At 43.5% G+C, this 197,931-nt stretch carries 169 protein-coding genes, 2 tRNA genes, 6 pseudogenes and 1 riboswitch (1 of these 178 cut by a window edge); of the genes and pseudogenes, 85 read left to right on the top strand and 92 right to left on the bottom strand.

Going from position 1 to position 197,931, the window contains the following annotated elements:
• Positions 1–348 precede the first annotated feature (348 nt).
• Positions 349–1,242: an MlaD family protein gene (locus tag RB604_RS21380; protein WP_005933518.1), complete on the bottom strand. Its 894-nt coding sequence runs from the start codon at positions 1,240–1,242 to the stop codon at positions 349–351.
• Between the two features lie 9 nt (positions 1,243–1,251).
• Positions 1,252–2,469: an N-acetylmuramoyl-L-alanine amidase family protein gene (locus RB604_RS21375; protein ID WP_172680687.1), complete on the bottom strand. Its 1,218-nt coding sequence runs from the start codon at positions 2,467–2,469 to the stop codon at positions 1,252–1,254.
• A gap of 147 nt (positions 2,470–2,616) precedes the next feature.
• Here RB604_RS21375 and RB604_RS21370 point away from each other — a divergent pair, with 147 nt between their 5' ends.
• Positions 2,617–3,513, top strand: a complete 897-nt coding sequence (locus tag RB604_RS21370) for a bile acid:sodium symporter family protein (RefSeq protein WP_055294793.1) — start codon at positions 2,617–2,619, stop codon at positions 3,511–3,513.
• A 141-nt stretch (positions 3,514–3,654) separates the two neighbouring features.
• Positions 3,655–5,196: a Gfo/Idh/MocA family protein gene (locus tag RB604_RS21365; RefSeq protein ID WP_021935907.1), complete on the top strand. Its 1,542-nt coding sequence runs from the start codon at positions 3,655–3,657 to the stop codon at positions 5,194–5,196.
• Between the two features lie 463 nt (positions 5,197–5,659).
• On the opposite strand, the gene RB604_RS21360 is transcribed toward RB604_RS21365, so the two are convergent.
• A complete protein-coding gene (locus tag RB604_RS21360) occupies positions 5,660–6,823 on the bottom strand; it encodes an exo-beta-N-acetylmuramidase NamZ family protein (protein WP_055294795.1) in 1,164 nt (387 codons plus the stop codon).
• Positions 6,824–6,897: 74 nt separating this feature from the next.
• On the opposite strand from RB604_RS21360, the gene RB604_RS21355 reads away from it, so the two are divergent.
• Entirely contained in the window at positions 6,898–7,434 is a 537-nt protein-coding gene (locus tag RB604_RS21355) for an HD domain-containing protein (RefSeq protein ID WP_005933506.1), read from the top strand.
• Positions 7,435–7,522: 88 nt separating this feature from the next.
• Positions 7,523–10,243 carry a putative LPS assembly protein LptD gene (locus RB604_RS21350; RefSeq protein ID WP_007482164.1) on the top strand — a complete coding sequence of 907 codons (2,721 nt, stop codon included), beginning with the start codon at positions 7,523–7,525 and terminating at the stop codon, positions 10,241–10,243.
• A 116-nt stretch (positions 10,244–10,359) separates the two neighbouring features.
• On the opposite strand, the gene ung is transcribed toward RB604_RS21350, so the two are convergent.
• The gene (gene ung / locus RB604_RS21345; protein ID WP_005933500.1) at positions 10,360–11,022 is read right to left on the bottom strand and encodes a uracil-DNA glycosylase; all 663 of its coding nucleotides are present in this window, start codon (positions 11,020–11,022) and stop codon (positions 10,360–10,362) included.
• A 14-nt stretch (positions 11,023–11,036) separates the two neighbouring features.
• Positions 11,037–12,074: an aspartate--ammonia ligase gene (asnA, locus tag RB604_RS21340; RefSeq protein ID WP_005933498.1), complete on the bottom strand. Its 1,038-nt coding sequence runs from the start codon at positions 12,072–12,074 to the stop codon at positions 11,037–11,039.
• 214 nt (positions 12,075–12,288) lie between these two features.
• Here asnA and RB604_RS21335 point away from each other — a divergent pair.
• From RB604_RS21335 to RB604_RS21325, 3 genes are all read left to right on the top strand, one after another.
• Positions 12,289–12,360: transfer RNA gene (locus RB604_RS21335), tRNA-Arg, on the top strand.
• A 491-nt stretch (positions 12,361–12,851) separates the two neighbouring features.
• The gene (locus RB604_RS21330; protein ID WP_005933496.1) at positions 12,852–13,130 is read left to right on the top strand and encodes a LysO family transporter; all 279 of its coding nucleotides are present in this window, start codon (positions 12,852–12,854) and stop codon (positions 13,128–13,130) included.
• Entirely contained in the window at positions 13,127–13,747 is a 621-nt protein-coding gene (locus RB604_RS21325) for a LysO family transporter (RefSeq protein WP_005933494.1), read from the top strand. The genes RB604_RS21330 and RB604_RS21325 overlap by 4 nt, the downstream gene beginning before the upstream one ends.
• A 51-nt stretch (positions 13,748–13,798) precedes the next feature.
• Here RB604_RS21325 and RB604_RS21320 read toward each other — a convergent pair whose 3' ends face one another.
• Positions 13,799–14,491, bottom strand: coding sequence for an inorganic diphosphatase (locus tag RB604_RS21320; protein ID WP_005933492.1), 693 nt, complete (start codon positions 14,489–14,491; stop codon positions 13,799–13,801).
• Positions 14,492–14,645: 154 nt separating this feature from the next.
• On the opposite strand from RB604_RS21320, the gene RB604_RS21315 reads away from it, so the two are divergent.
• Positions 14,646–15,122 carry a DUF5035 family protein gene (locus tag RB604_RS21315; RefSeq protein WP_005933490.1) on the top strand — a complete coding sequence of 159 codons (477 nt, stop codon included), beginning with the start codon at positions 14,646–14,648 and terminating at the stop codon, positions 15,120–15,122.
• A gap of 84 nt (positions 15,123–15,206) precedes the next feature.
• On the opposite strand, the gene RB604_RS21310 is transcribed toward RB604_RS21315, so the two are convergent.
• The 3 genes from RB604_RS21310 to lysS form a co-directional block, all read right to left on the bottom strand.
• Positions 15,207–16,544 carry a glucose-6-phosphate isomerase gene (locus RB604_RS21310; protein WP_007482168.1) on the bottom strand — a complete coding sequence of 446 codons (1,338 nt, stop codon included), beginning with the start codon at positions 16,542–16,544 and terminating at the stop codon, positions 15,207–15,209.
• A 177-nt stretch (positions 16,545–16,721) separates the two neighbouring features.
• The gene (locus tag RB604_RS21305; RefSeq protein WP_005933488.1) at positions 16,722–17,717 is read right to left on the bottom strand and encodes an NAD(P)H-dependent glycerol-3-phosphate dehydrogenase; all 996 of its coding nucleotides are present in this window, start codon (positions 17,715–17,717) and stop codon (positions 16,722–16,724) included.
• 89 nt (positions 17,718–17,806) lie between these two features.
• Entirely contained in the window at positions 17,807–19,534 is a 1,728-nt protein-coding gene (lysS, locus tag RB604_RS21300) for a lysine--tRNA ligase (protein WP_044094122.1), read from the bottom strand.
• A 204-nt stretch (positions 19,535–19,738) separates the two neighbouring features.
• Between lysS and RB604_RS21295 the strand changes: the two genes are divergently transcribed.
• Positions 19,739–21,097, top strand: a complete 1,359-nt coding sequence (locus RB604_RS21295; RefSeq protein ID WP_005933486.1) for an MATE family efflux transporter — start codon at positions 19,739–19,741, stop codon at positions 21,095–21,097.
• A 247-nt stretch (positions 21,098–21,344) separates the two neighbouring features.
• On the opposite strand, the gene RB604_RS21290 is transcribed toward RB604_RS21295, so the two are convergent.
• Together RB604_RS21290 and RB604_RS21285 are read right to left on the bottom strand one after the other, a co-directional pair.
• Positions 21,345–21,914, bottom strand: coding sequence for a Crp/Fnr family transcriptional regulator (locus RB604_RS21290; RefSeq protein WP_044094146.1), 570 nt, complete (start codon positions 21,912–21,914; stop codon positions 21,345–21,347).
• Complete coding sequence (locus RB604_RS21285) at positions 21,901–23,283, bottom strand: MATE family efflux transporter (protein ID WP_025818999.1); 1,383 nt, start codon at positions 23,281–23,283, stop codon at positions 21,901–21,903. Before RB604_RS21285 ends, RB604_RS21290 begins: the two co-directional genes overlap by 14 nt.
• 412 nt (positions 23,284–23,695) lie before the next feature.
• On the opposite strand from RB604_RS21285, the gene RB604_RS21280 reads away from it, so the two are divergent.
• Positions 23,696–24,325 (top strand): cytidylate kinase-like family protein, encoded by a 630-nt coding sequence (locus tag RB604_RS21280; RefSeq protein ID WP_005933481.1) that lies wholly within the window; start codon positions 23,696–23,698, stop codon positions 24,323–24,325.
• A gap of 695 nt (positions 24,326–25,020) precedes the next feature.
• Here RB604_RS21280 and RB604_RS21275 read toward each other — a convergent pair.
• Positions 25,021–26,688 (bottom strand): putative transporter, encoded by a 1,668-nt coding sequence (locus RB604_RS21275; protein ID WP_005933479.1) that lies wholly within the window; start codon positions 26,686–26,688, stop codon positions 25,021–25,023.
• A gap of 231 nt (positions 26,689–26,919) precedes the next feature.
• Here RB604_RS21275 and mutA point away from each other — a divergent pair, with 231 nt between their 5' ends.
• The gene (mutA, locus tag RB604_RS21270; protein ID WP_055294798.1) at positions 26,920–28,818 is read left to right on the top strand and encodes a methylmalonyl-CoA mutase small subunit; all 1,899 of its coding nucleotides are present in this window, start codon (positions 26,920–26,922) and stop codon (positions 28,816–28,818) included.
• A gap of 43 nt (positions 28,819–28,861) precedes the next feature.
• Positions 28,862–31,009 carry a methylmalonyl-CoA mutase gene (scpA, locus tag RB604_RS21265; protein WP_055294800.1) on the top strand — a complete coding sequence of 716 codons (2,148 nt, stop codon included), beginning with the start codon at positions 28,862–28,864 and terminating at the stop codon, positions 31,007–31,009.
• Between the two features lie 252 nt (positions 31,010–31,261).
• Here the strand turns inward: scpA and RB604_RS21260 are convergent, their stop codons facing one another.
• On the bottom strand, positions 31,262–34,621 hold the full coding sequence (locus RB604_RS21260) for an exo-alpha-sialidase (protein ID WP_229103610.1): 3,360 nt from the start codon (positions 34,619–34,621) through the stop codon (positions 31,262–31,264).
• A gap of 561 nt (positions 34,622–35,182) precedes the next feature.
• Here RB604_RS21260 and RB604_RS21255 point away from each other — a divergent pair.
• The 3 genes and pseudogenes from RB604_RS21255 to RB604_RS21245 form a co-directional block, all read left to right on the top strand.
• Positions 35,183–37,064: pseudogene (locus RB604_RS21255) on the top strand (DNA topoisomerase 3); the annotation flags it as partial.
• Positions 37,065–37,486: 422 nt separating this feature from the next.
• Entirely contained in the window at positions 37,487–39,460 is a 1,974-nt protein-coding gene (gene porE, locus RB604_RS21250; RefSeq protein WP_005933469.1) for a PorE family type IX secretion system protein, read from the top strand.
• A gap of 175 nt (positions 39,461–39,635) precedes the next feature.
• Complete coding sequence (locus RB604_RS21245; RefSeq protein WP_007482187.1) at positions 39,636–40,691, top strand: linear amide C-N hydrolase; 1,056 nt, start codon at positions 39,636–39,638, stop codon at positions 40,689–40,691.
• 121 nt (positions 40,692–40,812) lie between these two features.
• Here the strand turns inward: RB604_RS21245 and RB604_RS21240 are convergent, their stop codons facing one another.
• The 3 genes from RB604_RS21240 to RB604_RS21230 all read right to left on the bottom strand — a co-directional run bounded on the left by RB604_RS21240 (position 40,813) and on the right by RB604_RS21230 (position 44,300).
• Entirely contained in the window at positions 40,813–42,174 is a 1,362-nt protein-coding gene (locus tag RB604_RS21240) for a dipeptidase (RefSeq protein ID WP_021935894.1), read from the bottom strand.
• A gap of 116 nt (positions 42,175–42,290) precedes the next feature.
• On the bottom strand, positions 42,291–43,367 hold the full coding sequence (gene aroC / locus RB604_RS21235; protein WP_055294806.1) for a chorismate synthase: 1,077 nt from the start codon (positions 43,365–43,367) through the stop codon (positions 42,291–42,293).
• Between the two features lie 75 nt (positions 43,368–43,442).
• On the bottom strand, positions 43,443–44,300 hold the full coding sequence (locus tag RB604_RS21230) for a helix-turn-helix domain-containing protein (protein ID WP_122282117.1): 858 nt from the start codon (positions 44,298–44,300) through the stop codon (positions 43,443–43,445).
• Positions 44,301–44,529: 229 nt separating this feature from the next.
• On the opposite strand from RB604_RS21230, the gene RB604_RS21225 reads away from it, so the two are divergent.
• Complete coding sequence (locus RB604_RS21225) at positions 44,530–48,870, top strand: fibronectin type III domain-containing protein (protein ID WP_055294811.1); 4,341 nt, start codon at positions 44,530–44,532, stop codon at positions 48,868–48,870.
• A 217-nt stretch (positions 48,871–49,087) separates the two neighbouring features.
• Here the strand turns inward: RB604_RS21225 and RB604_RS21220 are convergent, their stop codons facing one another.
• From RB604_RS21220 to RB604_RS21205, 4 genes are read right to left on the bottom strand one after another with little or no spacing between them, the layout of a single operon-like run.
• Positions 49,088–50,308: a lipoprotein N-acyltransferase Lnb domain-containing protein gene (locus RB604_RS21220; protein WP_005933457.1), complete on the bottom strand. Its 1,221-nt coding sequence runs from the start codon at positions 50,306–50,308 to the stop codon at positions 49,088–49,090.
• A gap of 56 nt (positions 50,309–50,364) precedes the next feature.
• Positions 50,365–51,066: a calycin-like domain-containing protein gene (locus RB604_RS21215; RefSeq protein ID WP_055294813.1), complete on the bottom strand. Its 702-nt coding sequence runs from the start codon at positions 51,064–51,066 to the stop codon at positions 50,365–50,367.
• Positions 51,067–51,091: 25 nt separating this feature from the next.
• Positions 51,092–51,865, bottom strand: coding sequence for a porin family protein (locus RB604_RS21210; RefSeq protein ID WP_005933452.1), 774 nt, complete (start codon positions 51,863–51,865; stop codon positions 51,092–51,094).
• A gap of 12 nt (positions 51,866–51,877) precedes the next feature.
• Complete coding sequence (locus RB604_RS21205; protein ID WP_229103611.1) at positions 51,878–52,825, bottom strand: PCMD domain-containing protein; 948 nt, start codon at positions 52,823–52,825, stop codon at positions 51,878–51,880.
• A 660-nt stretch (positions 52,826–53,485) separates the two neighbouring features.
• On the opposite strand from RB604_RS21205, the gene RB604_RS21200 reads away from it, so the two are divergent.
• A complete protein-coding gene (locus RB604_RS21200) occupies positions 53,486–54,772 on the top strand; it encodes an L-cysteine desulfidase family protein (RefSeq protein ID WP_021935891.1) in 1,287 nt (428 codons plus the stop codon).
• Between the two features lie 104 nt (positions 54,773–54,876).
• On the opposite strand, the gene RB604_RS21195 is transcribed toward RB604_RS21200, so the two are convergent.
• Positions 54,877–55,449: an FKBP-type peptidyl-prolyl cis-trans isomerase gene (locus RB604_RS21195; protein WP_055294817.1), complete on the bottom strand. Its 573-nt coding sequence runs from the start codon at positions 55,447–55,449 to the stop codon at positions 54,877–54,879.
• Between the two features lie 461 nt (positions 55,450–55,910).
• Between RB604_RS21195 and ilvD the strand changes: the two genes are divergently transcribed.
• The 5 genes from ilvD to ilvC all read left to right on the top strand — a co-directional run bounded on the left by ilvD (position 55,911) and on the right by ilvC (position 61,888).
• Complete coding sequence (ilvD, locus tag RB604_RS21190; protein WP_007482200.1) at positions 55,911–57,710, top strand: dihydroxy-acid dehydratase; 1,800 nt, start codon at positions 55,911–55,913, stop codon at positions 57,708–57,710.
• Between the two features lie 24 nt (positions 57,711–57,734).
• Positions 57,735–59,429: a biosynthetic-type acetolactate synthase large subunit gene (gene ilvB, locus RB604_RS21185; RefSeq protein ID WP_055294819.1), complete on the top strand. Its 1,695-nt coding sequence runs from the start codon at positions 57,735–57,737 to the stop codon at positions 59,427–59,429.
• A gap of 44 nt (positions 59,430–59,473) precedes the next feature.
• Positions 59,474–60,043 carry an acetolactate synthase small subunit gene (ilvN, locus tag RB604_RS21180; RefSeq protein WP_005933435.1) on the top strand — a complete coding sequence of 190 codons (570 nt, stop codon included), beginning with the start codon at positions 59,474–59,476 and terminating at the stop codon, positions 60,041–60,043.
• On the top strand, positions 60,036–60,779 hold the full coding sequence (locus RB604_RS21175) for an acyl-[acyl-carrier-protein] thioesterase (protein WP_005933433.1): 744 nt from the start codon (positions 60,036–60,038) through the stop codon (positions 60,777–60,779). Before ilvN ends, RB604_RS21175 begins: the two co-directional genes overlap by 8 nt.
• A gap of 62 nt (positions 60,780–60,841) precedes the next feature.
• A complete protein-coding gene (ilvC, locus tag RB604_RS21170) occupies positions 60,842–61,888 on the top strand; it encodes a ketol-acid reductoisomerase (protein WP_005933431.1) in 1,047 nt (348 codons plus the stop codon).
• Between the two features lie 83 nt (positions 61,889–61,971).
• Here the strand turns inward: ilvC and RB604_RS21165 are convergent, their stop codons facing one another.
• On the bottom strand, positions 61,972–63,876 hold the full coding sequence (locus tag RB604_RS21165) for an AAA domain-containing protein (RefSeq protein WP_007482204.1): 1,905 nt from the start codon (positions 63,874–63,876) through the stop codon (positions 61,972–61,974).
• Between the two features lie 96 nt (positions 63,877–63,972).
• On the opposite strand from RB604_RS21165, the gene RB604_RS21160 reads away from it, so the two are divergent.
• The 7 genes from RB604_RS21160 (at position 63,973) to RB604_RS21130 (ending at position 73,591) form a co-directional block, all read left to right on the top strand.
• Positions 63,973–66,231 carry an aconitate hydratase gene (locus RB604_RS21160; protein WP_055294889.1) on the top strand — a complete coding sequence of 753 codons (2,259 nt, stop codon included), beginning with the start codon at positions 63,973–63,975 and terminating at the stop codon, positions 66,229–66,231.
• Positions 66,232–66,275: 44 nt separating this feature from the next.
• The gene (icd, locus tag RB604_RS21155; RefSeq protein ID WP_288203971.1) at positions 66,276–67,484 is read left to right on the top strand and encodes an NADP-dependent isocitrate dehydrogenase; all 1,209 of its coding nucleotides are present in this window, start codon (positions 66,276–66,278) and stop codon (positions 67,482–67,484) included.
• A 27-nt stretch (positions 67,485–67,511) separates the two neighbouring features.
• Complete coding sequence (locus tag RB604_RS21150) at positions 67,512–68,855, top strand: citrate/2-methylcitrate synthase (RefSeq protein WP_005933424.1); 1,344 nt, start codon at positions 67,512–67,514, stop codon at positions 68,853–68,855.
• A gap of 136 nt (positions 68,856–68,991) precedes the next feature.
• Positions 68,992–69,753 carry a DUF1295 domain-containing protein gene (locus tag RB604_RS21145; RefSeq protein ID WP_007482206.1) on the top strand — a complete coding sequence of 254 codons (762 nt, stop codon included), beginning with the start codon at positions 68,992–68,994 and terminating at the stop codon, positions 69,751–69,753.
• A gap of 54 nt (positions 69,754–69,807) precedes the next feature.
• Positions 69,808–71,064 (top strand): NADH:flavin oxidoreductase, encoded by a 1,257-nt coding sequence (locus tag RB604_RS21140; protein ID WP_044094148.1) that lies wholly within the window; start codon positions 69,808–69,810, stop codon positions 71,062–71,064.
• Positions 71,061–71,909 (top strand): SDR family NAD(P)-dependent oxidoreductase, encoded by an 849-nt coding sequence (locus RB604_RS21135; RefSeq protein ID WP_373133610.1) that lies wholly within the window; start codon positions 71,061–71,063, stop codon positions 71,907–71,909. The genes RB604_RS21140 and RB604_RS21135 overlap by 4 nt, the downstream gene beginning before the upstream one ends.
• 452 nt (positions 71,910–72,361) lie before the next feature.
• On the top strand, positions 72,362–73,591 hold the full coding sequence (locus RB604_RS21130) for a site-specific integrase (RefSeq protein ID WP_007482208.1): 1,230 nt from the start codon (positions 72,362–72,364) through the stop codon (positions 73,589–73,591).
• A gap of 63 nt (positions 73,592–73,654) precedes the next feature.
• Here RB604_RS21130 and RB604_RS21125 read toward each other — a convergent pair whose 3' ends face one another.
• The 10 genes from RB604_RS21125 to RB604_RS21080 all read right to left on the bottom strand — a co-directional run bounded on the left by RB604_RS21125 (position 73,655) and on the right by RB604_RS21080 (position 79,538).
• Positions 73,655–73,957 carry a helix-turn-helix domain-containing protein gene (locus RB604_RS21125; RefSeq protein ID WP_007482209.1) on the bottom strand — a complete coding sequence of 101 codons (303 nt, stop codon included), beginning with the start codon at positions 73,955–73,957 and terminating at the stop codon, positions 73,655–73,657.
• A 4-nt stretch (positions 73,958–73,961) separates the two neighbouring features.
• The gene (locus RB604_RS21120; RefSeq protein ID WP_081504172.1) at positions 73,962–74,126 is read right to left on the bottom strand and encodes a helix-turn-helix domain-containing protein; all 165 of its coding nucleotides are present in this window, start codon (positions 74,124–74,126) and stop codon (positions 73,962–73,964) included.
• A complete protein-coding gene (locus RB604_RS21115; protein WP_157440106.1) occupies positions 74,127–74,270 on the bottom strand; it encodes a hypothetical protein in 144 nt (47 codons plus the stop codon). It lies immediately after the preceding gene.
• Positions 74,271–74,441: 171 nt separating this feature from the next.
• A complete protein-coding gene (locus RB604_RS21110; protein ID WP_081504175.1) occupies positions 74,442–75,179 on the bottom strand; it encodes a DUF6047 family protein in 738 nt (245 codons plus the stop codon).
• A 57-nt stretch (positions 75,180–75,236) separates the two neighbouring features.
• Positions 75,237–75,557, bottom strand: coding sequence for a hypothetical protein (locus RB604_RS21105; protein ID WP_007482213.1), 321 nt, complete (start codon positions 75,555–75,557; stop codon positions 75,237–75,239).
• A 9-nt stretch (positions 75,558–75,566) separates the two neighbouring features.
• Complete coding sequence (locus RB604_RS21100) at positions 75,567–76,283, bottom strand: DUF6047 family protein (RefSeq protein ID WP_007482214.1); 717 nt, start codon at positions 76,281–76,283, stop codon at positions 75,567–75,569.
• Entirely contained in the window at positions 76,284–76,463 is a 180-nt protein-coding gene (locus tag RB604_RS21095) for a hypothetical protein (protein WP_007482216.1), read from the bottom strand.
• A gap of 7 nt (positions 76,464–76,470) precedes the next feature.
• Positions 76,471–77,376, bottom strand: coding sequence for a DUF6047 family protein (locus tag RB604_RS21090; RefSeq protein ID WP_007482217.1), 906 nt, complete (start codon positions 77,374–77,376; stop codon positions 76,471–76,473).
• A 111-nt stretch (positions 77,377–77,487) separates the two neighbouring features.
• Positions 77,488–78,120, bottom strand: a complete 633-nt coding sequence (locus tag RB604_RS21085; RefSeq protein ID WP_007482219.1) for an RteC domain-containing protein — start codon at positions 78,118–78,120, stop codon at positions 77,488–77,490.
• A gap of 515 nt (positions 78,121–78,635) precedes the next feature.
• Entirely contained in the window at positions 78,636–79,538 is a 903-nt protein-coding gene (locus RB604_RS21080) for a helix-turn-helix domain-containing protein (protein WP_044094149.1), read from the bottom strand.
• A gap of 159 nt (positions 79,539–79,697) precedes the next feature.
• Between RB604_RS21080 and RB604_RS21075 the strand changes: the two genes are divergently transcribed.
• The 19 genes from RB604_RS21075 (at position 79,698) to RB604_RS20985 (ending at position 97,817) form a co-directional block, all read left to right on the top strand.
• Entirely contained in the window at positions 79,698–80,210 is a 513-nt protein-coding gene (locus RB604_RS21075) for a hypothetical protein (protein ID WP_021861887.1), read from the top strand.
• Positions 80,211–80,322: 112 nt separating this feature from the next.
• Positions 80,323–82,014: an alpha/beta fold hydrolase gene (locus RB604_RS21070; protein WP_007482226.1), complete on the top strand. Its 1,692-nt coding sequence runs from the start codon at positions 80,323–80,325 to the stop codon at positions 82,012–82,014.
• 9 nt (positions 82,015–82,023) lie between these two features.
• On the top strand, positions 82,024–82,509 hold the full coding sequence (locus tag RB604_RS21065) for a cupin domain-containing protein (protein WP_007482229.1): 486 nt from the start codon (positions 82,024–82,026) through the stop codon (positions 82,507–82,509).
• A gap of 21 nt (positions 82,510–82,530) precedes the next feature.
• A complete protein-coding gene (locus RB604_RS21060) occupies positions 82,531–83,265 on the top strand; it encodes a flavodoxin (protein ID WP_055294824.1) in 735 nt (244 codons plus the stop codon).
• A gap of 20 nt (positions 83,266–83,285) precedes the next feature.
• The gene (locus tag RB604_RS21055) at positions 83,286–83,987 is read left to right on the top strand and encodes a flavodoxin (protein ID WP_007482232.1); all 702 of its coding nucleotides are present in this window, start codon (positions 83,286–83,288) and stop codon (positions 83,985–83,987) included.
• Between the two features lie 225 nt (positions 83,988–84,212).
• On the top strand, positions 84,213–85,097 hold the full coding sequence (locus RB604_RS21050) for an EFR1 family ferrodoxin (protein WP_007482234.1): 885 nt from the start codon (positions 84,213–84,215) through the stop codon (positions 85,095–85,097).
• A 19-nt stretch (positions 85,098–85,116) separates the two neighbouring features.
• Positions 85,117–85,695 carry a flavodoxin gene (locus tag RB604_RS21045; protein ID WP_007482235.1) on the top strand — a complete coding sequence of 193 codons (579 nt, stop codon included), beginning with the start codon at positions 85,117–85,119 and terminating at the stop codon, positions 85,693–85,695.
• A gap of 29 nt (positions 85,696–85,724) precedes the next feature.
• The gene (locus RB604_RS21040) at positions 85,725–86,861 is read left to right on the top strand and encodes an NAD(P)-dependent alcohol dehydrogenase (protein ID WP_007482238.1); all 1,137 of its coding nucleotides are present in this window, start codon (positions 85,725–85,727) and stop codon (positions 86,859–86,861) included.
• Between the two features lie 5 nt (positions 86,862–86,866).
• The gene (locus tag RB604_RS21035) at positions 86,867–88,357 is read left to right on the top strand and encodes a 4Fe-4S binding protein (RefSeq protein ID WP_007482240.1); all 1,491 of its coding nucleotides are present in this window, start codon (positions 86,867–86,869) and stop codon (positions 88,355–88,357) included.
• Between the two features lie 14 nt (positions 88,358–88,371).
• Complete coding sequence (locus tag RB604_RS21030; RefSeq protein WP_007482242.1) at positions 88,372–89,784, top strand: aldo/keto reductase; 1,413 nt, start codon at positions 88,372–88,374, stop codon at positions 89,782–89,784.
• Positions 89,784–90,884 (top strand): iron-containing alcohol dehydrogenase, encoded by a 1,101-nt coding sequence (locus RB604_RS21025; RefSeq protein WP_007482244.1) that lies wholly within the window; start codon positions 89,784–89,786, stop codon positions 90,882–90,884. Before RB604_RS21030 ends, RB604_RS21025 begins: the two co-directional genes overlap by 1 nt.
• 2 nt (positions 90,885–90,886) lie before the next feature.
• The gene (locus RB604_RS21020) at positions 90,887–91,078 is read left to right on the top strand and encodes a Sec-independent protein translocase subunit TatA/TatB (RefSeq protein WP_172680688.1); all 192 of its coding nucleotides are present in this window, start codon (positions 90,887–90,889) and stop codon (positions 91,076–91,078) included.
• 3 nt (positions 91,079–91,081) lie between these two features.
• Complete coding sequence (gene tatC / locus RB604_RS21015; RefSeq protein WP_007482247.1) at positions 91,082–91,849, top strand: twin-arginine translocase subunit TatC; 768 nt, start codon at positions 91,082–91,084, stop codon at positions 91,847–91,849.
• A 29-nt stretch (positions 91,850–91,878) separates the two neighbouring features.
• Positions 91,879–92,718, top strand: a complete 840-nt coding sequence (locus tag RB604_RS21010) for an RteC domain-containing protein (protein ID WP_007482249.1) — start codon at positions 91,879–91,881, stop codon at positions 92,716–92,718.
• A gap of 469 nt (positions 92,719–93,187) precedes the next feature.
• Positions 93,188–93,481: a hypothetical protein gene (locus tag RB604_RS21005; RefSeq protein WP_044094128.1), complete on the top strand. Its 294-nt coding sequence runs from the start codon at positions 93,188–93,190 to the stop codon at positions 93,479–93,481.
• Between the two features lie 31 nt (positions 93,482–93,512).
• On the top strand, positions 93,513–94,523 hold the full coding sequence (locus RB604_RS21000) for a hypothetical protein (RefSeq protein ID WP_007482253.1): 1,011 nt from the start codon (positions 93,513–93,515) through the stop codon (positions 94,521–94,523).
• 82 nt (positions 94,524–94,605) lie between these two features.
• Positions 94,606–96,543 carry a ParB/RepB/Spo0J family partition protein gene (locus tag RB604_RS20995; protein WP_007482255.1) on the top strand — a complete coding sequence of 646 codons (1,938 nt, stop codon included), beginning with the start codon at positions 94,606–94,608 and terminating at the stop codon, positions 96,541–96,543.
• A gap of 126 nt (positions 96,544–96,669) precedes the next feature.
• Entirely contained in the window at positions 96,670–96,909 is a 240-nt protein-coding gene (locus RB604_RS20990; protein ID WP_010993628.1) for a hypothetical protein, read from the top strand.
• Between the two features lie 434 nt (positions 96,910–97,343).
• On the top strand, positions 97,344–97,817 hold the full coding sequence (locus RB604_RS20985; RefSeq protein WP_055294826.1) for a hypothetical protein: 474 nt from the start codon (positions 97,344–97,346) through the stop codon (positions 97,815–97,817).
• A 9-nt stretch (positions 97,818–97,826) separates the two neighbouring features.
• Here RB604_RS20985 and RB604_RS20980 read toward each other — a convergent pair whose 3' ends face one another.
• The 20 genes and pseudogenes from RB604_RS20980 to RB604_RS20880 form a co-directional block, all read right to left on the bottom strand.
• Positions 97,827–98,738 carry a M48 family metalloprotease gene (locus tag RB604_RS20980; protein WP_044094152.1) on the bottom strand — a complete coding sequence of 304 codons (912 nt, stop codon included), beginning with the start codon at positions 98,736–98,738 and terminating at the stop codon, positions 97,827–97,829.
• Between the two features lie 159 nt (positions 98,739–98,897).
• Positions 98,898–99,359, bottom strand: a complete 462-nt coding sequence (locus RB604_RS20975; RefSeq protein ID WP_007482260.1) for a TraQ conjugal transfer family protein — start codon at positions 99,357–99,359, stop codon at positions 98,898–98,900.
• Between the two features lie 24 nt (positions 99,360–99,383).
• Complete coding sequence (locus RB604_RS20970) at positions 99,384–99,971, bottom strand: conjugal transfer protein TraO (protein WP_007482262.1); 588 nt, start codon at positions 99,969–99,971, stop codon at positions 99,384–99,386.
• Between the two features lie 24 nt (positions 99,972–99,995).
• Positions 99,996–100,895: a conjugative transposon protein TraN gene (gene traN / locus RB604_RS20965; RefSeq protein WP_007482264.1), complete on the bottom strand. Its 900-nt coding sequence runs from the start codon at positions 100,893–100,895 to the stop codon at positions 99,996–99,998.
• Positions 100,896–100,902: 7 nt separating this feature from the next.
• Complete coding sequence (gene traM / locus RB604_RS20960) at positions 100,903–102,159, bottom strand: conjugative transposon protein TraM (RefSeq protein WP_007482266.1); 1,257 nt, start codon at positions 102,157–102,159, stop codon at positions 100,903–100,905.
• Positions 102,143–102,433 (bottom strand): hypothetical protein, encoded by a 291-nt coding sequence (locus tag RB604_RS20955; RefSeq protein WP_038610803.1) that lies wholly within the window; start codon positions 102,431–102,433, stop codon positions 102,143–102,145. The genes traM and RB604_RS20955 overlap by 17 nt, the downstream gene beginning before the upstream one ends.
• Positions 102,423–103,046: pseudogene (traK, locus tag RB604_RS20950) on the bottom strand (conjugative transposon protein TraK). Before traK ends, RB604_RS20955 begins: the two are co-directional and overlap by 11 nt.
• Before the next feature lie 30 nt (positions 103,047–103,076).
• Positions 103,077–104,090, bottom strand: coding sequence for a conjugative transposon protein TraJ (gene traJ / locus RB604_RS20945; protein ID WP_007482274.1), 1,014 nt, complete (start codon positions 104,088–104,090; stop codon positions 103,077–103,079).
• A gap of 29 nt (positions 104,091–104,119) precedes the next feature.
• On the bottom strand, positions 104,120–104,749 hold the full coding sequence (locus RB604_RS20940) for a DUF4141 domain-containing protein (RefSeq protein ID WP_044094137.1): 630 nt from the start codon (positions 104,747–104,749) through the stop codon (positions 104,120–104,122).
• A 4-nt stretch (positions 104,750–104,753) separates the two neighbouring features.
• The gene (locus tag RB604_RS20935; RefSeq protein ID WP_007482277.1) at positions 104,754–105,029 is read right to left on the bottom strand and encodes a hypothetical protein; all 276 of its coding nucleotides are present in this window, start codon (positions 105,027–105,029) and stop codon (positions 104,754–104,756) included.
• Complete coding sequence (locus RB604_RS20930; RefSeq protein ID WP_157440107.1) at positions 105,030–105,167, bottom strand: hypothetical protein; 138 nt, start codon at positions 105,165–105,167, stop codon at positions 105,030–105,032. It abuts the gene before it with no gap.
• A gap of 15 nt (positions 105,168–105,182) precedes the next feature.
• Positions 105,183–107,687: pseudogene (locus RB604_RS20925) on the bottom strand (TraG family conjugative transposon ATPase).
• A 5-nt stretch (positions 107,688–107,692) separates the two neighbouring features.
• Positions 107,693–108,013: pseudogene (locus RB604_RS20915) on the bottom strand (DUF4133 domain-containing protein).
• A gap of 15 nt (positions 108,014–108,028) precedes the next feature.
• Complete coding sequence (locus RB604_RS20910; protein ID WP_007482288.1) at positions 108,029–108,328, bottom strand: DUF4134 domain-containing protein; 300 nt, start codon at positions 108,326–108,328, stop codon at positions 108,029–108,031.
• Positions 108,329–108,593: 265 nt separating this feature from the next.
• The gene (locus RB604_RS20905) at positions 108,594–109,022 is read right to left on the bottom strand and encodes a radical SAM protein (protein WP_044094154.1); all 429 of its coding nucleotides are present in this window, start codon (positions 109,020–109,022) and stop codon (positions 108,594–108,596) included.
• 21 nt (positions 109,023–109,043) lie between these two features.
• Complete coding sequence (locus tag RB604_RS20900) at positions 109,044–109,499, bottom strand: hypothetical protein (protein ID WP_007482293.1); 456 nt, start codon at positions 109,497–109,499, stop codon at positions 109,044–109,046.
• A 207-nt stretch (positions 109,500–109,706) separates the two neighbouring features.
• Positions 109,707–110,639, bottom strand: a complete 933-nt coding sequence (locus RB604_RS20895) for a hypothetical protein (RefSeq protein ID WP_007482295.1) — start codon at positions 110,637–110,639, stop codon at positions 109,707–109,709.
• Between the two features lie 3 nt (positions 110,640–110,642).
• Complete coding sequence (locus RB604_RS20890) at positions 110,643–111,137, bottom strand: DUF3408 domain-containing protein (protein ID WP_007482297.1); 495 nt, start codon at positions 111,135–111,137, stop codon at positions 110,643–110,645.
• 2 nt (positions 111,138–111,139) lie between these two features.
• Positions 111,140–111,550, bottom strand: a complete 411-nt coding sequence (locus RB604_RS20885) for a ParA family protein (protein WP_007482298.1) — start codon at positions 111,548–111,550, stop codon at positions 111,140–111,142.
• A gap of 63 nt (positions 111,551–111,613) precedes the next feature.
• Positions 111,614–111,754: a conjugal transfer protein gene (locus RB604_RS20880; RefSeq protein WP_085930833.1), complete on the bottom strand. Its 141-nt coding sequence runs from the start codon at positions 111,752–111,754 to the stop codon at positions 111,614–111,616.
• A 929-nt stretch (positions 111,755–112,683) separates the two neighbouring features.
• Here RB604_RS20880 and mobA point away from each other — a divergent pair.
• From mobA to mobC, 3 genes and pseudogenes are all read left to right on the top strand, one after another.
• Positions 112,684–113,118, top strand: a pseudogene (gene mobA / locus RB604_RS20875) (conjugal transfer protein MobA).
• 130 nt (positions 113,119–113,248) lie between these two features.
• Positions 113,249–114,457 carry a conjugal transfer protein MobB gene (gene mobB / locus RB604_RS20870; protein ID WP_007482304.1) on the top strand — a complete coding sequence of 403 codons (1,209 nt, stop codon included), beginning with the start codon at positions 113,249–113,251 and terminating at the stop codon, positions 114,455–114,457.
• 45 nt (positions 114,458–114,502) lie between these two features.
• Positions 114,503–116,515 (top strand): annotated as a pseudogene (gene mobC, locus RB604_RS20865) (conjugal transfer protein MobC).
• 91 nt (positions 116,516–116,606) lie between these two features.
• Here mobC and RB604_RS20860 read toward each other — a convergent pair.
• Genes RB604_RS20860 through RB604_RS20845 form a run of 4 tightly spaced genes read right to left on the bottom strand, consistent with a single transcriptional unit; the run spans position 116,607 to position 120,849 of the window.
• On the bottom strand, positions 116,607–117,443 hold the full coding sequence (locus RB604_RS20860; protein WP_007482311.1) for a hypothetical protein: 837 nt from the start codon (positions 117,441–117,443) through the stop codon (positions 116,607–116,609).
• 3 nt (positions 117,444–117,446) lie between these two features.
• On the bottom strand, positions 117,447–119,279 hold the full coding sequence (locus tag RB604_RS20855; protein ID WP_007482313.1) for an AAA family ATPase: 1,833 nt from the start codon (positions 119,277–119,279) through the stop codon (positions 117,447–117,449).
• A 2-nt stretch (positions 119,280–119,281) separates the two neighbouring features.
• A complete protein-coding gene (locus RB604_RS20850; protein WP_055294830.1) occupies positions 119,282–119,764 on the bottom strand; it encodes an ABC-three component system middle component 2 in 483 nt (160 codons plus the stop codon).
• The gene (locus RB604_RS20845) at positions 119,746–120,849 is read right to left on the bottom strand and encodes an ABC-three component system protein (RefSeq protein ID WP_007482320.1); all 1,104 of its coding nucleotides are present in this window, start codon (positions 120,847–120,849) and stop codon (positions 119,746–119,748) included. The genes RB604_RS20850 and RB604_RS20845 overlap by 19 nt, the downstream gene beginning before the upstream one ends.
• A 500-nt stretch (positions 120,850–121,349) precedes the next feature.
• Between RB604_RS20845 and RB604_RS20840 the strand changes: the two genes are divergently transcribed.
• The 5 genes from RB604_RS20840 to RB604_RS20820 all read left to right on the top strand — a co-directional run bounded on the left by RB604_RS20840 (position 121,350) and on the right by RB604_RS20820 (position 128,567).
• Positions 121,350–122,639 carry a DUF3945 domain-containing protein gene (locus RB604_RS20840; protein WP_055294832.1) on the top strand — a complete coding sequence of 430 codons (1,290 nt, stop codon included), beginning with the start codon at positions 121,350–121,352 and terminating at the stop codon, positions 122,637–122,639.
• 110 nt (positions 122,640–122,749) lie between these two features.
• Positions 122,750–123,190, top strand: coding sequence for a DUF1896 domain-containing protein (locus tag RB604_RS20835; protein ID WP_007482324.1), 441 nt, complete (start codon positions 122,750–122,752; stop codon positions 123,188–123,190).
• Positions 123,180–123,359, top strand: a complete 180-nt coding sequence (locus RB604_RS20830; protein ID WP_007482326.1) for a hypothetical protein — start codon at positions 123,180–123,182, stop codon at positions 123,357–123,359. Before RB604_RS20835 ends, RB604_RS20830 begins: the two co-directional genes overlap by 11 nt.
• Positions 123,360–123,512: 153 nt before the next feature.
• A complete protein-coding gene (locus tag RB604_RS20825) occupies positions 123,513–127,469 on the top strand; it encodes a helicase-like domain-containing protein (RefSeq protein WP_055294891.1) in 3,957 nt (1,318 codons plus the stop codon).
• A gap of 54 nt (positions 127,470–127,523) precedes the next feature.
• Positions 127,524–128,567, top strand: a complete 1,044-nt coding sequence (locus RB604_RS20820) for a hypothetical protein (RefSeq protein WP_007482330.1) — start codon at positions 127,524–127,526, stop codon at positions 128,565–128,567.
• A gap of 162 nt (positions 128,568–128,729) precedes the next feature.
• On the opposite strand, the gene RB604_RS20815 is transcribed toward RB604_RS20820, so the two are convergent.
• From RB604_RS20815 to porQ, 6 genes are all read right to left on the bottom strand, one after another.
• Positions 128,730–129,059: a hypothetical protein gene (locus RB604_RS20815; protein ID WP_007482332.1), complete on the bottom strand. Its 330-nt coding sequence runs from the start codon at positions 129,057–129,059 to the stop codon at positions 128,730–128,732.
• Positions 129,056–129,361, bottom strand: coding sequence for a helix-turn-helix domain-containing protein (locus tag RB604_RS20810; protein ID WP_007482335.1), 306 nt, complete (start codon positions 129,359–129,361; stop codon positions 129,056–129,058). The genes RB604_RS20815 and RB604_RS20810 overlap by 4 nt, the downstream gene beginning before the upstream one ends.
• A 650-nt stretch (positions 129,362–130,011) precedes the next feature.
• Positions 130,012–130,992, bottom strand: coding sequence for a 6-phosphofructokinase (pfkA, locus tag RB604_RS20805; RefSeq protein WP_005933413.1), 981 nt, complete (start codon positions 130,990–130,992; stop codon positions 130,012–130,014).
• 98 nt (positions 130,993–131,090) lie between these two features.
• Positions 131,091–131,969: a 4-hydroxy-3-methylbut-2-enyl diphosphate reductase gene (locus RB604_RS20800; protein ID WP_007482337.1), complete on the bottom strand. Its 879-nt coding sequence runs from the start codon at positions 131,967–131,969 to the stop codon at positions 131,091–131,093.
• A gap of 44 nt (positions 131,970–132,013) precedes the next feature.
• Positions 132,014–132,703 (bottom strand): (d)CMP kinase, encoded by a 690-nt coding sequence (gene cmk / locus RB604_RS20795; RefSeq protein WP_005933406.1) that lies wholly within the window; start codon positions 132,701–132,703, stop codon positions 132,014–132,016.
• 37 nt (positions 132,704–132,740) lie between these two features.
• Positions 132,741–133,679, bottom strand: coding sequence for a type IX secretion system protein PorQ (gene porQ / locus RB604_RS20790; protein WP_007482339.1), 939 nt, complete (start codon positions 133,677–133,679; stop codon positions 132,741–132,743).
• 141 nt (positions 133,680–133,820) lie between these two features.
• Here porQ and RB604_RS20785 point away from each other — a divergent pair, with 141 nt between their 5' ends.
• From RB604_RS20785 to RB604_RS20745, 9 genes are all read left to right on the top strand, one after another.
• Complete coding sequence (locus tag RB604_RS20785; RefSeq protein ID WP_005933401.1) at positions 133,821–134,507, top strand: energy transducer TonB; 687 nt, start codon at positions 133,821–133,823, stop codon at positions 134,505–134,507.
• A gap of 86 nt (positions 134,508–134,593) precedes the next feature.
• Positions 134,594–135,568, top strand: coding sequence for a polyprenyl synthetase family protein (locus RB604_RS20780; RefSeq protein WP_007482342.1), 975 nt, complete (start codon positions 134,594–134,596; stop codon positions 135,566–135,568).
• A 15-nt stretch (positions 135,569–135,583) separates the two neighbouring features.
• Positions 135,584–136,285: a hypothetical protein gene (locus RB604_RS20775; RefSeq protein ID WP_005933397.1), complete on the top strand. Its 702-nt coding sequence runs from the start codon at positions 135,584–135,586 to the stop codon at positions 136,283–136,285.
• A 12-nt stretch (positions 136,286–136,297) separates the two neighbouring features.
• Complete coding sequence (locus RB604_RS20770; protein ID WP_007482344.1) at positions 136,298–137,074, top strand: TatD family hydrolase; 777 nt, start codon at positions 136,298–136,300, stop codon at positions 137,072–137,074.
• A 121-nt stretch (positions 137,075–137,195) separates the two neighbouring features.
• Positions 137,196–137,283 (top strand) — tRNA-Ser (locus tag RB604_RS20765).
• An 85-nt stretch (positions 137,284–137,368) separates the two neighbouring features.
• On the top strand, positions 137,369–138,166 hold the full coding sequence (locus tag RB604_RS20760) for a MotA/TolQ/ExbB proton channel family protein (protein WP_005933393.1): 798 nt from the start codon (positions 137,369–137,371) through the stop codon (positions 138,164–138,166).
• Between the two features lie 6 nt (positions 138,167–138,172).
• Entirely contained in the window at positions 138,173–138,661 is a 489-nt protein-coding gene (locus tag RB604_RS20755) for a hypothetical protein (RefSeq protein ID WP_007482347.1), read from the top strand.
• 36 nt (positions 138,662–138,697) lie between these two features.
• Positions 138,698–139,288 (top strand): ExbD/TolR family protein, encoded by a 591-nt coding sequence (locus RB604_RS20750; protein ID WP_007482349.1) that lies wholly within the window; start codon positions 138,698–138,700, stop codon positions 139,286–139,288.
• On the top strand, positions 139,288–139,752 hold the full coding sequence (locus RB604_RS20745; RefSeq protein WP_005933384.1) for an ExbD/TolR family protein: 465 nt from the start codon (positions 139,288–139,290) through the stop codon (positions 139,750–139,752). Before RB604_RS20750 ends, RB604_RS20745 begins: the two co-directional genes overlap by 1 nt.
• Positions 139,753–139,851: 99 nt before the next feature.
• On the opposite strand, the gene RB604_RS20740 is transcribed toward RB604_RS20745, so the two are convergent.
• Positions 139,852–140,388: a GNAT family N-acetyltransferase gene (locus RB604_RS20740; RefSeq protein WP_055294837.1), complete on the bottom strand. Its 537-nt coding sequence runs from the start codon at positions 140,386–140,388 to the stop codon at positions 139,852–139,854.
• Positions 140,389–140,420: 32 nt separating this feature from the next.
• Positions 140,421–141,701, bottom strand: a complete 1,281-nt coding sequence (locus RB604_RS20735) for an IgA Peptidase M64 (protein WP_055294840.1) — start codon at positions 141,699–141,701, stop codon at positions 140,421–140,423.
• A 151-nt stretch (positions 141,702–141,852) separates the two neighbouring features.
• On the opposite strand from RB604_RS20735, the gene RB604_RS20730 reads away from it, so the two are divergent.
• Positions 141,853–142,329: an Lrp/AsnC family transcriptional regulator gene (locus RB604_RS20730; RefSeq protein ID WP_005933376.1), complete on the top strand. Its 477-nt coding sequence runs from the start codon at positions 141,853–141,855 to the stop codon at positions 142,327–142,329.
• Positions 142,330–142,338: 9 nt separating this feature from the next.
• On the opposite strand, the gene RB604_RS20725 is transcribed toward RB604_RS20730, so the two are convergent.
• From RB604_RS20725 to RB604_RS20700, 6 genes are all read right to left on the bottom strand, one after another.
• Positions 142,339–142,836: a dihydrofolate reductase gene (locus tag RB604_RS20725; RefSeq protein ID WP_005933374.1), complete on the bottom strand. Its 498-nt coding sequence runs from the start codon at positions 142,834–142,836 to the stop codon at positions 142,339–142,341.
• Positions 142,837–143,125: 289 nt separating this feature from the next.
• Complete coding sequence (locus tag RB604_RS20720) at positions 143,126–143,920, bottom strand: thymidylate synthase (protein WP_005933372.1); 795 nt, start codon at positions 143,918–143,920, stop codon at positions 143,126–143,128.
• A 147-nt stretch (positions 143,921–144,067) separates the two neighbouring features.
• On the bottom strand, positions 144,068–145,342 hold the full coding sequence (cls, locus tag RB604_RS20715) for a cardiolipin synthase (protein WP_007482356.1): 1,275 nt from the start codon (positions 145,340–145,342) through the stop codon (positions 144,068–144,070).
• A 479-nt stretch (positions 145,343–145,821) separates the two neighbouring features.
• Positions 145,822–146,151 carry a DUF5056 domain-containing protein gene (locus tag RB604_RS20710; RefSeq protein ID WP_005933368.1) on the bottom strand — a complete coding sequence of 110 codons (330 nt, stop codon included), beginning with the start codon at positions 146,149–146,151 and terminating at the stop codon, positions 145,822–145,824.
• Positions 146,135–146,683 carry an RNA polymerase sigma factor gene (locus RB604_RS20705; protein WP_055294842.1) on the bottom strand — a complete coding sequence of 183 codons (549 nt, stop codon included), beginning with the start codon at positions 146,681–146,683 and terminating at the stop codon, positions 146,135–146,137. The genes RB604_RS20710 and RB604_RS20705 overlap by 17 nt, the downstream gene beginning before the upstream one ends.
• Positions 146,680–147,324 carry a DUF6249 domain-containing protein gene (locus RB604_RS20700; protein WP_044094141.1) on the bottom strand — a complete coding sequence of 215 codons (645 nt, stop codon included), beginning with the start codon at positions 147,322–147,324 and terminating at the stop codon, positions 146,680–146,682. The genes RB604_RS20705 and RB604_RS20700 overlap by 4 nt, the downstream gene beginning before the upstream one ends.
• A 109-nt stretch (positions 147,325–147,433) precedes the next feature.
• On the opposite strand from RB604_RS20700, the gene RB604_RS20695 reads away from it, so the two are divergent.
• Entirely contained in the window at positions 147,434–147,889 is a 456-nt protein-coding gene (locus RB604_RS20695) for an ORF6N domain-containing protein (protein WP_007482362.1), read from the top strand.
• Positions 147,890–147,894: 5 nt separating this feature from the next.
• Complete coding sequence (locus tag RB604_RS20690; RefSeq protein ID WP_007482364.1) at positions 147,895–149,397, top strand: methyltransferase RsmF C-terminal domain-like protein; 1,503 nt, start codon at positions 147,895–147,897, stop codon at positions 149,395–149,397.
• Between the two features lie 39 nt (positions 149,398–149,436).
• On the opposite strand, the gene RB604_RS20685 is transcribed toward RB604_RS20690, so the two are convergent.
• From RB604_RS20685 to RB604_RS20660, 6 genes are all read right to left on the bottom strand, one after another.
• Positions 149,437–150,255: a hypothetical protein gene (locus RB604_RS20685; RefSeq protein WP_055294894.1), complete on the bottom strand. Its 819-nt coding sequence runs from the start codon at positions 150,253–150,255 to the stop codon at positions 149,437–149,439.
• Between the two features lie 92 nt (positions 150,256–150,347).
• Entirely contained in the window at positions 150,348–151,526 is a 1,179-nt protein-coding gene (locus RB604_RS20680; protein WP_055294844.1) for a TolC family protein, read from the bottom strand.
• 135 nt (positions 151,527–151,661) lie between these two features.
• The gene (locus tag RB604_RS20675; protein WP_055294846.1) at positions 151,662–154,742 is read right to left on the bottom strand and encodes an efflux RND transporter permease subunit; all 3,081 of its coding nucleotides are present in this window, start codon (positions 154,740–154,742) and stop codon (positions 151,662–151,664) included.
• A 148-nt stretch (positions 154,743–154,890) separates the two neighbouring features.
• Positions 154,891–156,120 carry an efflux RND transporter periplasmic adaptor subunit gene (locus RB604_RS20670; RefSeq protein WP_005933345.1) on the bottom strand — a complete coding sequence of 410 codons (1,230 nt, stop codon included), beginning with the start codon at positions 156,118–156,120 and terminating at the stop codon, positions 154,891–154,893.
• 119 nt (positions 156,121–156,239) lie between these two features.
• A complete protein-coding gene (locus tag RB604_RS20665; RefSeq protein ID WP_025819002.1) occupies positions 156,240–156,644 on the bottom strand; it encodes a DUF6769 family protein in 405 nt (134 codons plus the stop codon).
• 261 nt (positions 156,645–156,905) lie between these two features.
• Entirely contained in the window at positions 156,906–158,540 is a 1,635-nt protein-coding gene (locus RB604_RS20660) for an ABC-F family ATP-binding cassette domain-containing protein (protein ID WP_021935716.1), read from the bottom strand.
• A gap of 114 nt (positions 158,541–158,654) precedes the next feature.
• Between RB604_RS20660 and RB604_RS20655 the strand changes: the two genes are divergently transcribed.
• Positions 158,655–159,053: a response regulator gene (locus tag RB604_RS20655; RefSeq protein WP_005933337.1), complete on the top strand. Its 399-nt coding sequence runs from the start codon at positions 158,655–158,657 to the stop codon at positions 159,051–159,053.
• 128 nt (positions 159,054–159,181) lie between these two features.
• Here RB604_RS20655 and RB604_RS20650 read toward each other — a convergent pair whose 3' ends face one another.
• Complete coding sequence (locus RB604_RS20650; protein ID WP_025819003.1) at positions 159,182–161,431, bottom strand: inorganic phosphate transporter; 2,250 nt, start codon at positions 161,429–161,431, stop codon at positions 159,182–159,184.
• Between the two features lie 65 nt (positions 161,432–161,496).
• Complete coding sequence (locus tag RB604_RS20645; RefSeq protein WP_122282095.1) at positions 161,497–163,575, bottom strand: RNA degradosome polyphosphate kinase; 2,079 nt, start codon at positions 163,573–163,575, stop codon at positions 161,497–161,499.
• A gap of 54 nt (positions 163,576–163,629) precedes the next feature.
• Between RB604_RS20645 and RB604_RS20640 the strand changes: the two genes are divergently transcribed.
• Positions 163,630–164,121, top strand: coding sequence for a metallophosphoesterase family protein (locus tag RB604_RS20640; protein WP_007482379.1), 492 nt, complete (start codon positions 163,630–163,632; stop codon positions 164,119–164,121).
• A 4-nt stretch (positions 164,122–164,125) separates the two neighbouring features.
• On the opposite strand, the gene RB604_RS21485 is transcribed toward RB604_RS20640, so the two are convergent.
• Positions 164,126–164,320 (bottom strand): DUF5034 domain-containing protein, encoded by a 195-nt coding sequence (locus RB604_RS21485; RefSeq protein WP_373133570.1) that lies wholly within the window; start codon positions 164,318–164,320, stop codon positions 164,126–164,128.
• Entirely contained in the window at positions 164,310–164,627 is a 318-nt protein-coding gene (locus tag RB604_RS20635; protein WP_007482381.1) for a DUF5034 domain-containing protein, read from the bottom strand. Before RB604_RS20635 ends, RB604_RS21485 begins: the two co-directional genes overlap by 11 nt.
• Positions 164,628–164,854: 227 nt before the next feature.
• Between RB604_RS20635 and rfbA the strand changes: the two genes are divergently transcribed.
• Together rfbA and rfbB are read left to right on the top strand one after the other, a co-directional pair.
• On the top strand, positions 164,855–165,718 hold the full coding sequence (rfbA, locus tag RB604_RS20630; RefSeq protein WP_007482383.1) for a glucose-1-phosphate thymidylyltransferase RfbA: 864 nt from the start codon (positions 164,855–164,857) through the stop codon (positions 165,716–165,718).
• Between the two features lie 24 nt (positions 165,719–165,742).
• Positions 165,743–166,876 carry a dTDP-glucose 4,6-dehydratase gene (rfbB, locus tag RB604_RS20625; RefSeq protein WP_005933323.1) on the top strand — a complete coding sequence of 378 codons (1,134 nt, stop codon included), beginning with the start codon at positions 165,743–165,745 and terminating at the stop codon, positions 166,874–166,876.
• Between the two features lie 104 nt (positions 166,877–166,980).
• Here the strand turns inward: rfbB and RB604_RS20620 are convergent, their stop codons facing one another.
• A complete protein-coding gene (locus RB604_RS20620) occupies positions 166,981–167,871 on the bottom strand; it encodes a 1,4-dihydroxy-2-naphthoate polyprenyltransferase (RefSeq protein WP_007482384.1) in 891 nt (296 codons plus the stop codon).
• 191 nt (positions 167,872–168,062) lie between these two features.
• Here RB604_RS20620 and RB604_RS20615 point away from each other — a divergent pair, with 191 nt between their 5' ends.
• Positions 168,063–169,115 carry a metallophosphoesterase gene (locus tag RB604_RS20615; protein WP_007482385.1) on the top strand — a complete coding sequence of 351 codons (1,053 nt, stop codon included), beginning with the start codon at positions 168,063–168,065 and terminating at the stop codon, positions 169,113–169,115.
• A gap of 14 nt (positions 169,116–169,129) precedes the next feature.
• Here RB604_RS20615 and RB604_RS20610 read toward each other — a convergent pair whose 3' ends face one another.
• Complete coding sequence (locus RB604_RS20610) at positions 169,130–170,707, bottom strand: T9SS type A sorting domain-containing protein (protein ID WP_005933320.1); 1,578 nt, start codon at positions 170,705–170,707, stop codon at positions 169,130–169,132.
• Positions 170,708–170,845: 138 nt separating this feature from the next.
• On the opposite strand from RB604_RS20610, the gene RB604_RS20605 reads away from it, so the two are divergent.
• Positions 170,846–173,431: a C10 family peptidase gene (locus RB604_RS20605; RefSeq protein ID WP_055294850.1), complete on the top strand. Its 2,586-nt coding sequence runs from the start codon at positions 170,846–170,848 to the stop codon at positions 173,429–173,431.
• A 214-nt stretch (positions 173,432–173,645) separates the two neighbouring features.
• Here the strand turns inward: RB604_RS20605 and nadD are convergent, their stop codons facing one another.
• The 3 genes from nadD to RB604_RS20590 all read right to left on the bottom strand — a co-directional run bounded on the left by nadD (position 173,646) and on the right by RB604_RS20590 (position 175,843).
• Positions 173,646–174,218 (bottom strand): nicotinate (nicotinamide) nucleotide adenylyltransferase, encoded by a 573-nt coding sequence (gene nadD, locus RB604_RS20600; protein WP_007482389.1) that lies wholly within the window; start codon positions 174,216–174,218, stop codon positions 173,646–173,648.
• 66 nt (positions 174,219–174,284) lie between these two features.
• Positions 174,285–174,851, bottom strand: coding sequence for a guanylate kinase (gene gmk / locus RB604_RS20595; protein WP_055294852.1), 567 nt, complete (start codon positions 174,849–174,851; stop codon positions 174,285–174,287).
• Between the two features lie 113 nt (positions 174,852–174,964).
• Positions 174,965–175,843, bottom strand: coding sequence for a YicC/YloC family endoribonuclease (locus RB604_RS20590; RefSeq protein ID WP_044094143.1), 879 nt, complete (start codon positions 175,841–175,843; stop codon positions 174,965–174,967).
• A gap of 478 nt (positions 175,844–176,321) precedes the next feature.
• Here RB604_RS20590 and tsaB point away from each other — a divergent pair, with 478 nt between their 5' ends.
• The 7 genes from tsaB (at position 176,322) to rseP (ending at position 183,170) form a co-directional block, all read left to right on the top strand.
• Positions 176,322–177,011: a tRNA (adenosine(37)-N6)-threonylcarbamoyltransferase complex dimerization subunit type 1 TsaB gene (gene tsaB / locus RB604_RS20585; protein ID WP_005933310.1), complete on the top strand. Its 690-nt coding sequence runs from the start codon at positions 176,322–176,324 to the stop codon at positions 177,009–177,011.
• 48 nt (positions 177,012–177,059) lie between these two features.
• The gene (locus RB604_RS20580) at positions 177,060–177,674 is read left to right on the top strand and encodes a DUF4290 domain-containing protein (protein ID WP_005933308.1); all 615 of its coding nucleotides are present in this window, start codon (positions 177,060–177,062) and stop codon (positions 177,672–177,674) included.
• Between the two features lie 175 nt (positions 177,675–177,849).
• A complete protein-coding gene (murA, locus tag RB604_RS20575; protein ID WP_005933305.1) occupies positions 177,850–179,154 on the top strand; it encodes a UDP-N-acetylglucosamine 1-carboxyvinyltransferase in 1,305 nt (434 codons plus the stop codon).
• Positions 179,151–179,690: a ribosome maturation factor RimM gene (gene rimM, locus RB604_RS20570; protein ID WP_007482394.1), complete on the top strand. Its 540-nt coding sequence runs from the start codon at positions 179,151–179,153 to the stop codon at positions 179,688–179,690. The genes murA and rimM overlap by 4 nt, the downstream gene beginning before the upstream one ends.
• A 77-nt stretch (positions 179,691–179,767) precedes the next feature.
• Positions 179,768–180,628, top strand: a complete 861-nt coding sequence (locus tag RB604_RS20565; RefSeq protein ID WP_005933300.1) for a M23 family metallopeptidase — start codon at positions 179,768–179,770, stop codon at positions 180,626–180,628.
• Positions 180,629–180,630: 2 nt separating this feature from the next.
• A complete protein-coding gene (locus RB604_RS20560; protein ID WP_005933297.1) occupies positions 180,631–181,809 on the top strand; it encodes a 1-deoxy-D-xylulose-5-phosphate reductoisomerase in 1,179 nt (392 codons plus the stop codon).
• 8 nt (positions 181,810–181,817) lie between these two features.
• Positions 181,818–183,170: an RIP metalloprotease RseP gene (rseP, locus tag RB604_RS20555; RefSeq protein ID WP_309007151.1), complete on the top strand. Its 1,353-nt coding sequence runs from the start codon at positions 181,818–181,820 to the stop codon at positions 183,168–183,170.
• A gap of 107 nt (positions 183,171–183,277) precedes the next feature.
• On the opposite strand, the gene RB604_RS20550 is transcribed toward rseP, so the two are convergent.
• Complete coding sequence (locus RB604_RS20550) at positions 183,278–184,156, bottom strand: hypothetical protein (RefSeq protein ID WP_005933291.1); 879 nt, start codon at positions 184,154–184,156, stop codon at positions 183,278–183,280.
• Between the two features lie 189 nt (positions 184,157–184,345).
• Between RB604_RS20550 and RB604_RS20545 the strand changes: the two genes are divergently transcribed.
• From RB604_RS20545 to RB604_RS20530, 4 genes are all read left to right on the top strand, one after another.
• The gene (locus RB604_RS20545) at positions 184,346–185,683 is read left to right on the top strand and encodes a DUF5690 family protein (RefSeq protein WP_005933287.1); all 1,338 of its coding nucleotides are present in this window, start codon (positions 184,346–184,348) and stop codon (positions 185,681–185,683) included.
• A gap of 44 nt (positions 185,684–185,727) precedes the next feature.
• Positions 185,728–186,522, top strand: coding sequence for a phosphonoacetaldehyde hydrolase (phnX, locus tag RB604_RS20540; protein ID WP_005933286.1), 795 nt, complete (start codon positions 185,728–185,730; stop codon positions 186,520–186,522).
• Complete coding sequence (locus RB604_RS20535) at positions 186,519–187,607, top strand: 2-aminoethylphosphonate--pyruvate transaminase (protein WP_007482399.1); 1,089 nt, start codon at positions 186,519–186,521, stop codon at positions 187,605–187,607. Before phnX ends, RB604_RS20535 begins: the two co-directional genes overlap by 4 nt.
• 247 nt (positions 187,608–187,854) lie before the next feature.
• The gene (locus RB604_RS20530) at positions 187,855–188,478 is read left to right on the top strand and encodes an HAD family hydrolase (protein ID WP_055294854.1); all 624 of its coding nucleotides are present in this window, start codon (positions 187,855–187,857) and stop codon (positions 188,476–188,478) included.
• 395 nt (positions 188,479–188,873) lie between these two features.
• Here the strand turns inward: RB604_RS20530 and nrdG are convergent, their stop codons facing one another.
• The 6 genes from nrdG to RB604_RS20500 all read right to left on the bottom strand — a co-directional run.
• Complete coding sequence (gene nrdG / locus RB604_RS20525; protein ID WP_005933281.1) at positions 188,874–189,365, bottom strand: anaerobic ribonucleoside-triphosphate reductase activating protein; 492 nt, start codon at positions 189,363–189,365, stop codon at positions 188,874–188,876.
• Between the two features lie 134 nt (positions 189,366–189,499).
• On the bottom strand, positions 189,500–191,893 hold the full coding sequence (locus tag RB604_RS20520; protein WP_005933279.1) for an anaerobic ribonucleoside triphosphate reductase: 2,394 nt from the start codon (positions 191,891–191,893) through the stop codon (positions 189,500–189,502).
• A 93-nt stretch (positions 191,894–191,986) separates the two neighbouring features.
• Positions 191,987–192,172: riboswitch (cobalamin riboswitch) on the bottom strand.
• 126 nt (positions 192,173–192,298) lie between these two features.
• Positions 192,299–192,949: a PAQR family membrane homeostasis protein TrhA gene (trhA, locus tag RB604_RS20515; RefSeq protein ID WP_055294896.1), complete on the bottom strand. Its 651-nt coding sequence runs from the start codon at positions 192,947–192,949 to the stop codon at positions 192,299–192,301.
• 60 nt (positions 192,950–193,009) lie between these two features.
• On the bottom strand, positions 193,010–194,884 hold the full coding sequence (locus RB604_RS20510) for a DUF3858 domain-containing protein (RefSeq protein ID WP_005933274.1): 1,875 nt from the start codon (positions 194,882–194,884) through the stop codon (positions 193,010–193,012).
• A 7-nt stretch (positions 194,885–194,891) separates the two neighbouring features.
• Entirely contained in the window at positions 194,892–197,021 is a 2,130-nt protein-coding gene (locus RB604_RS20505) for a DUF3858 domain-containing protein (protein ID WP_055294899.1), read from the bottom strand.
• Positions 197,022–197,323: 302 nt separating this feature from the next.
• Positions 197,324–197,931 carry the 3' portion of a diaminopimelate dehydrogenase gene (locus tag RB604_RS20500; RefSeq protein WP_055294901.1) on the bottom strand. Its footprint extends 292 nt past the window's final position, so the window shows 608 of its 900 coding nt (coding positions 293–900); its start codon lies off the right edge, out of view; it ends in the stop codon at positions 197,324–197,326.

Raw genomic sequence — 197,931 nt, 5'->3', positions numbered from 1 at the left:
AACGGCTACAATACATTTATTAATTAAGCAAAACTTCTACGGTTGCAAAATTGGGAATCTTATTTGAGAAAAACAAATCTGTTTTTTCTTGTATTTCTCGTTGGAAGAATAATACCTTTACTTTCAGCTACTTATGATAACCCAATAAAATAGCCCCTTGAAAGAGGCTATTGTTTTTTTATAATGCTCTGTTTATTAATATTTTATCCTAATTTTGATACTCTATTTTTATTTAGGCAAATGCCTCTCTATTTTATTTCTTTTGGTCTGTATATGCACTTTACGAGACTTTTCAGTTTTCTGTTTTTAAGTTCTGTTATTTAGATGAAATCTATATAATACGGAAAACTACTTCTCTTTTTTTCCGAATAAAGAGAAGTGTACATAGCGTTTGGGATGTTCCTTCAAATCTTCAAGCAGACTTGCTGCGTTGGCAGTAGTTGCGTTTAAATTGTTATATAATTGTGGATCATTTAAGAGTAATCCTACGGTGTTGTCTTTACTGTTTAATTTTTCTGTAACGATTTTTACATTAGCCAAGGTCTGTTCTATCTCATTAAAAGTGTTGGCATAATCTATTTTTTTCAAATTGTCGCTAATGCTTATGAAGTTATCTCCCAATGTGTTCAACTTACCAGTTAGCTGTGGAATGTCTCTTCCCATCAATACTTTCAGTTGTCCACTGGTCACTTCAAGATTAGCAGCCATTTTCTCTACGGAATGTAAAGTAGCAGGAATGCTTTGATCTCCCAGTATTGTATTTAATGAAGTCATTATGGAATCGAGTTTTGGGAGCATTTGCTCTATTTGCGGCATGAGAGCTGCCACACTTTCCATCATGCCATTATTTAATTTTCCGGGTATTGTGTCTCCTATAGCATATTTTTCGCGAGGATTATTAGCCAGTAGAATGTCCATTCTTACCCCTCCCATCAGTTCGGATGTCAACTCTGCAGAACTTCCTTTGGGGATACGGAGCTCCGTATCCAGTTCTACTTCTACGACTACATTTTCGGCTTGATTGTAATCGTAATAAATATCCCGCACGATACCTACACGTACTCCATCTGCAAAAACAGGACTCGATTTAGCCAGTCCGTTCACATTCTTGAATTTTACATAGAAATAGCTTGAAGGTTTAAACATGTTTATTCCCTTCAAATAATTGATGCCGTAAACAAGTACGCACAAAGCAATAATTCCTGCAATACCTATTCTTACTTCTTTTGTAATGTATTTCATTTCAGTACTTTATTTATTTCGTTTCTTTTTGAATTCTGCAATAGCAGCGTTTATATTTATTTTCTCTCCATCACGGAAAGCAATGATAAAAGCATCTTTAAACTTGTCGGTGATGGTACGTTTGGATCGTAATACTTTATTATAGTCTGATGAAGCACCATAAGTGTATTTATACAATCCTCCTTCTTTATAGTAATCTATATCTGTCAATCCATTTAAGCGCTTGTCATTTTTGGCTAACGGCTTTGAAGAGGTTAGTATTTGTATTTTAAACGTTATTTCTCCATCATTTGTTGCACTTTCTACTGTAATGGGGCGTTGTGGGGAAGCTTTTGTTGTCGGATTGGTCTTGGTGTTTTCCTGTTTGGGAACGGCGGCTATTACAGTTTCAGGGGTCTCAGTACTCTCTTCCGGAATGATGGTGCGACTGGCACCGGTCAACCGTATTTCTTGCTCCCGTTTATAGGTAAGGAAAGCGCGATAAATTCCTTTTGCCAAAGTGCTGGTTCCTGCTTCCGTATTGAGGTAACGTTCTTCTTCGGGAGTCGATATAAATCCTAATTCCACTAAAATGCTGGGCATGGCACTTGCTTTCAATACGAGGAATCCTGCTTGGTGTACGCCACGGTCCACCCGTTTGCACGTATGGCGGAATTGTTTCTGTACAAGAGAAGCCAGATGTACACTTTGTTCCATATACTTGTCTTGCATGAACTCAAAAATGATGTATGATTCGGCAGAATTCGGGTTGAAACCGGCATAGCGGGTTTTATAATCGCTCTCGTAAAGGATTACTGAGTTTTCGCGTTGGGCTACGGCAAGATTAGCGTCTGATTTGGCAAGACCCAATGTCCAAGTGGATGCTCCTTTGGCAACACGGTTGTTGGCAAGGGCATTGGTGTGTATGGAGATAAACAGGTCTGCTTTTGCGCTATTGGCTATTTCAGCTCGTCGGTCTAATGGAATGAATACGTCCTTACTGCGGGTGTAGATTACTTTTACATCATCGCAGTTCTTTTTGATCATGTTTCCTAACTTTAATGCCACATTCAGATTTATATTCTTTTCTTTCGAGATTTTGCCGACAGCTCCGGGGTCATGTCCTCCATGACCGGGATCAATGACGACAACAAAATCTTTGGCCCATGCACTACCGATACAAAGCGGAGAGTAGAGCAGTACAAGGCAGACGAATATATATAATATGTAATGTCTATTAAGTTTCATGTTATTGCAATGACGCTGCAAATGTAGTGGAATTTTGCTGAAAACTTGCTATTCGCCATTAAGTTTTGTGTTTTTTTCCATATTTCATGTCGTTTATTTCCGTGATTCGTTGTTACTTTGCATTTCAAAATAATAAATGATATAATAATGCTTAAGTTTCTGAAGAATTGGACATTGCCCATCGCCATGCTGTTGGGGGGCATAGGGTATCCTTTATTTATCAGACTTTCTTTTTTGACTCCGGCACTTATTTTCACGATGTTGCTGCTCACTTTTTGTAAGGTGTCTCCCCGCGATCTGAGACCGAAGCCTTTGCATTTATGGCTACTCTTGATACAAATATTCGGGGCGATAGCTGTTTATTTGCTCCTTTTTCGTTTTAATAAAATTGTGGCTGAAGGAGCGATGGTTTGTATTATCTGTCCTACGGCTACTGCTGCTGCGGTTATTACTTCCAAATTGGGCGGAAGTGCGGCAAGTTTGACAACTTATACTTTGATTGGCAATATAGGGGCGGCTGTTGCTGTTCCGGTTTTATTTCCGTTAATTGAGGTACATGCAGAGATCAGTTTTTTAGATTCTTTTCTGCTGATATTGAGTAAAGTCTTTCCTTTATTGATCTGTCCGTTTTTAACTGCGTGGCTGTTACGGCGATTTCTCCCTCGTGTTCACCGTACTTTATTAAATTACCATGAACTGGCTTTTTATCTTTGGGCTGTGTCACTGGCTATTGTTACTGCGCAAACACTTTCTTCTCTGATAAATGATCCGGCCGATGGATTTACAGAAATAATGATTGCATTTGCCGCACTTGTAGCTTGTTGTCTACAATTCTTTTTAGGAAAAACTTTAGGTAGTTTGTACAATGATCGTATCAGTGGCGGGCAGGCATTGGGACAGAAGAATACAATTTTAGCTATCTGGATGGCACATACTTATCTGAATCCGCTTTCTTCCGTAGGTCCTGGAAGTTATGTGCTGTGGCAAAACATTATCAATAGCTGGCAGTTGTGGAAAAAGAGGAAGAAAGAGATGAAACAGTAAATAAAAGATCCGGAAATATATGGTTGTTTGTTAATCTTGGTTATTTTTTTATTTTCTTTGTTACCTGCTTGTTACGCGAATTGTATGATATTATAAACACATCGTCTCTTATATTACATTTTAAACTATAAATTTTATATCATGAAAGGATTAAAGTTATTATTGTTGAGCTTTTGCGTCGCTTTTGCCGCATGTTCGGTACAATCGCCTTCCGTACAGGTTTCGGACAAGGGTACTAAATGGAGTTGGGATAAAGGAACTATCGTTGTGGAAACTCCTGAACGTCCTGCCGGTCAAACCAGTGTGATTGGTTTGACAGCTCCTAAAATAGAGGCCGTTCGTGTTGGTTTTGTCGGTTTAGGAATGCGCGGTCCCAGTGCTGTGGAACGTTTTACTTATATTCCAGGCGTGGAGATTGTGGCTCTTTGCGATTACGAACAGGAACGTGCCGAGAAGTGCCAGCGCTTTTTGAAGAAAGCTTCCATGCCTAAAGCTGCTGTCTATTCCGGTGAGAAAGGGTATGAAGAATTATGCAAGCGTGACGATATTGACTTGGTTTATATTGCTACTGATTGGTTGCATCATTTTCCTGTAGCCGTCTGTGCAATGGAAAACGGTAAACATGTGGCTATCGAAGTGCCTTCGGCTATGAGTCTGGAAGAGTGCTGGGCATTGATCGATTTATCGGAAAAAACGCGCAAGCATTGTATGATTCTGGAAAACTGCTGTTATGACTGGTTCGAAATGAATACGTTGAATATGGCTCAACAGGGAGTATTCGGAGAGGTAATTCGTGCGCAAGGTGCTTATATTCATAATCTGGAACCTTTCTGGGATCATTATTGGAAAAACGGTGAGGCCGATAAATTAGGATGGCGTCTGGACTATAACATGAAACATCGCGGTGACGTGTATGCCACTCATGGTCTCGGTCCTGTAGCTCAAGCACTGGATATTCATCGTGGTGATCGTATGAAGACGCTGGTGGCTATGGACACAAAGTCGGTAGCAGGTAAGGCACTTGTAGAAGAGAGAACAGGAGCCGGCTGCGATAACTTCCGTAATGGTGACCATACTACTACACTTATCCGCACAGAAAACGGAAAGGTGATCGAAATACAGCACAATGTGATGACTCCGCAACCTTATAATCGCCTGTATCAACTTACGGGAACGAAAGGGTTTGCTAATAAATACCCCGTAGAAGGCTATGCTCTGGATGCTAAACAACTGACTGCTTCCGGTATGGAGCCGAAAGTAGATGATTTAAGTTCACACAGTTTCTTGCCTAAGGATGAAATGAATGCTTTGGTAGAAAAATACCAGCATCCGATATTGAAAAAATATGGTGAAATGGCCAAAGAAGTAGGGGGACATGGCGGTATGGATTTTATTATGGATAGCCGTCTGGTATATTGCTTGCAAAATGGTTTGCCATTGGATATGGATGTGTACGACTTGGCAGAGTGGTGCTGTCTGGCAGAGTTAGGCGAGCTTTCGATGGATAATGGTTGTGCTTCTGTTGCATTTCCCGATTTCACCCGTGGCGAATGGAATAAGATAAAAGGTTATAAACATGCGTATGCTACTCCGGAAGAGGAGGCTGCAATCATGGAAAAAGCAAAAGCCTTTACGCAGAAGTTGAAAGAAAAGGGTGCTGAAGAGTGGGCTGAAGATAAGTAGCCTCATTCCTTCTTTATTCGGATTTACATGAATGTTCCGGAGGGGGCATGCTTGTGAATCCGGGTAAAGAACCCTGTATGTGAGGGATAGACATTGCATGACAGGAAAGTAAAATATTACATCCGGATTAGTAATGATAGAAAATAATCAGGTACAACTGAGATTGCTATTTTGACAAGTACAGGTAGGAGTTGTTCTTCGAACCGATGAAGGACATTTGATACGGAAAGATTATTCCGAAAGATATTAGGTGTTGTATATCAAAGATTTAATTGTTTATTTGATAAACGGATAAACCGATATTCTTAGTCTGCAAGAATACGTTTTTAATGCTGTGTTAAATACAATCTTTTGCCGACAAGAATACGTTTCTTTACAGACAAAGAATTAATGTTTTGCGACGGGAGAAATAATATGCCGGGAACGGAATTAACAATGTTAAAATCAGATGCGCGGTTTCGCGTCAATATAACAAGTACTTTTTTCGCATTTCTTTGTATTTTTGTAATTCTTCTTTCCATCCGGCACGGATAGCTGCTTCGTCTTTACCGGCAAGAATTGCCTTGCGAACCGTATCCGTTCCCATCAACAGGTCGAACCAACGTGCCCGGTCGAAAAAGCCGTTTCCTTCTCCCGATTTCCAGTAGAAACGAAGAAAATAACGCAGTGTGAATCCGTTCACATTGTTGACTCTTCTCAAATCTTCTCCATAACAAGTTTGGTTTTTGTGCATCGGGTTTTTATCGAAACCGGGCAATGCTTGTGGGGTGAAACTAAAATCTCCGTATTTTTTGTTGGGTGCTCCGAGCACTTGAAACGGGAATGTGGTCCCTCGTCCTACACTGATACGAGTTGCTTCGAAAGGGCAGAGGGAAGCATACAGACGGATTGACTGATCGTTGGGTAGGTTAGGAGAGGGTTTGATGGGTGGAGAATAAGGTTGTCCGTGTTCCCATCCCGTCATGGCTACTACAGTCAGCCGGCAAGCTTCCGAGGTTTTATTGATCCATCCTTCACCGTTGATCATCAGAGCCAGTTCGCCGATCGTACAACCGTGAAGAACGGGGATAGGCAACATACCTACAAAGCTGCGGAAAGAAGGACGCAGTATAGGACCGTCTATGTAATCGCATGGGTTAGGCCGATCGAGTACAATCACTTCTTTGCCATTTTCAGCACAAGCTTCCATCACATAGAACAGGGTACTGATATAAGTGTAGAATCGGGCTCCGACATCCTGTATGTCGAACAAAATAATGTCGACATCCTGCAACTGGCGTACGGTTGGCTTTTTATTGTTTCCGTAGAGTGAGATGATAGGAGTACCCGTCTGGCTGTCTTTTCCGTCTTTTACCGTCTCTCCGGCATCGGCGTCGCCCCGAAAGCCATGTTCCGGAGCGAACACTTTCACCACGTTTATGTTTAAGCTCAACAGGGTGTCGAGCAGACAGGCCTGTTCTTCACCTATGACGGAAGTGGGGTTAATGACCATTCCTACCCGTTTTCCTTTGAGTAATGGCAGGTATTCTTCGGTACGTTCTGCTCCGGTGTTGAGAGTACCTTGTGCAAAAACTATGGTAATTCCAGCCAACAGGCAGGTGAGAATGAGGATTACTTTTCGGCGCATCTCGGTATTTTTTTGTAATATTGCACAAAAATATCCATTTGGATTGATTATTACAAGTTATAATAGATGAAGTTATGAATCCACTCGATTTAATTGATAAATATTATCCGCAGGATAACGAATTGAAACATATTCTGTTAGTACATAGCCGGTCGGTAGCCGATAAAGCTTTATGGATTGCCGCCCGGCATCCGGAACTGAAACTGGATGAGACCTTTCTGAACGAGGCCGCCATGCTTCATGATATCGGCATTTTTCTGACGAATGCCGCTCCCATCTATTGTTTGGGTACGGAACCTTATATTTGTCACGGTTATTTGGGTGCCGATCTGGTGCGTAAGGAAGGTTTCCCACAGCATGCTTTGGTCTGTGAGAGGCATACCGGAGCCGGGCTTTCATTGGAAGAAATCATTAATCAGCAACTTCCTGTTCCGCATCGTGAAATGTTGCCGGTGAGTTTGGAAGAACAGGTAATCTGTTTTTCCGATAAATTTTATTCTAAGACTCATCTTGACAGAGAAAAAACAGTAGATGCTGCCCGGAAGAGCCTGTCCAAATATGGTGAAGAAGGTTTAACGCGTTTTAATCGCTGGTGCGAACTTTTTCTATAGCACTAAAAAATAATTAAAAAGGGGGATTCCGATGTATAATTGGTGAAGATTGTGTACTTTTGCCCCTTCAAGCGTAAACTATTAGTTAATGGCGCCATTGAAAGCAAATACATTAATATCATTCATACTACTGTTTGTCTTACTGATGCTTCCTGATGAGGCACTGTCTCAGCGTCGCCGAAACAGGGGAGTGGAAGGAGGAAGAGAAAATTTTAATCCTCCTACGGTTCTGAACACGGACTCCTTGGGGACAGATTCAGTAAAAACCGATTCATTAGTTGTTGCTAAGCCTGCCAAAAAACAACCTTTGGATGCACCGGTAATTTATTCGGCAAATGACTCTATCGTTTTTGAGGAAGGAGGATATGCACATCTTTATGGGGATGGGAAGGTAAATTATCAAAGTATAGAATTGGGTGCGCAGATCATTACCATGAATATGGACAGCAGTACGGTATTTGCTCGTGGTGTGACGGATTCGTTGGGAGTGGAAACCGGAAAGCCCGTTTTTAAAGACGGTGATACTTCTTATGATACCGAAGCGATCCGGTATAATTTCAAAAGTAAGAAAGGGTATATCAATAATGTAGTCAGCCAGCAGGGAGAAGGATACGTTACCGGTAATAATGCCAAAAAAGGGGCTGATGACGAACTTTTCATGCAGAATGGTAAGTATACTACTTGTGATCATCATGATCATCCCCACTTTTATCTCCAGTTGACAAAGGCCAAAGTCCGCCCGAAAAAGAATGTAGTGACAGGGCCGGCTTATCTGGTAGTAGAGGACGTGCCTTTACCATTGGCTGTACCATTCTTTTTCTTTCCATTTTCCAGCAGTTATTCTTCCGGTTTTATCATGCCTACTGTTCTTGATGATTCCTCCCGTGGATTCGGTTTGTCGGATGGTGGATATTATTTCGCCATCAGTGACATGATGGATTTAAAGTTGACGGGAGATATTTTCACGAAAGGTTCGTGGAGACTTGGGTTGGAGACGAATTACAACAGACGTTACAAGTTTTCCGGTTCTTTGATGGCCGATTATCAGGTGACAAAAACAGGAGACAAGAATATGCCGGATTATTCGGTTTCTAAGGATTTTAAAATAGTGTGGAGTCATCGGCAAGACTCCAAGGCAAATCCAAACGCTACTTTTTCGGCCAGTGTGAACTTTTCAACCAGTAGCTACGAACGTACCAATATTGGTAACCTGTATAATTCGCAGTTGTTGACACAGAATACCAAGACGTCCAGTATCAGCTATTCACGTACTTTTCCGGATATTGGTCTGACACTTTCGGGAACAACCAATATATCGCAGACGATGAAAGACTCTTCTGTTGCAATAACGTTGCCCGATCTTAATATTACCCTGACCCGACGTTTTCCTTTCAAAAGAAAAAAAGCAGTCGGGGCAGAGCGTTGGTACGAAAAGATTTCGTTTCAGTATACCGGACGTCTGACAAACAGTATCAAGACAAAAGATAATCTGCTGTTTAAATCGAATCTGATAAAAGACTGGAAAAACGCTATGCAACATCAGATTCCAATAAGTGCTACATTTACTCTCTTCAAGTATTTCAATCTGACTCCAACATTTAATTATACAGAGCGTTGGTATACTAATAAAACGGAAAATTATTACGATGAAGAGAAACGGCAATGGGTGGCAACGGATACTATCTATGGTTTCAATCGTGTATCTAATTATAATTTCTCATTGGGGTTGAGTACAAAACTTTACGGTATGTATAAACCTCTTTTTATGAAGAAAAAAGAGATACAGATTCGTCATGTGGTGACTCCGCAGATTAGTATAAGCGGGGCGCCGGCGTTTGATAAATATTGGCAGGAGCACGAAGATAAGGATGGTAATATATACTATTTCTCTCCTTATTCCAATCAGCAATTCGGTACGGCACCACGTGAAAAGACGGGGTCGGTGACTTTCGACCTTTCTAATAATATCGAGATGAAATACCGGAATAGAAAAGACTCTCTTACTAAAATTAGTTTGATTGATGAATTGGGAGCTTCTCTTTCTTATAATATGGCGGCTAAAAAGCAACCGTGGAGCGATCTAACTTTACGATTGCGTTTGAAACTGACCAAGAATTATACGTTCAACTTGAGTTCTCGCTTTGCTACTTACGCCTACACGTTCGATAAGAATGGAGAAGTGACTACGGGAGATCGTACAGAGTGGTCTTATGGACGCTTCGGTCGCTTCTCCGGGTGGGGGTCTTCCTTTAATTATACCTTTAATAATGAAACTTGGAAAAAGTGGTTCGGGCCGAAAGATGATAAAGATCAGAAGGATAAAGATAAGGATCAGAATGGGGAGGATAGTGAGGATACGGCGGATACCGGCAGTGGTTCCGGAACAACTTCTAAAACAGTAGAAAAGGCGCAAGCCGATGCGGACGGTTATCAGGTATTTAATATGCCGTGGTCACTGAGTGTGAACTATTCATTTAATATCAGCGAAGACAGGAGTAAGCCCATTAATGTACATTCAATGCGTTATCCTTTTTCTTATACGCATAATCTCAATGCTTCTGGTAATGTGAAGCTTTCGAATAGATGGCAGGTGTCTTTCAGTACCGGTTATGATTTTCAAGCGAAAGAAGTTACTCAGACTTCGATGACTATCACGCGTGATTTGCACTGCTTCAATATGTCAGCCAGTCTTTCACCTTTCGGGCGTTGGAAATATTATAATTTCAAAATTAGTGCCAATGCCAGTATCCTGCAGGATTTGAAGTGGGAACAAAGAAGTCAGACTCAGAGCAATATACAATGGTATTAAAAAAAGGGCGAAAGCCCTTTTTTAGTTGAAAATTGAAAGTTGCTATGCAGCATAATATTTTTCTTATTTTCCTTTTCCCATCTCCATTCTCCCATCTCTCTTTTTTCCTTCTCTTCTTAGAAAATGATTTCTTTTTCTCCGTGTTCTCTTAAATATGCATTGGTCTTACTGAAATGCTTGTTTCCGAAGAAGCCGTTGTAGGCCGACAGAGGTGAGGGGTGGGCCGAACTAAGCACAAGATGCTTACTGCGGTCGATGAATGCTCCTTTACGTTGTGCATAACCTCCCCAAAGGATAAATACAAGATGCTCCCGTTCTTCTGCCAATGCGCGGATAGCTGCATCGGTAAATTCTTCCCATCCCCGGCGTTGGTGCGAGCCGGCTTGATGAGCGCGTACGGTTAATGTGGCGTTGAGTAATAATACGCCTTGTTCGGCCCACCGTGTCAGATTTCCGGTTGCCGGTGCTTCGATTCCCAAGTCGTCTTTTATCTCTTTAAAGATATTGACTAATGACGGCGGGAAAGGTACTCCGTCGTTTACCGAGAAACAGAGTCCGTGTGCCTGTCCTGGCCCATGATAAGGGTCTTGTCCGATAATGACAACTTTTACTTTGTCGAAAGGGCATAGGTTGAAAGCATTGAATATCAGCTTTCCGGGGGGATAAATGGTGTATTGGCTATATTCGCTTTTGACGAATTCTGTCAGTGTACGGAAGTAATCTTTTTCAAACTCCGGTTGCAGATGGGCTTTCCAACTTTCTTCTATTTGTACGTTCATAGTATATAATGTATTTATATAAGATGTATATCGAGTGCTTCACATTCTTTTCGCATGTCTTCTGGCCAGATACTTGCCTGGATTTCTCCGATATGAGCTTTGCGTAAATAGAACATACAGAGACGCGACTGGCCGATACCGCCTCCGATAGACAGGGGGAGCGTGTCGTTCAGCAGGCGTTTGTGGAAATAGAGTTCCAGACGTTGCTCTTGCTTCGCCTCTTTCACCTGGCGTAGCAAAGCTTCTTTATCAACGCGGATACCCATAGATGAAAGCTCGATGGAGCGTTGCAATACATTGTCCCATAAAAGAAGGTCACCGTTCAGGCCGGGTAAATCATTGAGCCCTTTTGTGGTATAATCGTCGTAGTCCGGAGCACGGCCATCGTGTTTCTTTCCATCACTAAGTTGGCAGCCGATACCGATAATAAATACGGCGCCGTACTTCTGGCAAATAGCGTGTTCGCGACATTTAGGTTCTAATGCCGGATATAATTGACGAAGTTCTTCTGCATGGATAAAGTGTAGTTTTTGTGGCAGGCAGGGTTTTATTTGCGGATACATTTCATACACCATGTATTCCGTACGTATCATAGCGGCATAAATGCGGTTTACTATCTCTTTGAGGAACTCTACATTACGTTCTTCTGCCGTCATTACTCGCTCCCAGTCCCATTGATCCACGTACAGCGAATGCAGGTTGCCCAGTTCTTCATCCGAGCGGATAGCATTCATATCGGTATAAATGCCATATCCCGGTTCAATATGATAATCGGCAAGCGTCAATCTTTTCCATTTGGCCAGTGAATGTACAACTTCTGCCTGTGCATCTCCAAGATCTTTGATGGGGAAGGATACCGGGCGCTCTATGCCGTTAAGGTCGTCATTGATACCCATACCTTTGAGTACAAAAAGAGGGGCTGTGACACGGCGCAGACGCAGTTCCGATGATAAATTCATCTGAAAGAACTCTTTGATCTGTTTGATACCGAGTTCCGTCTGTTTCAGGTCAAGAAGGGGTTTGTAATTCTGAGGTTTTATTAGATAACTCATAGGTTTATTATATGTTAATTGTCGACAAAGATAGGAATAATATCTATATATGTATTGGTTTTTGTCTGAAATAATGTCAATATGATAAAGATTTCCTTGAAGTTGGTTTCAAAATAACATATCATTGAGTGGGAAGTTGAAGGTTGTATCAACAAAAATAGTAGAAAGATTAGGAAGATAAGAAGTTTTTGTCTATTTTTGTCGTCGCAAAACCGGCCCTGTAGTTCAACGAATAGAATGTAGGTTTCCGGTACCTAAGATAAGGGTTTGATTCCCTTCGGGGCTACTTATGAACGCTTGTAATCTTCGGATTATAAGCGTTTTTCTTATTAAATGCCTGTTCAATAGTGCCTTACGGTATGAGCCAATTTGTGAATTGGTATAAAATTCGGTAATGATGAATCTATTTTATTGAATATTTATTTGGTAAATATTCATAATTGTGCTATCTTTGCCGCCCAATTGATAAAAGCATGAACCGATTATTTACTATATATAGTGTATGTGGCATTGCATGGGATAGCAGAATCTTATGTAATCATTCTATTGTGCACGTACATTGGTTCAGTGGATTTGTTTGAGATACCCCTCCATTTTTTGATCATACATAAAGGACTGTTTAAGTTTTGCTCAGTATTATTTTAAGGGGAAAATTTAAACAGGTTTTAAGACTTTGCCCTTTGTCTGAAATTGTTCGGAGAGATTGAGCTCTGTGGTGACTTTCGGTTTGAAAAGTCATTGTATGGTATTATTGTTCAATTTTTAAGATTTCGCGTTATGTTCACAGTTATATCTATGATGTTTGGAGGAATTGGTATCGGTTACCTGTTTCGTAATTTGAAGTTTCTGCAAAATGTAGAAAAGACTACTTCGTTGACCATCTTTTTGTTACTTTTTATTTTAGGTCTTTCAATCGGATCTAATAGTTTGATAATAAATAATTTGGGGAGATTCGGATGGCAGGCTGTCGTATTGGCGGCATCGAGTATTCTGGGCAGTATGTTAGCTTCATTTCTGGTGTTTCGTCTGTTTTTTAGGAAAGGAGGTAAAAAATGAAAGGGAGTTTGATTGTAGTGGCATTTTTCTGTATAGGTTGTGTAGTTGGGACTTTTAATGATTCCCAACTGGAAGTGCACAATCTTTCTATGTACGTGCTTTATGCCCTTATGCTACAGGTCGGTGTCAGTATTGGCAGTAATAAAAATCTGAAAGTATTGGTTAAAAGTTTGCGTTTCAATATGCTTCTGGTACCTTTGGCTACAATTGTAGGAACCTTGCTTTTTTCTGCTTTTGCCAGTTTGTTGCTGAGTCAGTGGAGTGTGTTCGATTGCATGGCAGTGGGGAGTGGTTTTGCCTATTATTCGCTTTCTTCCATTTTAATTACACAGTTCAAAGAACCTTCCCTCGGGTTACAGCTGGCAACCGAGCTTGGTACTATTGCCCTGTTGGCAAATATCTTTCGTGAAATGATGGCTTTACTCGGGGCACCGCTTATCCGGAAATATTTTGGAAAATTAGCACCTATTTCTGCTGCCGGAGTTAATTCGATGGATGTATTGTTGCCGTCTATCACTCTTTATTCCGGAAAGGAAATGATTCCTCTTGCTATCTTCCATGGAATTCTCATTGATATGAGTGTCCCCGTTTTCGTCTCTTTCTTTTGTAGCTTATAAGAAGGCACCGGGCGGACTCTAAACGGGGATTGGAAAATCTCTCTCTTATTTTTATGCCAGGCTGTTTGTGAAAGTTTCCCATTCTTCGCAAAGAGCTTGCATGGAGGGATAGAGGGCATTTGCTCCCGCATCTTGCAACACTTTATTGTTTAAGGGTCCGGTATTGACAGCTATTGTGAAGATCCCTGCGGCTACTCCTGCTTGTACTCCGAGTGGTGCATTTTCTATGACTACTGCTTCGTTTGCTTCGAATCCTCCTTTTTCAAGCGCCATCAGATAGGGTTCGGGGTTGGGCTTGCCATGCTTTACATCGAAAGCAGTCACCATCAGTTCGCGGTGAAACATGCCGGGGAAGTTATGTTCCAGACGATCGAGCAGGGAGCGCTGTCCGGATCCGGTGACCACCATCGGTGTCAGTCCGGCGTTTTTTATTTTTTGCAGTAGTTCCCAAGCACCGGGCATCGGTTCCGGTTCGGGGAATTTATTGAATTCTTCACTCTTCTCGTGGTAGATGTTCTCTATCTCTTCGGGCGTTGCTTCCCGTCCTAATTGGCGTTGGCTTACAATGTTGATAGTACCGGCTCCTGTACGCCCTTCGTGTAAATAGGCTTCTTCACGGCTGAGGTTAAGGCCGTGAGCTAACATCACTTTGTGCCAAGCTTCTGCATGATAGGGCATGGAGTTGAACAATACGCCGTCCATATCGAATAGTACGGCTTTTAAGTGTATTTCTTTTTGAAACATTGCTTTATGATATTGAGAATTTGTTTGGATTTTCTATAAAAACAGTCTTAGGCAAAAGTCAAACAGACTGTGATTTTTTGCACAAAGTTACGATTTTTTTGCTAATTCGGATATAATGTGTATTTTTGCGGTGTAAACAAGAGATTTGTAATACATGAAAAAGCAACTTCTTGCACCGTTGTTACTACTGCTTTTGGCTGCATGTTCCGGCTCGGCAGAAAGTCCTGTAATTGAAATTACGGGTTTCTTTATTGAAGGTGATACTAAAGATTATAGTGAAGATATGGCTTCCATACCTTCATTAAAGGTGGGCGATGAGGTTACTGTCTCTCTGACACTGGATGGAAATGGAGAGGATCTGAATACATTTATCGTAAAAGAAGATCAGCAGCAATTGGGCATAAAAGATTTTGATTTGCCCAATGGGGTGTCTTCTGAGAAAAATTTCACAAGACCCGAAGAAGGTATTATCAAGTTTGAGGATGGCGTACGGAATACCGTATTGAAAGTGAAGATGCGTGTACAAACCGTGGCTGATGCCGATGCTATACTTTCTTTCTATCTTTCTTCGAAAGCGGAATGTGAAAGTGCGCAGGAAAAAATAGAATTGAAAACAGAAGATAAAGAGTGAGACAATCTCTGATCGGTATAAATCCAAATAATAAGGGGTGAAGCTTTCTAAGCTTCACCCCTTATTATTTGGATTTATCTTTGCTTACAGTTTGGCTTGTATTGCTTTCGATTCTTCTTCGTATCCCGGTTTGTTGAGCAAAGCAAACATATTCTTTTTGTATGCTTCTACACCTGGTTGGTTGAATGGATTGACACCTAACAAATAACCACTGATACCACAGGCTTTCTCAAAGAAATAAAGCAGACCGCCTATGCAATATTCGCTTAGTTCGGGAAGAACAATACGCATATTGGGTACGCCGCCATCCACATGGGCCAGTTGAGTTCCCAATTCCGCCATTTTGTTAACTTCGTCCACACGTTTGCCGGCCAAGAAGTTTAGCCCATCCAGATTTGCTTCATCCGAAGGTACTTCCAGTTTATGGTTTACCTTTTCCACAGAGATTACGGTTTCGAAAATCGTGCGTTCACCTTCTTGAATCCACTGTCCCATGGAATGAAGGTCGGTAGAAAAATCTACAGCAGCCGGGAATATACCTTTGTTGTCTTTTCCTTCGGATTCTCCGTATAGTTGCTTCCACCATTCACTTACATAATGCAGTTTCGGGTTGAAGTTCACCAGAATCTCGATTTTCTTTCCCTTTTTATACAGTTCATTGCGTGTAGCTGCATAAATAGCGGCAGGGTTTTCTGCGAAAGGAACGTTTGCGGCACAAGCTTTTTCCATATCGGCTGCACCGGCTACCAGTTTTTCAATATCGAATCCGGCTACTGCAATGGGTAATAAACCTACCGGAGTAAGTACGGAAAAACGTCCTCCTACATTATCCGGGATGATGAATGATTTGTATCCTTCTTTGTCGGCAGTAACACGTGCTGCACCTTTCCGGGCATCGGTTACGGCTACGATTACTTTCTTGGCCATATCTCTGCCACGTTGATCTTCACATTGTTTTTTCAACAGGCGGAATGCAAGGGCAGTCTCGGTAGTAGTTCCGGATTTGGAGATATTGATAACACCGAATTTCTTGTCTTTCAGATACTCGGTGAGTTCGTATAGATAATCCTCGCCGATATTGTGTCCAGCGTAGATGATGACCGGTGCTGTTTTCTTATCCTGCAACCAAGTGAAACTGTTTGATAATGCTTCAATCACTGCACGTGCACCCAGATAACTTCCACCGATACCGGCTACGATAACTACTTCACAGTTATCACGAAGAACTTGTGCGGTGGCTTTAAGGTCGGCCAGATGTTCCGGAGTGATAGAAGAAGGCAGATGCAACCATCCCAGGAAATCGTTTCCTTTACCGGTACCGTTTTCCAATGCTTCCTGCGCTGCTTTCACTTGAGCGTCGTAAGCGAAAACAGTTTCTTTTGAGATGAATCCCAACGTTTTTTCAATGTTCAAACTAATCATAATATATAAGTTTTTAAAAAGTAGTCAAGTAGGTGAATGACTGAGTAGTCAAGTAGTCAAGTAGTTAAGTAGTAAGTAGGAGTTAGTCCAGTTTATTATTACTAAAGCCATTCTCTACTTACTACTTGACTACTTGACTACTGACTACTTAATTGCCATATTCCTCCATCGCATTCCTCATCTGAATGAATCAGTGAGTAGTTTTATTTCGATCATCGGTGATATGCGTTCATACAGGATATTGTAAACGGCATCGAGTATCGGCATATTAACATGATAATGCTTGTTGATTTCTTTGATACATTTTGTACCGTAGTATCCTTCCGCGATCATTTCCATCTCTATTTGTGCGCTTTTTACCGAATATCCTTTACCGATCATGGTACCGAATGTGCGGTTCCGGCTAAAGTTGGAATATCCTGTTACCAATAGATCTCCCAAATAAACAGATTCATCTACGTTTCTGTTCAATGGATGTACGGTATCAAGAAAGCGTCTCATTTCCTGTATTGCATTGGAGATGAGTACCGCCTGAAAGTTATCGCCATATTTCAAGCCACTGCAAATGCCGGCGGCAATGGCATATACGTTTTTCAAAACAGAACTGTATTCAATGCCTACTACATCATCGCTGACGGAAGTTTTGATAAAGCTGCTTCCCAGTCTGCGGGCAAAAATGCGGGCTTTGTCCTTGTCCGGACAAGCGATGGTGAGGTATGAAAGGCGTTCCAAAGCAACCTCTTCTGCATGACAGGGACCTGCCAATACTGCTATATTCTCGGGAGGGACACCATATTCTTTTGTGAAATATTCCGATACGATAAGATTATCGTCGGGTACAATTCCTTTGATAGCGGTGATAATGAATTTGTCTCGTATGCGTGTCTTCAGTTTTTTAAGATGAGCTTTTAAGTAGGGGGAAGGAGTGACGAAGACGAGCGTATCCGATTCCTTTACGATGTCGTTGATGTTCGAGCCGAAATTGATACGTTTCATGTCAAACTTTACACCTGTGAGGTAAGCCGGGTTGTGTCCTAAACGTTTGAAGTCGGCTATACGATCGTCACGACGCATATACCAATTGATGGAATCCTCTTGTGCGAGGAACATTTTGGCAATGGCTGTGGCCCAACTTCCGCCGCCCATTATCGCTATCTTACCGGGTAGTTTCATATATATGAAATTAAAGATTAAAAATTAAAAATTAAAGGGAGAAAGCGAGGGGCGCTCCTCCCAGATATTTAATTCTTAATTTCTCATTTTTAATTGATTTTCTGTATCCATTCGGTTACATCATTTACAGAAGGGTTGGTAAGTTCCAACTTATGCTTCTTATTAAGTCCGCAAATTTCTTGATGCAACTTTTGTGGGTTTACGTCTTTCATCTCCTCTACCAAGTTATAGCCGGCTTTCTGAATTACCGGAACCCAGTCTTCAGGGATGCCCAGTTCCGTATATTTGACAACAGCATCTTTTTTAACAACTTTTTCCGGGCGCATTTGCGGGAAGAACAATACTTCCTGAATCGTTGTTTCTCCGGTCATCAACATCGTCAGACGGTCCATACCGATGCCCATACCTGATGTCGGCGGCATACCATATTCCAATGCACGTATGAAGTCCTTGTCGATAATCATGGCTTCATCATCTCCTTTTTCGCTCAGGCGCATTTGTTCTTCAAAACGTTCCAGCTGGTCGATAGGATCATTTAATTCAGAGTAAGCATTACACAATTCTTTGCCGTTCACCATTAATTCAAAACGTTCGGTTAGTTCCGGATTATCCCGGTGGCGTTTGGTCAACGGTGACATTTCAATCGGATAATCGGTTATGAATGTCGGTTGTATATAATTGCCTTCACAGAATTCACCGAAGATTTCATCGATCAACTTGCCTTTACCCATGGTGTCGTCAATCTCCATATTCAGTTTCTGGCAGATTTCCCGTATTTCGCTTTCGCTTTTACCGTTCAGATCATATCCGGTAAACTCTTTGATGGAGTCGAGCATAGTGACGCGTTTGAACGGAGCTTTGAAACTGATGATGTTATCGCCTACTTTTACTTCGGTAGTACCGTTTACGTCCAGACAGATTTTTTCAATCATGTTTTCCGTAAATGTCATCATCCAGTTGTAATCTTTGTAAGCAACGTATATTTCCATACAGGTGAATTCGGGATTGTGTGTACGGTCCATGCCTTCGTTACGGAAGTTCTTTCCGATTTCGTATACACCTTCAAAGCCTCCTACGATCAGGCGTTTCAAGTATAGCTCACTGGCGATGCGCATGTATAATGGCATGTCGAGCGCATTGTGATGCGTAATGAACGGACGTGCGGCAGCACCACCGGGGATGGCCTGCAAAATCGGAGTTTCTACTTCGATGTATCCTTTCTCATTAAAATACTCACGCATGGAGTTGTATACTTTGGTGCGTTTGATGAAAATATCTTTGATACCTTCGTTTACGGCCAAATCAACATAACGCTGGCGGTAACGCAATTCGGGATCTTCAAAAGAATCGTATGCCACACCGTCTTTGTATTTTACAATTGGCAACGGCTTGATAGACTTTGACAATACGGTGAGTTTCTTGGCGTGAATACTGATTTCACCCATCTGCGTACGGAATACAAAGCCTTCGATGCCGATAAAATCACCTAAGTCGAGCAGGCGTTTGAATACAGTATTGTACATCTCTTTGTTTTCTTCCGGGCAGATATCGTCACGGGTGATATACACTTGGATACGTCCTTTGGAATCTTGTAATTCAATGAAAGATGCTTTACCCATAACGCGGCGGCTCATCATGCGTCCTGCTATGGATACCATGCGGGGTTCGTCTTCATCTTTGAATTCCTGTTTTATATCTGTAGAGAAAGCATTGGTTACATACTCTGCTGCGGGATAAGGTTCGATACCCATCGCGCGAAGCTCATTCAGACTGTTACGTCGGATGATTTCCTGTTCACTTAGTTCTAATAGGTTCATTTCGTTACGTATTAACTCAATATTTGGTGGCAAAAATACGAAACATTTTTAATATTACGGCATGAATAGCTCTCTAATTTGCCCAAAGGAGAGATTGGGACAGGTGAACGGTTGCTAATAAAGAGGAAATTTTAAAGCGGCTTTTCATTTGCCGGGTTCTCGGAAAAACACTAATTTTGCATCCTCAAAATAAAAAGGACGAGTATGACTACAGGACAGAAGACCCCCACGGCGTTGGGGACGGAAAAGATTGGAAAACTTTTGATACAATATGCGGTACCGGCTATCATTGCCATGACGGCATCTTCTCTTTATAATATGGTGGACAGTATTTTTATCGGGCATGGTGTGGGACGTATGGCAATTTCCGGTCTGGCATTGACTTTCCCATTGATGAATCTTGCCGCCGCATTCGGTTCATTGGTTGGAGTAGGAGCGGCCACATTGGTGTCTGTAAAACTCGGTCAGAAGGATTATGACACGGCTCAGCGTGTTCTTGGCAATGTTTTGGTACTGAATATTATTATCGGTTTGGCGTTTACTGTTCTTACGCTTCTATTTCTCGACCCTATTCTCTATTTCTTTGGCGGAAGTGAGGCTACTATCGGTTATGCCCGCGACTATATGGAAGTGATTTTGTTGGGTAATGTCGTTACCCATCTTTATCTGGGGCTGAATGCTGTGCTTCGTTCTGCCGGTCACCCTCAAAAAGCGATGTATGCGACGATTGCTACGGTGGTGATTAACACGATACTCGATCCGTTGTTTATTTTTGTCTTCGATTGGGGGATTCGCGGAGCGGCCATTGCCACCATTGTGGCACAGGTTATTGCGCTGATGTGGCAATTTAAATTATTCAGCAATAAAGAGGAACTGCTGCATTTCCATCGGGGAATCTTTCGTCTGAAACGTAAAATCGTGTTTGATTCATTGGCGATCGGTATGTCTCCTTTTTTAATGAATCTGGCTTCCTGCTTTATCGTGATTCTGATCAATCAAGGTTTAAAACGTTATGGAGGAGATCTTGCTATCGGTGCTTTTGGTATTGTCAACCGGCTCGTGTTCGTTTTTGTGATGATTGTGCTGGGGCTGAATCAGGGAATGCAGCCTATTGCCGGTTATAACTTTGGTGCCCGTCAGTATCCCCGTGTTACCCAGGTGTTGAAACTGACTATTATCGGGGCTACCATTGTTACTACTACCGGATTTTTATTGGGGGTATTTATTCCCGAATTGATTGTATCCATATTTACATCGGATGCGGAGTTGATACGCCTTTCGGCAGAAGGGTATCGCATTGTGGTGATGTTTTTCCCCATTGTCGGTTTTCAAATGGTTACGTCCAACTTCTTTCAAAGTATCGGTATGGCCGGTAAAGCTATATTCCTGTCACTTACCCGTCAGATGTTGTTTCTTGTTCCTTGTCTGCTCATCTTGCCTCATTTCTATGGGCAGACGGGAGTATGGGTCAGTATGCCGGCATCCGATCTGGCAGCAAGTATTGTTTCCGGTCTTATGCTTTGGTGGCAGTTTCGCCAGTTTCGTAAAATGACCAACGGGTAATGCCGGCCGTAGGCATTTGGCTTGAATCATTCATATACAGTAGAAAGTAGTGTTAAGTAGTAAGTAGTAAGTAGTCAAGTAGTAAGTAGTTAAGTAGAAATGATTTGTTTGATGTACTTTCCTTGACTACTTATTGACTATTTGGCTATTTGACTATTTACTACTTGCTACTTGACTACTTGTTACTTAACTACTTGCTACTTAACTACTTGTTACTTAACTACTTGCTACTTAACTACTTACCTGCTTATTTTTTTATTTCTGCTCTTATTCTGCTCAGCGATTGTGGGGTTATCCATAAATAAGAGGCGATGTACTTTAGCGGAACGTATTGTAAAAGTTCCGGTGTTTCTTTTATCAGTGTAAGATATCGTTCTTTGGCTTTGGGACTGCCGGCACTGATGAGCCAGTTTTCCGTAGTCAATAATTGGTGTTCCATGAGTCGTCTGCCTAAATTGGCCAACCCTACGGATGTGGAATATAATTCATTTAATTTTGCACCGGAGATACAATAGGCAATGCTGTCGGACATTACCTCTATGCTGATCTGCGAATAAGAATTGTCTGCATATCCCCAGATGGAAAAAGCGGCTTCTCCCTCTGAAGCGAACCAGATAGTCGTATCTATCCCGTCTTTCAGATAATGTGCTCGCCAGATTCCCTTTTTAATAAGATATAAATTAGTATTTCTGGAACCTTCGCGAACAATCACCTCCTTCTTTTTGAAGTATACCTCTTTCATGTGGCTTAATAAAGTCACTACATCTGTTTCGGATAAATGGTATCTGATCCGGAATTTTTCTTTAAATGTGTCCATGCTGCAAAGATACATTTCCCCGGTGGGGTAGGAAACGATCTTTCAGGTAAATTATTACAATATAAATAAATGTTAGTAATTCTGCCAAAGGGACTGCCAGCCATATGCCTCTGACCCCTAAAAAATGAGGTAATACTGTGAATCCGATGAGCATAAATACCACACCGCGCAGCAAGGTGATAACAGTAGCCCGGTGTGCTCGTTCTATACTCTGATAATAGCCTATACTAACCATGTTGAAAGCAAAAAAGAGATATCCGATGGCGAAATACGGAATTCCTGCTACTGCAATGTCGTAAGCACCGTAGCTACGATCGATGAACAATGACACGATGTCCCGATTACATATTACTGTCAGAATGAAAAAACAGATTCCACAGACGAGAGCTGTTTTTATGGATAACCGGAAAGCTTGATGTACCCGATCCTTACTGCCGGCTCCAAAATTATAGCTGATGATAGGCTGTACCGATTGCGCTATGGCATTGTATACCATGAATATAATGGGAAAGAAATAACAGACAATGCTGAAAGCGGCTACTCCGTCTTCACCCAAATGACGGATAAATACATAATTGCCTAAAAACATCATGCATGCTATCGAGGCTTCGCTTATGAAGGCCGAAGAACCCAGTTTTACCATATAACCGATGTTACGTAAAGTTAGGCGAATGCTTTTAAGGCTTAGTTTGACAGGATGTAATCTAAATGATCGGGAAAAACACAACAGATAGATCAAGGTCATCAAGCCGCCTATCATCGTACCTATGCTTGTGGCAAAGGCTGCCCCCATCAATCCCCATCCGAAAATGAAGATGAAAATATAATCGAGTACGATATTGGCAATTGCTGCAATGGCATTGCACCACATGGCGTAATTCGGTGCGCCGTCAAGACGGACAAAGAACATTCCTGCATTGAGCAACAGGTAGAATACGAGAAATGGGACATACCAATTCATATATTCTGCAACCAACGGTAACAGCCGGTCCGAACTTCCCAATAATCTGCCGACAGGCTCTATCAGGAAGAAGCAAAAGGCAGATAGCAGGAATATCAGTAACGATGAAAAAACAAGCGCCTGCGTGATGTTGATACCGGCAACTTTTTGTTTCCCGTGCGATAAATGAATGGAAGCAACGACCGATGCTCCTACGCCGAACATTAATCCGATGCCGGTAGTGATCATAAACAGCGGTGCGGTAATGTTGACTGCTGCCAGCGCATCACTGCCTACCCCTTTACCTACGAATATACCGTCCGTTATTACAAATATAGCGGAGAAAACCATTCCCAATACTGTTGGAATCAATAATTTGCGAAACAGCTTGGAAATATTCATCGCTCCGAAGTCAATACTATCTTTCATTTCCATATTTTCTTTCTTTTTCATGTTGCAAAGATACGGCAGGAAATACAGGAAAAAATTACCAATTGGTAATAAATAATATGTCAATTAAATAATGTGCCAATGTACCGATTATTTGATATACCAACTAAGCCATGTGCTGATTAGCCCCTATAAAATATCAGTATAGCACAGCCAATTGGCACATTGGCATATTGGCACACCGACACATTATTTAATTGACATATTATTATTTCTTTTTTTCAGAAATAATCCGTATGTTTGCTTCAAAACTAATAAAAATGAAGTCTCTCCCCAACCTTCTCCGTGGGAAAGTGAGTTAAGTTGGTTTTGTAACCGGTTAATAAACAACGGTATCTATCCCCCTCTCCTATGGAGAGGGTTGTGGAGAGGCTTCTAAACAAAATGTATTATGAACAGTAATTATGTTATTAATATCGGTCGCCAGTTGGGAAGCGGCGGAAAAGAAATAGGCGAGAAGTTGGCCGCCCGTTTGGGAATTGACTTTTATGATAAGGAACTGATAAATCTTGCGTCGGAAGAGAGCGGGCTGTGCAAGGAGTTTTTTGAAAAGGCTGATGAAAAAGCTTCTCAAGGTATTATAGGTGGCTTGTTTGGCATGCGTTTTCCTTTTATCAGTGATGGAGCTGTGCCTTGCACAAATTGCTTGAGTAATGATGCCCTTTTCAAAATCCAAAGCGATGTTATCCGTAATCTGGCTGCTACAAAATCCTGTTTGTTTGTAGGACGTTGTGCCGATTACATTCTGCGGGATCATCCGCGTTGTGTGAATATCTTCATATCCGCCTCAAAGGAAGATCGTATAGAACGTCTCCGGAACATGCATGGCATCAGTGAAGAAGACGCGGAAGGGATGATGGAAAAGGCGGATAAGAAACGTTCGGAATACTATAATTACTACAGCTATAAGACTTGGGGAGCGGCGGCTACTTATCATCTCTGTATCGACTCTTCTGCGTTGGGAATCGAAGGTACAGTGAGGTTTATAGAAGAGTTTGTAGTGAGAAAATTGGGATTATAAAATATTTGGCAGGTGTATGCTTTCTGAAAAAAGGAGCGTACACCTTTTTTAAAAGAAAACTTGGTTTGGCTGTCTTTTTGTTCTTATATTGTTCGTTTCTGTGACATGTACTTTTCAAATATAGATGTAATTAGAGAATAAACCGCATAATAAACTGAATAATATTTATTTCTTTATGCATATTGGGGCATTTTTGGGGATAAATATGTGGCTTTTCTCGGTAGGTTATTTCAATTATACCGGTGTGATAAATTCGGTTTCTCTACGAGGAACGACTCGAAACTCTACGAGAAACTATTAGAGACTCTACGGGAAAAATAAAATCTCCTTTAAAGATCGTTTTTGGAAGCTGACTGATGGTTTGCTTTTGATTGCTTTGGAATATTAAAAAGTGAGACGGATGCATGAATCAAGGCTCGTTTGTACGGTGATTTTTTTTTATGAAAGATATTTGTTTGCTATTTGTTTATAAACCGGATAATTTGATTTTATAAGTTTGGAAATGAAGGAGGTTTTAGAGAACATGGTTTAAAGAGTATGGATAGAACGAATTCTGCATGGGGTAGGAATATCTATTTGACATATTGATAAAATGAACTTTACTCGTTTCTCATAAAAATAATAAGAGCGTACATCTTGAACCGTTTCAAAGTGTACGCTCTTATTTTATAAAGAATGGAATGTGGGCGGTTAAGCTACATCATTAAAAGTAAGATCATTTGCCCGGCCAGAATACGCAGGAACATTGTCAACGGATATACGGTTGAGTATCCTACGGCTGGTGCGTCATTGTTTGAAGCCTGAGTAGAGTAAGCCAATGCAGGGGGATCGGTATTACTACCGGCGATAAGTCCCATCAGGGTAAAATAGTTCACCTTATAATACAGACGTGCAATTGCACCGATGATCAATAGTGGGATAACTGTGATGAGGAAACCGTAACCTACATACAACAAACCGTCTCCTTCGACTACTGTATGTACAAAGTTTGCTCCCGCCTCGATACCGACACTCGCAAGAAACAATACAATTCCTATTTCGCGCAACATCAGATTGGCACTCATTGTTGTGTAAGTTACCAAATGAAGTTTATATCCGAAACGTCCGATCAGGATGGCTACTACCAACGGGCCGCCTGCCAGACCTAATTTTACCGGAGTTGGCATGCCGGGGAAAGCAATAGGCAAACTGCCTAAAAAGATTCCTAAGAATATACCGACAAAGATAGTAACGATATTCGGGTGGTCAAGGCGTTTCAGAGAATTACCCAGTACATTGGCAACGCGTTCTACCGCATCCTGCTGGCCTACTACCATCACCCGGTCACCTACTTGCAGGGTCAGATGCGGGTCGGCAAACAGGTCCATTCCCGAACGGTTGACACGGGTGACATTAACACCAAACATGCCACGGAAGTGCATATCTCCCAACTTCTTTCCGTTAATTTCTGATTTGGTAATCAAGATACGGCGTGATACCATCGGCATATCCTGTTTTTCCCAATCCACTTGTACTTCTTTTCCTATGAAAGCGGTAATAGCTTCCGCGTCCTCTTCCGAACAGACGATGAATACTTGGTCGCCCATATGAAAGAGTGTCTCATGGTTGGGGATATTGACATGACCTTCGTGACGAATACGTGAACAAACAAAAGAGCGTCCTAAAAAGTCTTTTACTTGAACCAGGGTTTTGCCGTTGATCGATTCATTGCGTACCTCAAGGCTCATTAAATGCGGCTTGTGCTTCAGGTGTTCCGCATCTTGATTTTTAAGCTCGTCTTCTTCTTTTGCCAAGTTGACACGGAAAATGTAACGGATGGCGATGATAGAACCGATAATGCCGACTACGCCTAACGGATAGGCACATGCATATCCCAGTGCAATCTGCGGTCCATTGTAGTTGAGCTGCGTCAATGCTTCCTGGGCGGCACCGAGTCCCGGTGTATTGGTAACGGCGCCATACAGGATACCGACCATCATCGGCAATTCAATACGTCCGTTGGCAAGGAAATAGATAGTCAATGCTACGGCGATGTTCAATACTACAATACCTACGGCGAGCAGATTGAGGGTCATCCCTCCTTTCTTGAACGAAGAGAAGAAGCTGGGCCCTACCTGAAGACCGATACAGAACACGAACAATATCAATCCGAACTCGCGGATGAAATGAAGAATGTGTGTGTCGCCGGTAAAACCGAAATGTCCCATCAGAATACCGGTGAACAGAACAAAGGTGACTCCCAATGACACTCCGAAGATTTTGATCTTACCTAAGAGCACCCCGGCAGCTATCACAAAAGCATAAAGAAAGACTATGTGTGCCACGGAGCTGGAGTCCCACAATAAACTTTGTATCCAATCCATAGTAGTTTTTTTATTAAAATTGCGACAAAATTAGCTATAACAACGGAGGTAATCAAATATTTTCTCTCTTTTATTTGTTGATGACACCCTGCTACCTCCCTGTGCGAATTTTCTCTAAAAAAAGTACCTCATTAGAACTATTTGCCTATCTTTGTCTCTCTAAAAGCAACACTTGGAAAGATTCATTAAGATAAAGATAATACTAATCTTATTTTAAATTTATAATAAACTATGGCAGACAGTAAAGAAAAACTCTTCTCGGATTTTTCTCCGGTATCTACAGAACAGTGGATGGAGAAAGTGACAGCCGACCTCAAGGGCGCTGATTTTGAGAAGAAACTCGTTTGGAAGACAAACGAAGGATTCAAGGTAAAACCTTTCTATCGGATGGAAGACCTTGAAGGACTGAAAACAACCGATGCGCTTCCCGGAGAATTTCCCTACCTGAGAGGAACCAAAAAGGACAATAACGAATGGTTCGTTCGTCAGGAAATTAAGGTGGAATGTCCGCAAGAGGCAAATGCCAAAGCATTGGATATATTGAATAAGGGAATCGATTCTCTTTCTTTCCATGTGAAAGCGAAAGAACTCAACGCGGAGTATATCGAAACTTTGCTGAATGATATCTGTGCGGAGTGTATAGAACTCAATTTCTCTACCTGTCAAGGTCATGTAGTAGAACTGGCAAATCTTCTGGTAGCTTATTTTCAGAAGAAAGATTATGATGTGAAGAAGCTGCAGGGTTCTATCAACTTTGATTATTTTAATAAGATGTTGTCTCGTGGAAAGGAAAAAGGAGACATGATTCAGACAGCAAAAGCATTGCTCGAAGCGATCCAGCCACTGCCTTTCTACCGGGTATTGAATGTAAATGCGCTTTCATTGAATAATGCAGGTGCTTATATTTCCCAGGAATTGGGTTATGCGCTTGCCTGGGGTAATGAATACATGAACCAACTGACTGAAGCCGGATTGCCTGCCGCCCTGGTAGCGAAGAAGATAAAATTTAATTTCGGTATCAGTTCCAACTATTTCCTTGAAATTGCAAAATTCCGTGCAGCACGCATGTTGTGGGCAAATATCGTAGCATCCTACCATCCTGAATGTCTGCGTGACTGTGAAAATAAAGGTCCGAACGGAGAATGCCGTTGTGCTGCGAAGATGAGAATCCATGCGGAGACTTCCACTTTTAATCTGACCCTGTTTGATGCCCATGTTAATTTATTGCGTACACAAACCGAGGCTATGAGTGCCGCTTTGGGAGGCGTCGATTCGATGACCGTAGTACCGTTTGATAAGACTTATGAAACACCGGATGAATTCTCTGAACGTCTGGCTCGTAACCAGCAGTTATTGCTGAAAGAAGAATCACATTTCGACAAAGTGGTGGATCCGGCTGCCGGTTCATATTATATTGAAAACCTGACAGTATCTATCGCAAAACAAGCGTGGGAGCTTTTCTTGGCTGTTGAAGAAGAAGGCGGTTTCTACGCTGCCCTGAAAGCCGGCACAGTGCAGGCTGCTGTAAACGAAAGCAACAAAGCCCGTCACAAAGCAGTAGCCCAGCGCCGTGAAATATTGTTAGGTACCAACCAGTTTCCGAACTTTAATGAGAAAGCGGGCGACAAAAAACCGGTGGAGGCAAAATGTTGTTGTGGTGGACACAATACATGTGAAAAAGAGGTCGCTACTTTGAACTTTGACCGTGCTGCCAGCGAATTCGAAGCATTGCGTCTTGAAACTGAAGCATCCGGTAAGCGTCCGAAAGCGTTCATGTTGACAATCGGTAATTTAGCTATGCGTCAGGCACGTGCACAGTATTCATGTAACTTCTTGGCTTGTGCCGGATATGAAGTAGTCGATAATTTAGGCTTTAAAACCGTTGAAGAAGGTGTGGAGGCAGCAATGGCAGCCAAGGCTGACATCGTGGTACTTTGCTCCAGCGACGATGAATATGCCGAATACGCTGTTCCTGCATTTGAAGCGGTGAATGGCCGTGCAATGTTTATAGTTGCCGGTGCTCCTGCCTGTATGGACGAATTGAAAGCAGCCGGTATCGAGAATTTCATTCACGTACGTGTCAATGTACTTGATACTTTAAAGGAGTTTAATGCCAAATTACTAAAGTGATTTCAGTCCTGAATCGTAAATCGCTAAATCGTAAATAAACAACATGAGAAAAGATTTCAAAAATTTAGATATATACGCAGCATTTCAGCCCGCTAATGGTGCTGAATGGCAAAAGGCAAACGGAATCGAAGCTAATTGGAAGACTCCGGAACATATCTGCGTGAAGCCTGTTTATACAAAAGAAGATCTGGAAGGAATGGAACATCTGGACTATGCGGCCGGTATTCCTCCTTATCTGCGCGGTCCGTATTCGGTGATGTATACGCTGCGTCCCTGGACAATCCGTCAGTATGCCGGATTTTCTACTGCCGAGGAGTCGAATGCTTTCTATCGTCGTAACTTGGCTTCCGGGCAGAAAGGTTTGTCTGTTGCATTCGACTTGGCTACTCACCGTGGCTACGACCCCGATCACGAACGGGTAGTAGGCGATGTTGGTAAAGCCGGTGTGTCCATCTGTTCGCTTGAAAATATGAAAGTGCTGTTCGATGGCATTCCTTTGAATAAGATGTCGGTATCCATGACAATGAACGGCGCTGTACTTCCGGTGCTTGCTTTCTATATCAATGCGGGGCTCGAACAGGGAGCCAAACTGGAAGAAATGGCTGGGACTATTCAGAATGACATTCTGAAAGAGTTCATGGTGCGTAATACTTATATTTATCCGCCTGCATTCTCTATGAAGATTATCTCTGATATTTTTGAGTATACTTCACAGAAGATGCCAAAGTTCAACTCTATTTCTATTTCCGGTTATCATATGCAGGAAGCCGGTGCTACGGCCGATATCGAGTTGGCCTATACTTTAGCCGACGGTTTGGAATATCTTCGTGCGGGTGTGGCTGCCGGAATCGACATCGACGCTTTTGCCCCGCGTCTCTCTTTCTTCTGGGCTATCGGTACCAATCATTTTATGGAAATAGCCAAGATGCGCGCTGCCCGTATGCTATGGGCCAAGATCGTGAAACAGTTCAATCCGAAAAATCCGAAGTCATTGGCATTGCGTACTCACTCTCAGACATCAGGCTGGTCGCTGACAGAACAGGATCCGTTCAATAATGTGGGACGTACTTGTATCGAAGCAATGGCTGCCGCATTGGGACATACTCAATCATTGCATACGAATGCGCTTGACGAGGCCATCGCTTTGCCGACAGATTTTTCGGCACGTATTGCCCGTAATACTCAGATTTATATTCAGGAAGAGACGTATGTTTGTAAGAACGTTGACCCTTGGGGAGGTTCTTATTATGTGGAGAATCTGACGAATGAACTGGCTCACAGTGCTTGGGAACATATTCAGGAGATTGAAAAGTTGGGTGGGATGGCAAAGGCTATCGAAACCGGTATTCCTAAGATGCGTATCGAAGAAGCGGCTGCCCGTACGCAAGCCCGTATCGACTCCGGTTCGCAAACGATTGTGGGTGTGAACAAGTATCGTCTGGAAAAAGAAGCACCGATCGATATTTTAGAAATCGATAATACAGCCGTTCGTATTGAGCAGATTGAGAACTTGAAACGGTTGAAAGAGGGCCGGAATCAAGAAGAGGTTGACAAAGCGCTTGCCGCTATTACCAAGTGTGTGGAAACGAAAGAAGGTAACCTGCTCGAGTTGGCTGTAGAAGCCGCCCGTGTACGTGCCACATTAGGAGAAATCTCTTATGCTTGCGAGAAGATTGTAGGACGTTATAAAGCAGTAATCAGAACTATATCAGGCGTGTATTCATCAGAAAGTAAAAACGATAGCGACTTCAAACGTGCTTGTGAACTCACCGAGAAGTTTGCAAAGAAAGAGGGACGTCAACCTCGTATTATGATTGCGAAAATGGGACAGGACGGTCACGACCGTGGTGCCAAAGTGGTAGCAACCGGTTATGCCGACTGTGGCTTCGATGTGGATATGGGACCGTTGTTCCAGACTCCGGCCGAAGCTGCTCGTGAAGCCGTTGAGGATGACGTTCATGTAGTAGGTGTTTCTTCGTTGGCTGCCGGACACAAAACGCTGGTTCCACAGATCATTGAAGAATTGAAGAAGTTAGGACGTGAAGATATTGTAGTGATTGCCGGTGGTGTTATTCCGGCTCAGGATTACGATTTCCTTTATAAAGCGGGTGTGGCTGCCATTTTTGGTCCGGGTACTCCGGTTGCAAAGGCGGCTTGTCAGATTCTGGAAATCTTGATGGACGAGGAATAAAAGATATATCTTAATGTAGATAGGGTAGGAGTGGGATTGTTGGATATCCTGCTCCTATTTTTTGTTTTCTTATGCGGGTTACCTCTTTGATTCCGATTTCCAGTGAGATCACTTCTGATTCATATAATAGAAATCCCCTTACTTTATCCTTTGGACGTTTTAAGGATAAGAGTAAGGGGAAATTTTGATTACAGTCTGTAATTTGTAGATCAAATATAGGCTATTGTTCTCGTTTTGAGAATCCTATTTCTATTACTTTACAATTACTTTTGCATTGTCTTTTCCATTACGGACAATGTAGAAGCCGGCAGAAAGGGAAACAAACGATCCATTTGTAACTGCTTTCTTTATAATTAGACGGCCTTGTCCATCGTATACGTTGGCTGTACAATCTTGTCCTTGAACCATAATACCTCCGGTTACACCGGTAAATGTTGTTTTCGGAGCGTCTTGTACGTCTTTAACGGCAACATCTCCCGACTCAATTCTAAGGGTGAAATCGACAATAGCTCCTCCATTGCTTGCAATATGGTTTCCGGAAATGACACTTCCACAAGGAGCAAGGCTGTTCCAGTCAATTTTGAAACGGATGCGATAGTCGCCTGCTGAAAGATTTTCCGGCAGAATGAAACGTGGGAGAGCACCATTGGCTCCGACATTATTTTTTTTCTGGTCTCCTAAACTATTTGTGCCATCAGCACCTCCGTCTTCTGAATAGAATGTATATGATACTAATTCCCCTTCATTATTACCGTCTGCGTTGAGGGTGATGTCGAACTCTTTATCTTTATTATAATCTACATATACATAAGCATGCATCCATTCAAAGTTCCATACCGTACTCGGATTTAGCGTTGCACCGGCTTTAGTGGAGATTATTTCATCTGTTTTGTCAACGTATACCGGACGGGGAGTTTTTGCAGTCTGAATCTGACTGCTTGTAAATTCATTGGTACCATCGGTAACAGATATAGAGGTCAGATAGCGGGTGTGGTTTGATTCATAATCCGGAGTACAATAGGCAGGATATGTGAATTCTGCTGTTGCAACTTTACTGTTGGTCATACCTTTTTTGATAGCTATTGCTTTGATGGTGACTGCCGAAGATACTAAAATCGGTTCTGTATAGACTTCCGACTGGGCATTAGGCATTGTTCCGTCCAATGTATAATAGATTACGGCATCCGGAGTGCTGCATGTGATTGTAACTTCAGATGTTTCTCCCTCTTCCAAACGCGCACCGGCCGGATCGAAAACAGGAGTTTCTACCTGTTCCAGAATTTCACCGGCAGGAGTGTATACATCTTGGCCATCAGTCAGCCATTCCAGAGAGAAATTCATAAAATAGAGTGAGCAGGCTCCTTCCGGATTTTCTTCTACATATGCTCCGATTGTACCGTCGGGAAGGATGGTGAGAGATGAATATACAGAGTTGTATGGGCATATGGATTTTACTGTCGGCCATGTTTCCCCTTCATCATAACTGATAAATATACTTACGTTCTGGCGTGAAGAAGAATTAGGAATGGAATGTAACAGACGGTCTTTATTGAAGCCTTGATCTGTTGCTGTATAGCGGATGATATCACCGTTGCAGGCATTGGTATTGATTTCGTTCCAGTTTGATTGGGCTCCCCAGGTTTCTCCACCGTCTGTAGAGATGCTGTAACCACGGTAACCGCTTTGACGAACGCTCATTAATACACGGCCATCATTGAGTTCTACCACTTTCGCTTCATCTCCATTGCTGAATGCACGTTCTGATACTGTCCAGGTAGCACCATTGTCGTCTGAATAAACGGCATAATTGTGTAACTGGTTTCCGGAGCCCATTGCTGCAACAAACATGATGCGTCCTGCGTGTTCTCCGCGAGTCAGACGTAAACCGTTTCCGGAACCGAAGAAAGAGTGGGTAAAGGCCTTGCGTTCTGCGTTATCACAATTGCTTCCCCATAACAGATCTGTAACGTTTTTAGGCTCTTCCCAAGTACGCCCTTTATCATGACTGATAGTGATATACGACCATTGAGGGTCGGATGCGGAAGAGGCCCAAAGTCCGTTTCCACCAACGAATCCGCACACTACATCGCCGTTGGCTGCCTCAACGATGACTGCATCACCGTATCCTTTTTTATATCCTTTACCTTCAGCAATGGTTACAGGTTCACTCCAAGTGAGACCACCGTCGGTACTATAACGCGAAACGATGTCAATGTCTTCCGGAAGGTCTGTTTCGTTATATTTGCGTTTGTCGGTAGTTGCTAATAATGTGCCGTCTGAAAGTTGAAGTAATGCCGGTATACGCCAGTTCTTTGAATCATAATCACCCGGGGCAAATACCAGGCGGCGTTTCAGCAATATTTCACGACTTCCGGTTGGAGCGGGATTTTCGATTTCGAAAGCTTGGCTTTCAGTGGTTATTTCATGCAGTTCTGCATCGATTTTTGAACCTTCGTTTGCTGTTTCCGATATTTCAGCGCATATCCACAAATAGCTTGTACCGGATTGGATGGTTGCATTTGTAAATTCGCATGTCATATCACCTTCAGCCGGAACAAATTCACCTAATAAAATGGCATCTTGGGCTGTGCGTTCATCGAATTTGTTTTCGGATGTTTTATAGATTTTTATTTTCGTGATATCTGCTAAATTGGTCGTTCCGTTTAAATTCATTTTCATAGAATGTAATGCCTGTGTAGCGTCTGTTCCTCCCATTGTTACAGTTGCTTTAAGGATCTGATCGTATGGATTTCCACGTCCGGTAAATTTGCTGTTCTGGGCAAGGGTTACCGAGGTGATTTCCGGAAGTTCGGTTGTAAAGCCGACTAATGTGCCGGTATGTCCGTTTCCGCTGATATCTGTTACTCTTAATCCTGTAATATTCTGAAAATCATAGGCTGCCACCAATCCGTCTGTCTCAGGGCCTACTTCGGCCGTTGCATCTGCAGTGATTTCCTCTGCCGAAAGAGCCCGTTTGTAGAAATGCAAACCGCCAATAGCACCGTTAAGGAAATAATTAGGTGTGTCTTCTTCAGAGAATCCGGCTCCGACAAGAACGTCATATGTATTAGTGCATTCCCAAGGAGCAATGGGCTTGATTCCGCTGTTGGCAACTGCTGTACCGTTGTGATATTCGTACATGATACCTGCTGTGCGATCAATGACGAAAGCGATGTGGTGCCATTCACCTGCATATCCGGGGATATTTGAATAGACAGATACGGAATTATTGTGGTCTCCTGTATTATTGGGACTATTCACAGCGAAAAATTGACTACTTATGCCATTTCCCCATAATTCATATCCCGATTTGATGGTGGCATTGTTTTTTACACGTTTCACGACGAAACGGGTATCTGCTTCTAAAACATTTCGTTTTACCCAGCATGAAACGGTAAATGATTCAGTAGTCGTTATGTTGAAATCGGCATGATGAGGAATCATCATATACTGATCGGAACCATTAAACTCAATAAAAGAGCTGGGGGCATTGTTTTCTGCCGTGGTTGATTGAGAATTAGTAGCAATACTACTTGTAGTCTGGTTATTGGCCAGGACTACTGGCAATAACGCTGTAAGCGCTGCCATAGTAAACAGTTTTTTTAAATTCATAATATTATATATTAAAGTTATAAAATAAATGACTATAGGTCATCTTGGACATACGTAACAGTCGTTCTTTATATTTTATAGGGCTGATATTTATAATACAGTTTATTGATGAAGGTTACTAAAACAAGAATAAAATTAAAAAGGTAGAATGTTGTTATTGAATACTTGTGTAGGGGATATTGAAGCCTCTCCCCAACCCTCTCCGTGGGAGAGGGCGTACAGATACTCTTGTTTATTAATTAGTTACAAAACCAACTTAGCTCCCTCTCCCACGGAGAGGGCTGGGGGAGAGGCTTCATTATCCACGCTTCAGATGTTAAAATCAGAGGTATATATTGTAAAAAACTCTACTGCTTCTCTTAAATAATGTTGTAAAACATACTTTTTTGCTTGGATTATTTGCAGATATCCTCAAAAGCCGTACATTTGCAATGTGTTTTTCATAGTATTAGATTTAAGGTTAACAAAGGTTGGAGCAAGGCGTTGCTCCTTTTTTTATGTCTATACCTCTCGTAACTTTCCCTGTTTTTGCTAACTTTGCATGATTTTAAAAACAAAAGAATGATAGTTTGTATTGCCGAAAAGCCCTCTGTGGCACGTGATATTGCTGATATTTTAGGAGCCAGAACCCGGAAAGAAGGGTATATCGAAGGAAACGGATACCAAGTGACTTGGACGTTCGGCCATCTTTGCACTTTGAAAGAACCGCATGAATATACCCCCGGATGGAAATCATGGAGCTTGGGTAGTCTCCCTATGATTCCTCCGCGTTTTGGCATAAAACTGATAGAGAATCCTACTTATGAGAAGCAGTTCCATATCATCGAAGGATTGATGCAACAGGCTGATGAGATCATAAATTGTGGTGATGCCGGGCAGGAAGGGGAATTGATTCAACGCTGGGTGATGCAAAAGGCCGGAGCACGTTGTCCGGTGAAACGTCTCTGGATCTCTTCATTGACAGAAGAAGCTATTAAAGAGGGTTTTGCGAAGTTGAAAGATCAATCGGACTTCCAGTCGTTGTACGAAGCCGGGCTTTCCAGGGCAATGGGAGATTGGTTGTTGGGGATGAATGCTACCCGTTTGTATACTATTAAGTACGGGCAGAACAAGCAAGTTCTTTCTATCGGCCGTGTACAGACTCCTACGCTGGCATTGATCGTCAACCGGCAGTTGGAGATTGAAAACTTCAAGCCGGAGCCTTATTGGGAATTGAAAACGGTCTATCGTGAAACTACATTCTCGGCGACGAAAGGAAAATTCACTTCCAAAGAGGAGGGACTGGAGTTTCTGGAAACGGTAAAACAATCGGATTTTGTGGTGACGGATGTTTCGGCAAAGAAAGGGGTGGAGTATGCACCCCGTCTGTTCGACCTTACTTCACTACAGGTGGAATGCAATAAAAAGTTTGCTTATTCCGCTGATGAGACTCTGAAACTGATCCAGTCGCTTTATGAAAAGAAAGTGACTACCTATCCGCGTGTCGATACGACTTTCCTTAGTGATGATATTTATCCGAAGTGTCCGGCTATTCTGAAGGGGCTGAGGGATTATGAAGTTTTGACTGCACCGTTGGACGGTGCCAAGCTTCCAAAATCCAAAAAAGTATTCGACAGTTCGAAAGTGACCGATCACCACGCTATTATTCCGACCGGAGTATATCCACAGAATCTGACGGATATGGAACACCGGGTGTTCGATTTGATTGCCCGCCGTTTTATTGCGGTATTCTATCCCGATTGCAAGGTGTCTACTACCACCGTATTGGGAGAAGTGGATAAGATCGAGTTTAAGGTGACCGGTAAACAGATTCTTGAACCGGGTTGGCGGGTTGTTTTTGCCAAAGAACAGGTTGAGGAGAAAGAGGGGGATGAAGAGCGGGTATTGCCGGTTTTCGTGAAGGGAGAGAGCGGGCCGCATGTGCCGGATTTGAATGAGAAGTGGACACAACCTCCGAAACCCTATACGGAAGCTACCCTGCTTCGTGCCATGGAGACTGCCGGTAAATTGGTGGATAACGACGAATTGCGCGATGCTTTGAAAGAAAATGGTATTGGCCGTCCGTCAACACGCGCTGCCATTATCGAGACCCTGTTCAAGCGAAACTATATCCGTAAGGAGAAAAAGAATCTGATAGCTACCCCTACGGGTGTGGAACTGATACAACTTATCCATGAGGAACTCCTGAAATCTGCCGAATTGACCGGTATATGGGAGAAGAAACTTCGTGAGATTGAAAAAAGAACTTATGATGCCCGGCAGTTTCTGGAAGAATTGAAACAGATGGTTTCGGAGATTGTGACAAGTGTATTGTCTGATAATACCAACCGTCGCATTACCATACAGGAAACTGCGGCACAAATAGCAGAAGAAAAGCCGAAGAAAGAGCCCAAAAAACGTACCCGCAAACCGGCTGCTCCAAAAGAAAAGAAGCAGGAAGAGAAGAGTGCGGAAAAGGCAGTTGAAGGATCCGGAAAGGAGGGAGTGCCAGTTACCGGTGAGACGGATCTCTTGGTCGGTCAGCCTTGCCCGGTGTGCGGTAAAGGCACTATTATCAAGGGGAAGGCGGCTTATGGTTGTTCTGAATGGAAGAATGGGTGTACTTTTAGAAGGGCATTCGATTGAGATAGCTTTACAATTACTTGGGAGTTTTGCACGTTTCATGGATGTGAGACGTGCGTCTCGCAACTGTGTGACGATCGTTTCATAATTGTGAAACATGCGTCTCTTAATTGTGAAACGCTTTGAAGAAAGGAGCGAATACGGAAAACATCCGGCAGGTATACCGAATGATCACATCGTTATAGCAAAAGATGATAACCGTTTACAATAAACCTCTCTTTTTTCTGTTTATATACTAAGATTATGTGCCGCAAACTTATCTATATACTTCTACTTTTCCTGCTGGCTTCCTGTGGTGCAGGACGCAGTTTGAAGAGAGCCGAGCAAAGTTATGCCCGCGGCGAATACTTTGATGCAGCCAAATATTATCGGAAAGCCTATGCGGCCACTCCCCCGAAGCAACGGAAACAGCGTGGAGAGATCGCTTATAAGATGGCCGGCTGTTATCGTCTCATCAATTATAATGTGCGTGCCAAAGGGGCTTACATGAATGCCATCCGTTATCACTATCCGGATTCGGTAACCCATTTCTATCTGGCAGAGAGTTTGCGGAAGAATGGCGAGTATAAACCGGCTATTGCCTCCTATAAAACCTATCTCCAATATCGTCCTAATGATACATTGGCGTTGAATGGCTTGCAATCCTGCACTTTGGCACAGGAATGGAAGGAGCACCCTACACGACATATAGTGAAACGGGAAGCCGTTTTCTTCTCCCGGCGCAGCGATTATTCCCCGATGTATGCCGGAGACGATACGGATATCATCTATTTTACTTCCACCCGGAATGAGGCAAAAGGGAATGATCTGAACGGTATCACCGGTATGAAAAGTGCCGATATATTCTCTTCCAAACGTGATGAGAAGAAAAACTGGCAAAAGCCCGAACCGTTGGAGTCGGAAGTGAACAGCGAGTTTGAAGATGGTGCCTGTTCTTTCTCGGCGGATGGTAAAACCATGTATTTTACCCGTTGCCGGACATCGCCCGAGGCACCTGTGTATGCCGAGATATTTGCTTCCGCACGTACCGGAGCCAATTGGGGGACACCGACTAAATGTGCCATTCTGAATGATTCTCTTTCTTCAGTGGCTCATCCTGCCATGTCTCCGGCGGGAGATTTTCTTTATTTTGTATCCGATATGCCCGGCGGATTCGGCGGACTTGATTTGTGGCGCATCAATGTAGTGAAGGACGGTTTCGGATATGTGGATAATCTGGGGCCTGATATCAATACGGCCGGTGACGAGATGTTTCCTACGTTCGGCCCTAAGGGGGAGTTATACTTTTCTTCGAACGGGCATCCCGGTATGGGAGGGCTCGATATATTCTGTGCAGTGCTCGACTCTGTATCCGGGCGGTGGAAAGTGGAAAATATGCGTTCGCCTATTAATTCTGCCGGAGATGATTTCGGTATGACTTATGAGCCGGGGCGGCAGCGTGGTTTTTTCTCTTCCAACCGGGGAGATGCGCGCGGATGGGATCATATTTATAGCTTTGAATTGCCGGAAGTGAATCATACTCTTACCGGCTGGGTATATGATAAAGAAGGCGATGCCCTGCCGGAAGCTATGGTAACCATAGTCGGTGACGACGGTACTTATCTGAAAATAGATGTGAAGAGAGACGGGTCATTCGTTCAACGTCTCAATTCCGGACAGCATTATGTAATGTTGGCCTCTTGCCGTGGTTATCTGAACGGGAAACAGGAACTTGTAACGGATACGGCCCAAGTTGACCGCAGTTATGAGGTTGAATTCCCATTGGCCTCCATTACCCGTCCGGTGCTAATCGAGAATATTTTCTATGAATTCGACCGGGCAGACCTTACCCCTGCATCGACTACTGCGCTTGACGAACTGATCGCTTTGTTGAACGATAACCCGAATGTAACCATCGAGCTTGCTGCTCATTGTGACTATAAAGGAAATGACGCTTACAATGAGCGTCTTTCGCAGAGACGTGCGGAATCGGTTGTTCGCTATTTGATTAAAGGAGGTATTTCCGAAGATCGCCTTACGGCAAAAGGATACGGAGAGAGCAAACCGAAAGTTGTGAATAAGTCGGTGCTGAAGACAGCTCCTTTCTTGAAAGAGGGGAATGTGCTGACAGAGGAATTCATTAAGACACTTACTCCGGAGCAGCAGGAAATATGTAATGCGATTAACCGCCGTACCGAGTTCCAAGTATTGCGTACCACCTACGGATTGTATAAATAAAACTATCTTTTCGAAAACTTGTTCTTCCTTCCATTTGTTCTTATTAAAGATAACGTTAATTCGATATAAGGAATCATGCTGCATCGTTTCTCCTCCTTTCCGGAAAGAGGGAAAGCCATGCGGGATAAGAGTTATGTCGGACTCAGGTTAAAGATTTAATAAAGATAGTAAAGTGATGAAGAAATCAAAAAAAGGAATGGCGGCCTTGATGGCGCTTGCTGCTGCATTTTTAATGTTTGCACAGAAGTCCGAAGCATGTACACGTGCGGTGTATCTTGGACCGGATAATATGGTGATAACCGGGCGTACAATGGATTGGAAAGAAGATATCATGTCCAATCTTTATTTGTTTCCACGTGGTGTAAAGCGGGTCAGTTATGATAAGGGAGAGGTGGTGAACTGGACTTCCAAATATGGAAGTATTGTTGCTTCTGCCTATGATCTCGGTATTTGTGACGGAATGAATGAGAAAGGACTCGTAGCAAGTCTGCTTTTCTTGCCGGAATCAATTTATACGCGTCCGAATGATACACGTCCGGTGATGGGAATCGGGATCTGGACTCAATATGTGCTTGATAATTTTGCTACAGTGAGTGAGGCTGTGGCAGAATTGAAAAAAGAAACTTTCCGTATCGATGCACCTCATCTGCCCAATGGAGCGGCTTCAACGTTGCACATGGCAATTACCGATGAAACGGGTAATACGGCTGTTTTAGAGTATATCGACGGAAATCTGATTATTCACGAAGGTAAACAATATCAAGTGATGACTAATTCACCACGTTATGATCTTCAGTTGGCTGTGAATGATTATTGGAAGGAAGTGGGTGGTCTGCAAATGTTGCCCGGTACCAATCGTTCGAGCGACCGTTTTGTGCGTGCTTCATTTTATGTACATGCCATACCGCAGACTGCCGATCCGAAAATAGCAGTCCCCAGTGTACTGAGCATAATGCGGAATGTATCTGTGCCATTCGGTATTTCTACTCCGGATAAGCCACATATCTCGTCTACCCGTTGGCGTTCTGTTTCCGACCAAAAGGATCGGGTCTATTACTTTGAGTCGACATTGACTCCCAATCTTTTTTGGATTGATTTAAAGAAGGTAGACTTTAGTCCGAAAGTTGGTGTGAAGAAGTTAACACTGACTAATGGCGAAATTTATGCCGGTGAAGCGAATAAGGATTTTAAGGAAAGCAAAGGCTTTAATTTCCTGTTCAGACTTCCGTAGACAGGGAGTAGTTGATAGTTAGTAGTTGGTAGTTAGTAGTAAGTAGTAAGTAGTTAGTAGTAGGCTGCGCTATATGCCGCATGGAACTTCTAACTCCTTACTCCTAACTACCAACTCCTCACTATTTTCCGTATTCCTTATAAAATTCTACTACCGCTTCGATTCCTTTTCGGAAGATATCCAATGAGAAATTTTCATTGGGAGAATGGATGGCATCTGATTCCAAACCAAATCCCATTAATACGGTTTTGATTCCCAATACCTGTTCAAAAGTAGAGATGATAGGAATGCTTCCTCCACGGCGTACTGCTAACGGTTTCTTGCCGAATGCAACTTCGAATCCCTTTTCAGCAGCTTGGTAAGCCGGAAGGGAAATCGGACATACATACCCTTGTCCGCCATGCATCGGAGTCACTTTAACTTGTACTGTTTCCGGGGCAATGGAACGGATGTAATCTGCAAACAGTTCTGATATTTTATGATGATCCTGGTGGGGAACTAACCGGCAGGATACTTTGGCAAATGCTTTCGAAGGAAGAACTGTTTTGGAGCCTTCACCCGTATATCCTCCCCATATACCGCAAACATCGAATGACGGACGGCAGCTATTACGTTCGAGGGTGCTGTATCCTTTTTCACCGAATAATTCTTTCACCCCGATAGCAGCTTTATATTTCTCTTCATTGAATGGGATGTGTGCAATCATTTCCCGTTCTGCTTGAGGTACTTCCTCCACATCGTCATAGAAACCGGGGGCAGTGATACGACCGTCGGCATCTATCACTTTGCTTATCATGCTACAGAGCACATTGACAGGATTGGCTACCGCACCACCAAAATGTCCGGAATGAAGGTCGCGGTTTGGTCCGGTCACCTCTATTTCCCAATAAGCCAGTCCACGTAGGCCGGTGGTTAATGAGGGCAGGTCGGCGCCCAGCATACTGGTATCCGATACCAATATGATATCTGCTTTCAGTAGTTCTTTGTGCTCTTCACAGAAGGCTTCAAGACTGGGTGAACCAATTTCTTCTTCCCCTTCGAAAATGAATTTCACATTGTTTCTTAATAAGTCGTTTTTGACCAGATATTCAAAAGCTTTCACTTGAATAAATGCCTGCCCTTTGTCGTCATCCGCGCCACGTGCCCAGATATGTCCGTCGCGTATTTCAGGCTCAAACGGTTTACTTTTCCACAATTCTAAAGGTTCGGCCGGCATCACATCATAGTGGGCATATACAAGCACTGTTTTTGCATTCGGGTCTACAATTTTTTGTCCGAATACGATCGGGTTTCCTTGAGAAGGCATTACGATAGCTTCATCAGCCCCCGCCTCCAGTAACAATTGTGTCCAACGTTGTGCACATGCCAGCATATCATCATGGTGCTCCGGTAGTGCACTGATACTTGGGATACGGATGAGGCTGAACAAATCTTCCATCATCTTCGGTTCGTTTACTGCAATATAATCTTTAATATAAGCCATTTTTTAGTAGTTAGTAGTTAGTAGCTGGAATTGGTAGTTGGTGGTTAGTAGCTGGTAGTCAGTAGTTGGTCTTCAAACAACACGCTGCATAGATTCTAACTACCAGCTCCTAACTCCTAAATTTGTGTCATTCTATCCAATAAGTAATAATCGAGTATTGTCATGGCAGCCATTGCTTCCACGATAGGAACGGCACGTGGTAAAACGCAGGGATCATGCCGTCCGCGTGCTTTCAGAGTGGTGTCGATACCATCGATGTTTACGGTTTCCTGTTCCATAAGCACAGTAGCTACCGGTTTAAATGCGACACGGAAAAAAATATCTTGTCCATTACTAATACCACCCTGGATTCCTCCTGAGTGGTTAGTACGCGTTTCGATGCGTCCGTTATGATTGTAGAATACATCGTTTTGTTCCGATCCTTTTTGTTTTAAGCCTTTGAAACCGTCTCCATATTCAAACGCTTTGGCTGCATTAATACTCAGCATGGCATTACCCAATGCCGCGTGCAGCTTACCGAACACCGGCTGTCCCAGTCCGATGGGGCATCCTTTGATAACACAAGTCAGTACTCCGCCAATGGTATCGCCTTCTCCTTTTATTTTATAGATAAGATCCTGCATCTCTTTTGCTTTTTCCGGATCCGGGCAACGTACCGGATTGGTCTCAATCAAGTCCAGATCGTAATCTGTATAATTCCCTTCCAACTTGATAGGGCCTACTTGTGATGTATAAGCCGTGATATGAATTCCTAATTGGTTTAATGCTAATTTGGCCAAAGCACCGGCTACAACGCGTGAAATCGTTTCACGGGCCGATGAGCGTCCTCCGCCGCGATGATCCCGGATGCCATACTTCACCTTATAAGTATAGTCCGCATGTGACGGGCGATATACATTTTCCAGATTGTTGTAGTCGTTGGAATGCTGGTTTTCGTTCCATACGATAAAGCCGATAGGGCAACCGGTCGATTTTCCTTCAAAGATGCCCGATAGGAATTCCACCTTGTCCGCTTCTTTACGCGAGGTAGTGATAGCCGATTGTCCGGGACGACGACGGTCGAGTTCTTTCTGTACGAACTCTTCATCGATCCTGATACCTGCCGGAAAACCGTCTATAACTCCACCGATACCTTTTCCATGTGACTCTCCAAAACTGGTTAGCCTGAATATATTTCCAAATGAATTAAACATGATGTTGTGTGATTTAAGAAATTGTATATTGCAAATATAACAATTTATCCGACACTAAAGTTATTACCTTTGCTTTTATTTATCGCTGTTCCGATATTGTTGCGGACTCATACCTGTCAGGCGTTTGAAATATTTTCCAAAGAAAGATACGTTCGGGAAATTCAGAGATTCTGCAATTTCGTGTATCGGTATGTTAGTCGATTTCAATTGTGCTTTGGCATCTACTATGACAACTTCCGAGATAATATCCATAACAGTCTTGCCTGTAACATGTTTTACAGTGTTACTCAAGTGAGTAGGCGTTATATTCATTTGTTTTGCGTAATATGTAATATTTCGTTCTTGAGTATAATGCTGGATAACCAGATGACCAAATGTTTTACATATTTCCTCACTTCTGCTTGAACCTGTTTCGCTTCGGATGGGTTGTTCATGATACATATCACTCAACCTATATAGAATGGAAAGAAGCATGCATTTTAAAATTTCAGGATTGTAAGGAGACCGTTTTTTATAATATACTTTCATCATGAGCCCAAAAAACTCTTCGTAGATAGAGGCAAACTCTTCAGGCAGTGACAAAACCGGATGGCTCTTTGTAATATAAATTAGGTCGATAATAGACTTGTTTTTGTTTAACCCATTGATAAATTCAGAAGAAAATACCATGAAATAAAGTTTTAGATCTCCTTCTATTTTGTTTATCTGGATGATACTTCCTGGTGAAAGGGTTACGAAATCATTCTTCTTTATGGTATACTCGGACAAATTAATACTTGCCTCAATGCTACCATTCATGCACAATACAAATATTTCAGCCTTAAGTCTACACGGATATCGTGTGTATAAGTTCAATATATTAAGATCAATATCGGCATTACTACCTATAACAAAATCTTCTGTTATGTCTATTTTAGGTAATTCTTGTTCCATAATCTTTTGGTTTATTGATGCACAAATATAGGTATATTTTTATAAATAGACTACATTACTTGAGTTATAGAACATAAAAGAAGAAAGATATATTTCCATATACTAATGATTTATAGTTTAAAAAAGAAGGGATACTTTAGTAATAGGATATAAATTAGTAGAAATAGACCTTGTTTAAAAATGGAAACTGTTGTTACTTTGCAGCGTTTTTAATCAATAATGAAAGAATATGAATAAAAGAAGATTACTTTTTGTTGTTGTTTCTGTCTTTCTTTGTGCATTCCAGAGCATTTATGCCGGGAATAAAGACTTGACAAACTGGATAGATGGCGGTAAGGACTATGGAAATAAGTATGCTTATGACACAGGATGGTATGATGCTACTGCTTCAGAATATACGATTTCTACTCCGGCAGAAATGGGGGCTTTTGCGGTAGCAAGTGCAACTGATGCATTCGAAGGTAAAACAGTGAAATTAGCAGCAGACCTTGACATGTCGAAATATGGATGGGTGTCTCTCGGTGCAGCAGGCTTTAAAGGTACATTTGATGGTATGGGACATACCATTACTGCTATGTCGTATAAAGATGAAAGCCAGGCTAAGGCTTGGGGGTTATTTCATACGATCGATGGAGGTACTGTTAAAAATATCGTAATAACCGGAAGTACTTTTGCTAATGAAAAATCGGGTACCAGCTGCCCTTCTGTAGGAGGTATTGCTTCTATCTTAAAAGGGAGTGGTGTAATATCTAATTGCGGATTTTCGGGGACTGTGCATCTTCCGTTTGATAAAGGAGCTGATAATTTGGCTAAGCAAAATGGTTTGGTAGGCGGACTTGTCGGTGTTATCGAATCGGGTACGGTTGTCAATAGCTATGTGATAAATAATGAACCTACTCTTCCTGCTTCCAATGATACCATTTATGGAAATATTGCGGGAAAATCTAATGGAACGATTTCCAATTGTTATTATTTGGAAAATGAAATTTATTTGGGAGCAGTAAATTCAAATCAGGAACAAGGAATTCAAGAGCAAGTGCAGGCAAAAGCGGTTGCAAGCTTTGCTTCTGGTGAAGTGGCTTATTTACTGAATGCAGCTGATGGCAATGCAGGAACTTGGGGACAAGGTGAGAGTATGCCAGTATTTGCTGGAGAAAATATTTCTGCTGTTTACAAAATAGGTTATCCGGAAAAACAGGAATATGGAGTTGTGAATGGTCCGGAGTACGCTTCTGCAGGCGAAACTGTGACTTTGACATCTACAGTGGAAGACGGTTATCTTATTAAAGATTTGGCTGTAACTGGTACAAAATTAGTGAATTATTCTACTTTTGTAATGCCTGCCAGCGACGTGAATGTTACATATTCAGTTGAAGCATTCTCTTCCAGTAGTATTGTAGCTTTCCCGGCTGAAGATATAAAAGGTGCTTCGTTCGTTGCAAAATGGAACAAGGTGGATGGAGCGACCGGTTATAAGATCACAGTGAAAAAAGAAGGTGTTGTCTTGGATGCTTACAATGCACTTGCTGTAGGAGATGTTACTTCTGTTATTGTAGAAGGGTTGAGACAAAATACGACTTATACTTATACTGTACAATCTGTAAAAGGTGAAACAACTTCTTTGGCTTCAAATGAAATAGTTGTGACTACGGGTGAAGTGTCTGCAAAAGTGGTTTCGGTAGATGGACGGGAAGTTTTGGTTGCTTGGGAAGTTGTTGAAGGTGCTGATCATTATGGCGCTACCATTACCGGTAAGTCGGGTCTGGTTAGCAGTGTGGAAACAACTGATTGTGAATACTTGTTTAGAGGATTGGATATTTCTGTAACTTATACTCTTGTTGTTGTCGCTTACAATCAGGAAGGTGATGCTATAACTACTTCTTTGCCGGTTGCGGTAACTACTGGAGTAGATTATGGAACTCAGTTAACAAATAGTACTTTTGAAGCTTGGGAAAAAGAAGGGGATGAAGCCGAACCTGTAGGATGGAACTCATTTATGAGTGGTGGTGGTAGTTTGGCTGGATTTACGAAGAATGTGCATATGGAGAAATCTGAGATTGTGCGTCCGGGAAGTAATGGCAGTCAGAGCGTTCGTATTTGGACGAAAGCCGTATTCGGAGTTCCTGCTAATGGTAATTTGACTTGCGGTAAAATCAATTCCGGTAGTATGGTAGCAACTGATCAGGCCAATCATAACAGAACTATAATGGAGGAACCGGAGTTTAATCAACCATTGAATGGTGCTCGCCCAGATTCGTTAACTGTATGGGTGAATTTCTCTTATAGCGGCAGTACTGCATGGACGGCTCGTGTGGCAGCTACGATACACGATGCGTATAATTATGCTGATCCGTCTGCAACATTAGATTCTTTGCACGCTGTGGCAAAAGCGGAGATGAATTATCCGGCTGTGTCTCCGAGTGGTGGCTGGCAACGTCTTTCTATTCCTTTTGATTATGAATTGAAAAATTTTGATGCTTTCTATGAGAAGATGAATAATAGTCAATATTGGAAAGACTCATTGAAAGTAGATAAGTTTGAAAGACCGACTTCTGCTGATTATATGTTGGTTACATTTGCCACAAATTCAACTCCGGGTAAAGGAACAGATGGAGATCAGGTATTGATTGATGATATGTTGCTTATCTATAAACCGGTCTTGAAATTAACGAAGAGTGTTTATCAACCGGGAGAAAAGATAACTGTTGATTATACTTTGGTGGGTACAATGTCTCCTTCCAATATAGATAAGAAGGCTAATGTCGTTTCATTGGAATTGTCTGATGCAACAGGAAGCTTTGCAAATCCGAAAGTTCTGACTGAAATTGTAACAGATAAGAGCGGGCAACTTATTGCTGATATAGAAGAGGATTTGATGGCTGGCAATTATAAAGTTCGTGTGGTTACTACCAACTATCCGATGGTATCTGAAGAGTTTTGTGTTGCTACCGGAGTACCTGCAGTGAATGTGGCAGCTGCTACTGATATTGAAGGAAGTGCATTTGTTGCTAACTGGGAAGTACCTTCCGTAGAACCGACAAAATATTTGTTAACTGTTAAGCAGGGCGATATTATTGTTGGGGAATACAATGATAAAGAAGTAGGAAATGTGACAAGCTACAATGTAGAAGGTTTGACGGAAAATACCACTTATACTTATGTAGTGAAGGCTGTTTATGATAAGGTAACATCAGGTGCTTCACAAGCTATTGAGGTGGTTACTGTTCCTGTTATAAAAGGAGCGGTTGCTACGGACATTGAAGAAAATGCATTTGTTGCTAATTGGGAAGCTCCTGTTTCAATACAACCTACTAACTATTTACTGACAGTGAAAGAAGGGGATGCTGTGGTAGAAGCTTATGTGGAGAAAGAGGTTGGAACTGTTCTAAATTGTAAGGTAGAAGGTCTTAAAAAGAATACAGTTTATACATATACCGTAAAAGCCGTTTATGGTAAGAATGTAGCGAAAGCTTCCGAACCGATTGAAGTGAGAACTTTAGTCGCTACAACGAAAGCATTAGCCGCAACAGATATTGAGGAAAATGCCTTTGTTGCTAATTGGGAAGTTCCCGTTTCTATGGAACCGACAAACTATCTTTTGACGGTGAAAGAGGGTGATGAAGTCGTAGAGGGATATAAAGATTTAAATGTTGCTGCTGTAACAAGCTATAAGGTAGAAGGCTTGAAAGTAAATACGGCTTATACTTATACTGTGAAAGCTGTTTACGGTGAACTTATATCTAAGGTTTCTAATGAGATAACTGTTACTACATTGGTACCTGCAGTGAAAGCATTGGATGCAACTGAAATCGAAGAGAATGCATTTGTTGCTAACTGGACAGCTCCTGATTCTATGGAACCAACCCAATATCTTCTTACAGTGAAAGAAGGTGATGCCGCAGTAGAAGGATACAATGACTTGGAAGTTGGAACTGTAGTAACTTATAAAGTAGAAAACTTGAAAGTAAATACGGCTTATACTTATACAGTAAAAGCTGTTTATGGTGAACAGGTTTCGAAAGAATCTAATAGAGTTGAAGTTACCACTTTGGTGCCTGCTGTAAAAGCATTGGCTGCAACAGAAATAAATATTACAACTTTTGTAGCTAATTGGGAAACTCCTGCTTCTATGGAGCCTACCAACTACTTGCTCACAGTGAAAGAAGACGATGCTATCGTAGAAGGATATAATGATTTAGAGGTTGGAATAGTAACAAGTTATAAAGTTGAAGGTCTGAAATCGAATACAGCTTATACGTATACGGTCAAGGCAGTTTATAATGATAAACTTTCGTTAGCTTCCGAAGCAATAGAAGTGACTACTCTAAAAGCTGTAGGTATTGGAAATATGACGGCAAACAATGCGATTTCCGTTTATCCGAATCCGGCAGTTGAATCTCTTTATATTGATGGAGTAACCGAGAATAGCGAATATGTAATTTATGATATATCCGGTAAAGCTATTGATGAAGGAACTCTTTTAATTAATAAAGTAGATGTTAGTAGTCTTAAGACGGGTATGTATTTTATTGAAACAGAATCAGGTAAAACTAAATTTATTAAAAAATAAAGTAGAAAACTGATTTAGAATCTATATTATAAAAGAAAAATTCCCTCAAGTGCATTTCATTTTTGCACTTGAGGGATATTTTTTGTTGTAATGTATTGAAACCATTCGTTCCATATGGATGAAACTATTCGTTTCTACTATACGGAACCATTAGTTTCATCGTATTGCAACTAATAGTTTCATTACTGCAGAACTGATATGAAAGTTATTGGTAATATTAAATATATGTTTTTAAATCAGATAATATTCTGATAAAGATTGTAGCTGCGAATAGATATATCTCGATAGGGATAATTTGACCACTAATAACAACACTTATGGGAAATGCAAGGAGAGACAAGCAAGTGAGGCTTAGCCATATTTTTATCCATTTGGCAGTACTGTTTCTTTTGAAGACGAATGCCAACATTAAATTAGTAGGTAATGCCCATAAAATGTTGCAATTACTGTTTACTAATTCTATTTCTGAAGTAATGATGAGGCTGATCAAGAGACATCCGAATATTCCACTGAGAAAAAATAACAATCTGTCAAACCATATATATTGTTTTCCTTTTTTTAATTGTAAATAAGAAAGGATGCATGCAATCAATAGCAGTAGAGAAAAAAAACTTTGTGTAATGGCAGTATTGGGTGCTTGTTTGAATACGGTAGGAGAACAAATCTTGTGCGAAGCCATGAGTATTGGTTCATTATTCTGACGTACTTCTTTCAAGAGCTCTATTAGACCGCCAGGATTGAAGGCTGCTTGGTATAAACTTATTGGATCGTCTGCTTTAGGACCGATCACAACGTTAAATAATAGATGTAACCAGCTATTTTGTAATGGATCTGATTGCTCGATGTCTCGATAAGTCTGATTGATGTTATTCACTTGAAAAGCATCCTTATCCCATTTACATTGTTTGAATAACACGTCTCTTAACTGTGTGCTACAATTGTTTGTTGGAACTTTGAATTTGTAAAAGCGATCTCCACTAATGAGGATTCGGTTTAATTCTTCCCATAGGCTTTGTTTTTGTTCTTTGCTGATATTTAAATAGTATTCATTAATGCCTCTTCCATCGTTTTTATATCGATCGGCGAATTTCTTAAAAGGTTCTCCATCTAGATATGATATAACTGTTCCTTGGAGGATTTTGTACGCGAAGAAAGACTGTTTATCTGAATATGATCCGAAATTAAAGATTACATCTATATTTAAAGTGGCATCTTGAATGCGTAGTGCACTATGTCCAAAACCTCCTTCGTAATCCGGAGTAGCCGAACAGGTAATAACAGAAACAAAAGCTTTTTCAGAAAGCTGTGGGAGCGATATTGACTGGGCGGATAGAATAATAGGAAGGATGGCCAAAGTAAAGAAAAGGGCCTTGAAGAGAGTGCTTTTGTATGACATATCTATTCTTAATTGTGGATGATTATAAAAGTCAAACTCCATCTACAGATTGTAATTATAATCTGTGATGGAGCTTGATTTGGGAATGATTGTGAAATTTATTTTTTTATGAATTTCACCGTGTTATCTCCTATTTTGATCAGATATATACCTCTTTGTAAAGCTGTTACATTGATCTCTTTGGTATTTAAGATACCTGATAGAGTTTGTACACCGGTTATGTTATAAATGTTATATTTTTGATTTTCTGCTCCTTCTACGATAAGCGCATCTATTTCAGCATTGTAATACACAACTGGTTTTTCTGTAGTAGTGCTTTGTATTCCGCTTCCACTTGTTTGGGTTCCTTCAAATGTAACGTCGACTATTAATTGTGCGGGGTATGTCGTCTCTACAACAAGAATCAATGATATCTCTTTATCTACTATTGTGGATCTGTTTAGATCTACACTAACTTCACCGATAGGGTCCGGTAAATTGACTTTAACATCTTCTTTGGGAAGAAGGACGATTGTATTTCCGTCTTTCTGTAATTCTACACTTGGGATTATGATATCTCCGAGTTCTATGGTTGAACCCCCGACAGAAAACTTAAAATTTCTGATTTCTAATCTGATATGATTAGCATCTTCTGCTATGATATAAATGTCTTCCGTACTGTCCCCTGCGGGCATTCCTCCTACTTTTACCCCCAATGTACCATTGTACGTACCAGCAGCTTCCTGGCTTTGTGCATAACTAAGATTAGGCATTACGATTGCAATAAAAGCAATCATTACTTTAAGTAATTTTTGTTTCATAATAATTCTTTTTAAACGTTTATGTTTAGAACACATAGGCGAATCCTAAGTTCGCATATATCGGATACATATCAAATGTGATAGTATCGAAATCTTTTTTAAAAATAGACATCATTCCCCATGTCACATTCCCAGTTACGTTCAAATGCGAAAATGCTCTCCATTGGGCTCCTAATTGTAGTCCCCACTGGAAAGAACGTAGGTCATTATTGAAATCATAGGTAGCGGATAGAACATTAACTTTCTCACCTGTAGGATCTACATCTCTGATATAGCCGTCATAAGCAGTTCCGAAGAATTCTCCGGAAGTAAGATAAGAAAACCAAGGACCTAACTCTAATTCCCATCGTTTACTGACTTTATAAATAGCCAGAACTGGAATTGTCAGTAAAGATTGCTTTACGGTAGTAGTTACTCCACCAGTCCATTGTCCTTCCATTTCCCCTCCGTCACTGGCTATCATTTTCATATGATAGTTTTTTACGGTAGCATCGGTTTTCATACCTTTTGTTTCTAAACGTATTCCGGTACTTATTCCCCATTTATTATTAAATGTCTTTACGACGTCTCCTTCAATAGAAAAGGCAGTTGTAGGATTATAACTGTTAATTTTTCTGATTTCTGCCGGTAGGGGCAGGGGAGAAGTGCCTCCAATGTTAAATCCGGCTTTTAATCGATATTCTAATCCTTTAGTCAACGATTTTAATATACTCTGGTTTCTTTCCTCTTGTGCTTGTACTATTGTTGTATAGCAACCGATACTAAGCAGAAGTAACAAGGAAATTATCTTTTTATTCATTTTATATTTGTATTATTCGTTATCACCTTCAAGTATTAATTTGGCTTCATCTATGATCAGTGTACTACCTACGGCACCTTCAAAATAAGCTCCGTTCCGGCTCGATGAAAATACTACTGCCATATAATATTCCCCTTTTGATAACTTTTCACGATCAGGGTCTTTGCGATAGACAAAAGGAATATATAAATTTTTATATTCTTTACTTGGCTCAGGAGCATTTACTCGCGCAATACCTATAATACAATCTTCATTGAAATTGATAGAGCCGTCCAGCTTTTTACCATCTGCTGACTCATAAAGTATGGCATATAAATCAAAAACATCGGTTTTGTTTTCAATGACATTTTGATCTTTATCTGTGAACTCTTTTCCCGGTGTATACTGATACCATACAGAAAATGCTATCGGTTTACGATTGAAAGCCATTGGCATACCGAATTGAGTTGCTTCCAGAGGCTTAGGTATAGCTATTTGTGTATCGAATGAACCTATGAAAAGATTTCCGGCGGCAATAGGCATACCTACCATTACTCCAAAAGCACCAGTAGTCTTAGTTTCGAGTTTCACACCTTTTCCTATATAACCTTTATCGTATGAAACGGTGGGATGTGTAAAAGGGTCATCGCTTCCTATAATTGCATATACGGGATTTGCTGTTGCCCATATTGGTTGTTCCTGTCCGGCATCGGTTATTTCATAAAATTCATACCATTTTTTACCATTGGTTCCTTCTTTGATTCTCCAATGCTCAAAACTGAATTGAGGTTTTACATTAGTGGTATCCACAAATACTTTATACTCCTTTTGCCATAGTCCGTCTTGAGAGGTGACAATGTAAGTTTGAGGTTCAGAGAAGTCTCGTACCGTACCATTCGGTGGATAAATAGTGGCTCCTTCAGTTAAAGAGAAAGAAGGCGCTATCTGTTTGATACCATCTTTTATATTTGAATAAGCCATAAGTATAACACTGTTATTTGTTATGGTAGGATCTGATTTTAAAATGCTGGGATCGGGCAGTACACATGATATAATATCTGCTTCTGCATTGGGTGCTTCGTCTTGGATACAAGAACCGAGGCATAAACTAATGCATATACTCGTTATTATTGTTTTTAATTTCATTATATTTTATTGGTTATGAATTTATTAAGATGGAATATTCGTAAAAAACTGTGGTGCAAAGTTAAGTTTAAAATTCTACTTATCAAATCTTGGTTTGTCTTTTTATGTTCTTTTTATACTATTTCTTTAAAAGTGGAGACTGAAAATCAATATAATAGGTCTATTTTTAAAATTTAGTGTTCCAATCCTAAAGTAATATGATTCTGATCGAATGATTCTACTTTCATCAATTCTTTATTTTTCTCGGTATTTCTGAACTAATTAGAGTTTATTGAGTTTTTATTAATGAAATAATTGAAGTAGCTTTTTATATTCTAAATGTTAAATTATCTATGGAATATTGAATAAATTTGAGATTTATAATGGAATATTTTGTATTGAAAAACTGGCAAAATTGTTGAGTGGTTTTAATCATATTCTGCTTATAAAATCTGAAACTTTAGTGTATATAAAGAGTATATTCATTACATTTGTAGCAATTAATATAGCAAAGTCATGATTGAATCGGAAAGGAAACAGATAATCGATTTGGTGAGGCGTGAGGTGATTCCGGCTATTGGCTGTACAGAACCTATTGCGGTAGCGTTGTGTGTGGCAAAAGCTGTAGAAACACTGGGAACAAAGCCGGAGAATATAAAGGTATTTTTGAGTGCCAACATTTTGAAAAATGCAATGGGGGTAGGTATTCCTGGAACGGGGATGATCGGTTTGCCTATCGCTGTGGCCTTGGGGGCTATTATCGGAAAGTCGGAGTATCAGCTTGAAGTATTAAAGGATAGTACACCGGAGGCTGTAAAGTTGGGAAAACAGTATATAAATGAGAAGCGTGTCTGTATTTCGTTGAAAGAAGGTATTGCGGAAAAACTTTATATTGAAGTGCTTTGCGAAGCAGAAGGGAAAGTAGCTACGGCAATTATTGCCGGTGGGCATACCACCTTTATATATATAGCACGCGGTGAAGAAATATTGTTTAGTAAACAACCTGTCGGAACAGAAGAACAGGACGAGCAGAACTTGGACCTGAACTTAAAGAAAGTTTATGATTTTGCTTTAACCGCCCCGTTGGAGGAGATCCGTTTTATTCTTGAGACAGCCCGGTTGAACAAAGCTGCTGCCGAGAGCTCTTTTCAGGGAGATTACGGGCATGCTTTGGGAAAGGTACTTCGTGGACGGTATGAGCATCAGATAATGGGTGACAGTGTCTTTTCTCATATTCTTTCTTATACTTCGGCAGCTTGTGATGCCCGTATGGCAGGAGCTATGATTCCGGTAATGAGCAATTCGGGTAGTGGTAACCAGGGAATATCAGCAACTTTACCTGTTCTGATTTTTGCAGAAGAGAATGGCAAATCGGAAGAGGAACTTATCCGCGCCTTAATGTTAAGCCATCTCACGGTGATTTACATAAAACAGAGTCTGGGGCGTTTATCCGCGCTCTGTGGTTGTGTAGTAGCAGCTACCGGTTCGAGCTGTGGCATTACGTGGCTGATGGGAGGAAACTATGAACAAGTTGCTTATGCAGTACAAAATATGATCGCCAATTTGACGGGAATGATTTGTGACGGTGCAAAGCCCAGTTGTTCATTGAAAGTAACGACCGGTGTTTCTACCGCAGTTCTTTCAGCCGTAATGGCCATGGAAAATCGATGTGTGACATCTGTGGAAGGGATTATCGATGAGGATGTCGATCAAAGTATCCGTAACTTGACCCGTATCGGTTCGCAAAGTATGAATGAGACGGACAGGGTGGTATTGGATATTATGACTCACAAACGCTGTTAGCCAAAAGCTTGTTTTAGTTGAAAGTTGAAAATTGAAAGTTGAAAGTTACTATGCAGCATGATAGCGCAGCTAACTTTCAACTTTCAATTTTCAACTTTCAACTATTAATGGCATCCGCAGCCTTCGCCGCATTCATGGTCACCGCAGTCGCTGCCACAATCACCACAACCGCAGCTGCAACCGCCGCCCATCATGTTTACGATTTCCTGTATTTCTTCGTTGGTGGCCGGACGGCTTTCAATTACTTCACCGACAAAAGTCAGATCAGCACCTGCCAACGGGTGGTTCATGTCAACTACTACTACATCGGGTTTCACTTCCACTACTGTTCCGTTCATGCGACGGCCCTCGGAATCCATTAAAGGTACTACATTACCTGCAAAGATACGTTCGTTATCGAATTTGCCGTCGATTTCGAAAATATGTTTGGGTAAATCCAGTACATGTTCTTCGTTGTACTCGCCATAAGCATCCTGAGATGAAATGGTGAACTCGAATTTATCTCCTTTATTAAGTGGGGCTATCTGGCTTTCAAAAGCTTCGAGTGTAGTACCCAAGCCGGAAATGAATTGGAATGGATGCTCTGCTTTGGCTTCTTCTACTAAATCTTTTTCTCCATCTTCTGTAGTGTACAGTTTATACGCTACGGTGATGTACTTGTTTTCTGCTGTTTCCATTTATTTTTGTATATAGTTAGTAATTGCGGATATCCGCGTAGCTGCAAAGATACGAATAATTTATTAGGCAGTCAGAATACACTATGTAAATTTCAGATTATTAAGCGCTTTTATCACAATCCGGTTGCACTTGAAAAATGGTTCCTTTTAGAACTATAAAGTGATAAAATTAGATATAAAACCCCTCTTTTCTTACGATTATTCAATTTTAGGTGATTTTTTTCTTCAATTTGTTTGGATATAATAAAAAAGCCCTTACCTTTGCAGCACAATTAACAGAAGAAATAAGATATGAATACTCATACATCTATTAACCTGGCAGTCCTGCATATTATTCGCGTCGTGGTGGTCACATCAAGAGCGTGAGAAAGGTTGTGTATGTATTCGTACCATAAAATGAAATAATTAGAGCCTTTCTCACTATCGTGGGGAAGGCTCTTTAATTAAAAAGAAATCAGGAAATGAAAAAGCAATTACGCAGTTCATTCAGTACGCAAGGCCGCCGCATGGCAGGTGCCCGCGCTTTATGGGGGGCCAACGGTATGAAAAAAGAACAGATGGGGAAGCCCATTATCGCTATCGTGAATTCGTTTACGCAGTTTGTGCCCGGACATGTACATTTACATAAAATAGGACAATTGGTGAAAGCGGAGATTGAAAAATTAGGCTGTTTTGCTGCGGAATTCAATACGATTGCTATTGATGACGGTATTGCCATGGGCCATGACGGTATGCTCTATTCGCTTCCTTCCCGTGATATTATAGCAGATAGCGTAGAGTATATGGTGAATGCCCACAAGGCGGATGCAATGGTGTGTATCAGCAATTGTGATAAAATTACTCCGGGAATGCTGATGGCTGCCATGCGATTGAACATCCCTACCGTATTTGTATCGGGGGGGCCGATGGAGGCCGGTGAATGGAACGGTCAGCATCTTGATTTAATCGATGCTATGATCAAATCGGCCGATGACAGTGTAAGTGATAGCGATGTGGCTGATATAGAAAGAAATGCTTGTCCTACTTGTGGTTGTTGTTCGGGTATGTTTACGGCAAACTCGATGAACTGTCTGAATGAAGCCATCGGGTTGGCGCTTCCCGGCAACGGAACGATTGTAGCTACTCATGAGAACCGTACCGAGCTCTTCAAGGACGCTGCTAAACTGATTGTGGAGAATGCTTTTAAATATTACGAAGAAGGAGACGAGAGTGTATTGCCCCGGAGCATCGCTACCCGTGAGGCTTTCTTGAATGCCATGACGCTCGATATCGCTATGGGAGGATCTACGAATACGGTTCTTCATCTGTTGGCCGTTGCCCATGAGGCGGAAGTCGATTTTAAGATGGATGATATCGATATGTTGTCCCGTAAAAGTCCTTGTCTGTGTAAAGTGGCTCCTAATACGCAGAAATATCACATTCAGGACGTGAACCGTGCAGGAGGTATTATAGCCATTATGAACGAGTTGGCAAAAGGAGGGCTCGTAGATACGACTGTCCGTCGGGTGGATGGTATGACATTGGCCGGGGCGATCGATAAGTTCTGCATTACCAGTCCGAATGTTTGTGAGAAAGCGTTGAAAAAATATGCAAGTGCGGCAGCCGGAAAATTCAATCTCGTATTGGGCTCTCAGGATGCTTATTATAAGGAGCTCGACACGGACCGTGCCGGCGGATGTATCCGTGATTTGGAACACGCTTATAGCAAAGACGGCGGATTGGCTGTCTTGAAAGGAAATATAGCTCAAGACGGTTGTGTTGTGAAGACAGCCGGTGTAGACGAGAGTATCTGGAAATTTACCGGTCCGGCCAAAGTTTTCGATTCGCAAGAAGCTGCTTGTGAAGGTATTTTAGGTGGAAAAGTGGTCAGTGGCGATGTGGTCGTCATTACGAATGAGGGGCCCAAGGGTGGTCCGGGAATGCAGGAAATGTTGTATCCCACCTCTTATATTAAGTCCAGACATTTAGGAAAAGAGTGTGCGTTGATTACTGATGGCCGTTTTAGTGGCGGAACGTCGGGATTGAGTATCGGACACATTTCTCCGGAGGCTGCGGCCGGTGGGAATATCGGTAAGATACAAGACGGAGACTGGATTGAAATAAACATTCCTGAGCGTACTATCAATGTGAAACTGACTGATGAAGAACTGGCTGCGCGTCCGATGGCTCCGGTAACTCGGGAACGGTTTGTTCCGAAGAGTCTGAAAGCTTATGCCAGCATGGTGAGCTCTGCTGATAAGGGAGCGGTGAGAATGATTTAGAATTATGAATTTGATTTATGGATTATGAAAGACTTAATTTCGGGCGCAGAAGCATTGATGCGTTCTCTTGAATATCAGGGAGTAGAGACCATTTTTGGGTATCCGGGAGGTTCTATCATGCCGGTATTCGATGCTCTGTATGATCATCGGGATACGTTGAATCATATATTGGTTCGGCACGAACAGGGGGCAGCTCATGCGGCACAAGGTTTTGCACGCTCATCGGGTGAAGTGGGAGTCTGCCTCGTTACGAGTGGTCCCGGAGCTACCAATACGATAACAGGTATTGCCGATGCGATGATCGACAGTACTCCTATTGTAGTGATAGCAGGACAGGTAGGTACTGTATTTTTGGGAACGGATGCTTTTCAGGAAGTCGATCTTGTCGGTATTACCCAGCCTATTACGAAGTGGAGTTATCAGATCCGGCGTGCGGAAGATGTACCTTGGGCGGTAGCCCGCGCATTTTATATCGCAAAAAGCGGGCGTCCCGGTCCGGTAGTGCTCGATTTTGCTAAGAATGCACAAGTAGAGAAAGCCGGATATGTTCCGACGAAGTTAGATTATATCCGTAGCTATGTTCCTGTGCCCGATACAGACCCGGAGGCAGTGAGAATTGCTGCCGGGTTGATAAATAATGCGGAACGTCCGTTGGTACTGGTAGGCCAGGGGGTAGAATTGGGAAATGCCCAACAAGAATTGCGCAATTTCATCGAGAAGGCGGGAATACCTGCCGGATGTACTTTGTTAGGATTGTCGGCATTGCCAACGGATCATCCTTTGAATAAGGGTATGTTGGGGATGCATGGCAACTTAGGACCGAATATTAATACGAATAAATGTGATGTTCTTATTGCGGTGGGTATGCGTTTTGATGACCGGGTAACGGGAAATCTGGCTACCTATGCCAAACAGGCAAAGGTCATTCATTTTGATATCGATCCGGCGGAAGTGAATAAGAATGTGCATGCAGACATAGCCGTGCTGGGTGATTGCAAAGAGACCTTGGTTGCCGTGACAGAGCTACTGCAAGCCAATACACATACCGAATGGCTGGAAAGCTTTACGGATTATGAACGGATGGAAGAGGAGAAGGTGATTCGTCCGGAACTGCATCCGATGTCCGATACACTCACTATGGGCGAAGTAGTACGCGCGGTGAGTGAAGCTACTCATAATAAAGCTATTTTAGTGACGGACGTCGGTCAGAATCAGATGATGTCTGCCCGCTATTTTAAATATAGTAAAGAGCGCAGTATCATCACTTCCGGTGGTTTGGGAACGATGGGGTTCGGACTGCCTGCCGCTATCGGTGCGACTTTCGGGCGTCCCGATCGCACTGTCTGTGTTTTTATGGGTGATGGCGGACTTCAGATGAATATCCAGGAATTGGGTACTATTATGGAACAGAAAGCTCCCGTGAAGATTATTGTGCTGAATAATAACTTTTTGGGGAATGTACGCCAATGGCAGGCGATGTTTTTCAATCGCAAATACTCTTTCACTCCGATGATGAATCCGGATTATATGAAGATTGCTTCTGCTTATGATATTCCGTCCCGGCGTGTGATGTCCCGTGAAGAACTGTCGGAAGCCATTGCGGAGATGATTAAGACGGAGGGTCCTTATCTGTTGGAGGCTTGTGTGATTGAAGAGGGAAATGTGTTGCCAATGACACCTCCGGGCGGCTCGGTGAATCAGATGTTGCTGGAATGCTGAGGGAGATTCGAGAGAGGAGAAGGTGAATAAAAAAATGGAAAGTTATGAGTGATAAGACATTATATACACTGATTGTACATTCGGAGAATATAGCAGGATTGCTGAATCAGATAACGGCTGTATTTACTCGCAGGCAGATTAATATAGAGAGCTTGAACGTGTCGGCATCTTCTATTAAGGGAGTACATAAATATACGATTACGGCATGGACGGATAAGGATACGATTGAAAAGGTGGTGAAGCAGATCGAGAAAAAGATCGATGTGTTGCAAGCGCATTATTTCACGGACGATGAGATTTATTTCCATGAAATTGCCCTATATAAAGTATCCAGTCCGGAGTTTCAGGCCAATCCGGAGGCTTCCCGGATTATACGCAGGTACAATGCACGTATCGTCGAGGTAAACCCGGTGTTTGCTATTGTCGAAAAGAATGGGATGAGTGAAGAAATTACAGCTCTTTACAGTGAACTGCGCCGACTGAATTGTGTTTTACAATTTGTTCGTTCGGGACGTGTGGCCATTACTACCAGTTGTTTTGAACGGGTGAATGAATTCCTTGCCGACCGGGAAACGCGTTATAATCAAAGTAAGAAACAACAGGAAGATGAGTGAAAATAATAAAATAGGAACTTACAGATTTGTTGCAGAACCGTTTCATGTAGATTTTAACGGACGTCTGACGATGGGAGTATTGGGTAATCATCTGTTGAACTGTGCGGGCTTTCATGCCAGTGACCGTGGTTTTGGGATTGCAACCCTGAATGAGGATAATTATACTTGGGTACTTTCGCGTCTGGCTATCGAGTTGGATGAAATGCCTTACCAGTATGAGGAATTCAGCGTTCAGACATGGGTGGAGAATGTGTACCGTCTTTTTACAGATCGTAACTTTGCAGTGATCAATAAAGATGGGAAAAAGATAGGATATGCCCGTTCCGTATGGGCAATGATTAATTTGAATACCCGTAAACCGGCCGATTTGCTGACATTGCACGGAGGGAGTATCGTTGATTATGTCTGTGACGAACCTTGTCCGATTGAAAAGCCGTCGCGTATTAAAGTGACTACAAAAGAACCTGTGGCGACGATTACTGCCAAATATAGCGATATCGATATAAACGGACATGTAAACAGTATCCGTTATATTGAGCATATTCTGGATTTGTTTCCTATAGAACTTTATAAAACAAAGCATATTCGCCGGTTTGAAATGGCTTATGTGGCCGAGAGTTACTATGGCGATCAATTATCTTTCTTTCAGGAAGAGGTTTCGGAGAATGAATATCACATAGAGGTAAAAAAGAACGGCGAAGAGGTGGTTTGCCGTTCGAAGGTATTATTTGAATAAGATAAAATTAGATTGTATAATAAACAGGTGGCTATGCCACCATTTAAAAATTAAAAACAAAAATGGCACAAATGAATTTTGGCGGTGTTATGGAAAATGTAGTAACCCGCGAAGAATTTCCGTTGGAAAAAGCTCGTGAAGTATTAAAAGATGAAACAATTGCCGTAATCGGTTATGGTGTACAGGGCCCCGGTCAGTCACTGAACCTGCGTGATAATGGTTTCAACGTGATTGTCGGACAGCGTAAAGGTGGTAAGACTTGGGAGAAAGCGGTAGCTGACGGTTGGGTGCCGGGCGAAACTTTGTTTGATATAGACGAAGCATGCCAGCGTGGAACCATTATCCAATATCTGCTTTCGGATGCGGCTCAGATCGAGGTATGGCCTACTGTGAAGAAGAATCTTACTCCGGGCAAAGCTCTTTATTTCTCTCATGGTTTCGGCATTACTTATAAAGAACGTACCGGTATCATTCCTCCTGCTGATGTGGATGTAATCCTTGTTGCTCCGAAGGGATCGGGTACTTCATTGCGTACTATGTTTCTCGAAGGCCGTGGATTGAATTCATCTTACGCTATCTTCCAAGACGCTACCGGCCGTGCTTATGATCGTGTGATAGCTTTGGGTATTGGCGTAGGTTCGGGCTATCTGTTCGAAACGACATTCAAACGTGAAGTTTATTCTGACTTGACCGGAGAACGTGGTTCATTGATGGGTGCTATTCAAGGTTTGTTGCTGGCGCAATATGAAACATTGCGTGAGAACGGTCATACACCTTCTGAAGCATTCAATGAAACAGTAGAAGAGTTGACCCAGTCTCTGATGCCTTTGTTTGCAAAGAATGGTATGGACTGGATGTATGCTAACTGTTCCACTACTGCTCAGCGTGGTGCGCTCGACTGGATGGGCCCGTTCCATGATGCCATCAAACCGGTGATGCAGCAATTATATGAGAGTGTAAAAACCGGTAACGAAGCACAAATCTCTATTGACAGCAATTCTCAACCGGATTATCGTGAAAAACTGAATGAAGAACTTCGTCAGTTACGTGAGAGCGAAATGTGGCAGACTGCTGTGACGGTTCGCAAACTTCGTCCGGAAAACAATTAAAATAATAATAAGTGATAAGTGATTAATGGCTGCGCTATAATCCGCATGGCACTAATCACTTATCGCTAATCGCTCATTATTCATCACTTATCACTTATCATTTTTTCTACGTATTCCATCAGCTTTTTATAAAAGGCGTGCCGGGTCAGGGTTTGGGCTTCTCCCAATATGACTAATTTCATGCGTGCACGGGTGATGGCGACATTCATTCTTCGTAAGTCATTCAGAAAGCCTATCTGACCATTTTCATTGGCTCGTACAAGGCTGATAAAGATGACATCTCTTTCTTGTCCTTGAAAGCCGTCTACGGTGTTTATAGTAATTAATTCACGAAAGGGGCGGAAAAAGCTGCTGCTTTTTATTTTGTTTCTTAGATATTGCACTTGGGCTTTATATGGAGAAATAAGCCCGAAGTCGATTCGCTCGTCGAATACACGATTTTCACCTATTCTCTGAATGTAATTTTTGAGTTCCTGTATTAAAAGGTCTGCTTCGGGTTTGTTGATTCGTCCGAAACTTTCGCCTACAAATTCTTCATGAAATTCCAATTCCGAGGTATCGATCCAAACCATAGGGGTATCGTAATCGAGGATGCCACGATGGCGTACTTCGGGAGCAGATTCTAACTGGTTGTTATAAAACCATTCGGAAGGAAAGCGCATAATGGCTTCGTTCATGCGATATTGTACTTTGAGAAGGGAAACGGAAACAGGTTTGTTTGTTACGACCTTTTCCATTAAAGTCTGATCTAATCCTCCACGGGCAGCTTCGATGCATTTGATGGTAGGAGGGAGTTGGCAGTGATCACCGGCAAAAATAACGCGGTCGGCTTTACGGATGGCAATCCAGCAGGCGGCTTCCAATGCCTGTGCTGCTTCGTCGATGAAAAGAGTACTGAAACGGCGGCCTTCGAGAATGCGGTGATTGCTACTGACAAGTGTGGAGGCGATGACTCGTGCGGAAGAGAACAAATCTTCATTAATAAGTATTTCCAGTTCCGTGGCGCGGTCGCGCAGACGGCTGATGCGATTGCGCATGCTTTCCCTCTCACTATAATTTCCCTTGCGGATATGTCCGCTTATCTCGCGAATGGATTTACGCACGCTCCATAGTTCTGTATAGGCCGGATGGTTTTCAAAGCGTCGTTCATACGTGAATGAAAGCATTTTATCATTTACGCGTGTCGGATTTCCGATACGGAGCACAGGGACACCGCGATCCACCAACTTTTCGGCAATCCAATCGACGGCTGTATTGCTTTGTGCACAGACGAGTACTTGATTTTCTCGGTGTAGGGTTTCATAAATGGCTTCTACGAGAGTAGTGGTTTTTCCGGTTCCCGGAGGACCATGTACAATCGCTACATCTTTGGCGCAAAGTACTTTATTGACAGCTTCTTCTTGTGTAGAATTCAACCAGGGAAACCGGACCGGATAAAGTTCTCTCCGACGGATGGGAAGAGTTCCGAGCAATGTGTCACGTAATTCGGCAAGCCGGTTGCCTTTGGCGCGAAGAACATCTTCAAGTGCATTGAACATAGCGCGGTAAGAAGTCTCGTCAAAATATAACTGTACTCCTAAATAATCGGCATTTTGTACATCGAGCAGAGCACTCGTGCCGGGCAAAACCACTACCATTCGTTCTTCGTCGGCAAAACTTACAGTAGCGGTGAAGTTCATATATTTAATTTTCCCGTTGTAGTCCTGTTGGAAAAAGCAGACCGGACGGCCAAATTCAAAAGCGTGTTCAATATCCTTATCTTCCGTTCGGATAATTTCTATGACGAGTTGGTTCAAGGAGTTGTAATAATTTCGACCTGTTTGTACCGGATACCAGCAGAGTCCGCGCTTTACTTTTCGGGCAATACCCATTGTTTCCGTCTGTCGTTGGAATTCCTCTTTCTCATATTCATATTCCATACGTAGCAAAATCTGTTGCTGTTGAAGGGCGAGAAGGGGAGAACCGGGATCAATTTTGTTATTATTCATCTGTGGCTAATGTTTGAATATTAAACATTGTTCGTTAAACATTATTGCGCGCTTGTTCGTTAATAATACATATACAGTTTTAAAATATAAATGCATATGGTGTATGATATAGACATGATAAGAAGCTTCTATTCAGCCTATAAAGGGAAAATGGAACGTGTAAGGAGTGTGCTGAAACGTCCGCTTACGTTAGCAGAAAAAATCTTGTATACTCATCTTTTTGAGGAAGCCCGTTTGAGGGATTATAAACGTGGGGAAGATTATGTGAATTTTCGTCCGGATCGGGTAGCTATGCAGGATGCTACTGCACAGATGGCTCTATTGCAGTTTATGAATGCCGGTAAGGAACGCGTTGCTGTTCCCTCAACAGTGCATTGCGACCACTTGATACAGGCTTATAAGGGAGCGAGCGAAGACATAGCCACTGCTACTAAGACGAACGAGGAGGTATACGATTTCCTGCGCGATGTTTCTTCCCGTTATGGAATCGGCTTTTGGAAACCGGGAGCGGGAATTATCCATCAGATCGTATTAGAAAATTATGCATTTCCCGGAGGAATGATGGTAGGAACAGATTCTCATACACCGAATGCCGGTGGTTTGGGAATGGTTGCTATTGGGGTAGGAGGTGCCGATGCGGTAGATGTGATGACGGGTATGGAATGGGAATTGAAGATGCCCAAATTGATTGGTGTCCGGTTGACCGGAGAACTTAACGGTTGGACAACTCCCAAAGATGTTATTCTTAAATTGGCCGGTATCTTGACTGTGAAGGGTGGCACTAACGCCATTATTGAATATTTCGGTTCCGGTACGGAATCTATTTCAGCAACCGGAAAAGCTACGATTTGTAATATGGGTGCCGAAGTAGGGGCTACTACTTCGCTTTTTCCCTATGATGAACGTATGGGCGTTTATCTGCGTGCTACCGGTCGTGAAGAAGTTGCCTTGTTGGCGGAGTCCGTAACTGCCGATCTTCGTGCTGACGATGAAGTGATGGCGCTGCCCGAGAAATTTTATGACCGTATTATTGAAATAAATCTTTCAGAACTGGAACCTTATATCAATGGGCCGTTCACTCCTGATGCGGCTACTCCCATTTCTGAATTTGCAGAAAAAGTACTGCTGAACGGTTATCCCCGTAAAATGGAAGTAGGGCTTATCGGGTCGTGTACCAATTCATCCTATCAGGATCTCAGTCGTGCTGCTTCTATTGCCCGTGAGGCATTGGAGAAGGACGTGGCCATTGCTGCGCCGCTTATTGTTAATCCCGGAAGTGAACAAATCAGGGCTACTGCCGAACGGGATGGAATGATTACTCTTTTCCGCCAAATAGGGGCAACGATCATGGCAAATGCTTGTGGGCCTTGCATCGGGCAGTGGAAACGCCATACAGACGATCCTACCCGTAAAAACTCGATTGTGACCTCTTTCAACCGCAATTTTGCCAAACGGGCGGATGGTAATCCGAATACATTTGCTTTTGTGGCTTCCCCCGAAATAGTAATGGCACTCACCATTGCCGGTGATCTTTGTTTCAATCCCTTAAAAGACCGTTTGCTTACGCATGAGGGGAAGAAAGTGAAATTCAGTGAACCGGTGGGAGATGAATTACCTGTGTATGGTTTCACTTCGGCTGCCAGTGGCTACTTGGCCCCTGTTGGAACAGAAGTTGAAATCAGGGTCGATCCGCAGTCGAAGCGTTTGCAATTGTTGGCTCCTTTCCCGGCATGGGATGGAAACGACTTATTGAATATGCCTTTGCTGATCAAGACACAAGGGAAGTGTACTACTGATCATATTTCGATGGCAGGTCCGTGGTTGCGTTTTCGCGGGCATTTAGAGAATATTTCCGATAACATGCTGATGGGAGCGGTCAATGCTTTTAACGGTGAGACAAATAGTGTGTGGAATCGCTTGACAAATACTTATGGGCCTGTTTCCGGTACGGCTAAGATGTATAAGGCAGAAGGAATTGCTTCGATGGTTGTTGCCGAAGAAAATTATGGTGAGGGCTCCAGTCGTGAACATGCGGCTATGGAACCTCGTTTCCTGAATGTAAAAGTAATTCTTGCCAAGAGTTTTGCCCGTATTCATGAAACCAATCTGAAGAAGCAGGGTATGTTGGCTGTTACTTTTAAGGATAAGGATGATTATGATCGCATACAAGAACATGACCTGCTTTCTGTAACTGGTTTGCAAAACTTTGCTCCGGGACGCGACCTTGAGGTGGTGGTTCATCACGAAGATGGAACCAAAGAGAGTTTTGCCGTACAGCATACCTATAATGAGCAGCAAATAGCATGGTTCCGTGCAGGATCTGCCCTCAATAATAATTTGTCATTGTGTTATTAAAAAAAATACGTGTGCAGCCAATGGGTACATGAACATATTGGCAAATTGCCACATTATCGATTATGAACAAAATTACTAAACAACTTGACGGTACTTTGTCTGTACCGGATATTCCGACCGTTCCTTTTATTACCGGTGACGGTGTGGGTGAAGAGATAACTCCCGCTATGCGGGCTATTGTAAATGCGGCTGTTGATAGTTCTTATGGTGGCCGCCGTAGGATAGAGTGGCTTGAAGTGCTTGCCGGTGAACGTGCTTATCACTCTGTCGGTTCGTGGTTGCCCGACGAGACAATGGATGCTTTTAAAGAATATCTTATCGGTATCAAAGGGCCGTTGACCACTCCTGTGGGTGGGGGGATTCGTTCGTTGAATGTGGCTCTGCGCCAGACACTTGATTTATATGTATGCCTGCGTCCGGTGCGCTGGTTTGTGGGAGTGCATTCTCCTTTGCAGGCCCCGGAAACAGTCAATATGACCATTTTCCGTGAGAATACCGAGGATATATATGCCGGTATCGAGTGGGAGGCAGGTACTCCGGAAGCAGAGAAACTTTATCGTTTTTTGCGGGATGAGATGGGAGTGACGAAAGTCCGCTTTCCCGAAACCTCCTCTTTTGGGGTGAAGCCTGTGTCTAAGGAAGGAACGGAGCGTTTGGTGCGTGCTGCCTGTCAATATGCGCTCGATCATCATTTGCCTTCCGTCACGTTGGTACACAAGGGGAATATAATGAAATTCACCGAAGGAGGTTTCAAAAAGTGGGGATATGAATTGGCACAGCGGGAATTTGGTGATGCGTTGGCGGAGGGGCGGTTGGTTGTCAAGGATTGCATTGCCGATGCCTTTTTGCAAAACACGCTGTTGATGCCTGAAGAATATTCGGTGGTTGCCACATTGAATTTGAATGGTGACTATATTTCCGATCAGTTGGCTGCCATGGTAGGCGGTATCGGCATCGCTCCGGGAGCTAATATCAATTATGTCAGTGGGCATGCTATTTTTGAAGCTACTCATGGCACTGCTCCCAACATAGCCGGACAAGATATCGTGAATCCTTGTTCGTTGATACTCTCTGCGGTAATGATGCTCGAATATATGGGTTGGCAAGAGGCTGCCGACCGTATAACGATGGCGCTTGAACATAGTTTTGGTGATGCCCGTGCTACGGCAGATTTGGCCCGTTTCATGCCTGGAGGCAAGTCTCTTTCCACATCTGCTTTTACCAGAGAGATTATAGAGAGAATAAGAAGTTAAGTAAATGATAATAAAATAAATACGGTTATGAAGAAAGAATATTTGGTCTATAAGCTCTCTGAGGACATGAAAGACTGTACCCGGATCGATAATGAGCTTTTCCCGAAGTATGATGTAAAGCGCGGATTACGTAATGAAGACGGTACCGGAGTATTGGTAGGCCTTACTAAAGTTGGCAATGTTGTTGGTTATGAACGTATTCCCGGAGGTGGTTTGAAACCGATTCCCGGAAAATTGTTTTATCGCCAATATGATCTTGAAGATCTGGCTCATGCCGCTATGAAAGAGAAACGCTATGGTTTTGAAGAAGTGGCTTATCTGCTGCTTTCCGGTCGCCTGCCCGATAAAGAAGAATTGGCTTCCTTTCGTGAACTGGTAAATGATAATATGCCGTTGGAACAGAAGACAAAAATGAATATTATCGAACTCGAGGGAAACAATATCATGAATATTCTGGCTCGCAGCGTGCTCGAGATGTATCGTTTTGACGCCAATCCGGACGATACATCGCGTGATAACCTGATGCGGCAAAGTATCGACCTTATCTCGAAGTTTCCCACTATCATCGCGTATGCTTATAACATGTTACGCCATGCAACTTTCGGTCGTTCGCTCCATATCCGTCACCCGCAGGAGAATCTTTCCATAGCCGAGAACTTTCTTTATATGCTGAAAAAAGACTACACTCAGTTGGATGCCCGTACGCTTGATCTTTTACTGATGCTTCAGGCAGAACACGGTGGTGGTAATAACTCTACGTTTACCGTTCGGGTAACTTCTTCTACCGGTACGGATACGTATTCGTCTATTGCCGCCGGTATCGGTTCATTAAAAGGACCGCTTCATGGAGGAGCCAATATTCAGGTGGTCGATATGTTTCACCATCTTCAGGAAAATATCAAAGATTGGACTAATGTCGATGAAATAGATACCTATTTTACCCGCATGCTTAATAAGGAGGTGTACAATAAAACCGGATTGATTTATGGTATCGGCCATGCGGTATATACCATTTCCGATCCCCGTGCGTTGTTATTGAAAGAGTTGGCTCGTGATTTGGCAAAAGAGAAAAAGCGTGAGCGTGAATTTGCTTTCCTTGAGTTATTGGAAGAACGCGCTATCGCCATGTTTGGCAAGATAAAAAATAATGGTAAAACCGTGTCGAGCAATGTTGATTTCTACTCTGGTTTTGTGTATGAGATGATCGGTTTGCCACAGGAAATTTATACTCCGTTGTTTGCTATGGCACGCATTGTGGGGTGGTGTGCGCATCGCAATGAGGAGTTGAACTTCGAGGGGAAACGTATTATTCGTCCGGCATATAAGAATGTACTGGAAGTGGGGCAATACATCCCTTTGAGTAAGCGTTGATTCTCTGAATGATTTTATTTTGGTTTGCTCTCATTCTGAAAAGGATGGGAGCTTTTTTGTGGCACTCTTCTGTAAGAAAACTCTTTGTAATAATCAGGTTTTTCTATATCTTTGCTTGTCGTAAAAACACATGACTATGGATGCGGAAACCTTTGGATCTTTTCTTTGGATAATGACTTTGGTAGCAGCGCTTGTTTTTATTGCGCTTTATTTTGTGAAGGCTGGTTATGGTATGTTTCGTAGTGCAGCTTGGGGGCTTTCTGTCAATAATAAATTGGCATGGATGCTAATGGAGGTACCGGTCTTTTTAGTGATGATATGGATGTGGTGGTATTCCGACCGTCGTTTCTTACCCGTGCAACTGACTTTTTTCTTTTTCTTTCAACTTCATTATTTTCAGCGTTCGTTTGTTTTTCCTTGTTTATTGCAAGGAAAAGGCCGAATGCCGGTTGCTATCCTTTTGATGGGAGTTCTTTTTAATGTTCTGAATGGTTTTATGCAGGGTGAATGGATATTTTATCTTTCTCCTGCAGATAGGTATACTTCTCAATGGTTTGCTGCGCCGCAATTTATATTAGGTACAGTTCTGTTTTTTGTAGGTATGGGTATTAATTGTCATTCCGACTATATAATCCGGCATCTTCGAACCCCGGGGGATACCCGTCATTATCTTCCTTCCGGAGGCTTGTACCGTTATGTCACTTCAGCTAATTATTTCGGTGAGATAGTGGAGTGGACAGGATGGGCCATACTTACATGGTCTCTTTCGGGAACCGTGTTTTTATGGTGGACTTTTGCCAATCTTGTACCTCGTGCCAATGCTATCTGGCATCGTTATCGCGAAGAGTTCGGTGAGGCGGTCGGTAGTCGGAAACGTATCTTTCCATTTATATATTAATTGATTCTTTTCAAGAAAACACGGATGCTTATGAATATAGATACAGATGTAACAATGAATTTCTTTTCCGGTGAAAGAAAATCGGGAACTGTTTCTAAACTTTTTACTCCTGTCCGTATCGGTCCGTTGACTTTGCGCAATCGTACTATTCGTTCGGCTGCTTTCGAAGGTATGTGTCCCGGAAATGCTCCTTCCCAGATGTTACTCGATTATCATCGTTCAGTGGCGGCAGGCGGTATTGGCATGACAACGGTGGCCTATGCCTCTGTTGCGAAAAGCGGACTTTCGTTTCCTCGTCAGCTTTGGCTTCGTCCGGAGATTATTCCCGGATTACGTGAAGTGACGAATGCCGTTCATAGAGAAGGGGCGGCTGCCGGCATTCAGATAGGGCATTGTGGTAATATGTCCCATAAGAGTATTTGTGGGGTGACACCTATATCTGCTTCTTCGGGTTTTAATATTTATTCGCCTACATGGGTTCGCGGGATGAAGAAAGAAGAGATACCGGAAATGGCACGCGCGTATGGTCGTGCAGTAAATATGGCTCGTGAAGCAGGTTTTGATGCGGTCGAAGTACATGCCGGCCACGGTTATCTTATTAGCCAGTTCCTTTCGCCTTATACGAATCATCGGAAAGATGAATATGGCGGTTCTCTTGAAAACCGGATGCGGTTTATGGACGAAGTGATGTTGGAGGTATTGAAAGCGGCCGGTGATGATATGGCGGTCATTGTGAAGATGAATATGCGCGATGGTTTTCGAGGAGGAATGGAAATAAACGAAACAATTGGGGTGGCTCGCCGGTTAGAGCAACTCGGAGCGCATGCGCTGGTATTGAGTGGGGGCTTTGTCAGTAAGGCGCCTATGTATGTGATGCGCGGAGCAATGCCGATAAAAGCATTGACATATTATATGGATTGTTGGTGGTTGAAGTTGGGTGTGAAATTGGCTGGACGAATGATGATTCCTTCCGTACCTTTCGAAGAGGCTTATTTTTTGGAAGATGCGTTGAAATTTCGTACGGCACTTCCCGCGATGCCGCTTATTTATGTGGGTGGTCTTGTGTCACGCACAAAGATAGATGAAGTATTGGGATATGGCTTTGAAGCAGTACAGATGGCGCGTGCACTACTTAATGAGCCTGGGTTTGTAAATCGGATGCATGCTGAAGAAAATGCCCGTTGCAATTGTGGACATAGTAATTATTGCATTGGGCGGATGTATTCCATTGAAATGGCTTGTCATCAGCATCTTCGGGAGAAGCTTCCTCCTTGTTTACAGAAAGAAATAGGAAAGTTGGAAAATAAATGATGGAACGGAATTTGGCGATCATAACTGGTGCCGATGGAGGAATGGGAACGGAAATAACCAAAGCCGTAGCCTTTGCAGGATATCATGTAATAATGGCTTGTTATAATCCTGTGAAAGCGGAACCGGTGAAGCAACGTATAATCCGGGAAACCGGAAATATGGATTTGGAGATACTTCCGCTCGATCTGGCATCTATGGAATCTGTATCGGCCTTTACCGGTTTGGTTTTGGGGCGTGCTCATAGAGTTGCTTTATTGATGAATAATGCCGGAACGATGGAAACTGGACTACATATCACTGTAGATGGTATGGAACGAACAGTCAGTGTCAATTATGTAGGACCGTATTTGCTGACCCGGAAGTTACTTCCTTTAATGGGTCGGGGAACACGTATTGTGAATATGGTATCTTGCACTTATGCTATTGGAAAATTACATTTTCCCGATTTTTTCTTTTTTGGTCGCAAAGGAAAATTTTGGCGAATACCTGTTTACAGTAATACTAAACTGGCTTTACTCCTTTTTACTTTAGAACTCGCCGAAAGAGTGGAAGAACGCGGAATAACTGTCAATGCTGCCGATCCGGGAATTGTTTCTACTGATATTATTACTATGCATCAGTGGTTTGATCCCTTGACGGATATTTTTTTTCGCCCTTTTATCCGTACTCCCATGCAAGGAGCTTCCACTGCAGTTGGATTATTACTTGATAAAAGACTGGCAGGGAAAACGGGAACGTTTAATCTGAATAACCATTCTAAACCACTTTCGGATAAATATATTAATCATGTGCAGAAACGATTGTTGTGGGATGAGACGGAAAAACAGGTGAAAAAATGGCTATAAGAATTGATCTGTTTAGATTTTAGAAGGTATTAATGTATTGAAAAGAAAAATAGATCGATTTATTTTTGAGAAAAAAAGATACAAACTAATATCGTTGTAATAGTCTGTATATCAATTCGTTGTGAGATGTGTCTTTTTCTCTACGAGATTCGCTCTGTTTCTCTACGAAGAACCGATCGTTTCCCGTAGAGAAACCAAGTATTTTTGAAAGATGTGCAAAGATAACGCAACTGTGCTAAAAATCAAATAGTTATAAAACATATTTTTAGCAGGTAGGCAAAAGGGATGCAAAAAAAAGCAGATTTGGAAAGGAGTTAGGTTACCAAATCGTAACTCCGCCAAATATGCTATAAAAAGAAGTGTAATATATTATATTTCAGTCTATTGCTTGTTTTTGCATAGTATCAGATAACTCAACAGAAAGTAAATTTGTAACTAAAAAAAGTTGAGTTATGCGAAGCACATTCAAAGTATTGTTCTACACCAAGAACCAGTCAGTAAAAAATGGTAAGGCCCCGATAATGGGACGTATCACAGTCAATGGAACCCAAGCGGGTTTCAGCAGTAAAAGAACGGTATCCCTTTCCTTATGGGACGTAAAAGCCAACCGTGCGAAAGGCAAGTCCGAGGAAGCACGCACGCTGAATCAAGAACTTGACAACATCAAGGCGCAGATAACAAAGCACTATCAGTACATTTGCGACCATGACAGTTTTGTTACGGCCAAGAAAGTATATAACCGCTATGCAGGTTTCTCAGAGGAATGCCATACTCTTATGGTGCTCTTCAGAGAACAGCTTGAATCGTATAAAGAAAAGATAGGTAAAGGAAAGGCGGAAAGCACTTACCGCGGACTGGTTGCCGACTACAAAAGTCTTTTGCTTTTCATGAAAACCAAAAAGAACATCGAGGATATAGCTATTGACGAGCTTGAGAAATCGTTCATTGAGGATTATTACACATGGATGCTCGGCACGGCAGGCAATGCGAATGCCACCGCTTTCAACCGCGTCAATACCCTGAAATGGTTGATGTACATAGCGCAGGAAAAGGGGTGGTTGAGAGTTCATCCTTTCACATCCTTCGAGTGCAAGCCGGAATACAAGAAAAGATCTTTTCTTACTGAAGAGGAATTGCAGAGAATCATCCACGTGGATCTGAAATACAAACGCCAGCGTGCCATGCGGGACATGTTTATCTTCATGTGCTTCACCGGTCTTGCATATGCCGACCTCAGAGCCATTACTTACGACAACATCCATACCGATTCCGACGGAGGCACATGGCTGATGGGCAACCGTATAAAAACCGGAGTGGCCTATGTCGTGAAGTTATTGCCCATAGCCGTTGAGCTTATTGAGAAATACAGGGGTGTGGACGAGAAGAAGGATTCCCCCGATAGTGTTTTCCCCGTAGGCGAATACAACACGATGTTACTCAGCCTCAGAATCATCGGCAAGAAGTGCGATTGCCATACCGAAGTCACCCCGCATATCGGACGTCATACATTCGCAGTTCTGGCCATTCTCAAAGGGATGCCGTTGGAAACCCTGCAAAAGGTATTAGGGCACAACTCCATCCTTTCCACGCAGGTATATGCCGAGCTTATCAATCCGAAAGTGGGCGAAGATACCGACAAACTTTGCGAGAAGATAGGCCATGTTTACAAACTGGCCGTCTAAGACCGACCAAAAGGAATGCCCCTTCAGCCGGTAGGCCGGAGGGGCATTCCTTTTGTCTTTTCTTTATTTCCTGAACCTTCGGAAATCCCGGTAGTTCTTTTTTAATACCTCATACAGTCCGCTTTCGGGATAAAGAATCTTTCCACCGATGGTAGTATAGGACACCATGTTCCCATCACGCAAGGTTTGCAGTGTCCGCCGTGAGATGTGCAGCCTCTCGCACACATCATCTCCTGTCAGGTAATGCTCATCCGCAATCGTGGGACGTATTCTTGCCATGGCTTCCTCAGCCGCCTTACCCGCTCTCCTTATCCATCCGGCCAGTTCCTTGAACTCTTCCGAATCCTTTGTGATAATGTCTGCCATAGCTTTATTTCCTTTTTACAAGTCCTTCACTCAATATCTCCCGAATATCCGTTTCCCGATAGAAGAATTTCCCGCCTATGTTTGAATAAGGGATAAGGCCGTTGTCCCTATAATTTTGCAGGCATCTCTTCGATATTTTCAGAGCCAGACACACCTCTTGTGCGTCCAATCATTTGTCCGGTGCGGGTGGGGCAACCTTTTTACGGAAATCTTCCAACTGTACCGCCAGCAGGCTGAGCTGTTTCCTCATTTCCAGATACGCGCTCGTTTCGATAATAGTCAGTTCCATACATGATGTTTTTAGTTTATACATTTTAATGTTTTCTTCGGCAAAATAAGTCATACTCTCCGCTAAAAACAAATGTGCGGAATCAAAGTCGGATTTTGTCGTGCATTGTCACAACGATAAAGTAAACGGTATGAAGAAAGGCTTGTTCCCCTATGTTTCCACTATGGACAAGCCTTTCCTCTACCATTTGCCACTTTATATTCTCAGGCCTTTATTCTTCCGCTCTACTATGACATTTTCTATTTTCCCCTCTTTCATTTCCGTATTCTGACGCATATTTGGAAAATGCTCATTCAGCAAATCGCCTGCCAATCTTTTAGCTTTCTCCTGCATCTCGTTGCGTACATTCAATCTGTTCGGTCTTAACAGCTTTTTTTCAATCTCCTCAAACTTATCGTAAAAGCTGAACTCATCCGGATATTCATCGATCAGCCCGTCCTCCGGGTATCCTTGTTCCCGGATGAAAAGCAAGGTCATCCGATCATAATTATCCGGACTTCGTGGCAATCCCAATCCTTCCCCTACTTCAGTCAGATTGAAGTAATTTTCCCATGTAGGCGCAAGGTCAAAAGTCTTGCTTTCCACTACATTCTTCAAAACAGACCTGTCCTGATATGCGCACCGTTCCATTGTTTCCTCATCTACCCAGTCTCCCCGCTCATTTTTACAGAGGTTTACCTTTCCTTCCATTAAGGAAGGCCATCCGCTCAGATCATGAACAGCCAGAGATTTTAAAGGAAAATCAGGTTCAAAGAAACTGTTCTCCACATATTTATACATATAACTGTTGAATTGCCATTCTCCATTTGTATTGTCGTCAAAGAGAAGTACGCCCTTATCCGTTTCAACGGCAGAGTAATAATGGTTCCCGCGTTTCAGGTCATCCAGCATTTTCTCCACCATTTTAGGTGAGGATTGTATTTCCTCCCACATGCCGGGTGTCAGTATCCGTTTAAAATGCTCATCTTTTGACAACGGGTCTATATTTTTTCACAGGCAATACACCACTTCCGATACACGCAGGTAACTTTGCAATCCGATTCCCTGCCCATCCATTGCTTTTTCCAATGTTTTCAAATAGTTACTGTTATTTCTCTTCCGCAAAGGAGGGACCATTGCCAGGTCAGGCACATCATAGTATAAAACGCCTGTTTTCGGTATCTCTTTTCCTCTCAGAGCCTTTTCCACATCTTCCTGCATGAAATCCAAAAAGCCTTCTTTACCCTTGCCTTTCATACTGATGTGTATCGGATTGAAGTGTCCGTCCACTGTGACATACACACTGCCACTCTTGTTCTCTTCTTTTTCCATATTTCAAAACTAAATTTTCATTCCACGCCTTTCCCTTTTCATGGGAACTTTCACCGACATGTTCGGACCGGAGAAACGGGTATTGTCAGGCCGCGCCACCAGTTGCGACATGATCCGTTCCTGTTCCTTTGTCAGCGGAACCTTAACCAAAAGCAGATTTCTCAAACGGTTGAAGTTTCTTAATGTGGGTGCCATATCCAGCCGTTTTGTACAAATCCCGTAATTTAATATCTCCGGCGAGGCCACCTGCCAGTCGCCCATTGTACTCCGGTACTTCGCATTCAACGGTGTTATTTCATAAAATCCCAGTTCCTTCGGTTTCCCTTTTCCTTCAAAAAACTTTTCAGTTATTCCGTCCAATAATTTGGCCAGTTCCTTATCGCCAATTTCTGTCTTATCAAACAGCAATACCTTTTGTCCGTATTCCACTGCCGTACAAGTAGGAAATACAGCCAATCCGTTTCTTATCACATGGCCGTCCGTTCCGAAACGGTGTGCCAGCCGTTGGTAGTCCTCATTCTCCGCCAGTGCCGTATGCGCAGCCGAGGCAGACAGTTGCCTGATTCCCCTTTCCTCGCAGAATGCCGCATCCCGTAATCTCACCACCCCCGAAGGATAAATCTTCTCCCGTTCCAATACCGGAGTGAGCCGTTCCAGATAGTCCCTGTTGTCCGTTCCGAGGATAGTAGGAATCATGGACTTGTCCCTGAAATCGAAACGGAACATTCAATGGTCGGGGATAAACTCCCTGCCAGTGGCATGAAAGGTTACATTATTACTGATATAGCGTGCGAACCCTTCTTCGCCTTGTCCCCGCATACTCAGATATACGGGACGATAGAAAGCGTCCAGCGTCATGTACAGGCTGCCGTTTTCCATACAGTCTGTATTCATTCTCTTTTCCATAAGCATATTATATAATCAGTTGTTTTTTTTCTTTCTTCTGCGGAACAACGGAAGAGACATGCTTCACTGCCTGACGCCCCGATTTTTCCAGTTCCGGCTCTTTGGACTGTTGAAACGAACACTTTTCCGGAGTTTTTGTCCTTTGTGATGTCCGATTCGCTTTTCCGCCCAACCTGAACTCCCCGTCTGTAATGTGGAACTCCGATTGCAGGATGTCCCTCGCCATTGTTTTGGCTTCCATCTGCAAGGCCGCATAGCCGAAGTCGTGTGCCGAGAGCGGGGCTTCCCGTCTCGCCTTCATACTGTCCCCCAGCTTCTCCGCCAGTTCCTTGAACTCATACTGATAGCTGAACGGATGGAAATGGTCCGCTTCCATAAGGCCTGCATACCCGTTCTCCGAAATATACAGCAGTGCCGCAACGTCATAATTACGGGGTGAGATACCCAGGTCGAAATCCTTTGTCAAACGGTCAAAGTTATTGAAGTCGGGACGTAAGTCGTATTTGCCGGTGCAGACGGCACCCACCAGCATCTCTTTTCCCGACATCTTTTCGGGCGTGAAGCTGCATACCGATTTTCTTAATTGTATATCATCCCTGCGCAAGTCTGCTTTTGAGAGTTTGTCGATACAATTATCGGCCAGTTCAACCATCTGCCGCATGGGAATCTCTATTTCATACAGTTTAAGTGTTTCCACTTTTTTACTGAAGTTGAAGAAACCGTCTGCCAGATGTTGTAAGTAAGTGGTACGTGCTTTCATACCTTTTACACTGTCCGAGAAGAGAAGTACACCCTCATCCGTTGCCACAGCAGACATGCGCTGATTCTCATTGTCTGCCGAAACGGGCAAGGTACCCGCTTCGGCTGTCCGGTGATGTAACCAACGGTCTGCCCAATCTTTCAATAATCCCATAACTTGATTCTTTTTGCATAACTTAATGCCTGCAAAGAAAATACATCATCTAACAGCCCACAATAAAGAGGGAATCCGAGTCGGATTTTGGCGTCCGTTGGCGTATGACTTTTAAATTAGCCGTTTCTCCAGCATCCGGTTATAACTTACACGCAAGGAATCAATAAATGGAGTAGTGTCCGTACAACGATCAAACACTTTTCCCCGTTTGGTATATAGTGCATTTATTTTAAGATGAAACATATCCTCAAAAGCCCTAATTACACTTATCACAGTCAGTTTGTCACCATTTCTTGAACTTATTGCACCAGCAGCCATCAACGCAGCCACCAGTTCAATCAAATCACTGTCTGTACCGTTCCAAGTCAACATGACAACAGATTTATTTTCTGTATCTTTTATTATTTCAGATTTCAATTCGGGGATAATATTCCCATATCTGAATAACTCTTTAACCATTTCTATCTCTGCATTGAGGAGAGATAAGGCCTTACCGATAAACACATCGTACAAGACATGTCTTTTCTCCAACATTTGTTCCGATGCTATTTGTATAGAAGCCAATTCTATTTTGGTATAATTCAAGCGACGTAACTTCAATATTTGGTTCTCATTTTGTGGAAGTTCTCCAAGCAGAGTTACAAAATTATCATAAGCAGCAGGTAATTCTTCCACCACTTGTACCATCCCCTCCAAATAGGAGATAAATAGGTTGAAAAGGAGTGCACTTGTTAATGTTTTCATCGCATCACATTTTTAGTTTTACCAATCATCAACTCCAACTAAATCATCATAAAATGCATCTAATAAGTACTAAGTCATATATTTCTTCATTTTTATCTTTTGCAAAATTATTGGTTATATGGATAACTAAAAACGAGGTCGGTATAAATATATTTTTCGATTAGTGTTATCGTGTTTACATACAATAAATTATATCGAATTAAAATTAGGTGATATTTCCCAAAAATTAATCCTACACTCGGTATTTGTTCTCATTTTGGTAGATATTATAACCAATAATAAACAAAATGTGATTCTTCTTTCTATTGAACCATAATAAAATACCCGTTTTTCTTCTGAAAAGAGAAAAACGGGGTAATTTTACATCATTTTCAATGTAGCCTTAGCACATACCGGCTACGGTATGTTTATCATATAATAAGCTATTACATAACAATCTATTTAATTAATAAAGAAAACAAATATCGGTATTCCATTTCTCTATTTTTAGGCTTTTTCAAAAATCAAATAACATCTTAATTAAATGTTCTGTATTCATTCGGAGAACACCCTACGACACGCTTGAAAGCCTTGCTGAAATACTGAGGATATTGATACCCTAAAGCATAAGCCACATCACTGACAGATTTTGTAGGATCGGCAAGCAGCTCTTTTGCTGTATCCATTGTTTTTGCCAATATATATTCTTGTGCAGATAAACCGGTCTCTTTTTTAATCAAATCTCCGAAATAATTCGCAGACAGATGCAACTGGTCAGCACAATAAGCAACGGTCGGTGTACCGAATTTAGAGGGTTTATCCGAAGTGAAATAGTCGTTCAGCAAGGCTTCGAAAGAACCGAGCGTATCCTTGTTCTCCTTTGTGCGGGTAATAAACTGCCGGTCATAGAAACGGATGCAATAGTTGAGCAACAACTCGATGGCAGAAGCGATAATCAGGTTGCTGTGGCGATCTGCCTTGTCATACGTTTCCTCGTCGATTTTTGTCAGGCAGTCGATGACGGTCTGCTGCTCCTGCTTGGAGAGGTGCAATGCTTCATTGGCGGCATAGGAGAAAAAAGTATAATCCTGCATATGGCGGCCGAGCGGCGTGCCTCGCAGCAAGTCGGGATGAAACAGCAGACACCAGCCCGAACCGGTAAAAGTCGTTCCGTCGGCTTCATGTCCGAACACTTGCCCCGGAGCGATAAACACTAACGTATTCTCTTGAAAATCGTAGGAGCGTCGACCATAGGTCAAATCGTCCGTACATCGTAATTCTTTCAGGAAGACCACATACATTCCCACGTGCTTGCGTGCGTGGGGTACGGGGTGCGGCATACGGCTTCCCTCTATGACGCTGACCAATGGATGCCTCGTTTCCACGCCCATGTAATCATTGTACTCCTTTATCGTTTTCAGTTGCATAATCTTCTCCATAACAGTCTCTTTCATTGTTTCTATGCAAATGTAGAAAATATCTTCGGCTTATCGGTTCCAATCTGTAATAATTATACATGAAACCGTAATTCATACCCTATGGAGCACTCGGACAGCCTGTAATTTTGCATCGTGGAAAACTGAATAAAAGAAAGAACAATGATACAAATGAATAATTCGGGACTTATGACCATTGATAGGTTCAATAAATTGACGGGGCATGAAACACTGCATCCGTTGATCTGTATGGTCGATTTTTCAAAGGCAAATCTGACCGAGGATATTCGGATGACGTGCAATTTTTACGGACTGTTGTATTACAACGATTCAGAGCAAGAAAAAGCATCTGAAAAAGAGTGGCTGCGGCTGGTTTATCCCGGTGAAACGGTTGAAATACCCTCGAACCGGCATCGACATACCGGATGCTATTCGGGGGTGTTGTTTCATCCCGATTTGTTATGCGACACATCGCTTGAAAACCGTATCGAGACCTACCCGAAACGCTGCTGCTGTAAGGGTGCATTGTCGGAGCACGAAAGGAGAATCATAACCGATAACCTGCGGGAAATCGGAGAAGAGTTACACCATGCCATCGACCGACATAGCGCAACGATCATCGCCTCACATATCGAATTGCTACTCAATTACTGTGTACGCTTTTGCAGTCAGTGAACTACAAAAACCGTAATAATTATCCTTCAAACCGTAATTCATGACCGGTCGGGACGAAAATTCCAGCCTAATTTTGCATCAGGTAAAACAGATAAATAAAATGATAGAGATTATGAAAATAAAATTGAAAATTATGACAACGCTACTCGGTGTCTTCTTCGGATGCGGAATCGCAGCCTCTCAAACACCGAAAGCAGGACAAGCTATGGACAGTAAACGACAACACATTGCAGAGGTCGCAGCTCTTACAAGTACGGGAGACCTCGACAAACTGACAACCGTCCTTATTGACGGGTTGAATGACGGCATGACCGTCAGTGAGCTGAAAGAAGTGATGGTACACGCCTACGCCTATTGCGGTTTTCCCCGTGCCCTGCGCGGACTGCAAACGTTAGTTGCGGTACTCGACGAGCGTAAGGCAAAAGGTATCGAAGACGATTGGGGACGCGAAGCATCGCCGATAACCGATACCCGCCGTAAGTACGAACGTGGACGCGATATTCTCGCAGAAATTTCGGGCGTTCCGGCAGATGCGCCGAAAGCCGACTATGCAGTACTGGCTCCGGAAATCGAGGTATTCCTCAAAGAACATCTCTTCGCCGACCTTTTCGAGCGGGATGTATTGACCTATGCCGAACGGGAGCTGACAACCGTCGCCGTCATCGCCTCTTTGGGCAAAGGCGTGGAACCGATGCTGAAAGGACACATGGGTATCGCGCTGAATGTAGGTGTAACACCGGATGAATTACGCGGTGTGCTGGCCATTGTCGAAAAGCACGTCGGACACAGCGAAGCCGACGGCGGCAGACTGGTTTTGAACGAATTGTTGCAAAGCAAAGGATTGATCGCCAACCCGGAAACACCAGTCGAGACAGTCGAGAATGGCGTGAAGAAACAAAAAGTGACTTTCCACAACCGTTTCCTGATTGATGTGGTCGGCGATCTTTATTTCCCTGCAAACTATGATTCGGCAAAGAAATATGCCGCCATCATCGTCGGGCATCCTTTCGGTGGTGTCAAAGAACAGACTTCGGGGCTTCATGCCCGCAAGCTGGCGGAAATGGGTTATGTGACATTGGCGTTCGATGCGTCCTACTACGGCGAGAGCGGCGGTTATCCGCGTCGTATGGAATCGCCCGAAGTGAGAGTGGAAGATTTCAGTGCGGCAGTCGATTTCCTCTCGAATCATCCGACTGTCGATGCCGATAAGATCGGTGTAATCGGTATCTGTGGCGGAGGATGTTATTCTGTCAGTGCTACGCAGATAGACCATCGTATCAAGGCTCTTGCCACCATCAGTATGTACGATATGGGGCGTGCCCGCCGTCAGGGTGTGGGTGACACGCAGACTTACGAGCAGCGTATGGCGATTCTCGATGAGATTGGTCGTCAGCGCACGGCGGAATACGGTGGAGCCACACGTCGGGATATTCGCGCCCTGCCCGAAAAGGTAGATGAGAACACGCCGAAGTTTGCCATCGATTTCCTCGATTATTACGACAATCCGCAGCGCGGGCAGCATCCCAACTCTACGGGTTATTACTCCTACACGAGCCTTGCGCCGATGATGAACTTCTTCCCGTTCGCGCAAATCGAGACCATATCGCCGCGTCCTGTACTTTTCATCGTGGGAGAAAATGCGGTATCGAAATATTTCTCGGAAGACGCATACGAGAAAGCTGCCGAACCGAAAGAACTGTTCGTCGTTCCCGAAGCAACGCACGTGGATTTGTACGACCAGCCGGAATATCTGAAAATCACGCTTCCGAAACTGGACGCTTTCTTCAAACAACATCTAAAATAACGATTCGATATGAAAAAGATAACTTGCTTATTTTTACTGGTTGCGGCACTCGGTGCTTGTACCCCGAAACCAGAAAACAAGGTTGAAACAATCCAGCCTGCCGCACCTTCTTCCATCTTTCCCAAAGGAAATGTCATTGAAGGTACTAATTTCAACGGCACGGCCTACCTCCAACGGTTGATGACCGACAGTGAAACATTCGATGTAGTAGTGTCCGACGTGATATTCGAGCCGAAAGCCCGAAACAGTTGGCACTCGCATCCGGGTGGCCAGATTCTGATCGCCACTGCCGGAAAAGGTTACTATCAGGAAAAGGGGAAACCCATACAAGTTTTGAATCCCGGTGACGTGGTCGCTATTCCGGCAGACGTGGTACATTGGCACGGAGCGGCTTCCGACAGCGGATTCACGCATATAGCAATCAATACAAAGGTTCATTTGGGTGCTACCCAGTGGTATGCTCCCGTAACCGAAGAAGAGTACAACAATAAATAAACATCAAAAAACAGATTGAATATGAAAAAGTTACTTTTTATTCCGCTCTTGTTCCTTTCTCTGACGACTATGGCCGCTTGTTCTCCCGATGATGATCCTATGCCGCCAACGGAGCAACCCTCCACTCCCGAAGAACCGGGCGATGAAGGAAATCCCGATGATTCTGAAAATCCGACTAACCCAGATGAACCCGATGAACCCAATACTCCGTCCGGGAACGGCAATATGCTTGTGGTTTACTTCTCCGCTGAAGGACACACCAAAGCCGTAGCGGAACGAATCGTGGAGCTTACGGATGCTGACATCCATCGGATTGAGGCTGCCGAACCGTATGCCGCAAATCCTTATGATGACAGCGACCGCATCCAGCGTGAAGCCTACAACGACCTGCGTCCCGGAGTGGCGAACCTGCTTGATGAGGAAACGATTGCGAAATACGATACGATTCTCGTCGGTTCGCCTTGTTGGTGGCATCAACCCGCGATGGTGGTTTGTACGTTCCTCGAAGCATACGACTTGAAAGACAAGGTTATTATTCCGTTCTTTACCTACGGAGCTACTACCTATCTGAACGAATCCATGCAGAAAATTTATAAGGTAACGCCCGGCTCAAAGCATATTCCGGAAACACTTCCCGAAGATCTCGATGCGAACGACATTACGACGCCGGGGCGTCCCGACGATGCGGGTATTGATATGCCGGGCAGTACAAACGGTACGGAAGGCTGGTTGCGTCGAATTGGAATTATTGAATAGACATATAAAACAAGTAAAAAATGAAAAAAGGAATTATAACAATGAGTGTACTGGCAATCATTGCCTGTACGATAACGGCCTATTGTTGGGCTGCCGGGAACGAGTCCGTATCGGAAAGTACAAATGTAGCGCAATCCCTATCCGGACAACAAGTAAAATCTACCTCTCAAAATGCTAAAGGAAAAGCTTTGGTGGTTTATTTCTCCGTTCCCGAAACGGATGGAGTGGATGCTTCTTCCGGAGCCAGCCGCCTTGTTTCCAATGGTAAAGTAATGGGGAATACGCAATACATCGCATCCGTCATCAGTGAAGCTACGGGCAGCGACCTTTTCGAGATAAAGACCGTACACACCTATCCCGGCTCGCATAAGGCATTGATCGATGCGGCAAAGGTCGAGATAGACAACAATGCCCGTCCGAAGCTGGCTACACACATCAAAAATCTCAATGACTACGATGTGGTCTTCATTGGATTCCCCAACTGGTGGTACGATATGCCGATGCCACTCTACTCGTTCTTTGATGAATACGACTTCAGCGATAAAACTGTTATCCCTTTCTGTACGCATGGCGGCAGTCGTTTCTCGGATGCCATCAAGACCATACGGGAGTTGGAGCCTAAAGCCTCCGTGTTGGATGGTTATGCAGTTCCCCGTGACCATGTCAGCGAAGCGAAACCCAATGTATTGAATTGGCTGAAAAGAATCGGAATGGCTGAATAAGTGATAACGGTTCAAACCTATCCAATAAGTTACCCGACCGGATTTCCGGCCGGGTAACTTGCTTAATAAGGGATATATAAAGTTAAATGAGGATACTTTTTCAAGTATAATTTCAATCTGTAATAATTATACGCCAATCCGTAATTCATATAAGGTCTTCCTTGCTGGTCTGACGTAATTTTGCATCAGATAAAGAAATGAATTACAAGTAGTTTTAATACGAATATGAACAATGAAAAAATAACCAGAAGAGAAGCTCTCAAATGTATGGGAACTACATTGGCAGGGTTGGCATTGACCGCATCCGGGCTCTCCTCTATCACGTCCTGTACGGAAGAGAAAAAGAGACGTTTGGTATTCTATTTCACGGGAACCGGAAACTGCCTCTACGTGGCTCGGAAATTCGCGGAAAATCCGTTGAGTATTCCGCAGATTATCAGGCAGGACAAGCTGGAATTCGAGGCGGATGAAATAGGTATCGTTTACCCCATTTACGGACATCTTGCCCCGCAAATGGTGCAGGAGTTTATTCGGAAAGCCCGGCTGAAAGCCCCTTACCTGTTTTCCATCCTTACCTACGGCAACCGCAAGTGCAGCGCGACCGAATTGTGGAACAATCTGGCAACAGAAAACGGGACGCGCTTCGACTATATCACCACCCTGAAAATGGTGGATAACTTTCTCCCGTCATTCGATATGAATGAACAGGTAAAAATCGACAAGCAGGAAGACAAGCAAATTGCCGAAATCATGCAGGACATACAGGCACGCAAGCACTGGATACAACCCGTTACCGAAGAGGAACAACAGCAGCACGCCGAGTTCATGCAACGTGCGGGACACACTCTTTCCCCTTCCGCCGAAAAGTTGCTTGTCATCAAGGAAAACTGTATCGGCTGTGGAATCTGTGTAAAGGTATGCCCGCGCCGGAACTATACCTTGACGGGCGAAGGTGTTCAATGCAAAGGAGCCTGTGAATATTGCCTCTCCTGCGTTCAGAATTGTCCGCAAAAAGCCATCACACTCCGTGCGGGAGAGAAAAATCCCGATGCGCGATACCGCCATCCGGATATTTCACTGAATGACATTATAAGAGCTAATAGACAATAACTTCAAAAACGATAGGATTATGAAACGAACATTTTTTTATTATGTATTTATGGCACTGGCTGTAATGACGCTGGCAAGCGCGTGTGACAAGGATGATTTCGATGCGGATTATCCTTCCGATGAGATCGAATATGATGGTAGCCGCAAAATTTTAGTGGCTTACTTTTCCGCTACGGGCAATACCCAGCGGAGAGCCGAGGAGATTGTGGCGGCGACCGGTGCGGATGTTTATCGCATCGAGGCGTCTGAACCTTATGCCTCGAATCCCTATGACGACAGCGACCGTATTCAGAACGAATCGTACAACAACCTGCGTCCCGGCGTCGGCAATTTGCCTGAAAGTATCGACGAATACGATGTGATTTTTGTCGGTTCGCCGATATGGTGGCACAATCCGGCAATGGTCGTCTGTACGTTCCTCGAAAACTACGACCTCGACGGCAAGATCGTTATCCCGTTCTTTACTTACGGCTCGACAGAGTATCTCCAGCAATCCATCGACAAGATTCATGAGGTGACGCCCGCTTCGGTTCATCTGCGTACCTATACGGGCGGTGGCGTAGAAAGTTGGCTGCGTGACATCCATATCATCCAATAACACCAATGAGAATAAGCAATAATATCAATATGAAACGAAATATCATTTTAGCAATCATGTGTACAGTATGCACAATGACAGCCTCGGCACAAGGTGTCGGAGGCGTGCCGACCAAAGGATTCGCCGTTTTCAAGAACGACGGTCAGTTCAAACCATACGCATTTACCCGCCACGCTGTCGGTGATAATGAAATCCAGATTGAAATTCTCTATGCGGGTATCTGCCATAGTGACATCCACCATGTCCGCGAGGATTGGGGGCCTGAAAAATACCCGATGGTTCCCGGACACGAGATTGCCGGACGTGTGGTGAAAGTAGGCCGCAACGTCACGAAATTCAAGGTAGGCGACTATGCCGGTATCGGGTGCATGATCGGTTCATGCCGTCATTGCGAGGCTTGTGAGCATGATCTGGAGCAGTATTGCAAGGAAGGGGCCATCATGACCTACCACGACATAGACCGCTATAACGGTAATGAACCGACGCAGGGCGGTTATTCAGACAACTACGTTGTAGCGGAAGACTTCGCCATCAAGATTCCGGCAAATGCCGAAATCGAGAAAGTCGCGCCGCTGCTCTGCGCCGGAATCACGACCTATTCGCCTATCCGTAATGTAGGTGTCAAGAAAGGTGACAAGGTCGGTGTCGCCGGATTCGGTGGGTTGGGACACTTGGCCGTGCAGTATCTTGTGAAATTGGGAGCCGATGTGACCGTATTCGATGTAACGGAAGCAAAACGTGCGGATGCCGCACGCATGGGGGCTACCCGTTATGTCAATGTGAATAACAGCGATGAATTGCAAGGGTTGAACAAGCAATACGATTTCATTCTCTCCACCATTCCCGCCAAGTATGATCCGGTAATGTATGTGAAAATGTTGAAGCTGGACGGTCAGCTCGCTATCGTCGGAATCCCCTCGGCGGCCAATATGCCGAGTATTCCGGTAAACGCCATCGTGATGAACTCCAACCGCAAGATTTTCGGTTCCCAGATTGGGGGAATCAAGGAGACGCAGGAGATGTTGGACTATTCGGTCGCCAACGGCATCTATCCCGAAGTCGAAATTATTCCGGCAGACGGAAAAACGATTACCGAAGCCTATCAGAAGGCCGTGGACGGAGATGTGAAGTTCAGGTATGTGATAGATATGCAAACCCTTAAATGATAGCTATGTTGCGGAAAATAAGGCTTATACTGGCAATCATCTTTTTTGTGTCTGTCACGTTGCTGTTTCTCGACTTCACGGGAGGGTGGCATACATGGATGGGATGGATGGCAAAAATACAATTCTTACCTGCTCTGCTGGCCTTGAATGTAGGTGTCGTGGCTCTACTCGTTGTGCTGACACTGCTTTTCGGTCGCATTTATTGCTCCGTCATCTGCCCGCTGGGTGTCATGCAGGATATTGTTTCGTGGGTAGGCAGTCGGCGTAAAAAAGGGAAAAACCGTTTTTCCTATTCTCCGGCAAAATCCGGAATCAGGTACGGTGCATTGGCTCTTTTACTCGTGGCGATAGCAGCAGGCGCAGGTTCGCTGGTCGCCTTGATAGCTCCGTACAGTGCTTACGGTCGGATTGCTCAGAATTTACTGGCTCCGTTTTATGGATGGGGAAACAACCTCTTGGCCTACCTTGCCGAGAGAGCCGAAAGTTACACCTTTTATGAAACGGAGGTCTGGATGAGAAGCCTGCCGACATTCATTATAGCCATTGTTACTTGTATCCTGTTATTTGTCTTGGCATGGCGTAACGGACGTACCTACTGCAATACGGTTTGTCCGGTAGGTACTATACTTGGTTTGCTCTCGAAATATGCACTTTTACGTCCGGTCATTGATCCCAAGAAATGCACCTCGTGCAGCTTGTGCGCCCGAAAATGCAAGGCGTCTTGTATCGACTACAAGAATCACGAGATAGACCATTCGCGTTGTGTGGCTTGCATGGATTGTCTTGAGACCTGCAAACACGGGGCCATCTCTTATACCCGACGACGGGAACGGACAGCCGTGCAATCATCTAAAACAGAAGAACAGAATCCTTCCCGACGCCATTTCCTCACCGGGGTTGCTCTTCTTCTCGGTACGGCCACGGCCAAAGCGCAGGAAAAGAATGTGGACGGTGGACTGGCTGTTATTCTCGACAAGAAAATTCCGAAGCGCACGACTCCTCTCGTTCCTCCCGGAGCAAGCAGTCTGCGTAATATGAATCGCCATTGCACGGGCTGCCAGCTATGCGTGTCGGTCTGCCCGAACGGGGTGCTGCGCCCTTCCTCTCGGTTGGAAACGCTTATGCAGCCGGAATCTTCTTATGAGCGCGGTTATTGTCGTCCCGAATGTACGAAATGCTCGGAGGTTTGCCCGGCCGGAGCAATCCGACGGGTTTCTGCTGAAGAAAAGTCCGCTATACAGATCGGCCATGCCGTATGGGTAAAGGAGAATTGCGTTGTCCTGACAGATGGCGTACAATGCGGTAATTGCGCCAGACATTGTCCGACGGGAGCAATCTCGATGATACCCTCCATCCCCGACGATGATTTCTCGCCCTTGATACCGATGGTGGATACCGAACGGTGTATCGGGTGCGGTGCGTGTGAAAATCTGTGTCCGGCACGTCCGTTCAGTGCCATTTATGTCGAGGGACACGAAGCCCATAGAATCATATAAAATCAGATAACAGTATGGAAAAAACAGATAAACATAGGATAGACCGGCGTGAGTTCCTGAAGCGGTTGGGAGCCGGAGTTACTGCGGTGTCTGCAACGACGGTTGCGGGATGTTCCTTTCGGGATGCCGGAATCGGAGGCAGCGCACAAGGCGAAGTCCCGACCGATAAGATGACCTATCGTACCGATCCTAAAACGAAAGAGCAGATTTCGCTACTCGGCTATGGCTGTATGCGCTGGCCCATGATGCCGTCGCCGGATGGAACCGGAGACGTTATCGACCAAGAAGCAGTCAATAGACTGGTAGATTATGCTCTGGCGCATGGAGTGAATTATTTCGATACGGCTCCTCCCTATTGTCGCGGGCTTTCAGAGAAAGCCACCGGAACAGCATTGAAGCGCCATCCTCGTAATTCGTATTATCTGGCAACAAAGATGTCGAACCACCGTCTGGCCGGGCAAGGGCTGTCTCCCGAAGAGCTGTTCGATGCTTCGGTAAAGATGTATCGCCGGTCGTTCGAGGACTTGCAGACCGATTACTTCGATTATTACCTGCTCCATATCGTGGGTATTGGGAGTGGTATGCCCTTTTTGATGGAGCGTTTTTTCGATAACGGACTGCTCGACTTTCTGCTTAAAGAACGGGAAGCGGGACGTATCCGGCATTTGGGCTTTTCCTACCACGGAGATGTGAAAGTGTTCGATTACCTGCTCTCCCGACACGATGAGTTCAAATGGGATTTCGTGCAGATCCAACTGAACTATGTGGACTACCGGCACGCTTCGGGTATGAATTTCAACGCGGAATACCTCTATGCCGAGTTGGAGAAACGTGATATACCGGCTATTGTCATGGAGCCGCTGTTGGGCGGCAGACTTACCACGCTGACCAACTACCTGAACGGCAGGCTCAAACAGCGTCGCCCGGAAGAGAGCGTCGCTTCGTGGGCATTTCGTTTTGCGGGTTCATTTCCAAAGGTATTGACCGTATTGAGCGGCATGACCTATATGGAACATTTGCAGGACAATATCCGTACCTTCTCGCCGATCGATCCTTGTACGGAAGAGGAGTTGGCACTCTTGGAAGATACGGCGCAGACTATGCTGAAATACCCGTCGGTTCCCTGTACCGCCTGCCAATATTGTATGCCTTGTCCATACGGACTGGACATTCCTGCCATATTCGCACATTACAACAAGTGCATCAACGAAGGGAATGTTCCCGTCTCTTCGCAGGACGAGAATTATCGGAAAGCCCGACGGGCGTTTCTCGTCGGCTACGACCGTTCCGTGCCGAAACTGCGGCAGGCCGACCATTGCATCGGCTGCGACCAATGCGTACACCATTGCCCGCAAAGCATCAATATCCCGGCACAAATGCAGCGAATCAACTTCTTTGTGGAACAACTTAAACAAGAGACATTATAATGAAAGATTTTATTTTCAGAAACGATACGAAACTGCTCTTTCGTAATGATATACGGGAGACTATCGCAGAAGTGACTAAAGGGCATAAAGTGATGTTTGTTTACGGTAGCGGTTCCGTAAAACGAAACGGGTGCTACAATGATATAATCCGAACATTGACCGATGCCGACATTCATTTTGTGGAATATGGAGCTTCTTCAAGGGAATTTTCCAAAATACAAGAGGGTATCCGGTTTGCCAAGTCCAACGGCGTAACCCTGATTGTCGGAGCCGGAGGCGCAAGTGTGATGGATAGTGCCAAATTGATGGCTTTCGGCTTTTACCATGAATCCGATTTGTGGGATTACCTGAAAGGGAAACCTTCTTACGGGCTGCAACGACTGCCGCTCGTATTGATACCGACCTATCCGTCCAGCGGTTCGGAGAACGGACTCGGGGCTGTATCGGTCGATTTGAGGACGGACGATTTCGGGACGGCATACGGCATACCGGCCGACTATGCTATTCTTTGTCCCAAATATTCCCTGACTTTAGACAAAGAGATGACCGCATATACGGGACTTGTTACACTGGTTCAACTATCGGCGTGTATTTTGGGCGACAAAAACCGGATGTCCTACGATGCAGGAATTTCTTATATCAAAAACGTACTCGAAGCGACGAAGACTTTATTGAAGAATCCGAATGACCTTGATACAAGAAGTATTATTATGATGGGCGCATCTCTTTCCACTTCGTCCAGACTGGGAATAGGAAAGGAAGAGGCTTACGCATACGACATTTATGAGTTGGAATTTCTTCCAGAAAAGTTATTTGGCAGCTCTTACCGTAGAAGCCTGACGTCTATTTTCCCAAGATTCCTCGAAGCGATGGGAAAACGTCATAAAGAGGATGTCAGAAAATATTATCTCGACGTATTCGGTTTTGATTCTTCCATAGAGGAATCTTCGAGGAAGCTGGTAGCGTTGTTTTCCGATTTCGGAGTGGATATGTATTACGATGGCATAATCAACCGCGAACAAGTCGGCTGTATTCCCTGTGATACGGAACTTGATGAAAACGAAATCTTCGAAATGATAAACGGGTTAATTCGCAAATAATGATGATGACACCACTTTTTATTGGCGGTATCGGTATGCAGGAAGTGCTGCTGATCGCATTGGTCGTGCTGCTGTTTTTCGGCGGTAAGAAGATTCCCGAATTGATGAAAGGGATCGGCAAAGGCGTTCGTTCCTTCAAAGAGGGAATGAACAACATAGAAAAAGAAGTTGAGAATTCCGAGCAAAAGAAATAACCGATGGCAGCCGATACGCATACGCAATCTTTCTGGGAACATTTAGACGTGCTACGGACGGCAATCGTGAAAATTGTCGCCGTGGCTGTCGTGTTCGGCATTGCGGCATTCTTTTTCAAAGAGGAACTATTTGCCGTTGTGCTTGCTCCAAAGGATGACGGATTCGTTACCTATCGGTTGCTCGACAGCATGGCGACATGGGTCGGAAGTACGGTAGAACCGTTTTCCGTGCGGCTTATCAATACGGGGCTGGCACAACAGTTCATCATTCACATGAAGACCGCTTTGTGTGCCGGAGTGCTGTGCGCCTCGCCCTATATTCTTTACCAACTATTCCGGTTCGTTTCTCCCGCACTTTATGATAATGAACGTCGGTATGTAATTCGGGTGGTCGGAGGCGGCTATGCGATGTTCGCCTCGGGGGTATTAGTCAGCTACTTTTTGATCTTTCCGCTGACATTCCGTTTTTGGGGAACCTATCAAGTAAGTGGCGAGGTGGATAATCTCATCTCTCTTGATTCGTATATCTCGACGCTGGTGATGATGTGTCTTGCAATGGGCATTGTTTTCGAGATTCCGATACTATCGTGGCTGTTTGCAAAGTTGGGTTTTCTTTCTGCAGATTTCATGCGTAAGTACCGCAAGCATGCCATCGTGATTATTCTTGTGATTGCCGCAATTATTACGCCAACGTCAGATGTTTTTACGCTTTCACTGGTTGCATTGCCGATGTGCGTATTGTATGAGATTAGCATTTTGATTGTAAAATAGTCTAAACATCATAAAGTTCTAAATTAGAAATGAATGAGTTTATCAATAATCTCGAAAAAGAGATTGAAAAGAAATTGAAAAAAATCGAGTCCGCGGACTTAAATATTATGAAGAAGTCTCTTGAAGCCTCACAAGTATTAGCTAATGCTTTTCAACAGGTAAAAGAGTTTATTGGTTCCTATACATTCAAAGATGAAGCGGAAGAAATACAGTTCTTCAAAGAAATAAAACCTCGTTTGTTCTACCGATTGCTTTACTATCGTAAGGTCTATAATATCGAAATGAATCGCCCGGTAGGAGTAGATTCACAGCGGGCTTATCTGATTGATGAAATCAAGGCTATCAATCGTTACAACACAAAACGTTCGGATTTCGTGCGTTATTACCGTTCAGGTTTGACGCATTTGGATTCAATTTATTATTTGCGAGGACGTATTGACACGGCTCTTTATCTGGAATCGTTCCATTACGAACGTGATCCGATGTTTTCTACTAATTGTGATTTCAAGGTCGCCAGGCTGAAAGCTAACGAGATGTTGATGGTATATCTGAATAAGGAACTTGAAGCATTGGAAAATCGCCGGTTAGAACAGTCTTTACCTCGCGTCCGTATCACGTGGGTTGCGACAAAAACAGAACTTTACGAGCAAATCTACGCTTGGGATAGCCGTAAAGTCTTTGGTGATATTCCTTTGGCAAAACTTTTTGACTATATCCAGACCGTTTTTAATATTGAATTGGACTCTAACCATTCACGCACATTCAGCGATATGCGTATCCGTAATAATAAGACCCCCTTCTTGGATTCATTGAAAGAAGCATTAACCAAACGGATGCAAAGCTGGACACAAGAGCATAAAAAGAAATAATAACCTAAGGCTTTAGATTGAGTAGGTCTGGGAATTTCAGCCCCAACCTCTCACATAACCATACGTGAAAGTCTTCCCTTATATAATAACTCTCATCCAAACGGTTTCAATCGGTTGGGCTTAACACCATGTTGCGAATGGTCATATACTGATTGAGACGATAGCAATCCTCTCGAATCTTGCTATATTTCCTTATCTCTTTTTCCTCATATAACAATTTCCTCATTTTTATTACCCCGTCATGACTTCCCCTTGCATGGTTCAGGGTGCGAAGCTACGGCCGGGGCCCCTAAAAATATGCAAGGCCGCTCCGCGCCCTACGGGTTTTGGCGAAAATTTTTCAATCCGTCCAGCCGGGCGGTTGAAAATTTTTCGCCAAAAGCCTTGCACATTTTCTCCCCGTCCGTATCTGCCCCCTGAAACGAGCAAGGTGAAGCCACCGACAAGGCATAAAAAAAAAGTCAATGTTATGAAAAAGAGAACAGAAATACAGCAAGATTTGAAACGAGGCTTCGGCTCCGCTCCAACCGGCATAAAAATTTTGGTGAAGTGGTCGCTGGTCAGTTTCATGGTGTATGTGGCAGCGCGTTTCGTGTGTGCCTTCGTCGGTGGTGTGGTGACGGGGTTAGGCGGTATTCTGCCCACGTTGGTGGTTTTGGCGGTGGTGGTTTTCCTCATCCGTGCCGTGTGGCGCATTCTTTCCGCTATCCTTTTCCTTTCCGTTCTTCTCCTTTTCATCATCCTTTTTTGCGTGATACTCTGAAACGAAATATTAATCATTAAAACAACTCATTATGAACAAAGTACATTTATTGGGAGCGAACAGAAGCTATGACAGAGACGAACAGACCGTTTCAGTCAATCAAGTGGTAATGCTGGAAGGTTACAGCTACGACAGCTATGTAGTGTATGAAGTAAGCCGCAGCCAGTGGGGAATAACCTATCATCTTATCAATTTGCGGACACACGAGTTTCATACTTCCGACCTTATCCGGCCCTTGTCGGAAAAATTCGGGATAGGCATGTATTATGACGATGCGAACCCCAAGTTTTTGGATCCGTTGGAAACAGCCGCCCTACTTACCAAAGCGAGGGAGAAGAAAACGGAGGATGACAGAAAAGCGGAGGAAGAACGGCAGAGGAACGAACACACCGCAAAAATCGGAGCGGAACGCTTGCGCCCCCTTATCCCTTTGGATGCGAAAGCCGTCATTGTCGGTGAACTACGGGTGAGCGAGTGTGACAGCTATACGGACTACTACGACTACCGTATAGAAAGAACCGTGATTTTAGGTTTTTCCACCCATACACGAAACCTCTTTTCCGAAATGCGCAAATATGCCGCCAATTTTGAGGGAACGGCTTATTTGGCAGAAAACGACAAGGAATACGAACACCGTGAAAATTACAGCATGGGGGACGGCATGTATTTGGGACGTAACAAGTACAGCGGTTGGACGATTTCAAAAGAGCGGATTTACGACCTTGAAAAGTTCATTGAGCGATACGCCCACACCGCAGGGGACGAAGCCAACATTTGTCTAAAAGCACCGCAAAGGGAAACCGAAGCACAGCCGACAACATCCGCAGACCTCTCAACGCTTAATCTTGAAATTGTGGAATACAGCGAAAAGGCGATAGCCGTATTCGGGGACACCAAGCCGATAAAGGACGTTTTGAAAGGCTTGAACGGTCTGTTCCGTGCGAACCTCACCTACAACGGTGAAAGGCGTGCAGGATGGATATACAGCAGGAAGCAGGAACAGAAAGTACGTGAAGCACTTGCAACGTATGCCAACGTATAGAGACGGAATAGGCAGGGCGGAACAAACCGCCCTGCCTATCGAAAGTAATTCAATCAATATCAACCCATTAAAAATTATAGTTATGAAAACGAACAAAAATGCACAGAAGAACAACAAAGTTCAGAAATCAGAGAAAGAAACGGCAGCAAAAGTAACCGCTTTGGCAATCATCCCCAAGCCAATGACATTAATCTGTGGGCAGGACATACCCAGAACTGCCGGAGTGGCGGAAGCACCCGAAACGGCAACCGTTCCCACCGTTGTGGAAGAAATACCGCAGCAAGCCACGCCCAAGACACCGCTTGCAACGGCAACGGCTGAAACAGACCTTGACATCACAGCCGTACACCCAAGTGCGGACAACCACCGCAAGACGTTCAATGACACATCCTTGCAGGAACTTGCGGACAGCATTCGGGAAGTGGGAGTCTTGCAGGCCATTGCCGTACGTCCACGCACGGCAGGCGGTTACGAAATCATCTACGGCGAACGCCGCTACCGTGCCTCACTGCTTGCAGGAACAAAGACTATAAAGGCAACCATATACGACCATATAACGGACGATGAAGCGGAGGACATGTCACTGAGCGAGAATTTACAGCGTGAGCAGGTATGCCCCACCGAGGAAGCGAGAGCCTTCAAACGCCTGCTTGAAAAAGGCAGGTACGATATGTACTCACTCGCCAGCCGCTTCGGACGGAGCGAGAAGTATATCTATACACGTTTGAAACTGAACGAATTGTATGCGCCTATCGGTGAACTGCTGGATAACGGGACAATCACCGTCAGTGTGGCCGAGGAAATAAGCACCTATGAAGCCAACATCCAAAAGGACGTGTACGAGAACCACCTGAAGCAGGGCAATAGGGACGATTGGAGCGGTTACACGCTCAATCTGTTCAAGAAACATTTTGAGAAATATTACACAACCGACCTTGAACAATACAAGTTCGACAAGACGGAATGCAAGGCGTGTGCACACAACGCAGCCAACTACAACCTTTTTGCCGAACACAACGGGTGCGGACATTGCACCAACCGCAAATGTCTGGAAGCCAAGAACGCAGCGCATGTGGCAAAGGAAACGGAGAAACTGTTGAAATCCGATCCGAAGCTGGTGATCGCCCGACCTTATTACGGAAGCCGTAACGACACGGCACTCCAAAAATTAGACAAGAAAGGGCATGAAATCAAAGAACTCGATTACAACGTGTCGGCAAGGGAATTTCCCAAAGCACCCGAAGCACCGCAAAAGGAGCAGTTCTCCGAACCGACAGAGTATGAACAAGCGGTACAGACCTTTGAACAGAAAAACGAGGAATACGCCCGAAAGGTGGAAGAACTCAACCGTAAAAAGGAAGAGGGCAGGATAAAGACGTACGTCAAAGTGGGACAGACAGAACCCGAACTTTGCTATGTGGAGATAAACAGGAAGGAAACCGCCCCCGTTACCATTGAGACATTGCAGGAACGGGACAAGCGTTTCAAACAACTCTCCACCGAGAAGATTGTTGCCGATACGAAAAAGATAGTCCGTGAGAATGACTATCCCGAAAGTCCGTTTACGCAATACGAGGACGGAATGCTTTATTTCATCATGCTGACCAAACTGCAAAGGAAGCATTATCCGCTTTGCGGCATCAAAGACCAGCCGATACCGTTGGACGAGAAACAGCGGATGAAGATTGTAGCCAAACTGACGGATGCACAAAGGACGGTCATCAAACGCGATTTCATCATCCACTCCCTCTGCGAGGGCGGCTACGGAGACAATAACGCATCCAAGCTCTTGAGGGACTTCGCAAACATGCACTTCCCCGACCAGTACGGACTTGCCAAAGCCACTCACGAGGAAGAATATCAGAAAAGGCACGAACGTTTGGGAGAGAGGATAAAGGAGATGAAGAAAGCGGAAAAGGCGGCAGCACAAAAAGCCGAAGCGCAGCTGACTGAAGAAAAGCAGGAGAGGAAACTCACCGGAACGAAAAAAGGGAACGCTGGAAGTGATAAGGCGGCCTAAAATGCCAATAAAGCCATGCCGGAAATAAAATCCGGTATGGCTTTTCTTTCCAAAAATGACAAGACGAACAAGGGCGTATGACCCCACCCACACCGCCACCGTAATTATCATCCCAACCGTGAATATATGAAATATATAAGAATCTCCCCGAATGTGGAATACTCCACAGACATGGATTTTTTCCTTGAGAACCAGATACTCTGTATTGTGGACAAGGAAGGCACGAAGTTTTGCAGTCTGATAGAAAACAGACTGTTCATGCGTTCCAAGAACCGCCGCATCAGCAAACGGATGCAGGAGCACATCATGCGTGAAATCCATAGTGACATCTGCCGTCTGTGCTATGGCGGAGAACCGGTGGACTGACCTGCCACACCCCACACCTGACAAGTGACCGTATTAAAAAGTCGGGCCGTCCTTATAGGATTGCCCGACTTTTTTTCTACTTTTCCTCTAAAGAAAAAGCAGATTCTTTATCTTGTCGGTGTAAAACTCGCGATTTTTATCTAAATTTGTGTGGTTGAATATAAAAAACAGAAAATTATAAGATTAGAAGATTTTGAAACATAACATATCAGAATAGCTTTTAGCTGTTTGTTCTTACTCTCAAAACGACCAAATTAAAGCAGGAGAATAAACGGGCGAAGTCCTTGTCATACGCTTATGGCACGGTCTTAACTCGTTTCCTGCGAGGCGCTTGGTCGTGCCGGAGAGTAGAACTTGTTAGGTACCGTGCCTTTACTTTACGGATACATAACAAGAGATTATCGACAAGGAACCAATTAAAAACCATATTAAGAATGTACAACAAGAATGTAGCCGTCACAGGCCGCACCATCCGGGAGACAACATCGTATGACTATTTCCGTGAGGATAAAATCCGCATGGAACTTTACCGGTACATATATGCCATTTACAATGAGGGATACCGGACATTCCTTTGTGATATGAACACTTATATCGGGCTGCTTGCAGCTGATACGGCAATCATGCTTCGGGAATCGGACAAATGTCCGGACATCTGTCTGGTCGCTGTCATTCCTCCAGACAGCCATCTGGCAAGCCATCCGGCAGGAGTGGATAATCTGTACCGTGCCCTGTATGACGACCTGCTGGTGAAGGCTGATACCAAAGAGGTGTGTACCTCGAAAGACTTTCTGAAAAGGCTGCCCGGTTACGGGCATGTCATCTGCTGTTTTGACGAACAGTCAAAGGAGATGGAAACAATCCGAAATTCCGGCAAGCCTTACGTCTCAATCCTCACAAGGATATAATCCGTTACACTACAACAGCTTTTCCAGCCTCACAATCCGTTTCTCCGTGGCCGGATGCGTACTCAGGATATATTCGGAGAATGTAGGACATTCACCGCGCATGTCCTCCGCCCTTTTCAAGCGGTACAAGAAAGAAAGCAGGCCGCTGCCGCATCCGTATCTGACCGCATAAGCGTCACAACGGTATTCGCCATACTTGTTGATATTCACATCAGCTATCCGGCTGATGCCATAAATGACAAAGTGGAGCAGTCTGTAAAGCCCCCACCAGAATTTACCGGCCAGCTCCCCTACAAAGCCGAGGGCCGGGACCAGTGCGGACACCATGCCGCCGATTATCCCGAATATCAGGGCCGGAATCAGGAATATGCCATAAAGACAACGGCTTCCGAAAGATTCCATCGAAAAAAGAAGCACCCGATATACGAAATCATAATGTGCGATATGTCCTACCTCATGACAGATGACACCTTTCAGTTCCTCGTCCGAGGCCTGCCTTATCATCCCGTCCGTAATGCCCACCGTATTGAAACCGAAAGTCACCGCATTGGCACGGACGTCCCCGTTCCGATAAAAGTTCAGTTTTCTGTCCATACCCATTTCTGAAAGCAGGCGTTCCAGCCTTACACGTTCAACACCGCCCAATGGCCTGTAACCTTCCTTCCTGCGCATCATCCATACTTTCAGTGGAGAAAGGGTATAGAGGATAAAGAGCAATAGCAGGTAGAACGGCATGGTATTTACCAGATGCGGCACCAGCCCCTCGTCAAAGAGTCCCGGTACACAGCCGGGGCATATATGACGCATTATGGTGAGCAGCAGGGAATAAAATACTGTGATGAAAAAGAAGTTCACCACCGTGACATAGGCCAGCAGCAACAGCTTGAATATGATGCGGAATATTCGGAGAGTCGTTTTCATGGTATGCATCCGATTATTAAATTAACAATGTGCTAAATATAGAAACAAAATCCGAGTGATGTGGAATAATTACCCGTTCATTTGTTCTCTTTAAGTAAAATTCATACAAACGGAAAAACGGCGGACTTGCCCGCCGTTATCCCAAATAGCAGAACACCGCTATTCTTTTGCCGCATCACTTTCAATATCAAATGATACGGACATCTCCCTTTCCTGTCCGAAATTGTCACGGACAAAGAATTTCAGCTCCGAACGTCTGGTACTTGTCGAGCGGTAAAAGAGGGTGAATACCTGCTTCACCGGATTATCCGTGTCCAACCCTGGCATTTCCGCCAACGGCCTTACTTCCCGGTTGACGAGTTTCACGCCTTCGCAATCCGTCACCTCTCCCTTGCCTTCCACCTGAATGTAGCCTATATCATACTCCGCCTTCCCATAATTCCCTTCACGGTCCAGATAAAAACGGATTTCCACCGTCTCATCCGCTGAAATCTGCTTTTGCAGATACCAAGAAGAGAGGCTGAAGTCATAATCCTGCCGGATGTCTATCTTATCGTCGCATGAACTGAATGCCAGCGCCGATACCAGCACACCTATACATATATATAATGCGTTTCTCATTTTTAAGTCTCCTTTCTTTTTTCGTTAGTTGATAATGACACGAAGCTCCAATCCGATCTGTGTATGGAAATTCCCCGCATCCGTTCCGAACAATGCCCTCTCCTTGACTTGCAGCAGGAAGACGATCCGGTCTGTCAGATAGACATCGAAAGCCGCCGTCAGACCACCCCCATAAATAAAGCTGTCCCCGTTGGTGGCTGTCGCCCCGTCATGAAGTAGGGAAGTTCCCCAGTTGACCGTCTCGAAACCGCCCAAAGCGGAAAGTCCAACACGGAGACAGACGTTCCGTCCCTTGTCCGCCAATACGGGAATAAAATAGCCGAGTTCCCCGGTGAACTGCGCTTTCGGTATCGCCTTGCCCTCATAGGTGTACTCCTTTATCTGATAGTCCAGACCGTACAGCCAATGGGTACGGTTGCGGTTGGTACGGGTAAGGGCCAGCGAGGTGAAGTAATGGCGCCCGCCGCCGCTCTTCCATGAAAGGAAATGGTTCACTCCACCGGTGGTGAACTGTATGCCGGTCTGCCCCGGCAGGTCACGCTGCGCGTATGCCTTGTCCGCCCCGAAGAGCAACATTACGGCAACTGCCAATATGAATAGTATTCTTTGCATATACGTTATATTATATAGGGGTTACTATTTCAGATGCAGTTCACTGACGGGCTTTGCCGCCACAAGGTCGGTGTTCTCTATACGGAACGACTGGTGTCGTGCACCGCCCTTCTCATAGATTTCCACTACCAGCAGTTTGTCGTCCGGCAGTGTCAGCTTGGGCAGTACGAACACATTGCGCACCGTGGCTTTTCCGTCCACCGTCGTCAGGCGGTTATACGTCCTTACCGGCTCGATGAAGTTCTCCTGCATGGCCGTACGCTTGGCCACTTTCTTGTCGATGACTTTAAAACGGATATAGTCGATGTCAAACGATATGTCCGACCTGTTGCGTACGGATGTATGCAGGTACAGCAGGTCGTTGTTGATATAAATTCCCTTGAGCAGTGTCTGTATGCCGTACTTCTTGCAGCCGATGTGCCTGATGTCCCTTTTGTTCTTCTTGTACAGCGTGTACATGATGCGGTTCACCACCAGCGGTGTCTCCCCCCCGAGTTCCTTCAGCTTCACGAACATGCGGTCACCGGCAATGCCGCCTTCGGGATTGTCCCGGAGCCAGTCCTCCATCTCGATGGAGAGCTGTGCCGGTTCGTCCTTGTAAACCACATTAAAGGAATAGAAACAGCCGTCGGCAGTGATGACGGAGAAGTTTGTTTCCCGCTCAAAGCCTTTTACCGCCGCCTTGATGCGTACCACGTTTTCCGCTCCCGTCGCCTTGTCCGCTATGATGTCAAACGAACCCAAATCCACATATTTCACTTCGGAAGGAAAAAGGATATGCACGGTTTTCCGGAAAGTCACCTCAATCCGGTGCGGTGCGATAATCTGGTTGGTGGGAAATATCTTTGTTTCCACCGTCTCCTGTGCTTTTGCCCCCAGCAGGGAGAAAAGCATGACTATTGATAAAATAATTCTTGTCTTCATAATCTGATTACTGTTTTTTGGATATTAATAAAAGTTGGTAATTCGCCTTCACGGACACTTTCACTTCACGCATCTTTGTGGCGAGGTATTGCGAACCGCCGCCGAGCACACCCCTTGTCACGTCCATGACGAGTTGTTGCGAGGCGCTGCGTGCAAACGAGATGCTTGTCCCGAAACTGCCGCCTATATTGGCTGCGGCTTCCTTCATGGCGGTACGCTCCGCGGTGTTGGGGACGAAAAGCCCGGCCTGCCCGTCCATGTCGTATGCCGCCAGTTCCACCGGCAGGATATTGCCGCCGCTCTCTATCAAGCTCACACTGACTTCCATCCGTTGCCCCCCGATGCGTACCGTTCCAAAAAGCGGGGTGCCGGCAGGCACAAGCACATTGCCCACTTGCAGGGGTTCCAGTAATCTGAACTTCAGCCATGAGCCGGTACTCACCGTCTGGTCCTCGGCGACGCAGGCACGTATCGTATTGGCCCCGGCAAACAGCCCGCCGCCTACCGCCGTGGCAAAACCGTAATTTCGTGGAATTGAATCCGGCAACGGAGGCGGGGCCAGGGAGGATACCACATTCTCTGCGACACGTCCGGCTGCTATCGCGGCAGGATTGCCGGCCTGTCCCCCCGAAGGCTGTATGCTCTTCACCTGACCGCCCGCCTGACCGGGGAAATAGCGTGCCGCCATTTCATACGACTTCTCCATCAGTTCCAGCGGGTCCTGTGATTTCCGTTCACGTTCCAGCCTCTCGTTAAGTTCTTTCACCCGCCGTTCCAGTTCGGCCACTTTCGGACTCTCCTCCGGCTCCTGATAGAACGAAGTGATCTGCCTTGAAATCTGCCGCTGCCGTTCCCTGGACTCCCGTATGGCATCCGCTTTCGGTGCTTCCGGTTTTACTTTCGAAGTGTCCGAAGCCAGATAGTCACCCGCCACGTCCTGCAAAGTTCTCACTTTCTCCCGCCTGCGCTTCTTCATCTCTTCCAGTTCGTAGGCTTTCTGCTTGTCGGCCATCGTTTCGGGTGCGATGGCATCGGGTATGGTGGTGTTGATGCCAGCCGCCCCTTCCACCGTTTCCGCCGCATCCGGTTTGAAAAGAAACCAGATGAACCCGGCACACAGCAGGGAGAGGAATGCCACCACTCCATAAAATTTCAATTTTCCGGCGGTCTTGCCGCTTAACTTTTTCTCCTTTGGGGATACCGGCTCCGCTTTCAGCGTCTCCTTCTCCCTTACTTTTTCTTCTTTCTTATCGGATTGTGTCATTGGATACATTGTTTTTTAATGGTTGGATACTGTCCGGCAGGGGAAGCATCACCCTTTGGAGATGCCGCACCTCAATCGGAAACTTGTCTGTGCCGCAGAAACCGCCCACGATGTAGGCAAGGTCGATGGCGGCGAAGAGTCCGAGCAGGTAAAGGATGATGACCCTTTGCTGCCGGTAACTCAACCGCTGCCAGCGTCTGCGGAGCTTTGCTATATGACGGTCTTTCCCCGTTCTGAACGACTGGAAGACCTTTTTCAGCCCGTTATCTTTCATACTGCCCGATGTCCCTGTTTTCGATGATTGTAAAGCCTTCTATCAGAAATCCCTGCGGATTATTGTCGCTCCGGGTCACGTTCCTTAGCCGGCAGGTGGTGACAAGCGACCTCTCGGTAACGCTGCTCGAACGGATGATGTGCTGGCGGCAATAAGCCCTCATCTCGTACGGATAGCTGTCGAAGTTCCCCCCGATGCTGTCCACCGTCAGGGTCTGTGAGATATTCCCCGCTATCATCCGGTTGAAGTAGCCTTTCTCCTGCAAGTTCCGGTAATAGCCGATGGCGCTTTCATCCGAGAGGTAAAGGGCACGCTGCACATTGCTTTCAATGGCGTTCTTGTCCGGTGACAGGGTGAAGAACAGTTCGTGAAAACGCCTGATATGCTCCCTCGCCTCTACCGGGCGGTTCTGCTGTGCATCCTGCGAGAGGGCCAGTATCAGCGATTTCCCGCTGTCCAGCACATAGATTTTCTGCCGCTGCGCTTCCGCAAAGTCGTATGCCTTTCAGGTGGCGAAGACCGTTACCAGTGCGCAAACTCCCAGGAATACCATTCCGAACAGCCGCAGCTGCCGGAACGATGTCTCGATGTTTTTTAATGATTTGAATTCCATGTCTTTTTCTGTTTTTTTAATGTGATACGTTTAAAACATTTTCTTGATGCGTCCGGCTACCGATCCACCAACCGCACCGCCGACTGCCGCCGCACCGTTCCCGGCCATCTTCCCGGCACCGTTGGCCTTCTGCCCGTAAGCTCCCGCACCGCCGGCCTGTATAATCCACGAGGACACTGTGGGCACGCAGAAGTAACCGATGATACCTATAATCATGAAGATACAATATACGCTGTTCGATGCGTCCGGTATGAATGTCGGGTCCTGCATCTGCTGGATGTCCTGCTGCAACATCAGAATCTGTATGCGTGAGAGGATAGCCCCGAACAGGTCACCCACCGGTAGCCATAAGTAAATACAGATATAGCGTGACAGCCATGTGGTGAGCGTACTCTGGAATCCGTCATAGACGGCCAGCGCAAAAGAGATAGGTCCTAAAATCGACAATACAATCAGGAAGAAAGTCCTTAGCGTGTCTATCAGCAGCGATGCGGCCTGAAAGAACAGTTCCAGCAGTTCCCGGAACCATTGCCGCACTTTCTCTCCCATGTCATACACCGCCTTCTGCCCGTACATGTTTATCATCGTGTCCATGTCTCCCAGCGACCAGCCCAGCTCGTCTATCTTCTTGTCAAACTCCTCGTCGCTTACCAGAAAGGCCTTTGCCGGGTCACGCAGCATCGCCTCCCGTTCCAGTTCGTCCTTCTCTTCCTGATACTTCTTCATGTCGAAGGTCTGCTGTTCGACCAGCGAGGAAGTCGCACTGCACACGGGGGAAAGAATCCCGTTGATGGTCCCCAGCACGAGAGTGGGAAAGAACATGATGCAAAGTCCCAGCACGAAGGGCCTGAAAAGCGGGAACACGTCAATCTCTTCCGCCCTTGCAAGGGACTGCCACACCCGGTAGGCCACGTAGAACAGGGCACCGATACCGGCCACTCCCTTCGCCACACTTGCCATATCCTCGCACAGCGGCATCATCTCATCGTAAAGCGAACGCAGCAGCTCATGCAGGTTCGTCCAGTCTATTGATAGTAATACCATAGTTTATCCGTTTCTTTAATGATGAATGATTACCAGTAACGCTGTTCGTGTGTGCCGTACAGGGCGAGTACCCTTTGGGAGTCCCCCTTCTTCTTGCTGCGCAGGTACGATATTCCGATATTCTTGCGGGTATAATACCATGTCAGGTTCTTGTATTCCAGCACTTCGCCGTATATCCGGTTGATGATGTCCAGCCGTTCCTTGTCGGTCATCGAGAGTCCGGTAGCCGTAGTCACTTCCTTCAAGTCCAGCAGCAGGTTGCTGCTTTCTTCGAGCAGTCGGTTATACCCGAATGCCATGGCCGAGAGTTCCTCCACGGTGAAGTTCGGGTCGCCCATCATCGTATTGAAATTGGTCACGTAAATATCGCTGATGTCGCCTACGAGCAGGATGGTCTGCTGCACCTTCCGGGCGCCTTTCACAAGGTCATGCACCGATTTCAGTGCGTCGTAGTAGGCTTTTCCCTGCTCATAAATCTTTACGGTCTCCTGAAAGTTACTCCACATGTTCTGTGCTGTTGTGGAAGTCTGCACGATTTCATTGGCCGAGTTCACGATGCTTTGGGCAAGGTTTGTGGGGTCTATTACCGCCCATTGTGCCTTGCTTGTCACCGAAAGGGACAACAGTGCCATAAACAGAATTATCATTCTCTTCTTCATGCGGCTATCTCCTTTCTTTGGTGAGTAAATGCCGGCTGTCGTCATCACGGGCGAACAGTCCGTAATTGCCGAACAGCAACACCTCGCTGCCGCTGAAATACCCGATACATCCGGCATCCTTGTTCCCGTGCAGGAAAAGGTCATCACCCTTCCTAAGAGGGATATTGATTTCGGTATAACTTTTTTCTCCGATAAACAGCGTGGCCTTGTATCCCTTGAATCCGTCCGTCACATGATTGGATTTACGGACAGTCAGCGACGAACCGCCCTCCTTGTTCATTCAGTGCCCGCAGATGCGGTCATGTTCCAGTTCCTTCTTCATCTCCCCAATCAGGTTCAACAGATCCAGATTGGTCAGGGTCGCATCTCCGAGAGCTTCCCTGCATTGGTTTAATAAATCCTTTTTGCTCATTGTCATCTATGTTTAAAATGATTACTTTTTTCCCTGCCGCTTACGTTCGGCAAGTTGTTTGATAGCTAACTCTATGTTTCCCCCCAGCTTTTCAGTAAGCCGGGTAAGTTCCAGTTTTTCAGTCTCTTCGGTGGTGTAGCACAGATATTCTTCGCCCGAAACTTCTGTCGCATATACCGCGCTCTGCGTACCGCCAAGTCCTATCCAGACCTCTTTATACAGCCGGTTCGCGGCATTGGCAAGGTTGATCGAGAGTATCTGGCTGCGTTCCTTGTCCGTCAGGCCGAGCAGGTTCTGTATCTGGTCGAATTTATTCTGATACTTCCGCTGGTCGAGTAATATTTTGCAATCGCTGTTGTTGATAATCGTCTCTTTTACAACGGGTGAAGAGATAATGTCATCCACTTCCTGCGTCACCACAACCGCCTCTCCGTAAAACTTTCTGACCGTCTTAAAGAGATATTTTATATAGGATGCCATCCCTTCCTTGGCGATTGCCTTTCATGCCTCCTCAATCAGTATCATCTTGCGGATACCCTGCAAACGTCTCATTTTATTAATGAACGTCTCCATGATGATAATTGTGACAACCGGAAAAAGGATAGGATTGTCCTTCACTACATCCAGCTCGAATACGATAAACCGTTTGTTCAGCAAATCCAGTTCCTTGTCCGAGTTCAGCAGATAGCCGTATTCACCGTTTTTGTAATAGGGTTCCAGCACGTTCAGAAAACCGTCCACGTCAAAATCTTTCTCCCGCACGTTCTTATCGGCCAGCACCTTGCGGTAGTCCTTCCTTACAAAGTCATAGAACGAGTTGAAGTTGGGCTTTATCTTGCGGTTCTTCTTTATCTTCTCGATATACAGGCTGACCGCATTTGACAGCGCCACCTCTTCCGAGCGTCGGGGCGGTTCGTCCTCCCTTTTCCAAAGAGTGAGTATCAGGGTCTTGATACTGTCCCGTTTCTCGATGTCATACTGGTAATTCTCCGTGAAAAACGGATTGAATGAAATCGGGTCATCTTCTTTGTATGTAAAATAAATCCCGTCGTCTCCGCCGCTCTTCTGATGTATCAGGTCGCAAAGTCCCTTGTACGAGTTTCCGGTATCCACCAGCAGGATATGACTTCCCTGTTCCCAATATTGTCTGACAAGATGGTTGGTAAAGAAACTCTTTCCGCTTCCGCTGGGGCCGAGTATGAACTTGTTTCTATTAGTCACCACCCCTTTCTTCATGGGCAGGTCCGAGATGTCCAGAAAGACCGGCTTGCCCGTCAGCCTGTCTACCATGCGGATACCGAAGGGGGACAGCGAGTTCCGGTAACATGTCTCGGCCGTGAAGAAGCAGAGCGCCTGCCCGGTAAACGTGTAGAACGTCTCTTCAGAGGGGAAGTCCGCCTCGTTTCCCGGTATGCCTGCCCAGTAGAGGGCCGGAAGGTCGGTCGTGTTATGACGCGGGGTACATTCCATCAAGGCCAGCGCACTTCCCACGTCATTCTTCACCCTTCGGAGTTCATCCCCGTTTTCCGCCCATGCGATGATGTTGCAATGACAGCGTACGGACTGTAATCCGTTGGTATGCGCCTCGTTCAGGTATTCGTCCAGCCACTCCTTGTTTATCTGGTTGCTGCGGCTGTAACGGGAAAGCGACTGCATGTTCTTGGCCATCTTCTCAAAACGGGAGAGGTTCTCGCTACTGTCGTCTATGAATATCCACTGGTTGTAGATATGGTCGCAGGAGAGCATTACGCCCACGGGAGCGGCATAGCTCAGGCGGCAGTCCGAGCGGTCGGTCGAGAGGCGTTCATACCGCCCGTCCGTCCTGACCCTTCCCGGAAGGTCGTCGAGGTCGGAAAGAGTATGCAGGCAGAGCCGCTTGTCACCGATACGCATCCCGTCCGGGTTCAGCTGCATGTCCTGCAACGTACGGCTTCCGTCTGCCGACAGCGTGAGGTACCGCTCGATAATGCCCGGTTCGCTTTCCGTTCCCGTAATCTCTTCCGTGGTGAGGCGTTCCAACCTTACCAGCCCGCTGTCATTGACGATGCTTTCAAACTGTCCCACCGCTTCCATGAAGCGCTCCACCGTTTCCTTGTCCCTGATTTCCTTCGGCACCAGAAAACCACGGCAGAGCGTGTTCCAGTTGCTTTGTTGCCGGGAGCGTTCCCTGGTGGTCTTGGTAAGGAACAGATAGCAGGTGTGGTGCAGGTAGGGTCTTTCGTTGAAGTGCCGCTCGAAACTGCGGGAAAGGAAGCTCTGTTCATCCCTGCGGATGTCCGGCTCATATTTCTCCGTGATGAAAATATCCTGTTTGTGGACGATTGAAAAATTCGGCAATACCTTGATTGCCTTCGTTCATGTGGCGTGCATCGCCTCATAATCTGCGGATGATACCGAAAACACTTCCGGCAGTGTGACCCGGAAAGCGACCGTGATGTCGGCGTCCTTGCTGACGATGCAGCCGTGTTCCACCGTCATAATGGGGAACTTGCTTTCCAGTGTGGATGCTTTTAATATACTTCTCATATGATTTACGATTGTTGTTGTTTAATCAGACGCGTGATACGTTTTCGTGAGAGGATTCTCCGGGGATGCTGCCGGGCCGCGAACAGTTTCATCAGCCCGTGGCTGCCGTATTTACGGTTCAGCGTGAAGGTCAGCCATACCAGCACGGTAGCTGCTGACATCCCGAAACCGATGCAGATTCACTGGCCGATGCCTGCCATATACATGATGACGAACATCACGAATACGGTAAGCAGGCCGGCAGCGAAGATAAACAGGTATTGCGCCCGGAGTCCCTTGAACTCCACTTCACGGCCCACACCTTTATTTATTTCAAAATCAGCCATAAGTTGCTGGTGTTTTTAGAGGAAGAACGACCTCAGGATGGTAGCCGCGACTATCAGGAAGATGCAGGCTCCGAACCACGAACTTGCCGTTTTCGAGGTGTCGGGGTCACCCGAACTGAACTTCTGGTAGACCTTGATTCCTCCCACGAGTCCGATGACGGCTCCCACCGCATACGCCAGCTTTGTGCCGGGGTCAAAATATCCGCTCACGAGCTGTGTAGCCTCGGTAATACCGGCCTGCCCGTTTCCTTGCGCCATTGCCACGCTTGCCGCCGCAACAGCGGCCAGCATCATAATCAATCTTTTCTTTTTCATTAATTCCGTGATTTTTAAGTGAATGAAAAGCCACGGACCGCCCCTTTCACTATCCCCACAAGGCAGCCCGCAGCCGCTTTATGGTTTACTGGTTCAGGGGGTAAGTTCCGGCTGGAAATCAGCCGGAGTCATAATATGCCATTCGCATCGTCATTTGTTTTAGTGGTGAAACATGGGTGTTAATTCTCTCTTGACAAGGGGATGCGCATCATCCCGAATCGTAATAGCCTTTTGTTCTCATTGTCTTTACTGTTTTTTACCGTTTTTATTTCAAATATTCCCCGCACTTGAAACCTTTGCGGGGTGTATAGTCCTCAAAGGAAGAGGACTTGAACAGCCACATCCGGTTTGCCCACCGTGCAAGGTCACGCTCATACCGGGTAGGCGTCCGCCTGTTCTCATAATCCCGGAAAGGAATGACAAAGGGGGTAATCCCCAGTTTCCTGAGCACGTTCAGCCGGAAAAGGTCCTGCTCTATGGTGGAATTGAATCCTACCAGCACATAGCAGGTAATCTTGTAAGGCTTCACATGCCTGACCATCTCTTTCAGACGCTCTGTCAGGTCCAGTGCGGGCAAGTCCCAGGCGATGTGGATGTTCTGTTTCATCTTCAGCCTGTTCAGATGCCAGGCCTGTTCCTCATCCATAATCCTGACGTCCACACCGTGCAGTTTCACGGGCTGGCGGGTTTTCAGCAGATACTCCACCGCCGACCTTCACTGCGGATTGGCAAAGAAGTTGTTGTCCAGTACCTCAATCCATTTTCCTTCGGGATTCAGTTCCACCGGCTCCACCGCCCGGATATACCCTTCTTTCTCGCGGACGAGGCAGAAAGGGCATTTACGGATGCAGCCCCTTGAAAAGAACTGGAGGGAGAAGGGATACTCGGGGTAAAGGGAGTAATCCATCATCCGGCTGTGTTCCACCGTTTCGGGAAGCCTGCCGGCAATGTCATATCCGGTTCCGCCCCTGACTACCTCTCCGGCATCCAGCCGGCTGTAATCATAATCGGGTGTAAAGGTGAACACCTTGCTTGCCAGCACCTTGTCATACCGCCGCGTCGGTTCCGCCCATTCCACCCGGTGCCCTTCCCCCTTGTAATAAGCCGAAAGGCGCATCAGCGCAAAATTGGGGAAGTTATGTCCGTCCACATCTACCAGTCCTATATTCATACGGATAAAATTTAATGGTGAATAGTTCTTGTTGTCTTGCCGGGTGACTGCCGCAAGCGGTTTGTCATCCCGAATCGTAAAAAGTCATATACATGCTTTGTCAGTTTATTCAGTCACATACCATAGCGAATCTCTTTTTACAATGATACGGGCAATCAACCCGTATCAAAATAACCTCTTGTCATCGTTACCTCCTTTTTTAATCGGTTAATCACTGTCCGGAACAGCCTCACTCAAATGTTCGGCTTCGTCCAGAAATTTGCTGATACGGCTGTCGCTGCCATTGATACTTTCCAGTATCGAGCGCTCAATCTGCGTATCCTTTATATGGTGGATAGCCCTCAGAAGGGCCAGCCGTTTGTCCGTGGGGATCTCCTTGCCGTTGCACAAGTCGATGATCAGGTCTATCTCTTCCGGACCGATACCGGCTGTGCCGCCTTGATAACCGTCACGGGCACAGTTCAAGTCTTCCAGTTCCTCATTCAGCTCGTCCGTATCCACGTCGTCACTGTTTTCAGTCTGTTCCTCATTGTCCTCAAGTCTGCCGGAACTGTCGGGCCCGGAAGCCCGCCACTCTTCCACACGCTTGTCCCGGAACAGTTCCGGGATGCGCTCCGGCGGTACTTGTGCCGTCCTTTGCGGCACCGCATCTTCGTTTCTACCGGCAAATGTAGAGGCATTTTCCTTACCTGCAATAGCCCCGGAACCGGTGGCGTTTATTGGCGGCTGCTGGCGTGTCCCATAGCTTTTCGTGACGACAAGGCTGTCTGTTCCGGACAGTTTTGGAGGTATTTTTTCCATGCCCGCGTTTGCAGGCTTTTCCTTCATTTTCGGCTTATCCTTGTCTCCTGTTTCTGTTTTCACTGCCGGGATGTCCATCTTTTCAGCTTCCCGCACCGACGGACTCGCTTTCTTTTCCATTTTCCCTTTCGTGCGTTTACGCCCTTTCTTCTGTTCCTCTTTCACCGGATCGAACCACCCGGCAATACTCCGCAGGGCTTTTGCCATGCGGCGGCGTGCCTTCCCGAAACATATTTCGCCGAGCTGTCCCCTGAACAAGAACTTGTCCATGAACAGATAGGCGAACAGCAGCCAGAACAGGACGATTCCGGCTTCATAGTAACCTGATAGTATATCCATAACCTAAAATATTTTGTTGTAACTCTTTTGAAGGTGGGCCTTCACCTCTTCCGAATGTCTCTCGAAATGTTCTTTCAATACATTATCTATATAGTTGCCGACCGTCAGCTGCCGTTTGCCCGCGATTCCGACAATAACCGATATTTTCTGGTGCAGTTCCTTGTCGATATACACTCCCTGCCTGCCTTCGCATTTATAGGGGGTAAAGAATCTGCGGATAAAGTCGGCCAGTGCCGTGCGTGTCGTCTTCGGTGACGGTTTTTCCACAATCACTTCCGGACAGCCGGTATCATCCGTAACAGAAACATTTTTCACTGTTTCGTTCACACGCTCATCCGCTTTTCTCTTTTCATCGGATAAGGCGGTTTCTCTGTTTTCGCCGTTCCCTCCGGTCAGAGAAGATGCCGGAGATAAGGAAGGCTCCGAAGGAACACCCGCCATCAGGCTGCGCAGGTATGCTTCATCCACCGGATTTTGTCCGTTTGTTTTCTTCGCCATGACTATTCGGTTTTAAATATAGATATGATTTCATCCATGAACGTATTGAAGCCGCACTCTTTGGTGAATGCCGCATTAGGAGCGAACAGCGTACTTCGGTAAATGGGGCCGCCCGTAACGGACAAGTCTCTGGAGAAGTTGCTGCGCATGGGAATACGTGTTTGAAGGCAGTCCAGCCCTAACAGGGAGAATCCTTGCTGATAGATGTCATACAAGGCTGTACGTTCCCTTCGGTCCACCATGTTCCAGAACAGGCACAGCCTTTTTAAGGAGGATACGCCGGTTTTTATCAGCCGGTCATTAATGGTAGTTGCAAAGTTCAGTGTGCTTTCCAGCACCAGGCGGTCTGCCTTTATAGGCACGAACAGATAATCGAGCGCACTGATTGCGGCGATAACCCCGTCGCAGCCCATTGTGCCGGGCAGGTCGAACAGTACAATATCATAAAGAGTCTCCGCCTTTTCTTCAAATGCCCTTCAGTCCGCCATGCCGCCGGCCGGAGTGCTTCCGATGACCGGATAAGCCTTTTTCTTCAACCGTCCGGCCTGCTCCACCAAGAGGTTCTGATAAACGGGTGTGGTCTTTACCACTTCCATATCCCGTTTTTTCTGTTTCATAATCGAATGTTGTGGATAGTCACAATCCACAACCGCCACGTTCAGTCCTTTCACGTAATGCAGTCATGATGCCGCATAAATGGTAAATGTTGATTTACCCACGCCGCCCTTCTGGGTAGCGAATGAAACGAATACTGTTTTCTTTTCCTTTTCCATTGTTACAAATTTAAGTAAGTGAATAATCGGATTTATTGATTTCCGGACAGACAGCCGTTTATCCATTTGACTGTCTGTCCGGTTACTTGTTTCATTGCCTGCCTATCCGGCCAGTTACATAGCTGCTTATACAGTTATCTACATAGCTGTTTAGCTATCCGGCTATTCGCGCATGTAGTTGTTTAATGATGTAGCTATAAAGCTATTCATCTATGCAGCTATCTGTCTATTCATCTGAATAGCTAAATAGCTATATAGCTAAGTACATATTCTGGCACTTATATATTCGGAGATTTGTTTATCCGTCTATACATTTATATGTATGGTTGTGTATCTGGATAGATACCGGTCTGAATATCTGTTTATTCGTTCAGACAGCTATCCATATAGTTGTCCGAATACCAGACTGTTTATCTGTTCAAACAGATAATCGAATAGCTATCCGGCTGCAAATAAACTTCAAAAAGAGCATCAGTGAAGTATCCGCCGTTTCAAAGTCATTTATTGGCGGCTGTTGGCGGGAACCGCCATAATGCACGGACAGAAAAAACTATCTACCTTTGTCGCCGGGAGAGCGCAGCCCGTTCTCGGCAGAGAACGTAAAACAATCCTTCAGACCTATAATCCGGCCCGGCCGGATTTTAATATGCGTCAGCATATAGCGAGGTGTACTTTCAGCGGTTGAAAATATTTCCAACCGCTGAAAGTCTCGCCCGAAAGGTGTTTCGGGGGCAAAGGTTCTCCCAAGTCGAACCTTTTAAAATTTTCATGTTATGAAAGATGAAACAAGAATCCGTAACGCCGCAGGGCGTAAGGTGCTGGCAGACCCGCGCACGCACCGCTATTATCTTTGTCTCAATGACAGTGAGAACGAGAAGTTTCTCACGATGTTCGAACAGTCCGGCATGAAGAACAAGGCCGAATTTATCTTCGCCCGTATCTTCGGTTGAGAGTTCAAGGTGGTGAAGATTGATAAGGAAGCGCAGGAATATTACGCCCAGCTGACCGCTTTCTATCAGCAGTTCCGACGCATCGGGAACAACTACAACCAATGTGTGAAGATCATCCATACCATTTACGGAGAGAAGAAATCGCTTGCGTTTCTCTACAAACTTGCCGAAGAAACCCGTAAGCTGGAAGAAATATGCAGGCAGGTTATCGAACTTACGAAGCGGTACGAAAAGGAATATCTTACTAAAAAGGAATAATGTCATGGTACCGAATATAACATCGGGCAAGACATTCTACGGGGCGATTGCCTGTAATAAAATAAAGGTGGACGACGGTACGGCAAAGGTATTGTGACACCCGAAGATAGCGGCAGATACTTCCGGTAATATGCCGATTGAAAACTGTGTACAGGCTTTCGAGCCTTATATCGCACTCAACTCGCACGTCAGGAAACCGGTTATACATATCTCCTTGAATCCTTCCCCGAAAGATATTCTCTCGGAGGAACAGATGACCGTACTGGCGCAGGAGTTCATGGAAAAGTTCGGGTACGGGAACCAGCCCTATGTCGTATGGCTGCACGAAGACATAGACCGCAGGCACATGCACATCGTTTCGGTACGCATCAATGAAAAAGGTGAAAAGATAGACCATAACCGGGAAGGTATCCGGGCACAGAATATCTGCCGTGAAATGGAAGTGAAGTACGGGCTTCATCCCACACTCGGAGAGCATGGCCAGCGGGAACTGGTAAGTCTGCAAAAAGTGGACTATGCGAAAAGTGATGTGAAAGCGCAGCTAAAGCATACCGCCCGTACCCTGCTGGAATGTTACAACTTTCATTCGCTTGCCGAATACAACACCTTGCTGGAACTTTACAACGTGACGGTTTATGAAGTAAGGGGAAATGTGGACGGAAAAGAATACCACGGCATCATGTACGGAGCGTTGGACGATGACGGGATGCGGGTGGGAACGCCTTTCAAGTCCAGTAAGTTCGGAAAGGTATTCGGTCATGAGGCATTGCAAAAGAAATTTGATACATCTGTTGAAAAGGTAAAAAGAGACAGTCTTGCCGAAAGGACACGCAGGGAAATCATCAAAGCCATGCAGGACATAGGCACGAAGGAAGACTTTGCACATAGGCTGAAAGAGGCGGACATAGAAGTTGTTTACCGTATCAATTCCGATGGGCGTCTTTACGGCATCACATTTATAGACCATGCGAACCGGACGGTATTTAACGGTTCACGTCTGGGCAAGCCATTTACCGCCAATGTATTCAACGAACTGTTCAACAATCCGGATGCGAATCGGGAAAGGCTGATACCGCCGCCGGAGCAGGATACGCCACGGCAGGGAAATGTCCCGGAACAAGCGGATAATATGAACCGGGAGGGACAACAGGGATGGCAGGATACACGGCAAAACGGACGGCAGGCGGAAATCTCCGGCAGCCTGATTGACACGTCCGCACTCGGAGCCGTTGATATTTTCTCCATACTCATGGAGGAAGACCACACGCATGAATACATCGATCCGGCTTTCCGTTACGGGCGCAGGAAAAAGAAGAAAAAGCGGAGACGCAGGTTATAATATAATAATGTATAGAACAGAAGTCTAATTTTAAAATTTACGATTATGCAGAATGAAGATGATTTAAGGGGGCTTGCCAAGGTCACGGACTTTATGCGGGCCATCAGTTTTTTGTTTATGGCGATACACGTCTATTGGTTTTGTTACGGCTGGCTGAATGAGATGGGCTGAACGCTCGGTATAGTGGACCGGATACTTTCCAACTTCCAGCGTACGACCGGACTGTTCTCGTCCTTGCTTTACACCAAGCTGTTCTGTGTCCTCTTCCTCGGTCTGTCCTGCATGGGCAACAAGGGGGTGAAGAAGCATGAAATCACATGAAGGAAAATCGGCATCGCGGCAGTTGCGGGTGCCATACTGTTTTTCTTCAACTGGTGGCTGCTCTCTCTCAATGCCTCATCCGGGGTATGTGCCGTGCTTTATACCGTAACATTAACCGGAGGTTTCTTTTGTCTGCTGGCTTCCGGACTATGGGTAAGCCGGTTGCTGAAAAGCAATCTGTTGGAGGACGTGTTCAATACGGAGAACGAGTCGTTCATGCAGGAGACCCGTCTGATGGAAAACGAATATTCCATCAATCTGCCGACCAAATTCTGGTACAGAAAAAAGGAATGGAAAGGCTGGATAAATGTGGTGAATCCCTTCAGGGCAAGCATGATTTTAGGCACGCCGGGGAGCGGTAAGTCGTATGCGGTGGTCAATAATTACATAAAGCAGGCAATCGAGAAGTCTTATGCACTTTATATATACGATTTTAAGTTTGACGACCTGTCGGTTATTGCTTACAACCACCTGATTAAATACAGACACCGTTATAAGATACCACCCAAGTTTTATGTAATCAACTTCGATGATCCGAGAAAGAGCCACCGTTGCAATCCGTTGGCTCCGGAACTGATGACGGATATTTCGGATGCCTACGAATCCAGTTATACCATCATGTTAAACTTGAATAAAAGTTGGGTGCAAAAGCAGGGGGACTTCTTTGTGGAATCTCCGATTGTTTTGTTTACGGCGATAATCTGGTTTTTGAAGTTGTATGAAAACGGCAAATACTGTACGTTCCCACATGCCATTGAATTGCTTAATAAAAGGTACGAGGATGTATTTACAATCTTGACAAGCTATCCTGAGCTTGAGAATTATCTGAGTCCTTTTATTGACGCATGGAAAGGCGGTGCCAGCGAGCAGTTGATGGGCCAGATTGCATCCGCCAAAATTCCGCTGTCCAGACTGATAAGCCCGCAACTTTATTGGGTGATGTCCGGTAGTGACTTCACGTTGGACATTAATAATCCGAAGGAGCCTAAAGTTCTGTGTGTCGGCAACAATCCCGATAGAATTTCCATTTATGGTGCTGCTTTAGGTCTGTATAACTCCCGTATCGTTAAGTTGATAAACAAGAAGAAGCAACTCAAAAGTTGTGTAATCATTGACGAGCTACCCACGATTTTCTTTAAAGGTCTGGATAATCTGATAGCCACGGCACGAAGCAACAAGGTGGCGGTTGTGTTGGGTTTTCAGGACTTCAGCCAGTTGAAACGCGACTATGGTGACAAGGAGGCCGCCGTTATCATGTCAACTGTGGGTAATGTTTTCAGCGGTCAAGTGGTGGGTGAAACGGCCAAAACACTATCAGAAAGGTTTGGAAAAATCCTGCAAAAGCGGGAATCTGTTAGCATCAACCGCAGTGACACTTCCACTTCCATCAGTACGCAATTGGATAGTCTGATACCTGCCAGCAAAATCAGTACACTCTCACAAGGTATGTTTGTCGGTGCTGTAACGGACAATTTCGGAGAGACTATAGATCAGAAGATTTTCCATGCACAGATAGTGGTGGATAATGATGCGGTACAGAAAGAGACTGCCGCTTACCAACCCATTCCTGAAATCAGCAGTTTTCTGGACGAGAACGGTAATGATACAATGGAGCAACAGATACAAGTCAACTATCGACAAATCAAGCAGGATATTGTGGAATTAGTAGAGAATGAACTGATACGCATTGAGAATGACCCAGAACTCAAGCACCTATTAGGTAACAATGACAGTTAATAGTAAAGGGGGAGACACTTATAGCAGCATTTCTGCTCTTTTTACGGCAATATCAAAAATACTTGATATTGCCGCAAATATTTTAAAAGGGTCAAGTGTCAATATGAAGTTTTTTTGCAATATTATCTACAAATGTATCACAACATTCCATCAAATCTTTTATAATCATTGTATCAATCTCTATTTTGTCGCCTTGCTTATTATATCCGCTTCTATGTATAACATGGTTTCTTGTATCTTTAAAATGTTTTGTCAATTTATCATCTTTAGGTATTTCCACATCAAAAGCAGACTTATACAATTTTCTTACCTTGTTTTCTAAATCACTATAGGGTATGCTATTTATTAAAGTTTTAACTATTTCAACTTTCTGTTGCTTACTTTTTTTTAAGTATTCCTTTTGTTGAAAAAGAGGATGATTATCGACTATTTTTCCAAGAAACAAAGGATTTGCTTTTGTAAGATTGACTACAGTTAACCATAGAAATGTTTCAAAATATGATATTACACTAACATAAATTTGTCTATGAAAAATTTCTAATAACGAAGAATCATCTATTTTAGCAGATAATAAAATCATAACTTTAGACATTGATTCTTTATAATATATATAACTATTAAACGTAGAGGATTCAGATTCGTATTTATATTCATCATAAGCCTCTGAATCAAAACTATCTAATTGCCAATAATCAACCCAAACTTGATTATTAGAATCTAATCCCTTTATTTTGTGCAAAATATCTTGGGGTGAATTACTATCGAACTTGACAATGTAGCCATATAGAGCACCATCGTATCCTTCATCCTCATAAATATCATAATTGACATTTGATAGTTCATCAACGGTTATATCCAACAAAGATGCCAATTTTAATTCTTGTTGTTCTTTCTGCCTTTCTATAATATATTCATCAATTGTACTCATGAGCTATTTTCCTATATAAAAACCATTCCTACCATCTTCTCCTTTACCCACAAATTTAATAATATGTATATTATTCATAAGTTCTTTATTTTCTGGGATTTTATTATCAAACATTATAAATTGATAATTCCATATTTTTTCATTGCAATATCGAAAGAAGGCATTTAGTATGCTGTTATCAAGTTGATCTTCTTGGGTGATTTCTTGATGTTTGTCATAATGGGCTGTCAGTGGAGAATCAATAACAAGTAAGCGAGAGAAAGGAATACTTTTTTCGTAACAATAATCTAATAAAGCAATCATTATTGCTGTAAATGAAACTGCACGTTTACCTTTACCATATAATTGTCTTCCTTTTCCACTAAGAACAAAATCAAAAGTTGGTTGATATTCAAATGATATAGTTTCTGTATCAGGAAATTTCCAATCAGACAATATTTGTTTTACAGTATTCATATAATCAGATGCAATATCAGTTCTATTTTCAGTTGGATGTATTGCTTTAGTATTTGCTAAACTATCTTTTAATTGACTCAGCTGAACTGACAGTATTCGTACATCATCTTCCAAATTAGTCAATGTTGTTTTTTTCTCAATAATTATTTCAGCTTGTTCTAAACTTTCTTTTAAGAGAGATAAGTCTGGTTCTATTTTATCTATCTTACAAGTCAGATTAGATAATTTATTTTTTATTACTGAAATCTCATCGTAGAGTTTTTTTATTTTACCCTCTTTCTCAGTTATAAGATTGTCAATATCATTATACTTAGATTTTATGGAAATATATTCATTTTGAATTGCCGTAAGAAAATTTGAAGATTCTATGTTTTCCACTATTTCTTTTGCTATAAACTCTCCACATAGAGGACATTTTACAAAGCTTAATTCTTTGTATAAGTTTCTTCCTTCATTTATAAATTCAAGTCTTTCTAAATCAATTCTATAATGTTCTTTTAACAATTTCATTCTCTCCAAAAATTCATTATTAAACATAAATTCTGAAGATAAATCTTCTAAGTTCGAACTTATTTCTTTTTTTTGTTTATACAATTGTGATAATGTTAATGAAGTTTTTTCTATTTCTATTTTATAATATTCTAATAATCTTGAATCTTTTAAATTCACATATGAAACATCACCTATTTCGACAATTTTATTATTTTTCTTTTCTATCTCTTCTGTCACATAGTCTATTTTTCCTTGGATCCTTGATTTTCTGATTTTTAAGTCCTCTTCAGGAATATATGAAGAATCATCGTGTCCTGTCATCAAATATGACAAGATATTACGACATTTAAGATATAAGGCAGGATTTGTTTCTATATAAAAAGGAGATTTTTCATTAAGTATCCTTGTTTCATCTACAAAAATTAAGTGCCTTATTGTTGAGAAGGTTAATTTATGTAGTTTACTTGGATTGATCTTTATTCTTATATCTGAGACATCTACTAATGATAATAAAAATGAAGAATAACTATTCGCTGACTGAGCGTTTATTTTATATTCATCATACTTTATACTATCATCATAGTATTCCATAATAGAACATGGTTTTACCTTTACAGAAGGTCCATTTAACTTTCTATGTATCGTGTAAAATTCTTCTCCATAGGTATGAATTTCCATTAAAAAGTCTGTATAACCTGTACCCTCCAATGGAATCTTTGGATTACTGGATTTTCCCAATAAAAATTCTATAACAGAATAGAGAGATGTTTTACCTGTGTCAGAAGGTCCATAAACTACGTTACAACCTTTAACAAAGTTTATTTGAGAATCTTGAACCAATTCTCCTTTTGCCACTACACTCTTTATATAGAAACCTTTATTAGCCATTTTTATTGTATTAAAATAGATTCTTTAGTAAATTCATTTCCCCACTTTCCGATATTGCACTCAATATAAGTATTTAAATCTTCATCAGAATAATTTTTAAAATAATCACAAACCCAGAGAGCTATACTATTAAGTTTATTATAATATTCACTTGTCATATATTGCACAAATATTTCTCCGGCTTTTGTTATTTGATATTCAAATTTATTATTTTCAATATTCAATACTACTAATTCTTTTGATAATAATATATTTAAAGCATTGGATATGTTTTGATGATTGCTAATGTAAATACTTGCTCTATATGGAATATCAGGATGAATACTGGAAGGAGCATTTTTTATATCTCCAGAATGAATAACAAAATATTCATAAGCTACTAACCGATCTCTTTCTATTGTCTTTTTATGAACATTCATAATAACCAATAGCCGTAAAGCTATTTCAAGATTACTATTTAATAATTTTATTGTTTTATTTTCCATATCAATTTATCTTCATTTGAAAGTTGAAAACATACACCACGTAATTCATTACTTCCGATTTTAGGTGCTAATAAATTTTGTTTAACTTGAAAATGAGACGCTTCTTTAGTTACAGCCTTAACTCTTTCATATCCAGAATCATAATCCTCATCATATGTATCTCCGACATGATTTAATACATCATTTTTTAATTTCTCAAACTCGTCATCTGTAGCTGGAGATATTTCCTTACTTATCATAGCTACAGACTCTGCTTTATAAAAAGATTCTCTTGATCGAGAAAAGTGTTTGTCATATGTGGAACCTGTAATATTTTTAATAGTAATATCATAGGACGAGTCCTCTGTGTAAGCATCCAACAAGTGCTTAATATATGCAACTTCATTGACGGCAACATTGTTAGGTACTAAAATATTATATGATGGCAGACTATTAATTCCACCTCCAAAATAAAAGAAATAATAGTGACCTTCTTTTTTCAGATCATCTATAAAACAATCAGGAGATATACAATCAATTATTTCAAAATTGAAGTTATCAAAGTAATCCAATAATTCTCCGGCAAGAAGTATTGATTGCTTTTCTATTATCTTATTATGAATTTTGGTATTCCAGTCACTTTTTAATTTATTTTTTAGCAGTTTTCCTTTATCTTTTATCAAATCAAGAAGACTTGGTGATATTCCTAAAGGAGCCATAAAATAGTATTTTGATGGGACAGATATCGCTTTGCTAAATGAATAATATATCAGTTTACCAAATTCTATGTTAATGTCAGAATACGTCAATGCATTTTTATAATGTTTGCATTGATATAGATCATATTTATCCTGTGATAAATCAATATATGCACAAATATCCCTTCCCTTATCTCCAGCACCACCAATTCTATATACATCCTTATATTTAGATTTTAGACAAGCATATGCCCATACAGCTACCAATTCCTCATAAGTATCCTCATCCATTAAGGCTAAACGTTCTTTGGGGGCAATATCATAACGTAATCTTTCTTCATTAGAAAGCATATGTATTCTTGTTGGTTCTATAACGGCTTCTTTTGTAATTTGTTCTTTATTATGCATATATGAAACTATCTTTTATAAATTTCGTTACAAAAAAAAGAGATTAAACATGGATTAGACAGAATTTTATCTTTCTGTTGTTCCATTATCTCAATTGCTGGAGTGCATTCTTGATATATTTTCTGTTGTTTCATAATATTCTACAGTTAAACGCTGTTGACTAATCAGACACTGTAACTATGATATGCAGTGTTGACTTTATTTTTTGCTAAAATACAAAGTAAAGATGAAATAATCATAATTTGAACAAATAAATTAGTGCATTATATTCAATTATAGAGACTTCTTTCAATTATGAAGAGAAATAAAAATATACGCTATGTAAAAAATGGCAAAACTACTATATTTTGTTATTTACGTCAATGAGCGCCAATCTCCGCCATCTATTCCTCATACCTTCAATCTTGTAACATATTATCAATTAATATCCTACATTCGCACCGACGGGCTAAAGTTTACCCGGTAATAATCATTATTGTATCATTTTAATTTTAGAATTTATGGCAAAGAAAAAACAAGAACAAGAGCAGCAAGGTCAAGAAGAGCATGTAATGGCAGTCCTCGACAAAAGAACGAACAAGACCGCAGTCGTTTCCAAAATGAACGAGCAGGACGGCAGTCTCGAAATCGTACCACCCGACAAGAAGAACAACAACAGCTTCCTAAAGCTGGACCGCACATCACCGTTGGAACTGTTCTTCACGAATTTCAAGAACCAGTACAACAATCCCACAAGTTTCAGTTTCTTCCTTATCCCTCTCGCTGTATTGGAAAAGACCCTGAATGCCGTCATCCAGATCCGAAAGGGGGAAGACCCCGGACCGGAAGGCAAAAAACTGGTAGAGAACAGTGAACTGAACGATGAAGGGCGTATCGCCAAACTCGCCAGACGCTACAAGTTCGACGAGCACCAGCTTCCCTGGAAGGAACTCAGTGCGCTGGGAGTGGACAAGCAACTGTTGTTTGAAAACCATTGCATGGGTGAAATGCTCAAGGGCAGAATCACTTCCACCGCCTTCCCCATCAGTAAGGAAGTCAACGGCGTCAAGCAGGACATGGGTGAGGCCTGTTTTCTCTGTGTCAAGGGTGAGGACGGCAAGGTACAGCTGAAAACACTGAGCAGGCTCGACAAGCCGCAATATGACCTGCCCGCCTATAAAGGCGTATTCACGGACGAGGAAAAACAGAAACTCCAGGATACCGGAACACTGGGAGGAATAAAGGAGATGAAGGATACCTACACAGGAAAAGTATGCAACTGTTACGTGGCTTTCCATGAACCGAGCAACCGTATCATCACGATGCCCGTGGACGCCATCAAGATACCGGACTACATCTACGGGAAAAGGCTGGACGACAAGCAGAAGCAGGCCCTCGCATCAGGCGGGCAACTTTCCATCAATGACATACAGCGCAAGAACGACACGCTTCTTTCCGGCGTGGCCTTTGTCGATCCGAGAATCATGGACATCGCATTCAAGCAGGCCGGAGAACAGCTGAAAGTGAACGACACCATCATGGGAGCCAGAATCACCCCCGAACAGAAAAAGATGCTGGAAAACCATGAAATGGTATATATCGAGAATATGCGCTACAAGGGCAGGACATTCTCCGATGACGTGCGCTTCAGCAACAAGAGCAATAACCTTCTCATAGGAAAGAACGCGAGGGAGTACAAGCCGAATCTTGAAAACCGGAAACAGGACCAGAAAAAGGAAAGCAAGCAGACGGCACGTCACGCCGCATCCTTCACGCCCAAACCCAAGAAAAACAGCTTTTCCGTGGCATAGTCTTACGGAAACGGCCACACTTCACATATATACCCGATTACCACACCGATGGCTGTCGGGTATATGTTTAATGAATACATGGAATCATCCAACGTAAAAACAAACCGATTATGCAACATAACAATACACCAGAGGGAGAACTGTCATACTTTGAAACGGCTCTCCTTCTTCATTTACGGAAAAGCCATCCCCACATGGCCGGGAATCCGAATTTTCTCAGGTCAAGAGCCGATGAAGCAGCCAATGTCTATGAACATTCCATACGTGACGGTCTGACCGTCACGCAGGCATTGGGACAGTCGGACGCCGTGCTCTACCGGGACTTGCAGTTTTCCAAGTTCGACACCCTTTTTGAAGTGGTGTCGGAATGGTTCCCGGAAGTGCCCCCTGAAAAGCGGAAGGGTCTCTGCCTGGGATTACTGCCGTCCGCAGAAGCCGTATTCAACAAATATCCCATAGACGACAGGTTTGAGGCTTCCCCTTCCTACCGTATCCTCACCATCGAACTGACAGGTTTCATCCAATCAAATATAGAACAATATGGCATATAACAAGCGACAACATCTGGCGGACAACATGGCCGCACTTGAATACCTGTTCATGCGCCCGGAGTTTTGTCTCACCGAAGAAGGGCGCAAAGTATTGAACGGCTACACCGGTTTCGGAGGACTGAAATGTATCCTCAATCCGGCAGAAAAAGACACGGACATCGGAAAGTGAACGGCTGACAGGGAACTGTTCCCTCAGGTGAGGCTGCTGCATGAACTGCTTCGGGAGTATTCCACGGACGAGAAGCAGTACAAGGAGTATATACAAAGCCTTAAAAATTCCGTACTTACCGCATTCTATACCCCCGAAGCGGTGGCATCCGTCATACAGAGGACGTTGCAGGCATCGGGTGTCGTCCCCGGACGTTTTCTTGACCCTTCCGCAGGTACCGGAGTTTTCATCAGCCCTCTGAAGGACGTGCCTGAAATAACCTGCTTTGAGAAGGACAAGCTCACCGGAAGGATTCTCTCCGCGCTCTATCCGGACAGCAAGGTCATTATAGACGGCTTCCAGACCATACAACCTTATTATAACGGTTATTTCGATGTGGTATCCTCCAATATCCCGTTCGGAGATACCAGAGTATATGACCGTGACTTTGACCGCAGTGGCGATCCGGTACGCAAAGGGGCACTCAACGCCGTACACAACTATTTCTTTTTGAAAGGCATGGATACGCTGCGGGAAGGCGGCATAATGGCTTTCATCACGACTTCGGGAGTCATGGACTCGCCCGGCAACCGTCCCATACGGGAATGGCTGGTGAACCACGCCGGACTGGTTTCGGCTGTCCGCCTGCCCGGCAACCTTTTCACCGATGCCGGAACCAAAGTGAGCAGCGACCTGATCGTATTGCAGAAGAATAGCCGGAAAAACGGACTGACCGAAGCGGAACGGAACTTCATCGAGACCCGCACACTGCCCGGAAACATCACCATCAACAACAGCTACAAGGAACTGGACCACATTATCCATACCGCTGTCAAGACCGGTAAGAACATGTACGGGCAGCCCGCCATGAACTTCATCCATACCGGCAGCGTGGAGACCATTTCCGAAGAACTCGGAGAGTTGCTCTTGCAGGACATCGAAAGCCGTCTGAACCGGGAACTCTACACGGAGAACCTATCCCGGCAGTCCGTTCCGTCCACAGCCATCCTACCGACAATCACCATAACGGAAGAGGACGAACGGCCACCAAAAAGCGAGCAGGTGAAACAGCTCCCTTCCACCAGACCGTATGAACCCATGCTCAACCTTTTCGACACTTATGCCGAAGAAGATACGGAAGTACCGGAAAGCAGAATGCCGGAAAGAAAAGTTGTGACGGCATCCCGTAAGAAGAAAGACAACACGCCCGAAATGTTCAATCTCTTCTCGCAGGAGAACGCTTATGACGAAGCGGTCCCAGCAGAGGACCTTTCCCTGGCGCAGGCCGAGGCGGAAGCGGCATGGCAGGAACGCAGGAGGAAAATGGAGGAGGAACGCAAAAAAGAAATGGAGCCAAGAGCGTTTGACGGGGAATTGAAACCGGAATACAAGAACGGCTCCATTGTAAAATCAGGCGAACAATACGGCCACCTTCGGGGCATGAACACCCCCGAAGTACAGTTCCACCCGCTCAGACTGACAGTAACTCAGCAATACCGGGCCTCTTATTATATCCCCCTTCGTGAGGCATACCATGAGCTTTACAGGACTGAAGCCGAGACGGAAACCGAACAGCCCGGCCTGCGTGAGGAACTCAACAGGCAGTATGACCGTTTCAGACGCATGTTCCGGGAACTCAACCACAAGGACAACGCCAAGTTCCTGCTGATGGATGCGGGAGGCAGGGAAATGCTCTCACTGGAAAGAAGTATCCGGGGCAAGATACAGAAAGCGGACATATTCACCGTCCCCGTATCATTCAATGCCAACGAGGTCAAACATGCGGACACCGCCCAGGAAGCGCTTGCGGCCTCACTGAACAAGTTCGGGGAGGTGAATCTGGAATATATGGAGAGCCTGAGCGACATCGGCAGGCGGGAACTGCTTGAACAGCTTGAAAGCCGTATCTTCTACAACCCCATGATGAAAAGATACGAGATAAGGGACCGTTTCATTGCGGGGAACGTCATCGCCAAAACAGAATGGATAGAGAAGCATCTCAAGGAATACCCCGATGACAAGGAAAGCGGGAGGTCGCTGGAAGCGCTGAAGGACGCCACACCGGAACCCATAGGTTTCGAACTGCTTGATTTCAACCTGGGTGAACGGTGGATACCCACATCCGTATATGAAGAATTTGCGGAATATCTTTTCGGGGTAAAGACCCGCATCAGCTATACGGAAAGTATCGACGAGTTCGGCATAACCCTTGAAGGAAGCAACGCGAACATCACCGACAAATACTTCGTGAAAGGAGAAAAAAGAGGATATTACGGGAATGACCTGCTGAAACATGCCCTGCACAACACCGTGCCCGACATCACGAAAACCGTACAGGACAAGGACGGAAAAGACATAAAGGTGCGCGATGCCGACGCCATCCAGCTTGCCGACGCCAAGATCAACGAGATACGCAAGGAGTTCGTGAACTGGCTGAACGAGCAGCTCCCGCAGTTCAAGCAGAACCTTGCCGGAATGTACAACCGCAAGTTCAACTGTTATGTACGGCCGGACTACGACGGCTCCTGCCAGAACTTTCCTTTCCTTGACCTGAAAGGTCTTGACATCCCCGGCTTGTACGACAGCCAGAAAAATGCGGTATGGATGCTGAAACTCAACGGCGGGGGGATAATCGACCATGAGGTGGGCACCGGCAAGACGCTCATCATGTGTGTGGCCGCCTTCGAGATGAAGCGTCTCGGACTGGCGGACAAGCCCATGATTATAGGGTTGAAGAGCAACGTGCACGACATCGCCGACACATTCAAAAGGGCATATCCGAACGCGAAGGTACTGTATCCGGGAAAGGAGGATTTCACCCCCGAAAAACGTGTCGGGATATTCCATGACATCAAAAACAACAACTGGGACTGCATCATACTCACGCACGACCAGTTCGGAAAAATCCCCCAGTCACCGGAGATACAGCAGGAGATATACAATAAGGAGATAGAAAGCATAGAGGAGAACCTTACCGTATTCGAGCAACAGGGAAACGAGGTCAGCGGCTGGATTATACGCGGACTGGAAAAGAGGAAGGAGAATCTTCAGGCGAAACTTGAAAAACTGGAGGATACCATCAAGGGGCGGACGGATGACGTGGTTGATTTCAAACAGATGGGCATCGACCACCTGTTCGTGGACGAATCGCATAATTTCAAGAACCTGATGTTCAACACCCGCCATGCAAGGGTTTCGGGACTTGGAAACCCGGAAGGAAGCATAAAGGCGATGAACCTGCTTTTTGCCATCCGTACCATTCAGGAACGCTCCGGCAAGGACCTGGGGGCCACCTTCCTGTCGGGTACGACCATCTCCAACAGTCTGACCGAGCTTTACCTGCTTTTCAAATACCTTCGCCCCAGAGAAATGGAAAGGCAGGGAATCACCTGCTTTGACGGTTGGGCCGCCGTATATGCCAAGAAAAGCACGGACTTTGAGTTCTCCGTGACCAACCAGATCGTGCAGAAGGAACGGTTCAGGTACTTTATCAAAGTACCCGAACTTGCCAACTTCTACGCGGAGATAACCGACTACAAGACTGCGGAGGAAGTGGGTGTGGACAGGCCGAAACTCAACCAGCAGCTGTACCATATACCGCCCACACCCGACCAGGAGATGTTCATAGAGAAGCTGATAAAGTTTGCGGAGAGCGGGGACGCCACCCATATAGACCGCCTTCCGCTGTCCGATGCGGAGGAGAAGGCGAAAATGCTGATAGCCACCAACTACTCGAACAAGATGTCGCTTGACATGCGCCTCATCGACATGAAATACGGGGACAATCCGGGAAACAAGGCATCCCACTGCGCGGCCAGAATTGCGGAATACTACTACAAGTATCTCGACCAGAAGGGCACACAATTCGTGTTTTCCGATCTGAGCACGTACAAGCCGGACGAATGGAACATTTACAGCGAAATCAGGCGCAAGCTGGTGGAAGACCACGACATTCCGGAAAAGCAGATCCGTTTCATTCAGGAGGCGAACAGCGACAACGCGCGTAAGGAACTGTTTGACGACATGAACTCCGGACGCATCCGTTTCCTTTTCGGCTCCACCCAGAAATTGGGAACGGGAGTCAACGCCCAACAGAGGGCCGTGGCCATCCATCACCTGGACATACCCTGAAGGCCTTCCGACCTTGAACAACGTAACGGAAGAGCGGTAAGAAAAGGGAATATCGTGGCCAAGGAACATGCCGGCAATACGGTGGACTGCTATATCTATGCGGTGGAAAAATCATTGGACAGTTACAAGTTCAACCTGCTTCATAACAAGCAGGTGTTCATCAACCAGTTAAAAAGCCATAATCTCGCTACACGGACCATTGATGAGGGAGCGATGGATGAAAACGGCGGGGTGAGTTTCAGTGAGTACGTGGCCATTCTTTCAGACAACAACGACCTGCTGGAAAAGGCCAAGCTGGAAAAGAAACTGGCGGTCCTTGAGAGCGAAAGACTGGCATACCACAGGAACAAGGGGAACGCCAAAGGGAAGCTGCACGAGAAGGTTTCAGAAATTGAAAAAAACGAAACTTTCATAGAGCGTTTCACGCGGGATTGGGAATACCTGAACCGGGTTGCCCCTACGGATACGGCCACCGGATTGAGGCCCAATCCGCTCAAACTGGACGGGGTGGAGTCCGACAACATCGAGATTCTGGCCGACAGGTTGTCCGCAATCAACCGGAATGCCCGGACTGAGGATGACTATATGAAAATAGGAACGCTGTTCGACTTCCGTATTCTGGTACGTTCTGAAAAGGTCTGGGACGGAAGCACGGAATCCTTGCAGAACAAGTTCATGGTCGAGGGGCTGGACGGCATCAAATACACTTATAATAACGGGTATATCGCCAAAGACCCGAAGTTAGCCGTAATGAACTTCATCAATGCGTTGGAACGTATTCCAGGCATGATAGAGAAACGGAAAAAGGACAATACGGAGTTGGAGAAAGACCTGCCGGTCCTACGTGAGATAGTCTCCACGCTTTGGCCCAAAGAGGGGGAGATAAAGGAACTGACAGAGGAACTCGCCACGTTGAACCGGAGGATACAACTCACATTGAAACAGCCCGAACAGCACGGGAACGATGATATGTCCGGGCAGGAAAAGGTCAGACCGGTCAGCGGCAGCGATATTGCACCCGACCAGTCACAACAGGCAAGGCATGTACCGTCCATGAAAATTATAATGCCGGCAAAGGAAACCCGAAAAATATCGTAATGTTTCCCACGGCACATTGCGGCAAACCCCGGAAGCTGCGCAGGCTTCACTTCCGCAGTTTGCCGCAAAGAGCCGTCTTCAGGAAAGGACAAAGGCACGGACGACACCCGGATAAATCCGACCTGCCGTCCGTGCCCTTGTCTGAAACGGGGATGTGTCACATCAGTCCGTTTCCTCGAATGAAAGTTCCTCTACCTGCCTGTTTATTCTCCTGCTGTCAATCGAATCCTTCAGGTTGATTATATCCACGATTGAGTAATGCCTTGTGCCGTTTTCCTCTTCCGCAAAGCGCAGACGTCCGTTCAGACGCTGTTTCTCTATTTCAGCCGGTTCAAGCCCTATCAGTTCACATACCTCATCCGGCAGCATGGACAATTCGACACTGTTGTCCTCACAGATATGTTGCAGTACGGCCAGCATGTTGAGGGACTTCTTGTAACTTCTCACGAGCGCAGCGAATGAACTGCTTTCAATCTTGATCATCTTTCTCATAACCTTTTATTTTTAGAGTGTTCTTCCTTTTCCAGTAACATGGCACGCAGCACGTCCGAACGGCGGTAGTAAATCTTTCCCTTGTCACGGTGAAAGGGCAGCGTGCCGTCATTGCGACGTCTCAAAAGTGTCCTGTCGGACATCTTGGTCAGCAGGCGGACTCCTTTTGAATCCAGAATCTCGCTGTCCGGCAGGTTTTCAATATTGGGTGAAAGCAGCTGTTCAATCCTGTTCACTTTGGCAAGGATGGTATTTAACATGTGGGTAACTCCGGCACCCGGTACGACTTTTCTATTATTCATATTGACCTTGTTTTTATCGTTTATGGTGCAATATTACAGAGTTATTATGAGGCCATTGGTTACTCAACCGTTGAGCAACCGACAAAAAAGGACAGAAACCGACAAAGAGGTACAAAAATAGCCGGAGGGTAATTCCGGCTATTCCAATGGGAAAAAATTTATGTGCTAATATAGGTTAAGATGCTAATAACCAATATTATATACAATATATATATGAATTAATTTGGCTATATTGCAACTATTGCCTATATTTGTACATAGTTATTTGAAATTATGCAAAGCAGTGTAACTGAAAGCAAGACTTTTGCAACCAAATCGTTACCTATATCTTTGAATACTTCTATAAATAAATAAAATTCAAGAAGTTACATTAAAACTCTTTGTTTCACCTGTAGAAACAGGTTATTTCTCTACGAGATCTAAATGAAATATTTATAAAACTTTACATGGGAGATAAATGGAGAATGATTTTTTATTGTAGTAATAAAATGAAGGAGTTCGAAGAGGATATACGGTGTCTTTGGAAATTGAATCAGCTATAAAATTTTATTTTTAAGCAAATAGTATGTGTGTTTTTCTACGTGTCCGTATTGAATATAAAAAATGGCAGAGAGTACTCTCTGCCATTTTGAAACTTATCACTATCGTTGTTAAATAGAGAGCTCTCTTAGTACGTTGACCAGTTCTCTCTTGATCGGTTTATCATTTTTTATTGCTTTGCTGAAAGGTACATAAACAATTTCATCATGTTCAATACCGATCATTACATTACGCTGGTCTTCCATAATAGCATCGATGGCTGCCGCACCTAAACGGCTTGCCAAAATACGATCGTGTGCCGTAGGGCTGCCGCCACGTTGAAGATGCCCCAGAATTGTTACACGTACATCATATTGCGGATATTCATTTTTTACACGCTCTGCATAATGCATGGCACCACCTGTCAGTTCGCTTTCCGCTACTAATACGATACTACTGTTTTTGGATTTGCGGAAACCGCTTTTAATGAATTCTTCCAATTGATCGACTTCTGTACTGAATTCCGGAATGATGGCAGCTTCTGCTCCGGAAGCAATGGCACCGTTCAAAGCAAGAAAACCGGCATCACGTCCCATCACTTCTACGAAGAAAAGACGTTCGTGTGAAGTTGCTGTATCGCGTATCTTATCGACTGCATCCAAAATAGTGTTCAATGCCGTATCGTATCCGATAGTGGTATCTGTACCATATAAGTCGTTGTCGATTGTACCCGGCAATCCGATACAGGGTACATCGAACTCTTGTGCAAAAATGCGGGCACCTGTCAAGGAACCGTCGCCACCGATAATAACAAGAGCATCGATGCCTTCTTTCTTCATATTTTCGTAGGCGAGCTGACGACCTTCCGGTGTAGTAAATTCTTTGCAGCGTGCTGTTTTCAGAATAGTACCTCCCAGCTGGATGATATTACTTACATTCTGGCTTTTAAATTCACTGATTTCTCCTGTTACCAGCCCTTTATATCCTCTGTATATACCCTTAACTTGCAGTCCGTTATAGATAGCTGCACGTGTCACTGCACGAATTGCAGCATTCATTCCCGGAGCATCCCCTCCGGAGGTTAAAATACCTACACACTTAACTGTTCCCATTACAATCTTATTTTATATTTGACGCTGCAAAGATAGCAAAAAGTGTTAGGAAATGGATTGCATTCGTGTCAAACTGACGGTGCTATTAATAAATAACGTTAAAGACTTTCTTGCCCCAGACGTGCTTTTATTTCCATATAAATTTGCTCCATCAGCCATTTTGGGGTAGAAGTTGCTCCACATACGCCAATTGAGTCAATGTCGTGAAGCAGAGAATCATCTATTTCTTCTATACTGTCTATCAGATGAGAGTTCGGGTTGACTTTAAGACATTCACTGAATAACATTTTACCGTTTGAACTTTTTTTTCCGCTGACAAAAAAAATAAGGTCATGTGAAGCGGCAAATTTACGTAAATTGGGCATACGATTGGCTACCTGTCGACAAATGGTATCGTAATATTCGAATGTGGCGTCGGGAGAGATATGTGCCTTGATATAGTCGACAATTTCCCAAAATTCATCCAGAGATTTGGTGGTTTGTGAATAAAGACGGATATTTTTACTGAAATCGAGCCCTTTGGCTTCTTCCAGCTTTTCAATAACAATAGCTTGCCCTGTGGCCTGTCCCACTAATCCTAAAACTTCGGCATGTCCGTTTTGACCGTATATGACGATTTGTTTCTCTCCATTGTCTTCTTGTTGATACTCCTGTTTGATACGTTTTTGCAGGCGAAGTACTACCGGACAGGTCGCATCGATAATTTCAATATTATTTTTGTAAGCTGTTATATAAGTTTCGGGAGGCTCACCATGAGCGCGAAGCAATACTTTTGCGTTGTGCAATTGCTTGAACTCTTCATGATTGATGGTGATGAGTCCCATTGATTTAAGCCGTTCCACTTCCCGGCTATTATGTACAATATCACCCAGGCAATAGAGAGTTGCCCCTTTTGCCAATTCTTCTTCTGCTTTGTGGATAGCTGTTACTACTCCGAAACAGAAGCCGGAACCTTCATCTATCTCTACTTTAATCATTCTTGATCTTCAGAATAATGAAGGGCCAAAATCCGAATAGGCCCTTATGCTTTTGTAACTTGATTGTATTGGTCGAACAACCATTCTTTTTGTTGTGGAATCGTCAGTTCCGTGTTGTCCAACAGTAATGCGTCATCTGCTTTTTTTAATGGACTTACTTTTCGGTTCTGATCGATGTAGTCACGTTGTTTCACATTCTCTAAAATCTCATCAAAACTGGCTTCCTGTCCTTTGGCTTTCAATTCATCATAACGTCGTTGAGCACGGATTTCGGGAGTAGCCGTAACAAATATTTTCAGTTCGGCATCCGGAAATACTGTCGTACCGATATCGCGGCCATCCATGACAATCCCTTTTTCACGTCCCATTGCCTGTTGTTGTTTTACCATGGCGGAACGTACGAAATCCAAGGCGCTGATCGGACTTACTTTGGAGGAAACTTCCATTGTGCGAATTTTGTTTTCTACATTCACATCATTTAAATAGGTATTCGGACGCCCGGTTTCCGGATCGATACGAAAAGAAATGTGAATGTCTTTCATCCGATGTTTGAGTTTCTCGGTATCGATTGCATCTCCGTTGAAAATACCGTTTTCTATACTGTAGAGGGTGACGGCACGATACATGGCTCCGCTGTCAATATAAATATACCCTATTTCGCGAGCCAGATCCTTGGCCATTGTACTTTTACCACAAGAGGAAAAGCCATCGATTGCTATGGTAATCTTTTTCATCTTATTCATTATTATATTATAGTGTCATATTATTATATTATAGTGTCATAGAGAGGTTGAACAATAAAGACGAGGTGCTAAGATGGTATTTAGCATAGGCAGCTCCTAATTTGAAACGTTTGATTTGCAGGCCGGCTCCTGCTGTAAAACCTGCCCAATGACTTGAGTCAGCTACTTTCATCTCGTTTGTCCGACGGAAATTATATCCTAACGAAACGTAAAAGTTATCAGTCGGCAAAAAGTCCATACCGATTACGGCATGATCAAAGAATTTGGAGTTTTTCCAATCGGTGAGATTATATAAAGTGGCGGAGATCCGGAAAGGGGCATGTGACAGGCGTTTGGTGATGCCCACTTGCACATCTACCGGTAATTTTTCGCGCTTATCTTCGAAAGCAACAATTTGTCCTCCCAAATTACGGGCTACCATAGAAAATGAGAAGTCGCTGTTTTGATGATAATAATTCAATCCTAAATCTACGCCGATGGCAAAGGAAGAGAATTTATCATAATTGGAATAGATCAGATTGGCTTTCACTCCTCCACTCCAATAATCGCTCAGGTCATAAGAGTAAATGCCGGAAAATGCCATGTCTTTGGCAGAAAAGGTGCCTGTTATTATGTTTTCACTGGTGGTTTCTTTCATCGTGCCATAATTCACGAATTGGGCTGTTACTGCCCAGGTAGAGCGGTCGCCGAGAACACGTGAAAAGGCGGCACTGGCTGCATTGACTCCCGCTATATATAAGGTATAATTCAAGTTGAGCGTTTTATCCGCTACACATGATAACAGGGCCGGATTGTGAACAGCCATTGTCAGATCGTCCTCGATGATTGAAATGTTTTCTCCACCTAAAGCGGCTGCATGTGAAGAAAAAGGTAGTTTGAGGAACTGGAACACGCTATTATCTTCCTGAGCCTGTGTCCGGACCCAAAAAAGTAGCAATAGTACTATGAATATATTCTTTTTTAACATTTTAGCAGAAAAAACTGTTCAAATATACTGTATTTCTCAAATATCTGCGTTATATTTGTGGCAGAAAAGCACGTGAGACTCAAAACACTGGGAAACACATCTGATTAAAAGAACGTATTATTAATATTTATATTATAATTTATGGAAGTTAAAAAATCACCCAAAGCAGACTTGGAAAGCAAAAAGTCTACATGGCTGCTTATCGGATACGTGGTTGTATTGGCTTTTATGTTCGTAGCGTTCGAATGGACCGAGAGAGACATAAAGATTGATACAAGCCAGGCTTTATCCGATTTAGTGTTTGAAGAGGAAATGGTTCCTATTACGGAACAAGAACAGAAAATTGAGGTTCCGCCTCCACCAGAGGTACCGGCAGCTGCCGAAATCTTGGATATCGTAGACGACGATGCCGATGTGGAAGAAACGATTATTGCATCAAGTGAGGAAGTAGGTCAGGCTGTTGAAGTAAAATATGTACCTGTACAGGTGGTTGAAGAAGAACCGGAAGAACAGGAAATCTTCGACGTTGTAGAGAAAATGCCTGAATTCCCGGGCGGAAACGCTGCTTTGATGTCTTATTTGGCTAAGAATATCAAATATCCTACAATTGCACAGGAAAATGGTACTCAAGGTCGTGTTATCGTGCAGTTCGTTGTAAACAAGGATGGTAGTATTGTAGATGCGAAGGTGGCACGTAGTGTTGACCCGTATCTGGATAAAGAGGCTCTCCGTGTGATCAACTCCATGCCGAAATGGAATCCGGGTATGCAGAGAAACAAGCCGGTACGCGTTAAGTATACGGTTCCTGTAATGTTCAGATTACAATAATTTTTATGTAACATACGAAAAAGGCTGCCGTAAAAGCAGCCTTTTTCATTAGTTCTTCTTCTGTTTTCTTTTAATCCAAATTTACTATGTTTACTGCATTCCAATTGCTTGATAAAATTAATACTCATGTTTCTGAATTACAGTTTACCCGTAGCCCGAAAGGGTTATATGCGCCGGTGGAGTATGTGCTGTCTTTAGGAGGGAAACGTATTCGCCCCGTGTTGATGCTGATGGGATATAATCTGTATAAGGAGGATGTCAGCCGCATTTATGGACCGGCAACGGGAATTGAGGTTTATCATAATTATACTTTGCTTCATGATGACTTGATGGATCGTGCCGATGTGCGTAGGGGGAAGGCAACCGTGCATAAGGTGTGGGATGACAACACGGCAATTTTGTCGGGAGATGCCATGTTGGTGCTTGCATATCAATATATGGCCGATTGTCCGTCGGAATACTTGAAACAGGTAATGGATATCTTTAGTCTCACTGCTCTTGAAATTTGTGAAGGGCAGCAGATGGATATGGAATTTGAACGGCGTAGCGACGTCAGAGAAGAGGAATATATTGAGATGATCCGGTTGAAAACGGCCGTTTTGTTGGCTGCCGGTTTAAAGATCGGTGCTATTTTGGGAGGAGCGTCTTCGGAAGATGCGGAAAAACTTTATGATTTTGGAGTGCAGATTGGTATTGCTTTTCAGTTACAGGATGATCTGTTGGATGTGTATGGCGATTCTGCCGTGTTTGGTAAGAAGATCGGTGGGGATATTCTTTGTAACAAGAAAACATATATGCTGATTAAGGCACTGGAACGTGCGGATAAAGCTCAACTTTCAGAACTGAATGATTGGCTTGCGGCAGAATCCTTTTCTCCGGAAGAGAAGATTGCGGCAGTCACTGCCCTTTATAATCAGATTGGCATAAAGGCTATCTGCGAAAATAAGATGCGGGAATATTACACCCGTGCTATGGAGAGCTTGGAGGCTGTTTCTGTGGCCGAAGAAAAAAAGAAAGAATTGAAGAGTCTGATGAAACATCTGATGTATCGGGAGATGTAAATAAAGAATTGCCGGATGCCTTATAGACGATTACCAAATACAGATCAAGCCCGGATACGAGCGCTGAAGGCAGCGGTTGGTAAGGGTGATGTGTACAATGTGAGCGAGTTGGCTATTACTTTGAAATCTTTGGCTGAAGCAAGGAACTTTCTTTCGAAGTTTGAAATTGCTCATAATTATTACGTTCAGTGCTATAATAATCAGGTAAAGGAGAGTCCGAGACATCAGGCGAATGTAAAAATGGCCCGTTTATATATTTCTCATTTTATTCAGGTTTTGAATCTGTCCGTGCTCCGTTCGGAAATTAAATCGGTTCACAAAAAACTTTATGATCTGCCGGTAGATAATGCTACGGTTCCGGATTTGGCATCTGAAGCGGCGATGGTAGATTGGGGAAAGAGAATTATAGAGGGGGAGAGGAGGAGAACTTCACAAGGTGGGGTGCCTATTTATAACCCTACTATTGCTAAAGTGAAAGTGCATTATGATATTTTTGTCGATAGTTATGAGAAACAAAGGGCATTGCAGGCATTGACCAACCGCAGTTTGGAGGAATTGTCTTCCATGCGTGCCCGTGCGGACGAGTTGATATTGGATATTTGGAACCAAGTGGAAGAAAAGTTCCAGAATGTATTTCCTAACGAAGCCCGCTTGGATAAATGTCGTGATTATGGACTCATTTATTATTATCGGACGGGAGAAAAACAATCGGAATAAATTAGATTAATTATGCTTGTCGATTCTCATTCACATCTTTTTCTGGAAGAGTTTGCAGATGATCTTCCTCAGGTTATGCAACGTGCCCGTGAGGCGGGTGTTACTCATATTTTTATGCCCAATATCGATAGTACCACGATTGAATCTTTGCTTTCGGTGTGTGCGGCTTACAAAGAATTTTGTTTCCCGATGATAGGATTGCACCCTACTTCTGTGAACAAAAATTATAAAAAGGAATTGGATATTGTTGCCGGACAGTTAGCATCCTCCAATGGATATGTGGCAATTGGTGAGATTGGCCTGGATCTCTATTGGGATAAGACCTTTTTGAGAGAACAGCTTTTGGCTTTTGAAAAACAGGTCGAATGGGCATTAGAGTATCATTTACCTATTGTAATTCATACCCGTGAGGCTTTTGATTATATATATAAGGTATTGCAGCCCTATAAAGAAACAGGGTTGACCGGGATTTTTCATAGTTTCACCGGCACTTCGGAAGAAGCTGCCAAACTGCTCGATTTCCCGGGTTTTATGATTGGGATAAATGGAGTGGTTACTTTTAAAAAATCTCAATTACCTGAAGTCTTAAAAGATGTACCATTGGCACATATTGTTTTAGAGACCGATTCTCCTTACCTGACTCCTGTGCCTAACCGTGGAAAAAGGAATGAAAGTGCCCGTTTGAAAGATACCTTAATTAAGGTTGCGGAAATTTATCGGGAGTCTCCGGAAGTGGTTGCTGAAGCCACCTCTGAAAACGCTTTAAAAGTGTTTGGAATGGGCAAATAAGTTTCTAAAGGTTTTAAAATATATTAATTTGGAGTGTTTCTTTAAGATAAAAAAGGGATAATGCTTTAGAAGAAGAAAAAAAAGGATACATTTGTAGCTGAAAACGCTCAAACCCGTTTAGGGAGAGATGCTCGAGTGGTTGAAGAGGCACGCCTGGAAAGCGTGTATACGCCAAAAGTGTATCGCGGGTTCGAATCCCGCTCTCTCCGCAGGTGCAGTGAATGAGATCGGAAACAACTAAAATAAATACAATAACAATAATTTAATTAATTAATCTTAAAAATTAGACACACAATGAAAAAGTTATTTGCAATTGTTGCTGTGATGGGAGTCTTAACATTTGGCTCAACTCAACTCGTTCAGGCTCAAGATGCTCCTGCGGCTGAACAAACTGAACAGGCTGCACCTGCTGCTGTAGAATCTGCTGTTGCTGCTCCTGACGTTGAAGAAGGTGGTATCCACAAAGAGATTAAAGTAAAATTCATTGAAGGTACTGCATCTTTCATGAGTTTGGTAGCTATCGCATTGGTTATCGGTTTGGCATTCTGTATTGAGCGTATTATTTATTTGAGCTTGGCAGAAATCAATACTAAGAAATTTATGGCTTCTATCGAGGCTGCTTTGGAAAAAGGTGATGTTGAAGCTGCAAAAGACATCGCTCGTAATACCAGAGGTCCTATTGCTTCTATCTACTATCAGGGTTTGATGAGAATTGATCAGGGTATTGATGTTGTAGAAAAATCAGTAGTATCTTATGGTGGTGTACAAGCCGGTTATCTTGAAAAAGGATGTTCTTGGATCACACTGTTTATCGCAATGGCTCCGTCTTTGGGATTCTTGGGTACTGTAATCGGTATGGTGCAGGCATTTGATAAAATCCAGCAGGTAGGTGATATCTCTCCGACGGTTGTTGCAGGTGGTATGAAAGTTGCCTTGATCACAACTATCTTCGGTTTGATCGTTGCTTTGATTCTGCAGGTATTCTATAACTATGTACTTTCTAAGATCGAAGCTCTTACAAGCGAAATGGAAGATTCTTCTATTACTTTGCTTGACATGGTAATCAAATATAACTTGAAATACAAAAAATAATCTGAGATGAGTAGTAAGTTATCATATAAAGTATCGTACTATGTACTGTACGCAATGTTTGCTCTTATCCTTGTGGTATTAGGTCTTTTCTATTTCGGGGGAGATGCTACGGGGGCGGCAGCATTGTCAGGCGTTGATCCGGAAATGTGGCAACCGGCTAATACAGATGCATTGCTGTATTTGATGTATGCACTATTCGGACTTGCAGTAGCTGCAACTGTTATTGCTGCTATATTCCAGTTTGGCTCGGCGTTGAAAGACAATCCGGTAAGCGCTATAAAATCATTGATCGGCCTTATTCTTTTAGTTCTTGTATTAGTTGTTTCTTGGGCTATGGGTAGTGAAGAAACATTAAGAATACCGGGATATGATGGAACGGACAATGTTCCTTTCTGGTTGAAACTGACTGATATGTTCCTTTATTCAATCTACTTCCTTTTGGGAGCAACGATTGTTGCTATCATTTTGAGTAGCATTAAGAAGAAATTATCATAATCCAATTGAGCTTGCTCAATTAAATATAGTAATACTATGGCAAAAGGAAAAAGAAAAGTTCCTGATATAAATTCAAGTTCAACGGCTGATATCGCTTTCTTGTTGCTGATCTTCTTCTTGATTACAACTTCTATGGATACAGACCGTGGTTTGGCAAGACGTTTGCCGCCACCGCCTGAAAATATAGAGAAACCGGACGATCAGAAAGTGAAACAGCGTAACGTTCTGCAGATCTATCTGAACATGTATGACCAGTTGATGGTCAACGGTGAGATCATGAACGTACAGCAGCTGAGAGCGAAGACCAAAGAGTTTATTGCTAATAAATACAATGATGAATCATTGCCTGAGAGAGTATCGAAAGATGTTAACTTCTTTGGGCCGATGATGATCACTGAAAAACATGTAGTCTCTTTGCAGAATGACCGTTCTTCTTCATATCAGGCATATATTGATGTACAAAATGAATTGGTTGCCGCTTATAATGAACTGAGAGATGAATTATCTCAGGAAAAGTGGGGAAAGAAATATTCGGAGTTAGACGACGAACAACAGAAAGCCGTTCGTGAAGTCTATCCTCAGAAGATTTCTGAAGCTGAACCTAAAAAATATGGAGAAAAGAAGTAATGGGAAAATTTAATAAAACAGGTAAACGTGAAATGCCTGCGTTGAATACTTCTTCTCTACCTGACCTTATCTTTACACTGTTGTTCTTCTTTATGATTGTAACAACAATGCGTGAGGTAACGTTGAAGGTTGAATTTAAGATTCCGCAAGCAACAGAATTAGAAAAGCTTGAGAAGAAATCATTGGTAACATTCGTATATGTAGGAAAACCAATGAGAGAGTTTCGTCAAAAGATGGGTTCTGAGAGCCGTATTCAATTGAATGATGCTTTTGCAGAAGTTTCCGAAATTCAAGATTATATTATTGCGGAAAGATCAAGTATGAAAGAATCTGATCAGGCAATGATGACTGTATCTTTGAAGATTGATAAAGATACGAAGATGGGTATCGTAACTGATATTAAAAACGCGCTTCGTCAAGCTTATGCTTTGAAAATCAACTACTCTTCGCAGTATCGTGAATAAGAGTTGATTTAATATACTAAAAAGAAAAGGATGCTTAATTTTAAGCATCCTTTTCTTTTTAGTATATATTCTTGGGAGTAAAAGAACTTTGGTCAGGCTTTACTCTTTTACATTGTATACTTCTTTGTGAATCTTATTTTTTATTATTTCAAAGTCTTGTTCACATTGTAAATTGCCAAACACCATTAGATACATAGGTAGGAAGTCGTCTCCGGGCTTGTAAGGTGGTTGCTTGTATTCTTTTTCCCAAAGAACAAATCCTTGTCTCTGATAGAAATTGATACGGCGCTTTGCCATCTCTTCCACGGGCATCTCTACTTCCAACACGATGGGGCGATCCAGTTCTTTACATAGATAATCCAATGTCTTTTTGCCGTAACCGCCATTTCGAAGAGTGGGATCGATGGCAAAATGTTCTACATAATAAAAGTCGTTGAAATCCCAATATGTAATAAAACCTACCGGAGTCTCGTTGTCAAAGATGATGTTATTATAAAAATTACCTGTACGATCTGTATATTCGCGCAATTCTTTTAACTCACGATATTCTTCCGGAGGGAATGCGGCGATGAGCAGGTTTTCCATAAATTGATAATGCTGTACGTCAGACGTACTGATAGTTTGAAATCTAATCATAAAGGTTTGGGGTTTGATTGGTTATTAAAATGTTATTTGTTGGTATAGAATTCTATGATTCTGCGGATTGCACGCTGGCATACGGGGCAGAATTCCGGATATTCATTGGTTCGCATGCGGCAATCGAATGAAGGGCGGTAAATACCTTTGGCGGAATAACCTCCGCCCTCGTACACTCCTATCGGATATTTGCCGCTTGCTTGTTGTGGAGTCGGCACAGGTGTTGCTGCCGGCAGCATATCTTCCCATTTTGAAGAGAAGTCGGTCCGGGTAGTGATATTGGGTTCCCATGGCTCAACATTGAGAGGATAAGTATCGGTCATGACGTCATCCTCATAGAAATACTCATCGCCCAGACCGGCAAAGCTATGCCCGAATTCATGTACCACTACGGGTTTGAAGGTAGGATGATGAGCTGCAGTCAGTGTGTAGGAGTTATAGATGCCACCACCACCGTATTCTGCTGTATTGGCAATGATAATGATATGCTCGTAAGGAATGCCTGCCAGGGCATTGTGTATGGATTTTACACGGCATGTGGTGAGATAACGGTCCGAGTAAAACGTATCGAAATGAGAACCGAAAGCGGTGTGTTTCCAGTCATTTTTACGGGGAACGCTTACGCCACTGTCTTCTGAAAGATTGGCAACAGCAATTATGTTGAACTTATGTTTCATAGATTTGAAGGGTTCGTAAAAGAAAAGGCTTTCACATGCTTTTCCGGCGTCTTTGTAGAACAGTTCCATCTCTGTTGCGGTATATCCTTCGGCCATGATAGCTACATCTATGCAGTCTGTTTCGTTTCCGCTTTTTTGTATGTACTGATGCGGGGTGACATGCGAAGTGCCTCTTTCATGGATGAGTATGTCGTCAGGGCGTACCGTATGTTTTAAATTTGCTATCACTTTTCGTGATGGAGAGAACAGGATAATTTCTATCTCCGCCGGGCGTTGGGGATAGGGTACCAGAAAAGTATTTTCAAATCCTTTGGCTGTTTTTTGCGCTTCATCTGTGGAAAGCCATTCTTGAAAGAGAGACGAAAAGGATGTTTTATAGATACATTTCCCGGTTTCAAGATCGGTCATTATAATCTGCCCATTGCCTTCTAAGGGAAGTTCTGATAAGTGATGCCGGCGCCCGGCCCATGAGGGTAGGCGCGATAGCTCATCCAGATAGATGGCCTGATGTTTGGCATCTCCTGTGAAAAAATAGTCTATCCGTAAGGTTTTATCCTGAAAAAAATCAGTAAACTCTTGTGCATATGCATTTATTATCCATAAAAAGCAAAGCCCGACAATGGCATATCGTTTCATATTTAGCGTATATTTATGTTTTACAAAGATACATAAACCCTTGCTGACTTATTCTATTTTGGGAAATAAAAGTAATAAATCATAGTATTTATTGCCGAAAAATTATCTAACTTTGCAATAACATTCATGTATTAAAACAAATTGAATTAAAATGGGACATCATCAATTGGATTCTTTAGATGAGCAAATTTTGAAGTTGATAGCGGATAATGCGCGTATTCCTTTTTTGGAAGTGGCGCGTGCGTGTAATGTGTCGGGAGCGGCTATTCATCAGCGCATACAGAAGTTGACTAATCTGGGAATATTGAAGGGTTCGGAATTTGTTATCGACCCTGAGAAGATAGGATACGAAACGTGTGCATATATTGGAATTTACCTGAAGGATCCTGAATCTTTTGATTCTGTAACAAAAGCTTTGGAGGCTATACCCGAGGTGGTAGAATGCCATTTCACTACTGGGAAATATGATATGTTCATAAAGATTTATGCAAAGAACAACCATCATTTATTAAGTGTAATCCATGACAAGCTACAACCGTTGGGATTGGCACGTACCGAAACACTTATCTCTTTCCATGAGGCTATAAAACGGCAGATGCCGATTATTGTGGATACGGATGAGGAATAAGTGAAGAGTTTATAACTCTTTGATATAATCGACGAAAGAATAGGAGCAAAGATGTTTTTCATCGGCAAGATGAACTTCTTTGCTTTTTTTATGCCATATTTGAGGGTCTATCGCAGGAAAGAAAGCATCGGCTTGTGGAGCCTCATTATCTATCTCTGTAAGGCAGAGTTCATCGGCCAGTTCAATGGCTTGGCGGTATACGGTTTCACCACCGATGATGTAGACATGCTCTTTTTCATGGCAGCTTTGTAGGGCGGCTTCCAGAGAAGGGAATACTTCTGCTCCCGGGAAATTAGTTGCCGGATTAGTGGAAAGAACTATATTACGGCGGTTCGGGAGTGCTCCTTTGGGCAGAGATTCAAACGTCTTACGCCCCATAATGATTGTGTTACCTGTAGTAAGTGCTTTGAAACGTTTGAGATCATTGGGTAACCAGAATAAAAGTTTATTTTGATAGCCGATACCCATGCGGCGATCTACGGCTGCTATGATACTGATTTTGCTCATAATAAAGTTGTTAAGTAGTAAGTAGTAATCAAGTAGTAAGTAGTCAAGTAGTAAGTAGTTAAGTAGTCAAGTAGTTAAGTAGATGATAGTCGAGTAATAGGTAGCAGATGGTTGAAGACCGTGCTGGATGACAATATTATTAAAGTTCTTATTATCATGAAGTCTTTATTTTATCTTCCATGCGTTCGAGTTGGCAAATCAAACTATCACCTACTTACTACTTACTACTTAACTACTTGACTACTTGACTACTTACTACTTGATTACTACTTACTACTTAACTACTAATTTACACCGAAACTTTCCCGGCAATATGAGGATGCGGATCGTAGTTTACCAATTCAAAATCTTCATATTTGAAGTCGAATATACTTTTTACGTCCGGATTTATCTTCATCTGCGGCAATGGGCGTGGTTCACGGGTCAATTGTAATTTTACCTGGTCGAGATGATTCAGATAGATATGGGCATCTCCCAATGTATGTACAAAGTCACCGGCTTTCAGGCCGGTTACCTGTGCCATCATTTGCAGCAATAGGGCATATGAGGCGATGTTGAAAGGAACTCCTAAGAAAATATCCGCACTGCGTTGATATAACTGTAGGCTGAGCCGGCCATCGGCTACATAAAATTGGAAGAAAGCATGGCATGGAGGTAAGTTCATGTTGTCCAGATCGCCTACGTTCCAAGCGCTGACAATAATACGGCGGGAGTCCGGATTGTGCTTGATGGTATCCACCACTTCGCTGATCTGGTCGATAAATCCTCCTTTATAATCGGGCCATGAACGCCATTGGTAACCGTAGATATGACCGAGATCACCGTTTTCGTCCGCCCATTCGTTCCAAATACGAACACCGTTATCTTGCAAGTACTTTACATTTGTATCTCCTTGCAGGAACCATAGTAACTCGTGTATTATTGATTTCAGATGTAGTTTCTTTGTTGTCAGACAAGGAAAGCCCTCTTCGAGGTTGAAGCGCATCTGATGTCCGAATACACTGATTGTACCCGTACCGGTACGATCACTTTTTTCGGTACCTTCGGCGAGTACACGACTGAGTAAATCTAAATACTGTTTCATGATTGCAAAGGTAGGAAAAAAGTAGTTAGAATTTAGTAGCTGGTAGTTAGAATTTGGAATTTAGTAGTTAGTAGCTGGTAGTTGGAATTTAGTGGTTGGTGGCTAATGGGGTGATGGCGGGGAGAGTAGGCGGAAGAATCTGTTCGATTATAAAAATGGAGTGAACAGATTGGCAAACCAGCCGACAAACTTTTTCCATGGTGAACGCTGTTTCCAAACTTCCGGGGTCAGTCTGGTGCAATGCTGCGTGTCAGCTTGGAATACACTATCCAATTGGGCGGTGAATTCTTTGTTAAAAATGAAAGCATTGGTTTCATAATCGTAGCGCAGGCTTCGGCTGTTGAGATTGGCTGTGCCTACCGTGCAGAATGTTTCATCTACCATCATGATTTTAGAGTGGTGGAATCCTCCGTTATACAAATATATATCTGCTCCGCGTTTCATCAGTTTGTGGACTTTGTAGAGTGAAGCATCCGGGGTAAAGGGGATATCGGATTTGGAAGATATCATAATCTCTACTTTGGTTCCTTTTTCGAGGGCATGATTCAATGCCTTGCGTATGGAAGAGGTTGGAACGAAATAGGGGTTGACAATACGTACGTTTTCTTTGGCGGCATATATCGACATTGCGTAGGTGTGGCTCAACATTCGTGGATCTTTCTTAGGAGTACGGTCTACAATGGCTACGGTAATGCCGTCCGTACTGTCTGCCGGTGCGGGTCGCTCGGGGAAATATACTTCTCCTGTGATATTCTGCTTTGTCGTTTTATTCCATATCGTGAGGAAGATTTCTTGTAGGATATCTACTGCCGGACCTTCGATACGGATGTGCATATCACGCCATGTACCGATTTTGGGAAGTCCGTTGATGTAGTAATCAGCAATGTTCATGCCACCGGTGTATCCTATCCGGCCGTCGATAACGACAATTTTCCGGTGATCCCGGTGGGCAGCGTGATTGATATAGGGGAACTTGAAAGGATCGAATTTTACTATCTCGATACCTCGTTCACGGATAGCCTTGAGATGGCGTTTCTTTAATGGTTTATTGTTGGACCAATTTCCGAAAGCATCGAACAATGCCCGGACTTCTACGCCTTCTTTTACTTTTTCGGCAAGCAGATCGAAGAGTGCATTGGCGATCGAGTCATTTCGAAAGTTGAAATATTCCAGATGAATGTGGTGTTTGGCACCGCGTATGGCTTCAAAAAGGTCATTGAATTTTTCACGCCCGCTGGTAAGCAGTTTTACTTTGTTGCCGTAAGTGATGGGAATGCCCGATTCCTGAAGGAAGTTGATCACCATCTGTTCGCTGGATAGTTCGGCAGTATCCTGCCGCTGTACCCATAAACTATCTGTTTCACCTGCCTTTGCGTTGCCTATTGTGAAAAGCAATAATATGAAGAATATATGTAGTTTCAAAGCGCTTTGTCTTTATTTAGTTCACCTAAGAAACAAAGATACAACATCTCTGTTCGGAGCTACTTTTTGTCAAGGGTATATTTACTATAATTTAACATGCGAACCCTCCTGTGATAGCATTTGATGTAAAGTCTCTGGTGATTAAGAGATATTTTCTTATCTCCTGATGAAAAGTAGGTTGAAACGGTAGGCTATCAATGACAAGCACCCTGCTTATGAATGACATGCACTATGCATAGGGACGATATGCACCGTGTATACGAGTGGTATCTACCTGTTTCCTTACCTTTATGGAGGGGGGGGAGGTAAACAAGTTCCCGTCGTTGGAAACAAAAAAAGAGAGAAGCCAAGCTTCTCTCTTTTCCCTCATAATAATTTGAATATATGATTGTATTACGTTGACAAATATACTATAATTTATATCGAAAAACAAGCGTTTGATGCTTTTATATTCTTATGCCGGTAAATTCTATATCTCCTTATGCCATTGACCATGCTTTGCGGATACCCAGAAACATGAGTACCATTACAACGATAATCAGTGACTTGGGGTCGATGCCCGATGTTGCCCCGTTTTGTACCAAAGCGACGAATATATCACGTGCCGTGGTAACGATTGCCTGTAAACCGTCGAAGACCAGAAATAGTATTATAGCTACGAGCATGATGAACAAGCTCCATACCTTGATCAGTAAACTTGTGCGGCAAGGCAACCGGTTCATTACACGGCGGCTAAATCCGTTATCCGGTATCTCCTGCTTTTGTTCAGCGAAGAATGCCCGTATCAATTTATCATCTGTTTCCATCATAACCGTTTTGTTTTAAATACATTGCTAATTTTTCTTTTCCACGTGACAGGTGACTTTTGACGGTCCCTGCCGGTATTCCCACAATTCCTGCTATTTTATCTATGCTTACATCTTCCATGTAGAATAGCGTAATGCAGGTTCGCTCCACTTCTTTTAGCTTTTTGAGTGATTGATAGATGTCCATGCGTTGTCCTATATTGTCTTGTTCAACGCTGTTGGCGGCATCTACTTCTCTGGAATCCAATTCGGTTGTTTCCTTTCGGCTGCGAATATAATCATAAAATACATTATAAGCAATACGATAAAGCCATGTTGAGAAATTTGAAAGATTTTTAAAGGTTGCGATGTTCGTATAGGCTTTGATGAATGTATCTTGTGCCAAGTCGTCACTCAATTCGCTGTCGCCGCAAGTCAGGTTGAGGAAGAAACGCCGGATGGGCGATTGATACTTCTGCACCAACAGGTCGAAGGCCCTGGTGTTTTTGAACACCACGACCTGTGCGACTAACGATATATCGTTGAGTTGTTTCATTTCTGTTCGTCAGTGGGGCGTTGGTTACGGGCGACAAGCCATTGGCCAAGACCGGTAAACAGGATGAGTAGTCCGATACACCCCATGGCAAAACTGTCTGTAATGGCCCATAGGAAAATGAACAGCCCGGCACCGAGACACATGTTTTTGATTCCTTTGGCGGTGGTATCCGTATTCAGACTTTCTTTGAGAATGCCTTCCGGAATGGGCTGTCCGGCTGCAATGGCTTTTTCTACCAGTTTGTAACGTTCGCGACGGCTTTTATAACGAAAGTAGAATGCAATGAAAATCACGAAGATCGGGAAGCCGAATGTGAGCAGCAGGACGAAGAATGCAAGCGCGATGCCTGCGCTGGCTGCACTACCGAGATCTTTGAGTAGTGAAAAGTCTTCTTTCGAGATAATGGAAGAATCGTCATAGGAGTCATCGTATGAATCGGTCGATTCACTTTCAACGGTAATTCCGTCTTCGGTCGTGTCGGTATATTCGGGAGTATAAACCGAGTCATCTTCAGTTTCCGTCTTACTGATCGTAATTTTTACATTTTCGGCACTGTCTTTGTAGATGGTACTCTTTTTCTGCGCAAGTGAGAGGGAGCAGAAAGCTGCTATCATCATCAGGGTGATTAAAATTCTTTTCATATCTTGTAGTTTTTTTGTTTCTTTGATTGTTAGACGTAGTTAGTCTTACGGAAAGTTGCAAAGAGACGAAATATTTTTGATATTTGCAGGAATAAACAAAATAAAAGCAATGGAATTGCAAATAATTCAGAGCAAGATTTATGAGATACGGGGGCAGAAGGTAACAGAAGAAGAGTTTGAAATCTTGATGTCGCAATTTGTGATATCAAGTTGGGGTGGTGTACGTAAGTTGCCGTTTGCTTTTACGGAACAGGGGTTAGCCATGCTTTCCGGCATCTTGAATAGCGATGTGGCTATCGAGGTAAATATTTCGATTATGCGTGCTTTTGTGGCTGTTCGCCGGTTAATGGCTAATCCTCCGGTAAATGATTTGGCAAAGCTTCAATTGGAGATTCAGGAACTGAAAGCATATATCGAAGAAGTTTTTGCCGATTATAATGACATTAATGATGACACGCGAATGCAGATTGAATTGATAAATCAGACGATTGCCGAGCTACAGGCAAAGGATAAAGATGAGACTAAACATCGTAATCCGATTGGCTTCAATACCTATAAAAAATAGATATAATGAATTTACCAGCTCCTTTTACCGAATATACCCGTGCCTTGTTGGGCAACGAAGAATACGAAAAGTTATCTGCCGCTTTGGAACAGGAACCTCCTGTCAGCATCCGGCTGAATCCATCGTTCCTCACCGATGCCAATTCCCCCAATTCTCCCATCTCCCTTCTCTCATCTCCCGTCTCCCCTGTGCCTTGGTGTCCGGAGGGGCATTATCTCGGCCAGCGTCTGACGTTTACGTTCGACCCTCTTTTCCATGCCGGTTGCTATTATGTGCAGGAAGCTTCGTCGATGTTCGTTGGACAAGCGTTGAAGCAGTATGTTTCCGAAGAACCGGTGGTGATGCTCGATCTTTGTGCCGCTCCCGGTGGAAAATCGACTCATGCCTGTAGCCTTTTGCCCGAGGGTAGCCTGCTGGTAGCCAATGAAGTGATCCGTAACCGTTCGCAGATACTTGCCGAGAATCTTACCAAATGGGGCTATCCCGGTGTGGTGGTAACCAATAATGATCCGTCCGATTTCCCTCGTTTGGGCGCTTTTTTTGATGTAATATTGACCGATGTACCTTGTTCCGGTGAAGGGATGTTTCGTAAAGACCCCGGTGCTGTCGAAGAGTGGAGCCCGGAAAATGTGGAGATCTGTTGGCAGAGGCAGCGACGTATCATTGCCGATATCTGGCCTTGCTTGAAGCCCGGTGGTATCCTTGTTTATAGCACTTGCACGTATAATACGAAAGAAGACGAGGAGAATGTTCAATGGATTCGTGATGAATTCGGGGCAGAGGTACTTCCGGTGAATGCTCCGGGAGGGTGGGGGATTACCGGCAATCTGCTTGCGGCAGCCGACTTCCCTGTTTACCGCTTCTTACCTCACAAGACGATAGGAGAGGGCTTTTTTCTGGCCGTGCTCCGTAAACCGGAAGCAGAAAGGCAGGGCGGAATAGTTACTTCTGTCAATCGGGAAGTTACAGCTTGTGGTGCGATGAACGAAAAACTTTCCCGTAAGAAAACGGCCGCCGCCCGCAATAACAGTAAACCATCTTCTGCCCCGATGGGTAAAGAGCAGATAGCCGTGGCAAAAAGCTGGCTTCTTTCTCCCGAAGATTTTGAGGTGTCTGTCAATGGAAGCTTTATCACTGCTTTTCCAAAGGAGTACACGGGTGAATGTTCTGTTCTTCAGCGATATCTCCGTATTGTTCAGGCAGGGGTCGTGCTTGGTGAGGTAAAAGGGAAAGATTTGATTCCGAATCATGCATTGGCTATGAGTCCTTTGCTTTTGCGTACGGAGGCTTTTGCTTCCGAAGAGATCGGTTACGAGCAAGCCATCGCCTATTTACGGAAAGAGGCTATCACCTTGCCGGCAACAGCCCCTCGCGGTTATGTTCTGCTTACTTATCGGAAAGTTCCTTTGGGTTTTGTAAAGAATATCGGCAATCGTGCCAATAATCTCTATCCGCAGGAGTGGCGTATTCGCAGTGGATATTTGCCCGATGAGATACGCATTTTGTGATGACGATTCGGGTATCGGAACCGTTCGGCTTCTTCTTGGTTAAGGCAATATCCCTTCCGGAATTTCCTGTTCGGTGAACGAAAAGCTCAACTGCTTTCCTGTCCCTTCTTCTTCCAGAATGTAAGAAGGGGGAGGTTCGGGTGATGTCCGTGTGTCCTCTATCGGAGGAGTATCCCAGTTCAGATTCAGGTTCTTATCCAACCGATGAAGTATATACGGATTGCCATGAAGGATAAATTTTTGTGAATCGGTTGAAGCTCCCACATACTCCATGCCCTCCGTAAAGGTGAGTGTCATATGGGCTTGGTTGCCATCACCCGGTTCGAGTGTATAAGTCCCTTTGGTTACCAGCACCAGCCCGGATGAAAAAGCGGTTGGAATTGTCCGATTGAAGAAATAGACATCCCGTGCCCGATTATTGATGAGAAACATATCCGAAATGCCGGGTAGTATCTCTGCGGTTCCATCCTCCAACAGTGAAGATCCGCGCCTGCGAAATAGTTGCATTGCTTCGTAATTGTCGACTACTTTAATTTTCAGAAGACAACTTTCCAACGTTGCGGCGTCTGTAACTTTCAAGGTCGTTTTTCCCGTAAGGATACCCCGTACGTAGATGGCGCTACCGCCCGGTGTCGACCATCCATGCTCCACTTGGGCACTGATAAGGCGCTGATCTTCTACTTCCAGTGAGTAGTCACCGTTTCCGCTTTCCAACCCCAGATAACGTATACCGCCCATAGGAACTTCGTACGTATCGTTGTAAAAACGTAGCGGGTTGTCATTGTCGTCCTTATTGCATGCACTCAGCAGAATAAGGATGCAGCATAAAGCTGCTGAACAGAAATGTTTAGGTTTCATAATCAGTATTTTATGTTTGCTGCAAATATAATGTATTCTTCTGTCTTTGTCAACAAAAAGCAACAAACAATGTTGGATAGAAATGCAAAGATTTATAATTGATTCTTATATATCTTCGCCATTGCTTTCTGATACTGGTTTTCCAGTTGCAGATAGTTCTGTTTGCTTTGATACACAACGGATACTTCCACAAAATACTCTATCATACTGATTTGCCCGCCTGTCAATGCCTGTTTCAGCATGTCGAGATCTTGCTGTGCCTGAAACGTTTTTTCATATTCGTCCATGGAGGAACGGAGGGTTTGCGCTTCACGGTAAAGTTGCGCCACTTGCGATTCCGCCTGCAATATAGCGCTTTCTTTCAGGAAATCGGTATTCATGGATTGTGCCTTTGCAATCTTAACTTTGCTTTTATTCTCGAAGATAGGGAAAGAAAAGCCTACCACCAACCCATTGAACGGTGTTCCCGATTCCGTGTTCCGGCGGTATCCCAATTCCAGTTTGGGCAACCAGCCTTGTTTGTTGACACCGATCTGTTGCCGGGCGGCGGCACTTTCGCTGGCAAGTGCCTGCAAGGTCGGATCGGCGGCCAGCACTTCCGTTTTCAACATCTGATAATCCGATGGAAAGATAACGGACGGATAGCTGTTTTCTTCAAAGACAACAGGAATGTTCCCATTCAATGTGTTCAGTTCCTGTAGCTTATTCCGTAAGGCGGTTTCGTTCAGTGAAGCTTCCGTCTTCACGTTCAGTAATTCCAGATTGATCTTATTTGTTTCAATTACATTGGCATCACCGGTTTGCAGACGTTTTTTGTACATGGCTGCAAGCTCTTCGGCATTACGCAGCCGTTCCTGCAATATTTGCTGTTGTTGGCGAAGCATAATAATATCCAGACAAACCTCTTTGGCTTGCAACAGGATGCTCTGGCGAAAAACGCTTGCTTGTCCGTCAAAAGAGTTCGTTTTCAAACGATTCAATTTTGCCCGGCTGGCATAGAGACTGGGAAAGTCGAAACTCTGCGAAACAACGAGTTCACCGATTGTTTCACTCTTGTCCTTTGATCCCCACAGGTGTGCGTAGGAGAGGGTAGGATCCGCCAGATTGTTATCGGTTTTGGCTTCCAGTTTCTGCGAAGAGATGAGCCGGGCATTTGCCTGTAGCTCTTTATTGTTGGCCTCGATGTTCCGCAGTACCTGATCTATGCTGTTTTGTGCCTGCATTCCTGCAAAGGTGAGGAGTGCGGCAGTAAATAAAGTTATTTGTTTCATTTTATTCATTGTTTAGAAGCCTCTCCCCAACCCTCTCTGTGGGAGAGGGAGTTAAGTTAGTTTTGTAACCAACTAATAAACAAGAGCATTTCCCTACTCCCTCTCCTGCGGAGAGGGTTGGGGAGAGGCTTTTTATTATTTTTTTCTCATCATCAGATAAACAATAGGGATGATAAATCCGTTCAGGAAAGTCGATGTTAAAAGACCTCCGAGGATTACTTTTGCCATCGGGCTTTGTATTTCGTTACCCGGCAGGTCGCCGCTCAGTGCCAATGGTATCAATGCCAATGCACTGGAAAGTGCCGTCATCAGAATCGGATTCAGACGGTCGAGCGAACCATGAATAACGCTGTCATATACTCCCATTCCCTCTTCCTGTTGCAGATGGTTGTAATGGCTGATGAGTAACATACCGTTACGGGTGGCAATGCCGAAAAGCGAAATAAATCCGATGATGGCCGGTATGCTGACTTCGCCTGTCGTGATAAGCAGGGCGAATACACCGCCGATCAAAGCCAAAGGCAGGTTGATAAGAATTACGGCAGACTCTTTCACATTTCGGAATTCATGATACAACAGCAGGAAGATGACAACGATGCTCATAAAAGAAGTCAGTGCCAATGTGCGGCTTGCGGCCTGTTCGCTTTCAAACTGCCCGCCATATTCGATATGATATCCTTCGGGAAGTTGCACCGAACTGTCTATCTTGTTTTGTATATCGTTTACCACGCTGCGCAGGTCACGATCTGCTACGTTGGCAGAGATCACAATTTTACGTTTTACATTTTCCCGGTTGATCGTATTCGGCCCCATTGCCGACACCACATCGGCTACGTAGCTTAGGGGAACTTTCTTGCCATCCGATGTATCCACCATCAGATTGCGTATCTTTTCCGCTTCGTCGCGGAAGTTATTTTTCACTTTGATGATCAGGTCGAATGCTTTCCCTTTCTCGTAGACTTGTGAAATCACCTCTCCGGCCAATGCCACATTGATATATTCCGAAAATTCGGGCAACGTGATGCCGTATTTGGCAAGCATTTCGCGTTTCGGAGTGATTTTCAGCTGCGGGCGTTCTATCTGTTGCTCCACATTCAGATCGGCAATTCCCGGAATGCCTTCGATGGCGCTTTTGATTTCATTACCTAAAGAAAACATTTTATTCAGATCATCACCGAACAGCTTGATGGCGATGTTAGCTTTTGTTCCGGATAGCATGGCATCGATGCGGTGGCTGATGGGCTGGCCGATTTCGATATTGGCTCCGGTGATGGTACCGAGCTTTTCGCGCACATCGGCCACAAGTTCGCTGCGTGAGCGGTCTTTCAGTTCGAATGGTGCTTCGATCTCCGAAGTATTCACTCCTAAGGCATGTTCGTCGAGCTCGGCGCGTCCTGTTTTCCGGGCCACGGTTTGTATCTCGGGAATACTTAGCAGGAGCATTTCTGCACGATGCCCCATCTTATCGCTCTCTTCCAGAGAGATACCCGGAAGTGAGGAGATGTTGATGGTGAACGAACCCTCGTTGAACGGTGGCAGGAAGGAGCGTCCCAATGTAAAGAAGCATCCTAAAGCAATGATGAACAGCGCAATGGTGCTACCCAACGTAATCCGCTTATGATTCAACACCCATACTAATGCCTTCTCATAGACTCCTTTCAGCCAACGTGCAACAAATGCTTCTTTGGGGAGCTTGTCGCTTTTGTTCCGTCCCAACAGATAAGAGCAGAGTACCGGTGTCAGTGTTAATGCCACTACCGTAGAAGCGAATAGTGCCACGATGAAAGCGATACCCAACGGTACCAGCATACGTCCTTCCATACCTGTAAGGAAGAATAGCGGCACGAAACTGACCACGATGATCAGCGTGGAATTCAAGATAGGCATACGCACCTCTTTCGAAGCGTTGAAAACGACATCGAGTACCGATAATTGTTCTTCTTTCGGTTTCATCCGGTTCTCCCGCAACCGTTTGTACACGTTTTCCACGTCTACGATCGCATCGTCCACCAGCGAGCCGATGGCGATTGCCATACCTCCTAAACTCATGGTGTTGATAGTCATCCCCATGTAATGCAGGGTAAGAATGGAGACGATGAGCGAGATGGGGAGTGTTACCAGTGAAATGACGGTAGTACGCACATTGGCCAGAAACAGGAAGAGAACGATAACAACGAAAATACCGCCTTCGAACAGCGACTTTTTCACATTACCGATAGAGCTTTCAATGAAACGACTTTGGCGGAAAATATCCGTAGACACCTTTACATCTGCCGGCAGATTCTTCTGCAAATCTTTTAAGGAAGCTTCTAACTTGTCGGTCAGTTCCAGCGTACTGGTAGCCGGTTGCTTGGTAACGGTCAGTAATACGGCCGGTTTTCCTCGTTCCGAGGCGGTACCTAACTTCGGAGCTTTGGGACCGATAGCTACATCGGCAATATCTTCGAGTAACACAGGCACACCATTGATACTTTTTACTACGGCTTTTCCCAATTGGTCTGCTTTATCCGTAGAGAGTACGCCGCGTACGATGTATTCGTTGCCGTATTCATAAAGCACGCCACCGTTGGCGTTGAGGTTCATATCTCGTGTGGCCGACATAGCTTCCCCCATCGACACACCGTAATGGCGCATCCGTTCCGGATCGAGTTGTATCTGATATTCTTTTAGTTCGCCACCGAGTACGGCTACCTGTGCTACTCCTCCTGTGGACAGCAGACGCGGACGGATGGTCCAGTCGGCAATTGTACGCAGGTCGAGCAGGGAGGTAGAATCGGCTGTAAGGCCTATGATCAGCATCTCTCCCAAAATGGAAGATTGCGGGCCGAGTGTCGGCTTGCCGACGTTAGCGGGCAGAGATTCGTTGACTACTGCCAGTTTCTCACTGACAATCTGCCGGGCCAGATAAATATCCGTTCCCCAGTCGAATTCTACCCAAACCACAGAGAACCCATTGGTAGAGGAGGAGCGTACGCGTCGTACTCCCGTTGCACCGTTCACGGATGTTTCTACCGGAAAAGTGACGAGTTGTTCCACTTCCTCAGCCGCCATACCGTTGGCTTCGGTCATGATTACTACCGTCGGTGCGTTGAGATCGGGAAATACGTCCACTTCTGTATGTACGGCGGTATATGTACCGCCTATCAGTAACAGCACCGATGCCACGAGCACCAGGATACGGTTCTGAAGAGAGAAATGTATAATCTTGTTTAACATGAACTTATTTGCTATTTTGACGATTTTCTATTTATTATTTGCCATGCATCGCAGAATCTACTATTTGACAATCCACCATCTCCTATTGCCGGCTGTTCTTATTGCGCAGCCAGATTGTAAACCGTAAATCGTCGATTCGTAAATCTCCTTAGTGTTCATGGCTATGTGCCGGTATCGCATTGCTTGCCGAAGCCAGTTTGACTTGGTAAGCCCCGTCGGTTACTACCGCATCACCGGCTTTTACACCTGTAAGTATCTGTACGCTTTTACCGTTGTCGGCTCCTAAGGTGACTTCCTGTTTTTTGTATCCCTCTTCATCCAATTGAAGGTATACGAAGAATAAGCCCTGTTCCTCTGTCAGTGCGGTACGTGGAAGTGAAATAACGTTCTCCATCCGTGTGGACAGCAGATAGGCCTCTACAAACGAGCCGGGGATAATATCTCCTTTATTGTCAAATTCAAAAGTTACCGGAACATAAAATGAATTGTCTCCGGCAGATTTTCCGAACGAAAGCAGTCTTCCGTTGAGGTCTTTCAATTCATATACTTTATTATCGTAGGGTGTTTTGAAGTTAGCCGACCCTATGGTGCGCAGATATGGATAATATTTTTCTGAAACCTCTGCCCGCAGGAAGAGACGGCGGTTTTGTGTAACGCTTACCAATGGTTGTCCGATTGTTACATAATCTCCTTCTTTTACCAGGATATTTTTTACGTATCCGCTGATAGGAGAAGAAATAGCTTGTCCGCCTTTGGTATCTCCTTTGGCAAGTGCTTCGTAACTGATACGGGCATTTTCATAATTTTGTTCGGCCTGTGAAAATTCTTTATCGGATACAATCTGGTTTTTAACCAGAGCTTTCATACGTTCGTATTCCTTTTTTGAAATTTCGTAGGCAACGCGGGCGCGCTGTACCGGATCACCGTCAGCTATATTGCTGGAAGAGATAGTGAGCAATGTAGCACCTTTGTTCGTGCTCATTCCTTCGGTTACTTTCCCATGAAAGCTGATCACACCCGCCACAGTGGCTACGGCTACGCTTTCATCTCCCTGTGCGGCAAGTATTTGTCCACTGGTTTTTATCACTTGTTCAAAAGTTCCCGGTTCAATCACACTGACTTTTACACCGGCTGCATCCGCTTTTGCTTTGGGCAGGATGATTTCGTCGCTATGTCCGGAACTTGCCTCTTCACCATGGTCATGGTCTTGGCATTCTTCTTTTGTGTTGTGGATTTCCTGTTCGTGATCGTGTCCTTCGTGTTCGTGGTCATGGGCTTCTGTACCATGATTATGGCCTTCATGGTTATGACCCGCTTTGTTGTTGCAGGAGCCTAAGATAAACAATCCCAGTACTCCCATAAAGATAAGTTTCTTCATGATGATATAAATACATTCTTAATGATTTTCTTTTGTAAATTCGTCACAATTCACCCTGCAAAAGTAGAGACTTGCAGGTGCAACTGATTTGCAAACAACGTAATAACTACATTGTCTAATCAGGCGAATACATACGGAGGGGCGCGAAGCGCAAAGGCACGGGTAATGTTCGTGCCGTGTAGAGACTCTCGGTAGACATACTCATTGGTGAGTTGCCTTTCCTGAGGCCGGAGTAGGTTTTCAATGATGAAATCGGTGAAAAGAATGGCAATAAATACATGCTGCGGGCCTAAGTCGGTTTGTACATTAGGTACGGGGGATGAAAAGCGTGCCAAGCATTCATTGCTGCAACAAGAGTCATTCTCGTGATGATGATTGTGTGCAGGACACTGGGCTTCGGGCGTAACATCATGTTTCATGCAAATCATGCCATCGGCATGATGATGATGGGGAATAACAGGTACTGCCAGCATAATCATGCTGATAACGAGTAAAAAATAGAGTATGTACCTTTTATTCTTCAATTGTAATTCTTTATTGCGGGGCAAATATACGGCTTACTTGGCCTATTAACAAATCGTAGTACTTAAAATATTGAAAAACAGCTCCCGGTATTGTTTCCCGGAGCTGGAAATCTTCCTCTTCGGGGTTGGGAATGTTATTCTCCGGAGCCGGGAATGTTGTTCTCCGGAGCCGGGAGGAGCGTTTATCGGTACCGTAGACAAAAGGACTCCGACACCGATTGTTGTCTAAATCTATTTTATTGTATCAGTTGTGTATAGATCCTATTTTTCCAGTTCCTGTAACGAGTCCATTTTCTTTTTCTCCAGGAATTCGTAGATGCCGCACAAATGTTCTTTCACCTTCTTGTTTCCGAATTCGTAAACTTTGGTAACCAGGCCGTCCAAGAAGTCACGGTCGTGGGATACCACAATCAATGTGCCGTCGAAATCGATCAGGGCCTGTTTCAGAATATCTTTTGTTTTAAGGTCGAGGTGATTGGTAGGCTCATCCAGAATAAGGAGGTTTACCGGTTCAAGCAGCAGCTTGATCATTGCCAGACGGGTACGTTCCCCTCCCGATAATACTTTTACTTTCTTCATCGATTCTTCCGGCCCGCCAAACATGAAAGCTCCCAATAAGTCGCGTATCTTGTTACGTATTTCCCCTTTTGCCACATCGTCGATTGTTTGAAAAACCGTCAGGTTTTCATCTAACAGAGATGCCTGGTTTTGAGCGAAATAGCCGATCTGTACATTATGTCCTAAGGTTAATGTACCTTCATGGTCTATCTCGTTCATGATGCATTTTACCAAAGTCGATTTACCTTCGCCGTTTTTACCGACAAAAGCTACTTTGTCTCCCCGTTCGATGGTGAGGGAAGCATTTTTGAATACTACTTTGTCACCATAGGTTTTGCCTACATTATCCATAATGACCGGATAATTACCCGATCGGGGAGAAGGTGGGAATTTCAACCGCAATGCGGAGGTATCTTCTTCGTCTACTTCCAACAGTACCAGTTTCTCCAGCATTTTCACACGGCTTTGTACTTGTAGCGTTTTGGAGTAGGTACCTTTGAAACGTTCAATAAACTCTTTGGTCTCTGCAATGAATTTCTGTTGTTCGTCATATGCTTTCTGCTGCTGTATGCGGCGCTCCTGGCGCAGTTGCAGGTATTGTGAGTAATTCACCTTATAGTCATAGATACGCCCCATAGTCACCTCGATGGTACGGGTGGTGATATTATCAACAAATTTACGGTCGTGACTGATAACGATTACCGCTTTACCGTTATTGATAAGAAAATCTTCCAACCATTGGATAGATTCTATGTCCAAGTGGTTGGTTGGCTCGTCCAGCAACAAGACATCCGGTTTTTGTAGCAATAGTTTGGCTAATTCGATACGCATACGCCAGCCACCACTGAAATCACTGGTTTGGCGATTGAAGTCTTCGCGCATAAAGCCAAGTCCTAACAAGGCTTTTTCCACGTCTTCTTCATAGTTGGTCGAATCGATCGAATAAAATTTCTCGCTTAGTGACGAGACTTTTTCGATAAGTTCCATATAACTGTCGCTTTCATAGTCTGTACGGGTTTCCAACTCTTTGTTCAGCCGTTCTATCTCGGCCTCCATTTCATGCAGATGGGCAAATGCCTGAGCTGTCTCTTCAAATACGGTGCGTCCGTCTTCTGTCATCAGGTGTTGAGGGAGATAGGCAATAACGCACTCTTTGGGTGCGGCTATTTTTCCACGGGTAGGTTGACGGACTCCCGCCAATATTTTAAGTAATGTACTTTTACCCGCTCCGTTTTTCCCCATCAGGGCGATGCGATCCTTTTCGTTAATTACAAAAGAAATATCACTAAATAAGGTGGTTCCGCCGAATTCTACGGCAAGTCCGTCTACTGAAATCATATATGTTCTTTAAAATGAGGTGCAAAGATAATCATTTATATTATTTTTTTTCATAACTTGCGCGCTGAAAGGTTTAGATATGCACGTAAACGCGCGAATATAACAATCATTATAATGGAAAACGAATCAACAACTGAATTTCGTCCGCTCATTCTTGTTGCGGAAGATGATGACAGTAATTTCAAATTGATTAAGGCTATCATAGGAAAGAAATGTGATATCTTATGGGCCAAGAACGGAGAAGAGATAGTGAATCTTTTTCGTGAGAACCGTGATAGGGCGGCAGCCATCCTTATGGATATTAAAATGCCGGTTATGACGGGATTGGATGCAACAGTGATTATCCGTAAAGAGAATCAGAATATACCTATTATCATGCAGACTGCTTATGCTTTTAGCACAGATAAGGAGAATGCAATGAAGTGCGGGGCGACAGAGGTGTTGGTTAAACCGATCACTCTGAGCATTTTGAGGAATTGCCTTACTAATTATTTTCCACAATTGAAGTGGTAAAGTTGTGATAGGAAAATGACAATGGGCTAAGACAGGTCACAAACTATTATAAACTTACGAGCTGCCAAAGTATTACTTTAAGATACTTTGGCAGCTCGTAAGTTTTTATTTATACAGATTGATTACTGTTATACATCTGTTTCCAACTGAAACTTACGACTTACTTTCATCAGATTGATAGTATAGGTTACAACGTTTTGTGCTTCCTGCACCATTGTGAGATATACCATGCTCACTCTTACACTGCCTGTCTGGCTCTGAATACGTTGCAGTTCTTCGCGTTTCAAATGTGAAAGTTGGGCATTGAGGTCGTTTGCACGGCGTATATCCTCTTCAAAGTGAGTATAATCGTTGTTTTCCAGTTTTTTCCGGCATTGTTGTATTAAATAAGTTATATCTTCGGCTACATCTCCGAATTCTCCTTTTTGGATGGCATCCAACGGATTGAAATTATTGTCGATATGTTCCAAACAGGGTTCGCACAGACGGGCTATGCTATATACCAGTTCACTGGCGAAGTCATTTCCCTGATAGTAGTAGAGTCCTTTTTCGAGTACGGTATTGTTATCCAGTTTACACATTGCTACGGTTCCCGTCCGTTTCATCTGCTTGATCAGTTGCTTTTCGAATTTGGTAGAACCCATAGCGCGGCGTAATCCACGTAGATTTTCGTGTAGGAAAGAGGTTACGGTCAGTTCGAAATTATTTTCAGCGTATTCCAAAACTTTGCTTAACTCTTCGCGGGTATGTTGCCGCATTAACTGCAATGCTTCATCGCTGTTTGCACTCTTCATTAATTGCTTCAACGTCTCACTACCTTTTTCTTTCTCTTTTTTCTTCTTGTAAATGATTTGACTACGGATAAGTGAGAATGCCGCCAATCCGATGAGAACGACAATCGCTATTGTACCACCGAAATGAATAATCATTGCGACAAAGAAACATATAGTGAAAGCTGCTCCGGCGGTAAGAAACCAACCGCCAATGACACTTAATACACCAGTGATGCGATAAACAGCGGAATCACGTCCCCAAGCACGATCGGATAGGGAGGTACCCATTGCCACCATAAAGGTAACGTATGTGGTAGAGAGTGGCAGTTTTAATGAAGTTCCCAATGCGATAAGCAATCCGGCTAAAACCAAATTGACCGATGCCCGTACAAGGTCGAAAGCAGCGCCATCGGCTATGATTGCTTCATCTTTGCGGAAGCGGGTATTGATCCATTTCTTTGCGTTTTCCGGAACAATTCCGGTTACACCATTTGCTATATTCATACTAATACGTACCAGCGTGCGTGCGATTGGCGTACTTCCGAAACTCTCTTCACCTTCGTCCTGACGGGAAAGGTCGACTGAGGTTTTAATTACATTGTGGGCCTTTTTCGAAGTACAAAGTGCGTACACCATGATAATGCCGGCTCCTATCAGAAAATACCAGGGAGTTTTGGCCGGGCCAAGCAATGAAGTCATGAGGAAACCGTCCGGACCGGCTGTAGTGCCATTAGTTGTGTAATCGATGAAAGAGGAATATCCGGCGAGGGGAACACCAATGAAATTGACAAGGTCATTTCCGGCAAAAGCCAGTGCTAAAGCAAAGGTTCCTAATAGTACGATTACTTTGAACACATTTACTTTCAGCCAGTGGAGTATTTGCATTAATAAAGTGAAGAACACGAAAAAGCATCCTATCAGCATCATCGTATTGTCTTGTATCCATTGCTTGTTTTCGGATGTCATGAATGAACTGTCTTTCAGTCCTTTAATGAGCATGAAGTAAATAATGGCCGTAGCAGCGATGCCGCCGAACAGTCCGATGCTATACTTCATCTTTTTCTTATAATTAAAGGTAAATACAATACGTGCAATCCATTGCACCAGCATACCGAAGAAGAAGGCTATGGCAACGGAGACAAAGATGGCCATGATAACAGAAAGCGCTTTGTCTGTGTTGATAAGGTCACCTAATCCCAATGTGTCACTGTGGTGTACCTTGATAAGTGCTAAGGCAAATGTTCCTCCCAATAATTCGAACACCATTGAAACGGTGGTAGAGGTAGGCATACCCATTGAGTTAAAAACATCGAGCAGTACAACGTCCGTCAGCATTACGGCAAGCAATATACACATGATTTCGGCAAAGTAGAAATGCTCCGGTTGGTAAATACCGTGCCGTGCGATGTCCATCATGCCATTGGATAGCGAAGCGCCGATGAACACACCGATACCGGCGATAAATAGTACTGTCTTGAAAGAAGCCGCTTTCGCTCCGATAGCGGAATTTAAAAAGTTAACGGCATCGTTACTTACTCCGACCATGAGGTCGAATATTGCGAGCACAAATAAGAAGATAACGATACAAAGGTAAATTGTCTCCATAAAAATGTATTCTGTTTCTGGCTGCAAAGGACGGTTTTTCGTATTGCAGTGAAATGTCATACATGTTACAAAGATATTTCATTTTTCTTCTTTAAGTAGTTATAGAAAGTATATTGTGCACGGATTCCTTCCCCTCTTGTTTTCCCTTTGAATACGTTCTGAAGCCGGTCATCTACAAAACAGGCTTTTCGGTTGTCGGAAAGTTGTATGTTGAGCATATCGATCATTTCTTCGCGTAGGTCCGGGTCTAATATGGGCACGACAGCTTCGATCCTCCGGTAGAGGTTGCGGCGCATCCAGTCCGGTGAACCGGAATACACCTTCGGGTTACCGCCATTACCGAAATACCATACACGGGCGTGTTCTAAGAATGTATCTACAATACGGGTGACACGGATATTACGACTGTATGTCTGTCCCGGAATCAGGCAACAGATACCTCTGACAATCAGATCTATTTGCACTCCCCGTTGAGAAGCTTCATACAAGCGGTCTATCATGGAAGGATCTTGCAAACCATTCATTTTTAGTATGATCCTTCCTCCTTTTCCTTTTTCTGCCAGTTCTATTTCATGGTCGATAAGACGATTTAGTTCGGGTATCAGGTTGAAACGGGCAACGAGCAGAGTACTGAATTTTGAGTTCTCTTTTCCTTGCAATGTTTGAAAAAGGGTATGCAGGTCTTTGGTTATTTTGGGGTTACAGGTAAACAGGCCACAGTCTGCATAAAGGGTAGCCGTCTTTTCGTTGAAATTACCGGTACCGATATAGGCATAGTCACAAATTTTGTTATTTTCATTTATACTTTTTCTACGGACGAGTGCTACTTTGGCATGTACTTTTAATCCCGGTAGGCTGTAGATAATTTTAATTCCGGCAGATTTCATCATCTCTGCTGTGGCAAGATTATTCTCTTCATCGAAGCGGGCTTTGAGTTCTACGAATACGGTTACCTTTTTTCCGTTTTGTGCGGCGGCTATCAGCGTATTGATAACGGCGGAGTTTTCCGCCACTCTATATTGGGTTACCATGATTTCCCGTGTTTGCGGATCATGTACGGCTTCATATAAAAAATGTATGAAATGTTCGAACGAATGATAAGGATAGTATAACAGCAGATCCTTTTTCTGTACATAATTGAATATGGATTCCTTTTCGTCCAGGCAATTCAATTTCATGGGTTTGGGCTTTTCCAACGGCTTCAATCCTTTGTTGGGGTTGGGCAGGTGCCGGAGGTCTTCAAGGTTCAGGTGTTTGTCGCCCGGAACGAGTTCTTCCCGGTTTATCTGGAAGGCATCTACCAGAAAATCCAGAAAATCAGATGGCATGGCGCGGTCATATACGAAACGGCAGACAGCTCCTATCTTACGTTTTTTTACTTTTTTCTTTAACTGCTCTACAAGATCGGCGCTGCTGGCAGAATCGTCTATCAGTATATCGGCATCTCTGGATATCTTGATACAGTAACTGCAATCCACATCATATCCGGGAAAGATAAGACTAATATTAGCTTTGATGATATCTTCAATAAACATCAGGTAATAGTTATCTTCATATTTGGGAAGTTCGATAAAACGTGGTACCTTACTGTAAGGTAATTTCATTACGAAATATTGCACATGATCCGGATTCGATTTTTCCGTATTGCGCATAAAGAGACGTACAGCCAGATAAAGTCTGTTATCACGCAGAAATGATACTACCCGATCCTTATATACCGGTACAGGCTGTAAAAATGGAAAGATTTCCTCACGAAAGAAGTTTTTGATAAAATCCCGATGAAACGGCTCTACATTCCGGCTCTGATAAAATATGATATGATTTTTGCGTAAGGCAGGTATTATTTTATGTTCGTAAATTCGGATACGATCTTCCAGTTGTCGGTTCACTTCCCGGTTAATATTTTCTACCAGTTCGTTGGCCGACTGCACAGATTCTTCATCACTTAGAGTTACTCCGGAAGCCACGGCTTTGTGATCGGCGACCCGTATTTTATAGAATTCTTCCAGGTTGGAAGAGTAGATAGAGATGAAATTTATACGTTCATATAATGGGAGCCGGTCATCATTTGCTTCCAACAATACACGATAATTGAATGACAGCCAGCTTATGTCTCGCTTAAAATAATGATATTTGCTTTCCATTGCGTTAAGATTTTCCCAAATATAAGTACCTTTGTGCATATAAACAAAGAAACTATGATGAAAGTTGGATTATTATCGGATACACATGGTTGGTGGGATGAGAAATATTTGGAATATTTTGAGTCTTGTGACGAAATATGGCATGCAGGAGATATCGGCTCGGTAGAAGTAGCGGAGAAACTGGCTGCTTTCCGTCCTTTTCGTGCAGTCTATGGTAATATTGACGGACAGGAGATCCGCCGTATGTTTCCACAGGTAAACCGTTTCACAGTGGAGGGTACAGAAGTGTTGATAAAGCATATCGGGGGCTATCCCGGAAAATATGATCCTTCAATAATCGGTAGTCTGATGGCCCGTCCGCCTAAGTTGTTTATCAGTGGACATTCGCACATTTTGAAAGTGAAGTATGATAAAACATTGGATATGCTGCATATTAATCCCGGAGCAGCAGGCAGGTCCGGTTTCCATAAGGTGCGTACGTTGGTACGTTTTGTGATTGATAATGGTATGTTTAAAGATTTGGAGGTGGTGGAATTGGCAGGATAGGTATCTACGCTGACTGGAAACGGTGATTACCGGTTTGTGGTGCTATCATCAAAGCTTTGAATATTTGTTTGATAGGACTCATGTATTGAATGGTGTCTCCTTGAAGGGTACAATCTTTTATTTGATGTCCGGTCAATCGGAAGGGATAATCCGCAAAACAGGAGGTTACGTCTGTTCCTTTGGGAAAGTCATTGTTCAGAGGTTCTTTTGTATATATTGATTTTGACGATGCCGTCTTTCAGCTTGTAAGTGTTGTTAGTAATGTCCTGTTTTGGTTGGGTTCCGGCATTCGAAAGCAACCGGATCTTCAGTAGATAAGTCTCTTTCTTGATTTTTTGTTCTATCGGAACTTGTGGCTCTGCTCCTGCGTTATCCCAGGAATATACTTCTACTCCTGTTAAGGTACATGGAACGTAAGTCTCCTCGTAGTCGTAATTCTCGCAGGTCGTGGATGTTGTAATCAGAAAGATTAAGAGAAAAAAAAGTAGTAGAGGGTGTTTTTTCATATGCTTGTAGATTTTCGATATAGTCACAAATATAGAGCTTTCGTATTTATAAATGTACTAAAAAACAGAATATTGCATATACAGTTGTCTTTTTATTTTGTCATTTCAAAATTCTTTCCGTTCTTTGCGTAGTCTAATTAAGGTATAAGCTACGAATTTCATGCTATTTGATGATATCGATATTCGTATTTTATAGTTTATGATTCGTAAATTGTAACTGTCTCATTATGAAAGGGATTATTCTTGCTGGCGGAAGTGCTACACGTCTCTATCCGCTATCGAAAGCCATATCAAAGCAGATCATGCCGGTATATGACAAGCCGATGATTTACTATCCGCTTTCCACGCTAATGCTGGCCGGCATACGTGAAGTGCTTATCATTTCTACTCCCCGTGATTTGCCGATGTTTCGTGATCTTTTGGGTACAGGAGAAGAATTGGGGATGATTTTCCAATATAAGATCCAGGAACGGCCGAATGGATTGGCGCAGGCTTTTGTATTGGGGGCTGATTTTCTGAATGGTGAACCGGGATGTTTGATTCTGGGTGATAATATGTTTTACGGGCAAGGATTTTCGGCTATGCTTCGCCGGGCAGCTACATTGCAGAAGGGTGCTTGTATCTTTGGATATTATGTGAAAGATCCACGGGCGTATGGTGTAGTTGAGTTTGATACTAAGGGGAAAGTCATTTCTCTTGAGGAAAAACCTGCCATGCCTAAGAGTAATTATGCTGTTCCGGGGCTTTATTTTTATGATGCTGATGTAACTAAGAAGGCGGCTTCACTAAAACCATCTGCCCGTGGTGAGTATGAAATTACAGATTTGAATAAATTGTATCTTGACGAAGGCACATTGCAAGTCGAACTTTTTGGCCGTGGGTTTGCCTGGTTGGATACCGGTAATTGTGATAGTTTGCTTGAAGCTTCCAATTTTGTGGCTACCATTCAGAACAGACAGGGCTTTTATGTCAGTTGCATCGAAGAGATAGCTTGGCGTAATGGCTGGATAACGACTGCCCAGTTACGAATTTTGGGTGAACAACTCGGTAAAACGGAATATGGCAAGTATCTTTTGGATTTAGCGAAATAATAAATCGACATAACAGAAATAATTATGAAAACTTATCTTGTAACCGGTGCTGCCGGATTTATCGGTGCTAATTATTTGAAGTACATTTTAGCAAAACATGATGATATTCGTGTGGTAGTGCTTGATTCACTGACTTATGCCGGAAATTTGGGAACGATCGCCGGTGACATTGACAACGAGCGTTGCTTCTTTGTGAAAGGAGATATTTGTGACCGCGATCTGGCTGATCGCCTTTTTGCGGAGTATAAGTTCGACTATGTAGTGAATTTTGCTGCCGAGAGCCATGTTGACCGTAGTATAGAAAATCCTCAGTTATTTCTTATTACTAATATATTAGGTACGCAAAATTTGTTGGATGCGGCACGGCGTGCTTGGGTGATGGGAAAAGACGAACATGGTTATCCGACCTGGCGTAAAGGAGTACGTTATCATCAGGTATCTACCGATGAGGTGTATGGCTCGTTGGGTGCTGAAGGGTATTTCCACGAAACGACCCCGCTTTGTCCGCATAGTCCGTACAGCGCTTCGAAAACAAGTGCGGATATGGTAGTAATGGCCTATCATGATACTTATAAAATGCCGGTTACTATCACTCGTTGTTCTAATAATTACGGTCCATACCATTTCCCGGAAAAATTGATTCCATTAATTATAAAGAATATTCTTGAAGGTAAGAAACTTCCTGTTTACGGAGATGGTAGCAATGTACGTGATTGGTTGTATGTGGAAGATCATTGTAAAGCGATTGATCTGGTAGTACGCCAAGGAGTAGAAGGTGAAGTGTATAATGTGGGTGGACACAATGAGAAAACGAACCTCGAAATTGTAAAATTGACTATTGCGACTATTCATAGGTTGTTGGAGGAGAATCCGGGATATCGTAAGGTGTTGAAAAAGCAGGAAAAAGGTGCGGATGGCGAAATTGCTATCGACTGGATTAATGAAAGTCTGATTTCTTTTGTAAAAGACCGTTTAGGACATGACCAGCGTTATGCTATTGATCCTACGAAGATAACCGATGCACTTGGTTGGTATCCTGAGACAAAATTTGAAGTAGGGATTGTGAAAACAATTGAGTGGTATCTGAATAATCAGAGCTGGGTAGAAGAAGTTACCAGTGGCGATTATCAGAAGTATTATGAAAGAATGTACAAATAAAGGGGAAAAAAGAAGAAAGGAGAATGGAGAGGGGAGAAGTGCTATGCAGCGTAATAGCGCAGTCTCTCTCCATTCTTCCTTTTTCCTTCCCTTCTTTCTTTTCTTTATTTCAGGATGAGCGAGAGTGAAAGAAATATTCCCATGAACAGCATATTACGAGAGGTTTCTCCTAATATGCTGTTTAATTTTTTGCCACTGTGTATTTTTACCATTTTGTTCCAGGTGGAAAGGTGTAGAAGGAAATAAGCAATTGCTGTTATTATACCTGGAATGCTGTTTCCGGTGAGATATAAGCTCAATAGTGCAGCGATTATCCCTAATGCCAAATATAAATATCGGCCGAAAGGTTCTCCGAAGCGTACTATGATTGTACGTTTTCCGCTTTGGGCATCTGCTTCCCGGTCGCGATAGTTATTGATAATTAATAATGTGTCTACTATTAGTCCGCAAACCAGTGAAGCTACTGTGACATCCGGTGTCCAATTCAGCGTTTGTACATAGTAAGTACCACCTACAGGTACAAATCCAAAAAAGCTAATCACCAGTGCATCCCCCCACCCATTGTACGAGAGAGGGTAGGGCCCTGTGGTGTAGAAGAATGCGAAGATGACACACAATAATCCGACGAGAATTAGCTGCCAACCGGCGTAGAACAATAAAATGCTCCCGATAAGGCATGCCGGGATAATGGTGAATATAATTCCTAATTTCATGGCACCGGGTGAAATCCATCCTTGTGCACAAGCACGTTCCGGTCCTAAACGGTCTTCGCGGTCTGTTCCTTTTAGACAATCGAATAGGTCATTGATGAAATTGGCTGCGATTTGCATCAGTCCGGCAAAAAGGAAACAAACCAGTGCAGGCAACCATTGAAATTGTCCGTCGGCATAGGCAAGGGCTGCACCTATCAGTACCGGGGTAGCTGCTCCTGCCAGAGTTTTAGGGCGTGCGGCAAGTAACCATGCACGCCAAGAATTTCGCTTTATTTCTTTCATGTTGCAAAGGTACGGAATTTTGGAGTATCTTTGCACCTCTCAAATTGAATAAAACAATATGCGGATGCACCGATATGCATGTGCGAATCGGTGTGTGTTATTCCACCGGGAGGTAATTGATACATTGTCATATTAACACATTAATGCATTGGCACATTGTCATATTGACACATTGATTTATTATTAATTATATGAAGAAGTTAGCATATTTCCTGATTCTACTCTCTTTCCTGTTTTCTTCCTGTAAGTCGAAGAAAACTTTGGTTGTCTCTCCGGCTTATCCCGTGTTGGCTGTCGATTCGCTTCGTCCGGACACGGGCGGTTTTATTTCCGGTTTGTTTGCTCCCGACCATTCGCAACTCAAGGAACTGCAGCGCACACAAAAACAGAAAAAAAAGCAACAGGTCAAGTCTGCTTCACATAATTCTCCCGTTCCTGCCGGAGTAGCTCCGGGCACTTTGATTACTCATTCGAATATCAGCGTATCTTCTGTCTATAAAGGTATCGACCGTGTAGTGAAATATGATTTTACCCATCGAGATGTACCTGAGGCTTTTGATGGCTTCCGTATTGCTTTTATTTCCGATCTTCACTATAAAAGCCTTTTTAAAGAGAAAGATTTGGATGGCCTTGTTCGGCTTCTCATAGCTCAGCAAGCCGATGTATTGCTCATGGGAGGTGACTATCAGGAAGGTTGTGAATATGTGCCCGAATTATTTGCAGCTTTGGCTAAAGTGAAAACTCCGATGGGAACGTATGGAGTAATGGGCAATAATGATTATGAGCGCTGTCATGAAGATATTATCCGTGAAATGAAACGTTATGGTATGCATGTGCTTGAACATAAAGTAGATACTTTGCGGAAAAATGGACAGCAGATACTGATTGCCGGTGTGCGCAATCCTTTCGACTTGAAACAGAACGGTAAGTGTCCGACGCTTGGGCTTGCTCCTGAAGATTTTGTGATTCTGCTTGTTCATACTCCCGATTACATAGAGGATGTCTCTGTGGCAAATACAGATCTTGCCTTAGCCGGACATACTCATGGCGGGCAGGTACGTATTTTTGGTTATGCTCCTATTATACCTTCACATTATGGAAGTCGTTTCCTCACGGGATTGAAGTATAATACAGCAAAAATCCCGATGATTGTAACCAATGGCATCGGGACTTCTAATAAAAATATCCGTATCGGCGCTCCGTCTGAAATAGTGATAATTACTTTATACCGGTTGAAACAATAAATAATCCGATTGTGCTATCTTTTCATGAATTTTACGTTTTCTGTACCTTTTGTTCCAATTATTTTCAAGATGTATAATCCGGCTGGTAGATCAGCGATAGATACGGTCTCGGTATCATTCTTTGTTTTTGTATTCACAATAACGTTACCATTTATGTTGCAGATAGCATAACTATTCATACCTTCCATACGGAATTCTACCTCTCCATCTTTGTTGAAAACGTAAGTTAGTTTTCCGTTTTTACTCTGAGTGGTTTTCATTCCGGTAGAAACATCCAAGAATTCACTTGAAACATATTTCTCCATGGGGAGATACTGGCTGGCTCCCGGTTCGTAAAACCACATATAAACAACTCTGGAGACAATTTCACCGTATTCGTTATAAGTATATTCTGTCATTTCTCCATCTGTTTGTTCCCATCCCGGATCAGGTGTTACTGGACTTGCTGTAAAAGTTGCTACCGGTTCTTCCTCTTCCATAGGGAAGAATCCTGCACTTATGATCTGGTTTCCTTTATCATCGTATTTCCAGATCAAATACTGTTGTTCTACTATTTCATCGTTTGTAAATACTCCATCCCCATTAGCGTCTACTTTATAAATAAGTTCTTCGCGTTGGTCTCCATTTTCATTTAATATTTTATAAGTATGTACATTTGAAACATATTCTTCTTCTGAATCGCTATTTGTTTGAGTTACATTAATGGTACACTCAAAATCCTCTTTACCTGTGAAAACGGTTTTGTATGTACCTACTTCTTTTCCTCCTTTAAATACTTTTGCTTCTTTTATCCGATTATTGCCTGTTACAAATTGCTCATTTGTTTCTATAATTTGTCCGTTGGTATTTTCCCATACAATATTGTCGTATTTTATACCTTCTTGCATGCCATCACCATAATCATTGGTAGAATTAATCCATGTTTTTGCCTTACCGGTGACTTCATCGTAAATTATATCCGTACGTTCGCGATCTATGTATGATTCTCCATCATAATTGAGTAATTTCACTAAAATCTGGGTGATGTTATTATTACTGTCTCTTGTTATCAGTTTTTTATGTTCGTAGTTTTTTACCCATTCATTCTTTACTTCATCCCAATTATAGGTAGCTCTGCGCGTAACAAAGTCCGTCACTATATTGTCATAATCGAATTCTGTTTTTTGATGATTGACGAGTATCCCATCGGTTTCATGTTGTTCTATACGCTCGATAACCTTTTGATTATCATTGTATTTTATAAATGTTCTGCTTCGTTTTTCCCCTTCTTCTGCTTCTACTGATTCTTGTTCGAAGACAGTTACATTTCCATATTTATCATAAGTATATTGAATGATATTATCTTCATACCATGTAATTTCGTCACTTTCGTCTTCCGGATCACATGCGAAGCAAACTTCTGTTTTAGGCCTCCAAATGCTATTATCATTATTTCTTGTCGTTTTGTTTACCGGTTTCATGAATTGGCTTATCTTTTTTTCCGGAGCTTTTGCTGTCTTTTCATTGGGACGGGTATAAATTTGGTCCGTTTGAGCATAACTGAGCCCCGAATATAAAAGACCACTAATAAGTAAAAGAGTAAAGTTTTTCATACGCTTTGTTTTTTAAAATGAAAATTTCATGTTGTTATATTTGTTATTTGCGCAAAGGAAACAAAAAACATTTAATAATATCAATTACCGTGTCATATTTTCATATATTTGCAAAAAAAATTAATAAATCATGAATTTATGAGAAAGTATTACGCTTTTCTGTTATTTCTATCTTTCTTTTTTCAAAATCTGTGTGCCAAACAAATTACACTTGAGGAAGCGTTCGGTTTAGCGAATCGTTTCTTTGCTTCTGTGACTTCTGATCGTGGAAGTAACACACGTACAACCTCGTCTGTGTTGACTTTGGCTTATACATCTGTTATACCTGCTGATAGTAAGGATACGCGTGCTGTTTCAAGTTTGGGATTGCCGACTTACTATGTATTCAATGCCGATAATAACAGAGGTTTTGTGATTGTAGCTGCTGATGATCGTGCCCGTTCGATATTGGCTTATTCATTGACTGGTTCTTTTGGTTTGGAAAATCAACCTTTGCAGGTACGGCAATGGCTTAGTGGTTATGATATAGAGATTGCGCGTCTGTCGGAAGTTTCGTCTGTTCCGGAAATTGCTGGTATGGTAAGTCCTTATGCTGGTGATATAACTACACGCACTATGACTACGTCAGTTGTAGAGCCTTTGTTGGGTGATATTGTTTGGAATCAAGATACCCCCTTTAATAACGAATGTCCTTTTGATAAAAATTACAGTATGACTGCTCCTGTCGGTTGTGTAGCTACGGCAGCAGCTCAGATCATGAAATATTATAATTATCCTTTAAAAGGTAAAGGAACCAAAACTTATACTTGTAAGATTTTGAATAAACGGTTAAGCGTCGACTTTAGCAATACTACTTATGATTGGGTCAATATGTTGAGCGATTATAATGGAAAATATAGTGAGGCGCAAGCAAAAGCTGCCGCTATATTGTCTTATCATGTGGGGGTATCTTGTAATATGGATTATAGTGTTGAAGGTAGTGGTGCAACGGCCAAGGATATTGCTACCGGTCTTAAAAATTATTTTTCATATGATAATAATTTGGAATATATAGAACGTACTCATTTTAACGAGAGTGACTGGTCGGATTTTCTGAAGGCTGAGTTAAATGAGAAACGTCCTATCCTTTATTTTGGTGAAGGCCCCAGCGGAGGGCACGCATTTGTGTGTGATGGTTATGATGTCAATGGTTTCTTTCATTTTAATTGGGGATGGGGAGGCATTAGCAACGGATATTATCAGATTTCGGCACTTGAACCGCAAGATTTGGGTATTGGTAGCGGAATGGGAGCTTATAACCACTATCAGGCCATATTGATCGGTATTCAGCCGCCGAATGAATCTTCTACCCATCTGGCACGTGTACAGTTGAACGGAACTTTTAATATGCAGGAGACTGAAACAGCTCGGGAAGGAACCAATAAAGCAACCATCGGCTTTTTTAACTATGGTTTGCAGAGCTTTACCGGTGAGGTGATTTTAGGACTTTATAAAGATGAGACGTTATTGACAGTTCTGAGTAGTACTGCCGTAACTAAACTTAGTCCTTTGGGAGGTGGAACAAAAGGGTTCACTTTCGACGAGTTTTCTATTCCATCTTCAATAGAGAATGGTACCTATCGGTTGTTGGTAGCACAAAAAGAAAATGGTGTTTCGAACTATACTATTATGCTTACGCCAGTCAACTATCCGAATTATCATATTGTGGAAGTGACAGACAATAAGGTGAGCTACGTAAAACCGGAGTTTGAACCCCTGTTGAGTATGGTGAAAAAGCCGGAAATAATAAGTACGAAATTATATAAGGGTAGGAAAGCCACTTTCCGGGTGACCGTGAAAAATGACGGTGAAGAGTTCTATTCTTATATGGGTATTTTATTGCAAAAGAAGAGTCTTGACGAGGAGAAAGAACGTCAATATGTAGGTATGTTCCCTACGCGTATTCCAAAGGGAGCTACCCGTACATTTGAGTATAGCACCGATGCTATTGAAGTAAGTCCTGGTGACTATGACGTCGTGGTTGTTTGCGATGTTGATAATGCATGGAGTAATAGATGGTGGGATGCCATCGGACCTAATGAATTTAAGGTAACTGATGCTACGATATTGGATGAACCAGCCGATCCGGTTTATAAATTATGGAGCTCGGTAACGGCGGTTGCTCAGGATGGTTCTAACAATATTTATCCTAATAGTAATATTGTTGTTACTTCTAAGATAAAAAATAGTGGTGGATATGGCGATGGCTCATTCGCTTTGATCTTTTTTACTGACCAGAATCAGGTTGTAGGCAACTCCAATGTTGTAGAATTGTCTTTGGAAAAGAATGAAACAAAGGAAATACAAATCGTTCATAGATTAACTTATCCAGTAGGTCAATATGGTGTTTTACTGGCTTCTGTAGATGGGCAGTATGCAGATGCGTTATTACCGGAGTTTCTGAATCGGACGACATTCAGAATAATTCAGGATACAGGAATTGAAGAAACTGTAGTTGAAACGTCTGTTCTTTCTTGTTATGAGGATCAGGATATATTGTGCCTTGAGGCCGATTGTGAAATAGAAACTGTAAAAATGATAGATGTATCGGGTAGAGTAGTACGTTCCGTTTCTGTCACCGGTGATAAAACTGAAATTCAGATAGGTGACTTACCTTCCGGACTTTATATGATTCAAGCCGGGACGACACAAGGAATACGGCATTGCAAGTGGATGAAGAAATGATATAAAAGGTCGCTTTAAGTGGCTTTTGCATCATATTTGAAGGGTATTGGAAGTTAAGATCAGCTTCTGATACCCTTTTACTTATTGGAAAATAGAGTGATATTAAGTTCTTACTTGAATTTTTCTCATAATACTGAGCAGAATTTAAACCGGTTCTGAACGGAACAAAGAATTTTAGTGAATGGTGTTTCCTGTTCTTGGTATAAAACTGATATTATTTTTGCCGGTGAAGTTCTTCGTAAACTGCCGGATGAAGGAAATAACGTACATCTTTTCCTTCCGCCAAAGCATACCGGATAAAAGTAGAACTTATCTCAAAAGTAGGTGATTTGACGATGCGCACATTTGTTGGAAGTAAGTCTTTATTTACGGGATATCCGGGACGGGGATAGACAAGTAATTGATTTTCGGCAATAATCCGTTCCGATTCGCGCCAACAACCGAATCTTTGCCAGTTGTCTGAGCCGATGATGAGATGAAATTCCCGATCGGGATAAGCTTTTTTCAAACAGTCCAGTGTATGTATTGTGTAAGAAGGACGGGGAAGATGAAATTCAAAATCGGAGGCATGGAAGTACGGATAGTCTCCGATGGCAAGCTGCACTAACCGGAGACGTAACTCATCCGGCCATAAGTCGGCCGGTTTCTTTAGCGGGTTGTGAGGACTCACCACAAACCATACTTCATCTACCTCACCAAACTCACAAAGATAATTGGCTAAGGCAAGGTGTCCGATATGAATCGGGTTGAAAGAGCCACTGAAAATTCCGGTTTTTAATTTTTTCATAATCGCTGCTGAGGGATTATTAATAAAATATCCGCTAAAGAAGAAGGTTTATTGATGGAGAGAGGGCTATTTATTTAGAAATTCTTTTATAACTTTCAGAGCTTCTGCTTTTGCTGCTTCCAAATCATCATTGATAATGACCTTATCGAATTTGGAAGCAAAGCTTAATTCATATTCTGCTTTCGCCACACGGTGTTCTATCACTTCCGAGGCATCTGTACCGCGCCCTATAAGACGACGGCGCAACTCTTCTACGCAGGGGGGCTGGATGAATAAAGATAAAGCCCGGTCTCCATAGAATTTCTTTATGTTGCATCCACCTACTACATCTACATCAAACACCACATTTTGTCCGGCTTCCAATTGTTTTTCTACCTGGGCTTTCAGTGTGCCGTAGTAACGGTCTTTATACACTTCTTCATATTCCAGAAATTCGTTGTTTGAAATACGTTGACGAAATTCATCGGGAGAAAGAAAGAAGTATTCCACTCCATGTTTTTCTTCACCACGTGGCGGGCGACTGGTTGCTGAGATAGAAAATGCAAGATTTAAGTTCTGCTTCAGCAGGTAATTGATAATGGTAGATTTGCCCGAACCTGATGGAGCGGAGAAGATGATTAATTTTCCGTTCATAGCGCTTTATTAATTGCCGGTTACGAATTACAAACTACGAAAGGAGCAGGAAACTGTCTTTCTTTGCATCCAGATATTACTTACTATCCGTAGTTTGATAATTTATGACCGATTTACATTACATTCAGTACCTGTTCTTTTATCTGTTCCAATTCGTCTTTCATCTGAACTACGATCTTTTGCATTTCTGCATGATTGGATTTACTGCCCAATGTATTGATTTCACGGCCCATTTCCTGTGCAATAAAACCTAATTTTTTGCCCTGTCCGCTACCGCTTTCCATGGTGCTGATGAAATATTTCAAATGATTGCCGAGACGTTGTTTCTCTTCATTTACGTCCAGCTTTTCTATATAATAAATAAGTTCTTGCTCCAGACGGTTTTTATCGTAATCTACACTCAATGTTTTTTCGAGAGCATCTGTTATGCGCTCTTTGACTTTTTCGACACGTTCTTTTTCATAGGGCGTGATAGATTCCAGTAAATGCGAGATATTGGCTATTTTTTCACGGAATTTCTTTTCCAGTGCGGCACCTTCCTGTTTTCTAAAATCTACCAAATGGCCGATTGCTTCCAGAACAGCCGCATGTACAGTGGTCCATTCCTCTTCGGTCAATTCTTGTGTCTCGGTCTTAGTTAGTACGTCCGGCATGCGGAGCAGAGTTTGAAACCAATCTGTAGGGACCGGGATACTGAGATTATCGGCAATGTCTTTTATTTGTTTATAGTAGCCTTCTACCAATGCCTGATTGATGGGTGTGGCACTTTCTGCACTCTCCTTTTTTTCTACCCAGAGGCTGAAATCTACTTTCCCACGTTCCAGAGTTCGTGATATTTCATTGCGGATCTCCATCTCTTTTTCACGGTATGCCGGAGCAATGCGGGCCGACAGATCCATTGCCTTACTGTTGAGCGATTTGATCTCTACATTTATTTTCTTTTCGGGAAGTTCGGCAGTTGCTTTGCCGTATCCCGTCATGGATTGTATCATAAAATCGATTGTTTTCTGCAAAAGTAAGAGATTATTTTAAGATTATCGCTTCAAAAAGGGAAAAATGTGTAGCTTCTCTAATCTAATAGCAAATTAATCTATTATTGAAAAGGAAATTTATATTGAATATTTAGGTATATGTATAATTAAGTAATCTCTCCTTCAGTCACACTTTTGAGGTCAAGTAGCAGGCCGATTCGTTTGTGCGGATCTGTTGTTTAACTGAGCAATCTTTCGGAGGTTGTGCGAAGGAAGCGATTATTCCCAAGTACGAAGAAGATATATAGTACTACAGCGCAGGTTACCCATGTGATGTTTGTATGTTGTTTATTTTATTTATTATAAAATAGCGCGTTAAGATAGATAAAAGATTTGTTTATGCGATGAATTTTAACTGAAATATGCTTTAATTTATGCGACAATGTGGTAATCTGAAAATAATCAGCTAAATTTGCATCAATTTAATAATCTGAAAATTATGTCGTGTATCTTACATATTGAGACCTCTACTGCTGTGTGTTCGGTAGCGGTAAGTGAAGACGGACAGACGATTTTTGTGCAGGAAGACATGAAAGGTCCTTCACACGCTGTGTCATTAGGGGTTTTTGTTGACGAGGCTTTGTCGTTTATCGATAGTCATGCTATTCCGTTGGATGCGGTAGCAGTGAGTTGTGGTCCGGGATCGTATACGGGGCTTCGTATCGGAGTTTCGATGGCTAAGGGGATTTGTTATGGACGGAATGTTCCGTTGATAGGTATACCGACACTGGAGGTGTTGTGTGTTCCGGTATTGTTATATCATGAATTGCCGGAAGACGCTTATCTCTGCCCGATGATCGATGCCCGCCGGATGGAGGTATACGCAGCTGTTTATGATCGTGCCTTGAATGTGGTGCGCGATATTTCGGCAGATATTGTTGATGAGAATTCTTATCTTGATATATTGAATGAACATCCGGTTTATTTTTTTGGTAACGGTGCTGCTAAGTGCCGGGAAAAGATAACGCATCCGAATGCGCATTTCATCGATGATATTCATCCGTTGGCCAAAATGATGTTTCCGCTCGCTGATAAGGCGATGGCAAAGCAAGATTATAAGGATGTGGCTTATTTTGAGCCTTTTTATCTGAAAGAGTTTGTGGCTTCTCTTCCCAAAAAGTTATTGTAGAGTTTATGTTTTTCCCTCTTTAATTCTTTAATTTTTTAATTCATTTATATGCAGTATAACACTCAACAGAAAAGAATGCCGCTTCCCGAGTATGGGCGGAGTATCCAGAATATGGTAGATCATGCATTGACAATTCAAGACCCGGCAGAGCGTCAACGTTGTGCAAATACTATCATCAATATTATGGGGAATATGTTTCCTCATTTGAGAGATGTACCCGATTTCAAGCATAAACTATGGGATCATTTAGCTATCATGGCTGATTTTAAACTGGATATAAAATATCCTTACGAGATAATTCGTGAAGAGAATTTGGGTACGAAGCCTGATTCGATCCCTTATCCCAGTACCAAAATGCGTTATCGTCATTATGGTCGTACTCTGGAGGTGTTGATAAAGAAAGCATGCGAATTTCCGGAAGGCGATGAGAAGAGAAATCTGGTTGCTCTTATTTGTAATCATATGAAGAAGGATTATATGGCTTGGAATAAAGATACGGTAGATGACCGCAAGATAGCCGAAGATCTGGATGAACTTTCCGGAGGAAAACTCCGGATGGATGATGACATTATTCGTTTGATGGCGGAACGGCTTGCACAGAATTATCGTCCGAAAGTGAATTACAATAATAATCGGAATAATAATCAGAGAAGGAAGTATTGATTAGTAGTCAGTAATTAGTAGTTAGTAGTTAGAATTTAGTAGTTAGGAGATAGAATCTATGCAGCATGTTGTTTGAATTACTGCTAACCACTAACTTCCAGCTACTAACTACTAAATTCTAACTACTAACTTCCAGCTACTAACTACTAAATTCTAACTACTAACTACTAACCACATGGCTTCATTTGTAATTGAAGGAGGGCACAAGCTGTGCGGAGATATCCATCCGCAAGGTGCTAAGAACGAGGTGTTGCAGATTATTTGTGCAACGTTGCTTACGGCAGAAAAAGTGACGGTAAATAATATTCCCGATATTCTGGATGTCAATAATCTCATTCAATTGATGAGGGATATGGGAGTTACGGTTGCAAAAGAGGGAATCGATACGTATAGTTTTCAGGCGGAAAACGTGGATCTCGCTTATTTGGAAAGTGATGAGTTTCTAAAGAAATGTTCCAGTTTGCGTGGTTCGGTGATGTTGATCGGTCCGATGGTTGCCCGTTTTGGTAAGGCAATGATTTCTAAACCGGGAGGAGATAAAATTGGTCGTCGTCGGTTGGATACACACTTTGTCGGTATTCAAAGCTTGGGAGCGGATTTTAGATATAATGACGAACGGGGTGTTTATGAGATCACAGCCGATAGGCTAACAGGAACTTACATGCTGCTGGATGAGGCTTCTGTGACAGGAACGGCCAATATCGTGATGGCTGCTGTGTTGGCAAAGGGAACGACCACTATTTATAACGCTGCTTGTGAGCCTTATTTACAGCAACTTTGCAAGATGCTGAACCGGATGGGGGCGAAAATCAAGGGCATTGCTTCCAATCTTCTCACGATTGAAGGAGTAGAAGAATTGCATGGAACACAACATACCGTATTGCCTGATATGATTGAGGTAGGCAGTTTTATCGGTATGGCTGCCATGACAAGAAGTGAGGTTACCATAAAGAATGTTTCTTATGAAAATTTAGGCATCATTCCTGAAAGTTTCCGTCGTTTGGGTATCAAATTGGAACAGCGTGGGGATGATATTTATGTTCCTGCACAGGAGAACTATCAGATCGAGTCATTCATCGACGGTTCTATTATGACTATTGCCGATGCTCCGTGGCCCGGCCTTACACCGGATTTACTCAGTGTGTTGCTGGTGGTGGCTACTCAGGCCAAAGGCAGTGTGCTGATTCATCAGAAGATGTTTGAGAGTCGCTTGTTTTTTGTGGATAAGTTGATTGATATGGGTGCACAGATTATTCTTTGTGATCCGCATCGTGCCGTTGTCATCGGACACAACCACGGGTTTAAATTGCGTGGCGGTAATATGACTTCACCCGATATTCGTGCCGGTATTGCGTTGCTGATTGCTGCAATGAGTGCAGAAGGTATCAGCCGTATTCATAATATCGAGCAGATAGACCGGGGGTATCAGAATATTGAAGGGCGTCTGAATGCTATCGGTGCCAGAATAACGCGTATATGATAAGAAAAGAAGAAGTATATAAAATAGGAATTTTCAATAAACCCCATGGTATACACGGTGAATTGTCATTCACCTTTACGGACGATATTTTTGATCGTGCCGATTGCGACTACCTTATTTGTCTGCTTGACGGTATTTTCGTTCCCTTTTTTATGGAAGAATATCGTTTTCGTTCGGATTCTACCGCTTTGGTAAAGCTCGAAGGGGTGGATACGGCCGAACGTGCCCGTATGTTTACGAATGTGGATGTCTACTTCCCGATAGGGCATGTAGATGAAGCGGACTCGGGAGAGCTTTCCTGGAACTTCTTTGCCGGTTTTCGCATGGAGGATGTGAATCATGGTGTATTGGGTGAAGTGGTGGAGGTAGACAACTCTACGGTCAATACCCTTTTTGTAGTAGAATGTTCTGACGGGGAAGAACTGTTAGTACCTGCACAAGAGGAGTTTATTGTCGGTATCGATCAGAAACATAGACTTATTACAGTAGATCTACCGGAGGGATTATTGAATCTTGACGAACTTGAAGAAGAATAAAATCTGTGTTAATCTGTGTAATCTGTAATAGAAAGAATTAGTGAAATGCTTACATTTGTACGCTATACGATGAAATAATGCCAAAGAAGAAACGTAGTAAAGCCTTTTGGAACAATATAAAGTTCAAGTATAAACTCACTATCATCAACGAGAATACTCTTGAAGAGGTAGTGGGGCTTCGTGTATCTAAACTGAACGGCCTTTCGGTATTGCTTTCTGTATTGACGTTTCTTTTTGTAATAGCTGCCGTCATTATTACTTTTACCCCTTTACGCAACTATCTGCCCGGATATATGAACAGTGAAGTCCGTGCACAGGTTGTAGAAAACGCTTTGCGTGTGGATTCTCTGCAACAGTTGGTCGACAGGCAAAATCTGTATATAATGAATATTCAGGATATTTTCAGTGGGAAAGTGCGGATCGATTCTGTGCAAAGTATGGATACGTTGACAGCTATGCGTAAAGATACTCTTATGGAACGCACCAAGCGTGAGGAAGAATTTCGCCGTAAATACGAGGAAACTGAAAAATATAACCTTACTTCCATTACTTCACAACCGGATGTGAACGGACTGATTTTTTATCGTCCTACGCGTGGGATGATTTCTGATCACTTTGATGCCGAAAAGAGACATTATGGAACGGATATTGCCGCCAATCCCAATGAAAGCGTGCTTGCTACGCTGGATGGTACGGTGATATTGAGTACCTATACTGCCGAGACGGGTTATTTGATAGAAGTGCAGCATAATCAGGATTTTGTATCCGTTTATAAACATTGCGGCTCTTTATTGAAGCGCGAAGGGGATAAAGTGCAGGCCGGAGAAGCGATTGCTCTGGTGGGGAATAGCGGAACTCTTACTACGGGGCCTCATTTGCATTTCGAATTGTGGCACAAAGGGCGTGCAGTAAATCCCGAAAAGTACATTGTATTCTAACCATGAATAAGGAAATTAAAAAGAAACAAATCGTCATTCTTGGCTCTACGGGCTCTATTGGTACGCAAGCCCTGCAGGTAGTCGAAGAACACCCCGAATTGTACGAGGTGTATGCGTTGACAGCTAACAATAAAGTGGACCTGCTGATTGCACAGGCCCGGAAATTCCAGCCCGAAGCGGTTGTTATAGCCAACGAAGAGAAATACGGCCGGTTGAAAGAGGCGTTAAGTGATTTGCCGATCAAGGTATATGCCGGTGCGGAAGCAGTGTGTCAGATAGTAGAATCCGGTCCTGTGGATATTGTGCTGACAGCCATGGTAGGGTATGCCGGATTGAAGCCGACCATAAATGCCATTCGTGCCCGTAAAGCTATCGCCTTGGCCAATAAGGAGACGCTGGTGGTGGCAGGCGAGTTGATTAATGAGTTGGCACAGCAGTATCGTACCCCTATTCTGCCTGTGGATTCCGAACATTCCGCAGTCTTTCAGTGTTTGGCCGGAGAGGTGGGAAATCCGATTGAAAAAGTGATATTGACTGCTTCCGGAGGTCCGTTTCGTACCTATACTATGGAACAGTTGCAGACGGTAACCAAAACTCAGGCGTTAAGGCATCCGAACTGGGAGATGGGGGCTAAGATAACGATCGATTCGGCTTCGATGATGAATAAAGGTTTCGAGGTGATTGAGGCAAAATGGTTGTTCGGGGTACAACCCGGTCAGATAGAGGTGGTGGTACATCCGCAATCCGTTATTCACTCGATGGTGCAATTTGAAGACGGTGCCGTGAAGGCGCAGTTGGGTATGCCTGATATGCGTTTGCCCATTCAATATGCATTTTCATATCCCGACCGTGTTTGCTCTTCATTCGACCGGCTTGATTTTGCCAAGTGTACGAGCCTTACTTTTGAGCAGCCTGATACGAAACGTTTCCGTAATCTTTCTTTAGCTTATGAAGCGATGTACCGTGGTGGAAACATGCCCTGTATTGTCAATGCTGCCAATGAAATGGTGGTTGCCGCTTTTCTGCGTGATGAAATCGGCTTCCTTGCCATGAGTGATGTAATTGAACAAACAATGGGACGTGCTTCATTTGTACAGGTCCCGACTTATGATGACTATGTGGCAACCGATGCAGAGGCTCGCCGCATAGCTACCGAATTTATTGTAAATTGTAAATTGTAAATAAACCGATGGAAACATTTTTAATTCGTGCCCTCCAGTTGATAATGAGCCTTTCGCTGCTTGTTATTATACACGAAGGGGGACATTTTCTCTTTGCCCGTCTTTTTAAAGTACGGGTCGAAAAGTTTTGTTTATTCTTTGACCCTTGGTTCACTCTTTTTAAGTTCAAACCCAAGAAGAGTGATACTGAATATGCTGTTGGCTGGTTGCCGTTGGGAGGATATGTCAAGATCTCCGGGATGATAGACGAGTCGATGGATACCGAACAGATGAAACAACCTGAAAAACCGTGGGAATTTCGTTCTAAACCGGCTTGGCAGAGATTGTTGATAATGGTGGGTGGTGTACTTTTCAACTTTCTGTTGGCGCTGTTCATTTACTCCATGATTCTTTTTACTTGGGGAGACCAGTATATAAAGATACAGGAGGCACCTTTGGGAATGCAGTTTAATGAAACAGCCAAGGCTGTGGGCTTTGTGGATGGTGATGTACTGCTTTCTGCCGATGGTGTTGAATTTCTTCGCTATGATGCCGATCTGTTGAGTCAGATTGCCGATGCGCGTGAAGTAAGCGTGCTTCGCGGTGGACAGAAAGTGTCTGTATACATTCCTGAAGATATGATGCAGCGTTTGATGGCCGATAGTGTGCGTTTCGCCGATTATCGTGTGCCTTATGTGGTAGATAGTTTATCGGTTAATTCACAAGCGGCTCTTGCAGGATTGATGCCGGGCGATAGTGTGATCGCCCTGAATGGAGCGCCCATTTCCTATTATGAATTTTTGGAAGAGATGGGAAAACGTAGGAAGAACGCTGCTGCTCTGGAAAAGGAGGGAGTCGACCCCCGTCAGATAACATTGACCTATGTTCGTAAAGGGGTAATGGATACGTTGACAATGAGTACCGATTCCACTTTTCGTATCGGTGTCTATGCGCGGTCTCTGAGTCGTGTAATGCCGATGGTGACTAAAGAATATGGTTTCTTTGAATCCTTCCCGGCCGGTGTGCAGTTAGGGGTGAAAACCTTGAAAGGGTATGTTGGAAATATGAAATATGTTTTTTCTAAAGAAGGAGCCAAGCAATTGGGTGGTTTCGGTACAATCGGAAGTATCTTCCCGGCTACTTGGGACTGGCATCAGTTCTGGTATATGACGGCATTCTTATCCATAATTCTTGCATTTATGAATATTCTGCCTATTCCGGCATTAGATGGTGGGCATGTATTATTCCTTATCTATGAGATTGTAGTCCGCCGTAAGCCCAGTGATAAATTCATGGAATATGCGCAAATGGTAGGCATGTTCTTGCTTTTCGGGTTGTTGATATGGGCTAATTTCAATGATGTATTGAGATTCTTCTTTTAAAACAGAGAGCGATTTAACAGAAATCGAATAACAAATCCCACAGAGTAAATTTCCGTATAGAAAAACTCTGTGGGATTTGTCGTTTGATGGGGTATTGAAACGGGGCTTTATATTTGTAGCATTTTCTTTTCTCTTTCCAGATCCGATTCATTGAGTTGTGGTGAAGGTACGGTGCATGTTTTTATATAGTCACCTTTTTGGCAGGTATAGTTGTAATATACTTCGAGTTCGGGAGTCAGTTCGGCCCGTGGTACAATTTTTCCTTCCATTTTCAAGAAGTCATTAATGGCGGTACTGTCTGATTGTTTCATCATTACAATCCGGCGGGCGATTGGGTTATGATTGTAATCCAGGCATAAATACAGTCCTTTCAGCATATTGGGATATTCGTAATGCGGGAGTTGCAGATAGATGGTTACCATGGCGAATTGCGGCAGATCGCGTTCATTAAATATCAGATAGGAGTTTTGATGATTATTGATAATACCGCTGCCCCAATGTATTGATTTGTATGCGTTGATCATACCTACTTTTACATAGCCGTTATTGTCTGAGGCACAGATAATATACGGCTCTATTTTCAGACTGTCTGTAGAGGATGACAAGCTGTAGCTCAAGTAAATGCCACTGTAATTGAATACTTCCTGTACAGATTCTTTCATCTGTTCTTCCAATAGTTTCAGCAATGGGTTTCCGGAAGCGTCTTCCCGATGTTCCGGTTCCATTTCCATGAGAAGCAACTTTGTGGAGTTTAAATTACCGAGCAGGCGTTTTTTGGATACGTTGTTTACAAGTGCCAACGCTTCGTCCAGTGCCTCTTCGGAAGTATGTGTGTGTAGCAATTCCATATATGTGGGAAGTACGCTTGAGTATAAAGCAGAGAGTACACTGGGAGCCATATCTATCCGGTCTGCAATATCTTTCATTTTTACTCCGTTATTCCGGAGATATTCTATTCGTTTGTAGATTTCTATGAGTTCGTTCATCTGTTCTGAAATGCTTATACTGATTTTTGTTGCAAATTAAACACGGTTGTGTTATGTTTTTGTTGCATGAATATTACATTAATGTTTCTATCAAAGGGGATATGAATATAAATGAAATGAATCCTATAAATTCATTTTTGTTCTTGTGTGCCTGTCCTAATTTTGCACCGGAAACAAAAAATGATACATATGAATTTCAAAGAAAAACTATCGCCATCGGCACAACGAAAAATTTCCGATATCCTGTTTATTCTCTATGCCGGAGGTGCGGCTTTACTTTCTTACTCCTTAGTCTATGCTTTGCGCAAACCATTTACTGCTGCCACGTTTGATGGGATGGAACTGTTCGGGATGGATTATAAAATCGCGACCAGTATTATTCAGATATTTGGCTATATGGTATCTAAATTCATAGGAATTAAGTTGATTTCCGAACTGAAAAGAGAAGGACGTTTGAAATTTATTCTTGTCTCCGTATTCATTGCCGAACTTTCTTTGGTGCTTTTCGGATGTTTGCCCCGTCCGTTGAATGTATTGGCTTTGTTTTTCAACGGTCTTTCTTTAGGATGTATGTGGGGTGTTATTTTTAGTTTCCTGGAAGGGAGGCGGGTTACCGATTTGTTGGCCTCTCTTTTCGGATTGAGCATTGCAGTGAGTAGCGGGACTGCCAAGTCAATCGGTCTTTTTGTTGTGAATACACTTGGTGTGAGCGAATTTTGGATGCCTGCATTGATCGGTGCTGTTGCTTTACCTTTGCTTGCCGGGCTGGGATGTATTCTTAATAATCTTCCCAAACCAACGGCCGAAGACCGGGCGCAACGTGTAGAGAGGGTGACACTGAACAATAAGCAACGATGGGAGGTGTTCCGTAGCTTTGCTCCTGTATTGACAATTCTCTTTTTTGCAAATTTGTTTTTGACTGTACTGCAAGATGTGAAGGAGGATTTTTTAGTGAAGATTATCAATGTCGATGCTGCCGGTCTTTCTTCATGGGCATTTGCCAAAGTAGATGGTGTGGTGACTTTGATTATTCTGGCTGTATTTGCATCATTGGCGTTGATGAAAAGTCATATAAAAGTATTATCCGCCTTATTGGTGATGGTCATCATAGGAGCGGTGACCTTGAGCTTTGTTGCTTTCAATTATGATAGTTTACAGCTTCCGCCGTTGGTCTGGCTGTTTATCCAAAGTCTTTGCCTTTATTTTTCTTATCTTAGTTTCCAGACTATTTTCTTTGACCGTTTCATCGCGTGTTTCCGGATAAAGGGAAATGTGGGATTCTTTATTGCAATGATCGACTCCATCGGATATACGGGTACGGTATTGGTATTGGTCTGCAAGGAGTTCTTTAATCCGGATCTTAATTGGCTCGAATTTTATAATACGATGGCGGGAACGGTGGGTGCCGTTTGTTGCGTGGCTTTTACAATCTCCTTGATATATCTCTGGCAACGATACAGAAAAACAGTTCCTTTCTATGAACAGAAGAAATATTCTCTCGATCATTCGTCTCTTTTGGTCGGATGAACTGGAAAAACGATGATTAAATAAATATTTAAATAGAAATAAGAATGAAGAAAATCGAATGTATAATTATGGATTGGGCCGGAACGGCAGTTGATTACGGATGTTTTGCTCCGGTAGCCGCTTTTATGAAGGCTTTTGCAGAGAAAGGGCTTTCTATCGATGTGAAACAGACTCGTAAGCCGATGGGATTACCTAAAATCCAGCATATCCGTGAATTGTTGACAATGCCCGAGGTGAATGAACAGTTCATATCCCGTTATCAGCGTAGCTGGGCCGAAGAAGATGTGGTAGAATTGAACCGGCTTTTTGAGGAATATCTTTTTGCTTCTTTGGAAGAGTATACCGATCCTATTCCCGGTGTTATCCCTACGCTTGAAAAGTTGCGTACCGAAGGTTTGAAAATCGGTTCTACTACCGGATATACCCGTGAAATGATGGATGTTGTTCTTCCTGCTGCTTTAGCGAAAGGATACTGTGTAGATTATTGCGCTACTCCGAATTTTCTTCCTGCCGGGCGTCCGGCTCCCTATATGATTTTTGAGAATATGATTAAACTCGGTGTTCCTTGTCTCGATACGGTTGTGAAAGTGGGTGATACGATCGCTGATATAAAAGAGGGTGTGAATGCCAAGGTGTGGAGTGTGGGCGTCATTCTCGGCAGTAATGAAATGGGACTTACTGAGGAGGAAACAGATAACTTGACTGCCGATGAACTAGAGGATCGTATGGTTGAGGTAAGAAACCGTATGCTTGAAGCCGGTGCCTCTTATGTAATCCGTAATATCGAAGAATTACCAGCACTTATTCAAACTATAAATTTAAAAATGAATACATTATGAGACCATATTTATTATTAACTCCCGGACCGTTGACAACTTCAGATAGTGTAAAAGAAACCATGATGACCGATTGGTGTACTTGGGATGAAGATTATAACTTACATATTGTTCAGGAATTGCGTAAAGAACTGCTTGGAATAGCTACCAAGACTCCCGAAGAATATACTACCGTACTTCTGCAGGGAAGTGGTACTTATTGTGTAGAGGCTGTGATTGGGGCTACTATCGGTAAGAATAACAAATTATTGATTTGCAGTAATGGCGCATATGGCGATCGTATGGGGAACATTGCCGAATATTATCATCTGGATTATGACATGCTTGCCTTTGAGGAAACGGAACAGGTTTCTGTGGAGTATGTGGATGACTATCTGAGTAATAATTCTGATATTACGCATGTGGCTTTTGTACATTGCGAAACTACTACCGGTATTCTCAATCCGATAAAAGAACTTTCTCATGTGGTAAAAATGCATGGTAAAAAGTTGATCGTGGATTGTATGAGTAGTTTTGGAGGTATACCTTTGGATGTACATGAATTAGGCATTGATTTTTTAATCAGCAGTTCCAATAAATGTATTCAAGGGGTTCCCGGATTCGGTTTTATCATTGCTCGCCGTTCCGAATTGATGCACTGTAAAGGAGTCGCCCGTTCGCTGTCTTTGGATATTTATGATCAGTGGGAAACGATGGAGAAAGGTAATGGAAAATGGCGTTTTACATCTCCCACTCATGTGGTGCGTGCATTCAAGCAAGCGTTGACGGAGTTGATTGCCGAGGGAGGGGTAGAGGCCCGTTATGCCCGTTATTGCGAAAATCACCGGATATTGGTAGACGGAATGCGTTCTTTGGGTTTTAAAACATTACTTGAAGATGCCATTCAATCTCCTATCATCACTTCTTTTCTTTATCCAAAGGCTGGTTTTGATTTCAAATCATTCTATATGGCATTGAAATCCAAAGGATTCGTTATTTATCCGGGAAAAATATCAAAGGCAGATACTTTCCGTATCGGAAATATCGGAGATGTATACCCGGAAGATTTCAAACGGCTGGTAGAGACAGTGAAAGAGACCGAATATTAAGGGAGAGAAGGATATAACTTTTCTCCAGATACAGAACAGAGATTAGGTAAACAAGGATTCCGGCTGAGTTTTTTCGGATAACCGGCCGGGATTCAAAACAGCTCTCAAGATAATGCCGGATTAAGATAGAAACAGATACTTGGTGAAAGAATGCAGTATCCTCTTTTTTGATGAAGATCAAGCTTTTATCTACTGCTTTTTAGGTGGATAAGTCTTACCTTTGTACAAAATAGATTCATGAGATGTTATGATAAAGAATATTGTATTTGATTTTGGTGGTGTCATTGCCGATATAGATCGCGACAAAGCGGTTCAGGCCTTTGTGAAGTTAGGGTTGAAAGATGCGGAAACCCGTTTGGATAAGTATCATCAGACCGGTATTTTTCAGGAACTGGAAGAGGGTAAATTGAGTGCAGACGGTTTTCGGGAAAAATTGGGAGAGCTATGTGGCCGGGAATTGTCGGCAGAAGAGACCAGGCAGGCTTGGTTGGGCTTTTTCACAGGAGTCGATGTGCATAAACTGGATTACATACTGGAATTGAGAAAATCTTATCGTGTCTATATTTTGAGTAACACTAATCCTTATGTGATGTCATGGGCATGCAGTCCGGAGTTTTCTTCTCAGGGAAAGTCTTTGGCGGATTATTGCGACAAGTTGTATTTATCTTATCAGTTAGGTTGTACAAAACCGGATAAGGGAATTTTTTATCATATGTTGGAAGATAGTGGGATGGTACCTTCGGAAACTCTTTTCGTAGACGATGGAGATTCGAATGTACGCATCGGTAAGGAGTTGGGCATGCATACGTTCAAGCCTAAGAATGGTGTTGACTGGCGGGAAGAATTGTCCCGGTTATTATCCGGTTTGTAAAGTTACTGTTTCCTGCGTTGGTAAATAAGGTTCTGTATCGGACTATATGTGGAATAAAACTCTGGAATGTAATTATATATGATATGTGAAGAGGAGTCTGGCAGAGTGATACGGAATGAAAATATACAACAAATAAGGAACTCGGTAAAGTGTTGTGAATTAATGTTTTAATAATTACTGTTTTCCCTCTACGAGAAAGAATTCGAAACTCTACGAGGAACGATCCGAAACTCTACGAGAAACAGGCCGTTCTTCGTAGAGAAATTAGTCCTTCGTTTTTAATGTTTTACAATGGGCCTGAGTCGGTAAGAATAAATTGTTGTTTTATTTTGTAAATAGAAAAAGACAGGAGGATGGATATCTCTGTTTTTACACCTCTTGAAAAATGAATTTTTTTAGCGATGCAGCCGGATAATTCTTTGATTACTGCTTCCTCTGAATTCCAGATGAGGGGAATAGAGCGCTTGTATAAATCGTCCTTCTACAAGAACATCAATATAAGGCAGTGCGGCTGCTAATCTGGGATGTGCCTGTACTTCTTCGTAGGTATATCCCGTATAGCACCAGATATTTTGATGAGTCTCTTCTTTAATTCTCTTTACCAAAAGAAAAAATGCTTCGGGATTATAAAAAGGGTCACCTCCGGAGAAAGTAACTCCATCCAATAATGGATTTGCATTTATCTCACGGATAATTTCCATGATGCGTTCTTCCGTCAGTTCCTCTCCCGCGCACGGATTCCAACTTTCCGGATTGTGGCATCCGGGGCAGTGATGACTGCATCCGGCTAAATAAATGGAATATCGGATGCCTTCACCATCAACTATTGTTTCGGGATAGGTGTATAATAAGTTGAAAGTTGAAAGTTGAGAGTTGAAAGTTGTCATGAGGCCTTATTTTAGTTGAAAGCTTTTTATAGTTGAAAGTTGAGAGTTGAAAGTTGAAAGTTAGCTGCGCTGCCACACTGCATAGTAACTTTCAACTTTCAACTCTCAACTTTCAACTTATAAAGCTGAAAGCTTTATAAATGTTTTACTCTGTCTCTTTCCTCTGCCCTTTTAGCGGAATTCCAAGAGCTTAAATCTCCGGTCAGATATCCGGTGATGCGGCGCATGCGCAGGATATTCTCACTTTGGCATACCGGACATTTATCGTAAATTACCCCTTTGTAGCCGCAATTGTGACAAGTGTCTACCGGATGGTTGATGGAACCGTAGCCGATGCCTTCGTCATGCATTACTTTTACGATCTTGGCAATGGCCCTTACATTCTTTTGCGCTTCACCGTCCAATTCTACATATGTGATATGCCCTCCGCGTGTGATGGCATGGAAAGGAGCTTCACGTTTGATTTTCTCTACAATGCTGATAGGTTCTTTTACGTCCACGTGGAAAGAATTCACATAGTAGTCATTGTCGGTTACTCCTTCGATTTTTCCGTATTTACGACGGTCCATGCGGGTGAAGCGACCGGATAGTCCTTCGGCGGGAGTTGCCAGTACAGAATAGTTCAGGTTGTACTTCGCTTTATATTCGTCCACTACCTTATTCATTTCCATGATGGCTTCGTACAGGGTGTTCCATGCTTTATCATTATGACCGTGACCCTGACCGTAGAGTGCTACCATTGCATTGTGTCCGCCAATAAAACCGATACCTAACGTACCACTACGTAAAATATCTCCTACTTCTTCGTTCGGGTTTAATGCACCTCCTCCTTTCCATACATCATTACCCATCATGAATGGGAATTGACGTGCTAATGCCGTACGCTGGTATTGATAGCGGGCATAAAGCTGATCAGCTACCAAGGTGGCTGTTTCATGTACCGACTCTATAAATATTTCTTTAGCTTTCAACTCTATGGCATCTTGGTTGCGCTTGTCTTCGATGATGCTTTCTGCCTTGATACGGGCTTCAATAGCGAGACGGGGCATGTTTAAAGTAGTGAATGAAAGATTGCCGCGTCCTAATGAAGACTTTTCTCCGGCCACATTTTCAAATACACGGGTACGGCAGCCCATCGTTGCTAATTCGTAACGATATCGTTTCGGATCGTTGATATTCCATTTTTCGTTTTGATTGAACGGGGCGTCTAAAAACATGAAGTTGGGGAACAGTGCTTTTGCGGTAGTCCGGCAAGCTTTTAAGAACAGGTCGAAATTAGGAGCGCTGAAAGTCATGCGTCCTTCTTCGGCCGCTTCAAAATCCGTCATTGCTTTCTGATAATCTTCTTCCGAATAGGATACTCCGTCTTTCACTTTGAATATCTGAATAGGAAATACCGGAACTTCTCCACGGGTGCCTAACCCTTCGATAGTAGCTTTTAACAGTTCTTCAATCACCATGCGTCCTTCGGCGGAAGTATCCGTTCCGTAATTGATGGAGCTGAATACCACCTGATTGCCTCCGCGCGAGTGCATTGTATTCAGATTATGGATAAAACCTTCCATAGCCTGATGGGTATCTTTCCGGGTTTGCTGATAAGCTTTTTCAATGACGCGTGCCAGATGTTCCTTGTCTATATTGATTTGAAGGGCGGTGAGTGCCATGCGCAGTGTTTCACGTTCCAGTTCGTTGGTCTTGATAGAGGGCAGATGTTCTTCGATCAAGGCGCGGATTGCTTTTTCTTCCACTGCGGTATTGGTTTCCATCGCGATATAGAAGCTGATAAAAGAACTCAGGTGTTTGCGGAATGATTTATTTACTCCCTTTGCCATGAAAAAGTCGAATGCCGGGATGGCTTGTCCGCCATGTTGTTCGTTCTGATTGGTTTGGAAGATGATAGTTGCCAATGTGGCATAACTTTGGATGCTTTGCGGGGTACGTATGCTGCCGTTTTTGGTACGGAATCCACGTTCGAAAAGATCGTCCATGTCATACTGGATACAAGTAGTGGTCTTTGTAGGGTAGTAGTCCAGATCATGTATATGGATATCCCCCAATTGATGTGCTTCTGCAAATCGCTTGGGCAGTAAGTATTTATACGTGTAATCTTTGGTCACTTCTGAAGCGAAAGTCATCATTTGACCTGCCGGAGTATGGCTGCTCATATTGGCATTGCTCAAGTTCACGTCATTCTTGTCGATAGCGACAATTCCGTCCATGACATGCTTCATCTGTGTTTTTTTATCGCGTTCCGTATTACGCCATTCGCGATAGATGATGTACTTTTTTGCAACTTCGGGCCGTACTTTCATTAATTCTTTTTCCACCAAGTCTTGAATTTCTTCTACAGTGATGGTAGGATTGGAAAAGCGGCTGATGACATTCATGGTAATATCCGCTACGAGCTGTTGCTCGTCAGTGATACCGGAGGCACTGAACGCTTTGCTTATAGCGTTCTTGATCTTACTAATAGAGAAATCTTCTCTTTTACCATCACGTTTGATGATACAAATTTCAGCGTAGTTCATAACTTTAACTCCCGAAAGTAATTTATAAATTAAACAATTAGATAATTTACTATTTACGATTAGCGTAACTCTGATGATCGATCGTCAATCGTGAAATGGTAAATCTGTCCGGCCGGTCTTCTGACTTATCTCTCCTTCGCAACGCCTTCCCACGATGAAACTCGCAGTGGCATAGTGTGCGGATTCTCAGAGAATTACAGCAGCGGGTACTGTCGCCGATTTGCACAGCGTTCCCTTTTGACTAAACCTCTTTTTAGCTCCGGAACGGGGACAAAGATAGTAGAATTACTTGTAGGTTGGTTAGCTTTTAACATTAAAATTCGGGAAACTTTTCTTTCTTCTTGATACAGAAAGTTTTCCGTTTTGGAAAACTTTTAAGAGGAAAACTTAAACAGGTTCTCAGTTTTATAAGATCAACCAAATTGCAACAATGTGACCTATACTGCCACCCAGGCAGAAGAGATGGAATACTGAATGCATGTAGGGTTTGCGCAATGAATAGAATATGGCTCCGATGATATAAGATACTCCTCCACCGATGAGCCACCAGAAGGCGGAGGATGCCCCTATTTCTGAAAGACAGCCCATTAGCGGTTTTAATGCTATCAGGATGGAGGCGCCCATTCCGACATAGCAGCATGTTTCCAGATTACTGTGTTCTTTTAGTTTTTTGAAACTAAGGATAAAACCGATAAGGGCGGATAACCAGACAAATGCAAAGATGCCCCAGCCCCATCCGCCGGCATTGCGCATCACCAGCAAGGTGAAAGGGGTATAGGTACCTGCAATGTGCAGATAGATGGCTCCGTGATCAAATTTCCGTAATAATTCTTTCGTCGTTCCCGGAGCGGAAGCATGATACCAGGTAGAACTGATATAAGAGGATAACATTCCCGCCAAATAGACAGAAACGCAGGCAACGGCCCAGTGGGGATCGTTGCCTGCGGCTGCTTTTATCAATAAGAAGTATCCTGCTATGATTCCTAACAGAATACCGGCTCCATGACTCAGTGTGTTGGCGAGCTCTTCACCATGTGTATATCGATGATTGTTCAATGTCGTATCTTTATTGGTTTCGGTTGTAAAGGTACTCCATTTTTCCAAAACAACAGGCTCTTATTCTTTCTTTAGAATAATTTTGCTGCTGTATTGTGCCGCTATCTGTTTACGGAATTCAAGAAAATCTTTATAAATCTCTTTAGGATAAATTCCCCGGTGCATCAATAAGCGATGTATGATACATATTTCTTTGTCCTTTATCATTAAGGAAGAACTAAAACTTCCGAAGCTGCTTGTTACTTGGCAAGTCTTGGGGAGAGATTCGATAGTATATCCTTCCGGTATTTGCAGGCAAATACTGTCTGTATCCAAATAGCCGTAATTTATATGGATATCCTGTACACGTTGTTTAAGATCGGGCGTTGTAAATCCTTTACGGAAGATGTTGGCCGGGATAAACAATCGATTTCCTGTTTTATTTCCGTATTGTTCCGTTTCGATCGTATATTGGATATCGATCATGGGAATGACTTCTTTGGCTTCGTTGATTTGTATATTGTTTATATTAGCCTGTATCAGATTGATGCCGGAACGTAAATAATCTTTCCGGTGTGACGGCTCGAGCCTGGTGATACCTGCCATACTTTCATATTGAAACAAACGAGAGATTCCGCTGGCTTTTATCTTTGCTCCTCCGGTAGGAGTGAGAGTGACAGAAGCGTTAGTTGTTTGCGTATTTAACGAATCGGGATAGGAGGGCAGGCGGCACATAATCCCTCCTTCTTTTGTAATCAATAGAGCATCATGTCCGGCAATACCGCTATGTACATATCCGAATGGTAGCTGCGGATTGGTGCATTCCAACCAAAGCGTATCTTCCGGGAGCGGAACCTGCAGGATGGCATGATTCATTTGATCGACACTGGAAAAATCAGGCAGTAGCCGTTCGTTGTCAGTACTGATTACAGTATAAACAGACGGGATACCCAGTTCCTTCAACATGGCGTGGGTGTAATTGGATAATCCTTTACAGTCACCGAATCCTGCCCGGCAGACATCGGAAGCGGCGATAGGTTGCAGGCCGCCGATTCCTAATTGAATGCTTACATAACGAGTGGTTTCGGCCAAGTAATTATAGACTGCCTGCACTTTTTCACGTGGAGTATTGCAACCGGCTGTCAGTTCCCGTAATTTCAGTTTTATGGGCTCTGCCAATTGGTCGCGTCCTGTAAGCAGGCTATTCTGCCAGATACCGTAAGATTGCCAGGAACTCATGTCGCCCTGTGTTCCGTCGAAAGTGAAAAGTTTGGGTGAGAAATGGATACGGGGAAGCCGTTCGGCGAAAGATAAGCCGAACGGCTCGTATTCGATGGCTGTCATCGGTCCTGAGGATACTTCGGTCAGGATATCTCCTTTAGATGTTACCTCCTGTTTTACCTCGGTTTTCATGTTTACCATCCGGTAGCGGGCCGGATTGCCGGCAGGGGTATAGAGACGATATGTAGCATTTACTACCGACTGGTTGTAGGCTTTTTGAGGTCTGAATGTCGGATAGCAGATTAATCCGTCTTTGTACTTCACCTCCCATTCGTATTTTATGGTCAGGGGGTAGCGGGGAAGATTGCATTCATAGTAATAGGTGTAGTCATCACTGGTTAGTCCTGAAGAGTATTCTGACATTTGCAGGTCCGACTTTTTTATTTTACGGATAACTTTACCATTGGCATCTGTTATTTCTCCGGAGAATTTCCGGAGAGAGGTGAACTTGTCGCATACACAAAAAAAGTGTGCTGTATCCCGTCCTTTTTCATTTAGAATCGTGATGGTGTAACTCTCTTTACGCAAGGCACTGGAAGTTGATTCACAAATAATTTCTGTCGTGGCATCCTGTACGATGGAGTAAGCATTCCGATCGGTGTCTGCCTGTGCCTGTACAACGAAAGGGAATAGCAGAAGCGTCAGAATACTGTTGTATAACCTGTTTTTTATCATAATAGAATTACAATTTCTTAAGTACTACAGTTTCATTGTTCTTCTCGGCTATTACTTTCCAGAAGTTTTGCAGTCCGGGATATTCTTCAGGGAGATATAATAATTTGCTGGACGAGAATGTGTAGTTGATGGTCAGCTTATTCTCTTTCTGTTCCAGAACATAACGGCACATACCCTGCTTGTCTTCTGTTCTTGCCAGTAGCGGTTTCGGTAATTCGTCTACTGTGTATCCTTCCGGCAATGTCAAGTTAACGGATAATACGACCTGGTCGGTGAAAGGATACTCTACAGGTAGTTTCCGCTCTGCCTGTGTGAAAGGATTCTTTTCCGTATGTAAGAATATAAGCGGGTTGAGATAGATGAAATTGTCATTGGTAGTTGCCTGCTTTTCAAAAATAACCGTTTCTTTCACTTGCGGTGAGAACCGGTCTACTCCTTGTGCATTGAATACGTTGACTTTTATGTCTTCTTGGGTAGCAAGTTCGTTGACAAATTCCGTACTGTCTTTGGCGGTCCGGTATTTTCTTCTGAATGATGAGGCATACTGGCCTGTATAACTGGTATTGCGATTGCCGCATATTTTTCCATCCGGGCTGATGGTAGCATTTACGATAGAGCGTAACTGGCTTTTGCAGGTCTTGCTTAAATCAACCCATAATCCGCCTTTTCCGGGCATGATCACGCGTGCCCGGTTTACCATTAACACGGGAGGAAGTATATTGATGTAACCGTCTCTTACGGAACCGTCCAGATAAACAAGCGTACTGTCGGTGTTTGCTACGCCTACTATAAAAGTATTTAGTTTTTGTACGGATGGATGGGAGTAAGGGAGTATTCCTATATTGCGGCGGCTCATGACTACAGGGAAAGAGGGAATGTCGGCATCCCGGAGCATGCTCATTAGTATGAAATTGATTTCCGCATTGTTTCCCATGCCGTCTTTGATCACTTTTTTGCTTTTACCTCCATAAAGTGAGTATTCTTCGTTCCAGGTGATTTTTCCTTTTAAAAAAGTATAGATGGCACTTATTTTTTCTTCGATGCTTTTCAGTTGGTCTAAGTTCAAAGCAGCCATTTCTTCCCGATAAGGATTGCGTATTTTCAACTGTCCGCCGAACTCGCTGTCTTCCAGCAGCATTTTATCTATGTTTTCCCAAGATTGGGTGAATGATTTGTAGAGGGCACCGGGAAAGTCCAAGCCTCCCAATTCGAAATTGACTTGTGTACTATAGTCATTTACACACCAGATATAATCATCATCGTGTAAGGCAGGAAGTTGTCTGCCTTTGAAGTTGAGATGACGGCCGTTGCATTGCAGTAGTTGGTTGCCTATGCTGAGATTGACCGCTTCCGAATCGTCTGTTGTTTCCAGTCTTTCCGTGCCGCGTACATCCAGATTGAATTTAAAATATTCCGGAACGGTGATATCATACTCCGTATAGAGAGTAGGAATGGATTGTTGGGCACTCCAATCATTTATATTGAAGTAGAAATCGGATAATACCTTATATTTATATTCGATAACAGTCCCTACTTTTACATTAGGAATGGAGAACTTGACTTGCATATATTTGTCATTGAGCCGTTCTTTATAGATAAACTCGCGTTTCATTTTGGTACGTATTGTTTTCCCGTTTTCGATATTGTACGCAAAAGCGTCTATCTGACTGACAGTTTCTTTCATTGAAGAGCGGTTTTCATTCTCATAGTAGGGTATGCAGATATCTGCAAAAGAGGTTCCTTCCGGTTTGAGTATTTTAATTTTGGTTTCATAGCTATAATTCAACCGGAAATCATCGGCTACAAAATCATAAAATGCACCGGTCTTTTTACAAAGTACAACAGCAGTCGCTGTGGTATCCGGTGCATAGGTTGTCATTTTGAGTTCTTCATCCGAAGGTTTGCCGAATTTCGTGTTAACTTCCGGTACGGAAATTTCTTGTCCATAAACTTGTCCTGCCATGAAACAGGCAAACAAGATGATTAATAGGTTTTTCATATTTATTTTATTTAGAGTTTTTTCGGTATGGATAAATACATGATTGTTTTTGCAACTATTGTTTGTAAACTTGCGAACGAAGGCAGGTAATGTATACAGAGCCGGAGTAATAGAAAAAAAGGTTAATTTACAGTCCATAGTTGTTGTGCGTTTTTGATAATATTTAATAATGCAAATATATACAAAAAAATAAATAATGTTCGTTTTGTGTTCTTTTTTGTGTAATAAAAGAAAGAAAATACATACAACTTTCTGAAGTTTCTGATTTTTGGTGTGTTTTTCTTGGGGATGGTGCATAAAAATAGCGCATTCATTTTATCGAACTATCTATCCCCTTCGGTTGATGGGTTCTGAAATATCATTACTTCAATCCGTGTCGGAGGATAGTGAATAAAATAAATGCGCTATTTAGTAATTATTATGGAAATTTCTTCTGTTTTTTATACCAGATGTCCGATCCATTCTTCACGGTCTCCCGGAAGGAGATCGATTACAGGCACTTCTATCATGGTGTAACATCCCGGTTGCTGGCGCATGGAAGCACGTGCCACACAAACTAAAACCTGTGCGGTTAATGCGGGGTTATTGATGCGCATGTTAAATTCAAACAATTGGTTCTGGGTTTTACCGGATACTCCTTTACGGGTAAGGTTTACACCATGCCCCATGTCGAGCAATGCATCCACGCTGTCTACTTGCTTCACGTGGGTTTCGTCATTTATAAAATAGGCATCGGATTTAATGGCTGCAGCTACTTCGTTGAAATTGTAACCGTCTTTCAGTTCGATGTATACCATGCGCCGGTGGATACCGGTTCCGGTCGGAATAGTCATTGAGAGGGCGGCTTTCACCCCGTCGATGGCTTTTACGGCTACCGTATGTCCCATGCTCATGCCGGGGCCGAAATTTGTATAAGTGATTCCTTTGGGCGCAATCGCCTCCAGTAAGGTACGTACAATCGAATCGCTTCCCGGATCCCATCCGGCCGAAATGATGGATACAGCCCCGTGCTCTTTGGCACAAGCACCGAGTTCATGACGAAGAGCGG

Origin of the sequence: Bacteroides salyersiae, from assembly GCF_031172035.1 — a bacterium.
GTDB classification, from domain to species: Bacteria; Bacteroidota; Bacteroidia; order Bacteroidales; family Bacteroidaceae; genus Bacteroides; species Bacteroides salyersiae.
Note: the sequence above shows the minus strand (reverse complement) of the source record. Positions and strands in the feature narration are given on the sequence as shown.

Coding starts and splice junctions, on each gene's coding strand:
- RB604_RS21380 (WP_005933518.1), bottom strand. CDS start 1,242: ATGAAATACATTACAAAAGAAGTAAGAATAGGTATTGCAGGAATTATT.
- RB604_RS21375 (WP_172680687.1), bottom strand. CDS start 2,469: ATGAAACTTAATAGACATTACATATTATATATATTCGTCTGCCTTGTA.
- RB604_RS21370 (WP_055294793.1), top strand. CDS start 2,617: ATGCTTAAGTTTCTGAAGAATTGGACATTGCCCATCGCCATGCTGTTG.
- RB604_RS21365 (WP_021935907.1), top strand. CDS start 3,655: ATGAAAGGATTAAAGTTATTATTGTTGAGCTTTTGCGTCGCTTTTGCC.
- RB604_RS21360 (WP_055294795.1), bottom strand. CDS start 6,823: ATGCGCCGAAAAGTAATCCTCATTCTCACCTGCCTGTTGGCTGGAATT.
- RB604_RS21355 (WP_005933506.1), top strand. CDS start 6,898: ATGAATCCACTCGATTTAATTGATAAATATTATCCGCAGGATAACGAA.
- RB604_RS21350 (WP_007482164.1), top strand. CDS start 7,523: ATGGCGCCATTGAAAGCAAATACATTAATATCATTCATACTACTGTTT.
- ung (WP_005933500.1), bottom strand. CDS start 11,022: ATGAACGTACAAATAGAAGAAAGTTGGAAAGCCCATCTGCAACCGGAG.
- asnA (WP_005933498.1), bottom strand. CDS start 12,074: ATGAGTTATCTAATAAAACCTCAGAATTACAAACCCCTTCTTGACCTG.
- RB604_RS21330 (WP_005933496.1), top strand. CDS start 12,852: ATGTTCACAGTTATATCTATGATGTTTGGAGGAATTGGTATCGGTTAC.
- RB604_RS21325 (WP_005933494.1), top strand. CDS start 13,127: ATGAAAGGGAGTTTGATTGTAGTGGCATTTTTCTGTATAGGTTGTGTA.
- RB604_RS21320 (WP_005933492.1), bottom strand. CDS start 14,491: ATGTTTCAAAAAGAAATACACTTAAAAGCCGTACTATTCGATATGGAC.
- RB604_RS21315 (WP_005933490.1), top strand. CDS start 14,646: ATGAAAAAGCAACTTCTTGCACCGTTGTTACTACTGCTTTTGGCTGCA.
- RB604_RS21310 (WP_007482168.1), bottom strand. CDS start 16,544: ATGATTAGTTTGAACATTGAAAAAACGTTGGGATTCATCTCAAAAGAA.
- RB604_RS21305 (WP_005933488.1), bottom strand. CDS start 17,717: ATGAAACTACCCGGTAAGATAGCGATAATGGGCGGCGGAAGTTGGGCC.
- lysS (WP_044094122.1), bottom strand. CDS start 19,534: ATGAACCTATTAGAACTAAGTGAACAGGAAATCATCCGACGTAACAGT.
- RB604_RS21295 (WP_005933486.1), top strand. CDS start 19,739: ATGACTACAGGACAGAAGACCCCCACGGCGTTGGGGACGGAAAAGATT.
- RB604_RS21290 (WP_044094146.1), bottom strand. CDS start 21,914: ATGGACACATTTAAAGAAAAATTCCGGATCAGATACCATTTATCCGAA.
- RB604_RS21285 (WP_025818999.1), bottom strand. CDS start 23,283: ATGAAAGATAGTATTGACTTCGGAGCGATGAATATTTCCAAGCTGTTT.
- RB604_RS21280 (WP_005933481.1), top strand. CDS start 23,696: ATGAACAGTAATTATGTTATTAATATCGGTCGCCAGTTGGGAAGCGGC.
- RB604_RS21275 (WP_005933479.1), bottom strand. CDS start 26,688: ATGGATTGGATACAAAGTTTATTGTGGGACTCCAGCTCCGTGGCACAC.
- mutA (WP_055294798.1), top strand. CDS start 26,920: ATGGCAGACAGTAAAGAAAAACTCTTCTCGGATTTTTCTCCGGTATCT.
- scpA (WP_055294800.1), top strand. CDS start 28,862: ATGAGAAAAGATTTCAAAAATTTAGATATATACGCAGCATTTCAGCCC.
- RB604_RS21260 (WP_229103610.1), bottom strand. CDS start 34,621: ATGAATTTAAAAAAACTGTTTACTATGGCAGCGCTTACAGCGTTATTG.
- porE (WP_005933469.1), top strand. CDS start 37,487: ATGTGCCGCAAACTTATCTATATACTTCTACTTTTCCTGCTGGCTTCC.
- RB604_RS21245 (WP_007482187.1), top strand. CDS start 39,636: ATGAAGAAATCAAAAAAAGGAATGGCGGCCTTGATGGCGCTTGCTGCT.
- RB604_RS21240 (WP_021935894.1), bottom strand. CDS start 42,174: ATGGCTTATATTAAAGATTATATTGCAGTAAACGAACCGAAGATGATG.
- aroC (WP_055294806.1), bottom strand. CDS start 43,367: ATGTTTAATTCATTTGGAAATATATTCAGGCTAACCAGTTTTGGAGAG.
- RB604_RS21230 (WP_122282117.1), bottom strand. CDS start 44,300: ATGGAACAAGAATTACCTAAAATAGACATAACAGAAGATTTTGTTATA.
- RB604_RS21225 (WP_055294811.1), top strand. CDS start 44,530: ATGAATAAAAGAAGATTACTTTTTGTTGTTGTTTCTGTCTTTCTTTGT.
- RB604_RS21220 (WP_005933457.1), bottom strand. CDS start 50,308: ATGGAGTTTGACTTTTATAATCATCCACAATTAAGAATAGATATGTCA.
- RB604_RS21215 (WP_055294813.1), bottom strand. CDS start 51,066: ATGAAACAAAAATTACTTAAAGTAATGATTGCTTTTATTGCAATCGTA.
- RB604_RS21210 (WP_005933452.1), bottom strand. CDS start 51,865: ATGAATAAAAAGATAATTTCCTTGTTACTTCTGCTTAGTATCGGTTGC.
- RB604_RS21205 (WP_229103611.1), bottom strand. CDS start 52,825: ATGGCTTATTCAAATATAAAAGATGGTATCAAACAGATAGCGCCTTCT.
- RB604_RS21200 (WP_021935891.1), top strand. CDS start 53,486: ATGATTGAATCGGAAAGGAAACAGATAATCGATTTGGTGAGGCGTGAG.
- RB604_RS21195 (WP_055294817.1), bottom strand. CDS start 55,449: ATGGAAACAGCAGAAAACAAGTACATCACCGTAGCGTATAAACTGTAC.
- ilvD (WP_007482200.1), top strand. CDS start 55,911: ATGAAAAAGCAATTACGCAGTTCATTCAGTACGCAAGGCCGCCGCATG.
- ilvB (WP_055294819.1), top strand. CDS start 57,735: ATGAAAGACTTAATTTCGGGCGCAGAAGCATTGATGCGTTCTCTTGAA.
- ilvN (WP_005933435.1), top strand. CDS start 59,474: ATGAGTGATAAGACATTATATACACTGATTGTACATTCGGAGAATATA.
- RB604_RS21175 (WP_005933433.1), top strand. CDS start 60,036: ATGAGTGAAAATAATAAAATAGGAACTTACAGATTTGTTGCAGAACCG.
- ilvC (WP_005933431.1), top strand. CDS start 60,842: ATGGCACAAATGAATTTTGGCGGTGTTATGGAAAATGTAGTAACCCGC.
- RB604_RS21165 (WP_007482204.1), bottom strand. CDS start 63,876: ATGAATAATAACAAAATTGATCCCGGTTCTCCCCTTCTCGCCCTTCAA.
- RB604_RS21160 (WP_055294889.1), top strand. CDS start 63,973: ATGGTGTATGATATAGACATGATAAGAAGCTTCTATTCAGCCTATAAA.
- RB604_RS21150 (WP_005933424.1), top strand. CDS start 67,512: ATGAAGAAAGAATATTTGGTCTATAAGCTCTCTGAGGACATGAAAGAC.
- RB604_RS21145 (WP_007482206.1), top strand. CDS start 68,992: ATGGATGCGGAAACCTTTGGATCTTTTCTTTGGATAATGACTTTGGTA.
- RB604_RS21140 (WP_044094148.1), top strand. CDS start 69,808: ATGAATTTCTTTTCCGGTGAAAGAAAATCGGGAACTGTTTCTAAACTT.
- RB604_RS21135 (WP_373133610.1), top strand. CDS start 71,061: ATGATGGAACGGAATTTGGCGATCATAACTGGTGCCGATGGAGGAATG.
- RB604_RS21130 (WP_007482208.1), top strand. CDS start 72,362: ATGCGAAGCACATTCAAAGTATTGTTCTACACCAAGAACCAGTCAGTA.
- RB604_RS21125 (WP_007482209.1), bottom strand. CDS start 73,957: ATGGCAGACATTATCACAAAGGATTCGGAAGAGTTCAAGGAACTGGCC.
- RB604_RS21115 (WP_157440106.1), bottom strand. CDS start 74,270: ATGTATAAACTAAAAACATCATGTATGGAACTGACTATTATCGAAACG.
- RB604_RS21110 (WP_081504175.1), bottom strand. CDS start 75,179: ATGTGGGAGGAAATACAATCCTCACCTAAAATGGTGGAGAAAATGCTG.
- RB604_RS21105 (WP_007482213.1), bottom strand. CDS start 75,557: ATGGAAAAAGAAGAGAACAAGAGTGGCAGTGTGTATGTCACAGTGGAC.
- RB604_RS21100 (WP_007482214.1), bottom strand. CDS start 76,283: ATGTTCCGTTTCGATTTCAGGGACAAGTCCATGATTCCTACTATCCTC.
- RB604_RS21095 (WP_007482216.1), bottom strand. CDS start 76,463: ATGGAAAAGAGAATGAATACAGACTGTATGGAAAACGGCAGCCTGTAC.
- RB604_RS21090 (WP_007482217.1), bottom strand. CDS start 77,376: ATGGGATTATTGAAAGATTGGGCAGACCGTTGGTTACATCACCGGACA.
- RB604_RS21085 (WP_007482219.1), bottom strand. CDS start 78,120: ATGAAAACATTAACAAGTGCACTCCTTTTCAACCTATTTATCTCCTAT.
- RB604_RS21080 (WP_044094149.1), bottom strand. CDS start 79,538: ATGGAGAAGATTATGCAACTGAAAACGATAAAGGAGTACAATGATTAC.
- RB604_RS21075 (WP_021861887.1), top strand. CDS start 79,698: ATGATACAAATGAATAATTCGGGACTTATGACCATTGATAGGTTCAAT.
- RB604_RS21070 (WP_007482226.1), top strand. CDS start 80,323: ATGAAAATAAAATTGAAAATTATGACAACGCTACTCGGTGTCTTCTTC.
- RB604_RS21065 (WP_007482229.1), top strand. CDS start 82,024: ATGAAAAAGATAACTTGCTTATTTTTACTGGTTGCGGCACTCGGTGCT.
- RB604_RS21060 (WP_055294824.1), top strand. CDS start 82,531: ATGAAAAAGTTACTTTTTATTCCGCTCTTGTTCCTTTCTCTGACGACT.
- RB604_RS21055 (WP_007482232.1), top strand. CDS start 83,286: ATGAAAAAAGGAATTATAACAATGAGTGTACTGGCAATCATTGCCTGT.
- RB604_RS21050 (WP_007482234.1), top strand. CDS start 84,213: ATGAACAATGAAAAAATAACCAGAAGAGAAGCTCTCAAATGTATGGGA.
- RB604_RS21045 (WP_007482235.1), top strand. CDS start 85,117: ATGAAACGAACATTTTTTTATTATGTATTTATGGCACTGGCTGTAATG.
- RB604_RS21040 (WP_007482238.1), top strand. CDS start 85,725: ATGAAACGAAATATCATTTTAGCAATCATGTGTACAGTATGCACAATG.
- RB604_RS21035 (WP_007482240.1), top strand. CDS start 86,867: ATGTTGCGGAAAATAAGGCTTATACTGGCAATCATCTTTTTTGTGTCT.
- RB604_RS21030 (WP_007482242.1), top strand. CDS start 88,372: ATGGAAAAAACAGATAAACATAGGATAGACCGGCGTGAGTTCCTGAAG.
- RB604_RS21025 (WP_007482244.1), top strand. CDS start 89,784: ATGAAAGATTTTATTTTCAGAAACGATACGAAACTGCTCTTTCGTAAT.
- RB604_RS21020 (WP_172680688.1), top strand. CDS start 90,887: ATGATGACACCACTTTTTATTGGCGGTATCGGTATGCAGGAAGTGCTG.
- tatC (WP_007482247.1), top strand. CDS start 91,082: ATGGCAGCCGATACGCATACGCAATCTTTCTGGGAACATTTAGACGTG.
- RB604_RS21010 (WP_007482249.1), top strand. CDS start 91,879: ATGAATGAGTTTATCAATAATCTCGAAAAAGAGATTGAAAAGAAATTG.
- RB604_RS21005 (WP_044094128.1), top strand. CDS start 93,188: ATGAAAAAGAGAACAGAAATACAGCAAGATTTGAAACGAGGCTTCGGC.
- RB604_RS21000 (WP_007482253.1), top strand. CDS start 93,513: ATGAACAAAGTACATTTATTGGGAGCGAACAGAAGCTATGACAGAGAC.
- RB604_RS20995 (WP_007482255.1), top strand. CDS start 94,606: ATGAAAACGAACAAAAATGCACAGAAGAACAACAAAGTTCAGAAATCA.
- RB604_RS20990 (WP_010993628.1), top strand. CDS start 96,670: ATGAAATATATAAGAATCTCCCCGAATGTGGAATACTCCACAGACATG.
- RB604_RS20985 (WP_055294826.1), top strand. CDS start 97,344: ATGTACAACAAGAATGTAGCCGTCACAGGCCGCACCATCCGGGAGACA.
- RB604_RS20980 (WP_044094152.1), bottom strand. CDS start 98,738: ATGAAAACGACTCTCCGAATATTCCGCATCATATTCAAGCTGTTGCTG.
- RB604_RS20975 (WP_007482260.1), bottom strand. CDS start 99,359: ATGAGAAACGCATTATATATATGTATAGGTGTGCTGGTATCGGCGCTG.
- RB604_RS20970 (WP_007482262.1), bottom strand. CDS start 99,971: ATGCAAAGAATACTATTCATATTGGCAGTTGCCGTAATGTTGCTCTTC.
- traN (WP_007482264.1), bottom strand. CDS start 100,895: ATGAAGACAAGAATTATTTTATCAATAGTCATGCTTTTCTCCCTGCTG.
- traM (WP_007482266.1), bottom strand. CDS start 102,159: ATGACACAATCCGATAAGAAAGAAGAAAAAGTAAGGGAGAAGGAGACG.
- RB604_RS20955 (WP_038610803.1), bottom strand. CDS start 102,433: ATGAAAGATAACGGGCTGAAAAAGGTCTTCCAGTCGTTCAGAACGGGG.
- traJ (WP_007482274.1), bottom strand. CDS start 104,090: ATGGTATTACTATCAATAGACTGGACGAACCTGCATGAGCTGCTGCGT.
- RB604_RS20940 (WP_044094137.1), bottom strand. CDS start 104,749: ATGAAGAAGAGAATGATAATTCTGTTTATGGCACTGTTGTCCCTTTCG.
- RB604_RS20935 (WP_007482277.1), bottom strand. CDS start 105,029: ATGAACAAGGAGGGCGGTTCGTCGCTGACTGTCCGTAAATCCAATCAT.
- RB604_RS20930 (WP_157440107.1), bottom strand. CDS start 105,167: ATGACAATGAGCAAAAAGGATTTATTAAACCAATGCAGGGAAGCTCTC.
- RB604_RS20910 (WP_007482288.1), bottom strand. CDS start 108,328: ATGAAAAAGAAAAGATTGATTATGATGCTGGCCGCTGTTGCGGCGGCA.
- RB604_RS20900 (WP_007482293.1), bottom strand. CDS start 109,499: ATGAATATAGGACTGGTAGATGTGGACGGACATAACTTCCCCAATTTT.
- RB604_RS20895 (WP_007482295.1), bottom strand. CDS start 110,639: ATGGATATACTATCAGGTTACTATGAAGCCGGAATCGTCCTGTTCTGG.
- RB604_RS20890 (WP_007482297.1), bottom strand. CDS start 111,137: ATGGCGAAGAAAACAAACGGACAAAATCCGGTGGATGAAGCATACCTG.
- RB604_RS20885 (WP_007482298.1), bottom strand. CDS start 111,550: ATGGGCTGCGACGGGGTTATCGCCGCAATCAGTGCGCTCGATTATCTG.
- RB604_RS20880 (WP_085930833.1), bottom strand. CDS start 111,754: ATGAAACAGAAAAAACGGGATATGGAAGTGGTAAAGACCACACCCGTT.
- mobB (WP_007482304.1), top strand. CDS start 113,249: ATGCCGATTGAAAACTGTGTACAGGCTTTCGAGCCTTATATCGCACTC.
- RB604_RS20860 (WP_007482311.1), bottom strand. CDS start 117,443: ATGAGTACAATTGATGAATATATTATAGAAAGGCAGAAAGAACAACAA.
- RB604_RS20855 (WP_007482313.1), bottom strand. CDS start 119,279: ATGGCTAATAAAGGTTTCTATATAAAGAGTGTAGTGGCAAAAGGAGAA.
- RB604_RS20850 (WP_055294830.1), bottom strand. CDS start 119,764: ATGGAAAATAAAACAATAAAATTATTAAATAGTAATCTTGAAATAGCT.
- RB604_RS20845 (WP_007482320.1), bottom strand. CDS start 120,849: ATGCATAATAAAGAACAAATTACAAAAGAAGCCGTTATAGAACCAACA.
- RB604_RS20840 (WP_055294832.1), top strand. CDS start 121,350: ATGGCAAAGAAAAAACAAGAACAAGAGCAGCAAGGTCAAGAAGAGCAT.
- RB604_RS20835 (WP_007482324.1), top strand. CDS start 122,750: ATGCAACATAACAATACACCAGAGGGAGAACTGTCATACTTTGAAACG.
- RB604_RS20830 (WP_007482326.1), top strand. CDS start 123,180: ATGGCATATAACAAGCGACAACATCTGGCGGACAACATGGCCGCACTT.
- RB604_RS20815 (WP_007482332.1), bottom strand. CDS start 129,059: ATGAGAAAGATGATCAAGATTGAAAGCAGTTCATTCGCTGCGCTCGTG.
- RB604_RS20810 (WP_007482335.1), bottom strand. CDS start 129,361: ATGAATAATAGAAAAGTCGTACCGGGTGCCGGAGTTACCCACATGTTA.
- pfkA (WP_005933413.1), bottom strand. CDS start 130,992: ATGGGAACAGTTAAGTGTGTAGGTATTTTAACCTCCGGAGGGGATGCT.
- RB604_RS20800 (WP_007482337.1), bottom strand. CDS start 131,969: ATGATTAAAGTAGAGATAGATGAAGGTTCCGGCTTCTGTTTCGGAGTA.
- cmk (WP_005933406.1), bottom strand. CDS start 132,703: ATGAAAAAGATTACCATAGCAATCGATGGCTTTTCCTCTTGTGGTAAA.
- porQ (WP_007482339.1), bottom strand. CDS start 133,679: ATGTTAAAAAAGAATATATTCATAGTACTATTGCTACTTTTTTGGGTC.
- RB604_RS20785 (WP_005933401.1), top strand. CDS start 133,821: ATGGAAGTTAAAAAATCACCCAAAGCAGACTTGGAAAGCAAAAAGTCT.
- RB604_RS20780 (WP_007482342.1), top strand. CDS start 134,594: ATGTTTACTGCATTCCAATTGCTTGATAAAATTAATACTCATGTTTCT.
- RB604_RS20775 (WP_005933397.1), top strand. CDS start 135,584: ATGCCTTATAGACGATTACCAAATACAGATCAAGCCCGGATACGAGCG.
- RB604_RS20770 (WP_007482344.1), top strand. CDS start 136,298: ATGCTTGTCGATTCTCATTCACATCTTTTTCTGGAAGAGTTTGCAGAT.
- RB604_RS20760 (WP_005933393.1), top strand. CDS start 137,369: ATGAAAAAGTTATTTGCAATTGTTGCTGTGATGGGAGTCTTAACATTT.
- RB604_RS20755 (WP_007482347.1), top strand. CDS start 138,173: ATGAGTAGTAAGTTATCATATAAAGTATCGTACTATGTACTGTACGCA.
- RB604_RS20750 (WP_007482349.1), top strand. CDS start 138,698: ATGGCAAAAGGAAAAAGAAAAGTTCCTGATATAAATTCAAGTTCAACG.
- RB604_RS20745 (WP_005933384.1), top strand. CDS start 139,288: ATGGGAAAATTTAATAAAACAGGTAAACGTGAAATGCCTGCGTTGAAT.
- RB604_RS20740 (WP_055294837.1), bottom strand. CDS start 140,388: ATGATTAGATTTCAAACTATCAGTACGTCTGACGTACAGCATTATCAA.
- RB604_RS20735 (WP_055294840.1), bottom strand. CDS start 141,701: ATGAAACGATATGCCATTGTCGGGCTTTGCTTTTTATGGATAATAAAT.
- RB604_RS20730 (WP_005933376.1), top strand. CDS start 141,853: ATGGGACATCATCAATTGGATTCTTTAGATGAGCAAATTTTGAAGTTG.
- RB604_RS20725 (WP_005933374.1), bottom strand. CDS start 142,836: ATGAGCAAAATCAGTATCATAGCAGCCGTAGATCGCCGCATGGGTATC.
- RB604_RS20720 (WP_005933372.1), bottom strand. CDS start 143,920: ATGAAACAGTATTTAGATTTACTCAGTCGTGTACTCGCCGAAGGTACC.
- RB604_RS20710 (WP_005933368.1), bottom strand. CDS start 146,151: ATGATGGAAACAGATGATAAATTGATACGGGCATTCTTCGCTGAACAA.
- RB604_RS20705 (WP_055294842.1), bottom strand. CDS start 146,683: ATGAAACAACTCAACGATATATCGTTAGTCGCACAGGTCGTGGTGTTC.
- RB604_RS20700 (WP_044094141.1), bottom strand. CDS start 147,324: ATGAAAAGAATTTTAATCACCCTGATGATGATAGCAGCTTTCTGCTCC.
- RB604_RS20695 (WP_007482362.1), top strand. CDS start 147,434: ATGGAATTGCAAATAATTCAGAGCAAGATTTATGAGATACGGGGGCAG.
- RB604_RS20690 (WP_007482364.1), top strand. CDS start 147,895: ATGAATTTACCAGCTCCTTTTACCGAATATACCCGTGCCTTGTTGGGC.
- RB604_RS20685 (WP_055294894.1), bottom strand. CDS start 150,255: ATGAAACCTAAACATTTCTGTTCAGCAGCTTTATGCTGCATCCTTATT.
- RB604_RS20680 (WP_055294844.1), bottom strand. CDS start 151,526: ATGAAACAAATAACTTTATTTACTGCCGCACTCCTCACCTTTGCAGGA.
- RB604_RS20675 (WP_055294846.1), bottom strand. CDS start 154,742: ATGTTAAACAAGATTATACATTTCTCTCTTCAGAACCGTATCCTGGTG.
- RB604_RS20670 (WP_005933345.1), bottom strand. CDS start 156,120: ATGAAGAAACTTATCTTTATGGGAGTACTGGGATTGTTTATCTTAGGC.
- RB604_RS20660 (WP_021935716.1), bottom strand. CDS start 158,540: ATGATTTCAGTAGACGGACTTGCCGTAGAATTCGGCGGAACCACCTTA.
- RB604_RS20655 (WP_005933337.1), top strand. CDS start 158,655: ATGGAAAACGAATCAACAACTGAATTTCGTCCGCTCATTCTTGTTGCG.
- RB604_RS20650 (WP_025819003.1), bottom strand. CDS start 161,431: ATGGAGACAATTTACCTTTGTATCGTTATCTTCTTATTTGTGCTCGCA.
- RB604_RS20645 (WP_122282095.1), bottom strand. CDS start 163,575: ATGGAAAGCAAATATCATTATTTTAAGCGAGACATAAGCTGGCTGTCA.
- RB604_RS20640 (WP_007482379.1), top strand. CDS start 163,630: ATGATGAAAGTTGGATTATTATCGGATACACATGGTTGGTGGGATGAG.
- RB604_RS20635 (WP_007482381.1), bottom strand. CDS start 164,627: ATGAAAAAACACCCTCTACTACTTTTTTTTCTCTTAATCTTTCTGATT.
- rfbA (WP_007482383.1), top strand. CDS start 164,855: ATGAAAGGGATTATTCTTGCTGGCGGAAGTGCTACACGTCTCTATCCG.
- rfbB (WP_005933323.1), top strand. CDS start 165,743: ATGAAAACTTATCTTGTAACCGGTGCTGCCGGATTTATCGGTGCTAAT.
- RB604_RS20620 (WP_007482384.1), bottom strand. CDS start 167,871: ATGAAAGAAATAAAGCGAAATTCTTGGCGTGCATGGTTACTTGCCGCA.
- RB604_RS20615 (WP_007482385.1), top strand. CDS start 168,063: ATGAAGAAGTTAGCATATTTCCTGATTCTACTCTCTTTCCTGTTTTCT.
- RB604_RS20610 (WP_005933320.1), bottom strand. CDS start 170,707: ATGAAAAACTTTACTCTTTTACTTATTAGTGGTCTTTTATATTCGGGG.
- RB604_RS20605 (WP_055294850.1), top strand. CDS start 170,846: ATGAGAAAGTATTACGCTTTTCTGTTATTTCTATCTTTCTTTTTTCAA.
- nadD (WP_007482389.1), bottom strand. CDS start 174,218: ATGAAAAAATTAAAAACCGGAATTTTCAGTGGCTCTTTCAACCCGATT.
- gmk (WP_055294852.1), bottom strand. CDS start 174,851: ATGAACGGAAAATTAATCATCTTCTCCGCTCCATCAGGTTCGGGCAAA.
- RB604_RS20590 (WP_044094143.1), bottom strand. CDS start 175,843: ATGATACAATCCATGACGGGATACGGCAAAGCAACTGCCGAACTTCCC.
- tsaB (WP_005933310.1), top strand. CDS start 176,322: ATGTCGTGTATCTTACATATTGAGACCTCTACTGCTGTGTGTTCGGTA.
- RB604_RS20580 (WP_005933308.1), top strand. CDS start 177,060: ATGCAGTATAACACTCAACAGAAAAGAATGCCGCTTCCCGAGTATGGG.
- murA (WP_005933305.1), top strand. CDS start 177,850: ATGGCTTCATTTGTAATTGAAGGAGGGCACAAGCTGTGCGGAGATATC.
- rimM (WP_007482394.1), top strand. CDS start 179,151: ATGATAAGAAAAGAAGAAGTATATAAAATAGGAATTTTCAATAAACCC.
- RB604_RS20565 (WP_005933300.1), top strand. CDS start 179,768: ATGCCAAAGAAGAAACGTAGTAAAGCCTTTTGGAACAATATAAAGTTC.
- RB604_RS20560 (WP_005933297.1), top strand. CDS start 180,631: ATGAATAAGGAAATTAAAAAGAAACAAATCGTCATTCTTGGCTCTACG.
- rseP (WP_309007151.1), top strand. CDS start 181,818: ATGGAAACATTTTTAATTCGTGCCCTCCAGTTGATAATGAGCCTTTCG.
- RB604_RS20550 (WP_005933291.1), bottom strand. CDS start 184,156: ATGAACGAACTCATAGAAATCTACAAACGAATAGAATATCTCCGGAAT.
- RB604_RS20545 (WP_005933287.1), top strand. CDS start 184,346: ATGAATTTCAAAGAAAAACTATCGCCATCGGCACAACGAAAAATTTCC.
- phnX (WP_005933286.1), top strand. CDS start 185,728: ATGAAGAAAATCGAATGTATAATTATGGATTGGGCCGGAACGGCAGTT.
- RB604_RS20535 (WP_007482399.1), top strand. CDS start 186,519: ATGAGACCATATTTATTATTAACTCCCGGACCGTTGACAACTTCAGAT.
- RB604_RS20530 (WP_055294854.1), top strand. CDS start 187,855: ATGATAAAGAATATTGTATTTGATTTTGGTGGTGTCATTGCCGATATA.
- nrdG (WP_005933281.1), bottom strand. CDS start 189,365: ATGACAACTTTCAACTCTCAACTTTCAACTTTCAACTTATTATACACC.
- RB604_RS20520 (WP_005933279.1), bottom strand. CDS start 191,893: ATGAACTACGCTGAAATTTGTATCATCAAACGTGATGGTAAAAGAGAA.
- RB604_RS20510 (WP_005933274.1), bottom strand. CDS start 194,884: ATGATAAAAAACAGGTTATACAACAGTATTCTGACGCTTCTGCTATTC.
- RB604_RS20505 (WP_055294899.1), bottom strand. CDS start 197,021: ATGGACTGTAAATTAACCTTTTTTTCTATTACTCCGGCTCTGTATACA.